Genomic DNA, 229,326 nt, shown 5'->3' with positions numbered 1-229,326 from the left:
AGAAACAGGGAGACGGCCGTCATCAGGGGCAGGGCGGCTCTGAGATACATGCGCATGAGCGAGGATCCAGCGTGAGTGTCTGCGATCCATGCTAGTGCGCATCGCACACCATCGAGACGGGTCGAAGGTCATGCCGAGGCCAGACGGCGGACCCAACTGAAGACAGGGATGAGTGAGGCTTGCTCTGAACGGCGTTCTCGCACGGAAGAACCGTCAGCGACTGCAACCCCCAACCGTCATTCCGGCGAAAGCCGGAACCCATCTTGATGTTGACTCTCCCTGGTCCGTCTCATCCAGCGGCCTTTCGCAGGTTCGCGTCCAACCCGCCAGCGTACCGAAGCAACCAGCAAGCCCACCGTTCAACCGATGCACTGTCCCGATCGCCCACCTTCGATCCCGATCGGCAACCCAGCCTTCTCGACGTGGTAGTACAGCGACAGCACCCGCCACTGCGCACCGTCCCGGTACAACTGGATGCTGTTGACGCCGACGAAGTCCGGCTTGACCGCATGCGGGTCGGCGCGGGATTCGACCACGCTGTAGACCGCGGCGAATCCGTCGTAACGGTGCACCGTCCGCGCCACCTCGCATTCGTGGAAGCCCCGTTCCTGCACGCCCCGATAATTTTTCAGGAACTCCGCGCCGGTCCAGCGCCGCAACACGGGCGCGCCCTGCTTGTAGTGGCCGCCGAACACCACCGCGTCCGGGTGGAACAACCGCTGCAGCACGGCCAGATCCGCGCGGCCGCCGGCCTCGTTGGAGGAGGCGCGCCACAGCGCCGATACCGCCTGCTCGGGCGTGGTTCCGCCAGCGGATGCGCACAGCGGCAGCAGCAACACACTCAATAAGAGACGGCGCACATGGATCTCCCGGCAGGGGACGGATGCTAAGTTCGGTGATGCCGCTTTCCGGCACCAGCGCACTGTAACGGTTGGCCGAGTAGACTGGATCCAGCGCCGCGCGCAGCGCAACCGCCGTCCGACGGCGATCCACGGAAGCCCGACGATGCAGCCGAACCCCATGCCTTTCGATCTCGCTCTGGCCTATCCGCAATGGCAGGGCTCCGGCCGCCACCAGCACCTGGCGCGCGGCGCCACGGCGGCCGCCGCCGTCTTCGGCCGCTACGCGCCGCTGGCGCAGGTACCGTTGAGCGACGCCGAGGGCGACGACCACGGCGTGCGGCGTTGGAACGCCATCCTCGAACAGTTCCGCGACGCGCAGGCGCTGCTGACGCGCTCGGGCGCCCGCCGCGTGCTCACCGCGGGCGGCGACTGCGCCGTCGACGTGGCGGTGATCGACTACCTGCATCGCGTCCATCCCGGACTCAACGTGATCTGGATCGATGCCCACCTGGACGGCAACACGCCCGAGACCTCGCCGAGCGGCAGTTTCCACGGCATGCCGGTGGCGGCCATCCTGGGCCGCGCGCCCGCGCCGCTGCGGCCGCTGCTGGGCGCACCGATCGATCCGGCGCGTTTCCGCTACCACGGCATCCGCGTGGGCGACGACGGCGATTGGGCGTTGCAGCGCGAACTGGGCTTGAAGACGCTGGACCCGGAGTGGTCGCCGAACGGACCGGTGCACGTGCATTTCGATCTCGACGTGCTAGATCCGGCGCAGTTCCCCTATCTGGCCTACACCGACGGCGACCTGGCGATAGGCGCGGCGGTCGCCCTGGTCGCGGACATCGCGCGTCGCGCCGATCTGGTCGGCTTCACCGTCACCGAGTTCGCGCCGGCCAACGAAGACGACGCGGAGGCGGGCAGCCGGGTCATCGCCCGGCTGTGCGATGCCGCCGCACGCAGGTAAAGCCTCAGTCGCTCAGGCTGCGCCCCAACTTTCTCAATAGCGCCGCCAAGCGCGAGCGCTCGCCGTCGCTAAGCCCGGACAAGGCCTCGCGCGCCTCGTCGAAACGCACCGCGATGGCTTTGTCGATCAGTTTGCGGCCGTCGCCGGTGAGCTCGGCCGCCTTGGAGCGCCGGTCGTGCGGATCGGCCACGCGCACGATCAGGCGGTTGCGTTCCAACCGGTCCAGGCAGGCCGTCATTGCGCCCGAGGTGATCAGCACGCTGTCGCGCAGTTCGGTCGGCGTGCGCCGGTACGGCTTGCCGCCGCGGCGCAAAGTGGCCAGCACGTCCAGGTCGGTGTAGTGCAGGTCGAACGGCCGCAGCACCGCGTTGGCGCGCGCTTCCAGCTGACGCCCGATGCTCAACAGGCGGCCGACCACGGCCATCGCGCCGGCGTCCAGTTCCGGCCGTTCGCTTTCCCATTCGGCCAGCAGGCGGTCGATACGGTCGCCGTGTGCGGCCGGGGCGTCGGTCTTCGGACCCATGACGTATGTCCTGTTGTGCGGTCTGGGTAGGAATATTAGCATCAAGTATCTTGACGTAAAGATACTTGTTCCGGCGCGATCGACCGTCGTCGTTCGCGCGCCGCTCCGCCTAACCGCTGCGAGGCCACCTTGAAACGCCTATTTCTCGATAACGACAACCGCGTGCGCAACGGCTGGTGGATCGCGCTGTTCCTGGTGCTGATGCTGGCCAGCCGCTTCCTTTACACCCCGGTCAGCCGCGCCCTGCAGGCGGCGGGCACGCCGCAGGCCGCGCTGGAACTGCTGCGTTTCGGTTTCCTGCTGGGCGTGACCTGGATCTGCGTGCGCCTGCGCAAGGAGCCCTTGTCCAGCATCGGCTTCGTGCTGGGCCGGCGCTGGGCGCGCGAGTTCGGCGTGGGGGCATTTCTGGGGTTGGCGACGGCCGTGCTCGCCGTGGTCATGATCTGGGCGGCCGGCGGCGTGCGCCTGCAACTGGATCCGGCGCGCAGCGTGGGGCTGCTGGTCTACGGCCTGTACATCTTCCTGTTCGTGGCCTTGTTCGAGGAAACCCTGTTCCGCGGCTTCGTGTTCCAGCGCCTGGTCGCCGGCACCAACGCGTGGGTCGCGCAACTGGTGCTGGGGCTGGTCTTCGCCAGCAGTCACTGGGGCAATCCCGACATGCAGGGCGCCACCCTGGTGTGGGCCTCGCTGGAATTGTTCCTGGGCGCGGTGCTGCTGGGCCTGGCCTATCTGCGCACGCGCAGCCTGGCCATGCCGGTCGGCATCCACCTGGGCTGGAACTGGGCGCAAGGGTATCTGCTGGGTTTCGACGTCAGCGGCTTCGCCCATGCCGGCTGGTTCCGTCCGCAATTGCTGGATCGCCCCGAGTGGGTGACCGGCGGCGCCTTCGGTCCGGAGGCCAGCGTGTTCGCGGTCGTGGTCGATCTGGCGCTGATCGCGATCCTTTGGAAATGGAAGGGTTCCAAGCCCTGACGCCGCGCCGCTGAAAGCCGTCGGCGACCGATACGGCGCTACCGACCCTACTGCGTCAAAACGTGATGCCGCCCCTGATGCCTGTTGCGGCGCACATTGCGCCACCCCGGACCGTACGCTAGCGTCTGGGGGCGATGGCAGGGGAGGGGTGCTGCGGAAACACGGCATCCCCCGTCGTGTAGTGGTTTTGCCGTTAATCGAGTTCCGCTTTTTTCCGAGCACTTCTCGTCGGGCGCCAGCCGGTGCCCGTAGCGCACACCATTCGTAGGGGAATTAAGGATGAAGACTCTGTTCCGCAACAGGGCGGGGCGGTGGCTCACGGCCGTGGCGCTGCTCGCGCTCGCGGCTCCGGCCATGGCCAGCACGCTCAACCAGAACGTGTCGTGGACGATCGACCGGGCCGGGACCAGCACCAAGTACCGCGTGGTCGCCTACGGCGATTCGATCTTCGCCGGCTACAACGGCTCGATCAGCAACGCCGCCCGTTACTCGGCGCCGACCGTCGACGGCGAGTACCTGTCGGCGCGCTGGAACGCCGACATCGAAAGCATCCGCCGGGCCAAGTCCGGTGCGGTGGCGCGCGATGTCTACGAGAACAAGATCGTCGCCGAGCGTTCTTACATGCAGGCGGCCACCACGCGCGTGGTGAGCTTCGAGATGTGCGGCAACGACGGCCTGCAGGCGCGTTCGGCGTTCAAATCGCAAACCGGCACCTGCGACTACAGTGGGCTCGACGCGGCAGTGAATTCCTGCAAGACCTACGTGTCGGCGGCGATGGACTACATCAACGCCAATGCCCACGCCAACACCCGCCTCAAGGTGATCTCCAACCTGTACTACCCCGGCTACAACGCCGACAACGTGCAGAGCTCGTGCCGCGACGCCGGCACCGGCCAAACCGTGAACCTGCGCGACCGGTTCCTGCCGGCGATGGCCAAGATGAACTACTGGATGTGCGAATACGCCCGCCAGAAGGGCTTCCAGTGCGCGGACAGCTTCGCCCAGTACATGGGCGCGGACTACGACAGCAACGGCGACGGCGCGATCGACTCCGACGCGCTGCGTTACGTGGCCGGCGAAACCGAAGCCAGCTACATCGCCCGCACCTCGGTGACGCTGCGTCCGACCTTGCGCGACGCCAACACCAAGTTCGTCTCGTCCTCCAGCTCGTTCGACTACATCCAGTCCGACGACACCCATCCGACCTATACCGGTGGCACGGTGTCCGCAGGTCTGTGGGGCGGCAGCACGGGTTCCGGCGCGCCGCGCTATGCCAGCTTCACCAACGGCCGCAGCCCGATCTGGAACCAGTACGGCCACGAGCGCATGGGCTGGGCCTTGTCGGTGTACAACCCGGCCAGTCCCTGACCGGATCGATCCGGCGTAGCGCCTGACCATGAGCGAGCAAGGCCCGTCGCGTACCCCGCCGTCCCGAGCGGACGGCGAGGGTATGCGCGTGGTTCCGAAACGCGCCGCCCGGGGCGGTGTCTGGCCCTGGGCGGCGTCGGTCGGGTTCGTGGCGCTGGCCGCGACGGCGTGGTGGTTGCTGACGCCGACGAGTACCGCTGGTTCCACCGGCACGAAGGGTGCCCGTAGCGCCGCCGCTGCGGCGACAACGTCCGGCGAAGCCAAGGCACCGCCGTCGAACCTGGATGCCCGCTTACGCGCCGCCTCTTCGCAGGAACCGCAGAGCATGCCGCGCACCGATCCCAACGACTTGGCCGCCTACTTCCAGCCGGGCGACCCGGAGCCCACGGGCGCGGAAGTGATCGAAGCCTTGCACGAGGCCGGCGTGCGCACGGGCTTGGGCGCGTTCAATCCGCCCGGCACCAGTCCGCCGTTGCTGGGACTGGCGGTGCCGGAAAACTTCCGATTGCCCGAAGGCTATGTGCGTCACCATCAGGTCACCGACGAGGGCGTGCCGATCGAACCGATCCTGATGTTCGCGCCCGACTTCGTGCTGTACGACAAGCAGGGCAGGCCGATCCCGATGCCCGCCGACCGCGTGGTGCCGCCGGCGCTGGCGCCGCCCGGGATGCCGATCAGGCCGATCCAGATTCCTCCACGCTAAGACCGCGATCCGGAGCTTTCAGACTTGACCAAGGAACGGTTGTCCCCGTCCCGCTGGCGCCACGCCGCCGGCCTGCTCGCCACCGCTTTCGCGCTCGGTCTTTACGCTTACGGCGGCCCCGCCTGGGGCTTGGGCTTCGTCGCGCTGGTGCCGTGGCTGTGGACGCTCGATCGCCAGACCACGCTGCGCGGCGCGGTGCTCAACGGCGCGCTGATGAGCGTGGCCTTCATGGCGGCGGCCTTTCATTGGTTCGCCGCGGCGATCGGCGCCTACACCGGCGTCGGCGCGTTCGGCGCGACGGTGGCGCTGCTGTTGCTGGCACCCATGCTGCAGCCGCAGTTCCTCGCGTACGCCTGCGTGCGCCACATCGTCGGGCGCCGCCATGGTCCGTGGCTGCGCGCCCTGGCCGCGGCTTGTGCGTGGGTGGCCTGCGAATGGCTAGTACCGAAGCTGTTGGGCGACACCTTGGGCCATGGCCTGTTCCCGTCCGCGGTGTTGCGCCAGGTCGCCGACCTGGGCGGCGCCGCCGGCATCACCTTGTTGCTGTTGCTGGTCAACGAAGCGCTGTTGCTCGCGATCCAGCGCCGCCGCGAGGGCAAGGGCGCGTTGCTGCGGCCGTTGGTGCTGGGCATCGCGATCGTGCTGGGCATGACCGGCTATGGCCTGGCGCGCCGCGCTGCGTTGCAAGCGCCGCCCACCGACGCCGCAGCGACGCTGCGCGTGGCGATGGTGCAGACCAGCATCGTCGACTACGAACGCCTGCGCCGCGAAATGGGCGCCTACGCCGTGGTCCGGCAGGTGCTGGACACGCACTACGCCTTGTCCTGGTCGGCGATCCGCGACCACGATGCCGACGTGCTGCTGTGGTCGGAAACCGTCTACCCCACCACCTACGGCAGCCCGCGCAGCGAGGACGGCGCCGCGCTCGATCGCGAGATCCAGGGCTTTGTCGACGCCGCGGGCGTGCCGCTGGTGTTCGGCACCTACGACCGCGACGATGACGGCGAGTACAACGCGGCCGCGTTCCTGGAACCCGGCCGCGGCCTGCTGGGCGCCTACCGCAAGACCTATCCGTTTCCGCTGACCGAATACGTGCCGCGCTGGTTGGACACCCCATGGTTGCGCAGCGCGCTGCCCTGGATCGGCGGCTGGCGCCCAGGGCAGGGCGCGCGCGTGTTTCCGCTGCGCAGCGCCGACGGGCGCGAAGTCAACGTGGTGCCGCTGATCTGTCTGGACGACGTGCATCCCGACCTGGCCATCGACGGCGCGCGGCTGGGCGCGCAAGCCATCTTGGGCATGTCCAACGACTCCTGGTTCACCGACTATCCGGTCGGCGCGCGCCTGCACTTGGCGGTGGCGGCGTTCCGCAGCGTCGAGACGCGGTTGCCGCAAGTGCGCGTGACCAACAATGGCCTCAGCGCGATCATCGACGACACCGGCGAGGTGTTGGCCAGCACCTCGATGGGCGATCAGGCGGTGCTGACCGCGTTCGTCAGCGCCCGCGATCCGAAACCGACGCTGATGGTGCGCTGGGGCGATTGGGTCGGCCGCGCCGCTGCAGCGTTCCTGCTCGGCCTGGCGCTGTGGTCGTGTTGGCGTCGCTGGCGTGCGGGCCATGCAGCGATTGCGAAAGACCTTGCCTACGTCGATGCCGTTGCACTGTCGCCGGCCTGGCGTGCGCTGAGCGCTGCGCTAAGGCTTTGCGCCGCCGCCGCCCTGGCCTGGCTGGCGTACGACATGCTGTTCCGCGTGGGCCTGCAAGTGCAGTCGCTGGCGCAGCTGCGCCTGTTCGCCGGCGCGGTGGTACTGCCCTTGCTGGCCGCATGGGCGATCGAGCGTGCCTTCGCGGCGCGCGTCGGCATCGAGGGCGCGTTGTTGGTGCTGGACCAGCGCCGGCAACGCATCGAACTGCCGTTGACCACGCTGGCCGGCCTGCGGACCTGGCGCATTCCCTTGCCGCGCAACGGCGTGGATCTGCGGTTGGCCGCCGGGCCGTATTGGACGCGCGGCCTGGCGCTGGCGGCTCCGCTTTCCTTACGTCGTCTGTTGGCGGCGGCGGGCGTGGCCGATCGCGGCGAGGGCCGCCTGGCCGACGGTCTGGCCGAGTTGGCGCAGACGCGCGCCGACGCACGCCGGCCGCGGCTGGATCACGGCTTGGCGAAATTCGCGCTGTTCCCGCTGTTGCTGGCGCTGGTGGCCTTCCGCCTGCATCAGATCATCGCCTTCGGCGGCGTCCTCGGTGAGTACTACACCTACGGCCTGCGCGCCTACCTGAGCGGACTGCTGATCTGGTGGGCGTCGTGGTCGATCGGGCTGATGCTGTTCGCCGCCGCGCTGCGCATCGCGATCGAGGCGGTCGTCGCCTCGGCCATCGCGCTGCGGTCCGGCAACACCGCCGCCGTGCGCGACGCGATGGAATGGCTGGGCCGTCTCGCGTTTTACGTCGGCGTGCCGATCTGGCTGGCCTTGCGTCTGCTGTCGAGCCACTGAGCGGGTCGCAGAGACCGCGACGTGCGGCGGGCATCGTCCGCCGCACGTGGGGTAGGCCGGGATGATCCGCGCGCAATGTCGCGCGGACCCGGATCAGGCCTTGGCTTCGACGTAGCGGCCGAAGTTGTCGAGGATGGCCTGCCAACCGGCGCGCTGCATCTCGGCGGGGTTTTCGCTCTCGGCATCGAAGGTGGACGTGACCAGCACGCCGTCGGCGCGCTGGACGAACTGGGACTGGACCTCGCGGCCGTCGCCCATGCGGTATTCGATGGCCTGCTGCGGAACGACACGGGTGTAGACGCCCTCGAAGTCGAAACCGAAGCTGCCGTCCTTGGCCTCCATGCGCGACACGAACTTGCCGCCCTCGCGCAGGTCGACGGCGCTGTGGGTGGTGTGCCAGTCGTCGCTGGCGGTGTTCCACTGCTTGATGTCTTCCGGCGTGTTCCAGGCGGTCCAGACCTGGTCCAGGTCGGCGCGAACGAGGGTTTCGATGGTGATCTTCATGGTCGGTTCCAGTGTGGCCCGGAATGGGCGTTCATTAGTGCGTCGAACGTAGGCGACCGGAATCGACACGCTTGCGCACATTTTTTTCGCGGACCAGTATCGTCGAGCGGGCGGGGCGGTTTGAAGGGCGCGCTCAAGACGCGTACGCGACCCAGCCACGGAAGGTGAAGCCCGCATAGAACAGCTCGGCCGTCGCGAACCCGGCCTGGTGCAGCAAGGCCAGGTCCTGCTCCGGCGTCAGGATGGGCAGGCGCTCGGCGATCGCTTGCGCCGCGCGCAGGGCATCGTCCTGCGGCACGCCCGAAGCCGTGGCGAAGGCGGCATAGCGCCCCATCCAGCGCGCCTTTTCGCCTTCGCCCTGGGTAAAGCTGAAATGGGCGACGACGAGCGGCGCGCCGGGCTTCAGGCGGCGGTGCAGTTCCTTGAGGGTATGCAGGCGCTGTTCGACGGACAGGAAGTGCAGAGTGAGCAGGCAGGTGGCGCCATCGAACGGGCGGTGCGGCGCCGCATCGATATAGCCCTCCAGCAGCTCCACGCGATCGGCGAGCGGCCCCAGCGTGGTGGCGGCCAGTCGGAGCATCTCCGCCGACGGGTCCACGCCCAGGAAGCGCCACCCGGCTTGCGCCTGCGCGAAGGCCTTGAGCTCCAGGCCGCCGCCGGCGCCCAGCACCAGCACGTGGCCATCGCCGGGGACGCGTTCGGCCAGCAACAGCGCGCTCATCTGTTGCAGGCTGTGAAAGCCAGGCACCAGGCGCACGGGGCCTTCGGCGTATTTGGCTACGGCGTCGGGGTCGGAAAAGGCGGACATGGCGGCTCCGGGCAGGGGATGCTTTAATGTAACATTATTAGTTACATATTGATCTGACGCATGCGCGTCAGGCGACCCCGCGGCGCAGCGACAAGGCCACCGCGTCGGCGCCGGCGGCGTAGTGCAGGCGCTCGGAGCGATCGTTCGCCGCTAGCCAGATCGCCTCGGCGACGTCGCTGGCCTGCGTTACCGCGGCGAGGTCGGCGAAACCGGCGAACACGCTGTGCGCGAACGCTTCATAGGGCGGAGGGATCAGGCCTTGCATGCGTTGCTGCCCGTTGGTGGTGAACTGGGTCGACGGGCCGTAACCGGGCTCGACCAACTTCACGCGCACGCCGAAGGCCTTGAGTTCGTGCGCCAGCGAGGCGGTAAAGCCCTCCACCGCCGTTTTGCTGGCGGTATAGGCGGCCACGAGCGGGAAGGGCGCCAGCGTCGCGCTGGAGGTGACGTTGACGATGCTGCCCGCGCCGCGCTCGCGGAAGTGGGGAATGATCGCCTGGCACAGGGCCATCGTGCCGAAGGTGTTGGTTTCGAACACCTCGCGCACCGTCGCCATGGGCGTGGCCTCGAAGCTGCCGAACAGGCCGATGCCGGCGTTGTTGACCAGCACATCGATCGGGCCGGCCTGTACAAGGGCGTGTTTGATGCTTTCGGGTCGGGTGACATCCAGCACCAGAATGCGCAGCCGCTCCGACGCCGGAAGCGCGTCCGCCTGCGGCGTGCGCATGGTGGCGACGACGTTCCAGCCTTGGGCGAGAAAGTGGCGGGCGGTTTCCAAGCCGTAGCCGGACGAACAGCCTGTGATCAGTACGGTTTTCATGTCGTGCTCCGAGGGGTGGTGGACTCGGAGCGAACGATAGAATCCAGCGTCTGGACCGTCGATAATGTAAAGTCCGCATTATTTTAGCGAGAGTCCGGTCATGGGCGACCCGCTGTCCGAGGTAGTCCGGCTGCTGCGCCCGCGTGCGGTGTTCGCCAATGTGATCAGCGGCAAGGGCCACTGGGCCGTGCGCTACTCGGAGTTCGGACAGCCCAGCTTCTGCATCATGTTGGAGGGCCATTGCCAGTTGGCGGTGGACGGACACGCATCCGTCGCCCTGGCCGCCGGCGATTTCGTGCTGCTGCCGACGACGCCGGCCTTCACGATCTCCAGCCCGGTGCCGGCACCGCCGGTGCATCTGGATCCTTTCGCGGTGGCGGGCGGCAAAGCGGAAGTTCGCTACGGCGAGCAGAGCGGCCCGGCGGACATGCGCTCTCTGGGCGGCTCGTTCGTCTTCGATCGCGCCGACACCGGACTGCTGGTGTCCTTGCTGCCGCGGGTCGTGCACGTGCAGGGTTCGCAGCGACTGTCGCAGTTGGTGCGCATGGTCGGCGAGGAGACCTGCGAGGAACAACCCGGCAGCGAGTTCATGCGCTCGCGCCTGGTCGAGATGCTGCTGGTCGAAGCCATGCGTTCGACCACCGCCGGCGGCGCGCCGCCCGGTTTGCTGCGCGGCCTGGGCGACGATCGTCTGGCGATCGCGCTGAAGCGGATGCACGCGCAACTCGATCGCGCCTGGACCGTGGACCAACTCGCCAAGGCCGCGGCGCTGTCGCGTTCGAGTTTCTTCGAACGCTTCTCGCGCACCGTGGGCGTCGCACCCATGGCGTATCTGCTCGGCTGGCGCATGGAAGTCGCCAAAGATCTGCTGCGTAACGGCGAAATGTCCGTAGCCGAAGTCGCCGAGCGCGTCGGCTATGGATCGACCAGCACCTTCAGCGTCGCCTTCAGCCGGCATGTGGGCCTGGCGCCGAGCCGCTACGGCCGCGGCGCGCCGGCGGCGGAGTAGGGGGCAGGGCACGCCTGCTCTGCCCTCGATCCGGAACGGATACGCTCAACCGGCTTGCGGCGCGGCGCCGTTGATCGCCCACTGAGCCGCGAACGCACGCTGATACGCCGGCCGCGCTTCGCCACGCGCGACATAGGCGGCCAGGCTGGGAAATTCGCTCAAGATGCCCGAGGGCCTTAGCCGCAGCAGCACCGAGGCCATCATCAGATCGCCCGCGCTGAACGCACCGTCCAGCCATTCGGCATCGCCCAGGCGGGCCGCCAGTTGGACCAGGCGCTGGCGGATGCGGTCGATGACCAAGGGCAACCGATCCTGCGCCCAGGGTTGGTCGCGCTCGACGATCTTGGCGGTCACCAGATCCAGCACCGGCGGTTCCACGCTGTTGAGCGCAGCGAACGTCCAGGCGATCGCCCGCGCGCGCGCATTGGCATCGCCCGGCAACAGACCCGAATGCCGCTGAGCCAGGTGCAACACGATGGCGCCGGTCTCGAACAGGACCAGATCGTCTTCCTCGTACGTCGGAATCTGCCCGAACGGATGCAGGGCCAGATGCGCGGGTTCCTTCATCGCCCGGAACGACACCAGCCGGACGTCGTACGCCAGGCCGACTTCCTCCAGCGCCCAACGCACGCGCGTGTCGCGCGCCAATCCCTTGCCACCGTCGGGCGAGCGTTCGAAGGCGGTGATGGTGATGGTCATCGTTGGCGTCTCCTGAGGGAAGTTTGTCTGGCGCGCAGCGCGGTTCTTATCGTTGCGACGAACCGGAGGACGCGGTTTCGACATGGCGTGCGCTGGAGCTTGTGCGTCGGCGTGCTCACGGCCGTCCTGGAGATAGCCGATAGGGCTTAGAGCTGGCCGGCAGCGGCGCGGGAGAGGCCTAGCAGCCCTTTGAAGGCTAGTCTGTAACTTCGCATAATGCATATTATGTAAAATGCAAAGTCTAGGCGGCGCAATGGCTTAGGGCCGAATGGGCTCCGACCCACGTCACCATGGCCGATCCGGATGCCACGGGCTTCGTGCCTCTCTCGCCGACTGCTGCACACGCTTGAATGCTTCCGGCATGCAGGTCATGAGCTGGCATTGGCGAAGTGCGTCAGCTCGGTAGATCCGAACCGCTCCCGCACAGCGACCGCGCTGGCCGAACCAACGTTGCGTTAAAGATCGACGCATGTCGCGACCAGCGCCTACTCGGTCAGGCTCGAGTACCAGGACGCGTATGGCGTGTTCTTTACGAGGTGCCGGCTGTAGTCTTCAGCGCCGTCCGTCCACCAGACCGGTCCGCGTTCCCCCAGTGCGATCTTTGCCGCGTTCACGGTTTTTCGCTCCTCGACCAGCGAGCCGGCATCCGCCTGGCCGCGAAGCGCGTCCTTCACCGCCCGCCGGGCCCGCATCAGTTCGTCGACCCAAGCTTGCCGGGTCTCGGGAGGCAGTTGAGGATTCGCAGCACGCCATAACCGGCCGCGAACGATGAGATAGCGGCCGTCTGGGGTGTATCGCTGCTTCGTCTGACTCATAACGGATCGAATGCTTGCGATGTTATGCGAAGTGCCTGCCGTCTATCGTGATTGAGCAGATCCACCGCGACGCGGTCGGCCAAACCTCCGTGTCAGCCGCCAGCGGGCGGGCACTGGCGGGGCCGCCTTTGTCGAGTTGGCTGCCCTGCCCCTGGCAAGGAGGGATCGAGTGCCCTCCCCTAATGCCGCACGGCTCCTCGTTCACACATCGATTTTTGCCGGCGCTACCGAATCGTATACACAAACCCACCCGCCTCATCCGCGCCCACCTCGATCGCTTCGATCTTGCCGCCGTCGACCATGCGCGACAACACGTTTTCGGCGATCTCCGGCAACAGGGTGCCGTTGAGGATGTGGTCGACGTTGCGGGCGCCGGAGTCGACTTCGGTGCAGCGCTGCAGCACGGCGTCGACCAGCGATTCGTCCCATCGGAACGTGGCCTTGTGGTTGCCGGCGACGCGGTCGCGGATGCGTTCCAGCTTCAGCTCGATGATCTGGACCAGCACCTCGTCGCCGATCGGATAGTAAGGCACGACCTTGAGGCGGCCGAGGAAGGCCGGTTTGAACGACTTCATCAGGATCGGGCGCAGGGCGTCGGCCAGGGCGTCGGCTTGCGGGATCTCTTCCTGCGGTTTGTTGAGGCAGGCCTGCATGATCTGCGGCGAGCCGACGTTGGAGGTCAGGATGATCAGCGTGTTGCGGAAGTCGATCTCGCGCCCCTCGGCGTCGTCCATCGTGCCCTTGTCGAACACCTGGAAGAACATTTCCAGCACATCCGGATGCGCCTTCTCGACTTCGTCCAGCAAGACCACGCTGTACGGCTGGCGGCGCACCGCCTCGGTCAGCACGCCGCCCTCGCCGTAACCGACGTAGCCGGGTGGCGAGCCTTTCAGGCCGGACACGCTGTGCGCTTCCTGGTATTCGCTCATGTTGATGGTGATCAGCTTGCGCTCGCCGCCGTAGAGGATGTCGGCCAGGGCCAGCGCGGTTTCGGTCTTGCCCACGCCGGAGGGGCCGACGAACATGAAGACGCCGCGCGGCTTGTTCGGATCCTCGAGCTTGGCCGTCGCGGTGCGCACGCGCTGGGCCACGGCTTCCAGGGCGTGGTCCTGGCCGATGACGCGCTCGCCCAGCAGCGGGAACAGGTTGCGCACGGTCGCCACTTCGTTCTTGACCATGCGTCCCAGCGGTACGCCGGTCCAGGCGCTGACGATGTCGGCCACGACGTGGCCGTCCACCTGCAGCGGCACCATCGGCGTTTCGCCCTGCAAGGCGCGCAGTTCGTCGGTCAGCGCTTGCAGTTGCGCGCGCCTGGCGTCGTCCTCGGTGGCGGCGGCTTGCTTTGCGGGCGCGGCCTTCTTGGCCTTGCCGGTCTTCTTCTTGGCGGCGACGGCGACATCGCCGTCGTCGTTGGCTTCGTCTTCGTCCGCGGCGGCGGCTGGGCGCTGCGGGGCCGCGGGTGCTGCGTCGTTGGCGGCGGCGGTTTCCAGCTCGTTGCGCAGGGCCTGGATGCGTTCGGCCAGCGCGAGTTCCTCGATCAGCCGCGCTTCGTTGTGGGTCAGGGTCGCTTGCGCCTGCGTTTGCTGTTCCAGCAGTTCGGCCGTGCGTTCCTGGTGTTGCCAGCCGCTGGCGGTTTCGCGCTTAAGCGTGGCCAACTCGGCCTGGATGCGGTCCAGCTGCTTGCGGGTTTCTTCGATGATCGCCGGCGTCGCGCTTTGCCCCAGCGCGACCTTGGCGCAGGCGGTGTCGAGCACGCTGATCGCCTTGTCGGGCAACTGGCGGCCGCTGATGTAGCGGTGCGACAGGCGCACGGCTTCGGTGATGGCCTCGTCGAGCACGCGGATGCCGAAGTGTTTTTCCATCAGCGGCACCATGCCGCGCAGCATCGCCGCGCACAGGACTTCGCTGGGCTCTTCCACTTTCACGACCTGGAAGCGCCGCGCCAGCGCGGCGTCCTTTTCGAAGTACTTCTTGTACTCGGCCCAGGTGGTCGCAGCGACGGTGCGCAGTTCGCCGCGCGCCAGCGCGGGTTTGAGCAGGTTGGCCGCATCGTTCTGGCCGGCCTGTCCACCGGCGCCGATCATGGTGTGCGCTTCGTCGATGAACAGGATGATGGGGTGCGAGCTCTTCTTCACTTCGTCGATGACGTTCTTCAGGCGGTTTTCGAACTCGCCCTTGACGCTGGCGCCGGCCTGCAGCAGGCCCATGTCCAGCGTGTGCAGTTCCACGCCTTGCAGCACGCGCGGTACGTCGTCGGCGGCGATGCGCAGCGCCAGCCCCTCGACGACCGCGGTCTTGCCTACGCCAGCCTCGCCAGTGAGGATGGGATTGTTCTGGCGCCGGCGCATCAGGATGTCGATGACCTGACGGATCTCGGGGTCGCGTCCCACCACGGGATCGATCTTGCCGTCGCGCGCACGCGCGGTCAGGTTGGTGGTGAACTGGTCCAACGCCGGGGTCTTGCCCAAACCTCCACGCGCGACCTGGTCCGCCGTTTCGGCATCGCTGCTGCCCTGCCCCGCGCCGGCATCGGCGAATGCGACCGCCTCCCCTGCTTCCTGCGAGCCCTTGGTCAAAGCGGCGAAATCGTGTTTGAGTTCGTCCTTCTTCAGCTTCACGAACTGCGACGAGCCGCGATAGGCCAGCTGCGACAGGCCCGGTTCGGTCAGCAGCGCCAGCAGCAGGTGGCCGCTGCGGATGCGCGTGGTCTGCGCGTCCAGCGAGGCCAGCAGCCAGGCGTGTTCGAACAGCGTCGGCAGATGCGGGGAGAACACCGGTGTGCGCGTGTTGCCGTTCTTGAAGCGGCCGATTTCCTTGTCCAGGTCGCGTTGCAGCGAGTCCAGGCCGATGTCGCTGCGCTTGGCGATCAGGGCGAAATCGCTTTGCGGCTGTTCCAGCAAGGCCAGGAACAGATGCTCCAGGTCGACCTCGTAGTGGCCGCGCTGCACGCAGATGTTCGCCGCACGCTCGACGGCGAGGCGGCTGGTGTCGTTGAGCTTCCCGATCAGGGTCTTGAGATTGATGCTCATGCGGGGCGTTCCGTGCGTTGAGTCGGGGGCGGAAGGTGCGTTACTGCAAGGTACGTACGTCGTAACAGGTGTCCGAGCGCGGCGCCTGCGCGGCCCTGGAGCAGACGTAGCTGTCCCAGCCCAGGCGGGCGCCCGCGTCCGGGCTCATGCGCACGCCGGTGATGTGCTCGGCTTTCAGCGTCAGGCGGACTTCGTACTCGAAGCAGGAGCCGGTCAGCAGGGTGAGCCACTTCGCCAGACCCTGCGCGGCCTTGCCGCCGGGCAGGAAGTCGTCGAAGCGGTCGCGATCCAGCGGGCCGATCCAGACCCGCATGCGCAGGTCGCGTTGCCAGACGCGCTCGCCGGCCAGCGCGGTCGAGCCCAGGGTGGCGTTGCTGGCGCCCAATCGGGTGCGTTGCTCCGGCGGCACCGAGTACCACGCGCCGACGAATTGCTCGATGCGCAGCGGTACTTCGAAGTAGTCGCGCAGGATGCGTTGCAGCGCGGCCGCGGAGGTGGGGTGCTGGCCGACGCCGCCGGCGTAGTGGGCGATCGCCTGGTCGAACACCTCGCCGGCGCCGCCGTCGGCCATGCGGTCGCGCAGCGCCCGCTGACCCAGGCCGACCAGCGATAGCACGATGGGCAGGAAGCGTTCTTCGCGATCCAACTCGTACTGCAGCGGGATGCGGTACTTCTTCCAGGCGTCGTAGTGCAGCGCGACCGCTCGGTTGGTGAACAAGTCCAGGAACGCACGCGCGGCGCGGTCGCGGTGCAGCGTCTCGCGCTCGGCCAGCCGTTCGGTGTAGTGCAGCGGCAAGGCGCCCTGCGCGCCGAGCAGGCCGCTGAACGCCGGCGTGATGTGCACTTCGTCCAACTGCTCCGCGGTCACCGCCTGTTCGATCGAGGTCTCGTGATCGAGCACGGCGCCGTCGCTGGCGAACGCCACCGCGCCTTCGATCTCGCTGGCGGGAAACCCCAGCGCCAGCGTGTTCTTGAAACGCACCTTGCGCGCGATCACCTCGCCGCGCTTCATGCCCTGCTTGGCGAACAGCGACTCCAGGATGCGCAGCGCCTGGAAGAATCCAAACCGCTGCGGCGCCGCGAGCAGCTGTTGCGCTACACCAGGATCGATTCGCCGCTTCGTGGAAGGCATTGGACGATTACCTCGCCGCTATGGGCGGACAGCAGCGTGAGTTGGGTGAAGCTGTTCGCGTGCACGTACAGGCCGAAGAACCGGTCCAGCACCGCGGCGAACGCGGATATGCCAGCGCCGACGAAGCTTTGCTCGTCGATGGTGACCTTGATATGCAGGCCGCGCACCACGCTGGTGAAATGCTTGCCGGGCAACCAGGCGGTGGTGGGCTCGTGACGGATGCCGACGATGCCGTCGATCTGCCGGTTGGACACCGCCGAGCGCGCCATGTCGTACAGGCGCAGCATTTCCTTGAACGCCGGCAGGCCGCTGCCGGTCAGCGACAGGTGATTGAGCGAGAGGTGCGAGATCAAGCGCCAGTGCGCGGCGCGGCCGCGCTCGAACCGCAAGGGCCGGCTCGGTTTGCGCAGCAGCGTGATCGCGCGCGCCAGGCCGCCGCCGTCCTGCAGCAGCGGCGCGCTTTGCGGGCCGTGCGGCAGCTGCGTGGGCAGGTCGCGATTGCTGCAGGTCAGCCGCAGGCTGACCACGTCGGTCTGCGGCAGCGTGGGATCGAAGTCCAGGTCGACGAAGGACAGTTCGGTTTCGTAGCCGGGGCTGGTGCGGGCGACGTTCTCGTCGCGATGCGCCAGCCAGTACTGCCCGGTCTGGCTGGGCGTTTCGCCGTGGTGCAGCGAATAGAACGGGCGAAACTCGGTGATGTGTTCGCCCTGCGGCGTCTGCCGCACGCGCGCCACCGTATCGATCGAATGCACTTCGTAGGCGAAGGCGCGGCGCGAGTCGGCCACCACCGGGTACGTGGCCGTGCGGTGGGTGACGCGGATCGGTTCGCCCTGCTGCGCGAACAGGTTGGTCACCGGCGTGCAGCCGGTCAGCACGTTGTCCGGCCCCAGCGTCTCCAACGCCCGCGACACCGGCGAGTCGGCGGCCTCGGCCTTGAGGATGAGGTGCACGGTGAACAGCTGGCCGGCGCCGGCCTGGCGCAAGGCGCGCAGGTCCAGGTCGAAGAAGCCGAACTTCTCCGGATAGGCGAACACTTCCGTCAGCAGACGGTAGGCCGGATGCGAGCGATCCGGATAGTCGATCAGCGACTCATCGTCGGCGAAACCGGCCTGCTGTAAGGGCACGCCGGCCAGCTTGTGCCAGCGCCCGCTGTCGGCGAGCTCCAGGTAGGCCGTGCGCACGTTCAGCGCCAGCGCATCGCGCAAGGTGGCGACGAACGAGGGCTCGCCGTCGGTGAACAGCCGCAGGCGGTCGATGCCCTGCATGGCCTGGGCCGCGTCGTTGCCCAGCAGTTCGAAGCTGAGGGAGATTTGCGCGCCGCTGCCCGGCGGCAGGGTCGTGGCCATGGGCACGTCGGCGATGGCGTTGAAGCGCGCCGCCTTGACCCGGATCGGCGCCAGCACCACCTCGTAGCTGGTGCGGAACTTGCAGCTCACGCCGCGCACCGGCTGGGAATTGAGCAAGGTGCCGCGCGCCACCCGGGCGGCCTGGCTCAGCTTGCCCAATTGGCTGTCCAGGTCGAAGCGCACGATCGAACAGGACGGAAACGGCCGCAGGTAGTGCGGGTACAGCACTTCCAGCAAGGCGTCGGTGAATTCGGGGTAGTCGTCCTCGATCTTCTTGGACACGCGCGCGGTCAGCAGCGCGAAGGACTCGACCAGGCGTTCGACGTGCGGATCCTGGCTGCCGTCGCCGGACATCAGCAGGCGGCCGGCGATCTTGGGATAGCGTTCGGCGAACTCCTTGCCGTGGCGGCGCAGGAAGGCGAGTTCGCGTTCGTAGTACGGAAGCAGGTCTTCCATCAGCCCCATCCCCGGTGCGGTGTGCGCTGCGGCCGGCCGCGCGGAGCGGACGCCCCAGGCTGCGAGCCGTTGCCGTCGGCGCGTGCGATGCGCAGCGCCAGCCTCACGCGACCGCCGGCCGGCGCAAGCGGCTCACCGAGTACTGCAGCGTGGTGGGTTGCAGCATTGCGTCGAAGCTGACCGGTTCGCGCGCCGGTTGCACGTCCAGCAGGCCGTGTATGGCGAAGTGCAGGCCCCCTGCCCCACGGCCGTTGCGCTCCAAGGCGACGCGCACGTTGTGCAGGCGCGGCTCGTGGCGCGCGATGGCTTGTTCCAGCGAGCGGCAGATCGCCACGCGCTCGAACGCGTTGGCCAGGCTCATCGAGGAGAAATCGACCAGGCCGTAGGTCATCACCGATTGCTGGCAATGCGGATAGGCCTTCAGCAACTCTTCGGAAAACGCCGCACGGCTGTTGAGCAGGCTTTCCAGGTCGCGGGCCACGGATTCCTTGTACTGATCGAGCGACAGCGTCTTGAACATGCCAGCCGCACCGGGACTACGGGGTTCATCGTCGAACAGGCGTTCGAGCAGGCTGGGTTCGAGTCCTTTCATGGTCCTGTCATGGCGGGGGGAGCCGACGGGAACGTTCCCGCATTACGTGGGGCGATCGGGATCGGTTCCCCGGCCTCGCCCCGTCTGTGCGCCGGCCGATACGCGGCCGATGCTGGGAGTGCAACGGGCGCGGCCTTCGCGCCCGTTGCCGCGGGAGGATGGCGGGGCGAGCCGCCATCCACCGGCGTTGCTCAGACGCTGTAGGTCGGCTTCGCCAGGGCGAAGCTGTACTGCGCCACCGCATTGCCACCCGCACCGCCCTTGGGCAGCATCTGGGTGTAGGTCTGCTTGATCGCGCCCACGTTCAGCCGGACGTGTTCTTCCAGCACGCCGTCCGCGCCGTTACGCACTTCAACTTCGCTGACCACGACGTTGAGCGCTTCGATCACGCAATATTCGATGTGCTGGCCTTCCTTGCCGTCCTGGCGGGTCAGCGCCAGTCGGATCTTGGCCCACACGGTGCCGTTGGCGGCCGCCTGGAACAGTCCGGTCGAGGCCAGGTCGGCGCTCTTGACGAACTCGATGCCCTCGAACACCGAACGGGCCGCGCTCTGCCCGCCCGACGACGACACGGTGGCCGACTTGGGCTGCTTGATGTTCCAGCGTACCGAGGACAGTTCGATCTCGTCCTTGTACTTCTCGACATGCGACTCGCCCTTGATGGCCTTGTTGTCGATGTTGAGGAACGCGCTGATGGGCTGCTTGTTCGCTTCGTACTTCTCGTTGATAGCCATGAATGCTTCCTTTTCGTCCATGTGACATGAGTGATGAGTGGATGATTCTAAGAACCGCCAATACATCGAAGCTATTGCAAATACCGCCAATTCGGGGGCCACTGACCCCAGTTGAGGACAGACCCGGCCGAGCACTCCGTGCTCGCGGACCTTTCGGGATGGAACACCCATCCCGCCTCTTGGCGCGGCTTACGGCCGCGCCATGTTCCGCAAGCTGTCCAAGACTTGCGGGAGCCTGCTCAGGGCTCGTGCTCCTGCCTTCGCACCGTGCTTCACGCCGGGCGTCGCCTGCCGGTACCGGCGCAAGCGACGGAGATCCCGTAAGCGATCAGCCCTTGTTCGAACCGGCCGGCAGCTCCGCCACCAGGCGCAGCGACACCGACAGTTCGTCGAGTTGGAAGTGCGGACGCAAGAACGCTACGGCGCGGTAGACACCGGGACGGCCCGGCACCTCCGACACCTGGATCGAAGCTTCGCGTAACGGGTGTTGCGCCTTGGCTTCCTGACTGCCGTTGTCGTCGAGCAGCACGTACTGCGCGATCCAGCGGTTCAGGAACTCCTCGACATTGCCCGCCGAGGCGAAGCTGCCGATCTTCTCGCGCATCATCGCCTTGAGGTAATGGGCGATACGCGAAATCGAGAAGATGTACTGCAGCTGCGCCGACAGCGAGGAATTGGCATTGGCCGCGTCGGTGTTGTACTTGCGGGCCTTCTGCGCCGACTGCGCGCCGAAGAACGCGGCGTAGTCGGTGTTCTTGCAATGGACCAGGGGGATGAAGCCCAGGTCGCTGAGTTCCTTCTCGCGGCGATCGGTGATGGCGATCTCGGTCGGGCACTTGAGCGCGACCTCGCCGTCGTCGGTGCGGAAGGTGTGGGTGGGCAGGTCCTCGACCAGGCCGCCGCCCTCGACGCCGCGGATCGCCGCGCACCAGCCGTGATTCTCGAAGGCCTGGGTCAGGCGGGTGGCGAAGGCGTAGGCAGTGTTGCACCACAGGTACTTGCTGTGGTCGGCGCCGTCGACGTCCTCGACGAAGTTGAAGCCCTCGACCGTGGTGCCGTCCTTCGGGTTGTAAGGCAGACGGCCCAGGAAGCGCGGCAGCGTCAGGCCGACGTAGCGGCTGTCCTCGCCGTCGCGGAACGACTTCCACTTGGCGTATTCGACCGTGTCGAAGATCTTGGCCAGGTCGCGCGGCTTGCCCAGGTCGGTGAAGCTCTCCAGCCCGAACAGCTCTTCCGACGCGGCGCTGATGAACGGCGCGTGCGCGGCCGCGGCCACGTGCGACATCTGCTCGATGAAGTACATGTCCTCCGGCGAGCGGCCGAGTTGGTAGTCGCCGATCAGGGTGCCGAAGGGCGAGCCGCCGAAGGTGCCGAACTCCTCCTCGTAGACCTTCTTGAACAAGGCGCTCTGGTCGAAATCGATCGCGGACTTGAAGTCCTTGACCATGTCGCGCTTGGGCGAGTTGAACATCTTGATCTTGAGGCTGGTGCCGGTGGAGGTCTGCGAGCACAGGTAATGCAGGCCGCGCCAGCTGCTTTCCAGCTGCTGGTACTCCGGGTGGTGCATGATCGCGCTGACCTGTTCGGAAATGATCCCGTCCAGCTCGGCGATGCGCGCGTCCAGCGTGGCGCCCAGGTTGTCCGAGACCACGACCGTGCCTTCCAGCACCTCCTTGGCCAACTCGGAAATGAGGTCCTTGGCGCGCTGATGCTCGGTGCTCGACTTCGCCACCTTGCTCTGCTCGACGATCTGGTCGAGCAGGCCGAGTTCGGCGACGTCCGCGGCGCCCTGGGACGCGGTGGTTGCTTGCGGGGTCATGGAGTTCACTCCTGGCCTTCGTTGCTGAGCTTCTTGAGCTGCTCGGTGTTGCTCAGCACGTCGCTGAGCAGGTCTTCGAGCTTTTCGTTGCCGGCCATCTTGTTGCGCAGGTCGGCCAGCTTGGTGCGGGCCTCCAACAGCTTGCGCAAGGGTTCGACCTGCTCCACCACCGCTTCGGGGCGGAAATCGTCGAGGGTCTTGAACTTCATCTCGACGGCGAACTCGCCGCCGTTGTCGCCGATCTTGTTGGGCACCCGAAACGCCGCGCGGGGCGCCGTCGCCTCGAGCACCTGATCGAAGTTGTCCATGTCGACGTTGACGAACTTGCGGTCCTTGATCTTCGGCAGCGCCTGTTCGGGCTTGCCGCTGAAGTCGCCGAGCACGCCGACCACGAAGGGGATCTCCTTCTGCTCGATGGCGTCGCCCTTCTCCACGTCGTAGGTAAGCTGAACGCGCGGAGGCCGCACCTTCTGCAGCTTCTTCTGGATGCTTTCCTTCTTCGCCATTGCTGTCTCCTGCAAATCCCTGTCGTGTTGCGTCGGGTCAGCCGCCGTTGGAATCGTCGAACGGATTGGCGCTGACGGGGGGCTTGGGCGCGGTGGCTTTCGGCGGGCGCGCCTTGGGGCGTTTCGACTTGACCGGCCCGGGGCCGCCTTCGTAGGCGTTGACGAACACCGCCGAACCCATGGTGGCGCGCATGGTGCGCGCGAGCACCTCGGCTTCCTTGCGGGCCGTGGGCGAATTCAGGCCGCCGTTGGCCTGCAGGCGCTGCAGCGATTGCGCCGCCACGCGCAAACCGCCGACCGTGAGGATGCTGTCGGCGATCTTGTCGTTGGGATCGCGCCGCAGCACTTCCTCGGCCGACACGATGGCGCGGCCGTAGTGGCCGGCGTCGAACTGGAGTTGCGCCCTGCGCACCCAGGGTTCCTTGCGTGTGGGGTCGGCCTGGGCGGCGTTGTCGAAGCCGATCAGCGCGTCTTCGACCTTGCCCGCGCGTGCGTAGGCTTCGGCCTTCTTCATATGCGGCTCGTAGTCGCGCGTGCGCGGCTTCTTGGCCGCCAACGCATCGCCGCCGGCGCCCGCCAGCATCGCGGCCATTACGATCAGGGCCACGTTGCGACGGAAGAACGGGAACGACTTCATGGCCACACCTCCTTGTGTACTCGCTCATCCTGCGCACTGAGCGTTAGCGAAATATTACCGACAAATCGACGCATGCTTAACGCGCTGTTTCATGCCGCGTTTAACTTGGCGTTTAACGTGACACGGATCACGCGTCGTTGAATAGTCGGATCATGCGCTTTACACGGCAACGGTATAGTAGTCTTCTCGGCATCGTCAACGTGACTCGTCGTCACGTATACGCCATCCCCCGCCAAGAGTCGTCAAATGGACTTGCATTCTTTTCGGCACATTGCACTTGCAATGTTTTGTAGCGCTTCGGTACTCGCGTTGTCCGGTTGCGGCAAAGCCATGGAGCTGGCTGGGCTGAAGACGCCGCAGCCGAAAGAGAAAGCGGTTCCACTGGAATTGCTCGCGGCGCAAAACCTGAATGCAGGTAATGGCAAGAAAGGATTGGCGTTGGTCGTCAAGGTGTATCAGCTCAAGAGCACCACGGCCTTCGACCAGGCGCCCTACTCCGCATTTCTCGACGAGAACAGCGAGAAAGCGGCGCTGGGCGCGGACTTGGTGAAGGTAACTGAGATCCTCGTCATGCCCGGTCAGGATCATGAACTGATCGAGCGCGTCGCGCCCGACGCCGGTCAGGTCGGCATCGTCGCCTTGTTCCGCACGCCCGCCGCGGTGCGCTGGCGGTTCACCTTCGACACCAAGAAGGCGGCCAAGAGCGGCATTCGCCTGGGACTGCATGCCTGCGCGATGACCACCACCAGCGCCGAGGCGCTGACCACGAAGCTGGCGACCGAGGTCCACAGCCTGTCCGGCGCGCCATGCCCGCGCGGATAAGGCGTCGATCGGCGCATAGACGCGGACACGGGCTTCGATGGACGATCGTCGCAGCGGTTGCGACCGAGTCGGCCGCCCACATGGATGAATAAGGAAGAGCTTTCACCGTGAGCAGGATGTCCAAAGTATTCTGGGGCGAGGGATTGTTCCTGCGTCCGCAGCATTTCCAGCGGCAGGATGCGTACCACGAAGCGCGCTTGCAGGATGTCGCCGCGGCGCTGCATCCCTACGGCTGGGGCGTGCGCTCGGTGCGTTTCGACGAGCAGAGCCTGGCCACCGGCACCTTGCGCGCGTTGCAGCTGTCGCTGATCTTTCCGGACGGTGAGATTTATCACGCCCCAGCGGACGACGAACTGCCCGAGCCGCTGGCGCTGACCGGCCTGCCCGCGGGCGTTCAGCACACCACCGTGCATCTGGCGCTGCCGCTGTTGAAGGACCACGGTGGCAACTGCGCGACCGCCGGCGAGTCGTCCGCGTCCCGCTTCGTGCAGGCCAGCCACGCGACCAGCGACCTGTACACGGACGCGGCCGAAGCCGAGTTGTCCTACCTGCGCAAGAGCGTGCGCCTGCTCACCAGCGAGGAGCCGCGCGATCCGTTCAGCACGGTGCCGATCGCGCGGGTGCGGCGCACGTCCACCGGCGGATTCGAGCTCGACGACAGCTTCATCGCGCCCAGCCTCGCCATCGCCGCCTCGCCGGTGCTGCAGCTGGAGCTGCGGCGCCTGCTCGATGTGTTGCAGGCCAAGGTCGACGCGCTGTACGGCCATCATCGCGAGCCGTCGCAGCATGTGATCGAGTTCCGTTCCGGCGACATCGCCTCGTTCTGGCTGCTGCACACCGCCAATTCCGCGTTCGCGGCGCTGGCGCACCTGTTCCGGCATCCGGGCCTGCATCCGGAGCGCCTGTTCGCCGAACTGCTGCGGCTGGCCGGCGCGCTGCTGACCTTCTCCAAGAGTTATGCGCTGGCCGACCTGCCGGGCTACGACCATGCCAAGCCGCAGGACGGCTTCGACCGGCTGTTCTCGATGATCCGCGAGCTGATCGACACCGTGATCTCGGCGCGCTACTTCCAGATCGCGCTGAACGAGGTCAAGCCTTCGTTCCACCTGGGCCGGCTGGATTCGCAGAAGATCGACGAGAAATCGCAGTTCTACGTTGGCGTCTCGGCCGATCTGCCGGGCCCGGAGCTGGTGCAGACGGTGCCGGTGCGGTTCAAGATCGGCGCCCCGGACGACGTGGAGAAGTGCGTGCTGTCGGCCTTGCCCGGCGTGAAGCTGGCGCACGTGCCGCAGGTGCCGGCGGCCATTCCAGTGCGTCCGGGCAGCCACTACTTCGCGCTGGAACCGCGCGGCCCGTTGTACGAGCGCATGCTGAAATCGCAGTCGGCGATGATCTACGTGCCTGCCGGCGTGCGCGATCTGAAGATGGAACTGATCGTGCTGGCGCCCTAAACGCGTGCTGGCGGTGGCGCTCGCGCCCACGAATGAACACGGTACAGAAGCAGCAACGCCAAGGACGTCATGAACTACACCCCGCACTCCGAACCGCAGCCGATGCCCTCGTTGACGCCCGCCATGGCGGCGTCCGCGCCCTCCTCCGCGCCGGCGCGCAGCCTGCTGGACCTGATGTCGGAAGGCTTCTACCTGCTGATGCTGCTCAAGCGCGGGCAACTGCCCGGCAACGAGGACGCGTTCGTGCAGGCGGTGCAGCGCTTCCTGGAAAGCGCCGAGCGCGGCGCGGCCAAGCTGAACATTCCGGCCGAGGACGTGTACGCGTCCAAGTACGCGTTCTGCGCCGCCGTGGACGAGGTGATCCTGTCGCAGCCGTCGGCATTGCGCGACACCTGGGAGCTGCATCCGCTGCAGCTGCGCCTGTTCGGCGAACACCTGGCCGGCGAGCACTTCTTCGATCGCCTGGAGCAGCTGCGCGCGCAAGGCGCGGCGCGCTTGCCGTCGCTGGAGGTGTACCACTACTGCCTGCTGTTGGGTTTCGAGGGCAAGTACCGCCTGGAGGGCACGGAAAAACTCGGCTACCTCACCGCGCGCCTGGGCGACGAGATCGCGTTCCTGAAGGGCAAGCGCGCGGGCTTCGCGCCGCACGCGCTGCCGCCGGACAAGATCGTGCACGCGCTGCGTCGGGTGGTGCCGATGTGGGCGCCGGCGGTGCTGCTGGCGGTGGCGGGCTTGTTCGCGTTCGGGATGATGAACGCCATGCTGGGGCGCAACACCGAACAACGCCTGTCCTCGTACGACAACGTGGTGCAGATGCCGGCGCGCACGGCGCACCTGACCATCACCCTGCCCTAGCGTTTCGCTGGGATTCGGGCCGGCCGGCGCGTCGGGGCGCGCTGCGTCGCGATGACCGGACGCGATCCCGCCGACGCCAACGCACACGCAGCGACCGATTCACGACCGCCTTACGCAGGAAGCCGCCAATGACCTCCGTGGAAGAACTGCTCGCCCCTATTTCCGACGTCTCCCCGGCCGGCGAAGACCTGTCCTTCTCCGCCGATTTCGACGCGGTGGTCGAGGCGCGCCGCGCCGACGATCCGACCTTGGAACAAGGCGAATGGGTGACGGATCTCAAGTCCGCCGACTGGCCCGGCGTGGCCCACCGCTGCAGCAAGCTGCTGCGCGAGCGCAGCAAGGATCTGCGCCTGGCGTCGTGGCTGGCCGAGGCGCAGATGCAGATCCATTCCTATGCCGGACTGGCCGACGGACTGCGCCTGATGACCGGTTTGCTCGAGCGCTACTGGGACGACGTGCATCCGCAGATGGAGGATGGCGATCTGGAGCAGCGCGTCGGCAACGTCACCTGGTTGCTGGCCAATGCCGAATTGTGGGTGCGCCGGCTGCCGTTGGTGCAGTCGTCGCAGGGCCGCTACGGCCTGGTGGATTTCGAGGCCGCGCGCAACCGCCGCAGCGACAGCGATCCGGGCAATGGCCTGTCGATGGAGCGCTTCGATGCCGCCCGGCGCGACACGCCGCACGCCTTCTATGTGCGTCTGGCCGCGACGGTGCCCGATTGCCAGGAGGCCCTGGCCGCGCTGGAGCAGGTGGTGGACGCGCGGCTGGGCCGCGACAGTCCCAGCTTCGCCAGCCTGCGCGAACAGATGCAGTTGGTGCGCGAGGCGACGATGCGCTTCGCCCGCGAGGCCGGCGTGCTGCTGGACGGCGGCGCCGACGGTTCCGCCGGCGCGGCCTTCGCCGAGTCGTCGGCACCCGCCGAGCGCATCGTCCACGTCGTACCCGCGGCCGCGCCGGCCGACTTCAACGCCGCGATCGGCAACCGCCGCGAAGCCATCGCGCAGTTGCGGCGCGTGGCCGAATTCTTCCGTCAGACCGAACCGCACAGCCCGGTCGCCTACCTGGCCGAGAAAGCCGCACGCTGGGGCGAGATGCCGCTGCATGTCTGGCTCAAGCGCGTGGTCAAGGATCACTCCACCCTGGAGCACATGCTGGAGACGCTGGACGCCGAGCCGGGAACCCACGAAGACTGAATCGCGGGCCTGCGCCCTACTCCTGCGGTGCGACGCGGCAGTTCAGCCGTGTCCCGCCCGTCTGCGCGCATCGCGACAGGCGGTCTTGGCTTCGACGTGGACGTAGTCCTTGATGGAGCGCCAGTTGCCGCCCCAGGTCAGGCCCGCTTGTTCGGCCAGTTCGCCGTAGAGGAAGTAGCCGTCCTTCACCCAAGGATCGTTCATGTTCCACTGCAGCTTGCCGGCCTTCAGGATCGCGCTGTCGACGGCCAGGCCGTACTGATGGCAGCTTTGTCCCGCCTTGGCGCGGGTGGCCTTGCCGGCGGCGGACAACTCGGCCTGCCGTGCCGGGCTGCGGTAGCCTTCGACCAGCGCCATCTCATAACCGCGCTGTTTCATCACCGCATAGATCGCCAGCACGCGTTGTTGGAACGCCGGATCGATCGCATCCCAACGGCGGTCGGCGCTGACGATCTTGTCGGGGATCAGCTCCGCCGCGACCTGACCCAGTTGTTGTCGCTCAGTCTCGGCGATCACGAAGACTTCCGGCGGCAGCGCCGGCGGCGGCGCCAAACGCTCGCCGTTCAACAGCTCGACGATCTGCGCGTTGTCGATGGTGTCGGTGTAACCGGTTTCGAACGCGTCCAGCTGTACGCTGTCGCGACGCATCAGCAACACCGTCAACGGCGGCAGCGCGAGCAGGATCGCCGCGGCCAGCAGCGCCCGGCGGTAGCGCCACAGCATGCCCACCGTAAGTTGGCCCGCGGCGCGTGTGGCGCGTGAAGAATCGCCGGCCTGCGTCGCTGCCTTCGCGCCTGCGCGGCCGAGGTATGCGCGGATCTTGCGACCGATGTGCTGCAATCGCTGGTTCGCATCTTCACGCGCCGAAGGAAACAGCAGCAGCCACGCCGCTGTCGCCGTCACGATCAGAAACATCGCCATAGCGATTGCGATCACAGTTTTCCTCAGCTTAATGAACAGGCGCGTGAATGCCGTTTCGCGTTGACTGCGACCGGACCGCTGCCGTTAGAATGCAAGCGGACATACATGTCCGTGCAAGGCCATATAGGAAAGGAGTCCGCCTTGGATCGGCAAAACGTCAAGCCGAATCGTCCCAGCCTTCTGGCGAACAGCGATTCGAGCGCAGCAGACAGAGCGCCCGCCGCGGGCCGCATCCTAGCAGACGTTGAGCAGGACCGATCGCGTGGCGCGGTCGCGCGCGGTTTGCGCCGACGCCCCGTGCTGACGATGGCCGCAGTCGCGTCGCTGGCCTTGTGCGGGTTCGTCGCTTGGCGCGCGTTCGACGATGCGCCGGCCGCGGACGCGGACACGGTGGCGCCGTCGGCCTCCGCCGAATCGCCCGTTGCCGCCACCACCGACGACGCGCGCTCGCCCGACTCCGATTCCGCCTCCGTCGCCGCCGACACCGCGGTCATCGTCAACGACGACAATCCCTTCGGCGGCAAGTCCGTCGCCGCGACGCCAGGCCCCAATCCTTTCGGCGAAAGCGCGAATCCGCAGCGCACGGTAAAGCGCGCCAATCCGTTCGCCGGCGCGCATGCGTCGGAAAAGCGCGCCGCGCCGGTGGTCGCCAAAGCGGCGCCGCCCAAGCCTGCCGCGGCCGCGGCCGCCGCCACGGCGGCCGCGCAAAAACGTGCTGCGGCCAAAGTCGCCACGCCCGTTGCCGTCAAACCCCAAGCCGATGAAACCGCCCTGGGCAGTTCGCTGTTGGGCAACATCGTCACCGCCGATGCCACGCCCATCGTTGCGCCCCGGTCGCCGGCGGTCGTCGTCGCCGCGCCCGTCGCACGTGCGGCCGCGCCCGCGTCGCCGGTGCGGGTCGACACGCCGGCGGATGCGGCGCAGCCCGCGTCCAAGTTGGTACGGCCGCAAACCGGCGCCGATCACGAAGTCCTGGACGCGTTGATTCAGCAGGTCGACGCGGCCGGCACCTCCGGCAAGTCCGATACGCCTCCTGGGGCCGCGCGGATCGAGCCGATCGGCGTCGGCGAGCCGCTGGCCAGCGCCGACAAGTTGCAACGCGATCTGCGCCGCTGCCCCAAGGCCAACACCACCGCGGGCATCGACTGCCGCATCAAAGCCTGTCGCGACTATGGCGGAAAGAACGCCGCCTGCGCGGTGAAGCACTGAGCGATCGCCGGCGCCGTTGCCTGCCTTGCCGGCAAGCGCGACGGCCCGAAGACCTAACCCACTCGATCCAACACGAGCCAGAAGTACGACAAACCCGATGATGAGCAAGCTTCGCTATTGGTTGATGGATTACCGCGTCCGCATCGCCCTGGTCGCGGTGCTGGGCGTGGCGGCGGCCGCGCTGGGCTTCGACAAGCTCGCGTCCTGGGGTGGCTGGCTCGCGATCGGCGCCGTGGCGCTGCTGTTCCTGTGGCTGCTGTGGTGGGCGTTCAAGAGCTATCGCGCCCATCAGGCCGAACAGAAACTCGACCGCATCATCGCCGCCCAGGCCGATCGCGCGGTGACTACCGCCAAGCCGGCCGCGCGGGCCGAGACCGAAGTGCTGCGCGAGCGCATGAGCGAGGCGGTGAAGGCCATCAAGTCCTCCAAGCTGGGCGTGATGAAAGGCGAAGCGGCGCTGTACGAGCTGCCGTGGTACGTGATCATCGGCAACCCCGCCGCCGGCAAGAGCACCGCCATCCTCAACTCCGGTTTGCGCTTTCCGTTCGAGGACAACCGCAGCAACGTCATCCACGGCCTGGGCGGCACGCGCAACTGCGACTGGTACTTCACCACCGAAGGCATCGTGCTGGACACGGCCGGGCGCTATACGGTCAACGCCGAGGACCGGCAGGAATGGTTCTCCTTCCTCGGCCTGCTCAAGAAGAACCGGCCGCGTGCGCCGATCAACGGCATCATCATCGCCGCCTCGATCGCCGAGCTGTCGGGCAGCAAGCCCGAGTTCGCGATCGAGCTGGCCAAGAACCTGCGCCAGCGCGTGCAGGAACTGACCGAGCGCCTGGAGGTGTTCGCGCCGGTGTACGTGGTGTTCACCAAGGCGGATTTGATTTCCGGTTTCGCCGAGTTCTTCCAGGGCCTGGACCCCAGCGAGCGCGAAGGCGTGTGGGGCGCCACCCTGCCCCACGATCCCAAGGGCGAAGCCGAGGCGCTGGCCGCGTTCGACAAGCACTTCGACGAACTCAGCGAAGGCCTGAAGGAAATGAGCGTCGCCCAGATGGCGCTGCGGCGCGGCCGCGAGATGGCGCCGGGGCTGCTGACGATGCCGTTGGAGTTCTCCGGCATCAAGCCGGCGCTGCGTACCTTCATCGCCACGCTGTTCGAGGAAAATCCTTACCAGTTCAAGCCGGTGTTCCGCGGCTTCTATTTCACCAGCGCGCTGCAGGACGGCGTCGCGGTGCAGCCCACCTCGGAGCGGATCGCGCAGCAGTTCTCGCTGAGTCCGCGCGTGGGCGGCGGCGAGCCCAACCCGCACGGTGAGAAGAGCCACTTCGTGCTCGGCCTGTTCCGTAAGGTGATTTTCGCCGACCGGCAGCTGGTACGGCGCTACGCCAGTCCGGGTTCGGTCAAGTTGCGCTACGCGGCGTTCTTCGCCTCGGTGGCCTTGCTGGCGATCGCCCTGACCGGCTGGACGGTGTCGTATACGGCCAACAAGCAGCTGGTCAGCAACGTGGTGGCCGACCTGGACAAGGCGGTCGCCTTGCAGAAGGGCAAGACCGATCTGAAGTCGCGCATCGACGCGCTACTGGTGCTGCAGGACCGGCTGACCCAGCTCAAGGCCTACCGCGAGGATCATCCGCTGCAGCTGGGCCTGGGGCTGTACCAGGGCGAGCGCATCGAGGCCAAGCTGCGCGAGGAGTATTTCGACGGCATGCGCCAGCTCATGCTGCAGCCGGTGGCGGCGCGGCTGGAGGGCTTTCTGGCCGATGTGCACGCGCATCGCGGCGATCTCAAGCCGATCCCGGTCGGCGGCGTCGGCGAGGACAAGGCGACGGCCGTGATCGCCAGCGAGAGCCTGTACCAGGAGCCGTCGGCGTCCAATCTGGACGACGCCTACAACGCGCTCAAGACCTACCTGATGATCAGCGACAGCAGCCGCAGCCATATCGAGGCGGCGCATCTGAACGATCAGCTGACCCGTTACTGGCGCGGCTGGCTGGAGGCCAATCGCGGCAACGTGCCGCGCGAGAACATGAGCCAGGTCGCGTCCAAGCTGATGTCGTTCTACGTCGCCGAAAGCGCCGAGGCGAACTGGCCGCTGGTCGAATCCAAGTTCAACCTGGTCGAACAGGCCCGCGCCGCGCTGGCCCCGGTGATGAAGGGCGCGCCGGCGGTGGAGCGCGTGTTCGCGCAGATCAAGCAACGCGCGCAGGTGCGCTTCCCGCCGATCACCGTCGACAGCCTGCTCGGCGAGGATGCGCGCAACAGCGGCATCGCCGGCAGCTACGCCATCCCGGGCGCGTTCTCGCGCACGGCATGGGAGCAGTACGTGGAGGATGCCGTCGAGGAAGCTTCGCGTTCGCAGCTGTCCAGCACCGATTGGGTGTTGGAGCAGACGGTGACCAGCGACCTCAGCCTGGCCGGAAGCCCGGAACACATCGCCAAGGAACTGGCGGCGATGTACAAGGCGCAGTACGCGCTGGAGTGGCGCAAGTTCATGCGCGGCGTGAGCGTGCCCGAGTTCGGCACCTTCGACCAGGCCGCCACGCGCACCGGCTCGCTGGCCGATCCCTCGCACTCGCCGCTGCGCAAGTTGCTGGAAGCGGTGAACCGCGAAACCGTCTGGGACAACCCCGGCGCCGAGGCCGCGGCCAAGGGTCTGGCCAAGAAGGGCCTGATCGAGTGGTTCAACCGCGTGGTCATGCGCCGCAACACCACCGGCATTCCGATGCAGATCAACGCGGCCACCGGCAAGCAGGAACCGGTGCCCACCGGGCCGATCGGCGCCGAGTTCCGTGGCCTGGCGCGCCTGATGACGCCGCGCGACAACAACCCGCCGCTGATCGACGAGTATTTCGTCGCGCTGGGCAAGCTGCACACGCGCCTGAACGCGATCAAGACCGAGGGAGACCCCGGCCCGGGCGCGCGCAAGCTGATGCAGGACACGCTGGAGAACCAGAACTCCGAGCTGGCCGAAATCGCCTCGCTGGTGGACGAGCAGATCGTCGCCGGGCTCAGCGAAACCCAGCGCGAGGCCTTGCGCCCGCTGCTGATGCGCCCGTTGATTTCGGCGTTCGCCGCACTGGTGCGCCCGGCCGAAGGCGAAATCAACCGTGCCTGGACGGAACAAGTCTATACGCCGTTCCAGTCGACGCTGGCCAGCAAGTACCCGTTCAACACCGGCGCCTCGGTGGAGGCCGCGCAGGCCGACATCAACACCGTCTTCGGTGCCAGCGGCGCCATCGCCAACTTCAGCAAGGACGCGCTGGGGCCGCTGGTGGTGCGTCGCGGCAACGTGGTCTCGCCGCGGCAGTGGGCGCAGATGGGCATCGCCCTGCGGCCGGAGTTCACCAGCAACCTCGCCAACTGGGTCGCCGGCGAAAGCAGCGCCGCTGCGGCCGGCCCGACCGCGATCTTCGAGGTCATGCCCTTGCCGGCGAACGGCCGCGAGTACACGGTCGTGGTCGACGGCGACAGCCTGCGTTACCGCAATACGCCGCCGGTGTGGAAAACCTTCCAGACGCCGGGCCCCGGCGCGCCCGGCGTTTCGGTCAGCGCGGTGACGATGGACGGACGCTCGGTGGAGGTCTTCAACTCGCCTGGACAGAACGGCATGAAGCGCCTGTTCGACGCCGCTCAGCCGGTGTCGCTGGGCAAGGACCATTACCGTCTGACGCTGGGCAACAGCGAGGCCAGCGTCGCCTTCGAATTGCGCGTGATCAGCACCACGCGTGCGGCCGCGCCGACGACGGTGGGATTCAAGGGCTTGCAGCTGCCGCCCACGGTGGCCGGTGCGGGCGTGCCCGCCGCGCCGTCCGCGCCGGTGGCCGCGCCCGCCGGCACGGTCGCGGCCGGCGCCGGCACCGCGCCCGCCGCGGCCAGGGAGACGCGCTGACATGGCCGCGCTCGCCGAAACCCCCCTGCCGGTGAGCTACTTCGGCAAGCTGCCGACCCGCGGCGATTTCGTCCGCACCTCGGAGAGCCATCCGCTGATGGGCTTGCTCGATCGCTGGGCCGGCCAGGGCGTGGAGTTGCTGACGCAGGATCCAGGCTGGAAGCAGCTGTACGACGAAGCGCAGCCCATGCATTTCGCTTTCATCGGCTCGCGCAGCCGGCTCGGGATCGGCGGGCATTTCCTGCCCAGCCGCGATGCCACCGACCGCCGCTTCCCGTTCCTCACCGCCACCCGGCTGGAGCTGAGCCAGCCGCTGGGTTTCATCGGCCGCAGCCCGCTCGCGCTGTCGCGGCTGTGGTCCACCCTCGCCCGCCTCAGCCGGCAGGCGCTGGCCGCCGCGGACGCCGGCGAACCGTTGCGCGAACTGGCCGAGAGCCGCATCGGCATGGTCGCCGATCACGCCGTTTACGACGCGCCGTTCCACGACTTCCTCGATCTGCAGGACATGGGCTCGCTGCAGGCGCTGCTGCGCGAGTCCGGGCACCCGCAGCTGACGCTGAAATGGACGCTGCCCGCGCTGGGCCTGCTGTTGCAGCCGGTGCTCGCCGGCGGCTTGGCGCAGGTGGACAAGGGCTTGTCGCTGCCGTTGCCGCACGATCCGCTGTACCGCTCGCTGGTGGCGGCGTTCTGGCTGGATCTGATCGCCAGTTTCCTGGCCGATGCCGATGTCGAGTTGGCGATCCTGATCAAGGAGGCAACGCGAAATGGCGCGCGCGCGCCTGAGGGGCCGCGCTTGGTCGTCGGTTTTCACGGCGCCGACGGCCGCACCCTGCAAGCCGCGCTCGATCCGCAGATCGCCGCCGATCGCATCATCCGGATCGACGATGCGGACTGGGTGGAAAGCTACATCGAGGACGACCCGGCGCTGGGCCGGCTGGTCAGCTACCTCGAACGCGATGAGTTGTCGATGCGCACGGCGCGCACAACCTTCGCCGAAACCTTCCTGGGAAAATGATATGCGCATGCCAGTCCAATCGCACCCGGCCCGTGTTCTGATACCGCTACCGCGCTGCACGCGCGCGACGGTCATGGCGTTCGCCGGCCTGCTGCTCGTCAGTGCCGGTGCGCTGGCGCAGGTGCAGGCGCCTTCCCCGCTGGCCGCTCCTGCGGCGGCGCCGGCCAAGAAGCCCGTGGTCGTCAGCGGCGCGGTGCCCGACGAGGCGACCAAGCAAGCGGTGCTCGGCAAGCTGCGCGCCCTGTACGGGGCGGCGGGCGTGGTCGACCGTATCGAGGTGGACGGTTCGCTGATCGCGCCACCCAACTGGCGCGAGCATGTCGGCAACGCGCTCAATCCCAGTCTGCAGCAGGTGTCGCAGGGCGAGCTGCGTATCGCCGGCAACGCCGTCACCATCAGCGGCCAGGTCGGCAACGAGGCCGCGCGGCAGCAGGTCGCCAGCGACCTGTCGACCTCGCTCAACTCCACCTACGCGGTCACCAATCGTCTGCGCGCGGCCAAGGTCAACGTGCTGCAGGCCACCCTGGCCAACCGTATCGTCGAGTTCGAGAGCGGCAGCGCCACGCTGACGTCCTCCGGCGCCGCCGTCCTCGACGAACTGGTCGCCGCCTGGACGCAGGTCGGCAACCGCCCGGTGCAGGTCGTCGGCCATACCGACAGCGCCGGCGGCCACGAGAAGAACGTCGCCCTGAGCTACGCGCGCGCCAGCGCGGTCAAGACCTATCTGGTCTCGCGTGGCATCAACGCCAGCACCATCACCGCGCAGGGCGCGGGGCCGGACCAACCGGTCGCCGACAACACCACCGCCGAAGGCCGTGCGCGCAACCGGCGGATCGAGTTCCGCGTGCTATGAGCCGCCTTCCCGCCATCGACGCATGCACGACCCCGCTTGGCGCCACGAACGGGTTGCGCTTCACGAAGTTAACCGGCATGCGCCGGTACCATCGCCGTAGCGGCCTCGCGACGGGCCCTGCGACACATCGGAAGTAGACGACGTAAACGCGGCGGCCAGGATCGGCTGCCAGAACCACGAGGACGAACCTGTGTACGGATACAGCGAAATGTTTGGCAAGGTGGTCGAACTCAACCAGGACACGCGGCTGCTGCGGGTCAAGAGCGCGATCGAACCGGAACCCTTCGCCGTACGCAGGCTGAAGGGTACCGAAACCGTCTCCAATCCCTTCGAGCTCAAGGTGGAGCTGATCTCCACCGACGCCCGCATCGAGCTGAAGGACGTGGTCGGCCATCCGCTGCTGCTGAGCCTGCGCACCGACTACGGCGACCGCCACTTCCACGGCTACGTGAAGGAGTTCGCGCGCCTGGGCACCGACGACGGCCTCACCAACTACTCGGCCACCGTGTCGCCCTGGTTCGCGTTCCTGGACTACACCAGCAACTGCCGCATCTTCCAGGACAAGACCGTGGTGGAGATCGTGGAGGAGGTGTTCGGCGGCTATTCGGACTTCGCCGCGCACAAGTTCGTGGTGGAGGAAGGCAAGTACCGCAAGCTGCCCTACTGCGTGCAGTACAACGAGTCGGATTTCGCGTTCGTGTCGCGGCTGCTGGAGGATGCCGGCATCTGGTACCACTTCGCGCATGCCGAAGACGGCCACCGCATGATGCTGATGGACGATTCCACGCGCTGCGACGAGATCGAGTGCCGCGCGCCGGTGCGCTTCCATACCGACGAAGGCCTGCTCAACGAGCGCGCCCTGGACCTGTGGGAAGCGCGCCGTACCGTCACCGCGACGGTGGAGTCGAACAAGACCTTCGACTTCAAGAGCAATCCCAAGGCCGGCAGCAAGGCGCTGTCGGGCCAGCGCCCGCTGGAAGTGCCGCGCGGCCTGCTGCCGACCTTCGAGCGCTACACTTACAGCGGTTCGGCGCGTTTCGATTCCACCACCGCCGGCGACGATCTGGCGGAGATCCGCGCGCAGGAACTGGCGTGGCCGACCAAGGTGTTCCAGGGCGCCGGCGACCATCGCAATCTGGCCGCGGGCCGCTACTTCGTGCTCGACGGCCACTTCGAGCACAGCGAGTCCGACGCCGGCGAACGCAGCTTCTTCGTGGTCGGCGTGGATCATGAGGCCGAGAACGATTTCGCCGACGACCTCAGCGATGCCAAGGGCGTCAACTACCGCAGCCGGCTGATCAGCCTGCGGCGCAAGATTCCGTTCCGCCCGCAGCGCGTCACCCAGCAAAAGCCGATGCCCGGCCCGCAGACCGCGACCGTGGTCGGTCCCGCGGGCGAAGAGATCTACGAGGACAAATACGGCCGCGTGAAGGTGCAGTTCCATTGGGACCGTCAGGGCGAGTTCGACGACAAGAGCTCGTGCTGGGTGCGCGTGTCCAACCCCTGGGCCGGCGAAGGCATGGGCGGCGTGTCGGCGCCGCGCATCGGCCAGGAGGTGGTGGTGGATTTCCTGGACGGCGATCCGGACCGCCCGCTGATCGTCGGACGCGTCTACAACGAGGACAACCCGCGCCCGCACGGCGGCGAGGTCAGCGGCATCAAGTCCAAGACGGTCAAGGGCGACGGCTACAACGCGCTCACCATGACCGACACGGCCGGTTCGCAGAGCATGGACCTGCATGCTCAGAAGAACATGAGCACGATGGTGCTGAACGACCAGGCCAACAGCATCAAGAACAACCAGACCACCGATGTCGCCAACAACCAGTCGGTGAGCGTGGGTGCGGACCGCAGCAAGACCGTCAAGGGCAACGAAACCAATTCGGTCGACGGCAACCGCACCAACACGATCAAGGGAACTCAAACCGCCACGGTCACCGGCGCGGTCACCCAGACCTACGAGAACGGCCAGACGCTGACCATTCCCGCCGTGGGCTACACCGAAACCATCACCGGCCCCTTCGCCACCACGCTGACCGGTGCCTACACCAGCATCCGCACCGGCGCCTGGAGCGAAAGCGTGACCGGCGTGTCCACCCGCAGCGTCACCGCGGGCCATACCGAGAACATCCAGGGCGGCCGCAACATCAACGTCACCGGCGCTTACGCGCGTTCGGTCGACGGCAGCATCGACGACTTCAACAAGGGCGCGCGTTCGGTGACGGTGGACGGCAACCTGGAACACGGCGTCACCGGCACCCACGCGGCGTTCTCGACCGGCGAGATGAGCCTGGGCTCGGGGGCCGTGCTGAAGCTGGGCGTGGGCGCTTCGGGCATCGAGATCAACAACGGCGAGATCACCATCACCAGCAACGGATCGGTGGTGAAGATCAACGCCGGCGGCGTGACGGTGAACGGCGCCAAGATCGACTTGAACTGAGCGTGGGCGGCCTTTGATGAGCAAGAGTCCCGTCGAAAAGCGCTTGGAGCAGCTGCGCGATCTGTGGCTGGAAGCCAGCGAGCAGCCGTCGTTGCGGCTGGCGGTATGGCGCGTACCCGACAACGCCAAGCGCATGCTGGCGGCGTTCTTCGAGGCGCAGCAGCATCCGGGCGAGTGGAACACGCCGGACGCGTTCCTGCGCCTGGATGTGGCGTTCGAGACCAGTTGGGGCTACAGCCGTGCGCTGAAGCAGACCCTGGCGGCGGGCTTCGAGGAGAACCGCGACGCGCTGCAGGATCAGGGCATCGCGCCGGACTGGGTGGCGGACACGCAGGCGTATCCCGACACCGCCGCCGGCTTCGTCGCCCTGCTGAACTCCTTCGCCGAGCATTATCACGCCCATTGGCGCCATGTCGTCGTCGTGCTGGAGCCGCAGCGCGTCGCCTCGCCCGAGGCGTTCGAGGCCTGGCTGGACGCCGCAATGACCGCGCCCGAACTGCGCCAGCCGCAGGCGCGCGTGCGCCTGGCGATGGTCGACACCCGCGAGCATCCCGGCTGGCAGCCTCTGGTGGATCGCCACAAGGCGGCATCGCAGGTGATCGATGCGCCCGTCGATATGTTCGACATCGCCCGGGCCACGGCGGCCCAGTCGGGCGGTAGCGGCCCGCAGGTCGCGCATCGGTTGGCGCTGACCGATGTCATGACCTCGCTGGAAAAGGGCAGCGCGGCGCAGACCGCGCAGCGCGCCGACAAGGCGATGACGCGGTGCGTGGCCGAGCAGTGGTACGACCAGCAGGTCGTTCTGCACATGGCCACCGCCGGCGCGCATCTGAAGGAAAAGCAGCACGGCGACGCGATCAAGCGCTATCGCCTCGCGCGCGAATGCGCGACCCGCGCACAGGCGGCCGATCACCCGGCCGGCGGCACCATGGTGTTGCAGACCTGGTTCGGCGAGGCCGGCGCCTGGCTGGGCGCCGGCCAGCACGGCCAGGCGGCTCAGGCCTACCAGCAGGCGGCGCAGGTCGCCCGGCAGATTCCCAACGTGCTGTTCGTGATCGAAGGCCTGCGCATGGCGGCGTACTGCCAGGCCAAGGACGGCAAGCGCGACCTCGCGCTCGATCATGGTTTGCAGGCGATCGCCGAGGCCAAACCCCTGACGGCCGACGAACGCGCGACAACGACGTTTCCGCTGCTGCTGCAGGACCTGCTGCGCCTGCAGGATGCTTCGCTCGCGGACAAGTTGGACCGCGCCGCCACCCGTTATCAGGAGTCCGTCGCGGTCACGCACAAGGAGATGGAAGCCAAGGCCGCACGCTTGGGGCCTAACCCTGCGTCGCAAGAGCTGACCCGCCTCGATCTGCTGCTCGAAGCCAAGCTCGAGGCGGCGTTCGCGAAACTGTGCGAGGAGCGCGAGTCCCTGATCGGCCGCGGCGACGTGTTCTTCCGCAAGGTCGTGGCCGTGGGCCGCGATTTCCTGCATCCGGGCTGGAACGGTTTGCCGGAAGTGAAGCATCCGCTGGACAAGGACATGGCCGAGTGGACCTCGCCGCCGCCGTTCGGCGTGCTGCCCGATGCCAGCGATCTCACCGATCCCACCGCGAACAAGACCCCTGCCCCGCTGGCGGCGCCCGCGGAGAGCGCGGCATGAGTCGGCGCAACATCGCGATCCTGCTGGTCGCCGTGGTGGTGGCGATGGCGCTGGTGTACTGGCTGGGCCCGGAAAGCAGCAATGAGGCGCGCGCGTTCTTACGTGCGTTGAAAAGCGCGCTGTAGGCGCGGGGCAGCAGGTTGAAGGAGCGACCGATATGACCACCGCCGCGAAGCACTTCGACCCGCAGTTGGGTATCGACATCCACATGTACGTGTTCCCGCCGGTGCCGCTGCCGGTGCCGCTGCCGACGCCGCACATCGGCATCGTGCTGGACCCGTTCGACTACCTGCCCTTCCTGGGCGGCACCGTGCACGTCAACGGCATCAAGCGCGCCACCGCCGGCACCGGCGGCTTGAACCTGCACATTCCGATGGGCGCCTACCACCCGGCGTTCCTGCCCAAGCTGCCGACCGGCCCGCAGACCGACGATGAACTGTTCATGGGCAGCATGACGGTGTCGGCCGACGGCGACCCCTTCTCCAAGCTGGCCATGCCGGTGCTGGACTGCAACGTGGTCGGCATGGTGCCGCCGTTCCGCCTCCGCAAGCCGAAGAAGCCCAAGCTGTCGTTGACCCTTCCCACGGCGGTGAACCTGGCCATTCCGACCAACGTCAACGTCGGCGGGCCGCCGACGATCTCGTTGATGGCGATGGCGATGAAGGGGCTGTTCAAGCTGCTGGGGCCGGTGTTCAAGCGCGGCGGCAAGGCCTTCAAGAAGCTGCGCCAGAAGGTGTTCGGCAACATGAAGCCGGGTTTCCTGAAGTGCAAGGTGCTGCGCGCCGAGCCGGTGGACATCCGCACCGGCAGCGTGTCGGTGACGCACGAGGACTTCGTCGTGCCCGGCCGTCTGCCGCTGGCGTGGACGCGCGAGTACGGCTCCAACAACGATCATGTCGGCGCCTGCGGCTACGGCTGGGAGACGCCGGCCGACATTCGACTGGAACTGGACGCCGACGGCAGCGTGCTGTTTCACAGCGGCGAAGGCGTCGCGGTGTTCCCGCAGGCGCCCGAGGCGCCGGGCCTGGCGCATGCCGTGCGCGAGTTCGTCGATGGTGCGCGTCTGTACGCGCAAGGCGACGAATGGCGGGTGCGCAGCAAGGACGGCCTGCGTTACGCGTTCGCACGCCCGGCCGCGAACCTGGTGGCGTTGACGACGCAAACGCTGCCGATCCAGCGCATCGAGGACGCCAGCGACAACGCCTGGCGTTTCGAGCGCCGCGGCGCCGACCTGGTGCGGATCGTGGAGAGCGGCACCGTCGATCCGGTCAGCGGCCAGCCGCTACAGGGCCGGTTCCTGCAGGCGACCTCGCGTCAGGGCCGGATCGAGGCGTTGGAGCTGCACGACCCGGCGACCGGCCGCAACCACCCGCTGGTGCGCTACGAATACAACGACGCCGGCGACCTGGTGTCGGCCTTCGACCCGCTGGACGCGCCGCGGACCTTCGACTACCGCCAGCACCGCATGGTGCGCCACACCGACCGTTTGGGCCTGTCGTTCCACTACGCCTACGACGAGCAATGGCGGGTGGTGCACAGCTGGGGCGACGGCGGCCTGTACGACTACCGCTTCGCCTACGACGACCTGCTGGGCGATGTCGAGATCACCGACTCGCTGGGGCATACGTCCTTGGTGAAGTTCGACGAATACCGCCTGCCCTTGTGCGAAATCGATCCGCTGGGCGGCGTGACCGTGTTCGAGTACGACGAGGCCGGCCGCACCACGGCGGTGGTCGACCCCGCGGGCCTGCGCACCGAGTTCGTCTACGACGAGCGCGGCAACCTGCTGCAGCTGACGCGCGCCGACGGCAGCACCTTGCAGGTGCAGTACGACGAAGAAGACCGACCGGTCGCGGTGATCGATCCGTTGCAGGCGAGCTGGCAGCAGCGCTGGGACGAACGCGGCTTGCTGGTCGAACAGAGCAGCCCCCTGGGCGCGCGTTCGACCTGCAGCTACGACCCGCACGGCCAGATCATCGCCTACACCGATGCGTTAGGTGCGGTGACTGCGCTGCACTACGACCGCCACGGTCAGGTGCAGGCGATCGTCGATCCCCTCGGCACGCGCAGCAGCTTCCAGCACGACGCGCTCGGCCGCTTGCTCGAACAAGCCAACGCCGCGCAGCAGCGCACCGGCTACCAGTACGACGCTAAGGGCCGCTTGCTCAATGTCGTGCAGCCCGGCGGCACCACCGTGCGCGCGGCTTACGATGCCGAAGACCAGTTGATCCGTTACACCGACGAAGCCGGCGCGGTCACCCAACTGGCTTACGTCGGCATCGGCCAGATCGCCCGCCGCCTGCAACCCGACGGGCACTTGGTCCAATACGAATACGACCGCGAGGAACAACTCATCGCGGTAATCAACCAGCGCGGCGAGCGCTACGAACTCAAGCGCGACGCCCTGGGTCGGATCGTCGAGGAAGTCGACTACTGGGGCCAGGCGCGCCATTACCGCTACGACGCCGTCGGCCGCCTGACCGGCACGACCGACCCGCTCGGCCAGGTCATCGCCTATGCCACCGATCCGCTCGGTCGCATCACTGCCAAGACCTTGCCTGCCGCCGAACGCCCCGGGCAGCAGATCAAGGAAATCTTCCGCTATGACCCGCGCGGGCAGCTCATTGAACTGCGCAATGAGCATCGACAGGTCAAACGTACCTTTGACAGCGAGGGCCGCCTGGTCGAAGAGGATCAGGATGGGTTCGTCATCGCCAATACCTTCGATGCGCTAGGCAACCGCATCGTACGCACTGCCAGTGCGGGCAATCGCGTCGCCTGCGAATTCGACCTGCGCGGACAACTAAGCCGCGTCACGATCAACGATGACGCGCCGATCCTCATCGAGCGCGACACGCTCGGCCGCGCCCTCACCGAACGTCTCAGCCCACAAGTGCGGCGCCAGCTGCGCTACGACGAACGCGGCCTACTCACCGCGCAAGCAGTTTTGAAAGACGAAGCGCCGCTGTTCGATACGAGCTACGCCTATGACGCTGTCGGCAATCTCACCCAGCGCCACGACAGCGCGCACGGCGCCGACCTCTATACCTACGACCCGATGGGTCGCATCCTGGCCCATACCGATCCGCGTGGAAAGCTAACCCAGTTCCTCAACGACCCCGCTGGCGATCGCCTGCGCACTCGCGTGCATGCCAAGCGGCAACAGCAAGTGGTTGGGGGCGAACCGCAACCCGACGAATGGACCCGTGAAGGCGACTACACCGGCCAGCATTACGTCTTCGACCGCGCCGGCAACCTGGTGCGGCGCGGCGATGCGAACAGTGCTGGTAACGATGACGAGCGCGCCCTGCACCTGCGCTGGGACGCTAACCAACGCCTGCTCGAAAGCACCAAAGACGGCGCCACTACCCGATACGGCTACGACCCACTCGGCCGACGCGTGTTCAAGCGCAATCCGACCCACACCACCTGGTTCTACTGGGACGGCGATGCCTTGCTGGGCGAAGTGAGTCACGACAACGACCGCATCGAAGTGCCTGCCCTCGTGAACGACGGCGTCGTGGTCGACCTCTTCGAAGCCCGCCAGCGCAAACGTGTGTTCGACGGTCTGCACAAGCGCGTGCGCGAATATGTCTATTACCCCAGCAGCTTCGTGCCGCTGGCGTTGATCGATCGGCAAAGAGACGCAGCGGTCAATACATCTCCGGCTGGAACTGCGGCCCCTGAAGCCGCAACGACAACCGAGGTGTTCCACTACCACGTCGATCCAAACGGTTGTCCAACGCGGCTGACTGACGCAAGTGGCAAGGTTGTATGGTCGGTCAGTTATGCCACTTGGGGAGAAGTGACCAGAGTCCACGTTGCAGAAATAGATACTCCCATTCGGCTGCAAGGGCAGTACTCCGATGTTGAAACTGGCTTGCACTACAACCGGCATCGCCTCTATATGCCTGAATTGGGAGATTTTGCATCGCAAGACCCCCTCAGATTCATGGCTGGTGAGAATCTGTATGGGATTGCACCCAACACTTATGCATGGATTGATCCAAAGGGTCTCTCGTGCCAACTGAGCCATATAGCAAGACAAGTTCATGACTTGGCGGGGAATCACCCCAAGGCAAAGCAAATGTCGACTGTGGCAGTAGTTGAGGCGATAGTTGATGGAAAGAAGATCCTGTATGCCGCAGGAAGTGGCGCTCGGCTTAGTCAAATGCAAAGAGAGCTACTGGAGGAATACGGAGTCCCTGCTAGCAATATATTTCATGGAGCAGCGGTAAGGGCAAATGACCAACTAGCCAATCACGCTGAAAGAGTGATCTTGAGAAACCTTCCCCCGGGGGCGAAAGTCACTCGATGGGGAATATCATGGGCAGGAAATCAAAAGAATGCCTCGTGCCCGAATTGCCAGCCATTCGTAGATGCAGCTGGCGGAGTCTTGGATTAGCAGCTATGAAAACAATCGATCACTTCCGTGAACTTCAGCAGCGCTTGGGTGAATTAAGCGCGGATAAGCAAGTGCGTTTCGCAATCTGGAGCGTTTTTCCTTTCACTCGAGACAGCGCAATATTGAAGTTTGTTGATGGCCTGAGCCACGCAGGAACATCAACGGATATCAGCAGCTCATTGGAAGCGCTATGGAACAACCTGGACGATGTCGAGGCGTTAAGCCGCCTTTGCAGTGTTGTTTCCATCGACTGGAATCCCGATGAAGTGGAGATGGAGCAGGAAGATGCCTCCCAAGGTGCTGTCGATTTTCTCAGCGCCATCGGATGCTTGTGCGAAGGGATTCAAGGCGATACGGAGAAACTGATAGAGCCTGGCAAGTTCCTCATTAACAGGATGGACTACAAGGCGGATTTCAGTGAGGATGACGAAGATCGCTTGATATACGAAGAAATGTATAAGGATGAGCTAGTTGCTCAGAACAAACTAATCGATGAACTGCAGTCGAAGGAAACTATTGCAGCCATCGACAGACACCACGAGGCCATAGTGTGGCGCTGATTATTCGTATGGACAAAGCTCAGTAGAAAAGGATGTCAGGGACAACTTCCGGCTCCTGGCCAACACCGACCCACGCGGGAAGATGACGCAATTCCAACGGCGTTTTCCGATGAGGAAAGCTGATGGAACCGCATCTTCGAGCAAGCCGAGGACGGGTTGATCTAACGGTGCCGACGAGTTTGGAAGCCAGGAGCGCGGTCCGGCCAAGGGCGAGCGTCAAGATAAGGATATCGACAGCGATATGACCACCGCCGCGAAGCACTTCGACCCGCAGTTGGGTATCGACATCCACATGTACGTGTTCCCGCCGGTGCCGCTGCCGGTGCCGCTGCCGACGCCGCACATCGGCATCGTGCTGGACCCGTTCGACTACCTGCCCTTCCTGGGCGGCACCGTGCACGTCAACGGCATCAAGCGCGCCACCGCCGGCACCGGCGGCTTGAACCTGCACATTCCGATGGGCGCCTACCACCCGGCGTTCCTGCCCAAGCTGCCGACCGGCCCGCAGACCGACGATGAACTGTTCATGGGCAGCATGACGGTGTCGGCCGACGGCGACCCCTTCTCCAAGCTGGCCATGCCGGTGCTGGACTGCAACGTGGTCGGCATGGTGCCGCCGTTCCGCCTCCGCAAGCCGAAGAAGCCCAAGCTGTCGCTGACCCTGCCCACGGCGGTGAACCTGGCCATTCCCACCAACGTCAACGTCGGCGGGCCGCCGACGATCTCGTTGATGGCGATGGCGATGAAGGGCCTGTTCAAGCTGCTGGGCCCGGTGTTCAAGCGCGGCGGCAAGGCCTTCAAGAAGCTGCGCCAGAAGGTGTTCGGCAACATGAAGCCGGGTTTCCTGAAGTGCAAGGTGCTGCGCGCCGAGCCGGTGGATATCCGCACCGGCAGCGTGTCGGTGACGCACGAGGACTTCGTCGTGCCCGGCCGTCTGCCGCTGGCGTGGACGCGCGAATACGGCTCCAACAACGACCACGTCGGCGTCTGTGGCTACGGCTGGGAGACGCCGGCCGATATCCGGCTGGAGCTGGACGTCGAGGGCGGCGTGCTGTTCCACGGCGGCGAAGGCGTCGCGGTGTTCCCGCAGGCGCCGGCCGCGCCGGGCCTGGAGCATGCGGTACGCGAGTTCGTCGACGGTGCGCGTTTGTACGCGCAGGACGACGAATGGCGGGTGCGCACCAAGGACGGGGTGATCTATGTATTCCGGCGTAGCGTCGGCAACGTCGCTGCGCTGCCTGTGTCGCCCTTGCCGATCGAGCGCATCGAGGATCTGTGTGGAAACTGTTGGCAGTTCGAGCGTCAGAGCGGACAACTCGTTCGTATCGTCGAAAGCGGTGCTGTGGCTGCCGAGTCGGGGAAAATGCTGCAAGGCCGCTATATCGATGTACAAGCGTCTAGTGGCCTGGTTCGATCGCTGCAGCTTCATGACCCCGCCAACGGCCTGAGCCACCCGCTGGTCCGTTACGGCTATAGCGGCGACGAAGACTTGATCTCCGCCATAGACGCGCTGGGTGCCGCGCGCACCTTCGAGTATGCCCACCACCGCTTGCTGCGCCATACCGACCGCGTCGGCTTGTCGTTCCACTATGCCTACGACGATCAATGGCGCGTGGTGCACGCCTGGGGCGACAGCGGTCTGTACGATTACAGGTTCCGCTACGACGCCCTGCTCAACGAAACCGAGATCACCGATTCGCTCGGCTACGTCACCACCGTCAAGTTCGACGAGAATAATCTTCCGCTGTGCGAGATAGATCCGCTCGACGGCGTCACGACGTTCGAGTACGACGAGGTCGGTCGCACCACCGCGGTGATCGATGCGATGGCGCTGCGTACCGAGTTCTCATACGACGCGCATGGCAATCTGCTCAAGCTGACGCGGCCCGACGGCAGCACGCTGCAGACCGAGTACGACGAAGACGACCGCCCCCTGGTCGTGACCGATCCAGGCGGAGCGACGTGGTCGCATGTCTGGGATGCGCGAGGGCTACTGCGGCAACACACCACGCCGCTCGGTGCAATCTCGCGTTACGACTATGACGCGGCCGGTCAGCTGCTCGAGCACGCCAACCCGCTGGGCGCGACCACCCGTCTTGCGTTCGATAGCCACGGCCAGCTACAGCGCATCACCGATGCGCTCGGTCAAGCCAGCCGCTTCAGGCACGACGCCATGGGTCGCCTGCTGGAACTCACGGATGCATCCGGCCGCCGAACTACGTACGGATACGACGCGAAAGGTCGCCTGCTCGCGGTAGCCATGCCAAATGGCGGGCATATCAGCTGCGAATACGATGCTGAAGATCAACTCACCGGCTATGTCGATGAGGGCGGCGCGAAAACCAGGATCGAGTACTGCGGAATCGGCCAAATCGCCAGGCGCGTGCAACCCGATGGCAATAGCGTCGGGTTCACATATGACACCGAGGAGCAAATTTCCAGCGTAATTAACCAGCGTGGCGAGACCTTCCGGTTCGTTCGAGATCCGCTTGGTCGCATTATCGAGGAAATCGACTACTGGGGTCAGTCGCGCCGCTACGACTACGACGCCACCGACCGCCTTCGCCGCAGCATCGATCCGCTCGGTCAGGTGATCGCGTTCGAGACCGATGCGCTTGGGCGAATCACCAAGAAGACCCTGCCGAATGCTTGCGATCCGTCGAGGCAATCGCTGGAGTCATTCAAGTACAACAAGGCAGGACAGCTGGTCGAACTTCGCAACGCGGTAAGTCATGTCGTGCGTCGCTTCGACATCGAAGGTCGCTTGTTGCATGAATCGCAGAATGGCTATGCGATCGACCATGCCTACGATGCTGTCGGCAATCGCATCGAGCGACGCACGGCTACCGGCAACACGATCGCAGTTCAGTACGACCTGCTCAACCAGCCCAGTCGCATCACGATCAACGACGCATCACCGATCACGGTCACGCGCGATGCGCTCGGCCAAGCGGTGATCGAACAGCTGACTCCGGCGCTCAAGCGAACGATGAGCTACAACGCCGACGGCTTGCTCAGTGCTCAGGCCGTAACGAAGGACAACGCTCCGTTATTTGATAGCACCTACGACTACGACAAGGCCGGCAATCTCACCCGTCGCACCGATAGCCAGCACGGCACTGATCGCTATACCTACGACCCGATGGGGCGCGTTCTCGAACACACGGACCCTATGGGGAAGCTCACCCGTTGGCTCAATGACCCGGCGGGTGATCGGCTGCGAACTCGCATCAATCAAGTTCAGATGAAGCAAGCCGTCGGTGGCGGTGCCGTTTCAGATGGATGGACTCGCGAGGGCGACTTCGACGGATTACATTATGTGTTCGACCGTGCCGGAAACCTGATTCGACGCGAGCACTCGCACGAAGCTCGAGGCGTGGAACTGAAATTGGTGTGGGACGCAAATCAGCGCATCGTCGAAAGCCGCTCGGAAGGCGGCGGGCGCGAGGAATGCCACACCACTTACGGCTACGATCCGATCGGTCGGCGCGTATTCAAACGAAACTCCGTCGATACGACCTGGTTCTTCTGGGACGGCGATGCGCTGCTTGCCGAGGTCACCCAAAGCAACTCCGGTGCGAGCGACTGCACGCGCGAACCGGTCAACAATAGCAATGTCGTCGACTTCTTCGCGGCGCGAAAACGCCTGCAGGCGCTCAAGGCGCTACACCCACAGGCGCGCGAGTACGTCCACCGGCCCGGCACATTCGAGCCTTTGGCATTGATCGAAGGCGATCGCAACGGCGTTCCCTCCTGCGAAACGCTAGGGGCCGGGACTCGTTCCGTCGCCTACTACCACAACGACGTCAACGGCTGCCCGGCAAGGATCACGGATGGCGACGGCGATGTTTTGTGGAGTGCGAGTTATAGCGCCTGGGGCACCATCGAAAGGCACCATGTTTCGCAGATCGTCAACCCGATTCGATTCCAAGGGCAGTACTTCGATACGGAAACGGGCCTCCACTACAATCGCTATAGATACTTCGATCCGACGAGCGGCGGCTTTGTCAGCCAAGACCCGATCAAGCTCGCAGGGGGCATCGGTGTCTATGAGTACGCGAGAAATACCATCGCGTGGGCCGATCCGCTCGGCCTGAGTTGCGGGCCCGCTGTCCGTAGAAACAGTAGAGGGCAATGGATAGACGCAAGAGGCAGATTCGCGCGATCGCCGTATCTGCCAGGGCACACCGATGCGTCGATTGTCGGCGTTGCTAAGCCCAATCGGCTTAAGCCGGAGCAGTACCTACCGAAGGACTACATCGATTCCCACCTCGCGATGTTTGCTGGTCCGGTATCGAAAATCGCCTGGGGCGTGGATCCGAAGCGTCTCGAGTTAGGTCCTCCTGGCGGTCAGTTCGTCATGCCGAAGTCCGTGGCCGACGATCTCATCGCAAGGGCGAACGGCGACGTTGATGAGCTGGAGCGATTGCTCAAACTCAACCCGGGCGATCTGGGCACAACACCGGTGCGTATTGATATACCCTCACCCACCGGGCTTCGCATGCCTAGCGGCAATGAGATCGGCGCATGGGATGGGCTGTGGAAACCCGGCGGCTATACGGGGGGAGGAATCCCGGAGGCAACCATCGACCAGGTCCCCCTCGGGGGCTTCAGTACAACTCCAATCGGGACGAAACCATGAGCGAAGATGTTTTCAATGGGTTTGGCGTGATCATTATTCGGCGCTCAGGGAAGCTCTATATTCAGTACGATGCGGGTGAGCTGAGTATCCGATATCAGGAGGCCGAGATATCCGATGAAGAGGCTGCTAAAGCGCAACGAAGCGAGCGCGATGCCTACGAGGTGCTGATCGCCTGTCAGAGCGACGGCCGACAGATAGTCGATCTTCCGCGCTGAGCAGGTGCGGCGTAGCGGCTGGACAGCCGAGGCTTGTTGTCTCTGCCTTGTAAGGTCTGCGCAATAGCTGTCGCACGGTGGATAACGAGCTTATGGGCGCCACCCAGTTGCTGTTTACGGCATGCGTCTGCTGCACGTCCACGGCATAGCCGCCCAATTCTTGTCTTCGGCAATGCTCTGCCCCACAAGTTTCATGTCGTTTGTTTGTGCCGCAACGTACTTTGACTCGCATCGCGATTTCGGCATTTCGATTAGGAGGTCAGGCGCCGATGAGTGGAAAATTAGCGGCTTGCCTTGGGGCGGTTCGCGCCAAGCTCGCCCCTAATCCGGCACCGGGCCACGCCGATATTCGCAGCACTTTGCGACGTTCACCCCGCTCGGCGGTGTAGCGTCGAAACTGGAACCGACCTGGTTTATAGAAGAATAAGGACGTTGATACCCCCATGACCACCGCCGCGAAGCACTTCGACCCGCAGTTGGGTATCGACATCCACATGTACGTGTTCCCGCCGGTGCCGTTGCCGGTGCCGCTGCCGACGCCGCACATCGGCATCGTGCTGGATCCGTTCGACTACCTGCCCTTCCTGGGCGGCACCGTGCACGTCAACGGCATCAAGCGCGCCACCGCCGGCACCGGCGGCTTGAACCTGCACATTCCGATGGGCGCCTACCACCCGGCGTTCCTGCCCAAGCTGCCGACCGGCCCGCAGACCGACGACGAACTGTTCATGGGCAGCATGACGGTGTCGGCCGACGGCGACCCGTTCTCCAAGCTGGCCATGCCGGTGCTGGACTGCAACGTGGTCGGCATGGTGCCGCCGTTCCGCCTCCGCAAGCCGAAGAAGCCCAAGCTGTCGCTGACCCTGCCCACGGCGGTGAACCTGGCCATTCCGACCAACGTCAACGTCGGCGGGCCGCCGACGATCTCGTTGATGGCGATGGCGATGAAGGGCCTGTTCAAGCTGCTGGGCCCGGTGTTCAAGCGCGGCGGCAAGGCCTTCAAGAAGCTGCGCCAGAAAGTGTTCGGCAACATGAAGCCGGGTTTCCTCAAGTGCAAGGTGCTGCGCGCCGAGCCGGTGGACATCCGCACCGGCAGCGTGTCGGTGACGCACGAGGACTTCGTCGTGCCCGGCCGCCTGCCGCTGGCGTGGACGCGCGAGTACGGCTCCAACAACGACCACGTCGGCGCCTGCGGCTACGGCTGGGAGACGCCGGCCGACATTCGACTGGAACTGGACGCCGACGGCAGCGTGCTGTTCCACGGTGGCGACGGCATAGCGGTGTTCCCGCAGGCGCCCGAGGCGCCGGGCCTGGCGCATGCCGTGCGCGAGTTCGTCGATGGCGCGCGTCTGTACGCGCAAGGCGACGAATGGCGGGTGCGCAGCAAGGACGGCCTGCGTTACGCGTTCGCACGCCCGGCCGCAAACCTGGTGGCGTTGACGACGCAAACGCTGCCGATCCAGCGCATCGAGGACGCCAGCGGCAACGCCTGGCGTTTCGAGCGCCGCGGCGCCGACCTGGTGCGGATCGTCGAAAGCGGCACCGTCGATCCGGTCAGCGGCCAGCCGCTGCAGGGCCGGTTCCTGCAGGCGACCTCGCGTCAGGGCCGGATCGAGGCGTTGGAGCTGCACGACCCGGCGACCGGCCGCAACCATCCGCTGGTGCGCTACGAATACAACGACGCCGGCGATCTGGTGTCGGCCTTCGACCCGCTGGACGCGCCGCGGACCTTCGACTACCGCCAGCACCGCATGGTCCGCCACACCGACCGCCTGGGCCTGTCGTTCCACTACGCCTACGACGACCAATGGCGGGTGGTCCACAGCTGGGGCGACGGCGGCCTGTACGACTACCGCTTCGGCTACGACGACCTGCTGGGCGATGTCGAGATCACCGACTCGCTGGGGCATACGTCCTTGGTGAAGTTCGACGAATACCGCCTACCGCTGTGCGAGATCGACCCGCTGGGCGGCGTGACCGTGTTCGAGTACGACGAGGCCGGCCGCACCACGGCGGTGGTCGACCCCGCGGGCCTGCGCACCGAGTTCGTCTACGACGAGCGCGGCAACCTGCTGCAGCTGACGCGCGCCGACGGCAGCAGCTTGCAGACCCAGTACGACGAGGACGACCGGCCGATCGCGGTGATCGACCCCTTGCAGGCGAGCTGGCAGCAGCGCTGGGACGAACGCGATCTGCTGGTCGAGCAGATCAGCCCGTTGGGTGCGGTCTCGACCTACGGCTACGACGCACACGGTCAGCTCACCACGCACACCAATGCCCTGGGGGCGGTGACGGCCCTGCACTACGACCGCCACGGTCAGCTGCAGGTGCTGGTCGATCCGCTCGGCGCGCGCAGCACGTTCCAGCATGACGCGCTGGGCCGCATGCTCGAACAGTCCGATGCAGCCGGTCAATGCAGCCGCCACGACTACGACGCCAAGGGTCGCTTGCTGCGCATCGTACATCCCGACGGCAGCACGATGCGCGCGGTCTACGACGCCGAGGACCAGTTGATCCGTTACACCGACCAGGCCGGCGCGGTGACCCAGCTGGCCTATGCAGGCACCGGCCAGATCGTCCGGCGCCTGCTACCGGATGGCCACTTGGTCCAGTACGAATACGACAGCGAAGAGCAGTTGACCGGAGTGGTGAACCAGCGCGGCGAACGCTACCGACTCCGTCGCGATGCACTGGGCCGTGTGATCGAAGAAGCCGACTACTGGGAACAGACCCGGCAGTACCGCTACGACGCATCGGGCCGCCTGGCCGGTACAACCGATCCCCTCGGCCAAACGGTGACCTACGCCTCCGATCGGCTCGGTCGCATCACCGCCCGGACCTTGCCCGACGTCGATCGCCCTGGCCTGCAGACTACAGAAAGCTTCCGTTACGATGCACGCGGCCAGCTGATCGAGCTGCGCAACGCGCATCGCCGGATCAGGCGTCGTTTCGACCTGGAGGGGCGCCTGATCGAGGAGGATCAGGATGGCTTTGCCGTTGCCAACACCTTCGATGCGCTCGGCCAGCGCATTGTTCGTACCACCAGCGCCGGCAATCGCGTCGCCTGCGCCTTCGACCTGCGCGGTCAATTACATCGCGTAACCATCAATGACGATGCGCCCATCGTGATAGAGCGCGACGTGCACGGCCGGGCCGTGACCGAACGCCTGAGTCCACAGGTGCAGCGTCAGCTGAGCTACGACGACCGGGGCTTGATCAGTGCCCAGGCAGTGTTGCACGAGGAGACGCCGCTGTTCGACACCGGTTATGCCTACGATCCCGCAGGAAACATGATCCAACGGCACGACAGCGCGCATGGCACCGACCGCTACACCTACGATCCAATCGGCCGGCTTCTGACTCACCTCGATCCGCGTGGCCAGCTGACGAGCTTCCTCAACGACCCCGTCGGCGATCGCTTGCGCACGCGCGTACACAGCCAGGCGCAACGCAGGGTGGTGGGAGGCGAGCCTCAGCCCGACGAATGGAGGCGCGAAGGCGAGTACGCCGGGATGACCTATGCCTTCGATCGTGCCGGAAATCTGCTGCAACGCGAAAGTGCCGCCGTCGAGCGGGACGATGGCGCCCTGCAACTACGCTGGGACGCGCAGCAGCGTTTGATCGAAAGCCGCAAGGACGGTTTGGTCACTCGATACGGCTACGACCCGCTGGGTCGGCGCGTGTTCAAGCGAAATACCAGCCACACCACCTGGTTCTTCTGGGACTGCGATGCGCTATTGGGCGAGGTGACGCAGGAAAACGCGCAGGTAGATGCGCCCGGCCCCATGAGCGACGGTTTTGTGGTGGACATCCTCGAGGCTCGCCGTCGCAAGCGCGCGTTCGCGTCATTGCATGCGCGTGCTCGCGAGTATGTCTACTACCCCGCCACGTTCGTGCCCTTGGCTTTGCTGGAAAAACATCCGGTTCCAGATGCCGACAACGATGATGCCGATGCGACCGCAACGGTCGCGCGAACGTATCACTATCACGTCGACCCCAACGGCTGCCCCACGCGGATCACGGACAGCGCGGGCAGCGTGATGTGGTCGGCCGGTTACGCCGCCTGGGGCGCGGTATGTCAACAACATTCCGAGCGCATCGCCAATCCGCTGCGCTTCCAGGGCCAATACAGCGATCCGGAAACAGGCCTTTGCTACAACCGGTTTCGCTACTACGATCCGGCGGTAGGCGCCTTCGTATCGCAGGATCCGATTCGCCTTGCGGGCGGGCTGAACCTCAGCGAGTACGCACCGAACCCGTTCGGTTGGTGCGACCCGCTGGGCTTGGCCAAGAAGAACCCGTACGACGTGTCCTACGGCAATGTCGCCGGCACCGATTTCGCCAGCGGCCCCGGCCCGCATGTGAATGTGAAGGGGCCGGGCATGACGGGTCGCGGCAACAGCGGACATGTGGGCTTTGTGCCCTACTATGTGGACGTGAAGGATAAGAACGGCAAGGTGATAGGGAAACAAGGCATGCTCAACACGCACCTCGGCAGCGGTATCGACAACAACAAAGTCAAGGTTGCGCCGCTCAACTCGGCCATCGAGAGCTACTTCGACAATCCGGCCGAGCTGTCCAAGATCGTCAAACAGGCGGAGTTGATGCTCAACGAGACCGGTCTGAAGAACCCGAATTTGCGTGCCCAGATCGCGGAGGTAAAGAAGATCGCCGAAGCCCATATCGCGGCGGGCACCAATCCATTCAAGGGCTGCCGCACGTGACGAAACCGGTCCGTCGCCCCCCCTCGCCCGTCGCACGCGCGATCGAAAAGGTCGCGCGTCTCCAGCCCCTGGAATTGCTTGCCCGCTATCTGGCGGCGGGCTCGATGGCCGCCTTCGACGCTGCACTGGCCGATTCGCCCGAGCTGTACGAAGAGATCAAGCTCGCGGCCGACTACGGATCCGATCGCATCGACGATCAAGAAATTCTGTACTTCCACCGCCAGCGGAAGTACCGCCAGCGCCGCTACGAATTTGCGTTCAAGTTCTATGCCTGCGGCGACGCTATTCGCTACGATGCCATCGAGGTGTCCTGGTGCGAGATACCCCTGCAGCAGCTGCTCCAGCGCTGCTCGGAGATGAACGATCCCGGCCTCCGCGACTACGCGGTGTATCTGTACGACGACGAGTACCTGAACCTGGGGACCGTGCTGTTCGCCAACGGCCGTTCGCTGGATTTCGCCGCGTCCGCCAATGGCGAAGAATTCATCGTGGTGATGCTTTACGGAAAGAGCGAGGAAGACGAACGGCGCGCGGCGGCCGTGCGTTCGCGGATGGTAACGCTAGGGGCGACAAAACAGACGCATCCGCGCGTGGAGCGCTTGGCCGACTACGTGGTGAGATCCCGAACCCGCTGACCGCGGGCGTTCAATCGACCGCCGCCGCGTGCGCCAACCCCGCCACCACCCCCAACGATGCGTCGCCGGCGACGATACGCGCGGCCGGGAACATCTCCCTGGCGATCGCCGGCACGTACGGCGAGCGTGACATGCCGCCGGTCAGATAGACGCTGTCCGGCGCCTCGCGCAGGTCGGCCTTGGCCTTGCGGATGAGTTCGCCCAGGTGGCGCAGGAACGGGCTGGCCGCGTCCTGTAGCCGCTCCTTGTCCAACTGCACGCACAGTCCGTCTTCGATGTAGTCCAGCGTGAATCCGACCCGATCCTGGCTGCTCAGACCGATCTTGGCCGCCTCGACATCGCGATTCAGGCGCACGGTGTGGCCGGGTTCTTGCAGGCGCTGCAGACGCGGGCCGTAAGGCGCCTCTACGTCCTTGAACGAGGCCAGGCGGAAGTTGCTCTGCCGCTCCAGATCCTGGACCGTCGACGCCTCGTAGTAACGATGCACCGCGGTCGGCGTGACGCCCTTGCCGAACTGCGCCATGACGCCGCGCATGCTCAGTTCGATGTCCACGTCGGTGCCGCCGACGGGATCGCCCCAGGAGCCGTGGATTACCGGCGCCGAAGCCGGTCCGCCGACGTCGGCCAGCGCGATGTCCGTGGTACCGCCGCCGATGTCCAGGATCAGCGTCCGACTCGCGGTGGCCTGTTCGCGGTGATAGCCGTAGGCCGCCGCCGCCGGTTCCTCGAGAAACTCGATGGCGTCGAACCCGGCCGCATAGGCAGCGTCGGTGAGGATCTCCAGGGCCTGCGCACTGCCGGCTTCCTTCATGCTGCTGCGAAAGCGCACCGGACGGCCCATCACCGCCGCGCGCACGTCGGTGTCCAACTGCGCGGACGCGCTGGCGCGGATGTGGCGCAGCAGTTGGGTGGCGATCCGCAGCAGGGTCTCGCGCGCATTGCCTTCGAGCTTGTAGCCGAGCATGGACTTTGGGGAGACCACCAGGTGACCCGTGCCGCTGGCCATGTAAGCCTCGACCGCCTCGTCGCCGTAAAGCGCGTTGTGCACGTCCGCGCCGGCCTCCATCGCCTTGCGCACCTGGTCGGCCGCCCATTGCCGGCGTACGGCGACGACGGCCGCACGCTGCATTTCGAAATCCGATTGCTTGCGTGCCGTGGGCACCAGGGCCAATGCCTGCGCGCGCAAGTGCGCCGGTTGCCGCATGGCCTCGTCGCGCAAGCGCTGGACCCGTGCCAGCTCCTGGGTCTGGTCGCGTTTCGCGCCGGCGACCAGCGCCCTCACCTGCTCGTTCAATGCTTCCGTCAATTCGAACTGCGCGACGTCGGGCATCCGCAGCGGGAAGAACACGGTGGTACGGAACTGATGGTCGTCGCCGAAGCGGATCAGGCGCAATTGGCCGTCGACCACCGCGCCCGCGGCCGAGTAGCTGGTTCCGAAGTCGATTCCGATCCGCATGGACCACGTGCTCAATGATGGCGGACCCGCCATTTTGCCTCGAAACCGCTTTGAGGCGGATGAGTAGCAAAGCGCAGCGGCGAACCCAAGGTGCGGTCGCGATCGGTATCGACCGCGTATCGGCCGCGTCAGCAGCGGCGACCGCATGCGAGGTGCGGGTATCAGTGCTTCGGCCGTGGCGGCTAAGGATCGTCTACCCGGCGTCGGGTTCGACTTGACGCGGCGCCAGGTGCCATCTAGCATTTATGCAAATAGGAATCAATCGCATTTGATGCGATTGATCGAGATGCCCCCATTGCAGCCATGGGAACGCAAGACAGCCGATGTCGGCAACGGACCTGGATTCGCTATCCCGCTCAGCGGTCGTCCTCATGGCCGATGGCTCAGACCTCCCGACGCCCGCTGCCTGCGCGAGTCCAGCGGTACTCTTCCTCTTCCGTCAGGCCGCAAGCGCCGCAATGCTCCGGCCCTGCACACGGCGCTACGCGGTGTGGACTTATTAATCCTTCTTAAACTCGTCCTTCTAAGCTGGACGCAATCTGCCAGCCGAGGCCGGATCCGCTCGCCGCCGATCCCCGCCACGTCCGCCGCTCTCGCTGCGCCAACTTTTTCCACTTCTGCTACGGAATCTCCCATGCGTGCACGTCCCCCGCGTTGGTTACTCGTGTTCCTGGTTTGTTCGTTGTTGGCCGCATGCGGAGGTACCAAGGAAGAAGAAGGCAAGGCCAACGACGCCTCGGCCATGGCGGTGTCGTTGGTGGCGGCGCGCCCGCAGCCGCTGGCGCGCAGCGTGCTGGTGTCGGGCCCGGTGTCGGCCTTCGAAGAGATGCAGTTGGGCGTCGAACTCAGCGGTCAACGCGTGACCGCGCTGCGGGTCGATGTCGGTCAGGCGGTGAGCAAGGGACAAGTGCTGCTGCAACTGGACCATCGCACCCTGGACAGCGAGCTGGCGCAGGCCGAAGCCTCGCTGCGGCAGGCGCAGGCCTCGCTGTCGCTGGCCCAGGTCAGCTACGACCGCGGCGCCAAACTGGCCGCCGAACAACTGATCAGCGCAGGCAACCTGGACGAACTGCGCGCCACGCGCGTGCAGGCCGAGGCGCAGGTGGCCACGGCGCGGGCCGGCCGCGATGCGGCGCAGCTGCGTCGCGATTTCGCCGAACTGCGCGCGCCGGCCGCGGGCGTGATTTCCAAGCGGCTGGTGCAGCCGGGCCAGGTCGTGTCCGCGGGCAGCGAGCTGCTGCGCCTGATCCGCGACGGCCGCCTGGAGTGGCGCGCCGAGTTGCCGGAGGATCAACTGGCCGGCGTCGCGGTCGGCAACACGGTCGAGCTGCCCTACTCCGGCAGCACCGTCGTCGGCCGCATCCGCGCGGTCACGCCGGGCGTCGATGCGCAGACGCGCACCGGCACGGTGTACGTCGATCTGCCGGATCCCGGCGCGCTCAGGCCCGGCGTGTACGTCGAGGGCCGCATCGTCACCGGCGACGGTCGCGCCTTGATGGTGCCCAGCTCGGCGGTGGTGCAGCGCGACGGCCATAGCTATGTGTTCACGATGAAGGATCAGCACGTGGTGGAGCGCAAGCGCGTGCGCACCGGTCAGACCGCCAAAGGCCTGGTGGAGATCGTCGAAGGTCTGAAGGACGGCGATCAGGTCGTCGCCGAAGGCGCGGGCTTCCTCGGCGATGGCGACCGCGTGCGCGTGGTGCCGGCCGCGGCCGCCAAGGCGGGCGCACGATGAATCTTTCCTCCTGGGCCATCGACCGGCCGCTGCCGGCGATCATGGTGTTCTTCGTGCTGTGCGTCGCCGGGCTGTGGGGTTTCCATCAGCTGCCGGTGGCGCGCTTCCCCGATATCGCCTTCCCGATGACTACGGTCACGGTCACTCAGCCCGGCGCCTCGCCCAGCCAGCTCGAGGCCGAGGTCACGCGCAAGGTCGAGGACTCGGTCGCCACGGTGACCAACGTCAAGCGCGTGGTGTCCACGGTCAGCGAAGGCGTCAGCACCACCAATATCGAATTCCAGTTGGAAGCCGATCTGGCCACCGCGCTGGACGACACCCGCGACGCGGTCACGCGCATCCGCACCGACCTGCCGCAGGACATCCAGGAGCCGGTGATCTCCAAGGTCGACATCGGCGGATCGCTGATGACCTATGCGCTGGTCGCCCCCGGCATGACGCCGGACGAAGCCAGCTGGTTCGTCGATCGCGAAGTCTCGCGCGCCATGTACGGCGTGCCCGGCGTGGCCCGGGTCACGCGCGTGGGCGGCGTGCAGCGGCAGGTGCGCGTGGACCTGGATCCGAATGCGTTGCAGGCCTTCGGCGTCACCGCCGGCGACGTGTCGCGGCAGCTGGCGCAGATCCAGGTCGAACGCGCGGGCGGCAAGGCCGAGCTGGACGGCGCACAGCAGACCATCCGCACCCTGGGCACGGTCGGCGACGCGCAGGCGCTGCGCGATTACTCGATCAGCCTGCCGGACGGACGCGCCGTGCGTCTGTCGACGCTGGCCAAGGTCACCGATGCGGCCGCCGACCCCACCGAGGCGGCATTGCTGGACGGCGCCGACGTGGTCGCGTTCTCGATGTCGCGCACGCGCGGCTCCAGCGAGGTCAAGGTCGAGGAAGGCGTGCACAAGGCGCTGGACGCGCTCAAAGCCAGCCACGCCGGCATCGATTTCCGCCTGGTCACCACGGTGATCGACGAGACCCACCGCTCCTACGATTCGTCGATGACCATGCTTTGGGAAGGCGCGTTGCTGGCCTTGCTGGTGGTGTGGTTGTTCCTGCGCGACTGGCGCGCGACCTGGGTGTCGGCGCTGGCCCTGCCCTTGTCGATCATTCCGACGTTCGCGGTGATGTACTGGTTCGGCTTCACCTTGAACCTGATCACCCTGCTGGCGCTGTCGGTGGTGGTGGGCATCCTGGTTGACGATGCCATCGTCGAGATCGAGAACATCGTGCGCCATCTGCGCATGGGCAAACCGCCGCTGGAGGCGGCGCGCGAAGCAGCCGGCGAAATCGGCAACGCGGTGATCGCAACCTCGCTGACCCTGGCCGCGGTGTTCGTGCCGGTCGCGTTCATGCCCGGCATCGCCGGCAAGTTCTTCCGCGAGTTCGGCTGGACCGCGGCCACCGCGGTCTTGTTCTCGCTGCTGGTGGCGCGCCTGCTGACGCCGATGATGGCCGCTTACCTGCTCAAGCCGCACGGCGAGGACAAGGGCGATTCGAAACTGATGCGCTGGTACCTGGGCTGGGTGGACGCGGCGCTACGGCATCGCGCCCGCACGCTGTGGATCGCCACCGGCCTGTTCGTCGCCTCGCTGGCGCTGGTACCGCTGATCCCGGCGACCTTCATCCCGCAGTCGGACCTGGGCCGCAGCAATCTCAACCTGGAACTGCCGCCGGGCGCACGCCTGCAGGAAACCGTGGCGGTGGCCGAACGCGCGCGCCTGCTGCTGAAGGACATCCCGGAGCTCAAGCAGGTCTACACCGCGGTCGGCAGCGTGCTGGACCTGGGCGACCCGTCCACCACCGGCATCGGCGAATCGCGCAAGGCCAGCCTAGTGCTGGACTGGGGCGTGGCCGACGACCGCGACCGCGACCAGCGCGTGCTGGAACGCGAGGCGCGCGCGCGTCTGGCGCAACTGCCCGGCGTGCGCGTGAGCTACGTCAGTTCCGAGCCTGGCAACCAGCTGCAGCTGGTGCTGTCCGGCGACGATCCGAAGCACCTGCAGGACGCGGCGATCGCGTTGGAACGCGACCTGCGCCGCATCCCCGGCTTGGGCAGCGTGACCTCGTCGGCCTCGCTGTTGCGCCCGGAGATCCAGATCGTGCCCGATCCGGCACGCGCCGCCGATCTGGGTGTGGCCACCGCGGACATCGCCGAGGCCGCGCGCATCGCGACCGCGGGCGACTACGAGCAGCGCCTGGCCAAGCTCAACCTGCCCGACCGGCAGATCCCGATCCGGGTCGGCTTCGCCGAATCCACGCTGGCCAATCCGGCGCTGATCGGGCAACTGCGCGTGCCGGGCCGCTATGGACCGGTGCCGCTGGGCGCGGTAGCGGACATCCAGATGGGCAGCGGTCCGTCGCTGATCTCGCGCTACCAGCGCCAGCGCAACGTCACCCTGACCGCCGAGCTCAACGGGCGCCCGCTGGGCGAGGTGATGGAGGAGGTGCAGCAGCTGCCCAGCGTGAAGCAGTTGCCGCCGGGTGTCAGCTTCCTCAACACCGGCGATGCCGAGGTCTTCGTCGAACTGTTCATCGGCTTCATGCTGGCGATGGCGGCGGGCCTGATCTGCATCTACATGGTGCTGTTGCTGTTGTTCAACCATGCGCTGATGCCGATGACCATCCTGACCGCGGTGCCCTTGTGCGCGGGCGGTGCGTTCGGCGCCTTGCTGCTGACACAGAACATGCTGTCCTTGCCGGCCCTGATCGGCCTGTTGATGTTGATCGGCATCGCTACCAAGAATTCGATCCTGCTGGTCGACTACGCGGTGATCGCCGAGGATGAGCAAGGCATGAGTCAGCACGACGCGCTGGTCGACGCCTGCCGCAAGCGTGCGCAACCGATCATCATGACCACCCTGGCCATGGGCGCGGGCATGATGCCGATCGCGATGGGCTTCTCCGGCGACTCCAGCTTCCGCGCGCCGATGGCGATCGCGGTGATCGGCGGCCTGATCACCTCCACGCTGCTGAGCCTGATCGTGATCCCGGCTGCGTTCACGGTGATCGACGACCTGGGCGAATGGATGACGCGCAAGTTCCGTCACCGTTCCTCGCATCCGCTGCAGCAGCCGCCGTCGGCTTGAACCCGCGCGCCACCGGAACCGCGCAGGCGGTTCCGGTGGTAAGGGGTCGAGTCCCGGCGCCGTCGTCGGGGCGGATGACTCGCCGCGGCGCTTCAGGCGCGACCGCGTACGCCGTGCCGGCGCTTGAGAAAGCGCAGCGTCGCCTGTTCCCATTGGCGTTCTCCGCGCGCCTGCGCGGCGTAACGATGCAGGGCGTCCTCGCGCCAGCCGGCAAAGACGACCGGGTCGATGTAGGACTTGCGGCAGACCGTGGGCGTGTTGCGCAAGGCGGCCGCCACTTCGGCCACGATCGCGTTCTCGATCTTCGCCAACGCGCGCGCACTCGGCGCGCCGCCGGATTTGCCCTCGGGCGTGGGCAATGCCGCCAGGCGCCGGAACGCGGCCAGCGTGCCGCCCCAGGTGCGAAAATCCTTGGCGCTGAACTCGCCGCCCATGGCCTCGCGCAGATAGGCGTTGATCGCGCCCGAATCCACCGGCTGCACCTTGCCGTCGTCGTCGCGGTACTGGAACAGGAACTGCCCCGGCAGTTGCTGGCAGCGCCGGATCTGCCGGACCAGGCCGGCGTCGTCGATCGCGACCTCGTGCGCCAATCCGCCCTTGCCGCGGAAATGAAGGCGCGCGCGTCCGCCGCGCAGGAAGTCGATATGGCGATTGCGCAAGGTGGTCAGGCCGTAGCTGCCGTTGCTGCGCGCATAAGCATCGTTGCCGACCCGCAACAAGGTGTCGGCCATCAGGGCCACCACGATCGCCAGCACCTTGTTGCGCGGGAAGCCGGCGAGCTTGAGATCGCTGCGCAGGCGCCGGCGCAATCGCGGCAAGGCCGCGCCGAAGGCGACGATGCGATCGAACTTGCCGTCGTCGCGCGCATGCCGCCAGGCCGGGTGGTAGCGGTACTGCTTGCGGCCGCGCGCATCGCGACCGGTGGCCTGCAGATGGCCGTTGGCCTGCGGACAGATCCACACGTCCCGGTAGGCGGGCGGTACCGCGAGCGCCCGGATCCGTTCCAGCGTGGCCGCATCGCGCACCGCACGGCCGCGCGCGTCGCGGTAACGGAAGCCGCGGCCGGCGCGCAATCGGGCGATGCCGGGGGCGGCGTCGCTGACGTAACGCAAACCGGCGTCGGCCGCCACCCGCGCGGATTCCGCGTCGGTCGCGCCCTGTGGGCTCGGGTCGATAATGCCGGTGCGTGCCATCGGGGCACAGATACGGGCAGTCGCGTCAAGGCGGCGAAAACGGCCTTGCGCCGGGCCAAGGCTGGACCATGGTTCAGGCTGCGGCAGGCTATTTTCACGGGTTTCTGACGACAATTCAGCCGGCCGGCGTTAAAGTACAAGGGTGACGTCTGTCCTGCTGCGACTGCTGTTGTGCCTGGGTCTGATCCTTAACGGGTCGGCTGTGGCGGTCGCGTCCACGCAAATGCAGCTGGCGCACATGACGGCCGCATTCGAAGTTGCGGCCGCGACGTCCGCGCCCTGCCATGAAGGCATGGCGATGGCCGGCATGGACATGAGCGGCATGGATCACGCCGCGATGTCGATGCACGGCGACCACGGCCCCGACGCCGCGCCTGAGCCGGATTGCTGCAAGTCGCAGACCTGCGATTGCGCCTGCCTGCAGCCGGTACCGGCGACCGCCATCGCGTTCGCCTTCGGCGGCGCGCACGCAGGTCATGGCCCGATCGCGCGGCCGATGCCGATCGGTCACGACGCGCCGGCCCTGCCCTACCCCATTCGACCTCCCATCGTTTAAGCGAACTGCGGGCCGCAATCGCGGCGCGCTACAGCGGGTCGTGCGCGTCGCTTGCGGTCGCGCCGGCTTCGTGTCGCCGTCGCATTCCGTGCGGCGCTAACGATCTTTGTGGAGTTCGATGATGTCTAACGACTTTTCCGGCCGGCGGCCGGATGCATTGGCCGAGCCCTCGCGCCGGCGTTTCGTCACCGGTCTGGCCGTGGGCGGCTTGGCCGCTGGCATGGGCCTGTGGCGCTCGCCCGCGTTCGCGGCGCCGGCGTTGGCCAGCGCGGCGCGCGAGTTGCGCGGTGTGGATTTCGACCTGGCCCTGGATGTCGCACCGGTGAATTTCACCGGTCGCGTGCGCCCGGCCGTCACCGTCAACGGTTCCTTGCCGGGGCCGATCCTGCGCTGGCGCGAAGGCGATACCGTCACCCTGCGGGTCGCCAACCGCCTGCGTGATACCAGCTCCATCCATTGGCACGGCATCCTGCTGCCGGCCAACATGGACGGCGTGCCCGGGCTGAGTTTCGATGGCATTCCGCCGGGCGAAACCTTCGTCTACCGCTTCCAGCTGCGCCAGTCGGGCAGCTACTGGTACCACAGCCATTCCATGTTTCAGGAACAGACCGGGTTGTACGGCGCGATCGTGGTCGATCCGCTGCAGCCGCCGCCGTTCCACTACGACCGCGAACACGTGATGCTGCTGTCGGACTGGACCGACCTGGATCCGGCGGCGCTGTTCCGGCGCATGAAGAAGATGTCGGACTACGACAACACCTACAAGCGCACGGTCGGCGACTTCGCTCGCGATGCGCGCGAGAACGGTTTGGCGGCGACCCTGCGCGACCGCGGCGAATGGGGACGCATGCGCATGACCCCGACCGATCTGTCGGACATCAACGCGCATACCTACACCTACCTGCTCAACGGCGCGGCGCCCGCGGGCAACTGGACAGGGCTGTTCCGCTCCGGCGAAAAGGTGCTGCTGCGTTTCATCAATGCCTCGGCGATGAGCTACTTCGACGTGCGCATTCCCGGCCTGAAGATGACCGTGGTCGCGGCCGACGGGCAGTACATCCATCCGGTCAGCGTCGACGAGTTCCGCATCGCCGTGGCCGAAACCTTCGACGTGATCGTCGAACCCTCGGGCCAGGACGCGTACACCGTGTTCGCCCAGGACATGGGCCGCACCGGCTACGCCCGCGGCACCCTGGCGGTGCGCGAGGGTTTGTCGGCACCGATACCGGCCAACGATCCGCGCGTGATCCTGACCATGGACGACATGGGCCATGGCGGCATGAGCCATGGCGGTCACGGCGCGTCCAAGCCCAAGGCGATGCCGGAAGGCAGCTGCGGCGCGAGCATGGGCATGGCCGGCATGGATCATTCCGGCCACGACATGGCGGGCATGGAGCACGATGGCGCGGGTCACCCCGCCAGCGAGGCCGGCAATCCGCTGATCGACATGCAGTCCATGAGCAGCACGCCGCGCCTGGACGACCCCGGCATCGGCTTGCGCGACAACGGCCGGCGCGTGCTGCGCTATGCCGACCTCAAGAGTTTGTTCGAGGATCCCGACGGCCGCGACCCCAGCCGCACGATCGAGCTGCACCTGACCGGCCACATGGAAAAGTTCGCATGGTCGTTCGACGGCAAGAAGTTCATGGACGCCGAGCCCTTGCGCCTGAACTACGGCGAGCGCATGCGCATCACCCTGGTCAACGACACCATGATGACCCACCCCATCCATCTGCACGGCCTGTGGAGCGATCTGGAGGATGAGCGCGGCGAGTTCCAGGTCCGCAAGCACACCATCGACATGCCGCCGGGCACCCGTCGCAGCTATCGGGTGCGCGCCGATGCGCTGGGCCGCTGGGCCTACCACTGCCACCTGCTCTATCACATGGAAGCGGGCATGATGCGCGAAGTGAGGGTGGAAGAATGAGCGCCTTCATTACTCCGCGTCGCGCCGTGTTGAGCGCCGCATTGACTTTGGCGTTCGCCGGTACCGCGACAGCTCAACACCACGGTACCCATGGCGCGCCCGCGCAAACCGAACCTAAGCCCGCGTCCACCGCAGGCGCGACGGACCACGCGGCGATGGGCCATCGAGCGCCGCCGAAATCGAGCGGCCAACACGGCGGCATGGACCATTCGAAGATGGGACACGTCGTGCCGGGCCAGGTCGAGAAGCCGGCCGAGAAAACCGACCATTCGGCGATGGACCATTCCAAAATGGAGCATGCCGCTCCGGCCGAGGCCGAGAGCCAGTCCGGCGGCATGGATCACTCGAAAATGGACCATGCCGCGATGGGCCACTCGCCCGCTTCCGCTGCTCCGCAGGCGCCGCGCGAGCCGATCCCGCCGGTCACCGATGCCGATCGCGCCGCGGCGTTCCCCGACTTGCAGCACCACATGGAGCACGCGCGCGAGCTCAACAGTTATGTGCTGTTCGACCGCCTCGAAGCGGGCGATGCCGAGCACGGTCGCAGCGAAGCCTGGGAAGCGACGGCCTGGTTCGGCAGCGATCTCAACCGCCTGTGGTTGCGCAGCGAAGGCGAACGCGAGGACGGCGTCACCGGCTCGGCCAATCTGGAGGCGCTGTACGGCCGCAGCATTTCGCCCTGGTGGGACGCGGTGGTCGGCGTGAAGCACGACTTCAAGCCCGGGCGCTCGCAGGACTGGCTGGCGGTGGGCTTACAGGGGTTGTCGCCGTACAAGTTCGAAGTGCAGGCCACCGCCTACCTCGGCGCCTCCGGACATGTCGCGGCCAATGTCGAGGCCGAGTACGACGTGCTGCTGACCAATCGCCTGATCCTGCAACCGCTGGTGGAGGTCGAGTTCAACGGCAGCCAGGACCGGGAACGCGGTGTCGGCTCCGGCTTGAGCACGCTCGAGGCCGGCCTGCGCCTGCGCTACGAGTTCAATCGCCATTTCGCGCCCTACGTGGGCGTCGTGCACGAGCGCGCGTTCGGCAATACCGCCGAGCTGCGGCGCGAGGAAGGCGAGCCCGCCCAGGACACCCGCGTCGTCGTCGGCGTGCGGTTCTGGTTCTGAGGGCGCGACCATGACGATCACGATCCGTAAGACGGCGCTGGCGATCGCCTGCGTCGCATTGGGCGCGGCTGCGGCCGCGGGCGGTTTGATCTGGTCAGGCGCGTACGACGTCAGCGCCGACGCGCCGCATACGCGGCCTGTCTACGCGGTGCTGGAAACCGCGCGCAAACGTTCGGTCGCCGTGCGCGCGCAAGAGCTGCAGGTGCCGTCGGACCTGTCCAGCCCTGAGCGCATCCGCCAGGGCGCGGGCAACTACGACGCCATGTGCGCCGGTTGCCATCTCGCCCCGGGCATGGACAGCACCGAACTCAGCCGCGGGCTCTATCCCGCGCCACCGGAGCTGAGCAAGGCCGCCATCGATCCGCGGCATGCGTTCTGGACCATCAAGCACGGCATCAAGGCCTCGGGCATGCCGGCCTGGGGCGGCAGCATGGACGACGAGTACATCTGGAACATGACCGCCCTGCTGCAAGCGTTGCCGTCGCTGGACGAAGCACGCTACCGCGCCCTGGTCGCCGAAAGCGGCGGACATTCGCACGGTGGCGGCGAAACCATGGCCGAAGGCGCGGACGATCACCACGACGCAACGCCGCACGGCCATGGGGACGGTGGCGACCATGGGCAAGCGGCGCATGCGGCCGGCGTCGGCGATGAACGCCCCCAGAAGCCGGCGAACGCCGCGGGCGCGCAAGCTGCGATGCCCGCTGCGCATCGTCATGCAGATGGCAAAGCGCATGCGGCGCACGGGTCCGCAGAAGCCGCAAAACCTGCAGCCACCGCGCCGGCTGCGACGGTGAAACCCGCGGCGCCGACCACGCCCAAGGCCACGCCGACTTCTCCACCCAAATCCACGCAGGAGCATGACGCGCATGAACACTCGCATTGACCGTCGCACAGCGCCGATCGAATCGGTCGTGAGCAGGTGCGCCATCGCATTGGGCGTGGCATTGCTGATCAGCGCCTGCAGCGGTGCAGCCGCGCCCGCCGCCACGGTTGCCGCAACCGCGGCGACCACGGCTGCGCCTTCGACCGGCAAGCCTGCTGCCGCCACCGCCGTCGCAGCACACCCGCACGATGCGCATACCGCGCATACCGCGCATGCGACGGCGAAGGCGAAGGCCAAGTTGCCGAAGATGGTGGTCCACAAGAGCCCGACCTGCGGTTGCTGCAGCCTGTGGGTGGAGCATGTGCGCGCGGCTGGATTCGAGGTCGAAGTGCGCGACCGCGAAGATCTGTCGGCCATCAAGCAGCGCCTTGGCGTGCCCTACGGCAAGGGCTCCTGCCACACGGCCGAGGTGGGCGGTTACTTCGTCGAGGGCCACGTTCCCGTTGGCGATATTCAGCGCATGCTGAAGGAACGGCCGCAGGCGCGCGGTCTGACCGTGCCCGGCATGCCGGCCGGATCGCCGGGCATGGAAATGCCCGACGGCCGCACCCAGGCCTACGCCGTGGAGCTGGTGACCGCGGACGGCGGCGTTTCGGTCTACGCCCGCCACTGAGCCCGGACGCGGACGGCGGCGACTGTCTTCGCCGCCGTCCGCAAAGGCTTGACTCTGGACCATGGTCCAGCCCGGAGACTGGCGCCACTCTCCACTTCCACAGGCTCAGCCGCCATGCAGATCGGTCAACTGGCCAAACGCGCCGGCGTTCCCATCGACACCGTGCGCTACTACGAACGCAACGGCATCCTGCCCGCGCCCGAGCGCCAGGCCTCGGGCTACCGCGCCTACGACGAACGCGATGTCGAACGCCTGCGCTTCCTGCGCCGCGCTAAAGCGCTGGGCTTCACCCTGGTCGAGATCCGCGACCTGCTGGCCTTGTCGGCCAGCCGTGGCGACGACATGGCCGGACTCAAAGCGACCGCGAGCGAGAAACTCGCCGACGTCGAGCGCAAGCTGGCCGAACTCGGCCGCATCCGCGACGGGCTCAGTGCCCTGATCGAAGCCTGCCCCGGACACGGCGCACTGGAACGCTGCCCCATCCTCGCCGCGCTGGCGCAGGAGGACGCATGAGCGCTCACGATCATCACGGCCATGCCCACGCGGCGCCGAAGCCTGCCGCGCCTGCGCATGCTTGCTGCGCGAACAAGACCGCCGCGAAGAACGACGCCGTCACCGTGATCGATCCGGTCTGCGGCATGCGTGTGGACCCGACGCAGACGCCGCACCACGCCTTGCACGAAGGCCACGATCACGCCTTCTGTTCGGCCGGCTGCCGCAGCAAGTTCATCGCCGATCCGCGCAAGTATCTGGCGCCGGCTCCCGCCGAACCGGTGGCGGTACCCGCGGGCACCGTCTACACCTGTCCTATGCATCCGGAAGTGCGCCAGATCGGTCCCGGCACCTGCCCGATCTGCGGCATGGCGCTGGAGCCGGACATGCCCAGCCTGGACGAGCAGGAGAATCCGGAACTGCGCGATTTCGGCCGCCGTTTCGCCTGGACGCTGCCGTTGAGTCTGGCGACGCTGGTGCTGGCGATGTTCGGCCACAACTGGCCGGCGCTGTCGACGGCGACGCGCACCTGGCTGGAATTCGCGCTGAGCGCGCCGGTGGTGCTGTGGGCCGGCTGGCCGTTCTTCGAGCGCTGCCTGGCCTCGATCCGCAACCGCAGCCCCAACATGTGGACCCTGATCGGCATCGGCGTGGCCGCGGCGTTCGGCTACAGCGCGGTGGCGACGATCGCGCCGGATCTGTTCCCGGCGTCGTTCCGCGAGCACGGCCGCGTCGGCGTCTACTTCGAGGCCGCCGCGGTGATCGTGTCGCTGACCCTGCTCGGCCAACTGCTGGAGTTGCGCGCGCGTTCCAAGACCTCGGCGGCGATCAAGCGCCTGCTCGGCCTGGCGCCGGAACATGCGCGCCGCCTCGGCGACGACGGCAGCGAAGAAGACGTGCCGCTGACGCAGGTGCAGGTCGGCGATCGCTTGCGCGTGCGTCCGGGCGAGAAGGTGCCGGTGGACGGCGAGGTGCTGGACGGCCGCTCCAGCGTCGACGAGTCGATGCTGACCGGCGAGCCTATCCCGGTCGCCAAGCAAGCCGGCGACGCACTGATCGGCGCCACCCTCAACGGCACCGGCAGCCTGGTGATGCGCGCCTCGCGCGTGGGCGCCGACACCGTGCTGTCGCAGATCGTGCAGTTGGTGGCGCAGGCGCAGCGCTCGCGCGCGCCGATGCAGCGCATGGCCGACAAGGTCGCGTTCTGGTTCGTGCTGGGCGTGCTCGGCATCGCCGCGGCGACGCTGTTGGGTTGGGGCCTGTTCGGCCCGGAACCGTCGTGGACGTACGGCGTGCTCAACGCGGTGGCGGTGCTGATCATCGCCTGCCCTTGTGCGCTGGGCCTGGCCACGCCGATGTCGATCATGGTCGCCAGCGGCCGCGCGGCGGAGGCCGGCGTGCTGTTCCGCGATGCGGAGGCGATCGAGCGCCTGCGCGAGATCGACACCCTGATCGTGGACAAGACCGGCACCCTGACCGAAGGCCGCCCCGCGTTCCGCGAAGCGATCGCGGTCGAGGGCTATGCGCCCGACGAGGTACTGCGCCTGGCCGCCAGTCTGGACCAGGGCAGCGAACACCCGCTGGCCGCGGCGCTGGTAACGGCGGCGCGCGAACGCGGACTGGGTTTGGAGGCCGCGCAGGACTTCGATTCGGCGACAGGCCTGGGCGTGCGCGGACGCGTCGGCGACCGCCGCCTCGCGCTGGGCAACGCCGCCTTGATGGCCGAGGACGGCGTTGACCTCGGCGCCCTCGCCGCGCGCGCCGAAACGCTGCGTGGCGACGGCGCCAGCGCGATGTTCCTGGCCGTCGACGGCCGCGCGGCGGGCGTGCTGGCGGTCGCCGATCCGATCAAGCCGACCACAGCCGACGCGATCCGCGCCCTGCAGGCTGCCGGCCTGAAGGTGGTGATGGCCAGCGGCGATGCCGCGACCACGGCGCACGCGGTCGGCCGCAGGCTGGGCTTGGACGGCGTGCACGGCGAAATGCGCCCGCAGGACAAGGCCGCGCTGGTCGAGACGCTGCGCGCCCAGGGACGGCGCGTGGCGATGGCCGGAGACGGCATCAACGACGCACCGGCGCTGGCCGGCGCCGACGTCGGCATCGCCATGGGCACCGGCACCGACGTGGCCATGGCCAGCGCCCAGGTGACCCTGGTCAAGGGCGATCTGAATGGGATCGTGCGTGCGCGTGCGATCTCGTCGGCCGCGGTCGCCAACATGAAGCAGAACCTGGCCTTCGCCTTCCTCTACAACGCCCTGGGCGTCCCGATCGCGGCGGGCCTGTTGTACCCGCTCACCGGCAGCCTGCTGAGCCCGATGATCGCGGCGCTGGCGATGAGCCTGAGCTCGGTGTCGGTGGTGGCCAACGCGCTGCGCTTGAACGCCGCCAGGATCGACTGAACCGCATACCGCGCCCCGCGCCCGTACCGGGGCGCGGTAGCGCCGGCCCGGGCTATGATTCCGGCAGACGATCCGGTCGCGGCCAGAGGAAGCCCCATGTCGATCCATTCCAAAGCCCGCCGCGACGCCAAGAAGCGCAAGGCCGCCAAGGCCGTGCGAGCGCCGGCCCCGGCCGCGATCGAGCCGCACGCGGAAATGCGCGACCGCAACGGCCAGCTCCTGGGCGGCATCGTGCGCCGCGACGGCGAATGGACGCTGGGCCTGGGCGGCCGCATCGTCGGCGGCTCCGACAGCGCCGCCAAGGTGCTGATCATGCTCAAGCGCGCCGCCGCCCTGCACGAGCGCGAGGGCGAAAGCGTGCAGCTGAAGTTCTCGCCCGCGCTCAGCGCCGCCGCCGCCCAGGAGGCCGCCGACCGCGGCCTGAGCTTCGAGCAGTTCGAGGCCGAGTTCGAGAAGGAACTGGCCGACGGCCAGCGCACCTCGCTGGACGCGCCCAGCGGCGGTAACGAAGCGGTGCATTGAGCCTCGCCTCCGGCGAGCGCATCTCAGTTCACCGTGTCGCGGCTCTCATTGCGAATGCGCACGGTGGCTTCGAGACCGCCGCCCTCGCGATTGCGTAACGTCAGGCTGGCACCGATCGAAGCGGCCAACTGCTGCGCGATGGCCAACCCCAGGCCGGTGCCGCCCGTATCGCGATTGCGCGATGCCTCCAGGCGATAGAACGGTTGCAACACTTTGTCCAGTTCGGCTTCCGGGATGCCCGGGCCGCGGTCGCGCACGCTGATGCGCACTTCGCCGTTCGCGTCCTGCGCGACATCGAGTTCGGCGGCGCCGGTGTATTTGAGCGCGTTGTCGATCAGGTTCGCCACGACGCGTCGCAGCGCATGCGGTCGTGTGCTTACCGGCGCGTCCACGCGCCCGCTCAGGGCGACGTCCTGGCCGGTGTCGCGGTAGTCGTAGACCAGGCTGTCGAGGAAGGCGTTGAGGTCGATGCGCAATGCCGGTTCCGAGGCGCCGTGGGCGCTGCGCGCATAGGCGATGCCTTCGCGCACCAGGTGCTGCATCTGCCGCAAGTCTTCGAGGCTTTTGTCGCGCGCGACGGATTCGTCCATGGATTCGACGCGCAGCTGCATGCGCGTGATCGGCGTTTGCAGGTCGTGCGAAATCGCCGCGAGGATCTGCAATCGTTCCTTGGTGTAATCGGCGATGCGATCCTGCATGGCGTTGAATGCCGACACCGCCTTGGCCACTTCGGTGGGACCGCCTTCTTGCAGGCGCTCGCCTTCGCCGCCGGGGCTCAGGGTTTCGGCGGCGGCGGCCAGCCGTTCCAGCGGACGCGTCGCCAGCCGAACCGCGATCCAGGTGCACAGCAGCAGCAGGCCTAACTGCGCGAGCAGTACGTAAGGCAGCCACTTCGCCAGCGGCATCACCGAGGGCTGTACCTCGATGAACATGGGCGCGCCGTCGCTGAGTCGCAAGTGGACCTGGAAGCGCTCGGGCTGCGCCGATACGGCGTTGGCCTGGATGGGATAACGCACGCCCAGCGCGACGCCGATGCGACGGCTCATGTCCCGCGCGGTATCGCTGGCCAAGGGGCCACCGCTCTGCCCAGGGCCAAGCTGATAGTGGAAGGTGCGACGGCGCAGCATAGGCAGCCAATCCGCGCGCTCCTGCGCCGGCAGGCGATCCAATAGTTTGACCGCGACCACCACGTCCTGTTCGAGGTTGGCGGCCAGCATCGACCTGGCTGCCTCGTAGCGTTCGTAAAACAGCAGGCCGAACGACAGCCCGTGCGCGATCAGCAGGCCGCTGACCAGGATCAAATACAGGCGCGAGGCGATGGTGCGCGGCAGCCAGCGCGAGGGGCGCGCCACGTTCATGCGCCCTCGCCCACCACCGTCACCGTGGCGCTGAACACGTAGCCTTCGCTGCGCACGGTCTTGATGTAGCTCTGCTCGCGGGCATCGTCCTGCAGGCGCTGGCGCAGACGGCTGACCAGCAGGTCGATGGAGCGGTCGAACGGCTCGGCATCGCGGCCCTGGGTCAGGCTCAACAACTGATCGCGGCTGAGCACGCGGTTGGCGTGGTCGAGGAACACGCGCAACAGCCGGAACTCGGCGCCGCTCAAGGCCACCGCCGTGCCGTCGGGGTCGAGCAGGTGGCGTGCCGTGGTGTCCAGGCGCCAGCGTCCGAACGCAAGGAACTGACTGGCTTCGGTCACCTGCAGATTCGGCGGCAGCATGCGCGTGCGTCGGATCACCGCCTTGATCCGCGCCAGCAGCTCGCGCGCGGCGAAGGGTTTGGTGACGTAGTCGTCGGCGCCCATTTCCAGGCCGACGATGCGGTCGGTCTGGTCGTCGCGGGCGGTCAGCATCACGATCGGGATGGCGCGGTGCTTGCCCGCGCGCAGGTTGCGCGCCAGAGTCAGGCCGTCTTCGCCCGGCATCATCAGGTCCAGCACGATCAGATCCACGGCGTTCGTATCCAGCACCGCGCGCATTTCGCGGCCGTCGGCCACGGCGGTGGCGCGCAGGCCGTTCTTTTGCAGGTAGTCCGCCACCATCTGCCGGATCTCGCGATCGTCGTCGACGACCAGGATGTGATCGAGGGGTTCCATTACGATTCCCGAGAGAGGGCTGGTGGCGGGCGCCACCCGCGATTATGCCGTTGGACGCCAGGACTTAGGCAGCCCGCGGCGGGCAGCGCACCGCCGTCAGCGCGCCGCCAGCAGTTGCCGGATACGCGCCTCGGTGGCCTCGTACGCGCCCTCGCCGTAGTGCCGGTAGACCACCCTGCCCTCGCGGTCGATCAGGTACAAGGCCGGCCAGAAGCGGTTGCCGTAGGCGTTCCAGGTCGCGTAGCCGTTGTCCTGCGCCACCGGGTACTCGATACCGTAGCGTTTCATCGCCGCCTGCACGCCGGCCGCGCCATGCTCCTCGTCGTACTCCGGCGTGTGCACGCCCACCACCACCAGACCCTGGTCGCGATAGCGTTGATGCCACTGCTTCACGTGCGGCAGCACATGGATGCAGTTGATGCAGGAATAGGTCCAGAACTCCACCAGCACCACCTGCCCCTTCAAACCGGCCATGGTCAGCGGCGCGCTGTTGAACCAACGGTCGATGCCGACGAACTCCGGTGCCGACACCGTTTGCGCTTGCGCCTGGGTGGCGTTCGCGCCGGGCGAACAGGCCGCGCCGGCCAGGCACAGGCACAGCGCGGCGATGATCGTTTTCCACATGGTGATCGCTCCTGGGCGGCGGCGCGGGTCAGGCGATCGCCAGCGCCACGTCGACGTTGCCGCGCGTCATGCGCGAGTACGGGCAGGTCTGGTGCGCGGCATCGACCAGTTCACGCTTGAGACCCGCGTCCAAGCCCGGCAGGTTCACGTGCAGAGTCACCGCCAACTGATAGGCGCCGGCGGCGGTCTTGCCCAGGGCCACCTCGGCGTCGACGGAGGCGTCTTCGGGCAACTTGATTTTGCGCGCCGCCGCGGCGAACTGCAGCGCGCCGATGAAGCAGGCCGAGTAGCCGATGCCGAACAGTTGCTCCGGATTGGTGCCCGGACGGCCGGAACCGGGCGAACTCAGCTGGACATCGACGGCGCCATCGCTGGACTGGCCGCGGCCGACGCGGCCGCCGGTGACATGGGTGTGGGCGGTGTAAACGACGGTTTCGAGGGTGCTGCTCATGATCATGACTCCAATGCTGGGGGAAAGGTGTGTTGCGGGACGTTGCGGCGTTGCGCTTGCGTGCGTTTGCTGGCCTGCGCCCACTTGCCGACCCAGCGCACCGCGACGGCGGCGCACAGGATGGCGAACGGAATCGCGTACAGCGTGCTCATGGTGGGAATGCGCTTGTAGAACGAGAGGCCGAAGATCAAGGCGATCGTCCACATGCCGGCCGTGTGCAGTCGCTTCCATGCCGTCGCCGACAGACGCTTGGAGACCGCATGGAAGGAGGTGACCGTCAGCAGCGCGATGACCACGTAGCCGATCGTGCCCGGCAGATTGGTGAGTCCGCCGCGGCTGGGCCAGAATTGTGGGTTGAGCGCGCCGTAACTGAAGATCGCGCCCAGGTGCACCAGGTGCGAGAACGCGAACGACAGGCCTATGTAGCGGCGCTCGCGCACCAGGCCGCGGGTGAATCCGTTCGGCACCAGGGTCGCCAGCGACGAGGCCACGAACGCCGCCAGGAACAGTACGAACGAACTGCGCGCGGTGGCGCGGATCACCGAGCGCATCGCCTCGGCCGGGTCGGCGTTCAGCGCCAGGATCAGCGCCGACATCGCCAGCACCAGGGCCGCCAGCAGCGCGAACAGCTTCCATCCGGTGAGGCTTGCGGTCTTAGACGGCATGGTTTTGCTCCGTTGGTATGTGGGTGCCCAGGACCACGCCCTGTGCATGCAGTTGTTGCAGTAGCGGCAAGCCGAACTGGATGAACTGCGCAGGCTCGTCCCCGGTTTCGGCGGCGAGCGCGGCCAGATGTTGCCGTCCCGTCTGCGACGCGCTCTGCATGCCCACCAGCAGTCGGTACACCAGCGGCGCGATGCGGGCGAAGCGCACCTGGTGATCGATGCCGCGATGCACCAGCAGCAGCGTCGGCTCGGCCGGCGCGGTGTCGGGCATGCGATCCGGACCGATCTCCGCGACCGGCCAGCGATAGGCCAGCGGCAGCGCCAGTGGCGACAGCACGGGTATGCCGTTCAGCAGGTCGCCTTGCGGATCGTGCGCGGGCGGCTGGGCATCGCTGACGTACAAGGCCTGCTCCACCCATTCGTAATGCGCCAGTTCGGGCAGCCACGGCGGCAGACCGTCGCCGCCACGGGCTTCCACATAGGCGACGAACTCCGCCGCGATACGCGCGAACAACGGCGTCTGCGCCCGGTGTTCGGCGTAGAAGCCGTGCACCAGCTCGGTCCAGCGCGCCTCGCCCAGGGTCTGGGCGATCACCGGGAAGCCGTTGCCCAGCAGACCGCGGATGTTGTTGAAGAACAGCTCGCGGTACACGCGCAGGCGGCGCGGTTCCAGGCCCGGCGGCGGCGCGTGGGCGACGGGATCGCGCAGGTGCCGCGCCAGGGTGTACTGCTGTTCGCGCAGGCGCTCAGACATGGGCCTGCTCCAGCAAGCGTGCGCGATCGGCGTAGGCGTGCTGCATCGAGCGGATGCGATCGGTTTCCGACAGCAGTTCGGCCATCGGCGGAAAATTGAAGTCGCGCTCCAGCAACGTCGGACGCACCCCGAAGCGGCGATAGGCGCTGGCCAGCAACGACCACACGTCGGATTTCACCGGCGCGCCGTGCGTGTCCACCTTCAGGTCGATGTCTTCGTCGTAGTGGCCGGCGATGTGGTACGAGGCGATACGCTCGCCCGGCAGACGCGCCAGGAAGGCCTCGGCGTCGTAGCCGTGGTTGATCGAGTTCACGTACAGGTTGTTGACGTCCAACAGCAGGTCGGTATCGGCCTCGGCCAGGACGGCATTGATGAAATCGATCTCGGCCAGCGCCTGATACGGCGCGGCGTAATAGGACACGTTCTCCACCGCGATGCGCCGGCCCAGCGCGTCCTGCACCTGGCGGATGCGCGAGGCGACGTGGCCGATGGCCTCGTCGGTGAACGGGATGGGCATGAGGTCGTACAGCTGCCCGTCGTCGTTGGTGTAGCTCAGGTGTTCGCTGTACAGCATGACCTGATGGCGGTCGTTGAACTCGCGGGTGCGGCGTAGCAGCTCGGTGTCCAGCGGTTGCGTACCGCCCAGCGACAGCGACAAGCCGTGGGCGCTGATCGGAAAACGCGCCGACAGCTGCGACAGCGACTCGCCGAAGCGGCCGCCCACGCCGATCCAGTTGTCGGGCGCGACTTCCAGGAAGTCCACGGCGTCGGCAGACAGATTCAGCAGCTCCGGCAGCAGGCCGCGGCGCAGGCCCAGGCCAGCGGAAGTGGAGCGAGCGTCGGTGGGGCTGAGCTTGGACATGACGGAACTCTCGAGTAGCGTCCCCACGGGATCCGTGGGGACGCGTCAGGGCGGCGGTTTATTCGTCGATGCCGGAGAACAGGCCGCGCGGAACGTCCTTGCCGTTGGCCTTGAAGGCGGCCTTCACGCTGTAGTACGCCTCGTGCTCGGAGATGTAGCCGTTGCGGTCGCTGTCCTTGCTCTTGAACGCGGCCTCGCCCTTGGGCACCACCTTCAGGAACTCGGCACGCGAAACGCGGCCGTCGTCGTCGGTGTCGGTCGCGGCGAAGCGCGCATCGCCGCATTGGCCTTCGCCGCACTTGCCTTCGGCGGTCTTCTTGCCGGCAGCGGTCTTGCCGGCACCGGCGCCGCACTTGCCTTCGCCGCACTTGCCCTCGGCGGCGGCATGGCCGGTGGCGAGCATGTAGCCCTGCGCCAGCGGCTGCATGGCGAAGGCCGAGCCGCTCAGAACCAGGCCGGTCAGGGCGATGCCGAGCGCGCCGGCGACGGTGTTGCGGGTGTGGTTGGAAGACATTGCGGTTACTCCAGGTTCGGTGCGGCCACGCCGCGGGGGATGCGTCGCGGATGCGGCGCGAATTTGGAAAGGGAGGGGAATCGGGCGATCGCTTAGGCGGTAGCCGTGCCAGTCAAGGCGGCATCGGAGCGCGGCTTGAGCAGCAATCCCATGCCGGCGATGGCCAGCGCGCCGCCGACCCAGGGCAGCAGCAGCGAGGTCGGCAGGCCGATCGCGATCAGCACCACGCCCCAGGCGGTCTTGCCGGCCGCAGTGGCGCTTACGCCGGAGCGACGGGTTGCGATGTAGCGGTCCAGGCTGAGGCGCCCTGCGCCGTTGAGCGCCAGCGGCAGCAGCATCGCCAGGTACAGCAATGGCAGCTTGTAGTTGCCGTAGCCGTCGTTGCTGATCGCGTAGCCCTGCCAAAGCTCGCCCAGGCTCGACCACTGTTCGGGCCAATGCACGGTGTAGATCGCCACCACCGTCAGCACCCACAGCGCGGCGGCGACGTAGCGCGTGCCCAGGCCCAGCAGCAGCGCGATCGCGCCGAGCAGCTCCACCCAGGTCGCCATCGTCCAGTTGAGGTTGGGGCCGAGCAGTGCGAACGGCTGCGGAAACTTGTCGCCCAACTCGGCGAACCAGTTCTGGCCCAGCAGCTTTTCGCGGCCGGCCTCGAAGAACTCCCAGGCCAGCAGGACGCGCAGGCCCAACGGCGCCAGCGATTGGCCGACGGCGTCGACGCGGGACATCAGGGGCAGTTGCACAGCGGCGGCAAGCGAGCGGTTCATGGGGAAGGCCTCGGCGATTCGGTGGCGCTATTTCGAACGCGGGCGGTATCCGGGAGGTGTCCGGCGACGGGCGGTTTTGTATGCAACCGTCGCGTTCCCGGCCGTGGATACAGTTCGATACAAACCAGGGGCCACCGCTGCGGCGAAGGCGTGCCGGCGACATCGATCCAGTACCGCGCATTCGTGCAGAATCGCAGGCGCGGCCAGGCATCCAGGAGAGCGACGCCGATGGATCTTTCGCAACTCGAACTGCACGACGCCAATTTGTTGGGCGTAACGCTCGACGCTGGCGCGCGCACGGTCGAGATCCGGCTGGCCTACTACGCGAGCGAACGGGCATCCTCACGAACTCTGGGCAGCCTGCGCTTTTCAGGCGTCAGCCAGTTCAATCAAGTCGCCGACCTGGAACGGCTGGCGGATCACGCGTCGGCCGGCAACGTGATCCAATGGAGGCAGGCGGAGCGCTCCGGCGCGGCTTGCCTCCATCTCGTCGGTGGGCTGATCGCGGTGACCGCCACGTCGGTGGAGTTCGTCGCAACCTGATCCGCTTATCGAATCCGGCGCAGCACAGATATCGGACGGCCATGGCCACTTTCTCGCCCAAGGATCTAAAGTCCCGTCACGCGATCCTGTCCGGAACGCCGGGCGACGTATCGATCACGATCCTGATGCGCCCGTTCCTGCGCGGGCACGAGATCGTCGACACCGCGATCCGCCTGGACGGCATCGCCCTGCCCTCGAACCTGCTGCGCGATCTGGCCGGGAAATCGTTCTATTTTCCGGTCAATCCCGATGACGGCTACATCGACGGGTCGGTCTATCTGGAAAGCGCGCATCATCCGGTCGATGTCACCTCGCTGAACTTCAGCGCAGCGCGCGACGGCAGCCTCACCCTCATCGTGAAAGGGGTTTACGTGTTCGATTTCGAAGGCCTGGACGATCTTGAGCGCGTGTCGTTCACGCTGGCCGCGACCGTGAGTTCGTGCGCGCTCTAATCGCGAGACTGCGCCGATCGCGGCGCAGATTCGCTCAGAACCGAGCGCCATTGTTCTCGCGGATTCGATTCTGCGGCGCCCCAAAAGCAAAAGCCCCGACGAGTCGGGGCTTTTGCGTTCTTGCTGGCGTCCCCACGGGGATTCGAACCCCGGTCGCTACCGTGAAAGGGTAATGTCCTAGGCCTCTAGACGATGGGGACAAAACTGATTGTTCTTGCAGCTAACTCGTCGAAACCCTTTCACTGTGTTCGAAGAGTGGTGGAGCCAGCCGGGATCGAACCGGCGACCTCTACAATGCCATTGTAGCGCTCTCCCAGCTGAGCTATGGCCCCACGTGCTGGAAAGACGAAAATTCTAGCTGGCGTTCAGCGATGTCGTCAAGCGTTCATCGCTAAATTTTTTGCCGCCCCGCCAGGCACTGCGTTGAGGGGTGTTCCCGGCGGTCGAATCTCGACCGGGCGCAATGTTGCCATGCCATGACCACGTTCGGCTAGATACTCGAGCCACTTTCCTAAAAAAGTGTTCATGCGCATGCGGTGGCCGATCAGCTCCGCCGGCGGCGGGTACAGGCCGATCACGTCCTGCCAGCGGCGGCCGACGTAGCAATTGGTCGCTTCCAGCTGGTGGGCGTCGTTGTACAGGCGCAGCCAGGCGGAGGGATCGGGTTCGCCGGTGAGCGGGTCCAGCAGCGCATAGGTCATGCGCAGCTCGGTGGTGTAGCGGTGCTGCTCGATCACGTCCAGCTGCAGGTCCAGGCCGTCCCCGATCGAGGACAGGTAGGTGCCGGCGGCCAGATCGGCGGGCGCGAACAGGCGCGTGAGGCGGCGGTGGTTCTCCGCGTACAGCCCCATCAACCAACCGAAACGGGTCAGTCGCGGGATGCGCGCGGAGCGGGCTGCGAGCGATGTCATGCAGGCGATGCTACACGCGCGAAACGCTTTGCGGCAGCGTTGACGGACCTGCCGCAGAGGCCTAAGTTAAGGGTTCGGGCCGTATCATAGGCCGCACATCGAAACCGCTTTCGCGCCGACGTGCGCCGGGGCCGCACAAGGCGGCCCTCAGAACATCTCGCGGTGGATCCCCAACGTCGTCAGCACCTTGCTCGAGATCTCCTCGATCGAGGTATGCGTGGTGCTCAGCGTGGGAATGCGCTCGGCGCGGAACATGGTCTCGGCCGCGGCGACCTCGCGTTTGCAGGTGTCGAACTGGGCGTAGCGCGAGTTGGGCCGGCGCTCCTGACGGATCTGCTGCAGACGCACCGGGTCGATGGTCAGGCCGAACAGCTTGTTGCGGTACGGGCGCAGGCGCGGCGGCAGGCGGTCGTGTTCCAGGTCTTCCTCGGTCAGCGGATAGTTGGCCGCGCGTACGCCGTAGTGCAACGCCAGGTAAACGCAAGTGGGGGTTTTGCCCGCGCGTGAAACCGCTACCAGGATCAGGTCGGCCTCGGCGTAATCGATGTTCTGGCCGTCGTCGTGGGTCAGGGCGAAGTTCATCGCGTTGATGCGGCGGTGGTAGGTATCGAAATCGGCGATGCCGTGGGCCTGGCCGATGCGGCGCTGACGGCTCTCTTCCAGTTCGCGCTCCAGCGGCTCGATGAACGGCGCGAACACGTCCAGCATCAGCGCCCCGCTCTCGGCCAGGGCCGCGCCCACGTCGCCGTCCATGCAGGAATTGATCACGATCGGGCGCACGCCGTGGGCCTGGGCGGCCTCGCGGATCTTGGCTCCGACCTCGCGGGCGCGCTCGACGCTGTCCACGAACGGGATGCGGTCGGTCACGAACCGGGTTTCGGTGAACTGGGTCAGCAGGCTGTGGCCTATGGTCTCGGCGGTGATGCCGGTACCGTCCGAAACGTAGAAAACCGGCCGCGTGCCTGCCATCGCTTACCCCTCCAAAACCGCGTTCCAATACGAAAAAGCCCGTCGGATCAAGCTTGTATGCACCCGACGCAGCGGCGATCATATCCGCTTGGCCGCGACCGGACGCGTCCCGCCCCCCTTGGAGACAGTGTGCCTTGAACGAGAACATCCTCTGGCTGCACGCGCTGCGCCTCAACGATCTGGCCCGCGTAGGCGGCAAGAACTCCTCGCTAGGCGAGATGATCGGCAACCTCGCCAACCTCGGGGTCTCGGTGCCGGGCGGTTACGCCACCACGGCCGAGGCCTTCAAGGACTTCATCGCCCATAACGACCTGCACCAGCGCATTTTCGACCGTCTGGCGACGCTGGACGTGGAGGACGTGCCGGCCCTGACCGCGGCTGGCGGACAGATCCGCGGCTGGGTCATCGACGCGCCGCTGCAGCCGGCCCTGGACCAGGACATCCGCGCCGCCTACCGCCAGCTGTGCGCCGACAACGGCGGCAGCGATGTCGCGGTGGCGGTGCGCTCCTCGGCTACCGCCGAAGACCTGCCCGACGCCTCCTTTGCCGGCCAGCAGGAAACCTTCCTGAACGTGACCGGCGAGGACGACGTGGTGCGCAAGGTCAAGGAGGTCTTCGCCAGCCTCTACAACGACCGCGCCATCGCCTACCGCGTACACCACGGCTTCAAGCACGAGGACGTGTTCCTGTCCGCCGGCGTGCAGCTGATGGTGCGCTCCAACGTCGGTTCCTCCGGCGTGCTGTTCACCCTGGACACCGAATCCGGTTTCCGCGACGTGGTCTTCATCACCTCCAGCTACGGCCTGGGCGAGATGGTGGTCCAGGGCGCGGTCAATCCGGACGAGTTCTACGTCTACAAGCCCACCCTGAGCCAGGGCAAGCCGGCGATCCTGCGCCGCTCGATCGGCGCCAAGCAGCTGCGCATGGTCTATTCCGACCAGCCCGGCGAGCGCGTGCGCATCGAGGACACCCCGGCCGAGCTGCGCAACCGGTTCTCGATCGACGATGCCGACGTGCACGAGCTGGCCAAGCAGGCGCTGATCATCGAAAAGCATTACGGCCGCCCGATGGACATCGAGTGGGCCAAGGACGGCGTCAGCGGCAAGCTGTTCATCGTGCAGGCGCGCCCGGAAACGGTGAAGTCGCGCGCCAAGGCGACCCAGATCGAGCGCTACCAGCTGACCTCGCGCGGCCCGGTGGTCGCCGAGGGCCGCGCCATCGGCCAGAAGATCGGCAGCGGCGTGGCGCGCGTGGTGCGCAGCCTGGACGACATGGCCCGCGTGCAGCCCGGCGACGTGCTGGTGGCCGACATGACCGATCCCGACTGGGAGCCGGTGATGAAGCGTTCGGCCGCGATCGTGACCAACCGCGGCGGCCGCACCTGCCACGCGGCCATCATCGCCCGCGAACTGGGCGTGCCCGCCGTGGTCGGCACCGGCAATGCGCTGGAGACGATCAAGGACGGCGAGACCATCACCGTCAGCTGCGCCGAGGGCGACACCGGCTACATCTACGACGGCGCCCTGCCCTTCGAGCGCCACGTCGCCGACCTGGAGAAGATGCCGCCGGCGCCGCTGAAGGTGATGATGAACGTCGCCAACCCGGAGCGCGCCTTCGACTTCGCCATGCTGCCCAACGCCGGCGTCGGTCTGGCGCGCCTGGAGATGATCATCGCCAGCCACATCGGCATCCATCCCAAGGCGCTGCTGGAGTACACGCAGCAGGATGCGGCGACCAAGAAGAAGATCGACGAGAAGATCGCCGGTTACGGCGACGATCCGGTGCAGTTCTACGTCGATCGCCTGGCCGAGGGCATCGCCACCATCACCGCTTCGTTCGCGCCGCACCCGGTGATCGTGCGCCTGTCGGACTTCAAGTCCAACGAATACGCCAACCTGATCGGCGGCTCGCGCTACGAGCCGCACGAAGAGAATCCGATGATCGGCTTCCGCGGCGCCAGCCGTTATGTCGATCCGTCCTTCACCGATGCTTTCGCCCTGGAATGCCAGGCTGTGCTCAAGGTGCGCGAGCAGATGGGCCTGACCAATTGCTGGGTCATGATCCCGTTCGTGCGCACGCTCGATGAGGGTCGCCGCGTGGTCGAGGTGCTGGAGAAGAACGGGCTCAAGCAGGGCCAGAACGGTCTCAAGATCATCATGATGTGCGAGGTGCCGTCCAACGCGCTGCTGGCCGACGAATTCCTGGAGATCTTCGACGGCTTCTCAATCGGTTCCAACGACCTGACCCAGCTCAGCCTGGGCCTGGACCGCGACTCGGCGATCGTCGCTCAGTTGTTCGACGAACGCGATCCGGCGGTGAAGAAGCTGCTGGCGATGGCGATTTCGGCGGCGCGCGCGAAGGGCAAGTACGTCGGCATCTGCGGCCAGGGCCCCAGCGATCACCCGGATCTGGCGATCTGGCTGATGGACCAGGGCATCGAGTCGGTGTCGCTGAACCCCGACACCGTGGTCGACACCTGGCTGCGCATGGCCAAGGCCAAGGCGAGCTGAGCCGGTGACGGCGAAAGTCCCGCCGGTGCAGGTCGACGTTCCCACCTCGCTGGCGGAGCTGAAGGGCATCGACTGGCTGGGCATGCTGCAGGCCGCTGGCCTCAAGCTGGCCGGCGCGCTGGCGGTCCTGCTGATCGGGATCTGGCTGGCCAAACGCCTGTCCAACGCACTCGACCGCGCCATGGCGCGCGGTCATATGGAAGCCACCCTGCGCGGCTTCCTGCGCAACATCGCCTACGCCGGCATGGTGGTCGTGGTCACGACCTCGGCGCTGTTCACGCTGGGCGTGTCGCCGGCCTCGGTGCTGGCGGTGCTGGGCGCGGCGGGCTTGGCGATCGGCCTGGCGCTGAAGGATTCGCTGTCCAATATCGCCTCGGGCGTGATGCTGATCATGCAGCGCCCGTTCCGGGTCGGCGATTACGTGCAGGCGGCTGGGATCGAGGGCACGGTCGATCAGATCCGCGTGTTCCAGACCCGTCTGCGCACGGTCGACAACCGCACCGTGGTGCTGCCCAACAGCCTCATCACCACCGCGCCCATCGTCAATTTCACCGCCAACCCGCGCCGCCGCATCGACATCGCGGTGGGCGTGGGCTACGACGACGATCTGCAGAAGGCGCGCGAGACGCTGCTGGGCGTGGCCGCGGCGCATGCCAAGGTGTTGAAGGAGCCCGCGCCGGAGGTGCTGGTGGTGGCGCTGGCCGAGAGCAGCGTCAACCTGGAGTTGCGCGTGTGGGCCAAGACCGCCGACGTGCTGCGCACGCGCAGCGATCTCAACGAAGCGGTGCGCAACGACATCATCGGCGGCGGTTTGAGCATTCCGTATCCGCAGCGCGATCTGCATGTGTATCACCACGACGCCGACGGCCGTCCGTTGTCGGATGTGCTGGTGAATTCGGTCGCCGACGACGGCGACGTGGTGCGGCCGGTCAAGCCGAAAGCCTGAGTTCGCGGTGCCCTGCTTTGGGGTAGGAGCGGCGTGAGCCGCGCCCCATGCAACCGGCCGGAGATTCGATCGCGACTCACGTCGCTCCCACAGGAAGCGGGCTGATCCGTCCATGGCGACGCGTACGTGCTGCTCTGGGGTAGGAGCGGCGTGAGCCGCGACCTGCGCAGGTGTCCGTGAGTGCGTGGTCGCGGCTTACGCCGCTCCTACCCCGAAACCGGGAATCGGCTCAGCCCAAACCGCCCAGCTTGCCCATCGCGCCGCGGTAGTGGCGCAGCTCGGCGATGGAGTCGTGCACGTCGCTCAGGGCGGTGTGCTTGGCGTCCTTGCCGACGCCGGCCAGCACGTCGGGCGCCCAGCGGCGCGCGAGTTCCTTGACGGTGCTGACGTCGAGGTTGCGGTAGTGGAAGTACTTCTCCAGGCGAGGCATCTGGCGGTGCAGGAAGCGCCGGTCCTGGCAGATCGAATTGCCGCACATCGGCGAGGCGTTCGGCGCCACCCACTGCGCAAGAAAGGCCAGCGTGCGTTCCTCGGCCTCGTCCAGGTTCACGCCCTGCTCCAGCGAGCGCTGCCACAGGCCGGACTTGCCGTGCTGGTTGCGGTTCCACTCGTCCATGGCCTGCAGCCGTTCCAGCGGCTGGCGGATCGCCAGCTCCGGCCCTTCGGCCAGCACCTGCAACTGGGCATCGGTGACCACGGTCGCGATCTCCAGGATGGCGTCATGATCGGTGTCGAGCCCAGTCATTTCCAGGTCGATCCAGATCAGTCGGTGGTCGTTGCCGTTTTTCGCTGTCATGGGCCCCCGTGGTGTCCTCGCCGTGATGCGTCCGTTCGGGGCATGATAGCCCACCTCCCCCCGCCGCTCCTCCGGACGATGTCGCAGACCGCCGCCTACGCCCATTACGCGATCCTGACCGCGATGCTGGCGCCCGCGTTCTTCCTGACCGCGACCGCCTCGCTGCTGCTGTCGGCCAACAACCGCCTGGCGCGGGTGATCGACCGTGCGCGCGTGCTGCTCAAGGAGCTGGCCGAGACCGAGGACGAGGAAGAGCGGCGCATGCTGGAAGCCCACATCGCGCGCCAGAAGCGCCGCAGCAAGATCATCCTGCGCGGCAGCCAGCTGCTGTACACCGCGATCAGCTTCTTCGTCGGCACCAGCCTGACCGTCGCCGGCGACGCCTATCTGGGCTATCGCCTGGCCTCGCTGCCCACCATCCTGGCGGTGTGCGGCGTGCTGGCGATGTTCGCCGCCAGCGTGCTGCTGGCGTTGGAATCCTCGCTGGCGGTGGAGGCCGTGAACGAGGAAATGGACCACGGCCACCGTCGCGCCAATCTGCGCCGTCCGCGCAGCGGCGACTGACGCCGGCCGCGTCCGTAGGCATCATAGGCAGCACGTCCCTGTCGCTGGAACCGCGCCCATGAGCGATGTGCTGAACCTGGCCGCCGGCCACTACGCCGTGGTCTCGGCGATGATCACGCCGGCGTTCTTCCTGACCGCGACCGCGTCGCTGCTGGTGTCGTCCAACAACCGCCTGGCGCGTGTGGTCGACCGCATGCGTCAGCAGCTCAAGCAGCTCGAAGACACCACGAACGACGATGCCCGCGCCTATCTGGAGGCGCGCATCATCCAGCACCGGCGCCGGGTGCGCTTGATCCTGACCTGCCTGCAGCTGTTGTACGCGGCGATGAGCGCGTTCGTGGCCACCAGCCTGTCGATCGGCATCGACCAGTTCACCGATTACCGCCTGCGCGGCGTGCCGACCGGTCTGGCCATGCTGGGCGTGCTGCTGGTGCTGGCGGCATCGATCAATCTAGGACGCGAGGCGCGCATGAGCGTGACCATGCTGGACGCCGAGCTCAAGCGCGAGTTCGACCGCGACGGGCGCAAGCTGCCGGTGGAGTGAGCGGCGGCGCCTGGCTTCGGGCTCTCTGTGGGAGCGGCGTAAGCCGCGATTTCCCCGAGCGCCCCGGAACCCCATCGCGACTCACGTCGCTCCCACAGAAGGCCAAAGCCGCCGCTTTGGGGTAGCAGCGCTGCACTCCGCGGTCATGCTCGTCCGTCGCTTTCTGTGGGAGCGGCGTAAGCCGCGATTTCCCCGAGCGCCCGGAACCCCATCGCGACTCACGTCGCTCCCACAGAAGGCCAAAGCCGCCGCTTTGGGGTAGCAGCGCTGCACTCCGCGGTCATGCTCGTCCGTCGCTTTCTGTGGGAGCGGCGTAAGCCGCGATTTCCCGAACGCCCGGAATTCATCGCGACTCGCGTCGCTTCCACAGAAGGCCAAAGCCGCCGCTTTGGGTTGGGAGCTCTGCACTCCGCGGTCATTCTCGTTAGTCGCTTTCTGTGGGAGCGGCGTAAGCCGCGATTTCCCGGGCGCCCGGAACTCATCGCGACTCGCGTCGCTCCCACATAAGGCCAAAGCCGAAGCGTTCCGATCAGTCAGTCTTGCCGCGCTTGCGTCGGAAATAGGCCGTGAGACGCGCGCCGGCTTCCTCGCCGAGCACACCGCCCTGCACCGCCACGCGGTGGTTGTGGCGCGGGTCGGTCAGCAGGTCGAACACGCTGCCGGCGGCGCCGGTCTTGGGGTCGCTGGCGCCGAACACCACCCGGGCGACGCGTGCGTGCACCATCGCCATCGCGCACATCGCGCACGGCTCCAAGGTCACATACAGGGTGGTGCCGATCAGGCGGTGGTTGTCGAGCCGGCGGCCGGCCTCGCGCATCGCCACGATCTCGGCGTGGGCGCTGGGATCGCGCTCGCCGATGTTACGGTTGCCGCCCTCGCCCAGCACCTCGCCCGTCGCCGAGACCAGCACCGCGCCGACCGGAATCTCGTCGTGCTCGCGTTCGGCACGCTCGGCCAGCGCCAGGGCATGGCGCATCCAGCGTTGGTCGATGTCGTCCTGCTCGCTCACACCGCGGTTCCGTAGTCGTGGATGGCGATTATCCCCGAGCCCTGGCCGCGGCGCATCGTCGCTGCGGCCTGGATCACGGACGGAGAGTAGACGCACGCCCCGAGACCGTCAGCGGCGTTCGCGGCCGCAGCGCGACCGATCGCTTACCGCGAAATCACGTCCTCGCCGCCGCCCGCTTGGCAGCGCCCGAAGGCTCCGGCATGTCCAGGATCAAACGACCGAACTCCAGCGCCGCCGGCGTCTTGCCGCCGGCCCCGCAGATCAGGGCGAAGTCCGCGTGCGGCAGCGGCGGCAGGCCGTACAGCCCGTCGACGATCTTCATGCCGGGCTCGACATCGTCCACCGTCAGCACCGTCACCGCCAGCCCGGCCAGCACGGCCGCGCGCAGGCCCTGGTGGCTGGGCGAGGTGAAGATCACGTGCCACTCCAGGCCGGTGCGGCCCAGCGCCGCGACGCTGATGTGGCGATACACGCAAGGCGGCGGATAGAACGCCAGCGGCAGCGACGCACCGGCCGGCGGCTCGAAAGTGTCCGCGGCGATCCAGACCAGGCGCGTGCGCCGCAGCAGCGTGCCGCGCTCGTGCTTGGGCGCCGAAATGACCACCGCCAGGTCGAGTTCGTCGGCGTCGATCATGTTGGGCAGATCGAAGTTCATGCCCACGCTCACGTCCAGCCGCACCGCCGGATAGGCGCGCGCGAACTGGCACAGCAGCGTCGGCAGGCGTTCGCCCATGAAGTTCTCGGGCACGCCGAAGCGCACGGTGCCCGACACCGGCGACGGCAGGAAGCGTCGGCTCAGGGCGTCCAGCGAGTCCAGGATCTGCTGGGCGTAGCGCAGGAAATCCTCGCCGTCCTCGGTGAGGGTCAGGCTGCGCGTCGTGCGATGCAGCAGCGGCCGGCCTACCTGCTCTTCGAGCCGGCGGATCTGATGGCTGACCGCGGATTGGGTGAGGTGCAGGCGCGCAGCGGCGCGCGTGAAGCCGCCGCAGTGTTTGACCGCGACGAAGGCGCGCAGCAGGGTCGGATCGAAGTCCATGGGCGGACTCTATCATGATGAAAAATGATTAATCCCACAAAATTAAATCATTTCCATCATGAAATGGCCGGGCCGAGAATAGACCTCGCCGGCTAGCAACCGCGCGCCGCCTGGAGCCACCGATTTAGGCCCCGTGGCCGTCCGGATCGGCCTCGGCTAACGCCTGTCGCAGCGGCTGCGAACGCCGCTACAGCCCCCTGCCCCGAATGCATCGACGCGTGGCCCGCGACGCGGCCGCGTGCCCGTGGCCTTCGTCAAGAGAATTCCGAATGAGCGCATTGGCCCCCAGCAAGTCGGCCCCTAACAAGAACGCGACCGCGCTGGCCGCGGTGTCCCTGTCCGCATTGATGTTCGGCCTGGAGATCTCCAGCGTGCCGGTGATCCTGCCCACGCTGGAGGCGCTGCTGCAGGGCGACTTCAAGGACATGCAGTGGATCATGAACGCCTACACCATCGCCTGCACGACAGTGCTGATGGCGGCGGGCACCCTGGCCGATCGCTACGGCCGCAAGCGCGTGATGCTGATCAGCCTGCTGCTGTTCGGTGCGACCTCGCTGATCTGCGGCCTGGCCCGCGACGTGCAGTTGCTGATCGTCGCGCGCTTTCTGCAGGGCATGAGCGCGGGCACCATGCTGATCTGTCAGGCCGCGGTGCTTTCGCACCAGTTCCAGCCCGGTCCGGAGCGCAGCCGCGCCTTCGCCGTGTGGGGCATCGTGTTCGGCATCGGCCTGGGCTTCGGGCCGATCATCGGCGCGGCGATCGTGGCGCTGTCGAACTGGCAGTGGGTGTTCCTGGTGCATGCGCCGCTGAGCCTGATCACGTTGGCGCTGGCGCTGGCCGGCATGCAGGAATCGCGCGACTCGCAGGCGCAGCGTTTGGACCTGCCCGGCATGGTCGCCCTGTCGATGTCGGTGTTGGGCCTGACCTACTACATCACGCAGGGACCGGACCTGGGTTTCTCCAGTCCGACCGCGATCGCGATCCTCTGCGCGACGCTCGCGTCCTTCGTCGCGTTCGTGATCGTCGAACGGATCACGCCGCATCCGATGTTCGACTTCTCGGTATTCCGCTCGCGCGATTTTTCCGGCGCGCTGGTCGGTTCGGTGGCGATGAACTTCAGCTTCTGGCCGTTCATGATCTACCTGCCGATCTATTTCCAGGGCGCGCTGGGCTACGGCGCGGTCGAGACGGGACTGGCCTTGCTGGCCTACACGCTGCCCACGCTGTTCGTGCCGCCGCTGGCCGAGCGCCTGATGCTGCGCCATCGACCGGGCCTGGTGATCCCCGCCGGCCTGTTCGCGATCGGCGTCGGCTTCCTGCTGATGCGCTACGGCAGCGCCGTGGACCGTCCGAGTTGGTTGAGCATGCTGCCTGGCGCGCTGCTGGCCGGCATCGGCCTGGGCATGACCAATACGCCGGTGACCAACACCACCACCGGCGCGGTGACGCCCGATCGCGCCGGCATGGCCTCGGGCATCGACATGAGCGCGCGCCTGATCAGCCTGGCGATCAACATCGCGCTGATGGGGTTGATCCTGCTGGCGGGCATTGCTTCGTATTTGAGGCAGGCCCTGCCCGCATCGGTCGATGCCATGCGTCTGCGTGCGTTGGCGCAGGACATCGCCGCCGGCCACGCGGTGTCGGCGACGAACGAGGCGTCGCTGACGGGTATCGAGGCGATCGGCCGCGCCGCCTTGGTGCACGGCTTCGGTTGGGTGCTGCTGTTCGGCGGTTTGGGCGTGTGCGTGCTTGGGGCGATCAGCTTGTTGGTGTTCGGCCCGGCCAAGCGGACTTGTGGGGTGGCGGTCGAGTCTGCGCCGTAGTTGGGTGCGAGGCCTTGGAGTCGGCAGCGATACGGCTGCCGTCCATGGCGCGGCATCTCAGCTTCGGCTGATCCGGCCCGGCCATCCATGGCCGATCGGTATTCCACCTGCGAGCCAGTGGCTCCGGCGCCGCCGCTGCGCAGTTGCGCGAGGGCGCGCGCCGCGAGCGTCTGCGTAGCCGCCGGCACCCGCTCAGAACGCCAGCGCCAGCCGCCCTTGCACGCCGTCGATCTGCGGGCCTTCACGCACCGACAGGTCGCGGGTGTACTGCAACTGCACTTGCACCCGGTCGTTGAGCTGTTGCGCCCAGGTGAGGGTGACGTTGGTGTCGTTCTTGCTCCCGAGCAAACGCTCGCCGTGCAGGCTCTCGCGCGCGCCGAAGCTCTGGCGCGCGCTCAGCGCGAAGCGCGTCGCCGGCGTCGGGTTGTAGCTCAGATGCGCGGTCGCGCGATACATCGGATCGCGGTGCACTTGGCTGCTGTCGTCCTGGGTGTAGAACTCGGCCTGGCCCATGAATTCCGCGGTCCAGCGTTCGGTCAGCTTGGTCATGTAGCCGCCCTGCAGCTCCAGCGTATAGCGGTCCTCGCCGGTGATCAGGCCCTCGCCCGCACGCGGCGAGGTCGGCAGGCTCAGGTAGGCCGCGAAGGTCAGGTAGCGGCCGCGGCTCTCGTCGGCCTTGGGCCACCAGGAGGTGCCCACGACCAGGTTGCCCATGCCGCTGAGGCCGTCGCGGTCGAACGCATCGCGCTGACGGTTGCCCATCGAGATCACTTCGAAGGTCGTGGTCTTGCCGTCGAGCGCGAAGAAGTGGACATAGCGCGCGGTGAGGACGTCGGCGCGAAAATCCAGGCCATCGAACGCGCGCTTGCCGTTGGCGTAAACGCGGTCGCCACGCAGGTGCTGGCCGTACAGCAGCAGCACGTCCATGCCCGGCGGCGCGGGCTGGATGTCGCCGGGATCCGGCGCGCTCATTGCCCACGCCGCGCCGCCTGGCGATGCCGCCGCCAGCGCCAAAGCGCACATCCCCGCCCGCCCGCGCCCGGCGCGGCGGCGTTCATGATCGGACATGATCGTTCTCCTTGCGATGCAAACGGCCGAACCCGGGCCGCACGGCTCCGCGCGCACGCGTCGGCGCGGTTCGACGCAGACTCAGACGCGTTCGAGCGCCTGCCCGAGGTTGCGGTAGAACTGGCCGCGGTAGCGCCACAGCCACCACGCATAGACGACGGCCGCCGCGGCCACCGCGATCACGCAGGCCGGAATCAGCGCGACGAACACCGCGTTGCCGCCGGCCAGCAGCGGCAGGCTCTGGCAGATCAGCGCGATCAGTCCGGTCAGCACCAGCGCCGCGGCCAGCGGCGCGACCACGGTCGTCCACGGCCGCCGCGGCAGCGGCCGCGACAGGAAGAAGAACGGCACCGCGATGCTGGCCAGCACCTGCACCGTGAGCATCGAGATCGAGGCCACCGCCGAGCCCACCGGCAGCACTGCCGCCATCGGATCGGCGCCGATCGCAGCGAAGGCCAGGATGCAGGCGATCGACGCGGCGAATTGGGTCGCGCCGGCCGCCGACGGCGTGCGCTGGCGCGGATGCACCCGCGCCAGCCAGTGCCACAGCACGCCTTCGCGACCCATCGCGAACAGATAGCGCGAGACCGAGTTGTGCAGGCTCAGCAACGACGCGAACAAACTGGTGATCACCAGCGCGCTCATCGCCGCCGCCACCGGCGGCGCGGTCAGCGTGGCCGCCATCGCGAACCAGAAGTTGCCCGGGTCGGCCTGCGCCGCCGCGACCACCTGCTGCGGGCCGTAGGCAACGGTGATCGCCCAGGTCGCCAGCGACAGGAACACGGTGATCGCGCCCAGCGCCACGTAGGTGGCGATGGCGATGCTGCGGCGCGGGTCGCGCGCTTCCTCGGCGTAGATCGCGGTGGTCTCGAAGCCGAAGTAGGAACCGGCGACGAACACCAGCGACACCCCGAGCCCGGCCGAGAACACCTGCGACGGCAGCAGCGGCGCCGCCGAGAACCCCTCCGGGCCGCCGCCGTGCGCGAACACGGCGGCCACGAACAGCAGCACGATGCCGATCTCGCACAGCATCAGCACCGCCAGCACGCGACTGCTGAACTCGATGTTGCGATAGCCGCAAATTCGGACCAACACCGCCACCGCCAGCGCGTTGATCCACCATGCCGCGCTGGCGCCGAGCCACTGTTGCTGCGCTTGTTCGAGGAAGAACCCGATCATCGCGAAGCACGCCAGCTGGATGCCGAAGTACGCCGCCAGCGCCAGGAACGCGGCGACGATGCCGGCGCCGCCGCCGAGCCCGGCGGTGACGTAGGAATAGAACGCGCCGGCATTGCCGATGTGCCGGCTCATGGCGACGAAGCCGACGCTGAAAAGCAGGTACGCCGCGCCGGCCAGCACGAACGCACCGGCGGTGCCGACGCCGTTGCCCATGCCGATCGCCACCGGCACCGCGCCGACCAGCCCGATCAGCGGGCCGTTGGTCGCGATGACGAAGAACACGATCTGCAGCCAGCCCAGCGCGTTCTTGCGCAGTTCCACCGTTTCCGCATTGCCGTCCACGTTCGTCTCCCCTCCCCGGGTTGGATCTGCTGCGCCGGTCGCGTCGCGGCCGGCGGATTGAGTTCGCATCACTGCCGCGCTTGCATTGCCGCCGCGATCGCCTCGCCGACGATCCGCGTCCACGTCGCCACCCCGCCGGGTTCACCGAGCAAGTCCTGGCGCACTTCGATGGCGAAACGGCGCAGGCCGAACGGGCGCGCGTGGCGGTCGAAGGTGTAGCCGCGCGCGAGGCGGCCGTCGTAGGGCGCGTTGTCGCCGACCGGCTCAACCTCGCGGCGCAAGGCGGCGACGACGTGGGTCGCCGGCGTCGGTTGGTCCCAGATCACCGCCACCGGCGGCCGCGCGAGCCCGTCGAGGAACGGCGCGTAGCTATGTACGGCGACGATCAGCGGGTCGCCGCCCTCGCGGCGTTTGGCCGCGACCGTCTCGCCGACCAGCGCGTGGAACGGCTCGAACACCAGCTGCGCGCGCGCATGCCGCTGCGCCGCGCTGAGGTCGGCATTGCCGGCGATCGCGCTGCGGTCCGACACCGGCGCGATCCAGTCGGATTCGAACGGCGCGCGGTTGCAGTCCACGAACAAGCGGCTGGTCGAGCAAAGCACCGCCGGCGCATCCAGATGCAGCGCCAGGCCGCGGGCGAGTTCGCCCGCGCCGAGATCCACGGCGATATGGCGCGACAAATCGTGCGCGTCGCAGCCCAGGTCGGCGTAGCCCGGCGGAATGCGGTTGGAGGCGTGTTCGCACACCAGCACCAGCGGCGCGCGCCCGGTCGGGTTGAAGACCTCGCCCGCGGGCCAGGCCGCGCCGGGTTCGAGCGCAAGCGGATCGGCGTTCATTTCGCCCCCGTTTCGCGCACGTGCACGGACTTGAGTTCCACCCATTCGTCGAAGCTCGCGCCGGCGCCGATGCGGCCGAGCCCGGAGGCCTTGGTTCCGCCCCAGGGCAGATGCAGGTCGGCGTGGTCGCAGCGGTTGACGAACACAGTGCCGGCCTGGATCGCGTCGATCAGGCCGGCCGCCGCCTGCGGCTCGCGCGTCCACACCGACGCGGTCAGGCCGAAGCGGCTGGCGTTGATCGCCGCCAGCGCCTGCGCGTCGCCGTCCACCGCCGTCAGCGTCGCCACCGGGCCGAAGGTTTCCTCGCGCTCAATGGCCATGTCGGCGTTCACGTCGAGCAGGACTTCCGGCGACAGGTAGGCGCCCTGTCCGGCGAGTTCGCCGGCGCGGTGTCCGGCCAGCGCGGCGCGCGCGCCGGCGGCGACGGCGGCGGCGACTTCGTCGGCGATGCGCTGCGCCGCGGCTGCGCTGACCACCGGCCCCAGATCCGGCGAACGCAGCGGGTGATCCAGCCGCAATGCGCGCGCGCGTTCAACGAAGGCATCGACGAAGCGCGGATACACGCGCCGGTCGACATAGATGCGCTCGACCGAACAGCACGACTGGCCCGAGTTGGCGTACGCGCCTTCGACCAACTGCGCCGCGGCCCAGTCCAGATCCGCGTCGGCACGCACATACGCCGCATCCTTGCCGCCAAGCTCGAGTCCGGTCGCGACCAGCCCGGCGCTGGCGGCCGCCAGCACCGCCCGCCCGCCGCGTTCGGAACCGATGAACTGCACCGCCTGGAAACGTCGCTGCGACAGCAGCCGCTCGACCATCGCATGCGGCAGATGCAAGACCTGGAACACGCCGCCCGGCAAGCCCGCCGCGTCCGCGCACTCCGCCATCAGCTCGGCGATCAGCGCGGTCTGCGGGGCGTGCTTGAGCACGAAGGCATTGCCCGCGGCCAGCGCCGCGATCGCCATCTGTGCGGCCATCGCCACCGGGTAGTTCCAGGCGCAGATGCCCAGCGCGATGCCTTTGGGCTCGCGCCGCAGCGCGCGGCGGATACCGTCGCCGCCGTCCACGACCTGTTCGCCGAGCAACTGCGGCGCTAGCGCGCGCGTGCGCTCCCAGCCCGCCCGCACCCGTCCCAGTTCGTCGGCGAACTGCAGCGGCCGGCCGATCTGCCACAGCACCTGCTTGGCGAACTCGGCGCGCCGCGCCTCCATCGCCGCCACGAAGGCTTCGATCGCCGCCAGGCGCGCATCCAGGCCGAGCGCACGCCAGCCCGGCAGCGCCGCCTGCGCGCGTTGCAACGCGCGCTCGGACTCGGACTCGCGCGCATAGCGCACCACCGACAGCGACCGGCCGTCGACCGGAGAAATGATTTCGAAAGCGTCCATCGACGGCCTCAGGCGAATTCGAAGAAGCGACGCAGCTCCACGTCGGTGACCAGCGCGGCGAACTCTTCGTCCTGGGCGCGCTTCATCTCCACGTAGGCGTCGACGAAGCGGTCGCCGAACAGCTCGCGCGCCGCGCGCGAGGCGTCGAAGCGCTCGATCGCCGCGGCGAAGCTGCGCGGGAAGCGGTATTGCGGTGCGACCTTGTCGAGGTTGTCGTAGACGTTCCAGGTCGACTCCTCGCCCGGCTCGATCGCGTGTTCGATGCCCCACAAGCCGGCGCCGAGCACGCAGGCCAGGGCCAGGTAGGGATTGGCATCGGCGCCCGGCACCCGGCATTCGACGCGTTGCGAATGCGGCGAACCGCCGATCAGGCGCAGCGCGCAGGTGCGGTTCTCCCAGCCCCAGGTCGCCGCCACCGGCGAGAAGATCCACGGCTGATAGCGGCGGAACGAATTCACCGTCGGCCCGAACAGGATCAGGAATTCCGGCAGCAGGCGCTGCACGCCGCCGACGAAGTGACGCATCGTCCGGCTCATGCCGCGCGGCTCGCTCGGATCGTGGAACACCGGATCGCCCTGCTCGTCGCGCAGCGAAACGTGGATGTGGCCGCTCTGCCCGTCGGCTTGGTTGGACCAGCGCGCCATGAAGGTGATCAGCTTGTCGTGGCGCTGGGCGACGATCTTGGCCACGGTCTTGAACAGCATCGCGTCGTCGGCCGCGCGCACGCCCTCGCCGTACGCCAATGCGGCTTCCATGAAGCCGGCGCCCATTTCCTCGTGCACGCCCTCCAGCGGAATGTCCATGCGCTTGCAGCAGTCCATCAGCGCGTTGTAGAAGCCGCTGCCGACGCCCTGGCGCAGCATCAGGTGATAGGAGTTGTCGAGCGTGGCCAGGCGCAAGCCGCGGTAGTCCTTCTCGCGGACCGAACGCGACGTTTCTTCGAACATGGTGAATTCGTATTCGCTGGAGTGGAACGCGCGCAGCCCTTGCGCGCGGGCGCGCGCCAGCACCCGGCGATAGACGTTGCGCGGCTGCAGCGGCCCCTCGGGCTCCTCGAAATCGGCCAGGAACAGCAGGTTGCGCGTGGGGCTTTCCCAAGGGATCTCGCGCACGCTGTCGGGCACCACGCGGCACAGGCGGTCGCCGAAGATCACTCCGTCGCCGCTGCTAACGCCCTGAGCCGGACGCTGCACGTCGCCGTGATCCAGGGCCAGCGCCGCGCCGGCGAAGCCGATGCCCTTTTCCAGCGCGCTGAGGAAGCGCTCGGTGGACACGTACTTGACCCGCAACTGGCCCGGCATGTCGCCGTAGCCGACGTTGACGTGGTCGGGACGGCGCGCCTGGATCAGGCGGACGACGTCCTCGACGGTGGCGATCGAGCTGAGGTTGGGGTCGGACATTCGGTTCCGTTTCCTATTATTAACAATGTTTCCATATAGAAACATGGCGTGGTAGTTTTCGCTCATCGCGATCCGTGTGTCAAACCCTCCCGCCGTCGCGCCCCGGCTCAGCCGACGAACGGCGGCCCAACCGGCGAGGTCCATGCATGAACCAGGCTTCCTTCCCCACGTGGGACTACATCGTGGTCGGCGCCGGTTCGGCCGGCAGCGTGCTCGCCCATCGCCTGTCGGCCGATCCGCAGGTGCGCGTGCTGCTGCTCGAAGCCGGGCCGGCCGACCTCTATCCCTATCTCCATGTGCCGGCGGGAGAGGAAATGGCGCTGTCCAGCGGCAAGGTGACCTGGCCCTACCGCACCGAACCCGACCCCAGCCGCGACGGGCGCAGCGAGGACTGGCCGGCCGGCAGGGTGCTCGGCGGCAGCAGTTCGGTGAACGGGATGATTTACCTGCGCGGTTCGCGCGAGGACTACGACGACTGGGCGCGCGCCGGCAATCCGGGCTGGAGCTTCGACGAGGTGCTGCCGTGCTTCCTGCGCAGCGAGCGCAACTCGCGCGGCGCCGGGCCGGGCCGCGGCGGCGACGGGCCGCTCAGCGTCGCCGACCTGCGCAGTCCGCATCCGCTGGCCGCGGCCTTCCTAGACGCGGCCGAGGAACTGGGGCTGCCGCGCAACGACGAGTTGAACGGCGGCGATCCGTTCGGCGCCGGCTATCTGCAGGCGACCCAGTTGCGCGGCTGGCGCCACAGCGCCGCGCGCGCGTTCCTGCGTCCGGCGCGCCGGCGGCGCAACCTCGACATCGTCACCGGCGCCCTGGCCGAACGGGTACTGATCGCCGACGCCGCGGCCCACGGCGTGGCCTATCGCCATCGCGGACAACGCAAGATCGCGCATGCGCGACGCGAGATCATCGTCTGCGCCGGCGCGCTGGCCTCGCCCAAGCTGCTGATGCTGTCGGGCATCGGCCCGGCCGAACATCTTGAGCGCCATGGCATCGGCGTGGTCCGCGACAGTCCGGGCGTCGGCGCGAATCTGCAGGAGCATCCCGGCGCGCTGATCACCGCGCAGGTCAATATGCGCACCTACAACGTCGAGACCGGCCCGCTGTCGGTGCTGCGCCACGGCCTGGATTTCCTGCTGCGCGGCCGCGGCCCCGGGACCACGCCGATCGGGCACGCCGTCGCCTTCGCCCGCAGCGCGCCGCAGGTCGAGCGGCCGGACCTGCAGTTGGTGTTCACGCCGATCGGCTACAACACCTCCGGCGACGGCCCGGTGCTGCTGCCGGTGCCTGCGGTGGTGATCGCGGTCAATGTCTGCCGTCCGCGCGCGCGCGGCACGCTGCGGCTGCGTTCGGGCGATCCGGCGGAGCTGCCGGAAATCCGTCTGGAAATGCTCGCCGATCCGCACGACCGCGGCTTGCTGCGCGAAGGCGCGAAGCTGGCGCGGCGGTTGTACGCGACCGGCGCGATGCGCGGCTACGTCGAGCGCGAGCTGCGCCCGGGCGCGCAGGTCGACAGCGACGCCGAGTGGGACGCGTTCCTGCGCAAGCACTGCATGCGCTTCAGCCATCCGGCCGGCACCTGCCGCATGGGCGTGGATGCGCGGGCGGTCGTCGGCCCGGATTTGCGCGTGCACGGTGTGCAGCGCTTGCGCGTGGCCGACGCCTCGATCATGCCGACCCTGGTCAGCGCCAACACCAACGCCGCGGCGATCATGATCGGCGAGAAGGCGGCGGAGCTGATCCAGCCCGGTGCTTGACTGCGCCGTGCGGCGTGTTCACGCGGCCGGGCCCGAGCCGCTGAAGGCGAGCGGCGGGGTTCGAGTGGAGGGATTCAAGCGGCGAGCGTCCTGCGCAGCGACCGTCCGCCACTCACAGCCGCGCTGCCGCGACGCAGCGCTCCGACGGCTCAGCGCTTGCGCTTGGGCCGCAACCCGGCGCGCGCCGCCTCGCCCTGCACCTGCGCGCCGTCTTCGCCAACGGTGTTGGACATCAGCAGCACCGCCTCGCGCGAGACCGCGAAATACGCATGGCGGGTCTGCGCGTCGAACAGCACGCTGTCGCCCGCGGCCAGCACCAGCGGTTCGTAGGCGTCTGTGTGCAGCGCGACCTTGCCCTTGAGCACGTACACGAACTCCTCGCCCGGGTGCGACACGAACGCGTCCTCGCCGCCGGGCGGCTTGTCGCGCACGGTCACCCGCCAGAACAGGTTGGACTGGCCGCTGAGCTCGCTGCACAGCATTTCGTAGGTGCGATGGCTGTGCTCGAACTTGCGTCCGCCGTCGGCGCGGGTCACCGCCCGCCGCGCGCCGGCGCCGGGCACGAGCGTGGGCGGCGCCAGCAGCGCCGTGGCCGGCACGGCCAGGGCTTCGGCCAGGGTCAGCAACTCGGGATGACGCAGCGTCGCCAAGCCGTTCTCCACCTTCGACAGCTTGGCGATCGAGATCCCGGCGCGCGCGCTGAGCTCGCGCAGCGACAGCTGCGCTTTCTGCCGGGCTTGGCGGAGTTGTTCTCCCAGGGACATGGGCGATGGCGGGCGTTGAGCGAAGACGGCCCAAGGCTAGGCCAGGTCCGCGCGCGCGTCCACCGTCCGCGCCGGGCGCGAAAACGAACAGGCCCGCAAAGCGGGCCTGTTCGTGCATTGCCGGTCGGTCGCGGTCACGCCCGCGGACTCATTCCCACTCGATCGTCGCCGGCGGCTTGCCGCTGATGTCGTAGACCACGCGCGAGACGCCGCGCAGTTCGTTGATGATGCGGTTGGACACGGTGCCGAGGAAGTCGTACGGCAGGTGCGCCCAGTGCGCGGTCATGAAGTCGACGGTCTCCACCGCGCGCAGCGCGATCACCCATTCGTAGGCGCGCGCGTCGCCGACCACGCCCACCGACTTGACCGGCAGGAACACCGCGAAGGCCTGGCTGGTCTTGTCGTACAGACCGGCTTTGCGCAGTTCGTCGATGTAGATGTGGTCGGCCTTGGCCAACAGGTCGGCGTACTCGCGCTTGACCTCGCCCAGGATGCGCACGCCCAGGCCGGGGCCTGGGAACGGATGGCGGTAGACCATCTCGCGCGGCAGGCCCAGTTCCAGGCCCAGGCGCCGCACTTCGTCCTTGAACAGCTCGCGCAGCGGTTCGACCAGGCCCAGCTTCATGTGCTCGGGCAGGCCGCCGACGTTGTGGTGGCTCTTGATGACATGGGCCTTGCCGGTCTTGCTGCCGGCCGACTCGATCACGTCGGGGTAGATGGTGCCCTGCGCCAGCCACTTGGCATTGGCCAGCTTGTTCGATTCCTCGTCGAAGATCTCGACGAACAGGTTGCCGATGATCTTGCGCTTGGCTTCCGGGTCGCTGACGCCGGCGAGCCTGTCGAAGTAGCGGTCGGCGGCGTTGACGCGCACCACTTTCACGCCCATGTGCTCGGCGAACATCGCCATCACCTGGTCGCCTTCGTTGTAGCGCAGCAGGCCGGTGTCGACGAACACGCAGGTCAGCTGGTCGCCGATGGCCTTGTGCAGCAGCGCGGCCACCACCGAGGAGTCGACGCCGCCGGACAGGCCGAGGATGACCTCGTCGCTGCCGACCTGGGCGCGCACGCGCTCGATCTGGTCCTCGATGATGTGGGCCGCGTCCCACAGGGTCTGGCAGCCGCAGATGTCGACCACGAAGCGGCGCAGCAGGGTCTGGCCCTGCTTGGTGTGGGTGACTTCGGGATGGAACTGCACGCCGTACCAGCGGCGCGCGTCGTCGGCGAAGGCCGCGACCGGGATGCGGTCGGTCTTGGCGGTGACGACGAAACCTTCGGGCGCCTTGGAAACGTGGTCGCCGTGGCTCATCCACACGTCCAGACGCGGCGGCGAACCCGGGTGGTCCTTGAGGCCGTCGAACAGGCGGTCGTGCGCGACCAGTTGCACTTCGGCGTGGCCGAACTCGCGCTGGTCGGCGGCTTCGGTGTCGCCGCCGAGCTGCTTGGCCATGGTCTGCATGCCGTAGCAGATGCCCAGAATCGGCAAGCCGGCGTCGAACACCTGCTGCGGCGCGCTGGGCGCGCCGGCTTCGGTGGTCGATTCCGGACCGCCCGACAGGATGATGCCCTTGGCGCCGAACGCGGCGATCTCGGCCGGGTCGTGGTCCCAGGCCCAGATTTCGCAGTACACGCCGATCTCGCGGATGCGGCGGGCGATCAGCTGCGTGTACTGGGCGCCGAAGTCGAGGATCAGGATCTTGTCGCTATGGATGTCGGTCATGGAAATTCCGCAGCTGTACAACAGGGAGTTCTAAACGGGGCGTTCAAAAACGAAGAAGGGAAACATTCGTTTCCCTTCTTGGATGACGATCAGCCGGCGCGATAGTTCGGCGGTTCCTTGGTGATCTGCACGTCGTGCACATGGCTCTCGCGCGAACCGGCGTTGGTGATGCGCACGAAGCTGGGCTTCTTGCGCATCTCCTCGATGGTCGCGCAGCCGACGTAACCCATCGTCGCGCGCAGGCCGCCGGCGAGCTGATGGACCACGCCGCCCAGCGAGCCGCGGTACGGCACGCGGCCTTCGATGCCTTCGGGAACCAGCTTGTCGGCGTCGGAGGCGTCCTGGAAATAGCGGTCCTTGGACCCCTGCTCCATCGCGCCCAGGCTGCCCATGCCGCGGTAGCTCTTGTAGCTGCGGCCCTGGAACAGTTCGATCTCGCCCGGCGCTTCCTCGGTGCCGGCGAACAGGCCGCCGACCATGACCGTGGACGCGCCGGCGACCAACGCCTTGCCGATATCGCCCGAGTAGCGGATGCCGCCGTCGGCGATCAGCGGAATGCGGTCCTGCAGCGCCTCGGCGACCATCGCCACGGCGGTGATCTGCGGCACGCCCACGCCCGCGACCACGCGCGTGGTGCAGATCGAGCCCGGGCCCACGCCGACCTTGACCGCGTCGGCGCCGTGATCCATCAGCGCCAGACCGGCGTCGCCGGTGACGATGTTGCCGCCGATCACCTGCAGCTGCGGGAAGCGCGTCTTGACCCACTTCACGCGGTCCAGCACGCCCTGCGAATGGCCGTGCGCGGTATCGACCACGATCACGTCGACGCCGGCCGCGGCCAGCGCTTCCACGCGCGCCTCGGTGTCGCCGCCCACGCCGACCGCCGCGCCCACCAGCAAGCGCTCGGCGCTGTCCTTGGCGGCGTTGGGGTTGTCGGTCTTCTTCTGGATGTCCTTGACGGTGATCAGGCCGCGCAGCTCGAAGCCGTCGTTGACCACCAGCACCTTCTCGATGCGGTGCTTGTGCAGCAGTTGCAGGACTTCGTCGTCGCTGGCGCCCTCGCCCACCGTGATCAGGCGGTCGCGCTTGGTCATGATGTGGCGGACCGGATCGTCCAGCTTGGTCTCGAAGCGCATGTCGCGGCTGGTGACGATGCCGACCAGTTGGCCGCCGTCGACCACCGGCACGCCGGAGATGTTGCGCGCGCGGGTCAGCTTGAGCACTTCGCCGATGGTGGTTTCCGGGCCCACGGTGAACGGCTCGCGGATCACCCCGGCCTCGAACTTCTTGACCTTGGCGACCTGCGCGGCCTGGGCTTCCAGGCTCATGTTCTTGTGCAGGATGCTGATGCCGCCCAGCTGCGCCAGCGCGATCGCGAGGCGGGCCTCGCTGACCGTGTCCATCGCCGCCGACAGGATCGGCAGACGGATCGACAGGTCGCGGGTCAGGCGGGTGGAGAGGTTGACGTCCTTAGGCAGGACATTCGAATGCGCGGGGACGAGAGACACATCGTCGTAGGTAAGCGCTTCAGCCTGGATGCGCAGCATGGGCGGGCCCGGGAGGATGAAGCGCGCCATTGTAACCCGAATCGGAGCCCCGGCGCTGGGTGTGCGGGTGGAATTCGGCGTTCCGTGGGCGGATCGGGGGGCGGCCGTTAAGGGCTCCCTCGGCCCCTGGCTGTTTTGGCTCGTCATTCCCGCGGAGGCGGGAATCCAGTGCCTTTCGTGCGAAAGAGCTGGAAGTCCGAGGAACCCGCTTCGGCCACACTGAAATATTGGCACGTACCGGCTGAAGTCACTGGATTCCCGCCTTCGCGGGAATGACGAGCAAGAGCGAAGCCGCCTTCGCGGGAATGACGAGCAAAAAAAGCTCGCGGGCGGCCCAAAGCCGCGCTCAGGCGTCGGAGGCCTCGGCCGCTTCCAGCGTGTTCTGCATCAGCGTGGCGACCGTCATCGGGCCGACGCCGCCCGGTACCGGGGTGATCCAGCTGGCGCGCTGGGCGGCTTGCGCGAAGCCGACGTCGCCGACCAGGCGGCCGTCGTCGAGGCGGTTGATGCCCACGTCGATCACCACCGCGCCCGGCTTGACCCATTCGCCCGGGATCAGCTGCGGGCGGCCCACCGCCACCACCAGGATGTCGGCGCCGCGCACCGAGGCTTCCAGCACTTCGGGCGGGGTGAACTTGTGGCAGCTGGTGACGGTGCAGCCGGCGATCAGCAGCTCCAGCGCCATCGGCCGGCCGACGTGGTTGCTGACGCCGACGATGGTCGCGCTCTGCCCGCGCACTGGGCGGTCGGTGTAGGCCAGCAGCGTGGTGATGCCGCGCGGCGTGCACGGACGCAGGCCGAACTGGCGCAGCGCCAGGTGGCCGACGTTTTCCGGATGGAAGCCGTCGACGTCCTTGCGCGGGTCGATGCGGTGGATCAGCGCGGTGCCGTCGCGGCGATCCGGCAGCGGCAGCTGCACCAGGATGCCGTGCACGTCCGGATCGGCGTTGAGGCGGTCGACCAGGGCCAGCAGTTCGGCGTCGCTGGTGCTGGCCGGCAGGTCGTAATCGATCGCGCGGATGCCGACCTTTTGCGCGGCGCGGCGCTTGTTCTTGACGTAGACGCTGGAGGCCGGGTCGTTGCCGACCAGGACCACGGCCAGGCCGGGGCGCGACTGGCCGGCCGCCACGCGCGCGTCGACCCGGGCCTTGAGATTGTCGAGCAGGTCCTCGGCGATGCGCTTGCCGTCGAGGATGCGGGCCGGAGTCGGGGCGGACGTCATGAGGCGGGATTGGCGTCGGGTGCTGGGCCGCGCATTATCCCCCATTCACGCCACACCGGCCGAGATGCCATGAACGAAATCGATCACGACACCATCGCCATCGAGGCGGCCGCGTTCCGGCGCCTGCGCCAGCACCTGATGCAGGACCGGCCGGAGGTACAGAACATCGACCTGATGATCCTGGCCGGTTTCTGCCGCAACTGCCTGGCCGACTGGTACCGCGACGGCGCGCAGGCGCGCGGCATCGCCATGACCCGCGACGAGGCGCGCGAGGCGGTCTACGGCCAGCCGTTCGCGCAGTGGAAGGCGCAGCACCAGACCGAGGCCACGCCCGAGCAGTTGGCGGCGTTCGAGGCCGCGCAGCGCGCGCATCCGCGATGAGCGCGGCGCCCACGCGCATCAACCTGGCCAGCGACAACGTGGTCGGCGCCAGCGCCGCGGTGCTGGACGCGATCGTGCGCGCCAACGCCGACGCCGAGCCGTCCTACGGCGCCGACCGCTACTGCGCGCAGGCCGAAGCCGCTCTGGCGCAGGTGTTCGAACGCGAGCTGCAGGTCTGCCTGACCGCCACCGGCACGGCCGCCAATGCGCTGGCGCTGGCCGCGCTGTGCACGCCCTGGGGCGCGGTGCTGTGCCATGCCGAGAGCCACATCCTGGAAGACGAATGCGGCGCGCCGGAGTTCTACAGCGGCGGCGCCAAGCTGATCGGCATCGCCGGTGTCGCCGGCAAGATCACCCCCGATGGCCTCAGTGACGCCCTCGCCCGCCTCAGTCCCGGCGTGGCGCGCACCGTGCAGCCGGCGGTGCTGTCGCTGTCGCAGGTGACCGAGGCCGGCACGCTGTACAGCCTGGAGGAATTGCGCGCGCTGACCGCGCTGGCGCGGCGCCACGGCCTGCGCTGTCACCTGGACGGCTCGCGCTACGCCAACGCGATGGTGGCGCTGGACTGCAGCGCCGCGGCGATGAGCTGGCAGGCCGGCTTCGACGCGGTCACCTTCGGCGCGACCAAGAACGGCGCACTGGCCTGCGAGGCGGTGCTGAGCTTCGAACCGGCGCTGACGGCGTCGCTGCCGTTCCAGCGCAAGCGCGCCGGCCACACCTTGTCCAAGAGCCGCCTGCTGGGCGCACAGATGGTCGCCTACCTGCACGACGGCCATTGGCGCGACAACGCGCGCCACGCCAATGCGATGGCGACGCGGTTGGCGGCGGGCCTGGCCGCCCTGCCCGGCGTGCGCCTGCCTTGGCCGACCCAGGCCAACGAGGTGTTCGCGCTGGTGCCGGAGGCGGTGGCGGCGCGTTGGCGCGAAGCCGGTATCGCCTGTGCGCCCTGGCTCAGTCGCGGCCTGCCCGAGGGCTGCAGCGTCGGCGACGGGCAGCGCTTCCTGCGCATGGTGACCAGCTACGCGACCACACCCGAGCAGATCGACGCGGTGATCGCGGCGGCCTAGACGCGGCCGTCGCACGGGGCCGGCGACGCTGGCTCCACGCAAGCCGCCAGGCCGGATCGGTTCGGCGCATTCGGCGGCGGCGGACGGCCCTTGCGGGACGCGTTCGACGTTGCCCATAGTGGAGTCGCTGCAACCCGTGCACGTCCAGGTATCGGCCGCGATCGGCGGCCACAGGGGGAACGCGATGGCGCTCAAGCTCTCCAAACCCGCATGGCTGGCGATGCTGGGCCTGCCGGCGATGGTCTATGCAGGCATCTGCGGGCTGATGTACGCCAAGCAGCGCGACCTGATCTATTACGGCCAGTACACGCGCGTGGACCCGGCAACCACCGACTTCGCCCTGGAACGCGAGGGCGTGCACCTGCGCGGCTGGGCGGTGAATCCGACCGCGCCGCGGCCGCTGCTGTACTTCGGCGGCAACGCCGAACGTATCGAACAGCGCCGCGACCAGCTGGCGCAACTGTTCCCCGATCGCAGCGTGTATCTGCTGGCCTACCGCGGCTTCGGCGCCAGCGACGGCCAGCCCAGCGAGGCGGCGCTGTTCGGCGACGCGCTGAGTTTCTACGACCGCGTGCGCGCCGCGCATCCGGGCCAGGCCATCGACGTGATCGGCTGCAGCCTGGGCAGCGGCGTGGCCAGCCACGTCGCCTCGCAGCGGCCGGTGGCGCGCCTGGCCCTGGTCACGCCGTTCGACAGCCTGGCCTCGGTCGCGCAGTCGCACTACCCCTTGCTGCCGGTGGGCTGGCTGGTGCGCGACCGCTTCGAGTCGGCGCGCTGGCTGGCCGGCTATCGCGGCCCGACCCTGGTGCTGCGCGCGGGCCTGGACCAGGTGATCCCGGCCGGCAACACCGACCGCCTGATCGCGGCGCTGGCGACGCCGCCGCGCGTGGTCGCGCTGGCGCAGGCCGATCACAGCAGCATCGGCGCGGAGCCCGCGTTCGAGCAGGCGCTGCGCGAGTTCTTCGCCGCCCCCGACGCGGGCGGCTAACCGCCCGGCGCGGGCGTGGCCGCCGGCCGCGCGGGACAGCGCTGCATGCCTTCAGGTATCGGCAAGGAGCAGACCTCGCAGCAATTGCGCGGCGGCGCCAGATTCGGCGCCGGCGTGGTCGGCGTCATGGTCTTGAGCTTGAGCAACGCCGCCCAGTCCTGGCGGTTGAAGCTGCAGCCCTGGGCATGACCGGGCCGACAGTCGGCGGCCCCGGCGGCGCGGCGCGGCAGCGCCCATAGCAGGCCGCTGCTGTTGAGGTTGAGTTCGCGCAGGGTCACGCCCTGCAGCACGTTGCCGCCGACCAGATAGAGCTTGCCGCCGTCGATGCTGGCGGCGATGTCGCAGTGCATGTTCAAGGCGCCCGCGTCGCGATCCAGGAACGCCTTCAAGCCGGCATGACCGAACGTCGTCGAGGAGGCGCGCACGAAGCACAGCAGGTCGCCGGGCGCGGGCGCGGTGGTGTCGGGGTCGGCGAAGGTGTACGGACTGCTATCGGGATGCAGGTAGGCGTCGCGCACGTAGTCGATGTGGCTGGCCGAGGCGCGGAAGTTGGGCACGCCGGCGCGGTTCATCACGTAGGACACGAACACCGCCGACCACGGGTTGTCGATCAGGAAGGCGCGGCACGACGCGTTGGCCGCGCGCATCTGCTCGGGATCGGCGGCGGGCGAATAGCCGCATTCGGCGGCGCCGGCGAAGCTGCTCATCTGCCACAGCAGGCCGCTGCCCTTCCAATAGTCGGCGACGCGGCGCCAGGCCTGCGTGCTGCCGTCGCTCAGGCGCGAGTTCTCGGCCTCGGCGACGGTGGTGCTGGCCAGGCGGCCGTCGCTGTCGATGAAGGCCTGGAACCACAGCGCGTTTTCCTGGCAGGCGATCGCGGCGACGCGGGCGGCGTAACTGTCGGGGCCGGGGGACGGAACGCAGACGCCGCCGGCCTGCGCGGGGGGCGTCGCCAACGCCAGTAGCAGCCACAGCGCTATCGTCACCCACCCTGCCCGCATGCGTCGCTCCATCGTCCGTCCCCGATGCAAGGAACGTCGCACAGTCGGTGTGTCGGCCGTTTTCACATCGCGGCGCGCTTCAAGGCACGGCGCAGAAGGCCTGGTAGTCGATATAGCCGGGGAATGGCACACCCGGTGCGCACACCGCGCAGCCCGGATCGGGGCGCAGGCGGGTTTCGCGGAAGCGCATGGCCAGCGCGTCGAAGTGCAGCAATCGCCCGCTCAAGGGCTGGCCCGCGCCCAGGATCAGCTTGATCGCCTCGGTCGCCTGCAGCAGGCCGATCACGCCGGGCAACACGCCCAGCACGCCGGCCTCGGCGCAATTGGGCGCGGCCTCCGGCGGCGGCGGCTCCGGAAACAGGCAGCGGTAGCACGGCGCGTGGCCGCGCTGGCGCCCGGCGTCGAACACGCTGGTCTGGCCTTCGAAGCGGTGCACCGCGCCGTAGACCAGCGGCTTGCCCAGCTTCACGCAGGCGTCGTTGAGCAGGTAGCGCACCGGGAAATTGTCGGCGCCGTCGACGACCACGTCGGCGTCGGCGATCAGACGCTCGACGTTGCCCGAGTCGATGCGCTCGGCAAACGCCAGCACGTCGAGGTGGGGATTCAGCGCCGTCAGCGCGATCCGCGCCGACTCGACCTTGGGCGTGCCGATGCGCGCTTCGGTATGCAGGATCTGGCGCTGCAGGTTGCTGCGGTCGACACGGTCGTCGTCGGCCAGCACCAGGGTGCCGATGCCCGCGGCGGCCAGATAGTAGGCCGCCGGCGATCCCAGCCCGCCAGCGCCGACCAGGGCCACGCGCGCGGCCTGCAGGCGGCGCTGGCCGGCCTCGCCGACTTCGGGCAGGCGCAGATGGCGCGAATAGCGGTCGTAGAAGTCGGCATCGGCGTCGGGCGGCGCCAGTGGCAGGCCCTCGGCGATCCAGCGCGCGGTACCGCCATCGACCGAGGCCACGCGCGTGTAGCCGGCGTCGAGCAGAGCCTGCGCGGCCAGCAGCGAGCGCGCACCGGATTGGCAGATCAGCAGCACCTCGGTGGCGGCGTCGGCGATGCTGGCGCGCGGGTCGGTTTCCAGTTCCGTACGGGCCACGCCCAGCGCGTGCTCGGCGCGGCCGGCGGCGCGCTCGACGGCCTCGCGCACGTCGATCAGCAAGGCGCCTGCACGTTGCCGGCGCAGCGCTTCGGCGGGAGTGATGCGTTCGATGCTCATGCGGCGATTATCCGCCTTCGCGCCGGCGCTGTGCGGCGGCACCGGCGACGCTGCGTTGCGCGCGTCAGTACGGCAGCACCTCGACCACGGCGCCAGCGGCCAGTGTGCGCGGCCCTTCCTCGATCACGATCAGGGCATTGGACTCGGCGGCCGCGCGCAGGCGGTGCGAGCCGGTGGCGGGATTGGGGTCGGCGTACAGCGCGCCGTCCTCGCCCGCCGACAGGCGCGCGCGGATGAACTCGCGGCGCACATGGGTCTTGTCGATGGCGTCGGTGAGGCGCGCGCGCCAGCGCGGGCGCGGTTCCTGGCGCCCCTGTAGGCCGTCGATCAGGGCGCGCCCGAAGGTCAGGTAGGTCGCCATCACCGACACCGGATTGCCCGGCAGGCCGAGGAAGCGCGCCTGGTCCAGACTGCCGAACAGCAGCGGCATGCCGGGCTTCATGCGCACCTTCCAGAAATGCGTGCGTCCGAACGCGGCCAGCACCGCCGGCACGTGGTCCTTCTCGCCGGCCGAGACCGCGCCGCAGGTCAGGATCAGGTCGAAGGCGCAGGCGGCGTCGCGCAGCGCGATTTCGACCTGGCGCGGGTCGTCTGGCAGGCGCGGCCACGCGGTCGGCTCCAGGCCGTCGGCGCGCAGCAGCCCCATCAACAGGTCGCGGTTGCTGTCGTGGATCTGGCCGGGGCCCAACGGCAGCCCGGGTTCGATCAGCTCGTCGCCGGTGGTGAACACCGCCACCGTCGGGCGGCGCGCCACCGTCAGCGACGGCAGCCCCAGGGACGCGGCCAGGGACACGCGCGCGGGTGTGAGCGCCTGCCCCGCATGCAGCACGCGGTCGCCGAGGCGCACGTCCTCGCCGGCGTAGCGCACGTTGGCGCCGCGCGGGGTGTCGGTCGGGATACGCACGCGCTCGCCTTCCAGGCTCACGTTTTCCTTGATCGCGACCGTATCGGCACCGGCCGGCAGCGGCGCGCCGGTGGTGATGCGCAGGCATTCGCCGATGGCCAGCGCCGGCGCCAGCGCGGCGCCCGCGAACTGCTCGCCGGCCAGGCGCAGGCCGGCGCCGGTGCCGAGCAGGTCGGCGTGGCGGAAGGCGTAGCCGTCCATCGCGCTGTTGTCGAACGGCGGCAGCGCCAGCGGCGCGTCCACGTCCTGCGCCAGCACGCGGCCGTGGCTGCGCGGCAGGGCCAGGGTTTCGGTGTCCAGACGGTGCGCGGCGGCGACCTCGGCGACGATGGCGAGCGCCTCGTCGAAGCTCAGGCCGGTCGGAAACTCGTGCATGTCTTCAGTCGCATAGTGGCGCGTCGATACCGGCCGCGGCCAGATCCTCGCGCGTGTTGAGATTGCCGAAGCGTAGGCCATCGCAGCGCACGCGCGCCATGCCCAGTTCGGTCTGCAAGGCCTGCACGGAGAGTCGGCCGTGAGCGAGCGCCTGCGCCAGCACGGGCCGCAGCGCCACCACGCGCCACAGCGCGAACAACGGCTGCACGCCGTCGGCGTCGATCGCGCAGGCGCCGTGCGCACCCGCGACGCTCAGGCGCGCGAGCAGATCCTCGGGCGGGTCCAGCGCGTCCACCGGCAGGGTCAGCAGCCAGGGCGTGGCGCAGGCGGTCGCCAGCGCCTGCAATCCACCCAGCGGGCCGAGGTCCGGGCGCAGGTCGGGCACGGCGCGCAGGCCGTGTGCGGCGTAACGGTCGGGATCGCGATTGGCGCTGACCAGCACGGCGCTGGCCTGGGCCGCGTAGCGCTGGGCCAGCGACAGCACCTGCGGCTGGCCGTCGCGCAACAGCCAGGCCTTGTCGAGCCCGCCCAGGCGGCTGGCGCGGCCACCGGCTAGCAGGCCTAGGGTCAGGTCGGAGGGCGGGATGGCGGTGGTGGGCGCAGCGGCTTGCATGACGTCGGAACCAGAGGCTTCGGATGGCTGCGTTGCGGCGGGTCTGCTGATGAGACTACCGGCTGAAGCTACTGGATCCGCGCCTTCGCGGGGATGACGGATCGGGGCGTCGATGCAAGCTTGGTTCGATGCTGTTCTTCGTGGCCGGACGAGGCTGCGGCAGTACCGGCTGAAGTCACTGGATCCCCGCCTTCGCGGGGATGACGGATCGGGGTGTCACGGAGACGACCCACCACCAAAGCCGTGCGCAAAGCGCACGGCGCGCCAGCTCACTTGCCGCGCTTCACATGCCGGATCAGACGGCGCTTCTTCGCCACCTGCTTCTCGGTCAGCACGTTCTTCTTGCCCTCGTAAGGGTTGTTGCCTTCCTTGAAGATGAAACGCACCGGCGTGCCGACCAGCTTGAAGCGCTTGCGGAAGAAGTTCTCCAGATAGCGCTTGTAGCTGTCGGCCAGGGTGCGCAGGCGCGTGCCGTGGACGACGAAGGTGGGCGGATTGCTGGCCGCGGGATGGGCGTAGCGCAGCTTGGCGACGTGGCCGCGCACCACCGGCGGCGGGTTGGTTTCGTAGGCGATTTCCAGGGCCTTGGTGACCTCGGCGGTGGCGAACTCGCGGGTCGCCGAATCGTGCGCGCGGTGCACGGCCTTGAACAGCTCGCGCATGCCGGAGCCGTGCTTGGCGCTGATGCGCACCGCTTCGGCCCAGTCGACGAAGGCCAGCTTGCGCACCAGCAGCGCCTCGGTCTGTTGGCGCTGGTAGTCGGTCTGCCCGTCCCACTTGTTGACCGCCACCACCAACGCGCGGCCGGCGTCCAGCGCATAGCCCAGCACGCTGGCGTCCTGGTCGGTCACGCCCTCGCCCGCGTCCAGCATCACCACCGCGACCTGGCACTGCTCGATCGCCTGCAGGGTCTTGATGATGGAGAACTTTTCCACCGCCTCGTCGACGCGCGACTTGCGGCGCAGGCCGGCGGTGTCGATCAGCCGGTACAGGCGACCGTCGCGTTCCATGTCGATGGCGACCGAATCGCGGGTAGTGCCCGGCACTTCGGAGGCGATCATGCGTTCCTCGCCGAGCAGGCGATTGACCAGGGTCGACTTGCCGACGTTGGGGCGGCCGATGAAGGCCACACGGATGCGCGAGGGATCGCTGTCGAGTTCGGTCTGAGTGCCCTCTTCCGGCAGCTTGGACAGCACTTCCTCGAGCAGGCGGTCGATGCCCTGCCGGTGCGCCGAAGACACCGCCACGCGGTCGGCGAAGCCGTAGCGGGCGAAGTCGTTGAGCGCGGCCTGGACGTCGATGCCGTCGGTCTTGTTGACCACCAACAGGGTCGGACGCGCGGTCTTGCGCAGCCACTTGAGGATGTCGTCGTCCAAGGCCGAGGCGCCTTCGCGGCCGTCGACGATGAACAGCACCAGGTCGGCCTCTTCGGCGGCGGCGCGCGCCTGGCGCGCGGTCGCGCCGGCCAGGCCCTCGTCCTCGCCGGCGATGCCACCGGTGTCGACCACCGCGAACGGGCGCAGGCCCTCGGGGCGGCAGACGCCGTAGTGACGGTCGCGCGTGACGCCGGGCTGGTCGTGGACCAGGGCGTCGCGGCTGCGCGTGAGCGCGTTGAACAAGGTGGATTTTCCGACGTTGGGGCGGCCAACGAGGGCAACTAACGGAAGCATGAGACGAAACCGAAAAAGGAACGGAAGGGGACCGGGCGGAACGCCGCCGCGATACGGAATACGGGGCCGGCGCCCGCGAGCGCGGAGCTGCGACAGGCCGCCATAGTGCCAGAGCGCCCGCGACGGCGCCTTCGGCGGCCGGATGGCGGGCCGGGGTCACCGCGTGGCGGCGCCCGCGAACCGGTGCCGGCGCGGGCCGGCGACAGGCTGGGGATCAAACGAACGGCCCGGCTCGGCGATCAGCCGATCCGGGCCGCGGGTACCACTGGGTCGCCGCAACCGGGCGGCCGCGCAGGCCGCTCCGGAGCGCGACGCGACGCCTTACTGCAGCTTGAACGCGGTCAGTTCGCCTTCGACGTTCTGCACCACCAGCACGCCATCGGAGACCACCGGCGCGGCGCGCAGGGCCTTGCCGCCGACGCGCTGACGCGCGGCGAACTCGCCGTTGTCGAGCTTCAGCCAGTGCACGTAGCCGTCGAAATCGCCGACCACCGCATAGTCGCCCTGCACCGCGGCGCCGGTGACGTTGCGGCGGGCCAGGCCGGCCTGCTGCCACATCGCGCTGCCGCCGGCCTTGTCCAGACCGAACACGGTGCCGGTGGGGTCGGTGACCACCAGGCGGTCGGCGCTGACGCCGATGCGGCCGGCACCGCCGTGCTCGCTGCTCCACATCGGGCGGCCGCTGGGACCGTCGATGGCCAGGGTCTGCTTCTTGAAGCTGCTGGCGTACAGCGTGCTGCCTTCCAGCACCGGGGTGCCGTCGATGTCGGCCATGCGGTCCAGCTCGGTGCGGCCTTCGGCCTGCGCCACGGCCTGCTCCCACATCGGGCGGCCGTCGGTGGCCGACAGGGCCACCACGCTGCCGTCGTCGTTGCCGACGAACACGAAGCCCGGGCCCAGCACCGGCGAGTCGTTGCCGCGCACCGACAGCATCGGCACGTCGCGGGTCCAGAACCAGCGGCGCTCGCCGCTGGCGGCGTCGAACGCGCTCAGACGGCCGTCGTTGGAGCGCACGAACACCATGCCCATGCCAATCGCCGGCGCGGCGATGACTTCGTTGCCGACCTTGGCGCGCCACTTTTCGGCGCCGCTGGCGGCGTCGAGCGCGATCACCTCGCCCTCCAGGCTGCCGATCACGACCAGGCCTTCGCCCACGCCGGGACCGCCGGACAGACGGATGTCCTTGTCCTTCTTGCCGCTGTCCTCGCCCTGCTGACGCATGGGCTGGTAGTCCCACACGGTCTTGCCGGTCTGCAGGTCGTATGCGTGCACACCGCCTTCGATGGCTGCTGCGTAAACGCGGCCGTCGGCGATCACCGGGCCCTGGCGCACACCCATGCGGTCCTCGCCCTTGCCGGCCTGCGCCGACCACAGCTTGGCGACGTTGGCGGTGGGGGTGATGTCGGTCAGCTCGACCGGTTCGTTGGGCTTGCCGTCGTCCTTCTTGCCGCCGCCGAACCAGCCCTTGACGGTGGAGCAGCCGGCCAGCGCGAAGGCGCACAACAGAACGGCGGTGGCATGCTTCGTAGTAGCGCGAACCACAGTGCGGCTGGGGGTCATGGCAACCTTCATCAAGACTTGGCCTCGGGCTTGACCGGCGTGCCGCCGGCTTCGGTGAGCTTGAGTTCGAGCAGGCGACGCTGCGGCGACGCCACGTCGAGCTTGGTCATGGCCTGCGTGTACGCTTCCTGCGCCTTGGCGCGCTGGCCCAGGGCCAGTTGGGCGTCGCCGCGCACCGCGATCGCGCTGGGCGTGGCGGCGTTGGTCAGCAGCTTGAGCGCGGCGTCGGCCTGCTTGGCGTCGATCAGCAGACGCGCCAGACGCAGGTTCACGATCTCGGCGATCGCGGCGTCGTCGCTCTTGATCGAACGCAGCGTGGCGATCGCGGCATCGCGCTGATTGGCCGTCACCTGCGACTGCGCCAGGCGCAGCGCGGCGAGCGTGTGGTAGGTGTTCTGACCCAGCGCCTTGACCTTGGCCTCGGCGCCCTTGTCCTTGGCTTCGATCGCGTCGACCGCGGCCTGGTACTGGTTGGCGATCTGGGTCTGCTGCTGCGCCTGATGGTTCTCCCACCACTTCCAGCCGCCGATCGCGGCCAGACCCAGGGCGATGCCGCCGATCAGTCCGGCGCCGTTGCGGCGCAGCCATTCGAGTACGCGTTCGCTTTGTTCGTGTTCGTCAGCTAGATCGTCGATCGCCATCGTTCGTCTCGCCCCGCCGACCGGCTGGAGCCCAAAGGAATAAAACCGGCCCGCGCTGCGGGCCAGTGTGGGACATGCCTATCGGGGCATGCGCAGACCCGCGTCGCGGGTCAGTCGGAGACCGGCGCGAGGGAACCGTCAGAGGATAGCGTAAAGCGCGCGACGTTCGCGCGGCTGAACGGCGCCAGATCGACGGGTTGGCCCGCCTGCTGCACCTGCACCGCGGAGGAGTTGCCCAACACCACGCGTGCGACTTCGCCGGCGGCGTAGTCGCGGCGCTGGCCCGCACCGAGCAGGCCCTGTTCCAGGGTGCTGCCGTCGGCGGCGTAGACCTGCACCCAGCTGTCGCCGGTGAAGTTCAGCGACAAGGCGTTGCGCTGCGCGGCGGCGGCCGGCAGCGGCGCCATCGAGGCGATCAGCGGCGTGCGCTGCGGCGGCGCGGCGGGTTCGGCGGCGGGCGCGGCGCCCGCGGCCAGCGATGCGGCCGGCACGTCCAGCGACTGCACCGCCAGGTTGCTGTCCAGGTGCGGACGCGTGGCCAGCCAGACCGGCACCGCGATGGCGGCGGTCAGCACGATGTAGATCGCGCGGCGGGTGGCCTGTTCGAACACGCGGCGGTAGCGCGGCGTGTGGGTGTGGCTGACCAGTTGCGACGGCGCCAGTTGGGCGACGGCGACGCGGTCGAGTTCGGGTTCCAGATCCACGCCGAGCAGGCGCGCGTAGCTGCGCAGCTGACCGCGCACGAACACCGGCGCGCCGATGCGCTCCAGGTCGTTCTCTTCCAAGGCCTGGACCACGCGGGTCGGCATCTTAAGACGTGCGGACACGTCCGCATGCGACAGGCCGGCCTGTTCGCGCGCGAGTTTCAAGCGCGCGCCACAGTTCCCCCCGCCGTCAGGCGCGACTTCGTTAGAAAGCATCATCGCTTACCGTCATCCCCTGTCCCGGAGCCCTGCGCGTCAGGGAACTCCGCCCGTAGACGCTGAACGTATCTTGCGGCGGCTGCCATGTCGCCGAGTTTTTGTTCGATTTGTGACGCAAGCACAAGCGCATCCGGGTCTGCCGGAGCGGCAGCCAGCCTGCGTTCAGAAAAGGCCCGTGCCTCGAAGGCGTTGCCCTTCTGCAGTTCGATCCGCGCCAGCCCACCCAGGGCCAAGGCGTTGTTGGCGTCCAGGGCCAACGCGGTGCGCAGGTCGCGTTCGGCGCGTTCGCTTTGGCCGGCGCTGGCGGCGCAGCTGCCGGCATTGGCCAGGGCGGCGCTGGGCGTGGCGTAGCTGCTGTCGGCCAGGGCGCGCTCGAACCAGCTCAGCGATTCGGCGGCGCGGCCGCTGGCGCACAGCCAGGTGCCGTAGTTGTTGAGGTAGGCGCCGCGCTCGGGGGCGAGGTCGACGGCCTTCTTGTAGTGCTGCCCGGCGCCGGCCATGTCGCCGCGGCGTTCGGCCACCGCCCCCAGGATGGTCAGGGCATCGGCCGAGTGCGCGTCGGCCTTCAGCGCCAGGCGGGCGTCGCGGTCGGCGCCGTCCAGGTCGCCGTTGCGCAACGCGGCCTGGGCCAGCTGCACGCGCGTGCGCGCGGAGGCGGCGTCCTTGCTGCGCTTGTCGTCGCGGACTTTGTAGTCCGGTCCGGTGTGCTCGTAATTGGTCTTGTCGAAATTGGGCCGGACGAAGGTCAGGCGCTTGCAACCGCTCAACAGGCTCAGGCCCAGTACCGCGACCGTCGCCAGCACCGCTGCCCTCGCCCACGTCGCGCGCGCATCAAGCGGCATCGCCCAATCCTTGAGATTCGAGTTTCTTACGGAATTCGGCCTGGCGCCGGGTCCGGTCCATGACCTGCCCCTTGAGCTGGCCGCAGGCGGCGTCGATGTCGTCGCCGCGCGTGCGCCGCACCGGCGCGATCATGCCGGCGTCGTTGAGCAGCTTCTGGAACGCGCGGATCGAGGCGTCGTCCGGGCGCTGGAAACGCGTGCCCGGGAACGGGTTGAACGGGATCAGGTTGACCTTGGCCGCGTCCTTCATCTGCACCGCGTTGTCGAACTGGCGCAGCAGGCGCAGCAATTGGCGGGCGTGCTGGGGCTGGTCGTTGACGCCCTTCATCAGGGTGTATTCGAACGTGACCGAGGTGCCGCGCTTGCGCAACGCGTAGCGCACGCAGGCTTCCATCAGCTGCGCGATCGGGTACTTCTTGTTGAGCGGCACCAGCTCGCTGCGCAGCTCGTCGTTGGCCGCATGCAGCGACACCGCCAGCGAGACGTCGCTGACCTCGCCCAGCTTGTCGATCATTGGCACCATGCCGGCGGTCGACAGGGTCACGCGCTTGTTGGCCAGGCCGTAGCCCAGGTCGTCGCGCATGATGCTCATCGCGCGCACGACGTTGTCGAAATTCGCCAGCGGCTCGCCCATGCCCATCATCACCACGTTGGTGAGCTTGCGCTGCTGGTGCGGGACGTTGCCGAGGTGACGCGCCGCCACCCAGACCTGGCCGATGATCTCGGCGGTCGACAGGTTGCGGTTGAAGCCCTGGGTCGCGGTGGAGCAGAACTGGCAGTTCAGCGCGCAGCCGACCTGCGAGGACACGCACAGCGTGCCGCGGCCCTTGTCGGGGATGTAGACCGTCTCGATCGCGTTCTTCGGGTCCATGCCCAGCAGCCACTTGTGGGTGCCGTCGGCGGAGGCCTTGTCGAAGATCACCTGCGGCACGTGCACCTGCGCGTGCTGCTCGAGCTTGGCGCGCAGCGCCTTGCCCAGGTCGGTCATGTCGTTGAAGTCGGTGACGTAGCGGTGGTGGATCCACTTCATCACCTGGTGCGCGCGGAAGCGCTTCTCGCCCAGGGTCTGCTCGAAGAAATCTTCCAGCGCGACGCGGTCGAGATCGAACAGGTTGGTCTTGCTGGGATCGAAGGCGACGAAGACGGGCACGCCCGCCTGCGTCGCCGCGATCGCGGCACCGTCGCCGGTGCCGTCGCTGCCGGGAGCCTGCGCGCTAGCGGGCGCCGCCGACACCGGCGCGGCGCCGGCGTGCGGAAGTTCGTTCGCGTTGGCGCGCAACTCGTTCACGGCGGTTCAGCGCGCGTAGACGTCGGTGGCCGGGAAGAAGTACGCGATCTCGATCGCGGCGTTCTCCAGGCTGTCGGAACCGTGCACGGCGTTGGCGTCGATGCTGTCGGCGAAGTCGGCGCGGATGGTGCCCGGCGCTGCGTCCTTCGGATTGGTCGCGCCCATCAGTTCGCGGTGCTTGAGCACGGCGTTCTCGCCCTGCAGCGCCTGGATCACCACCGGGCCGCTGATCATGAACTCGACCAGCGCGGCGAAGAACGGACGCTCGCGGTGCACGGCGTAGAAGCCTTCGGCTTCCTGCTTCGAGAGGTGCTTCATCTTGGAGGCGACGACCTTGAGGCCGGCCTTCTCGAAACGCGTGTAGATCTCACCGATGACGTTCTTGGCGACGGCGTCGGGCTTGATGATGGACAGGGTGCGCTCCAGCGCCATGGAAATTCTCCGGGTAGGCGGGCCGCTGCTGCTTCCTTGCGAGGGGCCCGAGAATAACAGAAAACCCGCGACAGGACGCGGGTTTAGCCAATATGGCTACGGTAATTCTACCGGATCGGTCAGCCGATTTGCACGGTTGTGCTGAAAATCCGTTGACGATCCGGTCGGGCCGGGACTACGATCAAACAAGCGTTTGATTCAGTCCACCCGGGAGCCCCATGGCCGCCACCGCCCACTTCTCCACCAAGGACCGCATTCTCGGCGCCGCCGAGGAGCTGTTCGCCCAGTTCGGCTTCACCGGCACGTCGCTGCGCCAGGTGACCAGCCGCGCCGACGTCAACATCGCCGCGGTCAACTACCACTTCGGCAGCAAGGAAAACCTGGTCAACGAGGTGTTCCGCCGCCGCATGGACGACATGAGCCGGCAGCGCCTGAGCGCCCTGCAGGAGGCCGTGCAGCAGCATCCGGGCGAGCTGGAGCCGATCCTGGCGGCGTTCGTGGAACCGGCCCTGGCGCTGGCCCAGGACCGTCACGGCGGCGCCGCCTTCGTGCGCGTGGTCGCCCGCGCCTACGCCGAGAAGAACGACAGCCTGCGCAAGTTCCTGTCCGACCACTACGGCCACGTGCTGCGCGAGTTCGCCAAGGCGATCGCGGCCGCGGTGCCCGGCTTGAGCAAGGAAGAGCTGTACTGGCGCCTGGACTTCCTGGCCGGCGCGCTGACCTACGCCATGGCCGACTTCGGCCTGATCAAGCGACCCGCCGGTGTCACCGAGGCGGCGCATCGTGAGCGCGCCGGCCGCGAGCTGATCCGTTTCGCCGCCGCCGGCTTCAAGAGCTGAGCCGGCGCGCAACGCCCTTTCCTATCGCGCCCGGGCGACCCCATCGGTCGGCACCCCGCCCGCTCCCGCCTGCGGCGCAGCGACATAAATGCAATTAATCCAAGGAGTTGTAGACGATGTCTAATAATTTACTTGTCCGTCGGGTCGCGGTCCTGGGCGCCGGCGTCATGGGCGCGCAGATCGCCGCGCACCTGACCAACGCCGGCGTCGACACGGTGCTGTTCGACCTGCCGGCCAAGGAGGGCGACCCCAACGGCATCGTCGCCAAGGCGATCGCCAACCTGGGCAAGCTCAGCCCCGCTCCGCTCGCCGCCAAGGGCCTGGCCGAGCGCATCGGCGCGGCCAATTACGAGACCGGCCTGGAACAGCTGCGCGACTGCGACCTGATCATCGAGGCCATCGCCGAGCGCATGGACTGGAAGCAGGACCTGTACAAGAAGATCGCGCCGTTCGTGGCCGCGCACACCGTGCTGGCTTCCAACACCTCCGGCCTGGGCATCAACAAGCTGGCCGAGGTGCTGCCCGAGGAGCTGCGCCACCGCTTCCTGGGCGTGCATTTCTTCAACCCGCCGCGCTACATGCACCTGGCCGAGCTGATCCCGGCGCGCAGCACCGACGCCAGCGTGTTGGAAGGCCTGGAAACCTTCCTGACCACCACCCTGGGCAAGGGCGTGGTGATCGCCAAGGACACCCCGAACTTCATCGGCAACCGCATCGGCGTGTTCTCGATGCTGGCCGCGATGCACCACACCGAGCAGTTCGGCCTGGGCTTCGACACCGTCGACGCCCTGACCGGCCCGGCGATCGGCCGCCCCAAGTCGGCGACCTACCGCACCGCGGACGTGGTCGGCCTGGACACCATGGCCCACGTCATCAAGACCATGGCCGACACCCTGCCCGAGGACCCGTGGCACGCCTACTTCAAGGCGCCCAAGTGGCTGGCGGCGCTGATCGAGAAGGGCGCGCTGGGCCAGAAGACCGGCGCCGGCGTGTACACCAAGCGCGGCAAAGACATCCTGGTGCTGGACCTGAAGGCGCAGGATTACCGCGTCTCGGCCGGCGAGCTCGACGCCGACGTGGCGGCGCTGCTGAAGGAGCGCGACCCGGCCAAGAAGTTCGCCGCCTTGCGCGCCAGCGAGCATCCGCAGGCGCAGTTCCTGTGGGCGGTGTTCCGCGACAGCTTCCACTACAGCGCGTTCCATCTTGAGGCTATCGCCGACACCGCGCGCGACATCGACTTCGCGATGCGCTGGGGCTACGGCTGGTCGCTGGGTCCGTTCGAGACCTGGCAGGCCGCGGGCTGGAAGCAGGTCGCCGACTGGATCGCCGAGGACATCGTCGCCGGCAAGGCGATGGCGCCCGCGCCGTTGCCGAACTGGGTGTTCGACGGCCGCGACGGCGTGCACGGCAGCGACGGCAGCTACAGCCCGGGCCGCAACGCCAAGGTCGCGCGCTCGTCCAATCCGGTCTACGCGCGCCAACGCTTCCCCGACGCGCTGCTCGGCGAGAAGTTCTCGCAGGGCCAGACCGTGTTCGAGAACGACGGCATCCGCCTGTGGGCCGACGACGGCGACGACATCGCGGTGATCAGCTTCAAGACCAAGATGCACACGGTCAACGACCACGTGCTCAACGGCATCCAGGAAGCGATCGGCATCGCCGAGAAGAAGTTCAAGGGCGTGGTGATCTGGCAGTCCAAGGAGCCGTTCTCGGCCGGCGCCGACCTGTCCGGTGCGCTGGGCCTGCTGCAGGCCGGCGACCTCAAGGGCTTCGAGGCCATGGTCGCCAACTTCCAGGCCACCAGCCAGCGCATCAAGTACGCGCTGGTGCCGGTGGTCGCGGCGGTGCGCGGCCTGGCCCTGGGCGGCGGCTGCGAGTTCCAGATGCACGCGGCCAAGTCGGTGTTCGCGCTGGAAAGCTACATCGGCCTGGTCGAGGCCGGCGTCGGCCTGCTGCCGGCCGGCGGCGGACTGAAGGAGTTCGCGGTGCGCGCGTCCGACGCGGCCGGTCCGGGCGGCGACGTGTTCGCCCAGCTCAAGACCGCGTTCGAATCCGTGGCCATGGGCAAGGTCTCGACCTCGGCCTTCGAGGCGCGCGAGCTCAAGCTGGCGCGCGACGGCGACGCGGTGGTGTTCAACGCCTACGAACTGCTGCACGTGGCCAAGGCCCAGGCCCGCGCCCTGGCCGAAAGCGGCTACCGCCCGCCCCTGCCCGGCCGCCGCGTCCAGGTCGCCGGCGACGTCGGCATCGCGACCTTCAAGATGCTGCTGGTCAACATGCTGGAAGGCCGCTTCATCTCCCCGCACGACTACGAGATCGCCAGCCGCATCGCCACCGTGATCTGCGGCGGCGAAGTCGACCGCGGCGCGCTGGTCGACGAGGAATGGCTGCTCAAGCTGGAGCGCGAGCACTTCGTCGCGCTGGCGCAGATGCCCAAGACGCAGGAGCGCATCGCGCACATGCTCAAGACCGGCAAGCCGCTCCGTAACTAAGCGCCGACGACATAGGACACACAGACATGACCAAGCAAGTTCAAGACGCCTACATCGTCGCGGCCACCCGTACCCCGGTCGGCAAGGCCCCGCGCGGCGTGTTCCGCAATACCCGTCCCGACGACATGCTCGCCCACGTGCTCAAGTCGGTGGTGGCGCAGGCCCCGGGCATCGACCTCAATCGCATCGACGACGCCATCATCGGCTGCGCCATGCCCGAGGGCGAGCAAGGCATGAACGTGGCGCGCATCGGCGTGCTGCTGGCCGGCCTGCCCAACACCATCGCCGCGCAGACCATCAACCGCTTCTGCTCGTCGGGCCTGCAGGCCGTGGCGCTGGCCGCCAACGAGATCCGTCTGGGCAATTCCGACCTGGTCCTGGCCGGCGGCACCGAGTCGATGTCGATGGTGCCGATGATGGGCAACAAGGTCGCGCTGAGCCCCAGCGTGTTCAAGGACGACCATGTCGCCATCGCCTACGGCATGGGCATCACCGCCGAGAAGGTCGCCGAGGAATGGAAGATCTCGCGCGAGGACCAGGACGCGTTCGCGCTGGCTTCGCATCAGAAGGCGATCGCCGCGCAGCAGGCCGGCGAGTTCAAGGCCGAGATCAGCCCCTACGAGGTGCTGTCGCACGTGCCCGACCTGGCCGGCAACACCATCAAGCTGCGCAAGAGCCTGATCGAGCTGGACGAAGGCCCGCGCGCCGACGCCTCGCTGGAGGCGCTGGCCAAGCTCAAGCCGGTGTTCCGCAACGGCCAGTTCGGCGGCACCGTCACCGCCGGCACCGCCTCGCAGATGAGCGACGGCGCGGCCGCGGTGCTGCTGGCCTCGGGCCAGGCGGTCAAGGACTACGGTCTGACCCCGCTGGCGCGTTTCGTCAGCTTCTCGGTCGCCGGCGTGCGTCCGGAAGTGATGGGCATCGGCCCGATCGCGGCCATTCCCAAGGCGCTCAAGCAGGCCGGCCTGACCCAGGACCAGATCGACTGGATCGAACTCAACGAAGCCTTCGCCGCGCAGGCGCTGGCGGTGATCCGCGACAGCGGCCTGGACCCGTCCAAAGTCAACCCGCTGGGCGGCGCGATCGCGCTGGGCCATCCGCTGGGTGCGACCGGTGCGATCCGCACCGCCACCCTCGTCCACGGCCTGCGCCGTCGCCAGCAGAAGTACGGCCTGGTGACCATGTGCATCGGCACCGGCATGGGCGCGGCGGGCGTGTTCGAGGCGCTCTGAAGCGACCCGCTCGCGGCTTAGCCGCGGGACTCCCATCAGGGCGGCTACGGCCGCCCTGATGCGTTGAGTGGCCCGCATCGCGCATGATGACGGCGGACTGGGTGACGAGGGGACCGCCGTGCGATTCAGAGCGCCACGTTTCTGGCTGGGCCTGGCCTTGATCCTGGCCTACGGCACGGTGCCGCTGCTGGCCGGCCACGGCATGGGCGTGGTCGGCATGATGCTGACGCAGGGCTCGCTCGGCGCCAGCCTGGGCTGGCTGGGCATCGTCGTGCTGTTGATCGCCGCGTTCCATCGCTCAGGATGGTGGTTGGTCGCCGGGCCGCTGCTGCTGTGCCTGTCGCTCTGGCTCATTCTCGGCGAGGTCTACGGCGACGAGATCGACGGCATCGGCGATGTTTTCAACCTGTTGCTGTGGAGCGGTTTGTTCCACGTGCTGATGATCGTCGTCGTGGGCGCGGCATTCGCGGATTTACGCGAAATGCGGCAACTCGAGGACGAGTAATTCGTAACGATACCGCCCCGCGTCCACGCCCAGCGCGGTCCTGCTGCCCTGGACGTGGACAACGAGATCGACGGCGCGCGCGACCGACCCACGGTAGCCGGCCGCTGCGGCGCCCGCGACGGGACTACTTCGGACAGGCGGTGAACTTGCCTTGGGCGTTGCGGCAGTGCTTGGCTTCGGCCTTCTTTTCGCAGGACACGAACTGGCCCTTGCTGTCGCGGCAATGCCCGGCCGCGGTCTTGGCCGGGGCGGATTTCGCCGCGGCGGGTTGCGTGGCCGTTGCGGGCGACGCGGCGACGGCGCCCAGACTCAGCAACAGCAAGGCGGTGGCGACTGGAATCAGCGATGCGCGGACCATGGCGTCCTCTCCCGAATGCGCGACCCATGCGGTCGCGATTGCAGGCTAGGCGGCGTTGGACTACCGATGTCTGGGCGCGGGATTAACGATTTGTAATCTGCCGCAGGCTGTGGGGTAGAAGCTCCCACAGAAAGCAGATCCCCCCGCAATAGCCGCCGCTGTTGTTGTTGTTGCTGCTGTTGTTGCTGTTGTTGCTGTTGTTGCTGTTGTTGCTGTTGTTGCTGTTGTTGCTGTTGTTGCTGTTGTTGCTGTTGTTGCTGTTGTTGTTGTTGTTGTTGTTGTTGTTGTTGTTGTTGTTGTTGAGTTTGCTCCGGCATTCAAATCCATAGACCCGAAGCCACACGACCATTCCCAGACCCGGAGGGCGGCGCGCAGGACGCGCGCCGTTTTTCGATAGGACAGGGATGTCCTATCGAAAAATCCCGGCGCAAGTTCCGAAGCCACACGGGAGCTTCTGGCTCAGACCCTTCTCTTTGGTTACTTTCTCTTGGGTCAGCAAGAGAAAGTGACCCGCATGCGCAGCAGGCGGAAGCCGTTGACCTTCGGTCAGAAGCAACAGAGCAAGAACAAAAGCAAATCCTCCCCAACCCGCCCGGCCAACAGGCACAGCCTGTTGTCGTTCACCCGTGCACGAACCTGCGGTTCGTAAGCGCACGGCTTCACCCTTTGTCAAAGGAGGGAGCTTAGAGCGCGACACGGGAGTTTGGTGACAATCAGAACCGGAGAGCTGCAGCTGCGGTCGCCGGGACTTCCGGTCGCGGCTCACGCCGCTCCTACCCCACGGCGGAAGAATCAAGCCAAACGCGTACCGTTCGGAACCGGGCGCTCGATCGCGGTGATCACCACGCCCTCCTGCGTCGGAAAGCCGGTGAGCAGGAACTCGGAGCGGAACGGCCCGATCTGCTTGGCCGGAAAATTGATCACGCCGACGATCTGGCGGCCGATCAGCTCCTGCGCCGTGTACAGCTGTTTGACCTGGGCGCTGGTCTTGCGCACGCCGTGCGGGCCGAAATCCACCCACAGCTTCCAGGCCGGCTTGCGCGCCTCGGGGAACTCCTCGACCTGCAGCACCGTGCCCGCGCACAGCATCACTTTCTCGAACTCGCTCCAACTCAGATCGCCGTAGGCGACCGTTTCCTGCTGCTCGCTCATGCGCGCCGGCCCTCGTTCCAGTCCTTCCACATGTCCTTGAATTGCGCCCAGCTGTAACTCAACTGCGCGCCCAGCAGGCCGGCCGGCTTCAGCGCCGACACCAGCCCGTAATGCCCGAACTCGCGCCAGCGCGGATCGCCCTGCGCGATCGCCGCGGCCAGAACCTCGCCGGCGTGGGTGGTCGGCGCCACGCCATGGCCGCCGAAGGCCTGGGCCAGCCACAAGCCGTCCTCGACCTGGCCGATCTGCGGCATCTGGTGGCGCGCGTAGCTCATCAGGCCCGACCAGGCCTGTTCGATACGCACGCCTTCCAGCTGCGGAAACACCTTCAGCAAGTCGCGCCGCAACAGGCGCTCCACCGCCTGCGGCGAGCGGTCCAGCACCGAGATCCGTCCGCCCCATAGCAGGCGCGTGTCCGGCAGCGGCCGGTAGTAGTCGAACGCGAAACGCGTGTCGTAGACCGCCGCGCGCGTGCGCAGGACGTCGTCGAGGCGCTGGTGCAGCGGCTCGGTGACCATCACGTAGGTCGCGATCGGCATCACGCCCGCGTCCACGCGCGCGCTCAGTCCGGCCAGGTAACCCCCGCAGGCCAGCACCACTTGGCGCGCGGCGATCTCGCCCTGCGGCGTACTTACCCGCCACTGCGCGCCGTCGCGGCGCAGCGCGACGGCCGGCGTGCGTTCGTGCAAGACGACGCCGGCACGCTCGGCCAGCTCGGCCAGGCCGTAGGCGTACTTGAGCGGGTGGAAATGGAAGGCCTGCGGTTCGAACAGGCCGTCGTGGTAGCGCGTGCTGCGCACTTGCTCGCGCAGTTGCGCCTGAGCCAGCCATTGCCAGTCGGCGCTGTAGCGCTCGGCCAGCAGGCGCTGGCGCGAACGCAGCACCTCGGGGTCGCGGAACCAGTTGGCCCAGATCACCCCGGCCTCGACGGCGTCGCAGTCGATGCGGTGGCGGTGGATGCGCGAGCGGATCAGTTCGACCGCGTCGATGGTGCCGGCGTACAGCGCCCGCGCCCGTTCTGGCCCCAGTTCGCGCAGCAACGCGTCCTCGCCGCGCGAATAGCCGCCGAACACGAAGCCGCCGTTACGGCCCGAGGCGCCGTGGCCCAGCGCCTGGGCCTCGATCAGGCGCACGCCGGCGACGCCGCGCTCGGCCAGGCCCAGCGCGGTGTTGAGGCCGGCGAAGCCGCCGCCGATCACGCAGACCTCGGCCTCGGCACGGCCGGACAGCGCGGGCCGTTCGGCGATGGGCGGCAAGGTGGCGCGGTAGTAGCTGGCGGTCATGGACGCAGGGGCATGGACGGGCGGCAGTAGACGAACGGCTGTGGATTCCCGCTTTGGGGTTTGCTGGAATACGCCGAAGGACGCCAGCCGCAGGCGGACACGGTGCGCGATATGGAAATCCACCCCGCCGACCTAGCCTATCGTAGGCGCAGCCTGCGCATCATGGCCGCGATCGCGGTGTTGTGCGCGCTCGGCCTGTGGCAACTCAACGGCTGGCTGGGCGAGGTGCTGCCGCGTCTGGCCCAGGGCGGCGACCTGGACTACACGCGGCGCTGGCTGCGCGGCTTGCTGGTCGGGCTGGCGCTGCTGCCGGTGGTGCCGCTGTGGTTGTTCGCGCGCAGTCTGCGCCGGCTGGCCACGGCCGCGCAGGCCGAACAGCGCTTCCCGCCGCGCGAGTGGCGCACGCTGCGCGATGTGCGGGTGCTGCGCGGGCCGATCGCGGCGAGCTGGATCGGCCGCGTGCGCGGTCTGGCCACGACGGCGACGGCGCTGGCCGTGGTCTGCGTGCTGGTCGCGCTGGCGACCTACGGTTTTTTCACCGGCGCCCGCTGACCCGCGATCACTGCGCGGTCGGCCAAGCGGCGCGGCGATCCCTTATTCCAGATCGGCCACGCCCAGTTCCGCCAGCGCGTTCTGCATCAGCTGGCGTGCCGAGTCGCTGAGCACCTCGTGGTCGAGGGCGAAGCGGATCGTGGCCTCGATCAGGCCCAGGTGGGTGCCGCAGTCGAAGCGCGTGCCCTGGAAGCGATAGGCGTTGACGGCCTCTTCCGCGAGCAGGGACGCGATCGCGTCGGTGAGCTGGATCTCGCCGCCGGCGCCGGGCGTGGTGTTCTCCAGCAGCGAGAAAATGCGCGGGTTGAGCACGTAACGACCAACCACGGCCAGATTGCTGGGCGCGACTTCGGGCTTGGGCTTTTCGACGATCGCGCGGATGCGGCCCTGGCGCGCGGCGAAGCCGTCGGTGGCGACAATGCCGTAGCTGCCGGTCTGTTCGCGCGGCACGTCCTGCACCGCGATCACGCTGGCGCCGGACTGCTCGGCCGCGTCGGCCATCTGCCGCAACGCGCCCGGCCCACGGTTCCAGATCAGATCGTCCGGCAACACCACCGCGAACGGCTCGTCGCCGACCACCGGTTTGGCGCACAGCACCGCATGGCCCAGGCCCAGCGCCTCGGCCTGGGTCACGAACACCGCGCGCACGCCTTCGGGCAGCACGTTGCGCACCAGTTCCAACTGCTCGGTCTTGCCGCTGCGCTCGAGCTTCTGTTCCAGCTCGTAGGCCTTGTCGAAATAGTCGGCCACCGCGTGCTTGTAGCGGTTGGTGACGAAGATCAGCGTGTCGCAGCCGGCCTCGATGGCCTCGTCCACGGCGTACTGGATCAGGGGCCGATCGACGATCGGCAGCATTTCTTTGGGAACGGTCTTGGTCGCGGGCAGGAACCGGGTTCCCAGCCCTGCGACCGGGAATACCGCTTTGCGGATACGGGCTGCCATCAAACCTTCCTGGCGTTGCGTGCGGGGAACGCCACCACGGTGGCGGACTCGACGTAATCGGGATGCTCGCCGACCGGCGCGAACTCGGGCACGGCCTGGCGCAGCAGCTGGTTGAGCAGGTCGCGGTCGTAGCGCGCCGAGGCCTCGCGCAGCTGCGCGATGGCCGACTCGATCGCGTGCGCGGACACGTCGCGCGGCTCGGCCTGCAGGATCTTCGGATGCTGGGTCGGGCGGTAGCGCTCGTCGGCGTGGAACAGCGTCTCGTGCAGCTTCTCGCCCGGGCGCAGACCGGTGTAGATGATCGCCACGTCGCGGCCCGGCTGCTTGCCGGCCAGGCGGATCATCTGCTCGGCGAGCAGACGGATCGGCACCGGCTCGCCCATGTCGAGGGTGTAGATCGCCTCGTGGGTGCCGATCGCGGAGGCCTGCAGGATCAGCTGGCAGGCCTCGGGAATGGTCATGAAGAAGCGCGTGACTTCCGGATCGGTGACCGTGACCGGGCCGCCGCTGCGGATCTGTTCGCGGAACAGCGGCACCACGCTGCCGGCCGAGTCCAGCACGTTGCCGAAGCGCACGGTCACGAAACGGGTCGAGCGCTGGTCGGCCAGCGACTGGCAGGTCATTTCGGCCAGGCGTTTGGTCGCGCCCAACACGTTGACCGGGTCCACCGCCTTGTCGGTGGAGATCAGCACGAAGGTGCCGACGCCGGCCTCGCGGCAGGCCTTGGCCACGGTGGCGGTGGACAGCACGTTGTTGCGCACCGCCTCGCGCAGCTGCGCTTCCAGCAGCGGCACCTGCTTGTAGGCGGCGGCGTGGAAGACCGCGTCGGGCTCGGACTGGTCCAGCGCGAAGGCGATCACCGCCGGGTCGCCGCAGTCGCCCAGGATCGGGATGTATTCCAGATCCGGGAAATCGCGGCGCAGCGCGGCCTCGGTCTGGGTCAGCGCAAGCTCGTCGATTTCGATCAGGGCGATGCGGCGCGCACCATGGCGCGCGCACTGGCGGCACAGCTCGGAACCGATCGAACCGCCGGCGCCGGTGACCAGCACCGAACGCGCGCCCAACCAGCCGCGGATCGCCTTCCAGTCCGGCAGCACCGGCTTGCGGCCGAGCAAATCCTCGATCGCCACTTCCTTCAGCTCGCCCGGCAGCGAACGGCCTTCCAGTACGTCCTGCAGGCGCGGCACCATGCGGAACGGCAGGCCGGTGCGTTCGCAGGCGATGACCACGCGCTGCAGCGCATTGGCGTCGGCCGAAGGCATCGCGATCACCAGCAGCTTGGCGGCGGTCTCGCGCGCGATCTCGGCCACTTCCGGCACGCGGCCCAGCACCGGCACGCCCTGCACCTTGCTGCCGCGCAGACGCGCGGCGTCGTCGAGGAAGCCGACCGGTTCGTAAGTGCCGAAGCGGCGCAGGTCGCGCACCAAGGCTTCGCCGGCGCGGCCGGCGCCGAGGATCAGGATGCGCACCGAGGAGGTGCTGGTGCGCTCGACGCGGCTGTCCTTCCAGGCGCGGTACAGCAGGCGCGGCGCGCCCAGCATGCCGACCAGCACCACCGGATACAGCACCAGCACCGTGCGCGGCATGGTCGTATCGAGACGGTTGTACAGGAACAGCACCAGCACGATCGCGAACAGACCGAGCATGCAGGCTTTGAAGATGTTCCAAAGATCGGGCACGCCGGCGAAGCGCCACAGGCCGCGGTACAAACCGACCTGCCAGAACACCAGGCCCTGAGCCACCATCACCAACGCGATCTCGGTCGACCACAGCGGCAGCGGCACCGGCGCGGGGATGATGCCGAAGCGCAGGCGGTACAGCGCCTGCCAGACCAACCACACCATCGCGAGATCGTGCGCGACTACCGCCATGCGCGGCAGTGCACCTTTAAGACGATCGCGCCATGAGCTCATTCCATGCCCCATATTTGAACAGTAAGACCTAGCCGGGAGAATCCGAAACCGGCTCGGAGCCGGAGCGCTGCAGCCACCACCACAAAAAAGCGCCGGACATATACCACGCCAGAACCGTACACAGCATGAAAGCCATTCCCATCCGCAACAGGACTGGGAGCGACAGCACAGCTAAGAGCGTATGTATGGCGTAGGCGATGGTGACTTTGGTGTGCCCCACCCTCCTGGCCCACACCTGATAAGTGTGCTGTGCGTGTGCCGTCCACCATGACTCCCGTCGCAGCATGCGTCGCAACAGTGTCAAGCCCGCGTCGACAAGGAACGCCGACAGCGGCATCAGCACGACCGCTGATCGGCTGCCCAGTCCGGCCGCGGCGAACACCGCCAGCCCGGCCAGGGCGAAACCCAGCGCACCGCTGCCGACATCGCCCATGAAGATCCGCGCACGCGGGAAGTTGAACGGCAGGAAACCCAGGCAGGCCGCGGCCAGGGCCAGCCCCAGCCACAGACCGGGCGCTCCGGCCAGCCAGCCCAGGGCCAGGGCGGCCAGTGCGGCCTGACTGGCGGCCAGGCCGTTGATGCCGTCCATGAAGTTGCAGACGTTGGTCAGCACCAGCGCCGCCACGAACGCGCCCAGGGCCAGCCAGGGCGCGTCCAGCACGTGCCAGACCGCGTAGGCGAAGATCGCCGCCGCCAGCGCGTGCACGCCCAGGCGCAGCCGCGCCGACAGCGGCCGGTGGTCGTCGATCAGCCCGACCCCGGCGACCAGCGCCAGGCCCAGGCCGAACGCGGCCAGCAGCGGCGCCTGCGCCGGCAGGCGCACCGCCAGCGCCAGGGTGGCCACCAGCAGGGAGATCACCAGCGCGATGCCGCCGCCGCGCGGGGTCGCCACGCTGTGGCTGCGACGTTCGCCGGGCTGGTCAATCAGCTGGATGCGCAGCGCGTACCAGCGCGCCAGCCAAGTGCCGACCGCACCGATCAGCAGGTGGGTCATCAGCCAACTCGTCATAGTTCAGACCACCGCGTAGTTCAGCAGCGGCTTGACCGTTCCCCATTCCTTGCAACTGGGGCATTGCCAGTGGTGGCTGCGCGCGCCGAAACCGCAGCGGTTGCAGCGGTAGCTGGGGTTGCGCACCAGCAACTGGTCGGTGATGTGCTTGAGGTCGTGCAGAGTCGCCAGCGGATCGGCGCCCTCGGCCAGGGTCAGGTCGATCAGGGCGGCCTCGCCGCGCACCGAGGGACGGTCCTTGAGCTGGCGTGCGAGGTAGGCGCGCGCGGCCGGCACGCCGTCCTCGGCCTCGACCATGCGGGTCAGGGCCAGTACCGGAGCGATGCCGCGGTAGTGCTCGCACATCTCGGCCAGGAACGCGCGCGCGCCGGTCGGGTCGCCGTCGCGCTCGTAGCAGCTCAGCAGCGAGGGCAGCACTTCCGGCAGGTAGTCGGGGTCGGCGCGGGCCACGCGCTCGAACGCGCGGATCGCGGCGGCGTCGTGGCCGGCGTCGACCTCGATGCGGCCCTCCAGCATGCCGGCGCGCACGGAGTTGGCGTCGGCCTCATAGGCGCGCTTGACCGCGGCGCGCGCGGCGTCGACGTCGCCGGCGGCGCGCTGGCGGTCGGCCAGCTCGCATTCGAACTGCGCGATCAGCTTGCCCATCGGCTCGCCGGTGGCGGCCTCGTAGCGGCGCGCGTTCTCGATCGCCTTGTCCCAGTCGCGTTCGGACTGATAGATGCCGATCAGGTGGCGCAGCGCCAGCGGCGCCATGTCCAGAGCGACCAGATCGCTGAACACGGTCTCGGCGCGGTCGAGCAGGCCCGAGCGCATGTAGTCCTCGCCCAGCGCCAGCAGCGCCTGGACCTTCTGCTGGTCGCTCAGGCCCGGGCGCTGCACCAGCGCCTGGTGCAGGCGGATCGCGCGGTCGACCTCGCCGCGGCGGCGGAACAGGTGGCCCAGCGCGACTTGAGTCTCGAAGGTGTCCTTATCCAGTTCGGCGATGTGCAGGAAGATCTCGATCGCCTTGTCGGGCTGCTCGTTGAGCAGGTAGTTCAAGCCGCGGAAGTAGGTGGTCGAGAGATGGCTGACCTGGTTGTCGCTGTGGCGCTCGCCGCCGCGGCGGCCGATCACCCAGCCGCTGATGGCCGCGATCGGCAGCAGCAGGAAGAACCAGAACCATTCGCTGATGAAGGCCATGCGTCAGGCCTCGCGCGGCAGGGCGGCGCTGCGCTCGGCGCGCGCCAGGCGGCGGCGCAGCGGCAGCACCAGGCTGGCGGTGATCGCCAGGCCGCCGGCGAGCACGCCGATCAGCAAGGACACGATCAGGGCCACGCCCAGGGTGGTGGGAAAGGTGCCGAAGCCCAGGTCGATGGGCACGATCTGCCGGTTGAGCGCGCCGACGGTGGCGCCGGCCGCGAGGCAGACGAAGGCGATGAGGAAACGGATCAGGCGCATGGGGGTTCCGGCGTCCGCGGTGTCGCCCCTAGCTTAGCGGAGGCGCAGCGCAGCGGTTAAGCGGTGGATGGCGGGAGCGCAGGCGCTGGCGACGCGCACGCGAAAACGGCGACGGCTAGCGTACACAGATAAGAGAGGTTCGCCCTGCCCCGTTCCGGGACGGCGATCGGGTAACGCCGGCGCGCGCTCAGGCCGCGTCGTCGTCCAGCGGCGACACGCCGCTGACGCGTTCGCGCAGTTCCTTGCCGGGCTTGAAATGCGGGACGTGCTTGCCGGGCAATGCCACCGACTCGCCAGTCTTGGGGTTGCGGCCCAGGCGCGGCGGACGGAAATGCAGCGAGAAGCTGCCGAAGCCGCGGATCTCGATGCGCTCGCCCACCGACAACGCGCCGCCCATCATTTCGAGCAGGGCCTTCACCGCCAGATCCACGTCGTCGCCCTTCAGGTGGGCCTGACGCTGGGAAAGGATCTCGATGAGTTCGGACTTGGTCATGGGCGCTGCGCTGGCTCTGTACTGGGATGTCGGAACGGTGCCGGTACCACGGCGCCGCGACGGTGCCACAAATCGAAGGCGACCCGGCTGACCGGGCCGCCTCCGCGGTAGTGCCTGCATGCCGCGCCGGTCGCCCGGCGCGGCATGGGTGTTGCCATTACTCGGACTTGTTGCCGCTCAGCTGCTCGCGCAGCAGCGCGCCCAGCTTGGTGGTGCCGCTGGAAGCTTCCGAGGCCGCGCGGTTGTAGTCGGCCAGGGCCTCCTGCTGCTCGGCTTCGTCCTTGGCCTTGATCGACAGCTGCATGGAACGGCCCTTGCGGTCCGTGCCGACGATCTTGGCTTCGACTTCCTGACCCACCTTGAGGTACTGGGTGGCGTCCTCGACGCGCTCCTTGGCGATGTCGCGCGCGGCGACGTAGCCTTCGATGCCGTCGGCCAGCTCGATGGTGGCGCCCTTGGCGTCGACTTCCTTCACCACGCCCTTGACGATCGAGCCCTTGGCGTTGGAGGCGACGTACTGACCCATCGGGTCCTGCTCCAGCTGCTTGACGCCCAGGCTGATGCGCTCGCGCTCCGGATCCACGGCCAGGACGACGGCTTCCAGGGTGTCGCCCTTCTTGTAGTTGCGGACCACGTCTTCGCCGGTGGTGTTCCAGCTGATGTCGGACAGGTGGACCAGGCCGTCGATGCCGCCGTCCAGGCCGATGAAGATGCCGAAGTCGGTGATCGACTTGATCTGGCCTTCGACCTTGTCGCCCTTCTTGTGGATGGCCGCGAAGGTCTCCCACGGGTTCGAGGTGACCTGCTTCATGCCCAGCGAGATACGGCGACGCTCTTCATCGACGTCCAGCACCATGACCTGAACTTCGTCGCCGACCTGCACGATCTTGGACGGGTTGACGTTCTTGTTGGTCCAATCCATTTCGGAGACGTGGACCAGGCCTTCGACGCCCGGCTCGATCTCGACGAACGCGCCGTAATCGGTGACGTTGCTGACCTTGCCGAACACGCGGGTGTCGGCCGGGTAGCGGCGCGCGATGTTGTCCCACGGATCCTCGCCCAGCTGCTTGAGGCCGAGGCTGACGCGGTTGCGCTCGCGGTCGTACTTGAGCACGCGGACGTCCAGCTCCTGGCCGACTTCCACGACTTCCGACGGGTGACGCACGCGCTTCCACGCCATGTCGGTGATGTGCAGCAGGCCGTCGATGCCGCCGAGGTCGACGAACGCACCGTAATCGGTGAGGTTCTTGACGACGCCCTTCAGGATCGCGCCTTCCTGCAGCTTCTCCATCAGCTGCTCGCGCTCGACGCTGTACTCGCTCTCGACCACCGCACGGCGGGAGACGACGATGTTATTGCGCTTGCGATCGAGCTTGATGAGCTTGAACTCGAGTTCCTTGCCTTCCAGGTAGGCGGAGTCGCGCACGGGGCGCACGTCCACCAGCGAACCCGGCAGGAAGCCGCGGACATCCTTGATGTCGACGGTGAAACCACCCTTGACCTTGCCGCTGATGCGGCCGGTGATGGTCTCGTTCTTTTCGAGCGCCTCTTCGAGCTCGTCCCACACCATCGCGCGCTTGGCCTTCTCGCGGGACAGCACGGTTTCGCCGAAGCCGTTCTCGATCGAGTCGAGGGCGACCTTGACTTCGTCGCCTTCGGCAACGTCGATCTCGCCGGCGTCGTTACGGAACTGTTCGATCGGCACGATGCCTTCGGACTTCAGGCCGGCGTTAATCACCACCACGTCGCCGCGGACTTCCACGACTACGCCGGTGACGATGGCGCCCGGCTTCAGCTTGGCCAGGTACTGCTGGCTCTGTTCGAACAGCTCGGCAAATGATTCGGTCATTAGTTGAATACTCTGTTGAACACACGGGCCGCACCGGCTGGCATCGTCGCCGTCATGGCGACGCAAGCAGCGCGTGGTCGACCCACCCGTTATGTGGCGCGGTGACGCTGCGCCATGTGTCGTTGTGGATCCCATCGCGGGATTGCGATGGGGCTGGTTGGTTTACTGCGGTTGTTCTGCGGCGTTCGATCCGCGTTTGCGGAAACGTCAGCGCGCCGGCAACAAGGCCAGCACGCGTTCGACCACCTGCGCGATGCCCAGGCCGGTGGTATCGATGCGTACGGCGTCGTCGGCCGGGCGCAGCGGTGCCACCGCACGCTGTGCGTCGCGGGCGTCGCGGGCGAGAATCTCCCGCAGCAGACCGTCTAAAGTAACGGAAACCCCTTTGTCTTTCAACTGCTTATAGCGCCTTTCGGCCCTCTCCTCGGCGCTGGCGGTCAGGAAGACCTTATAGGCGGCGTCGGGGAAGATCACCGTGCCCATGTCGCGGCCGTCGGCGACCAGGCCCGGCGGCTGGCGGAAGGCGCGCTGGCGGTCCTTGAGCGCGGCCCGGACCTCGGGGATGGCGGCGATGGCGGACGCGGCGGCGCCGGCGGTCTCGGTGCGCAGCTCGTCGGTGGCGTCCTGGTCGTTGACCAGCACCCGCAGCTCGCCGCGCTCGTCGTCGCGGAAGCCGATGCGGGTATCGAAGGCGCAGCGCACCAGGGCGGCCGGGTCGGCCAGGTCCAGGTCGGCCCAGCCGGCGGCCACGCCGACCGCGCGGTAGAGGGCGCCGGAATCCAGGTAATGCCAGCCCAGGGACTGGGCGACCAGGCGGCTGATGGTGCCCTTGCCGGAACCGGAGGGGCCGTCGATGGTGAGGACGGGGATGGCGCTGTCGTGGGAGTTGGTCATGCCGCTATTATGAACGCCGACGCGCCCCAGCCGCCGCCCGTGCAGGCCCTGATCGGCCCTCAGCGGGGCCGCCGAAAACGGCCGGCCCTGGCCGCGCGCAACTTTTTTCGTGCAAGCACTTGATCGTAGTGGGAAATACCCGCTATGATCGCGGGCTGTCTAATTCAATCCTGTTGCCGAGGTCTGTCATGAAGGTCCTGTCCTCCCTGAAGTCGGCGAAGAACCGTCACCGCGACTGCAAAGTCGTTCGCCGCCGTGGCAAGGTCTTCGTGATCTGCAAGTCGAACCCCCGCTTCAAGGCGCGTCAGCGCTAAGCAGCCGTCCGCGGGCGCTCGCGCCCCGGCAGTTCGACTGGAAGGCCGCCGCGAGGCGGCCTTTCTGCGTTGCGCCGACGCGTCCCGGCCGCCCCGGCCGGATCGCGAAAACGTGACGGCCGCGTGCTGCCGTGGCATCGGGGCTTGTGCGTACAATCTCGCGTCCACCAGCGAGGTTGCACCCATGACGTCCCGCACCGCTCCCGCCGCACTAGTGTTTGCCGCCCTGCTGCTCCTGTCCGCCGCCGCCTCCGCCGACACCCTGCTGATCGAGCGCGTGTCCGAAGAGAACAAGGCGGCCATGCCCGTCCGCGGCCAGACCATGGCCCAGGTCGAGTCCCGCTACGGTGCCCCGGCCGAGCGCCTGGATCCGCGCGGCGGCCAGAAGCGCCAGTGGCCCACCATCAACCGTTGGGTCTACCCGGCGTTCACCGTGTACTTCGAGAAGAACAAGGTGGTCGACGTGGTCGCCAACAAGGCCGACGCGCAGGAAATCGGGCCCAAGCCGCCCGTGCGCTGACGCCGCCGAACGAGAGCGTAGTTTTGACCGAGCAAGCATTGCGCTTCCCCGCGGAGTGGGAACCCCAGTCCGCGGTCCTGATCGCCTGGCCGAACGCCGACACCGACTGGGCCGAGCGCCTGGGCGAGGTCGAAGAGACCTACATCGCCCTGGTCGCGGCGATCACCCGCTTCCAGCCGGCGATCGTCTGCGTCGCCGACGACGACGTGCAGGCCTATGCGCGCGCGCGCCTGTCCTCGGCCCGCATCGACATGGACCGGGTGCGTTTCGTCGAAGCGCCCTACGACGACACCTGGCTGCGCGATTCCGGCCCGATCAGCTTGCGCGACGGCAACGGCTTCCGCCTGCTCGATTTCCGCTTCACCGGCTGGGGCGGCAAGTTCGACGCCAGCCAGGACGATCTGCTGGTCGAGCGCCTGCACGACCAGGGAATCTTCTTGAACAGTGATCGCCAAAGCATTGATTTCGCTTTGGAAGGCGGCGCCATCGAAACCGACGGCGCGGGCACCCTGTTGAGCACCTGGCAGTGCCTGCACGAGCGCCACCCGGACGCCAGCCGCGAGCAGATCACCGCCCAGCTGTCGGACTGGCTGCGCCAGGACCGCGTGCTGTGGCTGGATCACGGCTATCTCGAAGGCGACGACACCGACGCCCACATCGACACCCTGGCCCGTTTCGCCGCTCCCGACGCCATCGTTTACCAGGGCTGCGACGACCCGGCCGACAGCCATTACGCCGAGCTGCAGGCCATGGCCGCCGAGCTGGCGGCGCTACGCACCCGCGACGGCCAGCCCTACCGGCTGTTCGCACTGCCCTGGCCGCAACCGGTCATCGACGCAAATGAGCAAGGTGAAAACCGAAGACTGGCAGCGAGTTACGCCAACTTCCTCATCGTCAACGGCGCCGTGCTGATGCCGGCCTACGGCGATGTCGCCGACGTCCAGGCCCAGGCCGTGCTGGCCCAGGCCTTCCCGGATCGCGAGATCGTGCCCGTGCCCTGCCGCGCGCTGATCTGGCAGAACGGCAGCCTGCATTGCATCACGATGCAGCTGCCGCGGGGCGTGGTGGCAGGCTGAGCCGGTGACGGCGCCCTACTCGCAGGTTCTTAAGATCGTCTTCGCCGCGCTACTGGCGGCTTGGGGCCTTGGCATGCTGTCGGCACTGTGGTGGAAGCCGGCGCTGCAGCGATGGTGGGTGTTCAGGCCGCGCTGGCGGGGCGGCCTGCGCGCCAGCCGCGGCGGCGCGACCGTGCAGGTTCTGTTCGTCTTCTGCGTGATTGCGTTGATCGTCTGCGACCTGATCGGAGTGCGCTCGAGCTCGGCGACAACGGTGTTTGTGACCGCCCTGGCCGCCAACTTCATCGCCTGGGTCGTGGACGGCGCCAATGCCGCCGCACGTGAGTCCTGACGCAGGGTAGCCTCGGCAGCACAGCTTGCGTGCGCGATAGCCCAACGAAGACCGTTGCGCCTTCCAGTCCAGCAATCTCCTTGCTGGTCAGCAAAGCAACCGCCTTGTGCGATTCGAGCTGGAGCCGCCGCCTTCTGTGGGAGCGGCGTGAGCCGCGATTCGTCGTGAGCGGAGTCGCGATGTCGCGACTCGCATCGCTCTTACAAAGAGCGTCGGAGGCCGTTGCGCGGACGAGCTAGTCAGGCGGAGCTCTGGCCGAGCCAGCGACGGGTCAGGAAAAGCGACCCGCTACAAGGCGACGCACGCGATAGACTCAGTTCACGCACGCAGTGATCGAAGCGATAGGCGACCACCCAACGTACAATGCGCGCATCCGCCGCAGCCGATGCTTCGCCGACCGATATGAAGAAAACCACCCTCCCCGTCGCCCTGATCCAGGACCGCGACCACGGCTCGCGCGAGGCCAATCTGGCCAATATCGAGGACCGCGTGGGCGAGGCCGCCAAGCGCGGCGCCAAGCTGGTCCTGCTGCAGGAACTGCACAACGGGCCGTATTTCTGCCAGCACGAGTCGGTGGCCGAGTTCGACCTGGCCGAGACCATCCCCGGCCCCAGCACGCAGCGCCTGGGCGCGCTGGCCAAGCAGCACGGCGTGGTCCTGGTCAGCTCGCTGTTCGAGCGTCGCGCGGCCGGGCTGTACCACAACACCGCGGTGGTGTTCGACGCCGACGGCTCCACCGCCGGCAAGTACCGCAAGATGCACATCCCGGACGATCCGGGCTTCTACGAGAAGTTCTACTTCACCCCCGGTGATATCGGCTTCGAGCCGATCCAGACCTCGGTCGGCCGCCTCGGCGTGCTGGTGTGCTGGGACCAGTGGTACCCGGAAGGTGCGCGCCTGATGGCGCTGGCCGGCGCCGAGCTGCTGCTGTACCCGACCGCGATCGGCTGGGACCCGACCGACGAGCAGGCCGAGAAGGACCGCCAGCGCGACGCCTGGGTGCTCAGCCACCGCGGCCACGCGGTCGCCAACGGGCTGCCGGTGCTGAGCTGCAACCGCGTCGGCCACGAGCAGTCGCCGATGGATGCGGCCGGCATCGACTTCTGGGGCACCAGCCACGTGCTGGGGCCGCAGGGCGAGTTCCTGGCGCAGTCGGCCAAGGCCGAACCCGAGATCCTGATGGCCGAGGTCGACCTGGGCCGCAGCGAGCACGTGCGCCGGATCTGGCCGTTCCTGCGCGACCGTCGCATCGACGCCTACGGCGACCTGCTCAAGCGCTACCGCGACTGAGCCGGTGAGCGCCGCGCCCGTCGTGGTCCGCGCCGCGGTCGCCAACGACCTGCCGGCAATCGCGCAGCTGTACGCGCTGGAAGTGCGCGAGGGCGTGGCCACTTACGAATACGCCGTGCCCGATCAGGCCGAGATGAGCCGGCGCTGGCTGGCCGTGCTGGCCCAGGGCTACCCCTATCTGGTCGCCGAACTCGACGGCGCCTTCGCCGGCTACGCCTACGCCAGCAGCTACCGCAGCCGCGAGGGCTACCGCTGGACGGTCGAAGACACGGTCTATGTCCAGCCCGGGCGCCAGGGACGCGGCGTCGGCCGCGCCCTGCTGCAGGCGCTGATCGACGACTGTCAGGCGCGCGGCTACCGGCAGATGGTGGCGGTGATCGGCGACGGCACCAACACCGCCTCGGTGGCGCTGCACGAGCGCCTGGGTTTTCGCACCGTCGGCGTATTCCGCGGCCTGGGCCGCAAGCACGGGCGCTGGCTGGATACGGTGCAGATGCTGCGGCCGCTGGGGCCAGGCGACGCCGAACCGCCGGCCTGATCTGCACGTTCCAGGTGCCATTCGCGCACATTCGACCGACAGACGGTAGACATAAAACGAACGAGCGTGCTATTTTCCGCTCATGTCCAATCTCACCGCCACCGGCAAAGGCGCCGCCACCCGCGACGCGATCATCGACCGGGCCTACAGCATCGCCGTCGGCGGCGGGGTCGAAAGCCTGTCGATCGGCCCGCTGGCGCAGGCGGTGGGCATGTCCAAGAGCGGCGTGTTCGCCCACTTCGGCTCGCGCGAAGACCTGCAGCTGGCAGTGCTGGACGCCGCCGGCCAGCGCTTCCTCGAATACGTGCTGCTGCCGGCCCTGAAGGCCAAGCGCGGCCTGCCGCGCCTGCGCGCGATCGTCGCGGCCTGGTTCGATTGGGCCCGCCATACCTCCGGCGGCTGCGTGCTGTTGTCGGCCGTCAACGAATACGACGACCGCCCCGGCCCGCTGCGCGACCGCGTCGTGCAGCACGAGACGCGCTGGCGCGACGACATCGCCCGCGCGGTGCAGATGGCGGTCGACGCCGGCGAACTGCAGACCGACACCGACGCCCACCAGCTGGCGTTCGAGATCTACGGGCTGGCCCTGGTCGTGCACCACGACGCCGGCCTGTTCGGCTTCGAAACCAGCGTCGAGCGCGGCCAACGCGCGTTCGAACGCCTGATCCGCTCCTACTCCTCCCCCACCGCCTGAGCTCGCGCAGAGAGGCTCCGCCATGTACCCGCTTATCTCCAAAATTAGCACGACCGTTCGTAGTTTTATGAAGCTATACGGCGTTCGGCTCAGCTTCGGACTGGGCCGCTGGCTCGCGCCCGAGGCGACCATGCGCCGCGCGGCGCGCCTGTTCTGCACGCCGTTCGCGTCCTCGCGCAGCCGCGCGCTCGCCGCGCCCAGCCATGGCGCGCGCGAGGGCGCACTGGAGATCGACGGCCAGCGCATCGCCACCTACGTCTGGGGCGATCCGCAGGCGCAGCCCTATGTGCTGTTCGCGCACGGCTGGTCCAGCCATGGCACCCGCATCGCGCCGTGGCTGGACGCGCTGCGCGCCAACGGCTATGCCGTGGTCGCCTTCGACCAGCCCGCGCACGGCAAGAGCGGCGGCCGCCAAAGCACCCTGCCCGACTTCACCCACCACCTGCTCGCGGTCGGCCGCCACTACGGCCCGGCGGCCGCGGTGATCGGGCATTCGCTGGGCGGTGCGGCGACCCTGCTGGCGATGGCGCGCGGCCTGCGCGCCGAACGCGCGGTGCTGATCGCGCCGGCCGCCGACCCGGTCGCGGCGGCGTACCGCTTCGCCGATCTGGTCTGGGTCGGCGAGCACCTGTGCCGGCGCATGTTCGCCTACTTCGAGGCGCGCATCGGCATCGGCTTCCAGGAACAGCAGGCCCATCTCAACGCCCCGGCCATCGCCAGCCCGGCCCTGATCGTGCACGACCTGGGCGACCGCGAAGTGCCCTGGTCGGAAGGCGAGCGCTACGCGCGCTATTGGCCGGATTCGCGCCTGCTCAGCACGCGCGGGCTGGGCCACCGGCGCGTGCTCGAGGACCGCAGCGTGATCGAGGCCGGTCTGCGCTTCCTGCAGGGCGAACGCGTCGGCGACCGCATGGTGTCCAGCCCCAACCTGCCCTACGGCTGGGCGTGACGGCCTCGCCGCGCCTGCGTTGCGGGCGCGGCGATGAAGAGGCGCAGCGCCCGCGCACGTCGAGACGATGCGCAAAGCAGGCCATGCCGACGCGTGCATGCCGACGAAGCCGCATGCGCCTGCCGCACCCGCGCCCCTTGTTCGCACGCCGCGCTTGCTTCTACTCTGCGCGCTTGCGGCCGCAGGCCGCGACGCACTCAGGGGAACGTCGGTGGATCGGACTCGGCATACGCACGCCCGCGGCGCACGCCCGGACGCAGGACGGGGCGCGGCCGCATGATCTCGCCGGTGCGGTTGTTGCTGATCCTCGGCGCCGGCCTGCTTGCGTTCGGCTGGCTCAAGCGCGAGACCCTGCCCGCGCCCGTCGAACTGCTGCCCGAGGTGCGCACCGAACCGCGTCAGCGACTGCATAAGGACACGCCGTTCTCGGTGCGCGCCGGCGAGGTCGACTACCGCATCGAACCGGTCGCCGACTACGACATCACCGGCCTGGTGGTGAGCCGGCACGACTCGGACACGTTCTGGGACCGCTTCCATTCGCGCTACAACGACCACCTCAATATCGCCGACCTGTGCCTGGTCTGGGGCGCCAATGCCAGCGACGGCGCCTACGAGCACATGGCGTTCTGGAACGGCCAATGGACCTGCAACTTCCGTTACGGCGGCGCTGCGCCGATCGGGCCCGAACACATCCGCGCCCTGTCCAACAACCACCTGCTGACCGAGCGCAGCGACATCGCCGAACGCATCCGCGGCCTGCGCGTGGGCGACCAGGTGCGCCTGCGCGGCCAGTTGGCCGTGTACAAGCACAACGTCGGCCTGAACTACGAACGCGGCACCTCGCTGTCGCGCGACGACACCGGCAACGGCGCCTGCGAGACGCTGTTCGTCAGCCAGCTGGACCTGTTGCGGCCGGCCCCGGCCTGGCCGCGCTGGCTGCAATGGCTGGGCGCGGCCTTGCTCGCGATCGGCCTGGTGGCCTGGTACAAGGCGCCGTTCGCCGCCCGCGACGAGTGACGGCACCGGATCGGTCTCGCGCCGGGCACTTCCGGCCGCGGACGCGGTCGGATCAGGGCGGTTTGCCGCTATCCCCCCCAGCCTCTATCCTGCCGGCCTTCCTGTGCCAGCCCCCGTACGGCGCCCAACCACCGAATGAATGATCCGATGACCGACGGCCTGAACGGCCAGCCCCATGCCATCGTCGAACGCGACGGCGTCCGCTACACCCTGCTGGGCACCGCGCACGTGTCGCAGGCCAGCGTGGAAGCGGTACGCGACGCGATCGGCAGCGGCGCCTACGACGCGGTCGCGGTGGAGCTGGACCCGCAGCGCCTGCAGGCGCTCACCGATCCCGACGCACTCGCGCGGCTGGACCTGATCCAGGTGCTGCGCACCGGCAAGACCGCGCTGTTCGCCGCCAACCTGGCCCTGGCCGCGTATCAACGCCGGCTGGCCGAGCAGCTGGGCATCGAGCCCGGCGCCGAGCTCAAGCGCGCGGTGATGGAAGCGCGCCAGCGCGAACTGCCGGTGCACCTGATCGACCGCGAGGTCGGCCTGACCTTCAAGCGCGCCTCCAGCAAGCTGGGCTGGTGGGGCCGGGCCAAGCTCGGCGGCGGCCTGCTGACGGCGCTGTTCGTCGACGAGGAAGTCGGCGAGGACGAGATCGAGAAGCTCAAGCAGGGCGACCTGCTCGAATCCAGCTTCGGCGAGTTCGCCAGCGAGAGCCCGCAGCTGTACGAAAGCGTGATCGCCGAACGCGACCGCTACATGGCCGCGCGCCTGCGCGAATCGCACGGCGACGCGCGCGAAGTGCTGGCCGTGGTCGGCGCCGGCCACCTGGCCGGCCTGGCCCAGCACCTGCGCGAGGAAACGCGCGCGCCGGCGGCCGTGCGCGAAGAACTCGAATCGCTGCCGAAGAAGAGCTCGGTGCCCTGGTTCACCATCTTCCTGTCGGTGTTCGTGCTCGGCGGCTTCGCCTGGGGCTTCTGGCGCGGCGGCATCGACGTGGGCTCCGACCTGCTGCTGCAGTGGGTGCTGGCCACCGGCGTGCTAGGCGCGATCGGCTGCGCGATCGCCGGCGGCCATCCGCTCAGCATCCTGGTCGCGTTCGTGGCCTCGCCGATCACCCCGCTGCATCCGGCGCTGGCCTCGGGCACGCTCAGCGCGCTCACCGAGGCCTGGGTGCGCAAGCCGACCTACGCCGACTTCATGGCCCTGCGCGACGACGTGCAGACCTGGCGCGGCTGGTGGCGCAACCGCGTCGCACGCGTGCTGCTGAACTTCTTCCTGACCAGCCTGGGCACCGCGATCGGCGTGTGGACGGGTGGGTTGAGGATGTTGGGTAAGTTGATCGGCTGATCGATCGACGCGGCGGGTAGAGCAAATCCCCCTCAATCCCCCTCTACAAAGGGGGAAGACCAGCGATGAGCGCCGACCGTTCCGAAGCCGACGGTTCCCCCCTTTGTAGAGGGGGCCAGGGGGATTTGCTGTTGCTCTGAGCAGTCTCCCAAGCTCAGCCTTTCTTCTGCTCCGCCGCGATCCACGCATCGATATGCGCCTCCAGCGCCTGCAGCGGCACCGAGCCCGTCGCCAGCACTTCGTCGTTGAACGCACGCAGGTCGAAGCGCTCGCCCAGCGCCGCCTTGGCCTTGGCGCGCAGCGCCGAGATCTTTAGCTGGCCGATCTTGTAAGCCAGCGCCTGCCCCGGCGTGCCGATGTAGCGGTCGACTTCGTTGACGATGTCCTGGTCGGTCTTGGCGGCGTTGTCCTTGAAGTAGGCGATCGCGCGCTCGCGGCTCCAGCCCTTGGCGTGCATGCCGGTGTCGACCACCAGCCGCACCGCGCGCCACATCTCGTAGGTGAGCTGGCCGAAGCGATCGTAGGGATCGTCGTACAGGCCCATGTCGTAGCCCAGTTGCTCGGCGTACAGGCCCCAGCCTTCGCCGTAGGCGACGAAGTAGGCGGTGCGGCGGAACATCGGCCGCTCCGGCAGTTCCAGGCCGCGCGCGAACTGGAAGTGGTGGCCGGGCACCGCCTCGTGCAGCGACAGCGCCATCATTTCCCAGATCGGGCGCACCTCGGGCTTGTACAGATTCACGTAGTAGAAGCCGGCGCGGCTGCCGTCGACGGCGCCGGGCTGGTAATAAGCAGTGGTGGTGTCGGGCGCGATGTTGTCCGGAATCGGACGCACGCCGTAGGGCTGGCGCGGGATGGTGTGGAACACCTTCACCAGTTCCGGATCGATGCGCTTGGACAGCGCGCGGTACGCGGTCAGCAGTTCCTGCGGCGTCTTGTAGAAGAACTGCGGATCGCTGCGCAGGTAGGCGAAGAATTCCGGCAGCGTGCCCTTGAATCCGACCTCGGTCTTGACCTGCTCCATCTGCGCGCGGATGCGCGCGACTTCCTGCAAACCGGTCTGATGGATCTGCTCGGCGCTGAGGTCGGTGGTGGTGTAGTAGCGCGCCAGGAAGTCGTAGTAGGCCTTGCCGTCCGGCTGCTCGGCCACGGCGATGCCGGTGCGGGTCTTGGGCAGGTACTCGTCGTTGAAGAACGCGGCGAAGGCGCGATAGGCCGGCACGATGCGTGCGCTGATGACCTGTCGCGCCTGCGCCTGCAGCGCCGCGCGCTCGGACTCGGGCACCGCGGCCGGGAAACGCAGGAACGGGCGGTAGAACGCGCTCTTGACAGGATCGACGACCAATTGCGAGGCGATCTGCGCCGGCACGCGCTGCATCAATACGCGCGGCGGCGTGTTGCCCTGCTTCAACCCTTCACGCATCAGCGCCGTGGTCTGTTCGATCACGGTCGGCAAGGCGTTCAAGCGCGCCAGCCAGTCGCGGTAGTCCTTGATGCTGGCGAACGGCAGCACCTCGGCGATGCCGTCGGCGGTCTGCACGCCGCCCTGGTGGCCGACCGGCTGCAGGTATTCGCGGAACTTCTGCCGCTCGATGTTGCGTTCCAGGTTCCAGACGTAGGTGTCGTAGTCGAGCTGGCTGTCGGCCGACAAGGTGCCGCGATCGATCGCCTTCAGGCGCGCGAGCGCATCGCGGTCGGCGGCTTCGCGCTGCGCGATCGCGGCCAGGCTGCGGTCGGTCCAGCGGTCGTTGAAACGGTTGTCGCCGTTGTAGCTGGCGCCTTCTGGGCTCTCGACCAGGCCGCGTTCCCATTCGGCTTCGAAATAGCCCTTGAGTCGGGCATTGGCGTCCTGCGCGCGGGCGGGCGCGACGACGAACACGGCCGCGGCGGCCGCGGCGAACACGAGTGTGCGGAACATGCGCTATCCCCAGGGAACTGCCCCCGAGTCTAGCCCCCGACTTGCGTACCCGCGCTAGGCCAAAAGTCGTTGTCGGCACTAGCGGACCGATTGGGACAGGTGGCCGGGTTCATGCCGACACGTGTCGCATGCGGGTGAGACAGCCGCGCGCCGACCCGCCGCTCAGCGGCGGTGTCATGCGGAATCGTCGATGCCCCGGCCCGGAAGGACCGCGCGGACTCAGGCCGCGTCGGCGGCCGTGGTGAAGCTCTCGCCGCAGCCGCACTCGGCGCTCACGTTCGGGTTCTGGAACACGAACTGCTCGCCCAGGCCCTGCTTGATGAACTCGATGCGGGTGCCGTCGACCAGCGGCAGGCTGATCGGATCGACGAAGATGCGCACGCCGTCCTGCTCGAACACCGTGTCGCCCTCGCGCTGCTCGCGCGCCAGGTCGGCGATGTGCTGCCAGCCCGAGCAGCCGGTGCGGGTCACGCCGAAACGCAGGCCCAGGGCGTCGGGCGTCTCGGCCAGGAAGTGGCGGACACGGTCGAAGGCGGCGGGAGCGAGGGTGACGGACATCGGACGGATCTCGTGGCTCAGGCGGTCATGGTACCAGGGGCGCCGTTACGACGGCCCTGGCCCAGCCGATATGGCGCCGCGACACAGCGTTTCAAGTTTCCGGCGGCGCCAGCAGGTAGGTCGCGAAACTGCCGAGCCAATGCGCGCCCGCATAGTGCACGTCGCTGACCGCGGCCAGGCCGCTGTCGCGATGCCGCGCGGCGGCGGCACGCAGCGCCGGGATGCGGCGGTCGCCGGGCGGCAGGCCGCGCGCCATGCCCTCCAGCATCCAGGCGCGGCTCAGGTTCAAGCCGTCGAGATGGGCGAGCTTGCCGTCGGTGGGGTCCAGCACCACGCCCGGGCTCAGCCAGCCGGCGTCGGCCTTGCGCGGGATGCCGGGCAGGAAGGCCTTCAGCCAGCGTGCGTACTCGGCCGGCGCCAGCACGCGCCGCATCAGGTCGGCTTCGGCCAGGCAGGGCGAGAGGAAGTCCTGACCCGAGGGCTCGTAGGCGATCGGACAGTCGCGGTCGTTCAGATGGAACTGGCGCACGCGCGCCAGCAAGGCTTCGCGCAGGCGCGCGTCGCCGCTGCGCTGCGTCCAATCCAGGGCCAGGCCGAACGCGAACGCGGTCTGCGAATGCTCGCCGACCCGGATCGGCATGGTCAGCTTGGGCAGCCAGCGCAGCAGGCGCGCGGCGGCCTCGCGTTCCAGCGGCTCCAGCGCCGCGGCCCATTCGCGGCCCTGCGGGTCGTCCCAGCCGCGCAGCTGCGCGCCCAGTTGCAGCAGCCAGGCCAGGCCGTAGGGGCGTTCGAAGGAGTCGTCGCTGCCCGCGCGCAGGTAGGCCAGCTCGCCGGCGATGTTGGCGGCGGTCAGATTGGCGGCCAGGGCGCGTCGCGCCGGTGCGGCGAACTCGGCCTGCGGATAGCGCTGCAGCAGGCGCACCAGCAGCCAGTGGCCGTGCACCGAGGAGTGCCAGTCGTAGCAGCCGTAAAACGCCGGATACAGCTTGCGCGGCGCCTGCACGTCGGCGTCGCTGCGCAGCTGATGCGAGACCTTGTTCGGGTATTCGCGCTGCACGCACTCCAGGGCCAGCTTGGCGAAGCGCCCGGCCCGGGCCTCGTCCAGCGTCGCCGGCGCCTGCGCCCAGGCGCTCGCGGCGCACAGCCACAGCAGCGCCGCCATCCAGACTCGTCTCATGCCCGCTCCCCTGCCCGATTCGAGCCCGAGTGTAGCGGCGGCCCGGACGCTTCGGGTGGCGCCGATCCGCTATCATTCCGGGTTCTTATCGAACAGCGTTCCAAGGCAGGAATCTCATGACGGTGGTCAGCGTCGAACAGGCACTCGCAGGCAAGGTCCCGGCGGGCGGTGAAGTCACGGTCCGCGGCTGGGTGCGCACCCGTCGCGATTCCAAGGCCGGGCTGAGCTTCGTCAATGTCAGCGACGGTTCCTGCTTCGCGCCGATCCAGGTGGTCGCGCCGGCCACGCTGTCCAACTACGACAGCGAGATCAAGCACCTGACCACCGGCTGCGCGGTGATCGCCACCGGCACCCTGGTGGCCTCGCAGGGCCAGGGCCAGAGCTACGAGATCCAGGCCAGCGCCGTGGAAGTGGTGGGCTGGGTCGAGGAGCCGCTGACCTACCCGATGCAGCCCAAGCAGCACACGCTGGAGTACCTGCGCGAGTTCGCCCACCTGCGTCCGCGCACCAACCTGTTCGGCGCGGTCACGCGCATCCGCGACTGCCTGGCCAAGGCCGCGCACCGCTATTTCCACGAGAACGGCTACTACTGGATCAGCACGCCGATCATCACCACCTCCGACGCCGAAGGCGCGGGGCAGATGTTCCGCGTCTCCACCCTGGACATGGCCAACCTGCCGCGCGACAGCCAGGGCGGGATCGACTACGGCCGCGACTTCTTCGGCAAGGAAACCTTCCTGACCGTGTCCGGCCAGCTCAACGTCGAGGCTTACTGCCTGGCGCTGAGCAAGGTCTACACCTTCGGCCCGACCTTCCGCGCCGAGAACAGCAACACCACGCGCCACCTGGCCGAGTTCTGGATGATCGAGCCGGAGATCGCCTTCGCCGATCTGGCCGAAGACGCGCGCGTGGCCGAGGAATTCCTCAAGTACATGTTCCGCGCCGTACTGAACGAACGCGCCGACGACATGGCCTTCATCGCCGAACGCGTGCAGAAGGACGCGATCACGCGGCTGGAGTCGTTCGTCAACGCGCCGTTCGAGCGCATCGAGTACACCGACGCGATCAAGCTGCTGCAGAACGCCGGCAAGAAGTTCGACTTCCCGGTCGAATGGGGCCTGGACCTGCAGACCGAGCACGAGCGCTGGCTGACCGAGGAACACGTCGGCCGCCCGGTGGTGGTGACCAACTATCCGGAGCACATCAAGGCCTTCTACATGCGCCTCAACGACGACGGCAAGACCGTCGCGGCGATGGACGTACTGGCGCCGGGCATCGGCGAGATCATCGGCGGCAGCCAGCGCGAGGAGCGCCTGGACATGCTGGACGCGCGCATGGCGCAGTTCGGCCTGGACCCGGCCCACTACGGCTGGTACCGCGACTTCCGCCGCTACGGCACGGTCCCGCACGCCGGCTTCGGCCTGGGCTTCGAGCGCCTGGTGGTGTACGTCTGCGGACTGAGCAACATCCGCGACGCGCTGCCCTACCCGCGCGCGCCCGGCAGCGCCGAGTTCTGAGGCGGCACGCATGGCAACCGTGACCCTGTATCGGCCGACCGGCCCACAAGAACTGGCCCTGGTCGAAGCCAGCGGCTTCCGTCGCTGGCCGCCGCGCCTGCCCGAGCAGCCGATTTTCTACCCGGTGACCAACGAGCAGTACGCGATCGACATCGCCACCCAGTGGAACATCAAGGACAGCGGCGTGGGCTATGTGACCCGCTTCGAGGTCGACGCCGGCTTCATGGCGCGCTATCCGATCCAGAAGGTCGGCGGCGCGCACCACACCGAGTGGTGGGTGCCGGCCGAGGAACTCGAGCAGCTCAACGACCATATCGTCGGGACGATCGAAGTCATCGGCGAGTACCGCGCGCCCGCGTCCGAGTAGCCTGTGATCCTGTTTCTAGCCCTGCTGTTCGTCGCCGTCGCCATCGCCGGCTTCTGCGCCTTCGCGATCTTCTGGCCCTTGTCGCTGGTGCATATCCGCGACCGCCACCCGCAGCTGCAGCAGGAACTCGGCGCGGGTGCGTTCGCCAATCCCAGCGCCTGGCGCTGGCTGCTGGCGCGCGGCTACCGCAGCGCCGACGACCGCAATCTCGATGGTCTGGCCAATCCGGCGCGGCTGTCGCTGCTGACCATCATCGCCGGCCTGGTCTGCGCCGGCCTGCTGTGGGCCTTGTCGGCGGTGCTGCCATGAGCGACGAACCTATGAGCGATACCCCGATGAACGAAGCCCTGCGCGAGGAATGGTGGCTGGCGACCCTGGGGCGCACCGTGATCTGGGCGCGCTTGCGCGTGCTGGAGGCCGGCACCGCCGAGGTCTTCGACAGCGACGGCAACACCCTGCCCTACGACAGCGAGGACAGCGCCCGCGCCGCGCTGATGGATGCCGAGTTCGTGTCGCTGGACGGCCTGGACGACGAGGACGCGGCCGAACGCGGTTTCGCGGTCGACGAACTGATCCCGCCGCGCGCCGACGACGATGCCGCCCTGCGCGATCTGATGGTGCGCAAGCTGCCGCAGCGGCACTGAGTCCGATGTACCTGCCGCGTGCCTTCGCCGAGACCGACCTGGCCGCGCTCGACGCGCTGATCGCGCGCGACAACTTCATCAGCCTGACCACCGTGCGCGACGGCGAGCCGACCGTCTCGCACCTGCCGGTGCTGTACCGCCGCGACGGCGATCGCATCCAGTTGCGCGGCCATTGGGCCAAGCCCAATCCGCAGGCCACCCACGCCGGCGCTGCGCTGGTGGTGGTGCACGGCCCGCAGGCCTACGTTTCGCCGGGCTGGTACACCGACAAGGAAGAAGCCGCGCGCGTGCCGACCTGGAACTACGCGGTCGCGCATCTGCACGGGCGCCTGGACCTGTTCGAGGACGAGGCCGAACTGGCGCGTCTGGTCGACGACTTGAGCCGGCAGCACGAGGCGCGCGTCGGCAGCGACTGGCGTTTCGAGTTCGAGCGCGAAGAACTGCGCCGGCAGTTGCGCGGCATCGTCGGGTTCCGTTTCGAGGTCGAGCGCGCCACGCTCAAGTTCAAGTTCAGTCAGAACCATCCGCTGGCCAACCGCATTGCCGTGGCCGAGCGGTTGGACGCGCAAGGCGGCGAAAACGCGCGCGCGGTCGCCGCGCTGATGCGCACCGGCCTGCCCCCGGGCTGACTCTTTCCCTTCCGCCACACCGTTCCGGAGACCCGCCATGGACCTCGATCTCACCGGCAAGCACGCCCTGGTCTGCGGCGGTTCCGACGGCATCGGCCGCGCCGCCGCGCACGAATTGGCCTTGCTGGGCGCCGACGTGACCGTGCTGGCGCGCCGGCCCGACGCGCTGCAGGCCGTGGTCGCGGCGTTGCCCGTGCGCGGGGCGCAGCAGCACGGCTGGATCGCCGCCGACGTGTCCGACAGCGCCGGCCTGCGCGCGCAGGTCGAGGCGCTGGCCGCCGGCCGTCCCGTGCACATCCTGATCAACAACACCGGCGGTCCGCCCGGCGGCGCCGCCCACAGCGCGCAGATCGACGCCTACCTGGACGCCTTCCAACGTCACCTGGTCGCCAACCAGACCCTGGTGGCGGCGGTGCTGGCGGGCATGCAGTCGGCGCGCTGGGGCCGCATCGTCAACGTGATCTCGACGTCGGTGAAGGAACCCATCGTCGGCCTGGGCGTGTCCAACACCATCCGCGGCGCGGTCGCCAGCTGGGCCAAGACCTTGTCGCGCGAACTGGCGCCGTTCGGCATCACCGTCAACAACGTGCTGCCCGGCTACACCGAGACCGGCCGCATCGCGCAGATCATCGGCGATCGCGCGCGGACGTCCGGGCAATCGGAAGAGGCGATCGTCGAAGGCATGCGCAAGACCGTGCCGGTCGGCCGCTTCGCGCAGCCGGCGGAGATCGCCGCCAGCATCGCCTTCCTCGCCTCGCCCGCCGCCGCCTACGTCAACGGCGTGAGCCTGGCGGTGGACGGCGGACGCATGCAGTCAATCTGAGTGCAGTCAATCTGAGTGCAGTCGATCTGAGTGCGGTCGATCTGAGCGCAGGCGCGACGCAGCGCTCAGCCCGTCGTTTCCGCCGCAATCGGCACGGCGCGCCCCAGGCGCGAGCGTTCGAACCACCATAGCGCCGCAGCGAACGACAGCCAGGCCAGGAACCAGGGCCAGGACGGGCCGCGCCGGGGGTTAGGATCGGCGGCGACCAGAGTCGACGGCGACGCCGGTTGCGCGGCCAGCGTCAGCGTGCGCTCGCGCAAGGCGCTGGCGTGCAGCCCCGGCGCTTCGTCGCTGCGGCGCACCGCAAACGGCCATACGCGCTCGCCCTGCCGCAGGCGGTGCCAACCCGGCAGACGCGGCCAATAGCCCGCGCAACGGCGCGCGCCGCTGGCCGGATCGATCAGCAAGGGCAGCTCGCGACCGTCGGGTGCGGTCACGCGCGCACCGGCGCTCAGCCCGCACAGGCTCATGCGCTGGTGCGGACGCGCGTCGCTGTCGATCTGAGGCGCATCGCCGGGCTGCGCGCGCGCGACCGCGGCCAGCGCATCGTTCCAGATCCGCGCATGCAGATCGCCGCGGCCGCCCAGGGCCAGACGGAAGCTGTCGGTCAGCGTCCACAGCGCGACCCGGCCGCGCCCTTGCTCGCGCCAGACCGCTAGCGCGACGCCGTTGCTGTCGCGCAGCAGGGTTTGCACCTGCGGCGATTCCAGGCGCAGCACCCGCCGGCTCAGTACCGGCGTCTCGGGCACGGCCTCGTCGCGCACGCGCGGCGCATCGGCGCTGCCCGGGCCGATGCGCGCGCGGATCGCGTCCTCGTCGGCGCCGCCGTCCAGCGCCAGCTTGGCGTTGGCGGCATCGCGGCCGGCGTCGACGTTCAAGCCCAGCGACCGCCACTGCGCGCGCGTGCCGTCGGACAAGGGTCCGGTAGTGCGCAGGATCAGACCCAGGCCGCCGCGCACCGCTTCGATCAGCGACGCGCGTTGCGCCGCGCCCAGGCCGTCCCAGCTGCGCTCGTCCAGCACCGCCAGATCGTAACCGCCCAGGCTGGCGGCATTGAGAGCGATGGGCGCGTCGCCCAGCTGCAGGCCGCCGCCGACGCTGATCTGGGTCTGCAGCCGCGCGCCGCTGTCCACGGCCCAGCGGCGCAGGTATTTGAGTTCGGGGCTGGGCGCGCCGGCCAGGATCAGGATGCGCGGCGCGGGTTCGTCCGTGGTCTGCAGCGGCAGATCGATGTCCTGCACCGTTTTGCGCTGCGCGTCAAACAGACGCAGGGTGAAGTTGCTTAACCCCGCGCCGCGTGCGGTGCCGCTCAGGGCGAACGCGCCGTCCGCATCCAGCGCAGCGCGATCGACGCGCTGTCCCGCCGGATCCAACAATTCCGCACTGCCGCCGTCCAGTCCGCTCGCCTGCGCGTGGACCAAGAAATCGTCGCCGGCCGCGACGCGGCGCGGCAGCCACAGGCCGCTGAGTCCGCGCGGCAAGGGCGCGGCTTGGAACTCGATCGTCAGGCTGCGGGCGGCGTCCGCATCGCGCGCTTCCAGACCGGCGCCGATCACGCGCAAGCGCCGCGTGCCTGGGTGGCGGCGCAAGGCGGTGGCCAGATCGGGCACGCGTTCGCCCGCTGCGTCATTCGGCGCTTCCGGCAGGATCACCCGCACCTCGCCGGCGGCTTTGTCGCCGACATCGCGCGCGCCGGCCGTCGCCACTAGCATCGTGCCCGCCTCGCCCGGCAAGGTCGGCGGCAGCAGGGTCAGGTACAGCAGCGCGGCGGCGACGGGCTGCGCGGCCAGCAGCAACAGCAGGCGCCAGCTGCGCGCGCGCTCGTGCCTGGGCGTGCGCGACTGCCGCAGGATCAGGCCGGCCCAGGCCAGCAGCACGGCCAGAGCGAGCAGTGCGGCCAGCGCGAATTCGGGCGTGGCGTACGCGGGGTTCATGGCGCCGACTCCCGCCGCAAGGCATCCAGATAACGCCGACCTTCCTCACCGCCGTCCTCGCGTCGCGGCAAGGCCGCCGGCGGACGCTTGAGCAGCGGCCACAGCAGGCCGCGCAGGCGCGCCCGGCACGGCACGCAATCGGGCCGTTCGCGCAGCGCGTCGATCGCGGCCACGAACGCCAGCGGATCGGCCACGCGCGACTCGTGTTCGCTCAGCCAGCGCTCCAAGGCGGCGGTGTCGATGCCCGCGCCCTGCGCGCCCGGCGCCGTTTCCAGCGCGCCCCACAAGGCTTCCAGAGGCGTATCGGTGGCGACCGTCGCGCTGAGCGCATCGGCGCGCCGCGCCAGGCCTTCGCGCTCGCCGCTCATGCGCCGGGTCTCGTCGATCGGCGGCAGTTCCGGCCCGACCCGCGCCAGGTAGATGCGGCTGGCCTGCTGGACCTGCTTGATGTAGCGCAAGGCGCGATAGGCGTAAGGCAGCGCCTGCTCGGGATGGGCCTGGCGCAGGTGCAGTTCCGACTGCCACATCTCGTCCAGCGCGGCCTTGAGCAGCTTGCGGGTTTCCGGATCCAGCAGCGTCGCCGCTTCGGCGTGGTCGTGGGTGTGGCCGTACTCCTCCAGCAACGAGCCGGCATCGCCGAAGCGCGAGGGCGTCTGCGCCGGCGCGTGATCGTGGTCGTCGTGCGCGTCGGCGTCCGCCGCGGCCGGCGCATGATCGTCGTGTTCGCCGTCCGCGTGGGCGACGTCTTCGGCGTCGTTGGTCGGCGGCGGCTTGGGCTCGCCCTCGGACTCCTCGCCCAGGAACTGGCCGTAGCGCAGGCGCAGGATGCGCTGGTCCACGCCGATCCCGTCCGAGCGCTGCTCGTAGGTCGCGGCCGCGAGTTTGCGGCGCTGTGCGTACAAGGCTTCGGCGTCGATGATGATCTGACGCTGGCTGCGGAAGTACGCGGGCAACGTGGTCTTGACCAGGCCCTCGAGGCCGGTCGCCTCCTGGCCCAGATCGGCGGGCCAGCGCAGGATCAGGCTGGGGCTGCGCGTGGTTTGCGGTTGCGGGGCGCGGTTGTCGTCGACGCTGAGCTGTACGATCAGGTCGTCGCCGACCGCGAAGCCCAGCGCGGCCAGGTCCAGTCGGTGCGCGTAGCGCTTGGCGGTGGCGCCGCCGTTGCCGCGCAGGCTGATGCGCTGCTCGCGGAAGGTGATGTTTTCGCCCGAGCCCTGGGCCAGGGTGATGCGCAAGATCGCATTGGCGGCCAGGCCGTAGTCGTCGCTGGCGTCGAAGGCCAGCGGCCATACGCGCTGGCCCGGGGTGAGCAGGCTCAGGCCGCGGTCGGGCTCGATCACGCCCAGCTGCGGTGCACGGTCGGGCGCAAGGTCTACTCGGTACAAACGGCGCGGCTGCAAAGGCAGCGCTTTGGCATCCAGCACGATGCGGTAGAGCGTGGACTTTTCCAGCACCGCGCTGGCCGACCAGTCCTCGCCTGCGCGCGTCAGCGGCACGCGGCGACCGTCGTGAAAGACCAGCTCGACCGAGTTCGGCTGCGGCTGGAAGCGCAAACGCCAGCGCAGGCGCGCGCCCTGCACGGTCTTGGCTTCGAGCTGGTCTTGTTCGCGCGCAGGCAGGCGCGTGTAGGCAGGCGGAGCGATCGCGAGCGCGGCGTCGCTCAAACGGGTCTGCGTGGGCGCCGGCGACAGGCCGACCGCATCGGCGAGCCGCTCGTGCAGCGGCAGGTCGTTGGGGCGCGGCCACAGGCCTATCGCCAACAATGCCAGCACCGCCAGCGAACCGGACCAAGCCAGGCGTCGCAGCGACCAGGCCGGGCGCAAGTCGGGCGTGGCACCGTCCTCGATGCGCCGTTGCAGACGGGCGCGCTGCAGGCTCTGCAGCGCACCCAGCTTGGCGCCATCGGCGAACAACAGATCCGCGCTGTCGTCCATGTCGGCGCGGTGCGCATTGAGCCGGCGCACCAGCCAGGCCGTGTCCAGGCGCAGCGACACGCGCCAGGCTATGGCCGCGACGATGGCCGCCGCCAGCACCGCCACCGCAATCGCGGTGCCCACCCCGCTCCACCGCCACGCCAGGCAGGCAGCGAGCAACACCCAGGGCGCGCCGATGAGCAGCGCATCGGCCGCACTTCGCCAGCGCGCCGCATGCAACAGCCGTTGCAGCCGTTGCGCCGCGCTCATGGCGCACCACCGCGACGCGGACGGCAGGCGAGCCAGCGCTCCAGCACGAACAAGGCGCCGATCAACAGCGCCAGCCAGGGCTTGAGATCGCGCGCGGGCGTGTCGTAAGTCGGGCCGCCGTGGCGCGGCGCGTAATCGCCGGCCGAAGTCAGCGTCGGCGCCGCGACGGGTGCGCTCAGCAAAGCGCGCAGGCCGCGCGGAAACTCCGGTTCCAGTAGCAGCGGCAGGCTCTGCGGCGTGAGCGCGCGGGTGAAACGCAGCACGCGGCCCTCGCGGTAGCGCCCGCCTTCCGCCAGCACCCGGCCCTCGCCGTCGCGCCACAGCGGCAGGCTGGACGCCAGGGAAGGCGCCTGCGTGTCGGCCGCCAGCACCAGCGTGCCGCCCGCGCCCGCCCACTCCAGCACGGGTGCGGGCAGCGGTCCGGGCGCGAGCCATAGCAGATTGCGGACCTTGGGATCGCTGGGCGCGGCCGCGGTTGCGACGGCGGCGTCCACCGCGGTGCCTTGCGGCGACCAGGATGCGATGGCCGCGCGCAGATACGGCAAGGCGGCCGCGTGGTCGGGCGCATAGCGGATCGCGGCCTTGACCGGCGCTTGCGCGGCGGCGACCGATGCGGCTGCGTTCGAACCCGCCACCACGCGCCATTCGACCTTCCGCGACAGCCGCGGGCGTTCGCCGTCCGCGCCCGACAACTGCGCCGGCACGACCACCTGCAGCGGCACATCGGCCGGCAGAGTCGCGTCGAGTTCGCGCAGCAGGCTGGCCAGCGGCTGCGCGCGCGCAGGCATCGGCGTATCGATGCTCGGACTGCCCGGCGCCAGCCAACGCACGCGCGCATCAGCGGGCAGGTCCAGGGCCCGAGGATCGATACCCGGCGCGACCGCCACCCAGGGCCGCACGGTGGCGCCGCCGTACATCGCCGGCCGCGCCAGCCATAGCGCCAACAAGGCCAGCAACAGCAGACGCAGCAGCAGCAACCAGCGCTCGTCGAAGCGGATGCGATGGCGCGGGCGCGGCTTCTGGCGCAGCCAGCGCAACGCGGCGAAGTCGGTCGGGCGCTGCTCGCTGCGTCGCGCCAGATGGATCAGCAGCGGCAGCAGCAAGGCCGTCAGCGCGGCCAGCGCGGCAGGCAGCAGCAGGGCGAAATTCACGCGTACTCCGCGGCGTCGCGGGCGCCGAACAAGCGCCGCAGCGGCAGGTCCAGTTCCTGGTCCAGCACGTATTCGGCGTGGCGGATGCCGCAGGCGTCCAGGCGCGCGTCGATCTGCGCGCGCGCCGCGGCGAAGCGGGCCAGGAACTCGGCGCGCAGCGCGACGCCGTCGCCCAGCAGCTCTTCGCCGGTTTCAGCATCGCGGAAACGATGCCCGCCCTGATACGGGAAGTCGCGCTCTTCGGCGGTGAGAATGCGCAGGCTCAGCACCTCGCGCCGCGCCGCGGCCAGACGTTCGGCCACGGCGATGCCGCTCTCGTCGAATCCGTCGCCCAGCATCAGCACCAGGTCGTCGGCGCGGATGCGTTCCCACAGCGGCCGCAATTGCTCGCTGCCGGGCCAGCTACCGCGCGCCGACAGCGCCTGCAGCTCCAGCAGCAGACGGTCGCGTTGACGCGGGCCGCTGGCCGGCGCGAGCAGGCGCAGGCCGTCGTCGCGCAACGCGATCAGGCCGAAGCGATCGCCCTGGCGCAGGGCCAGCTCGGCCACGCAGGCGACCAGGGCCTTGGCCGCATCCAAGCGGCTCCAACCCGGCCGCGCCGCATCGGCCTGGTTCATCGAGGCGCTGGCGTCCAGCAGCAGCCACACCGCCAGCGGACTCTCGCGTTCGGCCTCGCGCACGAAGAAGCGGTCCGAGCGCGCGTACAGCTTCCAATCGATCTGGCGCAGTTCGTCGCCGGGCTCGTAGGCGCGGTACTGGGCGAACTCCAACCCGGCGCCGCGGCTGCGGCTGCGGTGCAGGCCCAGCCCGTGCGCGCCGACCGCGCGCCGCGAGGTCAGGCGCAGGTTGCGCAGACGCGCGCGCACCGCCGCCGGGATCAGATCGCCGCTCATCGCAATCGCCGCCCTGCCCCTGCGCTCAGGCGCCGGCGAACCGCACGCCGCGCACCAGCGCGGCGATCACGTCGTCGGCGCTCTTCTGCTCGGCCTCCGCGGCGAACGACAGCAACAGGCGGTGACGCATCACCGGCGCCGCCAGCGCCAGCACGTCGTCGCGCGTCGCGGCCAAGCGGCCGTGCAGCAGCGCGCGCGCCTTGGCCGCCAGCACCAGCGACTGACCGGCACGCGGGCCCGCGCCCCACTTCACCCATTGCCGCACTTCGGCCAGGGCGCTGTCGCGCGGCCGGCTGGCGCGCACCAGGCGGGTGATCCACAGCAGCAGATCGTCGCCCAGATGGACCTCGCGCACGCGCGCCTGCAAGGCCAGCACCTGCTCGCCGTGCATCACCCGCGGCACCTGCGCGCTGTGCGCGCCGGTGGTCTGCTGCAGGATGTCGTGCTCCTCGCGCTCGCTCGGATAGTCGACGCGGATATGCAGCAGGAAGCGGTCCAGCTGCGCCTCCGGCAAGGGATAGGTGCCGGCCTGTTCCAAAGGATTCTGCGTGGCCAGCACGAAGAACGGCGACGGCAGGGTGTGGGTGACGCCGGCGTAGCTGACCGTGCGTTCCTGCATCGCCTCCAGCAGCGCCGCCTGGGTCTTGGGCGGCGTGCGGTTGAGCTCGTCGGCCAGCAGCAGGTTGGTGAAGATCGGGCCGGGCTGGAAGCGGAAATGGCGATGACCGGTGCCGTGATCCTCTTCCAGCAGCTCGGTGCCGAGGATGTCGCTGGGCATCAGGTCGGGCGTGAACTGCACGCGCCGGAACTGCAGTTCCAGCGCCTGCCCCAGCGAGCGCACCAGCAGGGTCTTGCCCAGGCCGGGCACGCCTTCGAGCAGGCAGTGGCCGCCGGCCAGCAGGCCGATCAGCAACTGCTCGACCACGTCGTCCTGGCCGACGATGGCCTGCGCGATCGCGCTGCGCAGCGTGCTCAGCTGGGCCAGTTCGGCCTGGATGTCGGATTCGCTGGGGGTCTGGCTCATGGGGTGCCCTTGCTGGATGCGTTCACGCGGTCAGCGCGTACATGACGATGTTGACCGCGAACTTGGTGTTGTCCTCGGCCAGGAAGCGCTTGTTGCGCCAGTCGTAGTCCCACTCGCAGCCGTAGTCCTTGTTGCTGTAGAGCACGCCCAGGCGGCCGTCGATCTCGATGCCCTGCAGGTACTCGTGGACCAGGTCGTCGCCCCAGCCGTTGAGTTCGAAGCCGGTCGCCGGCGGGCCGTCGAAGACGAAGAAGCTGCGGTAGAGGGGATGGTTCTTGGGCAGCTTCTTCATCGCCTTGCGGCCGAAGATCGCCGCCATCTGCGATTCGAAGGAGCGCGCGAACAGGCCGTCGATGTCGTGGTTGCAGTCGTCGACGAAGACGAAGCCGCCGTTGCGCACGTAACGCTCGAAGTTGCGGCGCTCGTCGGGATTGAACTCGACCAGCTTGTGCCCGGCCAGGTAGCAGAACGGCGCGGTCAGCATCTTCGGATCGGCCAGCGCCAGCACGTGCTCCTTGGGGTCCACGCGCAGGTTGGTGTAGTCGATCAGCGAGGTGATCAGGTTGGCCGGCATGCGCTGGTCCACGTCCCAGTCGCCGGAGTCGTACTTCAGGCGGGTGAACCAGAAGTCGTACTCGGCCGCCGCCGACGCCGCCTGCCAGGGCCGCGACAAGGCCGCACCGGCCAGTCCGCCCAGCATCAGGCGCAGGAACTGCGCGCGGTTCATGCGCATGCGTCCGCGCGTCGGAACGCCGGGGCATGCGGGACGGCGACGCGCATCGGCACGGCCTACAGCGAACGCGCGGTGTTGATGACGTTCACGCCGTTGAAACGCGCGGTGCTGGAGCCGTGCGAGACCGCCGACACCTGGCTGGGCTGGCCCTTGCCGTCGAAGAACGAACCGCCGAGGCGGAAGTCGCGCTGGTCGCAGACGGCCACGCAGGCGTTCCAGAACTCCGGCGTGCGGATCTGGTAGGCCGCGTCCTCGACCAGGCCCACGACCTGGCCGTTCTTGATCTCGAAGAACAGCTGGCCGCCGAACTGCGCGTTGTAGCGCTGCTGGTCGATCGAATACGAGCCGCGCCCGTGCACGTACAGGCCGCGTTCCACGCCCTTGACCATCTCGGCCACGCTCAGCGGTTTCTTGCCCGGCAGCAGCGAGACATTGGCCATGCGCTGGAACTGCACGCTGGACCAGCTGTCGGCATAGCTGCAACCGTGCGATTCCTTGTGGCCGAGGATGAGGGCCTCGTCGCGGGTGGCCTGGTAATCGACCAGGATGCCGTCGCGCACCAGATCCCACTGCCGCGTCTTCACGCCTTCGTCGTCGTAGCCGACCGCGCCCAGGCTGCCGGCGCGGGTCTTGTCGGCGACGAAGTTCACCACCTCGCTGCCGTAGCGATAGCCCTGTTCGCGTTTGTCCAGGGTGGCGAAACTGGTGCCGGCGTAGTTGGCCTCGTAGCCGAGCACGCGGTCCAGTTCCAGCGGATGGCCGACGTTCTCGTGGATCGTGAGAAACATGTTCGACGGGTCCAGCACCAGGTCGTACTTGCCGGGCTTGACCGAGGGCGCCTTGAGCTTGGCGCGCGCGTGCTTGGCGGCCGCGACCGCGTCCTCCATCACGTCGTAGGAACTGCCGTAGCCGGTCATGCCGCCGGGCAAGGCGTGCTTTCCGGCCGGATCGGCGTCCAGGTATTCGTAGCCCATGCCCATCGGCGCCGACAGGCCGTCGCGGGTGCGGAACTTGCCGCTGGCCTTGTCCACCGCGGTGGCGGTCAGCGGCAGCCAGATCCGGTGCACGTCCTGATCGATGTAGCTGCCGTCGGTGGACGCGAAATACTTTTGTTCGTTGATCACGAACAAGGTGGAATTGACGAAATCGGCACCGGCCTTCATCGCCGCGGCGTTCACGCCCAGCAGCAGCTCGACTTTGTCCTTGATCGGCACCGCCATCGCGTTCTTGCGCACCGGCGTGGCCCAGCGCACTTCGCCCACGCCCTGCACCGGCGCCAGTTCGACCTTGCGGGTCAGCACCTTGGCGTTGGCGCGCGCGATCGCCAGCGCCTGACGCGCGGCGGCGGCCACCGCATCGGGCGTGGAGCGCGCGGTGGCGGCGAAGCCCCAGGCGCCGTCGCTGAGCACGCGGATGCCGACGCCGGCGGATTCGCCGTTGACGATGTTGCGTACCTGCGCCTCGCGGGTGATCACCGACTGGCGCAGATAACGGCCGATACGCACGTCGCAGTAGGAGGCGCCGCCCTCGCGGGCCGCGTTCAAGGCCGCATCGGCCAGAGCGCGGCGACGCGCGGTGTCTACCGGTTCCAGCAGGGCCTCGGCGGCGATGCTGCGGCCGTAGGGAAGCATGAGGCCGGCCAGGCCCAGGCCGGTGAAACTCAGAAAATCGCGTCGTTGCACGGCTTGCGGACTCGGCTGTGGCGGTGATCGGTCGTAGCGGGTGTTTCGCGGCGCGGGCGGCGCACCGGCAAGCGGTGGCGCCGCCTTGGCCGTCTGGCGTCAGACCGCGTCCGACAGCGAGGTGAAGGTGAAATCGCGCAGCTTCATCGGCGGAATCATCATCACGAACGAGGACTCGTCGCCGGCCACGCGCACCGGCTTGCCCAGCTCCTCGATGTTGTTGAGCATGATCACCGGCGATTCGTTGAAGCGGAAATTCTTCACCGGATGCTTGATCACGCCGTTCTCGATGTAGAAGGTGCCGTCGCGGGTCAGGCCGGTCAGCAGCACGGTCTGCGGATCGACCAGGCGGATGTACCAGGTGCGCGTGACCAGGATGCCCTTCTGCGTGCCCTTGATCAGCTCGGCGGTGGACTTGTCGCCGCCGGCCATCAGCAGGTTGCCGGGCGTGCCGACCGCGCGCTTGCCCTGCTTCTTGGCCCAGTAGCGCGAGTAGCGCAGCGCGGCGATCTTGCCGTTCTCGACCACCGCCATCTTCTCGCGCGGCAGGCCGTCGCCGTCCCAGGGCATGACCGCGGCGCGCTCGTCCCAGGGATCGGCGACGATGTTCACGCGCGGGTCGTAGACCTGCTCGCCCAGCTTGTTGCCGCCGCCCTTCTTGGACAAGAAGCTGCGGCCCTCGTCGGCCTGGCGCGCGTCGAAGAAGTTCATCATGAAAGAGATCAGGCCCGCGGCCGCGGCCGGCTCCAGGATCACCGTGTACTTGCCCGGCTCCAGCGCCTTGGCCTCGGCCGATTCGGTGGCCTTGCGCATCGCCGTGCGCACGTCGCTGTCGGCCTTGAAATCGTCGGCGCTTTGCAGGTTGCGGCCGACCCAGCCCGAGCCGCGGCCGTCATCGGTGCGCACGGTGCAGGTGTAGTTGAAGTTGGTCGCGCGCTGATAGCCGAAATTGCCCTTGCTGTTGGCGAAGGCGACGAAGCTCTGGCCGTCCTCCAGGAACCCGGCGGCGGTCAGCTTGTCGGCGCGGCACGGCGCGATCGAGTCGGACGCGACCTTGGCCCGGTACTCGGGCGTGATCGCGGCGGTGGCGGCGCTGAAGGTGTCGCTGGCCTTGTAGTTCTGCTTGTCGATCGCCGGCATGAACTCGGGATTTTCCGGCGCCAGGCGGGCCAGGTCCTCGGCGCGGCGCACCACGCGTTCCAGGGCCGCATCGTCGAACTCGTTGATCGTGGCCACGCCGACGCGGTTGCCGAACGCGACCTGCACCGCCAGGTCGGCGTCGTCGACGATGCCGCTGGTGGAGACGTTGTTGAGGGCGAAACGGATGTTGCCCGAGATCGAGCCGGTCAGCGTGGCGGTGCACTCGTCGGCCTTGGACAGCTTGACGACCTTCTCCAGCAGGGCCCGGGCTTCGGCTTCGTTGAACATACTCATGGTGAATTCTCCTGGATCGCTCAGCCGAGCTTGCGGGCGGTGTTGATGACGTTGATGCCGTTGAAGCGCGCCGTGCTGGAGCCGTGCGAGACCGCCGACACCTGGCCCGGCTGGCCCTTGCCGTCGAAGAACGAGCCGCCGAGGCGGTAATCGCTGTCGTCGCAGACCGCGGTGCAGGCGTTCCAGAACTCCGGCGTGCGGATCTGGTAGGCCACGTCCTCGAGCATGCCGGTGATCTTGCCGTTCTTGATCTCGTAGAACAGCTGGCCACCGAACTGGGCGTTGTAGCGCTGCTGGTCGATCGAGAACGAGCCGTCGCCGATGATGTAGATGCCGTTCTCGACGTCCTTGATCATGTCGGCGACGCTGAGCTTGTTCTTGCCCGGCGCCAGCGAAACGTTGGCCATGCGCTGGAATTGCACGCTGGACCAGCTGTCGGCGTAGCAGCAGCCGTCGGACTCGGTCTTGCCGACGATGTGGGCCTGATCGCGGATGGTCTGGTAGTCGACCAGGATGCCGTCCTTGATCAGGTTCCAGCGCTTGGTCTTGACGCCTTCGTCGTCGTAGCCGACCGCGCCCAGGCTGCCGACCTGGGTCTTGTCGGCGAACAGGGTGACGTTGTCGCTGCCGTAGCGGAACTTGTCGTTGCGCTTATCCAGCGTGGCGAAGCTGGTGCCGGCGTAGTTGGCCTCGTAGCCCAGCACGCGGTCCAACTCCAGCGGGTGGCCCACCGATTCGTGGATGGTCAGCCAGGTGTGCGAGGGGTCCAGCACCAGGTCGTACTTGCCGGGCTTGACCGAGGGCGCGGTCAGCTTCTGCCGCGCCTGCTTGGCCGAGGCCACCGCGTCCTCGAGCATGTCGTAGGAATCGCTGTAGTTGACTACGCCGTTGGGCGAGACCACCTTGCCCGAGGCGGCGCCGTCGAGGTACTCGAAGCCCATGCCCATCGGCGAGGACAGGCCGTCGCGGGTGCGGAACTTGCCGCTGGCCTTGTCGATCGCGGTCACCGTCATCGGCGCCCAGATGCGGTGCACGTCCTGGTCGATGTAGGAGCCGTCGGTGGAGGCGAAATACTTCTGCTCGTTGACCAGGAACAGCATCGAGTTGACGAAGTCGGCGCCGGCCTTGATCGCCGCGGCGTTCACGCCCAGCAGCAGATCGACCTTGTCCTTGAGCGGCACTTCCATCGAGTTCTTCTTGATCGGCGTCTTCCACGACACCTCGCCCACGCCCGGCGCCTTGGCCAGCTGCACCGGCGCGGTCTGGCTCTTGGCGTTGGCGCGCGCGATCGCGGCGGCCTGCTTGGCGGCCTGGACCACGCCTTCGTTGGTGAGGCGGTTGGTGGCGGCGAAGCCCCAGGCGCCGTTGACCAGCACGCGCACGCCGATGCCGGTGGATTCGGTGTTGACCACGTTCTGGACCTTGTCCTCGCGCGTGATCACGAACTGGCGCAGGTAGCGGCCGATGCGCACGTCGCAATACGAGGCGCCGGCACCGGTGGCCGCGCCCAGCGCGGCGTCGGCCAAGGCCTTCTTCTTGGCCACGTCCAGCGGCGAGAGCAAGGCCTCGGCGGCGATGAGGTTGCCGTAGGGAACCATGAGGCCGGCCAGGCCCAGGCCCGACATCGTCAGGAAATCGCGTCTGTCCACGTTGATGCTTCCGCCGTTGAGGCCCGCATGCCGACGTCGCCGTCCGCCATCGGGCGTGGATGAGAAGGGTCCGACCGAATGTGCAGAGCCGCTAACCGGCGCGTCAAGTGCCGAGAGGCCCGGGTCATGGGTGACCATGTCGAAAGCTGGGACGCGCATGCGTGCAAGCTTTGCGTAACTTGGCAGTAACACCGGCACCGCGCTCGACCCGGGTCGACGCCGTCGGTACGGCGCATTCGTCACCGCCTCGCCGCGGCCGCGATGACCGCGATGCGCGCCGGACGGCCCACGCGTTAAGCTAGCCAGATGCGATATTTCCGGCACTGCATCGACGGACAGTCCCGCGACCCCGCCAGCGGCCGTTGGCTAGACGTATACGACCCTGCCAATGCGCAGGCGTATGCAAAAGTCGCCGCCGGCGATGCCGCCGATGTCGAGGCCGCCATCGCCGCCGCCCGCCGCGCTTTTCCGGCCTGGGCCGCCCTGCCCCACAGCGAACGCGCACGCTGGCTGGAGAAGTTGGCCGACGCGCTGGAATCGCGCCTGGACGCATTCGCACGCGCCGAGTCCGAAGACGCCGGCAAGCCGATCCGGCTGGCGCGCGAGGCGGAGATCCCGCGCGCGGTGTCCAACCTGCGTTTCTTCGCCCACGCCGCCACCCAGTTCGCCAGCGAATCCCACCACGGCCAGGCCGGGCTCAACTACACCTTGCGCGCGCCGCTGGGCGTGGTCGCGACGATCTCGCCGTGGAACCTGCCGCTGTACCTGTTCACCTGGAAGATCGCGCCCGCGCTGGCCGCCGGCAACGCGGTGGTCGCCAAGCCGTCGGAGATCACGCCGGCCACCGCGACGATGCTGGGCGAGCTGGCGATCGAGATCGGTTTTCCGCCGGGCGTGCTCAACATCGTCCACGGCCTGGGCCCGGACGTGGGCGAGCCGCTGGTGAACCACGACGCGGTGCGCGCGGTGTCGTTCACCGGCAGCACCGTCGTCGGCCAGCGCATCGCCGCGCTGGCCGCGCCCAAACTCAAGAAGGTGTCGCTGGAACTGGGCGGCAAGAACCCGACCCTGGTGTTCGCCGACAGCGACTGGCGCGCGCAGCTCGACACCCTGGTGCGCTCGGCGTTCCAGAACTCGGGGCAGATCTGCTTGTGCGGTTCGCGCCTGCTGGTGGAGCGCCCGATCTACGCCGAGGTGCGTCAGGCCATGGTCGAGCGCGCGCAAGCGCTGCGCGCCGGCGCGCCCGCGGACGAAACCACCACCCTGGGCCCGCTGGTGTCGCAGGCGCATTACGACAAAGTCCTGCGTGCGTTGGCGCGCGCCCGCGAGGAAGGCGGCCAGGTCCTGTGCGGCGGGCAGGCCTTGGACCGCGAAGGCTGGTACGTGGCGCCGACCGTGATCGAAGGCCTGGGCCCGGACAGCGCGAGCAACTGCGAGGAGATCTTCGGCCCGGTCGTGACCCTGCAGCCCTTCGACGACGACAGCCACGCGCTGGCGCTGGCCAACGCCGGCGACTACGGCCTGTCGGCCTCGATCTGGACGCGCGACCTCAACCGCGCCCACCGCCTGGCCGCGCAGTTGCGCGTGGGCATGGTCTGGATCAACACCTGGCTGCAACGCGACCTGCGCACGCCGTTCGGCGGCGTCGGCGCCTCCGGCCTGGGCCGCGAAGGCGGCATCGAAGCCATGCGTTTCTTCACCGAGGCCAAGAACGTCGGCCTGCACCTGGGATGAGTCCTGACATGAAGTCGCCGCTGCCGATCCGCGCCACGCCGCCCGTGTCCTTGAAAGGCGTATTCGCCCTGTTGGCGGCCTGGCTGCTCGCGGCCACCGGCCTCGCGCAGGCGCAAGGTCTGCCGCCGGATCCGATCGACGAGTTCTACCGCCAGTTCAACGCCCAGCCCGACGAGTACCGCCGTTTCCTGCTGGCCTACGGCTACGACAGCGGCGGCGACGAAGCGCTGGCCGCCGAGGTCGGACAGATGCTGGCGACCCAGTACGGCTTCTTCGGACGCCCGAACGACGCCGACCGCAGCATGCCGTTCTGGGAGGAAACGCCGGACGCGTTCGTGCTGCCCAACCGCCAACACGACGTCGCCGTGCCCGCGTCGGACTGGATCGTCGCGCGCGCCGCCGGCCGCCGCGCCGTGATGATCAACGAAGCGCACCACCGCAACGAAACCCGTCGCCTGACCCTGGCCCTGCTGCCGCGCCTGCGCGCATTGGGCTACACCCACCTGGCGCTGGAAACGCTGGATGCGTCCGACACCGGGCTGACGCGGCGCGGCTATCCGCTGTACCAGCGCAGCGGTTACTACAGCGGCGATCCGATCTACGCCGAAATCATCCGCAGCGCGCTGCGCCTGGGCTACGTGCTGGTGCCTTACGACTCCGTCGGCATTCCCGGCCAGACCCAGCAACAGCGCGAAACCCGACAGGCGCAGAATCTGATCGAGCGCGTGTTCCACGCCAACCCGCGCGCCAAGCTGCTGGTGCATGCCGGTTACGCCCACATCGACAAGGCGCCGGGCGGTTTCGGGCCCACCACGCGGCCGATGGCGATGGAGTTCCAGCGCCTGAGCGGCATCGAGCCGCTGAGCGTGGATCAGGCGCTGCTGTCGCCGGCGCCGCCGGGCGAGACGCCATCGGTCGCCGACCGTCTGGCGGCGGAATTCCGCCCGGCCCAGCCCAGCGTGCTGGTGGCGCGCGGCACGCTGCGCGCCTGGGCGCTGTGGCCGCAGCGCCACGACGTCACGATGGCCTTCCCCGACACGCCGGACGCGACCGTCCGACCCGACTGGATGCGCCTGGGCGGACAGCGCTACCCGATCGATCTGTCCGCCGACCTGCAGCCTTGCCTGGCGCGCCTGCCCTGCGCGCTGCAAGCGCGCTACGTGCGGGAAAGCGACGACGCGGTACCGGCCGACCAGACCGTGGTGCTGTCGGCGGCCGAACGTCATCTGCCCCTGTATCTGAAGCCTGGGCGTTACGACCTCACCGTGCGTGACGGTCGCGGCGACGTGGTCGTGCGCCGCCTGCTGAAGGTGTGCACGCCCGCGCAGGCGGCGCAGGCGCGCGCCTGCGCTCGACCCGTTTCCCCCTAGTCCCTTGCCGCGAACCCCTATGAACTCACTCGAAGACCTGCTGGCCCGCAACCGCGAATGGTCGCAACGGATCAGCGCCGAAGACCCGGAGTTTTTCGCCAGGCTGTCGCGTCAGCAGGCGCCGGAGTATCTGTGGATCGGCTGTTCGGATTCGCGCGTGCCGGCCAACCAGATCATCGACCTCGCGCCCGGCGAGGTGTTCGTCCACCGCAATATCGCCAACGTGGTCGTGCACACCGACCTCAACTGCCTGTCGGTGATCCAGTTCGCGGTCGACGTGCTCAAGGTCAAGCACATCCTGGTGGTCGGCCACTACGGCTGCGGCGGCGTGCACGCGGCCCTGCACGGCCACCGCTACGGCCTGGTCGACAACTGGCTGCGCCACGTTACCGATGTCGCCGACAAGCACGTGTCCTGCATCAGCCACGCCCACCAGGACGAGCGCCACGACCGTTTGTGCGAACTCAACGTGATCGAGCAGGTGCAGAACGTCTGCCTGACCACGATCGTGCGCGACGCCTGGTCGCGCGGCCAGCCGCTGACCGTGCACGGCTGGGTCTACAGCCTGCGCAACGGCCGCGTCAACGACCTGGGCATGGACATCGCCGCGCACGAGCAACTGCAATCGGCCTACGACAGCGCGACCGCGCGCGTGCACTCCACCCACGGCGGCTCGCCGCGATGAGCGACAGCATCCGCGCCGATGCCGCGCCGCGTCCGGTCGGGCTGTACCCGCACGCGCGCCGGGTCGGCGAACTGCTGTTCCTGTCCGGCATCGGCCCGCGCGATCCGGCCAGCAACGGCATCCCCGGCAACGTCCACGACGCCGACGGCGGCCTGCTGGCCTACGACATCGTCCTGCAATGCCACGCCGTGTTCGCCAACGTGCGCACCGTGCTGGAAGCCAGCGGCGCGTCCTGGGACGACCTGGTCGACGTGACCGTCTACCTCACCGACATGGCGCGCGACTTCGCCGCCTACAACGCGGTGTGGGCCGAGTATTTTCCCGACATCGACCGCGCGCCCTGCCGCACCACCCTGGGCATCACCGCGCTGCCGACGCCGATCGCGATCGAACTCAAATGCGTCGCGCGCCTGCCGCGCGACGGGGAGTAAGCCATGCTGCCCGGACCGATCAACCTGCAGGCCTGGATCGAGGAGCACCGCCACCTGCTCAAGCCGCCGGTGGGCAACAAGGTGATCTACGCCGGCGACTTCATCGTGATGGTGGTCGGCGGCCCCAACCAGCGCACCGACTATCACTGGGACGAGGGCGCGGAGTGGTTCTACCAGCTCGAGGGCGAGATGGTGCTGCGCATCCAGGAGTCCATGCCTGATGGAAGCAGCGCGGTGCGCGATATTCCGATCCGCGCCGGCGAAACCTTCCTGCTGCCGCCGTGCGTGCCGCATTCGCCGCAGCGCATGCCCGATTCGATCGGGCTGGTGATCGAGCGCCGCCGCCGTGCGGACGAGGACGACGGCCTGATGTGGTTCTGCGAACGCTGCAACCACAAGCTGTACGAAGAGTACTTCCACCTGCGCAATATCGAGACCGACTTCCCGCCGGTGTTCGACCGCTTCTACGCCTCGCGCGAACACCGCAGCTGCAAACAGTGCGGGCACCTCAATCCGGCGCCCGCGCGCTACACCATGCCCGACACCTGACGCGCAGCGCCCCATGCCTGCGCTACCCACCGCGCTGCTGCTCCTGTCCGCCGCGCTGGCCTCGGGCGCCGCGTCCGCCGCTGCGCCGACGCCCGCGGCAGCGCCGACCGTGGTGCTGGCCGGGCGGCTGATCGCCGAGCCCGGCGAGCCCAGCCTGGGCCCGCACACCCTGGTGATACGCGAGCAACGGCTGCTGCGGATCGAACCGGGTCTGAATCCAGCCATCGAGCCCGGCGCGCGCGTGCTCGACCTGTCCCAGGCCACCGTGCTGCCGGGCCTGATCGACCTGCACATGCATCTGTCGACCAAGGCCGACGTGGACGAGGACACTTACGGCTCGCCGGCGCGGCTGGCGCTGGCCACCGCGTCCTACGCGCGCCGGCTGCTGCGCGCCGGCGTCACCACCGTGCGCGATACCAGCGACAACACCGGCGTGACCTACGCCGTGCGCGACGCGATCGACAGCGGCCTGATCGAAGGGCCGCGCATCCTCGCCAGCGGCCGCACCATCTCGCGCACCGGCGGACACGGCGCCAAGCGCGCCCCGTCCTGGCATATCCCCTACTCGCCCGCGGCCTGCGACGGCCCGGAATCGTGCCGGCGCGCGGTGCGCCAGAACATCGAGGACGGCGCCGACTGGATCAAACTGACCGTGTCCGGCTCGGGACGCGAAGCCGGCGGACGCCCGCAGGCCGAGCCGGCCATGTTCGAGGACGAAGTGGTCAACGCGGTGGCCGCCGCGCGCCAGGCCGACCGCCCGGTCGCGGCGCACGCCCACAGCACCGCCGCGATCAATCTGGCGCTGCGCGCGGGCGTGCGCACCATCGAACACGGCAGCTACTTCGACGACGAATCGGTGGCGCTGTTCAAGCGCAAGCGCGCCTACCTGGTCCCCACCGTCTTCATCGCCCACCATGTCGCGTCCCGGCTGGACCTGTTCGCGGGCGGACGCGACGGCCGTTCCGCCGACGAGCTGCGCGCCTGGGCCGATGCGGCCAAGACCGTGCCCGGACGCGCCTGGCGCGCCGGCGTGCCGTTGGCGCTGGGCACCGACGGCGGCCCCAGCTTCGAGCCGACCGCGACCGCGCTGGAGGTCGGCTACTACGTCGAATCCGGCGTGCCGCTGCCGCAGGCGGTGCGCGCCGCGACCGTCGGCAACGCCGACGCGCTGGGCCTGGGCGACGAGCTCGGCCGGCTGCGCGTGGGCCACCGGGCCGACCTGATCGCGGTCGACGGCGACCCCCAGCGCGACGTCTCGCAGCTGCTGCGCATGCGCATGGTCATGCAGGGCGGGCGCCTGGTCTGCCTGGGCGACTGCGACCAGGCCGCGCCGGGATCGCCAGCAGCGGAGCCGGCCAAGTAGACTCGGCGCATGCTCAAGATCGACACCCACGCCCATTACCTGCCGCGCGACTGGCCCGACCTGGCGCGCAAGTTCGGCGACGAGCGCTTCCCGGTGATCCATCACACCGACGACGGCCGCCACCGCATCTACAAGGACGGCAAGTTTTTCCGCGAAATCTGGTCCAAGACCTGGGATCCGCAGGAGCGCATCGACGACTACGCGCGCTTCGGCGTGCAGGTGCAGGTGATCAGCACGGTACCGGTGATGTTCAGCTACTGGGCCAAGCCGCATCACGCGCTGGAACTGCATCAGGCGCTCAACGACCACATGGCGCAGACCTGCCGCGCCCACCCGCGCCACTACGCCGGCATCGGCACCGTGCCGCTGCAGTCGCCGCGGCTGGCGGTGCAGGAGCTGGAACGCTGCATGGACCAGCTGGGCCTGCAAGGCGTGCAGATCGGCAGCCACGTCAACGACTGGAACCTGGACGCGCCGGAACTGTTCGAGTTCTTCCAGGCCGCCAGCGACCTGGGCGCGGCGATCCTGGTCCACCCCTGGGACATGATGGGCACGGCCAGCATGCCCAAGTACTGGCTGCCGTGGCTGGTCGGCATGCCGGCCGAACAATCGCGCGCGGCCTGCTGCCTGGTGTTCGGCGGCGTGCTGGAACGCCTGCCCAAGCTGAAGATCTGCATGGCCCACGGCGGCGGCAGCTTCCCCTACACCATCGGCCGCATCGAGCACGGTTTCAACATGCGCCCGGACCTGGTGGCCACCGACAACCCGCGCAATCCGCGCGAGTACCTGGGACGCATGTATTTCGACTCCTGGGTGGCCGACCCGCGCGCACTGCAATACTTGCTCGACACCTGCGGCGTGTCGCGGGTGATGCTGGGCACCGACTACCCGTTCCCGCTGGGCGAACAGGAACCCGGCGCCGGCATCGCCTCGCTGTCGCTGGCGCCGGCCGACCAGGCGCGCCTGTACCACGGCACCGCGCTGGAATGGCTGGGCCTGCCGCTGTCGCGCTTCACCTGATCGCGGCCATGTCGTCCCCTCACTGCTTCGTGCAGCACCGCCTGCGCCTGCACGCTTACGAACGCGAAACCGCGCCGAATCCATGACCGATCCGTACTCCGAACACCACGCCCTCGCCCTGGATGCCGCCGATCCGCTGCCGAGCCTGCGCGGCGAATTCCTGCTGCCGCGTCACGGCGGCCGCGAACAAGCGTATTTCTGCGGAAATTCGCTGGGTCTGCAGCCGCGCGGCGCGCGCGCGCACGTCGAGGAGGTGCTGAGCAAGTGGGAGCACGAAGCCGTCGAAGGCCATTTCACCGGCCAGGCGCAGTGGATGTCGTATCACGAGCTGGTGCGCGAACCGCTGGCGCGCCTGGTCGGTGCGCGGCCGGCGGAGGTGGTGGCGATGAACTCGCTGACCGCCAACCTGCACCTGATGATGGTCAGCTTCTACCGGCCTACGCGCGAGCGCCCGGCGATCCTGATCGAGGCCGGCGCGTTCCCGTCCGACCGCCACGCCGTGGCCTCGCAGATCCAGTTCCACGGCTTCGACCCGGCCACCGATCTGATCGAACTCGAACCCGACCTGCCGGGCGGCACCTATTCCACCGAAGCGATAGCGCGCGCGATCGCCGAGCACGGACCGCGTCTGGCGCTGGTGCTGTGGCCGGGCATCCAGTACCGCAGCGGCCAGGCCTTCGACCCGGCCACGATCGCGCGCCTGGCGCATGCGCAGGGCGCGGTCTGCGGCTTCGACCTGGCGCACGCGGTCGGCAACCGCGAGTTGGCGCTGCACGACAGCGGCGTGGATTTCGCGGTGTGGTGCCATTACAAGTACCTGAATTCCGGTCCCGGCGCGGTCGCCGGTTGCTTCGTGCACGAACGCCACGCCCACAGCGAGCGCCCGCGTTTCGCCGGCTGGTGGGGCCATGAGGCGGCCACCCGCTTCCGCATGGGGCCGCAGTTCGTGCCCACGCCCGGCGCCGACGGCTGGCAGCTGAGCAACCCGCCCATCCTCGGCCTGGCGCCGCTGCGCGCCTCGTTGGACCTGTTCGACCGCGTCGGCATGCCGGCCTTGCGCGCCAAGTCGCTGCGCCTGACCGGCTACCTGGAAGCGCTGATCCGCGAGCGCCTTTCCGACACACTGCAGATCGCCACCCCGTCCGACCCAGCCCAGCGCGGCTGCCAGCTGTCGCTGCGCGTGATCGGCGGCCGCGGCCTACATGGCCGCGACGCCGGCCGCGCGCTGTTCGAGTACCTCGCCGATCAGGGCGTGCTGGGCGACTGGCGCGAACCGGACGTGATCCGGATCTCGCCGGCGCCGTTGTACAACACGCATGCGGAGGTGTGGCGGTTTGTGGAGGTGGTGGAGAGTTGGCGCGGAAAGTGAGCCTATGAACCGAAGCCGATGGCCACTACGCTGCTCTCGCTGCCGTTGTTCCAGCGAACGAGGGTTCCGTTTGATCTCGGCGTTTCCGGGTAACTGGAGGACTGCGTAACTCCAAGACCGTCATTCCCGCGAACGCGGGAATCCAGCGACTTTGCTCCCAAGCAGGATGAACAAATCACCCGCCGTCTACATCATGGCCAGCGAACGCAACGGCACCCTGTACATCGGGGTCACCGGAGACCTGATTCGGCGCGCATGGGAACACCGTGAACATGCCGCCGAGGGTTTTACCAAGACCTACGGCGTCGATCAGTTGGTATGGTTCGAGCTTCATGACGTGTTCGAGAGTGCGATCAGGCGCGAGAAGCAGCTCAAGAAGTGGAAACGCGAGTGGAAAATCGACCTGATCGAGAAAGAGAACCCCTATTGGCACGACCGCTGGCCGGGGCTGGTCGGCGGGGACTGAAAGTCGCTGGATTCCCGCGTTCGCGGGAATGACGGCATAGACAACCGGAAACCGCACCCGTCTGCGAAGCGCAACCCAGGAAACGTTCCTTGAACACACCCGCAAGCGACAAGCATCTCACCATCATCGGCGCAGGCCTCGCCGGCGCCCTGCTGGCCACCCTGCTCGCGCGGCGCGGCTGGGACGTGGACGTGTACGAGAAGCGCGGCGATCCGCGCCTGAAGGGGTACCAGGGCGGGCGCTCGATCAACCTGGCCCTGGCCGAACGCGGCCTGCACGCGCTGCGCCTGGCCGGCGCGGACGCGGCGGTGATGGCGCAGGCGGTGATGATGCGCGGGCGCATGGTGCACTTCCTCGACGGCCGTACCGACCTGCAGCGTTACGGTCGCGACGACAGCGAGGTGATCTGGTCGGTGCACCGCGGCGAGCTCAACCTGATCCTGCTGCAGATCGCGCAGGACGCGGGCGCGCGGCTGCATTTCCACCGCGGCCTGCAGTCGGTGGATTTCGACGCGCGCATCGCACGCTTCCTCGACGAGCGCGACGGCAGCGTGCACGAAACCGGCTTCGGCAGCCTGGTCGGCGCCGACGGCGCCGGTTCGGCGCTGCGCGCGGCGATGAACCGCGCATCCGACCTGGGCGAGCGCACCGAGTTCCTCGGCCACTCGTACAAGGAATTGGAAATTCCGCCCGCGCCCGACGGCGGCTTCAGCATCGAGCCCAATGCGCTGCACATCTGGCCGCGCGGGCGCTACATGTGCATCGCCCTGCCCAACGACGAGCGCACCTTCACGGTCACCCTGTTCCTGCCCAACGAGGGCGAACCCAGTTTCGCCAGCGTCCGCGACGGCGCGCAGGCGCGTGCGCTGTTCGAACGCGACTTCGCCGACGCGCTGCCGCTGATCCCGAACCTGGAGCAGGATTTCGAACGCAACCCGGCCGGCCTGCTCGCCACGCTCTACCTGGACCGCTGGCACCTGGACGAGCGCGCGGTGCTGCTGGGCGACGCCGCCCACGCGATGGTGCCGTTCCACGGCCAGGGCATGAACTGCGCGTTCGAGGACTGCGTGGCGCTGGCCCAGCATCTGGAGGACGGCCAGGACCGCGCCGCCGCGTTCGCCGCCTTCCAGGCCCAGCGCCTGCCCGATGCGCGCGCGATCCAGGCCATGGCGCTGGAGAACTACCTGGAGATGCGCGACCGCGTCGACGACGACGACTACCTGCTGCAGCGCGCCCTCGAGCGCCGTCTGGCCGAGCGCCACCCGGACCGGTTCATGCCGCGCTACGCCATGGTCACGTTCCACCGCATGCCCTACGCGGTGGCGTTCGAGCGCGGCAACCTGCAGCGCGAGCTGCTGGTGGAACTGACCCGCGGCCACGACAGCCTGGACACGCTGGACTGGGACGCCGTCGACGCCGCGGTGCGCGAGCGTCTGTCGCCCCTGCCCGCGGACGACTGAGCGCATGCCCGCCAGCTTCCTGTTCTACGATCTGGAAACCTACGGCGCCGACCCGCGCACGACGCGCATCGCCCAGTTCGCGGCGATACGCACCGACGCCGAGCTCAACGAGGTCGAGGAACCGATCAGCCTGTTCGTCAAGCCCGCCGACGACCTGCTGCCCTCGCCCGCCGCGACCCTGATCACCGGCATCGCGCCGCAGGACGCTTGGCGCGACGGCGTGAGCGAGGCCGAGGCCTTCGCCCTGATCTACGACGAGATGGCGCGCCCGGAGACCTGCAGCCTGGGCTACAACTCGCTGCGCTTCGACGACGAGTTCGTGCGCTACGGCCTGTTCCGCAATTTCTACGATGCCTACGAGCGCGAATGGCGCGGCGGCAACTCGCGCTGGGACCTGCTTGACGTGCTGCGGCTGGCGCACGCGCTGCGCCCCGACGGCCTGGTCTGGCCGCAGCGCGAGGACGGGATGACCTCGTTCAAGCTCGAACACCTGGCCCTGGCCAACGGCGTGCGCGAGGGCGACGCGCACGAGGCGCTGTCGGACGTACGCGCCCTGATCGGGCTGGCGCGCAAGCTCAAGGCCGCGCAGCCGCGCCTGTGGGACTACGCCCTGCGCCTGCGCGACAAGCGTTACGCCGCCAGCATGCTCGACGTGGTTGGGATGACGCCGGTGCTGCACGTCTCGCAGCGTTTCCCGGCCAGCCGGTTGTGCGCGGCGGCGGTGCTGCCGATCGCGCGCCATCCGCGCATCGACAGCCGCGTGATCGTGTTCGACCTAGACCAGGAACCCGACGCGCTGCTGAGCCTGGACGCCGACGCCATCGCCGATCGCCTGTACACGCCGCTGGCCGATCTGCCCGAGGGCGAGTCGCGGGTGGCGCTGAAGGAAGTGCAGACCAACCGCTGCCCGGCCCTGATCGCCTGGGACCATCTGCGCGAGCCGGACTTCCAGCGCCTGAAGATCGATCCAGCCACGATCGAGCGCCGCGCCGCGGTGCTGCGCGCGGTCGGCCCGGCCCTGGCCGACAAGGTCCGCCGCGTGTTCGGCGCCGAGCGCGAACGCGCGCCCGCGGACGTGGACGCCTCGCTCTACGACGGTTTCATCGGCGATGGCGACAAGCGCCTGTTCGCGCAGGTGCGCACCACGCCGCCGGCCGAACTGGGCACGGCCGCGTTCGGCTTCCGCGACGCACGCCTGCCGGAACTGCTGTTCCGCTACCGCGCCCGCAACTGGCCCGAGACCCTGTCGGCGGCCGAACACGAGCGCTGGAACGATTACCGGCGCCGCCGCCTGTACCAGGACGCCGGCCTGGGCGAGTACGACTACACGCGCTTCCACGCCGAACTGGCCGCGCTGCGCCTGACCCACGCCAGCGACGGCGCACGCCTGGCCCTGCTCGACCGCCTGGAGGCGTGGGGGCGCGATATCGACGGCCAGCTGCAGACGTGAGCGCTGCGTAGTGAAAAGTGAGCGAAGGCAGGGGTGCTAGTCTTGCCCACTCGCTCCTCACCCCTCTCCACTCACTCCTTGCCCCAGCCCCCATGGCCCGCTATTTTTCCGACGCCAGTTTCAAGTTCCTGCGCGGCCTGGCGCGCCACAACGAGCGCGAGTGGTTCCAGGCCCACAAGTCCGAGTACGACGAGCAGGTGCGGGCGCCGTTCCAGCGCCTGCTCACCGACCTGCAACCGGTACTGGCGGGCGTGAGCGAGCATTACCGCGCCGAGCCCAAGACCGTCGGCGGTTCGCTGTTCCGGATCCAGCGCGACACGCGCTTCGCCAACGACAAGACCCCGTACAAGACCTGGCAAGGCGCGCGCCTGTTCCACGAGCGCGGGCGGCAAGTCGAGGCGCCGTCGTTCTACATCCACCTGCAGCCCGGCAACTGCTTCATCGCCTCCGGCCTGTGGCACCCGGAATCGGACACGCTGCGGCGCATCCGCCATTTCATTCTCGACAACCCGGGCAGCTGGAAGGCGGCCGCGCACGAGCCCAAGTTCCGTCGCCGCTTCGACCTGGACGAGGACGAAATGCTGGTGCGGATGCCGCGCGGCTTCCCCGACGATTTCGAGTTCGCGCAGGATCTGCGCCGCAAGAACTTCGTCGCCCTGCGCGCGATCGACGACGAGACCATGACCGGCCCGCGCCTGCTGAAGGCGCTGGAAACCGACCTCACCGGCCTGGCGCCGTTCACCGATTACCTGTGCGCCGCGCTGGACCTGGAGTTCTGAGCGGCGCCTTGGGTAGGCGCTGCGCCCACGCCGTTCGCCGCTTCGTTTAGAGGGTCGGAGCTGCGCAAGCTGCGACGGCGAATCCGCACTCACCGCACCACGGCCTCCCCCTTTGAAAAAGGGGGATTGAGGGGGATTTGCTCTTGGTTACGATCGAGCGCCGCCAGCCGGGCCAAGGCGACTTGACGATTCGAGTCGCAGCTCACGCCGTCTCCCAGACCGTACCGTGACTTCGCGATGGCCGTAGATGCTCGGTCGCAGCTTACGTAGCTCCTACATTGCGTATCCCGGCTTGCGACGTGGCGGCAGGTGCTCGGTCGCGGCTCACGCCGCTCCTAGTGCAAAGCCGACAGGCCGGTGTTCAAGCAAGCCCCGGGCCCCGGCGTTAAGCTGAAGGCCCGTCGCGCGGAAGTCCCGGCATGAAGAAGTGGATCGCCCTGCTCGTCCTGGCGCTGGCGCTGCTGCTCGGCTACGTCGCGGCCGGCCCCTACCTGACCGTCAATGCGATCCGCAAAGCCGTGCAGGAGCAAGACACTGCGGCGCTGAACAAGCACGTCGACTTCCCGGCGCTGCGCCTGAGCCTGAAGGCGCAGGTGCAGGACTACCTGGTGCGTGAGGCCGGCGTCGAGATGCAGGCCAACCCCTTCGGCGCCCTCGCCCTGCGCCTGGCCGGCGGACTGGCCGGCGGCGCGGTCGATGCGCTGGCCACACCGGTCGGCATCGGCGCGGTGCTGGAAGGCCGCAATTTCTACAACCGCCTCGGCGGCGGCGGTCGCGGCCAGGACGTGTATGCGCCCAACGTGCCGGCCGATCCGCTCAAGGACGCCAAGTACGGTTACGAATCGCCCTCGCGCTTCACCGCCACGGTCGCCAACGCCGACGGCGAGCCGGTGGTGTTCGTGCTCACGCGTTCGGGCTTGAGCTGGAAGCTCAGCGACATCCGCCTGCCCTTGGGCCAGCCCCAGACCGCGGCGCCCTGAGGCGCGCGCGCCGACCGCTCAGCGGTTGGCGACGCCGTGCGGCACGTGGCCGGCGGCGACGTGATCGCGCGCCGAGACGATGTTGTGCTCGGAATCGTCGAAGAAGATGTCGGCGCCGAAGGCTTCCAGGAACGGGCCCTTGGCGCGGCCGCCCAGGAACAGCGCCTCGTCCAGGCGGATGCCCCAGTCGCGCAGCGTGCGGATCACCCGCTCGTGCGCCGGCACCGAGCGCGCGGTGACCAGCGCGGTGCGGATCGGCGCGTCCGGCCCGATCGGGAACGCCGCCTGCAAACGGTGCAGCGCGTCCAGGAAGCCGCGGAACGGGCCGCCCGACAGCGGCTCGCCGGCGTGCTCGCGCTCGTGCTTGGCGAACGCGGCCAGACCGCCCTCGCGCGACACGCGCTCGCCTTCGTCGTCGAAGATCACCGCGTCGCCGTCGAAGGCGATGCGTAGTTGGTCGTGGCGCTGCTGCGGCGCCTTCGCCGGCAACAGCGTGGCGGCGGCGACGCCGGCGCTGAGCGCGTTGCGCACGTCCTCGGCGTTGGCCGACAGGAACAGATCGGCGCCGAACGGCTTGATGTAGGGGAACGGCGGTGCGCCGTTGCTGAAGGCGGCGCGCTTGATCGACAGCCCGTGGTGGGCGATCGAGTTGAAGATGCGCAGGCCGCTGTCGGCGGAATTGCGCGAGATCAGGATCACCTCCACCCGCGGCGCTTCCGACGGCGCGCCCTCGTTGAGCGCGAGCAGCTTGCGCACCAGCGGGAAGGCGATGCCCGGCGCCAGCAGATCGTCCTCGTGCTGGCGCTGGAAGCTGGCGTACGCGTCCAGGCCCTCGCGCTCGAACAGCTGGTGGCTCTCCTCCATGTCGAACAGGGTTCGCGAGGAGATCGCTACGATCAGGGGGTCGGCGTCGCGGTCGGGCATGCGGCTATTGTGCCTCGTGCGGGGTCTCAACGCTTGCGACGCGTGACGGGTACCGCTGGTGATTTCTGTGGCAGCGGCGTAAGCCGCAATTCCCTCATGGGCAGGTCTCGGCCCGTGGGCAAGTCTCACCGCGCGTGGAGCCATCGCGGCTTACGCCGCTCCCACAGAGGGCACGGCGCCTGCGCCGCTATGGCCCGCCTCAACCGCTGGTGAACTGCTCGATCAGCATGCGCTCTTCGAGATTGTGCTCGGGGTCGAACAACAGGGTCACCGTGCGGTCCAGCGACTCGCGGATCATCACCTCGACCACGTCGCGCACCTCGTGCGAGTCGGCCGTCGCGCTGACCGGACGCTTGTAGGGATCCAGCACACGAAAACGCACCTCGGTGTCCGCCTTGAGCAAGGCGCCACGCCAACGACGCGGGCGGAACGCGGCGATCGGCGTCAACGCGATCACGCTGGAACCCAGCGGCAGGATCGGGCCGTGGGCGGAGAAGTTGTAGGCGGTGCTGCCGGCCGGCGTCGCCACCAGCACGCCGTCGCAGATCAGTTCGTCCAGCCGGGTCTGGCCGTTGAGGTCGATGCGCAGGTGCGCGGCCTGGCGGGTCTGGCGCAGCAGCGAGACTTCGTTGTAGGCCAGCGAGCCCACGGTCGCGCCGGACTCGGTCAGCGCCACCATCTCCAGCGGACGCAGCACCGCCGGTTCGGCCGCGGCCAGACGTTCGAGCAAACCGTCGCCTAGCTGGTTCATCAGGAAACCGACCGTGCCCAGCTTCATGCCGTACACGGGTTTGCCGAGGCTGCCGTAGCGATGCAGGGTCTGCAGCATGAAACCGTCGCCGCCCAGCGCAACCAGGGTGTCGGCCTCGGCCGGTTCGTGCTGGCCGTGCAGCGCGATCAGGTCGGCGAGCGCGCGCTGCGCGTCGTCGATGGGACTGGCGAGGAAGGCGATGCGGGGCGTGGATGTCATCGGCGGATCCTGGCGGATGGCGACCGCAGCATAACCCGAGCCCAGACAAATGCCGATGACGGCGGTTCCGCAGAACGAATGCTTTGGGGTAGGAGCGGCGTAAGCCGCGACCCGCGTGCTAGCCGAAGCTACGCGGTCGCGGCTTACGCCGCTCCTACCCCAAAGCAGGCATCAAACCGAGATCGTCCCTCTCCCGCCACCGGGAGAGGGACGCGGAACTCAACCGCGCGACGCCAGCTGCGACAGACGCTGCACCGCCACCGAGGCGGTCGGGTAATCCAGGGTCTTCTGCGCGGCCAGTTCGTTGAGCATGGCCAGGGTGAAACGCAGCGAGACGTCGTCGCGTTCCAGCCACTGCTTGACCTTGGCCTCGGCGCTGGCGCCCGGCATGGCCAGGACCTGGCCGACCAGGATGCGCTGCTGCGTGCCCAGCTCCTCGCGCAACACGCCGCGCGCGACCGCATGCCAGCGGCCGTCCACGGTGAGCGCGTCGATCTGCTGCTGCAGCCACGGCAGGCGCAGCGCCTCGCCGAGACGGAAGTGGACCTTGGCCACGTCCGCCGGCTTGAGCTTGCGCTCGCGCGCCACTTCGATCACGTCGCAGCTGGGCTCCAGGTACGGCAGCGCCGCGAGCTGGTCGGCCAGCGCCACCGGCACGCCCTTGGCCTTCCAGTCGGCGAAGCTGGCCTCGTAGGCCGGACGCTCGCCGTCGCCGAGGATGCCCTTGCCGGCGCGGATGTCCTTGAAGCCGTCGTGGTAGCGCGCGACCGCGGTGGCGATGTCCGGGATCGCACCCGGACGCGACAACAGCCAGCGCGTGAACGAACGCTGCAGGTTCCAGATCACCTGCAGGGCGTCGATCTGGGTAGCCTCGGCGACCTTGCCGTCGAGCGCGTCGATTTGCGCCCACAGCTCGCGCGCGTCCAGCGTTTCGCGGGTGATGGTGAAGGCCTTGGCGACCTCGCCCGGGGTGCGGCCACTGTCTTCCTGCATGCGCAGCAGGAAGGTCGCGCCCATGCGGTTGATGGTGGAGTTGGTGACCGCGGTGGCGATGATCTCGCGCTTCAGGCGGTGGTTCTCCATCGCCTTGGCGTACTTCTTCTGCAGCGGCTCGGGGAAGTAGCGCACCAGTTCCTTGGACAGGTACGGATCTTCCGGCACGTCCGAATCCAGCAACTGCTGGAACGCCACCAGCTTGGAGTACGACAGCAGCACCGACAGTTCCGGACGGGTCAGGCCCTGGCCGCGCGCCTTGCGCTCGGCGATCTCGGCATCGCTGGGCAGGAACTCGATCTGGCGGTCGAGCAGGCCCTGCGATTCCAGCGTGCGGATGAAGTGCTGCTTGGAGCCCAGGCGCGACAGGCTCATGCGCTCCATCAGGCTGATCGCCTGGTTCTGGCGGTAGTTGTCGTTGAGCACCAGCCCGGCGACCTCGTCGGTCATCGAGGCCAGCAGCTTGTTGCGCTCGGGCAGGGTCAGCTTCTTGGTCTGGACCTGGCCGTTGAGCAGGATCTTGATGTTGACCTCGTGGTCCGAGGTGTCCACGCCGGCCGAGTTGTCGATGAAGTCGGTGTTGAGCAGCACGCCGTGCAGCGCCGCCTCGATGCGGCCCAGCTGGGTCAGGCCCAGGTTGCCGCCCTCGCCCACCATCTTGCAGCGCAGCTCGTTGCCGTTCACGCGCAGGGCGTTGTTGGCGCGGTCGCCGACGTCGCCGTTGCTCTCGCTGCTGGCCTTGACGTAGGTGCCGATGCCGCCGTTCCACAGCAGGTCCACCGGTGCCTTGAGGATCGCGCTCATCAGCTCGGTCGGGCTCATCGCGCTCACGCCGGCATCGATGCCCAGCGCGGCCTTGATTTCCGGCGACAGCGGGATCGACTTGGCCGAACGCGGGTACACGCCGCCGCCCTTGCTGATCAGCTTCTTGTCGTAGTCGTCCCAGCTCGAACGCGGCAGCTTGAACATGCGGTCGCGTTCCTTGAAGGTGCGCGCCGCGTCCGGGTTCGGGTCGAGGAAGATGTGGCGGTGGTCGAACGCGGCCAGCAGGCGGATGTGCTCGCTCAGCAGCATGCCGTTGCCGAACACGTCGCCGGACATGTCGCCGATGCCGACGGTGGTGAAATCCTGGGTCTGGCTGTCGCGGCCGAGGCTGCGGAAGTGGCGCTTGACCGACTCCCAGGCGCCCTTGGCGGTGATGCCCATGCCCTTGTGGTCGTAACCGACCGAACCGCCCGAAGCGAAGGCGTCGTCGAGCCAGAAGCCGTGCTCGGCGGCGATGCCGTTGGCGATGTCGGAGAACGTGGCCGTGCCCTTGTCGGCGGCGACGACCAGGTAGGGATCGTCGTTGTCGTGGCGGACCACGTCGCGCGGCGGCACGATCTTGCCGTCGACGATGTTGTCGGTGATGTCGAGCAGGCCGTTGATGAACATCTTGTAGCAGGCGATGCCTTCGGCCAGCACGGCGTCGCGGTCGCCGCCGACCGGCGGACGCTTGGCGAAGAAGCCGCCCTTGGAGCCGACCGGCACGATCACCGTGTTCTTGACCATCTGCGCCTTGACCAGGCCCAGCACCTCGGTGCGGAAGTCCTCGCGGCGGTCCGACCAGCGCAGGCCGCCGCGCGCGACCGGGCCGAAGCGCAGGTGCACGCCTTCCACGCGCGGGCCGTAGACGAAGATCTCGCGGTACGGACGCGGCTTGGGCAGGTCCGGCACCTGCGCCGAATCGAACTTGTAGCTGACGTAGCCGCGCTCGCCGCCGTTAGCCGCGCGCTGGTAGTAGCTGGTGCGCAGGGTGGCGTCGATCACGCCGATGAAGCTGCGCAGGATGCGGTCCTCGTCCAGGCTGGACACGCGGTCCAACAGGCCCTTGAGGGTGGACCGGGTGATGTCGACCTGCTGCTCGCGCTTGCCGTTGCGCGCGTCGATCACCGGCTGCAACGCCGCCAGCACCGCCGCGTCGCCGCCGGCCAGGGCCTGCAGCTGCTGGGTCAGACGCTCGATGCCGGCCTTGATCTCGGCCTTGCTTTCCTTGCCGGTGCACGGATCGAAGCGGGCCTCGAACAGCTCCACCAGCAGTCGCGCCAGCAAGGGATAGCGGAAGAAGGTTTCCTCGACGTAGCTCTGCGAGAACGGCACGCCGACCTGCAGCAGGTACTTGCAGTACGCGCGCAGCATCGCGACCTGGCGCCAGGACAGGTTGGCGGCCAGGATCAGGCGGTTGAAGCCGTCGTTCTCGGCGTTGCCGCGCCAGATCTGGCCGAACGCGTCCTCGAAGGTCTCGTCCAGGCGCGACACGTCGACGTCGGCGCCGACGGTCTCGACCTCGAAGTCCTGGATGTACAGCGGCGTGTCGCCGGCGGTCAGGCGGTAGGGGTGCTCGGAGATCACCCGCAGACCCATGTTCTCCATCATCGGCAGCGCGTCCGACAGCGGAATGTCGTCGTGCTGGCGGTAGAACTTGAAGCGCAGGCCGCCCTCGCCCGTGCCGACGCGGCGCAGGTTGAGGCGCAGGTCGTCCGGACCGCTGAGCGCGGCCAGGTGCTCGATGTCGTCGGCGGCGGCCGCGGCCGACACTTCGTCGACGTAGCCGGTCGGCAGCGCGCGGCCGTACTGATTGGCCAGGGCCAGACCGCGCTCCTCGCCGTGGCGCGCGACCAGAGCCTCGCGCAGTTCGTCGCGGCGGTCGCGCACGATCTGCGCCAGTTCGGCCTCGATCGCGGCGTTGTCGATCTGGATCGCCTCGCCCGACTTCGGACGCACGATCAGGTGCAGCTGGGCCAGCGGCGATTCGCCGATGAGCACCGTGGTATCGACCTGCTCGCCGTGCAGCATGCGCTTGAGCATGGCCTCGATGCGCAGGCGCACATCGGTGTTGAAGCGGTCGCGCGGGATGTAGACCAGGCCGGAGAAGAAGCGGCCGTAGCGGTCGCGGCGCAGGAACAGCTTGCTGCGCACGCGCTCCTGCAGGCCGAGGATGCCCGTGGAGGTGCGCAGCAGTTCCTCGCCACCGGACTGGAACAGCTCGTCGCGCGGCAGGGTTTCCAGGATGTGGCGCAGCGCCTTGCCGCTATGGCTGTCGGACGACAGGCCGGACTGCTCCATCACGTAGGCGTGGCGCTGGCGCACCAGCGGGATGTCCCAGGGGCGGCGGTTGTAGGCGCTGGAGGTGTACAGGCCGATGAAGCGCTCCTCGCGCACCGGCTTGCCGGCGGCGTCGAAGCTGAGCACGCCGATGTAGTCCATGTAGCCGGGACGGTGCACGGTGGAGCGCGCATTGGTCTTGGTCAGGATCAAGGCATCGACCGAACCCGACTGCGGCATGTAGTGCGCGGCCAGCGAGGTCAGCGGGCGCGGCTTGCCGGCGTCGTGGCCGCGCAGCAGGCCCAGGCCGCTGTCGGGCACCGCGCACAGCACTTCCTGGCCGTTCTTCTTGGTCACCTCGTACTCGCGGTAACCCAGGAAGGTGAAATGGTTGTCGGCGGCCCAGCGCAGGAACTCCTGCGCCTCCTGGCGGCCCTCGTCGCCGACCGGCAGCGTGCGCCCGCCCAGGGCCTGCGCGACCTCGCCCATCTTGTCGCGCATCTGCGCCCAGTCGCGCACGATCGCGCGCACGTCCTCGAGCACGGCTTCCAGCGCCTTCTGCACGCGCGGCATGGCCTCGGCGGACTGGCGGTCGATCTCCAGGTGCATCAGCGATTCGGCCACGCCTTCGCCGACGGCGACGATCTTGCCGGCCTTGTCGCGACGGAAGGTCACCACCGGATGGCCCAGCACGTGCACGCCGATGCCCTGCTCGGCCAGGGTCATGGTGACCGAGTCGACCAGGAACGGCATGTCGTCGTTGGCGATCTGCAGCACGGTGTGCGCCGACTCCCAACCGTGGGTCTTCAGGGTCGGATTGAACAGGCGCACCAGCGCCTTGCCGGTCTTGCGCGCGCGCGCGAACTCGAGGAAGTCGCTGGCCAGCGCCGCCCAGCCGTCGGGGCTGTGCTGCGGCAGCTCGTCGCCGCTCATGCGGCGGTAGAAGGCCTGGGCGAAGGCCTCGGCCTCGGCGTGGCGCGCCTTGGGCAGGCGCTTGCGCATCGCGGCGGTGATCGGTTCCAGCGACACCGCTTCGCTCTTGGGCGCGGGCGGCTGGCTGGCGGCGCGCTTGGCGACCGGCTTGCTGTCGGCCGCCTTGGCGGTGGCGGATTTCGGGGCGGCCTTGGCGGTCGGTTTCGCGGCTTTGGGTTTGCTGCTCATGGGAACTTGGAGGTCCGATGGAATGAGGCCCACGCTCGCGCGTGGGCCGTGAAGAGAATCAGTGCGACGGCGTGACGATGCGATGCACGGCGACGCGTCCGCGGGCCGGGCGGCCCACGTCGCGTTTGGCGGTCATTGATACCCGGTGACCGCGGCCGCGGTCCCCGGGTGAGGCGGTGACTCGGTAAGAGCCGGTACGTTTCATGCGGTAGCGATCAGCGCAGACCGGTTTCGTTGCGGGCGATCACCAGGCGCTGGATCTCGCTGGTGCCTTCGTAGATCTCGGTGATCTTGGCGTCGCGGAAGTAGCGCTCCAGCGGCATTTCCTTGGAATAGCCCATGCCGCCGTGGATCTGCACGGCCTGGTGGGCGATCCACATCGCCGCCTCGGAGGCGGTGAGCTTGGCGATCGCGGCCTCGTTGCTGAAACGGCCGCCGTTCTTTTCGGTCTGGCCTTTCTGCCAGGCCGCGCGCAAGGTCAGCAGCAGGGCCGCATCGAGCTTGCACTTCATGTCGGCGATCTTGGCCTGGGTCATCTGGAACGCGCCGATCGGCTGGCCGAAGGCCTTGCGCTCGCGCACGTAGGCCAGGGTGGCCTCGTAAGCGGCGCGGGCGATGCCGATGGCCTGGCTGGCGATGCCGATGCGGCCCGCGTCCAGCACGCCCATGGCGATCTTGAAGCCGTGGCCTTCGTCGCCCAGCACGTCCTCGGCGGCGGCGACGTAGTCCTCGAACTCGATCTCGCAGGTGGCCGAGGCGCGGATGCCGAGCTTGGGCTCGGTCTTGCCGCGGTGGAAGCCCGGCTTGGCGGTGTCGATCATGAACGCGGTGATGCCGCGCGCGCCCTTGTCGGGGTCGGTCATCGCGAACAGCACGATGTACTTGGCGACCGGGCCGGAGGTGATCCAGCTCTTCTTGCCGTTGATCACGAACGTGCCGTCGGCCTGCTTGACCGCCTTGCAGCGCATCGCGGTGGCGTCGGAACCGGACTGCGGCTCGGTCAGGGCGAAGGCGCCGATCTCGCGGCCCTCGGCGATGGCGCGCACGTACAGCTGCTTCTGCGCCTCGGTGCCGAACTTGAGAATGCCGTTGCAGAACAGCGAATTGTTCACCGACACGATGGTCGAGTGGGCGGCGTCGGCCGCGGCGATCTCGACCATGGCCAGCACATAGCTGATCGGGTCCATGCCGGCGCCGCCGTACTCGGCCGGCACCTCGATGCCCATCAGGCCGTTTTCGCCCAGGGTGCGGATGTTCTCGAGCGGGAATTCGCCGGTGTGATCGTGGTGCTCGGCGCTGGGAGCAATCTTTTCCTGGGCGATACGGCGCGCCACGTCCTGGATCATCAACTGCTCTTCGGTAAAGCCAAAATCCACGTCGGCACCTCTGCTGGTTCTGGGGTGGGAGGGCCTGGAAACCGCTCCCGGAACAGGGATCCGCAGGCCATCGGCCTCGGCACGGATCGCACCGCGGCCATCGATCCGCGGCCGCCGTGCGAATTGTAGCCGCGCGCGCCGAATAACCCCACCTCCCAAGCCCAACGCCGGCTGCATCGAGTGCGGCGCAAGACTTGACCCTGTCGGGCGCGCGGAGGACACTTATCGCTGTATCGCGATAGGTTGATGGAAGACCGCGGACGGGAATCGGGCCAGCCCCTCCCCCGCCCGCCCCTCGACGCCTCGCCCACCCTCCTCCTCAAACCCGGATTCCCATGGACCTCGAAGGCTGGTCGTCCCGACTCAAGGTGTTCGCCGACGCCACCCGCGTGCGTCTGCTGACCCTGCTGGAACGCGAAGAGCTGACCGTGGCCGAACTGTCGGCGATCACCCGCCTGGCCCAGCCGCGGGTCTCGACCCATTTGTCCAAGCTCAAGGAGGCCGGCCTGGTGCGCGACCGCCGCGCCGGCGTGTCGGCTTACTACCGTTTCGACGAGGGCGCGCTGGACCAGGCGCAACGCGCGCTGTGGCAGACCCTGAGCACCGGCAGCGACGACCCGCTGCTGCGCCAGGACGCCGAGCGCGTGGCGGCGGTGCTGTCGATGCGCGCGGCCGACCAGAACTGGGCCGACTCGGTCGCCGGCGACATGGAGCGCCATTACTCGCCGGGCCGCACCTGGGAGGCGCTGGCGCGTTCGGCGGTGCCGCTGCTGCAACCCGGCGACGTGCTCGACATCGCCTCCGGCGACGGCGTGCTGGCCGAACTGCTGGCGCCGCACTCCAACCGCTACCTGTGCCTGGATGCCAGCACCAAGGTCGTGGCCGCGGCGTCCGAGCGGCTGCGCCGGCTCGACAACGTCGAGGTGCGCGAAGGCGACATGCACGCGCTGCCGTTCCCGGACCACAGCTTCGACCTGGTGGTGCTGATGCACGCGCTCACTTACGCCGAACACCCGGCGCAGGCCGTGGCCGAAGCCGAACGCGTGCTGCGTCCCGGCGGCCGCCTGCTGCTGACCAGCCTGGCCCGCCACGAGCACCGCGGCGTGGTCGCCGCGTACGGCCACGTCAATCTGGGTTTCGCCGAAAAGGAGCTGCAGAAGTTCGCCACCAAGGCCGGCTTCGAGATCGTCAGCTGCGAAACCGTGACCCGCGAGCGCCGCCCGCCGCATTTCGAGGTGATCGCCCTGATCGCGCGCAAGCCGACCGAAAAGGATGTGTCCGCGCGCAAGCCGGTCGGGAACGAGGCATCCGCACGCAAACCCGCCGCCGAGACTCCGGCACGCAAGCCCTCCAAGAAGGCCTGACCATGAAAATCCTGCCCTGGCTCAACCCCACCCGCGCGCAAGCGCTGCAGGACGCGCTCGCCGCGCGCATCCTGGTCATGGACGGCGCGATGGGCACCATGATCCAGCGCCACGAACTGGACGAAACCGCCTACCGCGGCGAGCGCTTCGCGCAGGGCTACGACGGCCAGCGCGCGCCGGAGGCCGAGGCCGGTCACGAACACGGCGAAGGCTGCGGCTGCGCGCGCGACCAGCGCGGCAACAACGACCTGCTCAGCCTGACCCGCCCCGAGATCATCTCCGGCATCCACGGCGAGTACCTGGCCGCCGGCGCCGACCTGATCGAGACCAACACCTTCAACTCGACCACGATCTCGCTGGCCGACTACGGCCTGGAGCATCTGGCCTACGAGCTCAACGCCACCGGCGCGCGCCTGGCGCGCGAGGCCTGCGACGCCGCCGAGGCGTTGACGCCCTCGCAACCGCGCTTCGTGATCGGCGTGCTCGGCCCGACCAGCCGCACCGCCTCGCTGAGCCCGGACGTGAACCGCCCCGGCTATCGCGCGGTGACCTTCGACGAGTTGCGCATCGCCTACCGAGAGGCCGTCGACGGCCTCATCGACGGCGGAAGCGATGTGATCATGGTCGAGACCATCTTCGACACCCTCAACGCCAAGGCGGCGGTGTTCGCGGTCGAGGAGGCCTTCGACGCGCGTGGCGCGCGCCTGCCGCTGATGATCTCCGGCACCATCACCGACGCCTCCGGCCGCACCCTGTCGGGCCAGACCGCCGAAGCGTTCTGGTACTCGCTGCGGCACGTGCAGCCGATGACCATCGGCCTGAACTGCGCGCTCGGCGCCAAGGACCTGCGCGTGCACGTCGACGTGCTGGCCCAGGTCGCCGACGCCTACGTCAGCGCGCACCCCAACGCCGGCCTGCCCAACGCCTTCGGCGGCTACGACGAAACCCCGGAAGACATGGCCGCGGTGCTGTCCGAGTTCGCCCAGGCCGGCCTGCTCAACCTGGTCGGCGGCTGCTGCGGCACCACGCCTGCGCACATCGCCGCGATCGCGGCCGTGGTCGAGGGCGTGGAACCGCGCCGCCTGCCGCAGGTGATCAGCGCCGAGGCGGCGTGACGCCGCCCGCCGCCCGTTTACGCCTCGTACGACACGACCGAATCGAAGAGTAATCCCACGCAATGACCGCACTCCCCCGCCAGACCCGCCTCAGCGGCCTCGAACCGCTGCAGATCACGCCCGAAAGCAACTTCGTCAATGTCGGCGAACGCACCAACGTCACCGGCAGCGCGCAGTTCAAGAAACTGATCATGGAGGGCCGCCTGGACGAGGCGGTGGTGGTCGCGCGCCAGCAGGTCGAGAACGGCGCCCAGGTCATCGACGTCAACATGGACGAAGGCCTGCTCGATTCCGAGAAGGCGATGGTCGACTACCTCAACCTGATCGCCGCCGAGCCCGACATCGCGCGCGTGCCGGTGATGGTCGACAGCTCCAAGTGGAGCGTAATCGAGGCCGGCCTGAAGTGCCTGCAGGGCAAGGGCATCGTCAACTCGATCTCGATGAAGGAAGGCGAGGACGAGTTCCTGCGCCAGGCGCGGCTGGTGCGCCGCTACGGCGCGGCCGTGGTGGTGATGGCCTTCGACGAGGTCGGCCAGGCCGACACCATCGATCGCAAGGTCGACATCTGTTCGCGCGCCTACAAGCTGCTGACGCAGGAGATCGGCTTTCCGCCCGAGGACATCATCTTCGACCCCAACGTGTTCGCGATCGCCACCGGCATCGAGGAGCACAACAACTACGCGGTCGACTTCATCGAGGCCACCCGCGAGCTCAAGCGCCGCTTCCCGTACAGCCATATCTCCGGCGGCGTCTCCAACGTCTCGTTCTCGTTCCGCGGCAACGAGGTGGTGCGCCAGGCCATCCACGTGGTGTTCCTGTACCACGCCATCAAGGCCGGCATGGACATGGGCATCGTCAACGCCGGCGCGCTGCCGCTGTACGACGACCTGGACGCGGACCTGCGCGAACGCGTCGAGGACGTGGTGCTGAACCGCCGCGCCGACGGCACCGAACGCCTGTTGGAGATCGCCGACCGCTACAAGGGCAAGAAGGGCGAGAAGAAGGTCGAGGACCTGGCCTGGCGCGAGCGCCCGGTGCGCGACCGCCTCAGCCACTCGCTGGTGCACGGCATCGACCAGTGGATCGAGGAGGACACCGAGGCTGCGCGCACCGAGTCCACGCGTCCGCTGGACGTGATCGAGGGCCCGCTGATGGCCGGCATGAACGTGGTCGGCGACCTGTTCGGCGCCGGCAAGATGTTCCTGCCGCAGGTGGTGAAGTCGGCGCGGGTGATGAAGAAGGCCGTGGCCTACCTGCTGCCCTACATCGAGGCCGAGAAGCTGCGCACCGGCGACGCCGGCAAGTCCAACGGCAAGATCGTCATGGCCACGGTCAAGGGCGACGTGCACGACATCGGCAAGAACATCGTCGGCGTGGTCCTGGCCTGCAACAACTTCGAGGTGGTCGACCTGGGCGTGATGGTGCCCGCGCAGACCATCCTGGACCGCGCCAAGGCGGAGAACGCCGATCTGATCGGCCTGTCCGGCCTGATCACGCCGTCGCTGGAGGAAATGAGCCACGTCGCCCGCGAGATGCAGCGCCAGGGCTTCACCATGCCGCTGCTGATCGGCGGCGCCACCACCTCGCGCGCGCACACCGCGCTGAAGATCGATCCGCATTACAAATCGCCGACGATCTGGGTCAAGGACGCCTCGCGCGCCGTGGGCGTGGCGCAGTCGCTGATCTCGATCGAACTGCGCGAGCCCTTCGTCGCCGCCAACGCCTCCGACTATGCCGAGATCCGCGAACGCCACCGCAACCGCGGCGACGGCAAGCGCCTGGTGTCGCTGGAGAAGGCGCGCGGCCAGCGCTACGACGGCGGCTGGAACGACTACGTGCCGCCGGCGCCGAACCAGCCCGGCCTGCACGTGTTCGACGACTATCCGCTGGCCGAGCTGGTCGACTACATCGATTGGACGCCGTTCTTCAACACCTGGGAACTGGCCGGCCGTTACCCCGCGATCCTCACCGACGAAGTCGTCGGCGCCCAGGCCACCGAGCTCTACCGCGACGCGCGCGCCATGCTCAAGCGCATCGTCGAGGAGAAGTGGATTTCGGCCAAGGCGGTGTTCGGCCTGTGGCCGGCCAACAGCGTCGGCGACGACGTGGTGCTGGGCGACGAGGCCGGCACGGTGCTGCACTTCCTGCGCCAGCAGGTCGACAAGCCCGCCGACCGCCCGGACTTCTGCCTGGCCGACTTCGTCGCGCCGCAGGACAGCGGCCGCCAGGACTGGATCGGCGGCTTCGCGGTGACCGCGGGCCTGGGCATCGAGCCGCACGTGGCGCGTTTCGAGGCCGACCACGACGACTACAACGCGATCCTGCTCAAGGCCCTGGCCGACCGTTTCGCCGAGGCGCTGGCCGAGCGTCTGCACGAGCGCGTGCGCAAGGAGTTCTGGGGCTACGCCGCCGACGAGGCGCTGAGCAACGACAGCCTGATCGACGAAGGCTACCGCGGCATCCGCCCCGCCCCGGGCTATCCGGCCTGCCCCGAGCACAGCGAGAAGGTCACCCTGTTCCGCCTGCTCGACGCCGAGAACAAGGCCGGTCTGCAGCTGACCGAAAGCTACGCCATGTACCCGGCCGCGGCGGTCTCGGGCTACTACTTCAGCCACCCGGGCAGCCAGTACTTCGTGGTCGGGCGGGTCAACAAGGAACAGGTCGAGGACTACGCCCGCCGCAAGGGCGTGAGCCTGGCCCAGGCCGAGCGCTGGCTGGCCTCGAACCTGGACTACGACCCCGAGTAACCGCGACCGCATCGCCACGAAGCTTAGCGATGGCGCGGCTACCACCGCACCCTACCCGTAGGATGCGGTGAGCCGCAGGCGACCCGCATCGCCGCGCCGCTTTGAACGTCCGCGCCGCCGCGCTCGCCGCATGCGCCCGCCGGCGGCTAGGATACGAACCGATGCCGGCGCCTCCCGCGCCGCGACCGTCCTGCCGAGTGGCCCGATGAGCGAACCGCTGCCCCTGCCCGACGACGACGGCGCCGACGCGCTGGGCAACGCCGCCTTCATCGAAAAATACGCCGGCCCCGGCCGCATCGGCCTGTGCGGCGGCCGCGACTTCATCAACAAGCTGATCCGCAAGGCGCAGGCGCCGCTCACCGCCGACGGCCACCGCAGCCTGTGGTCGCACGCTTTCGTCTTCAGCGAACGCCGCGTCGACGGCCATTGGTGGGTGATCGAGTCCGACCTGGACCTGCGCTACCGCCAGATCCGCCTGGGCGTGCAGGAGAACCGCGTCGAGCGCTACTACGACGCCGAGGCCTTCCCCAACATCGCCATCCTCGACTTCGGCCTGGACGAGGAACAAATCCGCAAGATCCAGGTCGCCGGCCTGGATCTGCTGTCGGGCCTGTCCAGCTATTCGATCAGCGAACTGGTCGGCACTCTGATGGCGATGCACAGCCGGCGCCTGCGCCGGCGCAGCAACCTGCTGGCCAAGGAAGGCGCGCTGTACTGCTCGGCGCTGGTGCAGCACTGCTATGCCGCGGCCGGCATCGAATTCCTGTCCGGCGTGCCCGGCAAGAACATCGCCCCGCACGACATCGACGAATCGCCGCTGCCGCACCGCACCCATCGCATCCTGCGCGACCTGGGCGTGTCGACGGTGCGCGAACTGAGCCACGAGGCGCTGTCGCGCTTCGGCTGAGCGCGGCCGGCGCTCAGCCTGCCTCGCAATCTGCGTATCCGATCCCCGCCGCGCTTGCCGCGAAGGCGGGGATCCAGGGCCTCGCCAGGCATGACTTTGCAGTCGCTGGATCCCCGCCTTCGCGGCAAGCACGGCGGCGTGCCGTGTGCGGCCGCGGCGCCCAGGCGCCACGGCCGCAAGCCCGGCCTCAGTGCGGCTCGTACCAGGGTTGTTCGATGTTGTAACGCGACACCGCGCAGCCCGCGCCCCAGCCCTGGGTGTTGATGGCGATGTTCTCCACGCAGGTGTGGTCGGCGGTGTCGGAGTACATGGCCTCGCGCGCGCGCACCTGATCCATGGCCACGGTGTTGTGCACCAGCCGCGCGCGCGGCGAATCGGTCAGCGAGATCACGCCGCTGGCCTCGGCGGTGAAGTCCAGGAACTGGTTGCCGGTGAGCTGCGCGTCCGGCGAATGCGCGAGCACCACGCCGCGTGCGCCGCGGTAGCCCACGACCACGTTGTTGACCATCTGCACGCCGGGCGCGTTGGAGATGTCGAACGCCGGCGTCCATACCGAGTATTCGTCGTTGCCGCGCCAGTAGCCGATCACGCGATTGCCGGTCAGGCGGATGCCGGGCGGGCCCGGGATGCGGCTGCCGTTGACGGTGATCGCGATCTCGGTCGCGCGCAGGATGGTGTTGTTGATCAGTTGCGCGTCGCGCTCGGCGGTCAGCAGGATGCCGCTGCGGTAGCCATCGACGCGGCAGTTGCGCACGGTCACGCCGTTGCCGGGTTCGACCTCGATGCCGATATGCTCGCCCTGCGCATCGGTGCGGCGCGAAACGGTGCGGCCCTTGCAGTCCAGTTCGACGTTGGAGGCGACGATCCGGATCGGACGGTCGCGGCTGGCGTTGAGGCAGTAGCTGCCGGACGCGGCGATGGTGTTCACGTCGGGCGTAAGTACGGTGTCGCAAGCGCTGGCGGCGGTGGAAAAACCCAGCCCGAACAGGGCCAGGCCAAGGTATGGCATGAAGCGCATGAGTTCCCTCTCGATGGATGCGATCGAGCCGATGACCGGCTCACGATCATCCTAAGCACGCGCGTTCTCACAGCCAGCGACTTGCGCCGACCCGTGGGCGATATGCGCCAATCCGGGCATCGCACGGAATCGGCGGCGTCGTGCGCGGATTTCGCCGCCTATCGCGAAACCATACGCAATGGTATGTTTAACCATCCGCCCTGCCCGCTGCCGCCTCCATGCAGGATCTGCTGCTGTTTTCCCACGCCAACGGCTTTCCGGCGCCGGTCTACGGACTGATGCTGGACGCGCTTGCGCGCGATTACCGCATCGCCCGCCCCGAGCGCATCGGCCACGACCCGCGCTATCCGGTCACGCCGGACTGGCCGCATCTGGTTGAGGAGTTGGCCGAGCGCGTGCAGGCCGCGGCCGCCGACGCGCGCCGGATCTGGCTGGTCGGGCATTCGCTGGGCGGTTACCTCAGCCTGCTGGCCGCTCACCGTCTGGGCGACAGTGCGCTGGGCGCGCGCATCGGCGGCGTGGTGATGCTGGATTCGCCGCTGATCGCCGGCTGGCGCGCGCACCTGGTGTCGCTGGGCCGCCGCACCGGCCTGGACGATCTGCTGATGCCGATGCGTGCGACCCTGCAGCGGCGCCAGCATTGGCCCGACCGCGAGGCCGTGCGCGCGCATTTCATGGCCAAGCCCGCCTTCGCGCGCTGGCACCCGCGCGTGCTGGAGGATTACGTCGACCACGGCACCCGCGCGCGCGCGGACGGCGAGCGCGAGCTCGCGTTCGTGCGCGAGACCGAATACGCGATCTACCGCAGCCTGCCCACCACCGCGCTCAGCGATCTGGCGCCACGCCTGCGCGTACCGGTGGCGTTTCTGGCCGGCACCCGCTCGCGCGAGCTGCGCCAGGCCGGCAGCGCGGCGACGCGGCGCCTGGTCGGGCCGCGTTGGGCCTGGGTCGAAGGCAGCCATCTATTCCCGATGGAGCGGCCGCTGGACACCGCCGAGGCGATCGCGGCCATGATCGCGCGCATGCGCGGCGGCGAGGCTGCGCGCGAGCCGGCACCTGCCAGCGAGGCGGCCTGAGGCCGGACGCGGCCGGCGTCAGTGCGCGGCGGCGGCCGCTTTACCGGTATCCGCCGCGACCAGGCCGTCCAGGTGCGCGGAGAAGCTCGGCAGCAACAGACGGTTGCCGTAGCCGCTGAGGTGGTCGCCATCGAAGTACAGCGGCCGGCCGTCGCGCAGCGCGGCGCAGGTCGGTCCCGGGCACAGCACCGGGAACGGATCCCACAGGCTCGCGCCCGGCAACTGCGCGACGATCTGCTGCAGCGCCTGCAGGCTGGGCGCGCGGTAACGCTGCAGGAAATCGCGCTCTACCGTCAGGCCGCGCGCGCACACCGGATTGTCGCGGTTGAACCAATCCGAACAGCGGTACGGCGGCGCGCGCAACAAGGGCTTGGGCGCCTCGAACACGATCCGCACCCCGCGCTGGGCCAGCGGGCGCAGGCGTTCCACCGCTCCAACCACGCCTTGCTGGCGCGAGGCCTGCGCGTCGGCGCCGAACGTCGCGCTGACCGCGGCGTTCTCGTCGAACAAGGTCCACTGCTCGGACAGGCGCGGCAGGCGCAGGGCCGGCAGGAACAGCACGTCGCCCGGGCGCGCCTTGCGGCCCACGTCGGCCACTACCGCCTCGACATAGGCGCGGCATGCGGGGTTGTCGAATTCGCGGCGATCGACCAGCCCGGCCACGCCGCAGCCGCCGGCGAAGTACAGCGTCGCGCTGCGCCCGCTGGCCAGCGCCGAGCGCTGCAGCAGTTCCGAATAGGCGCCGGCATGCGAGTCGCCGGCGACGAACAGGCGCCGCCCATCCGCCGGCGCGCGTTCGCAGCCGCCGCGTTCGTACACCCAGGCCGCGCCGCCCTGGATCTGTTCGGTGCGCACCGTCGCCTTGCAGCCCGGGTACGCCGGGTCGGTTTCGGGCCCGTACGGATACCAGTCGCCGGCGTTGCGGCTGACCACGCTCAACGAGTAATCGTCGGTGTGGCGCGCGACATGGCGGTAGATCGCGCTGGACGCGAACACCACCAGCACCGCGGCGGTCACGAAGCCCCAGTTGCGCATGCGCACCAGCGGCGCGGCGTGGCGCAGCGGGCGTTCGACCAGACGATACGACGCGATGGCCAACGCGATGGCCAGGCCCAAGGCCAGCGCACGCGCCCCCGCCGACTCCAGCCCCAGGGTCCAGCGGAACAGCACGAACACCGGCCAGTGCCACAGATACAACGAGTACGAGATGCGCCCGATCGCCACCGCCGGCGCGGTCGACAGCGCGCGCCCCAGCATGCCGCCGGCGCCGCCCGCGTACAGCAGGCCCAGCAGCAGCAAGGTGCCCAGCACCGGCCACAGACCGTCCGGCCAGGGCGAGTGCCCTGGACGCGCGTAGACGAAACCCGCCGCGATCAGCAGCACCGCCACGCCCAGTCCCGCCGAACGCAAGCCGCGCCAGACGCGCGCGGCCTGTTCGCCGCTGCGTGCCGACACGCCCGCCAGGCTCAACCCCTGATACAGCAGCACGCCCGCACCCAGCTGCCAGAAGCGGCCGGTGGTCAGATAGAACGCCTCCACCGTGCGGTCGCCGGCCTGCGCCAGGAGGCGCGCGTACCACAGCGAGGCCAGCGCGGCGACGGCGAACAGCGCCACCGACACCCAGCGCTTGCGCGCACCGTAGCTCCAGGCCAGAAACAGCAGCGGAAAGGCCACATAGAACTGCTCCTCCACGCCCAGCGACCAGGTGTGCGTGTAGGGGTTGAACTCGACCTTGGGCGAGAAATAATCGTTGCCGGTCGCGGCCAGGGTGAAATTGCTGAGCCCAAAGAAGGCCATGCGCCCGGTGTTGCGGCTGGTCTCGCTGAGCCAGGCCTCGGGGATGAACAAGGCGCTGGCCAGGCCGGTGACCAGCAGGCAGACGATCAGCGCCGGCGCGATCCGGCGCAGGCGGCGCGCATAGAAACGCAGCAGCGATTCGAAGAAACCGGCGCGTGGAAACCGCACGACCGAGGCGCTGACCACGAAACCGGAGATGACGAAGAAGATGTCGACGCCGGTGAAACCGCCCGGCAGCCAGGCCGCGTCGAGGTGGTAGAACACCACCGCCAGCACGGCGACGGCGCGCAGGCCGTCGATGTAGGGGAGATAGCCGGCCTGAGCTTCGTCTGCGCGCATCGGAATCCATTCGCGGACGAACCGCGTGCGCCGTCGCGCGGCGCGGAGTGGTCGGGAAGCCTGGGCGCCTTACCAGACCAGGTCGTCGGGCACCTGGTACTGCGGATCGGCGTAGGGATCGTCCTGCGCGGGCGCGTTCGGATCCACCTTCAGGGCCACCGACGGCGGGAACACCGCCTCGGCCTGCGCCAGCATCTGCGCGCTCACCAGCAGGTAGCGGCCGTCCATCTGCAGCACGCCCAGTTCGCCGGCGTTGAGCGCCTTGAGCTGGTCGGCGGTGACGTAGATGCGCTTGATCTTGCCGCCGTAAGGGAAGTGGCGCGCGATCTCGGCGTCGGCGACGTTCAAGGACTGATCCTTGACCAGCTCGGCCAGGCGCGCGCGCGCTTCGCGGCGCAGACGCGCTTCTTCCTGCTTGGCCTGTTCGGCGGCGATGCGCTCGTCCTTCTCGCGCTGGGCGCGGATGGCGTAGGCCTTGGCCAGGTCGATGTCCTCGCGCGAGCGCGGCTTGCCCTGCCCCGGCTGGGCCGGACGGCCGCCCGGCTTGCCACCGGGATGAGGAGCGCCGGGTTTGCCGCCAGGGCCGCGGCGCGCGTCGTGACGTGCGTCCTGGCGCGGCTGGCCGGGATTGGCGCCCGGACCGCGCGCATCGGCACGCGCGCCTTGCGCAGGTTTGCCGTCGCGGCGGCCGGGGCCGCCGCGCTTGGGGTCGTTGCCGCGTTCGGGCCGCTCGGGCTTGGGCGCGGGCTTGAAGCCCAGGCCTAACAATTGGTCGCGCAGTGTGTCGCTCATCGGCTTGAATCTTGTAGGGCTGCGTGCGGAATAAGGGGATTAACGAGAGCCGGCGCGCGCGGTGAACGCGCGGCGCCGCTCAGTAGTGCGGCGGCGGCGGTTCGCTGGCCGGGTCGTTGCCGGCCGGCCCGCCGCTGGACAGGGCCATGCGCAGCTGGCGCAGTTCCTCCAGCGCGCGGTGCAGCAGCAGTGTGGTGCGCGCTTCCTCGTCGCGGGCGGCGGCCAGCGCGTCGCTGAGTTCGAGCAAGGCGTGCTCCTGGAACGCGAGCCGCGTTTCCAGATCGACCAGGCGCTGTTCGACGGCGTCTGCGCTCACGGCGTGTCCAACCGGATCGAGCGGCCGCGGCCGATGCCGTAATAGGCCAGGCCCGCCGACTCGACCTCGTCGGGGTGATACAGGTTGCGGCCGTCGAAGATCACCGCGTCGGCCAGCGCATTGCGCACGCGCGCGAAGTCCGGGCTGCGGAACTGCTTCCACTCCGTGACCACCACCAGCGCATCGGCATCGGCCAGCGCGGCGCGCGAGGAATCGCACAGCACCAGATCCTCGCGCTCGCCGAAGATGCGCTGCGCCTCTTCGGTCGCTTCGGGGTCGTAAGCGCGGACCTTGGCGCCGGCCTCCCACAACTGCGCCAGCAGGCGCCGGCTGGACGCCTCGCGCATGTCGTCGGTGTTGGGCTTGAACGACAGGCCCCAGACGGCGAAGGTCTTGCCTTTGATGTCGCCGCCGTAGTGACGCCGGATCAGCTCGAACAGATGGCCCTTCTGGCTGTCGTTGACCGCCTCCACCGCGTCCAGCAGGCGCGCGTGGTAGCCGCTGTGCTGCGCGGTGCGTGCCAGCGCCTGCACGTCCTTGGGGAAGCAGGAACCGCCGTAACCGGCGCCCGGGTAGATGAAGTGGTAGCCGATGCGCGGGTCCGAACCGATGCCCTGGCGCACCATCTCGATGTCGGCGCCGACTTTCTCGGCGATGTTGGCGATCTCGTTCATGAAACTGATCTTGGTCGCCAGCATCGCGTTGGCGGCGTACTTGGTCAGTTCGGCCGAACGCAGGTCCATCACCACGATGCGCTCGTGATTGCGGTTGAACGGCGCGTACAGGCGCTTGAGTTTCTCCACCGCGACCGGGTTGGACGAGCCCACCACGATGCGGTCCGGACGCATGCAGTCGTTGACCGCATCGCCTTCTTTCAGGAATTCGGGGTTGGAGGCGACGTCGAACGCCAGCTCGATCCCGCGCTGGGCGAGTTCGGCGGCGATCGCGGCCTGCACCTTGTCGGCGGTGCCCACCGGCACGGTCGACTTGTTGACCACCACCACCGGACGTTCGATGTGGCGGCCGATGGTGCGCGCCACCGCCAGCACGTACTGCAGGTCGGCGCTGCCGTCCTCATCGGGCGGCGTGCCGACGGCGATGAACAGCATGTCGCCGTGGGCGATCGCGGCGGCGGCGTCGGTGGTGAAATGGAGGCGGCCGGCGGCGTGATTGGCCTTGACCATCGGCTCCAGGCCGGGCTCGTAGATCGGAATCACGCCGGCGTTGAGGCCGTCCACCTTGGCCGCGTCGATGTCCACGCAGACCACGTCGTGGCCCACGTCGGCCAGGCAGGTACCGGTGACCAGGCCCACGTAACCGGTGCCGAAGATGGTGACGCGCATGGAGGGCTCTCTGGTTCAGTCTGCGATGTTGCGTCGTGCCCGGCGAACTCCGCCGCCGGGCACGCGTGCGCGAAACGCGCGAGTGAGGCTTACTTGCCCGGCTTGGGACCGCCGCCGAGGATGTCGAGCAGCTCGACTTCGAACACCAGCACCGAGTTCGGCGGGATCGGACCGCCCGGGGTGCCCTTGTCGCCGTAGCCCAGCTTGGCCGGAATCCACAGCTTGTACTTGCTGCCGACCGGCATCAGCGCGATGCCTTCCTGCCAGCCCGGCACCACCTGCTGCAGCGGGAACTCGACCGGCTGATTACGCTCGTAGGAACTGTCGAACTGCTTGCCGTCCAGCAGCGTGCCCTTGTAATGCACGCGCACCACGTCGGTGGGCTTGGGCTTGGCGCCCTTGCCTTCGGTCAGCGCCTGGTACTGCAGGCCCGAGGCGGTGGTGACCACGCCCGGCTTCTTGCCGTTGCTGGCCAGGAAGGCCTCGCCGTCGGCGAGGTTCTTCTTGGCCTCGGCCATCATCTTGGCGATCTGCTTGGCCTGGATCTTCTGGGCGAAGCTGTCGCGCACTTCCGCGGCCTGCTTTTCGTCCATCAGCGGCTTCTCGCCGGCCAGCGCGGTCTTCATCGCCTTGTTGATGGTGTTCAGGTCGATTTCGTCCTTGGCCATCTCCAGCGACTTGGCGATGTCCAGGCCGATCATGTAGCTGACCTGCTCCTTCTCGGTGGCCAGGCCGGGGATGTTCTTGACGTCGCCCTTGCCCTCGTCCTTAGCGGTTTCGGTTTTGGCCGCGTCGGTTTTCTCGCCGGGCTTCTTGTCGCAGCCGGCGGCGAACAGAACCAGCGAGCCCACGGCGAGCGCGAGGGCGGTGTGGCGCAGGAAGGGCTTCATCAAACGGAACTCCTGGTGGGTGGGCATGCCTGCTAGGTCATGCCGTCTTGCATCGGGGGAGCCGCCAAGTTGCCAGCGGCCAGCTGAACGTTTCGCTTATCGCATGCCGCGGGCGTCCGGCGCGGTCGCGCCGGACCACCGCCGCCTTACAGGATCTCGACCAGCTCGACGTCGAAGGTCAAGGTGGCGTTGGGACCGATGCTGGGCGGGCCCTTGGGGCCGTAGGCGAGTTCGGCCGGGATCCAGAAACGGAACTTGGAACCGACGTTCATCATCGCCACGCCTTCCGACCAGCCCTGGATGACTTGGTTCAAACCGAAGTCGGCCGGCTGGCCGCGGTCGTAGGAGCTGTCGAACACGTTGCCGTTGAGCAGGGTGCCCTTGTAGTGCACGCGCACGCGGTCGCTGGGCTTGGGGCGCGCGCCGGAACCGGGGCGCAGCACCATGTACTGCAGGCCCGACGGCGTGGTGAACACGCCCTTGACGGTCTTGTTCTTCTCCAGGAACGCCTTGCCCTCGGCGAGATTCTTCTCGCCCGCGGCGGCGGCGTCGGCTTCCATCTTCTTGCCCATGCGCTCGCTGAAAGCGGTCAGCACGGTCTTTTCCTCGGCCTCGGTCAGCAGCGGCTTGCCGTCGCTGAGGACGGCGCGCACGCCCTGCATCAGCAGCGGCACTTCGATCTCGGCTTTGATCGGCGTCAGCGACGGGCCGACCATGTAGCCGCCGATCAGCTGGGCGACCTTGCCCTTGTCCACGGCCGGCGGGGCCGGCGGCGGCGTGCCCGGCGCGCTGCCCGGCGCCGACTTGCCGTCGCGTGCGGCCACGCGCGCGCGCAGGGCCGTGTCGGTGGCGCGCGCGTCGTCTTCGCCGATCATCGGCTTGCCGCCGTCGAAGCTGTTGCGCACGGCCTTTTCGAACATGGCCAAGTCCAGATCCGGGCCCACCGGCTTGATCGACTTGCCCACGTCCAGGCCGATGGCATAGCTGATCTTTTCGCGTTCGGTGGTCAGCACGGTCTTGTCCTGGGCAATGGCCGCCGCGCTGCTCAGCGCGACCGCGGTGGTGATCAACGCAGCGGCGCCGCGTACGAAAGCCTTCATCGGGTCCCTACTCCTTGGTGTATGGGAATCATCGGCGGCGTGGATACGCGCGCAAGCCGGACATTGTCGCGGGCCGCGCGCCTGTGGGCAATCGCGCCGGATTCCATCGAAAACGCGCTATTTGAAACCGCACTCATATATTGGGGCCGGCCCGGGCCGCTCAGCCGGCCTTCTTCGGGCGCGGCGCCTTCAGCGCGGCCTCGATCGCCGCGACCACGGTCGGGTCGTCGGGCTTGACCTTGCTGCCGTAGCTGGCGATCAGCTTGCCGTCGCGGCCGATCAGGTACTTGTGGAAGTTCCACTTCGGCGCCTCGCCGGCGGTGCTGGCCAGATCGCGGTACAGCGGCGTGGCCTGATCGCCGACCACGTGCACCTTCTCGAACATCGGGAACTTGACCCCGTAGGTGAGCGTGCAGAACTCCTGAATCTGCTTCTCGTCCTCGAATTCCTGGGCCTTGAAGTCGCCCGACGGGAACCCGAGCACGGCGAAGCCCTGCCCCTTGTACTTGGCGTGCAGGCCTTCCAGGGCCTCGAATTGCGGGGTGAAGCCGCATTTGCTGGCGGTATTGACCAGCAGCAGCACCTGCCCGCCGTACTGGCTGCGCAGATTGATGGCCTGCTTGCCGGCCAGGGGGCGGAAGCTGCGGTCCAGCAGCGACCCGGCGGCCGAGGCCAAACCGGCGACCAGCAGCAGACTGACGGCGGCCACGGCGGCCGTACGGCGGATTCGGGGGGCGAAAGCGGGCATGGGGGGCTCGGACTTGGCAGGTGGAAACGGGGGCCGGGACGGCCGGTGGGCCAAGTATGACTTCAGTTGGGGTCGGCGGACTTGACCGGGTGTGTTTTGGTGTTATAGTTGCATACAACACCGGTCTACCAACGAGCAGGACGTTCGCCATGAACAGCAAGCTCCATAACTCGATTTCCGCCCTCCTGGTCAGCGGCGCCACTTTGGTGCTGGCCCTGGTCGCGGCGAATCCGGCTCTGCCGGGCAGCCCCTCCCCCCAGCCGCGGCTGGCGCCGTCCGGCGTCGTCGTGGCGCTGGACACCGACGCCATCGCCCGCCGCGCCGAAGCCCAGGCCCGTCGCATCGAAGCCCGCGCGCAGCGCGTGGAGAGCCTGGCCGACGCCGCCGCCTTCACCGCCGAGCTGGCCACGGCGGTGGCCCTGGCCAACGCCCTCGAAAACGTTTCTGCCGCGGAGCCGGCCGACGACGCAGTACCGCACCGCAAAGCCCGGAAGGCCACGCGGCGCAATCGCCAGGCCTTAGTCATGCCTTATTTCTCATTCGCACCGCGGGGCTGAACCATGACCGCTATCCAATGGAGCGACGGCGCTCCCATCTATCGCCAGCTGAAGGAACGCGTCGTCGCCATGATGCTCGACGGCGTGCTCAAGCCCGGCGACGCCCTGCCCTCCGTGCGGCAGGTGGCGGCCGAGTATCAGCTCAACCCCATCACCGTCTCGCGCGCCTACCAAGAGTTGGCCGACGAGGCACTAGTCGAAAAACGCCGAGGACTGGGCATGTACGTCACCGAAGAGGCTGCCAAGAAACTGCTGCTGAACGAACGCGAGCGGTTCCTGCGCGAGGAATGGCCGCTGGTGCTGGAACGCATCCTGCGGCTGGGCCTGAGCACGGAAGAGCTGCTGTCCGCGGGCGGCGGCAAGGCGGGTGCGCAATGAACGCGCAATCCCAGTCCAACGTCGTCAGCGCCCGCGGCCTGCGCAAGGCCTATAAGAACAAGGTCGCGCTGGACAACACCGCCTTCGAGATCCCGGCCGGACGCATCGTCGGCCTGATCGGTCCCAACGGCGCCGGCAAGACCACCGCGCTCAAGGCCATCCTCGGCCTGATCCCCTTCGAGGGCGACCTGAAGGTGCTGGGCCGCGATCCGCGCACCCAGCGCGACGAGCTGATGCGCGACGTGTGCTTCATCGCCGACGTTGCGGTGCTGCCGCGCTGGATCCGGGTCAAGGAGGCGATCGACTTCGTCGCCGGCGTGCATCCGCGCTTCGACCGCGCCAAGTGCGAGCGCTTCCTCGCCGGCACCCAGCTCAAGCCCAACCTGCGCGTGCGCGAACTGTCCAAGGGCATGATCGTGCAGCTGCACCTGGCCCTGGTGATGGCGATCGACGCGCGCCTGCTGGTGCTGGACGAGCCGACCCTGGGCCTGGACATCCTCTACCGCAAGCAGTTCTACCAGCGCCTGCTGGAGGACTACTTCGACGAGGAGAAGACCATCATCGTCACCACCCACCAGGTCGAGGAGATCGAGCACATCCTCACCGACGTGTTGTTCATCCGCGACGGCAAGGTCGTGCTGAACAGCGACATGGAAATCCTCGGCGAACGCTTCGTCGAGGTGCTGGTCAACGCCGACAAGCTGGAGCAGGCGCGCGCACTCAAGCCGCTGGACGAACGCGCCCTGCCGTTCGGCAAGACCGTGATGCTGTACGACGGCGCGCCGCACGACCGGCTGGCCGAACTCGGCGAAACCCGAACGCCCGGCCTGGCCGATCTGTTCGTCGCCACCATGAAGGGGACCTACGCATGAACGCGATCGATCTCAACGCCGACCGTCCCGCACCGCGCACCGTCGCCGCCGTCCATCCCACCCACACCTTCCGCCTGCTGCTGCGGCGCGAGTTCTGGGAACACCGTGGCGGCTTCCTGTGGGCGCCGCTGCTGGCCGGCGCGATCTTCCTGCTGTTGGCCGTGATGGGCATCGGCGTCGGCGAGTTCGCCGCGCGCAAGGTCATCGACAGCAACAGCAACCACGCGATGATCAGCACCGACAACGGCGACATCAGGCTCAACGGGCTGGACCTGTCCAACCTGACCGAGCGGCTCAGCAAGGAGGACATGCGCGAGCTGGGCGGCGCCGTCGACGGCCTGCTGTTCGTGGCCGGCAGCTGGCCCCTGATCGTGCTGGCCTTCGTGGTGTTCTTCTACTGCCTGGGCAGCCTCTACGACGAGCGCAAGGACCGCAGCGTGCTGTTCTGGAAATCGCTGCCGGTGTCCGACGGCCAGACCGTGCTGTCGAAGGTCGCCAGCGCCACCCTGACCGCGCCGTTGCTGGCGGTGGCCGCCTCGCTGGCGACCATGCTGGGCTTCCTGGTGATCCTGAGCGTGGTGGTGCTGATCCACGGCGGCAACCCGATCACCCTGCTGTGGGGTCCGGGCAGCCCGTTCAAGGTCGCGATGAACATGATCGCCAGCATCCCGATCTACGCACTGTGGGCGCTGCCGACAGTGGGCTGGCTGATGCTGTGCTCGTCCTGGGCCCGTAGCAAGCCGTTCCTGTGGGCCATCATGATCCCGCTGTTCGCCGGCATCTTCGTGTCCTGGTTCGATCTGATGCAGCTGTTCAACCTGGATAGCGGCTGGTTCTGGAAGAACATCGTGGTCCGCTCGCTGGCCAGCGTGTTCCCCGGCGGCTGGATCGATGCGATCAACGTCGGCGAGATCCACAGCGAGGGCCCCTCGGTGGTCCACGAAGTGATCAACCTGCGCACGATGTACTCGGTCCTGGGCAGCCTGCAGCTGTGGGTCGGCGCGGCGGTCGGCGCGGCCATGATCTACGCCTCGGTCCGTCTGCGCCGCTGGCGCGACGAGGGTTGATCTCCGACGCCGGGCGCGGGCCGCGGATGCGGCTCCGCCCGGCGCAGCAAGAAACCCGCACACGCAATGCAACCCTGATCGCTGCAACTGCATCCAAGTACGCGACGCCCGCCGCCACGGCGGGTCCGACCCGACAGGAGTATGTGATGCGCAAGTTCATCCTCGGTGCCCTCGCCCTGCTGCCGTTCGCGGCGATGGCGCAGGACGGCAACTGCCAGCATTCCCAGGCCCGCGACCTCAAGCTGGACCTGGCCGGCGCCAAGGCGGTGGTGTTCGACATCGGCCAACACGATATCGAAGTGGTCACCGGCACCGACTACGCCGTCCACGGCCGCGCCTGCGCCTCCGATGCCAAGTACCTGCCCGAGCTCACCCTCAGCCAGCACCGCGTCGGCGACAAGCTGGTGGTGGTGGCGCGGCGCGACCAGCGCGCCTGGCTGAGCCTGGGCAACAACTACGCCTACCTGCGCCTGAAGGCGACGGTGCCAGCGGACCTGATGGTGCAGCTCAACGTCGGCTCCGGCGACGCCCGCGCCACCGGCGTGGCCGCGCTCAGCGCCGATGTCGGTTCCGGCGACGTGCGCGCCGAGAACGTGCGCGGCCAGGTCACCGCCGACGTCGGCTCCGGCGACATCGAACTGGAGAACATCGGCGCGCTGCACGTGGTGTCGGTGGGTTCGGGCGATCTCAAGGCGCGCAAGGTCGCGCGCGACGTCAAGGTCGGCGACATCGGCTCGGGCGACGTCGAGCTGTACGGCGTGGGCGGCAACGTCGACGTCGACGAGATCGGCTCCGGCGACATCGAGGTCCACGGCGCGCGCGGCAACCTGCACGTGCGCTCGGTGGGCAGCGGCTCGGTGCGCCACCGCGACGTGACCGGCAAGGTCGACGTGCCGCGCGACAACGAATGATCCGGCCCCTTTACATCTTCCGCCAGGACTCCGTCATGAAACTCGCTAGCGTACTGTCCATCCCCTTGTTCGCCCTGGCCCTGGCCCTGGCCGGCTGCGGCAGCCACGACCGCGTCACCATCGGCGGCGACGGCGTGCTCAAGCACATCGAACTGGGCGACGACCGCATCAGCCTGCACGGCAACGGCAGCATCGCGGTGATCACCAACCGCGGCGACCTGAGCATCGACGGCAAAGCGGTGGCGCTGAACCCGGCGCAGCGCGCCGAAGCCCTGCGCCTGTACACCAACGCGGTGGCCGTGCGCGACGACGGCATCGCCATCGGCAAGGCCGGCGTCGACATCGCCGGCAAGGCGGTGGCCGGCGCGATCGAGGGCGTGGTCAAGGGCAATGCGGACTCGGTCGGCGACAAGATCGACGCCGAGGCCGACAACATCGCCCAACAGGCCCAGCGCCTGTGCAAGCGCGTGGTCGAAATGCGCGCCGCGCAGGACGCGCTGGTGCAGACCCTGCCCGCGTTCGAGCCCTATGCCCAGCTCGACCGCGGCAGTGTGAGCGACTGCAACGCCTAAACGTTTTATCGAGTGCGGTGTCCGTCGCTTCTCCGGTGCTGCGACGGACACCCGCTCGACCTGGTTTAAACTGACGTGATTCAAACCGATCGGACCCGATCGGACCCGAACCAACTAGCTCCACACCCGTCAGACCCGCACGATTTGCCCCGGTCGGCCCGGCCCTCGCCCCGACCCGATCCGCCCCCAACGTCCCGCGAAGCGGGTAGCCGTCCGAACCCAGATCGGAGGTACCGTCATGCCTGTGCGTGCCCTGTTGTTCGCCGTCGCCGCCGTGTTGAGCCTGGCCGGCTGCGCCTCCACCGCCAGCCGCGACGCCGCCGCCCCGCCCTTGCGCGGCGCGGCGCTGGACCGCGAAGTCGAACGCCTGATGCAGGCCGGGCGCGTGCCCGGACTGGCGCTGGCGGTGATCGACGACGGCCGCATCGTGCATCTGAAGGCCTACGGCTCGCGCGATCTGGAGCGCAAGCTGCCGCTGACCACCGACACCGTCATGTACGGCGCCTCGATCACCAAGGGCGAGTTCGCCTACGCGGTGATGTCCCTGGTCGAATCCGGCCGGTTGGACCTGGACCGTTCGATCGCGCAGTACCTGCCCAAGCCGCTGCCCGAATACGAAAAATACGCCGACCTCGCCGGCGACGAACGCTGGCGCCGGCTGACCCCGCGCATGCTGCTGTCGCACACCGGCGGCTTCGCCAACTTCCGCTTCTTCACCCCGGAGGGCGGCTACGACCCGAAGGGCAAGCTCAAGTTCTACTTCGATCCCGGCCAGCGTTACGCCTATTCCGGCGAAGGCATCAACCTGCTGCAGTTCGTGATCGAGTTCGGCCTGGGCGTGGACGTCGCCGAGCTGATGCAGAAGCAGGTCTACGACCGCTACGGCATGCGCCGCACCAGCCTGGTCTGGCGCGAGGATTTCGCCGACAACCTGGCGATCGGCTACGACCAGGACAACAAGCCCCTGGGCCACAAGCAGCGCGGCGCGGTGCGCGCGGCCGGCTCGATGGACACCACCATCGCCGACCAGGCCGCGTTCCTGGCCGGACTGGCGCGCGGCGACGGCCTCAGCGCCGCCAGCAAGGCCGAGCTGCTGCGTCCGCAGATCGCGATCGATTCGGTGCAGCAGTTCCCGACCCTGTCGCTGGACGCGAATCCCGACAACCGCAGCATCGAACTGTCGTACGCGCTGGGCTGGCTCACCTATCGCGAACCGCAGGGCCTGGCCTGGTCCAAGGGCGGCCACGACGACGGCACCAACAACCTCGCCCTGTGCGTGGCCGACGGGCGCCGCTGCATGGTGATCCTGAGCAACAGCTCCAACGGCGAAGGCCTGTTCAAATACCTGGCCGACGCGACCTTGGGCACGACCTGCCTGCCCTGGTTCTGGGTCAACTACATTCCCTACGACCACCCGGAATGGCGCCTGCCGAAAGCGCGCGCGCAAGCGCATTCGCCATGTGCGCCGCTGGCGCGGCCACAGTTATAAATTTTGGCACTTGCCTACGCACCCTCTTTGCATCTTGGAAAATACTTTGCTAGCTTCGAATCAGTGCTGTAAGCGAGTAATTTTTCGACGCAAATGCCAGGCACACAATTTACATCTTCAATATGTTTCTTGCAGACCTAGATACTCAAAAACAGGCTGGACACCCATGAAATGGAATAATTCGTGGCACCCATTGCTAGCAAGCCTTGCTTGGACACTTACATTCTTTTTTATGGTCGCGACCGGCGCTAGCGCCTACACGTTGCCGACCAAGCACAATGTTTACGATTTAAAGCTTGAACTCATTCGAGACGGCAAGGTGGTCGCTTCGCCAAGCATGCAACTGCTGTATGGCAAGCCTGGGCGTATCACGATAGGCGATCAGAATGGCGCCATTCGAATGCAGGCGCTGGTTAGTCCCGGCGCAAGAACACCAAAGGGCGACGCGGCGGTAGACATAAGCGTGATCGTCTTAGAGCAAATTGAAGGTGCTTGGGTCATACTTGGTGAGCCCAGGATGCGGATAGCTGAGGGCAAAAGCGGAACAGTAAACATTGATGGTGCCGATGGGTTCAGCCTTGGCCTTACGGTAGTGTCTAAATACAATCCGCGCGCTGCGAAAATTGAACCCAAGCAATGCGGGCCAATCGATGAGCCCCTTTCGGCATCGAGCCTTTCGACCTCAAGCCTAACTGCAGGCCCCTGCCCCAACTGCCCGTCTCTCCCCTGCCCAGATTGTCCGAACTGCTGCAGCGCTAACTGCGCAGACGGCACCCCCGGCAAGATGAGTTGCTGCGGCGGCACCACTTGCTGCGCTTGCGGAGCCTGCTGCGACCCACCGCTTTAACGGGTTGCGTACGGACGCTGAGGTTCGTCCTCAGCCACCGCCGCCCGCACCCGCGTGGATGCCTCCACGCGTGAGCGCGGCCGGGTCCAGCAATCGGCGCAATTCCTTCTCGGCCATGCCGGTCTCGGCGATCGCGACCTCCAACACCGGCCGGCCTTCCTTGTAGGCGCGCTTGGCGATCGCGGCGGCTTTTTCGTAACCGATGATGGGATTGAGCGCGGTGACCAGGATGGGATTGCGGTCCAAGGCCTCGCGCACGCGGTCCTCGCGCACCTTGAGCCCGGCGATGGCGCTGTCGGCGAGCAGGCGCATGGCGTTGCCGAGCAGGCGGATCGAGTCCAGCAGGTCGTAGGCGATCAGCGGCAGCATCACGTTGAGCTGGAAGTTGCCGCTCTGGCCGGCGACGGTGATCGCGCCGTGGTGGCCGATCACCTGCGCGCAGACCATGGCCATCGCCTCCGGGATCACCGGATTGACCTTGCCCGGCATGATCGAGCTGCCCGGCTGCAGCGCCGGCAGTTCGATCTCGCCCAGGCCGGCGAGCGGACCGGCGTTCATCCAGCGCAGGTCGTTGGCGATCTTGCTCAGCGCCACCGCCAGCGTCGACAACTGGCCGGACAGTTCGACCGCGTCGTCCTGCGCCGCCAGGCCTTCGAACTTGTCGCGGGCCGATTCGAACTTGGTCCCGGCCAGCGACGACAGCGCACGCGCCATGGCCTTGCCGAAGCGCGGATCGGCGTTGATGCCGGTGCCGATGGCGGTGCCGCCGATCGGCAGCCGGCGCAGGCGCTTGAGGCTGTCCTCGATGCGCTCCTGCGCCGAGGCCAGTTGCGCCGCCCAGGCGCCGAATTCCTGGCCGAAGGTCAGCGGCATCGCGTCCATCAGGTGGGTGCGGCCGGTCTTGGTGACCTTGGCCAGCGACTTGGCGCGGCGCTCGATGGTCTTGCGCAGGTGCTTGAGCGCAGGCAGCAGCGATTCGGTCGCGGCCAGCTTGGCCGAGACGCGGATCGCGGTCGGGATCACGTCGTTGGAGCTCTGGCCCAGGTTGACGTGGTCGTTGGGGTGGATCGCGACCTTGCCGGCGCGCGTGGCCAGGGTCGCGATCACCTCGTTGGCATTCATGTTGCTGGAGGTGCCGGAACCGGTCTGGAACACGTCGATCGGGAACTGGGCGTCGTGACGGCCGCCGGCGACCTCCAGCGCGGCGTCGCGGATCGCCAGCCACTGGCCTTCGTCCAGCAGCTCCAGGTCGCCGTTGACCTCGGCCGCGGCGGCCTTGACGTAGGCCAGCGCGCGGATGAATTCGCGCGGCATCGGCACGCCGGAAATCGGGAAGTTCTGCACCGCGCGCTGGGTCTGCGCGCCCCATAGCGCGGCCGCGGGCACCCGCAGCTCGCCCATGCTGTCGTGTTCGAGGCGGAACGCCGCGGCGCCCGCGGCGGCGCGGGTCGGGGACTTGCGGGGGGCGGTCTTACCGGCCGCGGCCGGGGTCTTGCGTCGGGTCGCCATTGCCAACTCCATTGCGTCGTGGGGTGTCGGGCCGTGGCGGGCGCGGGCGCGCGGGCCACGTCGATCAAGGTCGGGGGCGCCGCCGCGGCTTGCAAGGGCGGCGCATCGGGCTGGCATCGGACTGCGCTGGCGCCGCCATGATGGCGTCCGCGGCGCGGCGCGGCTAGTCCCGTACCGCGCCGTACCGGGGCGGCGCGAACGGGCAAAAGCGCCGGGCTGTTAGAATGTTCGACTGTTTCCCGCCCTCTCATGCCATGTCCGCCGACCCCAACGCCCAGCTGCTCGCCCTTTCCCCGCTAGACGGCCGCTACGCCGCCAAGGTCGACGCGCTGCGCCCGATCTTCTCCGAATTCGGCCTGATCAAGGCGCGGGTCAAGGTCGAGGTGGAATGGCTGCTGGCGCTGGCCGCCGAGCCGGGCATCGCCGAGCTGGCGCCGTTCTCGGACGCCGCCGCCGCGCGCCTGCGCGCGCTCGCCGACGGGCTGTCGGTGGCCGACGCGGCCCGGGTCAAGGAAATCGAGCGCACCACCAATCACGACGTCAAGGCGGTGGAGTACCTGATCAAGGAGCGCCTCAAGGACGACGCCGAACTGGGCCCGGCGCTGGAGTTCGTGCACTTCGCCTGCACCAGCGAGGACATCAACAACCTCAGCTACGCGCTGATGCTCAACGAGGCGCGTCAGCACGTGCTGCTGCCCAAGCTCGACCAGCTGATCCAGGTGCTGCGCGCGATGGCGCACGAGCACGCCGCGCTGCCGATGCTGTCGCGCACCCACGGCCAGACCGCCTCGCCGACCACGGTGGGCAAGGAAATCGCCAACGTGGTCGCGCGCCTGCTGCGCCAGGGCGAAACCCTGGCCGCCGCGCAGATGCCCGGCAAGATCAACGGCGCGGTCGGCAACTACAACGCCCACGTCGCCGCCTACCCGGACATCGACTGGCCGGCGTTCTCGCAGCGCTTCGTCGCCTCGCTGGGCCTGGACTGGCAGCCCTACACCACCCAGATCGAACCGCACGACGGCATCGCCGAGATCTGCGACGCCCAGCGCCGCATCGACACGATCTGCGTCGATCTGTGCCGCGATATCTGGGGCTACATCTCGCTGGGCTACTTCAAGCAGGCGGTCAAGGCCGGCGAAGTCGGCAGCTCGACCATGCCGCACAAGGTCAACCCGATCGATTTCGAGAACGCCGAGGGTAACTTCGGCATCGCCAACGCGCTGTTCGAGCATTTCGCCGCCAAGCTGCCGATCAGCCGCTGGCAGCGCGACCTGACCGACTCGACCGTGCTGCGCGCGCTGGGCACCGCCTTCGGCCATGCCCTGATCGGCTACGACGCGCTGCTGCGCGGCCTGGGCAAGCTCAGCGTCAATCCCGAGCGCCTGGCCGCCGACCTCGACGCGTCCTGGGAAGTGCTGGCCGAAGCCGTGCAGACGGTGATGCGCCGCCACGGCCTGCCCAACCCCTACGAGCAGCTCAAGGCGCTGACCCGCGGCCAGGGCATCACCGAGGCCTCGATGCGCGAATTCATCGCCGGCCTGGACCTGCCGGCGGCCGACAAGCAGCGTCTGATGGCGATGACGCCGGGCCGCTACAGCGGCCTGGCCGAGCGCCTGGCGCGCGAGATCTGACCGCAGGAGCGCGCGCGCCATGGAAGACACCCGCGGCTGGACCCTGGCCGAACACCGCGCCGACGACGGCCTGTCGCTGATGCGGCTGAAGCGTTTCGAGCGCGGTTTCGACTTCCGCGCCTACCCGGACCGGCTCAACCTGATCTGGGCCTACCAGGACGACCGCAGCCTCGGCACCGCCTCGCCGGAGGAACTCGAGGCCATGCAGCGCTTCGAGGACCGCGTCTGCGAACGCATCGAGGCCGCCGGCCACAGCCTGCTGGCGATCGTGTTCACCGAACCCGACCACCGCGAGTACGTGTTCTACAGTCGCGACGTCGAGGCCTTCGTCGGCGTGCTCAACGCGATGCCGCAGGAAGCCACGCCCTACCCGATCGAGATCGACCGCGAGAGCGATCCGGGCGGCGAGTTCTATCACTCCTTCGCGGCGGCTATCGGGCTGCGTTGAAGCAGGATTGGGTTGCAGCTTCGCCGCGCTGAAGCTGGACTGGTTTGAAGCTGGGCTGGCTTGAAGCAGGACTGGCTTGAATCAAGGAAGGACTGAGGTCACGCCATGACGATGCGGCTGCTGCTCAATCTCGACGTCCCCGACCTGGCCGCGGCCGAACGTTTCTATGTCGCCGCTTTCGACCTGCGCCCCGCGCGTCGGTTGGGCGACAGCGTGCTCGAGCTGGACGGCGCGCAGGTGCCGATCTACTTGCTGGAGAAACCTGCCGGCAGCGTCGGCGCCTCCGGCTCGGTGCGCGACTACGCGCGCCATTGGACACCCGCGCACGGGGACGTGGTCGTCGAGGATCTGGACGCGGCGCTGACGCGCGCACTCGCGGCTGGCGCGACCCAGGAAGGCGCGATACGCGAGGCCAACTGGGGCCGCATCGTGCAACTGGCCGACCCGTTCGGGCACGGCTGGTGTCTGCTGCAGTTCCTGGGACGGGGCTACGACGAGATCGCGGGATAAGGTCCGTCGCCCCTTCTCCCTCGTCCCCTTTGCAAATGGGGGCGGGCGCCCGATGTAAATCGATGCCGATGCGTGACTCGCGGCGCTGGGGTATTTGCTGCGGCTGTTGCTCTCTTCAGAGCAAAAGCAAATCCCCCCTAGCCCCCCTTTTTCAAAGGGGGGAATTCAAGGCGCAGCGCCACCCTCCACTTCCCCATCGCCCCTCTTCATCGCCCCTCTTCATCGCCCCCTTTGCAAAAGGGGGCGGGCGCCCGATGTAGTTCGGTGGCGATGCGTGACTCGCGGCGCCGGGGGATTTGCTGTGGCCGTGGCTATTGCTCTCGCCAAAGCCAAAGCAACGTCCCAAACCCATTGCTTAAAGGGGTAACCAACAACGATCTTCACCCCCGCATGAGCGACAATGAAGCGATCCGCGCAAACCGCCGCGCCACCGCTACGAGCCAGCCCGCCCCCATGGCCAAGAAATCCCCCGCCGCCGGCAAGTCCAAGCCCGCCGCCGCCCCGATCGAGGTCGACGCCAGTCGCGCGCCGCCGCTGGGCATGCCCGCCGCGCAGTTCCTGCGCGATTACTGGCAAAAGCGCCCGCTGCTGATCCGCAACGCCTTCCCCGGCCTGGTCTCGCCGATCCAGCCCGAGGACCTCGCCGGCCTGGCCTGCGAGGAAGCCGCGCTGTCGCGGCTGATCCAGCACGACCGCGCCAACGACCGCTACAGCGTGCGCCACGGGCCCTTCGACGAAGCCGAATTTCCGGGCATGCCGCAGCAGGACTGGACCCTGCTGGTGCAGGACGTGGACAAATGGGACGCCGACGTGGTCGCGCTGCTGCCGGCCTTCGACTTCCTGCCGCGCTGGCGCGTCGACGACATCATGGTGTCCTTCGCCGCGCCCGGCGGTTCGGTCGGCGCCCACGTCGACCAGTACGACGTGTTCCTGCTGCAGGCCCAGGGCCATCGGCGTTGGCAGATCGATGCCGGTCCGAATCCGCCGCAAGGGTTCCGCGCCGACGCCGAGCTCAAGCTGCTCAGCGAATTCGCGCCCAGCCACGACTGGGTGCTGGGCCCCGGCGACATGCTGTATCTGCCGCCCGGCGTGCCCCACCACGGCGTCGCCGAGGACGCCTGCCTGACCTTCTCGGTCGGCATGCGCGCGCCGTCGTCGGCCGAACTCATGGGCGACTACGTCGACACCCTGGCCGCCGAGGCCGACGAATCGCTGCGCTACCGCGACCCCGACCTGAGCCCGCCGCGCGACCCGGCCGAGATCGACGCGGCCGCCATGGACCGCGTGGTCGCCGCCCTGAACGCCCTGCGCATGAACGATCCCGACCGCCTCGGCGACTGGTTCGGCCGCTTCATCACCGTCTACCGTGCCGCCGGCACGGTGTCGGCGGGCACCGAACCGCCGCGCTCGCGCATCGAGATCGAATGGGACCTGCAGCACGGCGCGACGCTGTGGCGCCACCCCTGGTCGCGTCTGGCCTGGCGCCGCGCGCGGGCCAAGGGCCGCGCCGCGCGCCTGTACGTGAGCGGCCAGGACTACGCCCTGCCGGCCAAGGACGCGCAAGCCCTGGCCAACGCGGCCGAGATCGACCAGGCCCTGTACGCCGCCCTGTCCGAGGCCGGCCGCGCCTGCGTGCACGAGCTGATCGCCGGCGGCCATTACCGCCTGGGCCTGGACGACGACGGGGAAGAGGAATGAGCGCGGGCGCATCCGGCCCGGGCTACCGCGTGGTCGCCGTGAGCGACTACGCCGCCGCCCTGCCGGCGCTGCGCGCGGTGCGCGAGGCGGTGTTCGTGCGCGAACAGAACGTGCCGGCCGAACTGGAGCTGGACGCGCAACGCGACCCCTCGTGCGAGCACGTGCTGGCCGTGGACGCCGACGGCGCCCCGATCGGCACCGGCCGGCTCACCCCCGATCGCCGCATCGGGCGCATGGCCGTGCTCGCCGCCTGGCGCGGGCGCGGGGTCGGCGACGCTCTGCTGACCGCGTTGCTGCAACGCGCCGCCGAGCTGGGCTGGCGCGAAGTGTCCCTGCACAGCCAGGCCTCGGCGATCGCCTTTTACGCCCGCCACGGTTTCCTGCCGCAGGGGCCGCGCTTCCTCGAGGCCGGCATCGAACACCTGGGCATGCGCCGCCTGCTGGGCGCGGCCAACCCGGTCGACAGCCGCGAGGCCGCCCTGGCCGCGCTGCAGGGCGTGATCGCCGGCAGCCGCCGCGGCTTGTCGGTCTACAGCCGCGAACTCGACCCCGGCCTGCTCGACCGCCCCGACGCCCTCGCCGCCCTGCGCCGCCACGCGGTCGCCGGCGGCGGCGTGCGCGTGCTGCTGCAGGACCCGGCCGCGCCGCAGCGCGCGCTGGCGCCGCTGATCGGCCTGGCCCAGCGCCTGCCGACCGCGTTCGAATTCCGCGCGATCGAGGAGCCGGTGGACCAGAACTACCCCTCGGCCTATGTGGTCAACGACCGCGACGGCTGGTACTTCCGCGTCCTGGGCCACCGCTTCGACGGCGAGACCCGCGTCGACGACGGCGCGCGCGCGCGCCAGCTGCGCGCCCACTTCGACCCGGTCTGGGAGCGCGCCCGTCCCTGCACCGAGTACCGCGCGCTGGGGATCTGAAACCGGCGCCGGCGCCTGCGCGCCTGAGCCGCGACTAAACCGTGCGGCGCCCGCGACCGCGCCCGCGGCCGCGCTTGAAAGGCCGCGTCCCAGCCCAAGATTTTCAGGGCTTGCCGCAGCGGCCGGTTCGACGGTCCGGCCCGGTCGGAAGCCGGAAATCGAACGAAATCTGTCGCTTAGACCTAAGTAGTTATGCCGCTGGCCTTAACACTACCGCTATAATTCCGATCCTATGTCCGCGCAAAGCGCCATCGGCCCGCGCGCGACGCCTCTTCCGCCCCCTAGAGTTTCCCGATAACCATCGTGGACAGTCTCCTGAAGCAGTTCTCCCAGTCCTCGCAACTCGGCGCCAACGCCGCCTTCATCGAAGACCTGTACGAGCAGTACCTGGTCGATCCCGACAGCGTCGGGGCCAAATGGAAGGCCTATTTCGACGGCTTCAAGGGCCGCGAAGCCGGCGACGTGCCGCACTCGGCCGCCATCGATTCCGTCGCCCAGGCCAGCCGGGCCGCCGCCCGCGGCGCCCCCGCCGGCGCCAGCGCCGGCCCCAGCGACGAGCGCGAGCGCGGGGTCGGCAAACTGATCACCGCCTATCGTTCGCGCGGCCACCTGGCCGCCGACATCGACCCGCTGGGCCTGCTCGACAAGCCCGACGCGCCGGACCTGGCGCTGGGCTTCCACCGCCTGTCCGAGAGCGACCTGTCCGGCGAGTTCAGCACCGGCGGCGTCGGCGGCAAGGAGCGCATGAAGCTGCGCGACCTGGTCGCCCTGCTCAAGGCCACCTACACCGGCCCGATCGGCGCCGAGTTCATGCACATCGCCGACGCCGAACAGCGCCGCTGGATGTACGAGCGCCTGGAAACGGCGGCCGGCAACTACGGCCGCAGCGCCGCCGACAAGCAGCGCATCCTCGAGCGTCTGACTGCGGCCGACGGCCTGGAGCGCTACCTGGGCACCAAGTACGTGGGCCAGAAGCGCTTCTCGCTGGAAGGCGGCGACGCCCTGATCCCGCTGATGGACACCACCATCCGACGCGCCGGCGAGCAAGGCGCGCAGGACGTGGTGATCGGCATGGCCCACCGCGGCCGCCTCAACGTGCTGGTCAACACCCTGGGCAAGCCGCCGCGCAAGCTGTTCGACGAGTTCGAAGGCAAGTTCGATCACGACGAGCACGCCCACACCGGCGACGTGAAGTACCACATGGGCTTCAGCGCCGACGTCGCCACGCCCGGCGGCCCGGTCCACCTGGCGCTGGCGTTCAACCCCTCGCACCTGGAAATCGTCAACCCGGTGGTCGCCGGCAGCGTGCGTTCGCGCCAGACCCGCCGCGGCGACAAGGGTCGCGCGCAGGTGCTGCCGGTGCTGCTGCACGGCGACGCCGCGTTCGCCGGCCAGGGCGTGGGCATGGAGCTGTTCCAGATGTCGCAGGCGCGCGGTTTCGCGGTCGGCGGCACCCTGCACATCGTCATCAACAACCAGGTCGGCTTCACCACCAGCGCCCGCGAAGACGCGCGTTCGACGCTGTACTGCACCGACGTGGCCAAGATGGTCGGCGCGCCGATCCTGCACGTGAACGGCGACGATCCGGAAGCGGTGGTGTTCTGCGCCGAGCTGGCGCTGGACTTCCGCAACCGCTTCGGCCGCGACGTGGTCATCGACCTGGTCTGCTACCGCCGCCACGGCCATAACGAGGCCGACGAGCCGGCGGCGACGCAGCCACTGATGTACCAGGTGATCCGCAAGCACAAGACCCCGCGCGAGCTGTACGCCGAGCGTCTGGTCGCCGAAGGCACGATCCAGGCCGCCGACGCGCAGGCCCTGGTCGACGGCTACCGCGACAAGCTCGACGCCGGCGCGGTCACCACCGAGCTGGTCGAGGTCAAGCCCGACGAGTTCACCATCGACTGGTCGAAGTACCTGTCGGGCAAGGTCACCGACCCGGTCGACACCACCTTCGACCGCGCCAAGCTCGACGGCCTGGCCGCGCAGATCAACACCATCGCCGACAGCGTCAAGCTGCATCCGCGCGTGGCCAAGATCTACGAAGACCGCCGCAAGATGGCCGCCGGCGAGCTGGCCGGCGACTGGGGCTTCGCCGAGAACCTGGCCTACGCCACCCTGCTCAGCGAAGGCTACAAGCTGCGCCTGGTCGGCCAGGACTGCGGCCGCGGCACCTTCTTCCACCGCCACGCGATCCTGCACGAGCAGACCAGCGACGATTACGTGCTGCCGCTGCGCGAGCTGGTCAAGACGCCGTCGGACGTGACCATCATCGACTCGCTGCTCAGCGAGGAAGCGGTGATGGCGTTCGAGTACGGCTACTCGACCGCCGATCCCATGACCCTGGACATCTGGGAAGCGCAGTTCGGCGACTTCGCCAACGGCGCGCAGGTCGTGATCGACCAGTTCCTGTCCTCGGGCGAGGCCAAGTGGGGCCGCCTGTGCGGTCTGGCGCTGTTCCTGCCGCACGGTTACGAAGGCCAGGGCCCCGAGCACAGCTCGGCGCGCCTGGAACGCTTCCTGCAGCTGTGCGCGCTGGAGAACATGCTGGTGTGCGCGCCGACCACGCCGGCGCAGGCCTACCACATGATCCGCCGGCAGATGCGCATGAGCACGCGCAAGCCGCTGGTGGTGATGACGCCCAAGTCGCTGCTGCGCCACAAGCTGGCGGTGTCCAGCCTGGACGAACTGGCCCAGGGCGAGTTCCAGCACCTGATCCCCGACGCCGCCGCCAACCCGAAGAAGGTCAAGCGCGTGGTGCTGTGCTCGGGCAAGGTCTACTACGACCTGCTGGAGGAAGCGCAGAAGCAGGGCCTGGAAGACGTGGCCCTGCTGCGCGTCGAACAGCTGTACCCGTTCCCGCGTCAGGCATTGAGCGACGAGCTCAAGCGCTACACCGCGGCCAAGGACGTGGTGTGGTGCCAGGAAGAGCCGCAGAACCAGGGCGCGTGGTACCAGATCCGCCACCACCTCGCCGCCTGCCTGGCGCCGAAGCAGGCCCTGCACTACGCCGGTCGCGCGCGTTCGCCGTCGCCGGCGGCGGGCCACCTGGCCGACCACGTCGCCGAACAGACCAAGCTGGTCGCCGACGCCCTGGTCAATTCGCTGCAAGGCGAGGCCAGCGCCGAGTAATCGGCGCCGGTCACGTCCCACACCCCATTCGCTCCACGTCCGCCACATACCCAATCAAGCAAGCCAGGATGCCCACCCCATGAGCACCGAGATCAAAGTCCCCGTCCTGCCCGAGTCCGTCTCCGACGCCACCATCGCCACGTGGCACAAGAAGCCGGGCGACGCGGTCAAGCGCGACGAGAACCTGGTCGACCTCGAAACCGACAAGGTCGTGCTCGAAGTCCCCTCGCCGGTCGACGGCGTGCTCAAGGAAATCAAGTTCGAGGAAGGCGCCACCGTGACCAGCTCGCAGCTGATCGCGATCGTGGAAGCCGGCGCCGCCGCCGAAGCCAAGCCGGCCGCCGAAGCCGCTCCGGCCGCCGCCAAGGCCGGCCCGCTGCCGGCCGCCGGCGCGCAGCCGATCACCCCGAAGGCCGAGGCCGCCAAGGCGCCGGCCGCCAACGATCAGTTGCCCCCGGGCGCGCGCTTCACCGCCAACAAGGAAGGCATCGACGCATCGCAGGTCGAGGGCACCGGCCGTAAGGGCGCGGTGACCAAGGAAGACATCCTCAACTACGCCAAGTCCGGCGGCGTCGGCAATGCCGCCGGCGCGCGCGCCGAAGAGCGCGTGCCGATGACCCGCATCCGCGCGCGCATCGCCGAGCGCCTGATGCAGTCGAAGAACTCCATCGCCATGCTGACCTCGTTCAACGAAGTCAACCTGGGCAAGGTCATGGCCATGCGCAAGGAGCTGGGCGAGTCCTTCGAGAAGGCCAACGGCGTCAAGCTGGGCTTCATGAGCTTCTTCGCCAAGGCCGCCGCCAACGCGCTGCAGCGCCATCCGGTGGTCAACGCCTCGGTCGACGGCAACGACATCGTCTATCACGGCTACGCCGACATCTCGATCGCCGTGTCCACCGACAAGGGCCTGGTCACGCCGGTGCTGCGCAACGTCGAGCGCATGGGCTTCGCCGACGTCGAGAAGGCCATCGGCGACTACGCCAAGAAGGCGCGCGACGGCAAGCTGGCGCTGGAAGACCTGCAGGGCGGCACCTTCACCATCACCAACGGCGGCACCTTCGGTTCGCTGATGTCGACCCCGATCGTGAACCCGCCGCAGTCGGCCATTCTGGGCATGCACGCGATCAAGGAACGCGCCATCGTCGAGAACGGCGCCGTGATCGCCGCGCCGATGATGTACATCGCGCTGTCCTACGACCACCGCATCATCGACGGCAAGGACGCGGTGCTGTTCCTGGTCGACATCAAGAATCAGCTCGAGAACCCGCACCGCATGCTGCTGGGCATGTGATTGCGCTCCAAGCCCCTCTCCCACCGGGAGAGGGGTTGGGGTGAGGGTCCGGCACAAGCGCGCCGCTCCATACTCGCCCCGGACCCTCATCCGGCCCTACGGGCCACCTTCTCCCGGCGGGGGAAGGAAAAAGCTAAGGAACGAGAATGTCTGAGCAATTCGACGTAGTCGTCATCGGCGCCGGCCCGGCCGGCTACCACGCCGCCATCCGCGCCGCCCAGCTCGGTCTGAAGACCGCCTGCATCGACGCCGCGCTGGGTAAGGACGGCAAGCCCGCCCTGGGCGGCACCTGCCTGCGCGTGGGCTGCATCCCGTCCAAGGCCCTGCTCGACAGCTCGCGCCAGTTCTGGAACCTGCAGCACCTGTTCGGCGAACACGGCATCACCACCGACAACGCCAAGATCGACGTCGCGACCATGGTCGGCCGCAAGGACAAGATCGTGAAGCAGTTCACCGGCGGCATCGCGATGCTGTTCAAGGCCAACAAGGTCACGCCGTACTACGGCTTCGGCACCCTGCACCCGGGCAACGTGGTCAAGGTCAAGCAGCACGACGGCTCCGAGGTCGAGCTCAAGGGCACCAACGTCATCATCGCCGCCGGTTCGGATTCGATCGAGCTGCCGTTCGCCAAGTTCGACGGCGACAAGATCGTCGACAACGTCGGCGCGCTGGACTTCACCGAAGTGCCCAAGCGTTTGGGCGTGATCGGCGCCGGCGTGATCGGCCTGGAGCTGGGCAGCGTGTGGAAGCGCCTGGGTTCGGAGGTCACCATCCTCGAAGCCCTGCCCGACTTCCTCGCCGCCGCCGATGCCGAGGTCGCCAAGACCGCGGCCAAGGAATTCAAGAAGCAGGGCCTGGACATCAAGCTGGGCGCCAAGGTCAGCAAGGCCGAAATCAAGAAGGACGGCGTGCACCTGACCTACAACGACGGCAAGGCCGATCAGCAACTGGTCGTGGACAAGCTGCTGGTGGCCGTCGGCCGCCGCGCCGCGTCCAAGGGCCTGCTGGCCGAAGGCACCGGCGTCAAGCTCAACGAGCGCGGCCAGATCGAGGTCGACGAGCACTGCCACACCGGCGTCGACGGCGTGTGGGCGGTCGGCGACTGCGTGCGCGGCCCGATGCTGGCGCACAAGGGCTTCGAGGAAGGCATCGCCGTGGCCGAGCTGATCGCCGGCCTGCCGGGCCACGTCAATTTCGACACCATTCCGTGGGTGATCTACACCGAGCCGGAAATCGCCTGGGTCGGCAAGACCGAGCAGCAGCTCAAGGCCGAAGGCGTGCCGTACAAGACCGGCAGCTTCCCGTTCGCGGCGATCGGCCGCGCCGTGGCCATGGGCGAGCCGGCCGGCTTCGTCAAGGTCATCGCGCACGCCGAGAGCGACCGCGTGCTGGGCCTGCACCTGGTCGGCGTCGGCGTGTCGGAGCTGGTGCACGAAGGCGTGCTGACCATGGAGTTCAACGGCTCCGCCGACGACCTCGCCCGTATCTGCCACGCCCACCCGACGCTGTCGGAGGCGATCCACGACGCGGCGATGGCGGTCGACAAGCGCGCGATCCACAAGGCCAACTGATCGGCCTGCAAGACCGGAACGGCGCACCCTGGTGCGCCGTTCTGCATTTCGGCCCCACTACGCCGCAACGCGAAACCTCGCCGGTCGGCATCGGATACCAGCATGAAATCGCTTTGCGTCTACTGCGGCTCCAACTCCGGCTCGCAGCCGATCTACACCGAACGCGCGATGGCGCTGGGCCAGCGCATGGCCCGCGACGGCATCGCCCTGGTCTACGGCGGCGGTAACGTCGGCCTGATGGGCGTGGTCGCCGATGCGGTGCTGGAAGCCGGCGGCGAAGCCATCGGCGTGATCCCCGAGCAACTGGTCAACTGGGAAGTCGCGCACCGTGGCCTGACCAAACTCGAAGTGGTCGGCTCCATGCACGAGCGCAAGGCACGCATGTTCGATCTCGCCGACGCCTTCGTCGCCCTGCCCGGCGGCTTCGGCACCCTGGACGAGATGTTCGAGATGCTGACCTGGCGCCAGCTCGGCATCGGCGACAAGCCCTGCGCCTTCCTCGACGTCGAAGGCTTCTATACGCCGCTGATGACGATGCTGGATCGCATGGTCGCCGAACGCTTCCTGCACGCCGACCAGCGCCGCGATCTATGGCACGGCGACGACCTGGACGCGATGCTGACCTGGATGCGCGACTACCGCCCGGCCGAAGCCAGCAAGTGGATGGACGAGAAGCGCCGTAACGCGCTGCGCTAAGCTGCATCGATCCAGAGGAGATCGGACGATGCGTGCACTCGTGCTGCCCTTGTTGCTCGGCTTGTGCGCCTGCCAGCCCGCCGAAAAGGTCGAGCCCGAGTTTCGCGACGACACCCATGTCGTGCTCAAGCGCAGCGGCTGCCTCGGTCTGTGCGTGCCCTACGAGGTCCATATCGGCCCCGGCGGCAACGTGGCGTTCGTCGGTCGCGACCGAACCGGCAAGCATTCCGAGCGCAATGAGGAGGGCGACGTGGTCCGAGCCTATGGCCTGGCCTACCCGCATCGCCGGGCGATGTTCGATCTGATCTTTTCGCAGGCCTTCTCCCAACTCGAATCGGTCTACAGCGCCGGCGTCACCGACGGCCAGACCACGACGATCACCATCACCGATCGCCACGGCAGCCGTTCGGTCTCTCGCAACGTCGCCGCGTGCCTGCGCGACAGCGAGGAGCCGGGCGCGCTGCCGGCCGTCGCGACACCCGGCAAGCCGGCACGCTGGGTACCCGACGTGTTCTGCGAGACCGTTGAGCTGATCGATACCGCCAGTTGCGCCGCCTACTGGAGCAACGAACTCCTGCCGATCGGCGATCCGATGGACCCACGCTCGTCGGTTCCCGAACGCTGTCGCACGGCGGACGCCGCTGCCCCGGGCGCTCGCTGACTCACGCGCGGCCATCGCGAGCTGATATCGCCGCTGCGTACTCCAGCGTCAGTAGTTTTCGTGCCACGAGCGCGTTAACCCCAACCCGCCCTCCCCTGCGTTAGCATCACATCGGGGAATTCGGGACACGACGCACTCATGCGTTATCCATTCGCGACCGCCGCGCTCGCGGCCCTGCTGCTGTGCCCGCTCGCAGCCGGTGCCAAGGACAAGGCCGCGAAATCGGCCTACGACTGCGCCGAGCTCGCCGAGCTGCCAGCCGACGCCGGCGAGAACGATCGCCGCCTGACCTGCACCATCCCCGACAAGTACCGTCGCGACGTTGCCATCGCTGAGTACATCGGCAACGCGATCCGCCGCCACGACCTGGCGGCCTGGCTGACCACAGACGAGCTGGTCAAGATCAAGGCCCTGCCGGACGCGCCCGGCCAACCCTCGGGTTGGCTTACCCTCGAACGCGACGACGACATCGATGTGCGTTACTTCAGCAAGGTCGACGGCCGGTTGGTCGCGTTCGCATCGGCGACCCTGGGTCTCGATCCACTCGGTGTGCGCGACGCCACCCGCCTGCGACCGCCGCAGCCCGCGCAACTCCGCGAGCAACGGCTGATGGCGGCGCTGCATCTGGCCCGCCAGCAGGACCAGGTCTATTGCAGCCAACGCCCGCCCAATACCGTCGCCTTCGAGTACGAAGAGGACGGCCAAAACCAGATCCTGGTGTTCGTGATGACTCCATGGCTGGACGAATCCGCGCCGCTGGGCGGTTACGCGATGTACCGCATCGATGCCCAGGGCGAGCGCCTGATCGACCGTTACGAACAGACCCGCGGCTGCGTGAACGCGCCCCTGGATCAGGCGCGCAAACCCGAGTCGCTGTTCGTCTCGCACCTGACCTCGGCCGCACCGACCATGTTCCATGTGTTCATGAGCTTGCAGTACCGCACGCCGATCGTGGTGTTCACCACCCAGAACGAGCAGTTATGGAAGGTCGAGCGAGGCCGCATCCGGCTGCTGGGCCCGGACGAGCCCGACTACCGCAAGCTCAAGCAATGGAGCGACGGTATAGAGCGCAAGCACGAAGCCACACCCACTTCCAGCCCGATCGGCTGAATCGGACCATGACCGGGCGCGCAATCGCGCTCGGTTATCATCGCGTTCTGTCTGCAGAGAACGCGCCATGACCGTACCCAGCGACTTCAACGCCTTCCGCATCCACAGCGACGACGCCGGCTATCGCAGCGGCTTGGAGCGCATCTCGATCGATGCGCTCTCGCCCGGCGAGGTGGTGATCAAGACCGCCTATTCCTCGATCAATTTCAAGGACGCCCTGGCCGGCACCGGCGAAGGCAAGATCCTGCGCCGGTTCCCGTTGGTCGGCGGCATCGACGTTGCCGGCCACGTGGTCGCCTCCACCGACAGCGCCTTCCGCGAAGGCGACGCCGTGCTGGTCACCGGTTGCGGCCTCAGCGAGACCCGCGACGGCGGCTACGCCGAGTACGCGCGCGTGGAAGCGCAGTGGGCGATCCCGCTGCCGGGCGGCCTGAGCCTGCGCGAGAGCATGATCCTGGGCACCGCCGGCTTCACCGCCGCGCTGGCCCTGCACCGCATGCAGGACAACCGCCAGACGCCCGAACTGGGCCCGCTGGCGGTGACCGGCGCCAGCGGCGGCGTGGGCTCGCTCGCGCTGGACATCTTCAGCCGCGCCGGCTACGAGGTGCATGCGATCAGCGGCAAGGCCGAGCAAACCGATTACCTCAAGTCGATCGGCGCCAGCCAGGTGCTGGGCCGCGACGCACTGGCCACCACCCGGCCGATGGAATCGGCGCGCTTCGGCGGCGGCCTGGACAACGTCGGCGGGCCGATGCTGACCAGCCTGCTGGCCCAAACCGCGCCCTACGGCAACGTCGCCAGCGCGGGCCTGGCCGCCAGCCCCGCACTGGACGCCACGGTGATGCCGTTCATCATCCGCGGCGTGTCGCTGCTGGGGGTGGCCTCGGCCGGCACCGCGCGCCGGATACGTGACGAAGTCTGGCGGCATCTGGGCAGCGACTGGAAACCGGCGCACCTGGACCGCATATGCACCCGTGAAGTGGGGCTGGCGGAGCTGCCCCAGGTGTTCCCCGGCATGCTGGCCGGGGGCTCCCTGGGCCGGACGCTGGTCGTGATCTAGTTGGCATTGCGGCGTCAGCGCGCATCGCTACAATCGCAACATTCCCGGGGGAAACACATGGCGCGTATTCTGATCGTCGACGACTCACCGTCTCAGCTGATGGGCATCCGCCGCATCGTCGAGAAGCTGGGGCATGAGGCCTTGACCGCCGAGGACGGCGCCGCCGGCGTCGAAGCGGCCAAGCGCGAGATCCCCGACCTGATCCTGATGGACGTGGTCATGCCGAACCTCAACGGCTTCCAGGCCACGCGCTCGATCTGCCGCGAGGCCACCACCAAGCACATCCCGATCGTGCTGGTGACCACCAAGGATCTGGACACCGACCGGGTCTGGGGCATGCGCCAGGGCGCCAAGGCCTACATCACCAAGCCGTTCAGCGAAAGCGACCTGTCCGAGATCATCGCCCAGCTGTTGCCGGGCTGATCGCCGCGGGCGGGCCGTCGCGGGTCCGCCGCGTTACCTTAGCGCCCTACCGCCTTCTGTGGCAGCGACGCGAGTCGCGATCGCGGAGAGTCGGCGCATGAATCCGATCCGTAGGACGTGGTGAGCCGCATCGCTCACTATGCGGTTCGCCCATGGCTCGCCACACCCTACGGGAGCGCCTGTTCTTCGTTGGCGACTCGCGCCGGTGCGGTTCGCCGCGCTCACCGCACCCCACGGCATTCGATCCGGACTTAGCCGCGCCGCCAATCGTCGCCGAAGGCGTCGCGCATGCGCGCGTAGGCCGCGTGCTGCTCTTCGGTGTCGGCGCGCGGCGCCAGCACCTCCAGCTCGACGATCTGATCGCCCGGCGGCGTGCCCGGCAGGCCGCGCCCGCGCAGGCGCAGCTTGCGTCCGGCTTCCGAGTTCGGCGGGATCTTCAGCTCGACCGAGCCGCCCAGGGTCGGCACGCTGATGGTGGCGCCCAGGGCCGCTTCCCACGGCGCCAACGGCAGCACGTGGATCACGTTGCGGCCGTCGACCTCGAAATGCGGATGCGCGGCGTACTCGATTTCCAGCAGCAGATCCCCATGCGTGCCTTGCCCTGCCAGCCGGATCATCTGCCCCGGCTGGATGCCCTTGGGAATGCGTACCTCGAGGGTGCGTCCGTTGACCGAGATCCGCACCGAGCCGCCTTCGTAGATCGTCTCCAGCGAGACCGCGAGCTTGGCGCGGGTGTCGCCGCGCGGCGGCGCCCGACCGGCCTGGCCGCCGAAGCCAGCCGGGCCACGACCGCGCCCGAACAGGCTTTCGAAGAAATCGCTGAAACCGCCACCCGCACCGCCGCCGGCGAAGATCTCGTCGAAGTCGGCGCCGCCGTAGCCGCCGCCGAAACCGCCCGGCGGCGGTTGCACCTCGTCGCCCGGGCGATAGCCGCGCGCGCGCAGCTGGTCGTAGGCCGCGCGCTTTTGCGGATCGCGCAGCGCCTCGTACGCCTCGTTGACGGCCTTGAACTTGTCCTCGGCGCCGGCTTCCTTGCTGACATCGGGATGGTATTTACGTGCCAGCCGCCGGTACGCGGTCTTGATCTCGGCCTCGCCGGCGCTGGGCTCCACGCCCAGGGTTTCGTAGTAATCCTTGAACTGCATCGAAGCACCCTCAAACTTGCTGTTGCGCGGCCGCACCGGCCCACAGGGTAGGCGGCGCGCGACCGCACGGGAAGACCGGGCCGAAATGGCCGCCGCGCCTGCGTTTTTCAATACTTGCGCGCACAATGCGCGCTCTACCCCGGTCTTGACGCGCCGTTACGCGCGCGCCGACCAGACTGCCATCCCCACCGGAGAGGTTTCCCATGAGCATCCAGGTCGGCGACCGCCTGCCCGAAGTCAATCTGCAACGCATCCGCGAAGGCGTCGAGACCGTCGACACCAACGCCCTGTTCGACGGCCGCAAGGTGGTCTTGTTCGCCGTGCCGGGCGCGTTCACCCCGACCTGCTCGGAAAAGCACCTGCCGGGTTTCGTCGCGCATTTCGACGACTTCCGCGGCAAGGGCATCGAGGTCGCCTGCATGGCGGTCAACGATCCCTTCGTGATGCAGGCCTGGGGCCAGACCCAGCACGTGCCGGACGGCCTGATGATGCTGGCCGACGGCAACGGCGACTTCACCCGCGCGCTGGGCCTGGAACTGGACGCCAGCGCCTACGGCATGGGCACGCGCGCCAAGCGTTTCGCCCTGTACGCCGAGGACGGCGTGGTCAAGCAGCTGCACGTGGAAGCGCCCGGCGAGTACCGCGTGTCCTCGGCCGAGCACATGCTGTCGCTGGTGTGAACGCGCGCGACGGCGCCGACACCGCCGTCACCGGCCGCTAGGCATCGTTGGGGGCACTCGCCCCCAGCGACCGCCAGGAGGTCGACATGAGTGCCAAACCCGCCAGCAAACCCGCACGCGACGCGGCCGGCAAGAGCGGCCGCAAGCCCGAAGCGGCCGTGATCGCCGACATCAAGGCCATCCGCGCGCGGGCGCGCCAGCACATCGAAGACGGCGCGATCACCGACAGCTACACCGCCGACCGCGCCACCGTGGTCAAGCTGCTCAACGAGGCCTTGGCCACCGAAATCGTCTGCGTGCTGCGCTACAAGCGCCATTACTTCATGGCCAGCGGCCTGATGGCCGACGCGGTCAAGGCCGAATTCCTCGAACACGCCAACGAGGAACAGGCGCACGCCGACCGTATCGCCGAACGCATCGTCCAACTGGGCGGCGCCCCCGATCTCAACCCCGACGTGCTGTCCGCACGCGCGCACGCCGAGTACGTCGAAGGCAGCGACCTGCGCGACATGGTCAAGGAGGATCTGGTCGCCGAACGCATCGCCATCGACAGCTACCGCGCGATCATCGATTACGTGGGCGACCGCGACACCACGACCAAGCGCCTGATGGAAGACATCCTGGCCCAGGAAGAGGAACACGCCGACGAACTGGCCGACTTGCTGGACGGCTGGACCGGACGCTGAACGCCATCGTTGCGCCTTAGCGCAAGGCCGCGGCGCCCCGTCGCGACGGCGGCAGCGCGCGGCTAGACTCGAGGCATGAGCCGCCTCGAACACATCGCCCGCCTGCGCAACCAGCTGGAGCGCGGGCATTGGCCGCGCTTCCAGATGCTGCTGATCGTTGCCCTCACCGGCGGCATCGGGTTTCTCGCTTCCTACCTGCTGCGCGACGCCGGCATGGTGGCGATGTGGCAGCGCTACCCGGCCGCGGTCGGCATCGCCTACGTCGCGTTCCTGATCCTGCTGTGGCTGTGGGCGGTCACCTTCCAAAGCCGCGCTTACGACTATCTGGACATCCCCAGCGACGGCGGATCGGGCGGCGGCTCCGGCGGTCACGCCGGCGGCGGCGGACACAGCGGCGGTGGCGGCGCATCGGCATCGTTCCAGGAGCCGGCGCCGTCGCTGCCGGCGCCGATGCCCGAGCTGGCGATGCCGAAGATCGAATTGCCCGACGGCGCCGACGGCTGCGCCGGCGACGACGGGCTGGGCTGGCTGTTGTTGGTGGCCATTGCCGCCCTGCTCGCCTTGGTCGGGCTGGCACTGCTCAGCCTGTGGGTGGTGTGGATCGCGCCGACGCTGATGGCCGAATTGTTGCTGGACGTGGCACTGGCCGGCAGCCTGTATCGGCGCCTGCGCCGCATCCAGACCCAGCACTGGGTACGCACCGTCCTGCGCCACACCTTCTGGCCCATGCTCGCGATCGCCCTGGTGCTGGCCGGCCTGGGCTACGCAGGTGCGCGCTACGCGCCGGGCGCGGACTCCATCGGCGACGTGGTCGCCGCGTACCAGGCGCGCGATTGATGCCACGACGCAGCAGCTGGTCCGCGTTTCGCCTGTTCGGCGCGCCGGTGATCTTCCATTGGAGCGTTCTGATCGTACCGGTGCTGGCGCTGGTTTCGAGCCGGAACTGGCTGCCGGCGATCGCCGGCACCGTGGCCTACCTGCTGCTGATCGTCGCGCATGAAGCCGGCCATGCCTGGGTCGCGCGTCGCAACGGCTTGTATGTGCATGCGCTGCATATCTATCCGATGCATGGCTTGTGCGAACACGAATGCGCGCGCACGCCCGGACAGGACATCGCCGTCGCTTGGGGCGGCGTCGGCGCCCAGTTGCTGCTGCTCGCGCTTGCCGTCGCCATCGGCTTGCAACGCTGGCCGGAGCCGGCCGTGCCGGTGCAAGACGCGCTGGTCGTGGCTTGGGGCGCGCTCAACCTGATGACGATCGCGCTGAACCTGGCGCCGGTTGCGCCGCTGGACGGCGCGCGGGCCTGGAAGGTACTGGCTTGGTGGCGGCAGCGCTGGCGCAAACCCGCTCGCGAGCCAAGGCCGGCGCCACCGCGACACGGCAAACGGGAAGACGGCAAGGTCGTCGCGCTGGACGCGCACCGGCGCCGGCGGCGCAAAAGCTAACGCAGGATACGGAACCGCACCCTCGCCCACGCGCCGCTGTCGGCCAGTGCGGTGAGCTGATGGTCGCCGGGCTCGGCGAACTCGTAAGCGAAACTGCCCTGGCCCGAGGTTTCGCCGATCAGGCGTCCGTCCAGCAGCCAGCGCACGCGTCGGTCGCTGCCGATCGCGCGCAGCGCCAGGCGCAGCGGTTTCGCGCTGCCGGGCGCGCGCGTCAGGGTGGCGCGGTCGTCGATGCCTTCGATCAGCAGTTCCTCGGCGCCGTCGCGGCCGTCGTCGGCGCAATCGGGCGCCAAGGGCGGCAGTCGCGAGGCGCGCCGCGTGTCGGCTGCCAGCCACGGCGAAGCCAGCGCCGGCCAGCGTGCGATTTGCGCCTCGCCGCGCGCGTGCGGCGCGCTGCAGTCGGCGGACAGGCGCAGGCCGCTGCGGGTGTCGATGTCGTAGCGCTCCACGCCGGCGTTCCACAGCCGCGCATCGCGCTCGGCGAAGGTCGGCGGCACCGAACCATCCAGCGTCCAGGCCTGCATTTTTTTCTGGCACAGCTGCGGCGCCTGCGGATCCGGTGGCAGGCCCAGCGGCCAGCACACCTCGATCTGCGCCACGTTCGCCGGCGGCGGCCGCAGCGCGCCGTCGCCGCGCTGGCGCGGCAGGCTGTCGACCACTTCGAACAGCAACGGCAAGGCGGTGACCGCGCCGTACTGGCCGGGCAAGGGCGTGCCGTCCGGCCGCCCGACCCAGACGCCGACGGTGTAGCGGCGCGTGCTGCCCAGCGCCCAGGCGTCGCGGAAGCCGTAGCTGGTGCCGGTCTTCCAGGCCACGCGCGGGCGTCCCGAGGTATCGAAGGTGTCGGCGACGCTGCCTGGGCGCGGATTGGCTTCCAGCATTTCGCGCACGATCCAGGCCGCGCCCGGCGACAGCAGGCGCCGCTCCAACAGCGGCGCCTCCGGCCCGTAGCGCACGTGCCCGGCCAGACCCTCGCGGTTCAAAGCCGCATAGGCGCCGACCAGATCTTCCAGGCGCGCGCCGGTGCCGCCCAGGATCATCGACAAGTTGGGCGTGGCTCCTCGCGGCCAATGCAACTCGATGCCGGCGTGCGCGAGCCGCGCCGAGAAGCGGCTCGGGCCGACCCGGTCCAGCAGGTCCACCGCCGGCACGTTGAGCGAAAGGCGCAAGGCTTCGGCGGCGCCGATCGGGCCATTGAAGGCGGCATCGAAATTGCCGGGCCGGTAGTCGCCGAACGCCTGCGGTGCGTCCACCAACAGGCTTTCGGAATGGATCAGGCCGTCGTCGATGGCCAGCCCGTACAGGAACGGTTTCAGGGTCGAGCCCGGCGAGCGCCAGGCCTTGACCATGTCGACGTGACCCAGCCGCGCGGTGTCGCCGAAGGTCGCCGAGCCGACGTAGGCGCGCGCTTCCAGGCTGGCGTTGTCGATCACCAGCAGCGCCGCCGAAGTGCGTTCGGGCAGATTGGAGAAGTACGCCGCGACGCGGTCCTCCAGCGTGCGCTGCAGTTCGATGTCGATGGTCGACACCAGCCGCGCCGCTTTGGGCTGCTCGAAGCGCAGGCGCTGCGCCAGCAAGGGCGCGTGCTGCGGCGCCTGCAGCGAACGCGCGACCACCGGTTCGATGCGCGCGTCGGCGACCAGCGCCGGCGACCACACGCCCAGCGCGGCCATGCGCGCCAGCACCTTGTCGCGCGCGATACGCGCGCGCTCGGGCTCGCGATCGGGCCGCAGGCGGCTGGGCGACTGCGGCAGCACCGCCAGCAGCGCCGCTTCGGCATGCGAGAGCCGCGACGAGGGCTTGCCCAGATAGGCCCAGCTGGCCGCTTCCACGCCCTCGACGGTGCCGCCGAACGGCGCGCGGTTGAGGTACAGGCCCAGGATCTCGCGCTTGGACAGGTGCGCTTCCAACTGCAACGCGCGCAGCAGCTGCTTGAGCTTGCCCCAGGGCGTGCGCGTGTGCGGATCGAGGATGCGCGCGACCTGCATGGTCAAAGTGGAGCCGCCGGACACCACCCGCCCGCTGCTCAGCCACTGCCCGCCGGCACGCAGCAGCGCGTAGGGATTCACGCCCGGGTGCTTCCAGAACCAGCGGTCCTCGTAGTTCAGCAGGGCCTGCAGGTACAGCGGCGAAACCTGCTCCATGCGCACCGGATAGCGCCAGATTCCGCCGCGGTCGGCGAACGCGCGCAGCGGCGTGCCGTCGGCTGCCACCACCACCGCGCCGGCCTGGCCGTCGCGCGGCAACGGCAGCGGGAACGCGAGGTCGAGCAGCATCGCCGAGGTGAAGAACAGCAAGGCGGCGAGCAGCGCTTTGAGGGCGCGGCGGCGCCGCTTGTGCGCGGTCGTCGCCGCCCCTCGGTCAGCGCGACGCCACCACCGCCTCCGCACGCCATCGCCTCCTCTCCCGCTTGCGGGAGAGGGTTGGGGTGAGGACCGCTCCGACGCCGGAGGTTCCGTACTGCTCACTGGATGCACCGGCTTTCGTTTACTGGAGTTCCGGGATTGAAAGCATTCACGCCTACGGCGCTTGCGAGCCACTGGCTCGCGCCGCACCGAACGCCCGACCGCTGTGCGGTCGGGCCGGGGTGCGGGTTGGGGTGAGGGCCGCCCTCACTTCCCCGGCTGCGTCACCGTCAGCATCGCCGGCACCGCCTTGCCGACGCCGCGCAGGTCGGGACGGTACATGTCCTCGACCAACGACGGCGGCACGGTGTAAGTACCCGGCGTGACCGCGCGCACCAGATAGAACACGCGCGCGGTGTCGCCGACGTCGAGCTTCAGCGCGGCCACGTAACGGTCGTCGCGGAAC

Annotated in this window: 200 protein-coding genes and 2 tRNA genes (2 of these 202 only partly in view); 107 read left to right on the top strand and 95 right to left on the bottom strand. The window is 68.3% G+C overall.

Translation table 11 applies throughout. From position 1 onward, the window contains the following. Together LVB77_RS12350 and LVB77_RS12345 are read right to left on the bottom strand one after the other, a co-directional pair. Positions 1–23: the 5' end (the start) of a DUF2268 domain-containing putative Zn-dependent protease gene (locus tag LVB77_RS12350; RefSeq protein WP_232906409.1), read on the bottom strand. 877 nt of this gene lie to the left of the window's left edge; only the first 23 of its 900 coding nucleotides appear in the window; it begins with the start codon at positions 21–23; its stop codon lies off the left edge, out of view. A gap of 336 nt (positions 24–359) precedes the next feature. Further along, on the bottom strand, positions 360–836 hold the full coding sequence (locus LVB77_RS12345; protein ID WP_232906408.1) for a nuclear transport factor 2 family protein: 477 nt from the start codon (positions 834–836) through the stop codon (positions 360–362). Between the two features lie 184 nt (positions 837–1,020). Here LVB77_RS12345 and LVB77_RS12340 point away from each other — a divergent pair, with 184 nt between their 5' ends. Then, a complete protein-coding gene (locus LVB77_RS12340) occupies positions 1,021–1,809 on the top strand; it encodes an arginase family protein (RefSeq protein WP_232906407.1) in 789 nt (262 codons plus the stop codon). 4 nt (positions 1,810–1,813) lie between these two features. Here the strand turns inward: LVB77_RS12340 and LVB77_RS12335 are convergent, their stop codons facing one another. Beyond that, positions 1,814–2,332: a MarR family transcriptional regulator gene (locus tag LVB77_RS12335; protein ID WP_232906406.1), complete on the bottom strand. Its 519-nt coding sequence runs from the start codon at positions 2,330–2,332 to the stop codon at positions 1,814–1,816. Positions 2,333–2,461: 129 nt separating this feature from the next. Between LVB77_RS12335 and LVB77_RS12330 the strand changes: the two genes are divergently transcribed. The 4 genes from LVB77_RS12330 (at position 2,462) to lnt (ending at position 7,865) form a co-directional block, all read left to right on the top strand. Next, entirely contained in the window at positions 2,462–3,304 is an 843-nt protein-coding gene (locus LVB77_RS12330; protein WP_232906405.1) for a type II CAAX endopeptidase family protein, read from the top strand. A 279-nt stretch (positions 3,305–3,583) separates the two neighbouring features. Beyond that, on the top strand, positions 3,584–4,672 hold the full coding sequence (locus LVB77_RS12325; protein ID WP_232906404.1) for a hypothetical protein: 1,089 nt from the start codon (positions 3,584–3,586) through the stop codon (positions 4,670–4,672). Positions 4,673–4,700: 28 nt separating this feature from the next. After that, positions 4,701–5,375, top strand: a complete 675-nt coding sequence (locus LVB77_RS12320; RefSeq protein WP_232906403.1) for a hypothetical protein — start codon at positions 4,701–4,703, stop codon at positions 5,373–5,375. A gap of 24 nt (positions 5,376–5,399) precedes the next feature. Next, positions 5,400–7,865: an apolipoprotein N-acyltransferase gene (gene lnt, locus LVB77_RS12315; RefSeq protein ID WP_232906402.1), complete on the top strand. Its 2,466-nt coding sequence runs from the start codon at positions 5,400–5,402 to the stop codon at positions 7,863–7,865. A 93-nt stretch (positions 7,866–7,958) separates the two neighbouring features. Here lnt and LVB77_RS12310 read toward each other — a convergent pair whose 3' ends face one another. The 3 genes from LVB77_RS12310 to LVB77_RS12300 form a co-directional block, all read right to left on the bottom strand. Next, a complete protein-coding gene (locus LVB77_RS12310) occupies positions 7,959–8,369 on the bottom strand; it encodes an SRPBCC family protein (RefSeq protein WP_232906401.1) in 411 nt (136 codons plus the stop codon). Positions 8,370–8,502: 133 nt separating this feature from the next. Next, complete coding sequence (locus LVB77_RS12305; RefSeq protein ID WP_232906400.1) at positions 8,503–9,177, bottom strand: class I SAM-dependent methyltransferase; 675 nt, start codon at positions 9,175–9,177, stop codon at positions 8,503–8,505. A gap of 67 nt (positions 9,178–9,244) precedes the next feature. After that, positions 9,245–9,997 carry an SDR family oxidoreductase gene (locus LVB77_RS12300; RefSeq protein ID WP_232906399.1) on the bottom strand — a complete coding sequence of 251 codons (753 nt, stop codon included), beginning with the start codon at positions 9,995–9,997 and terminating at the stop codon, positions 9,245–9,247. A gap of 100 nt (positions 9,998–10,097) precedes the next feature. Between LVB77_RS12300 and LVB77_RS12295 the strand changes: the two genes are divergently transcribed. Next, positions 10,098–11,006, top strand: coding sequence for an AraC family transcriptional regulator (locus LVB77_RS12295; protein WP_232906398.1), 909 nt, complete (start codon positions 10,098–10,100; stop codon positions 11,004–11,006). 45 nt (positions 11,007–11,051) lie between these two features. Here the strand turns inward: LVB77_RS12295 and LVB77_RS12290 are convergent, their stop codons facing one another. The 10 genes from LVB77_RS12290 to LVB77_RS12245 all read right to left on the bottom strand — a co-directional run bounded on the left by LVB77_RS12290 (position 11,052) and on the right by LVB77_RS12245 (position 22,771). Further along, positions 11,052–11,705 (bottom strand): glutathione S-transferase family protein, encoded by a 654-nt coding sequence (locus LVB77_RS12290; protein WP_232906397.1) that lies wholly within the window; start codon positions 11,703–11,705, stop codon positions 11,052–11,054. Positions 11,706–12,190: 485 nt separating this feature from the next. Further along, a complete protein-coding gene (locus LVB77_RS12285; RefSeq protein ID WP_232906396.1) occupies positions 12,191–12,520 on the bottom strand; it encodes a hypothetical protein in 330 nt (109 codons plus the stop codon). A gap of 224 nt (positions 12,521–12,744) precedes the next feature. Then, positions 12,745–15,549: a type VI secretion system ATPase TssH gene (gene tssH, locus LVB77_RS12280; RefSeq protein WP_232906395.1), complete on the bottom strand. Its 2,805-nt coding sequence runs from the start codon at positions 15,547–15,549 to the stop codon at positions 12,745–12,747. 40 nt (positions 15,550–15,589) lie between these two features. Continuing rightward, on the bottom strand, positions 15,590–16,681 hold the full coding sequence (tssG, locus tag LVB77_RS12275) for a type VI secretion system baseplate subunit TssG (RefSeq protein WP_232906394.1): 1,092 nt from the start codon (positions 16,679–16,681) through the stop codon (positions 15,590–15,592). Continuing rightward, positions 16,645–18,483: a type VI secretion system baseplate subunit TssF gene (tssF, locus tag LVB77_RS12270; RefSeq protein WP_232906393.1), complete on the bottom strand. Its 1,839-nt coding sequence runs from the start codon at positions 18,481–18,483 to the stop codon at positions 16,645–16,647. The genes tssG and tssF overlap by 37 nt, the downstream gene beginning before the upstream one ends. A gap of 103 nt (positions 18,484–18,586) precedes the next feature. After that, a complete protein-coding gene (gene tssE, locus LVB77_RS12265) occupies positions 18,587–19,075 on the bottom strand; it encodes a type VI secretion system baseplate subunit TssE (protein ID WP_232906392.1) in 489 nt (162 codons plus the stop codon). Positions 19,076–19,266: 191 nt separating this feature from the next. Continuing rightward, on the bottom strand, positions 19,267–19,809 hold the full coding sequence (locus LVB77_RS12260; protein ID WP_232906391.1) for a type VI secretion system tube protein Hcp: 543 nt from the start codon (positions 19,807–19,809) through the stop codon (positions 19,267–19,269). Between the two features lie 328 nt (positions 19,810–20,137). Then, the gene (gene tssC / locus LVB77_RS12255) at positions 20,138–21,628 is read right to left on the bottom strand and encodes a type VI secretion system contractile sheath large subunit (RefSeq protein ID WP_232906390.1); all 1,491 of its coding nucleotides are present in this window, start codon (positions 21,626–21,628) and stop codon (positions 20,138–20,140) included. Positions 21,629–21,633: 5 nt separating this feature from the next. Next, positions 21,634–22,134 (bottom strand): type VI secretion system contractile sheath small subunit, encoded by a 501-nt coding sequence (gene tssB / locus LVB77_RS12250; protein WP_232906389.1) that lies wholly within the window; start codon positions 22,132–22,134, stop codon positions 21,634–21,636. 37 nt (positions 22,135–22,171) lie between these two features. Next, positions 22,172–22,771 carry a hypothetical protein gene (locus LVB77_RS12245; RefSeq protein WP_232906388.1) on the bottom strand — a complete coding sequence of 200 codons (600 nt, stop codon included), beginning with the start codon at positions 22,769–22,771 and terminating at the stop codon, positions 22,172–22,174. A 246-nt stretch (positions 22,772–23,017) separates the two neighbouring features. On the opposite strand from LVB77_RS12245, the gene tssJ reads away from it, so the two are divergent. The 4 genes from tssJ to tssA all read left to right on the top strand — a co-directional run bounded on the left by tssJ (position 23,018) and on the right by tssA (position 27,092). Then, complete coding sequence (gene tssJ / locus LVB77_RS12240) at positions 23,018–23,593, top strand: type VI secretion system lipoprotein TssJ (RefSeq protein ID WP_232906387.1); 576 nt, start codon at positions 23,018–23,020, stop codon at positions 23,591–23,593. 116 nt (positions 23,594–23,709) lie between these two features. After that, positions 23,710–25,044 carry a type VI secretion system baseplate subunit TssK gene (tssK, locus tag LVB77_RS12235; protein ID WP_232906386.1) on the top strand — a complete coding sequence of 445 codons (1,335 nt, stop codon included), beginning with the start codon at positions 23,710–23,712 and terminating at the stop codon, positions 25,042–25,044. A gap of 69 nt (positions 25,045–25,113) precedes the next feature. Beyond that, positions 25,114–25,899 carry a DotU family type IV/VI secretion system protein gene (locus LVB77_RS12230; protein WP_232906385.1) on the top strand — a complete coding sequence of 262 codons (786 nt, stop codon included), beginning with the start codon at positions 25,114–25,116 and terminating at the stop codon, positions 25,897–25,899. 128 nt (positions 25,900–26,027) lie between these two features. Then, entirely contained in the window at positions 26,028–27,092 is a 1,065-nt protein-coding gene (tssA, locus tag LVB77_RS12225) for a type VI secretion system protein TssA (RefSeq protein ID WP_232906384.1), read from the top strand. A gap of 42 nt (positions 27,093–27,134) precedes the next feature. On the opposite strand, the gene LVB77_RS12220 is transcribed toward tssA, so the two are convergent. Then, positions 27,135–27,815: a M15 family metallopeptidase gene (locus LVB77_RS12220; protein WP_232906383.1), complete on the bottom strand. Its 681-nt coding sequence runs from the start codon at positions 27,813–27,815 to the stop codon at positions 27,135–27,137. 339 nt (positions 27,816–28,154) lie between these two features. On the opposite strand from LVB77_RS12220, the gene LVB77_RS12215 reads away from it, so the two are divergent. The 13 genes from LVB77_RS12215 to LVB77_RS12160 all read left to right on the top strand — a co-directional run bounded on the left by LVB77_RS12215 (position 28,155) and on the right by LVB77_RS12160 (position 54,251). After that, entirely contained in the window at positions 28,155–29,222 is a 1,068-nt protein-coding gene (locus LVB77_RS12215) for a hypothetical protein (RefSeq protein ID WP_232906382.1), read from the top strand. A 97-nt stretch (positions 29,223–29,319) separates the two neighbouring features. Continuing rightward, positions 29,320–33,114, top strand: coding sequence for a type VI secretion system membrane subunit TssM (gene tssM, locus LVB77_RS12210; RefSeq protein ID WP_232906381.1), 3,795 nt, complete (start codon positions 29,320–29,322; stop codon positions 33,112–33,114). Position 33,115: 1 nt separating this feature from the next. Beyond that, on the top strand, positions 33,116–34,129 hold the full coding sequence (gene tagF, locus LVB77_RS12205) for a type VI secretion system-associated protein TagF (RefSeq protein WP_232906380.1): 1,014 nt from the start codon (positions 33,116–33,118) through the stop codon (positions 34,127–34,129). A gap of 7 nt (positions 34,130–34,136) precedes the next feature. Further along, the gene (locus LVB77_RS12200; RefSeq protein WP_232906379.1) at positions 34,137–34,982 is read left to right on the top strand and encodes an OmpA family protein; all 846 of its coding nucleotides are present in this window, start codon (positions 34,137–34,139) and stop codon (positions 34,980–34,982) included. Between the two features lie 208 nt (positions 34,983–35,190). After that, positions 35,191–37,422, top strand: coding sequence for a type VI secretion system tip protein TssI/VgrG (gene tssI, locus LVB77_RS12195; RefSeq protein ID WP_232906378.1), 2,232 nt, complete (start codon positions 35,191–35,193; stop codon positions 37,420–37,422). 16 nt (positions 37,423–37,438) lie between these two features. Continuing rightward, complete coding sequence (locus LVB77_RS12190) at positions 37,439–39,070, top strand: hypothetical protein (protein WP_232906377.1); 1,632 nt, start codon at positions 37,439–37,441, stop codon at positions 39,068–39,070. Further along, positions 39,067–39,195: a hypothetical protein gene (locus tag LVB77_RS21275; protein ID WP_255700560.1), complete on the top strand. Its 129-nt coding sequence runs from the start codon at positions 39,067–39,069 to the stop codon at positions 39,193–39,195. Before LVB77_RS12190 ends, LVB77_RS21275 begins: the two co-directional genes overlap by 4 nt. A gap of 32 nt (positions 39,196–39,227) precedes the next feature. After that, positions 39,228–43,475, top strand: a complete 4,248-nt coding sequence (locus LVB77_RS12185; protein WP_232906376.1) for a DUF6531 domain-containing protein — start codon at positions 39,228–39,230, stop codon at positions 43,473–43,475. Positions 43,476–43,480: 5 nt separating this feature from the next. Further along, positions 43,481–44,035: a hypothetical protein gene (locus tag LVB77_RS12180; RefSeq protein WP_232906375.1), complete on the top strand. Its 555-nt coding sequence runs from the start codon at positions 43,481–43,483 to the stop codon at positions 44,033–44,035. Between the two features lie 241 nt (positions 44,036–44,276). Further along, entirely contained in the window at positions 44,277–48,677 is a 4,401-nt protein-coding gene (locus LVB77_RS12175) for an RHS repeat-associated core domain-containing protein (RefSeq protein WP_232906374.1), read from the top strand. Then, positions 48,674–48,892, top strand: coding sequence for a hypothetical protein (locus tag LVB77_RS12170; protein WP_232906373.1), 219 nt, complete (start codon positions 48,674–48,676; stop codon positions 48,890–48,892). Before LVB77_RS12175 ends, LVB77_RS12170 begins: the two co-directional genes overlap by 4 nt. Positions 48,893–49,335: 443 nt before the next feature. Then, the gene (locus LVB77_RS12165; RefSeq protein ID WP_232906372.1) at positions 49,336–53,616 is read left to right on the top strand and encodes an RHS repeat-associated core domain-containing protein; all 4,281 of its coding nucleotides are present in this window, start codon (positions 49,336–49,338) and stop codon (positions 53,614–53,616) included. Beyond that, on the top strand, positions 53,613–54,251 hold the full coding sequence (locus LVB77_RS12160; protein ID WP_232906371.1) for a hypothetical protein: 639 nt from the start codon (positions 53,613–53,615) through the stop codon (positions 54,249–54,251). Before LVB77_RS12165 ends, LVB77_RS12160 begins: the two co-directional genes overlap by 4 nt. Positions 54,252–54,261: 10 nt before the next feature. Here the strand turns inward: LVB77_RS12160 and LVB77_RS12155 are convergent, their stop codons facing one another. Continuing rightward, the gene (locus tag LVB77_RS12155; protein WP_232906370.1) at positions 54,262–55,707 is read right to left on the bottom strand and encodes an Hsp70 family protein; all 1,446 of its coding nucleotides are present in this window, start codon (positions 55,705–55,707) and stop codon (positions 54,262–54,264) included. A gap of 634 nt (positions 55,708–56,341) precedes the next feature. Here LVB77_RS12155 and LVB77_RS12150 point away from each other — a divergent pair. Further along, complete coding sequence (locus LVB77_RS12150; RefSeq protein ID WP_232906369.1) at positions 56,342–57,442, top strand: efflux RND transporter periplasmic adaptor subunit; 1,101 nt, start codon at positions 56,342–56,344, stop codon at positions 57,440–57,442. Then, a complete protein-coding gene (locus LVB77_RS12145) occupies positions 57,439–60,519 on the top strand; it encodes an efflux RND transporter permease subunit (RefSeq protein WP_232906368.1) in 3,081 nt (1,026 codons plus the stop codon). Before LVB77_RS12150 ends, LVB77_RS12145 begins: the two co-directional genes overlap by 4 nt. Before the next feature lie 92 nt (positions 60,520–60,611). Here the strand turns inward: LVB77_RS12145 and LVB77_RS12140 are convergent, their stop codons facing one another. Further along, the gene (locus LVB77_RS12140; protein WP_232906367.1) at positions 60,612–61,712 is read right to left on the bottom strand and encodes a DNA topoisomerase IB; all 1,101 of its coding nucleotides are present in this window, start codon (positions 61,710–61,712) and stop codon (positions 60,612–60,614) included. A 169-nt stretch (positions 61,713–61,881) separates the two neighbouring features. Between LVB77_RS12140 and LVB77_RS12135 the strand changes: the two genes are divergently transcribed. The 8 genes from LVB77_RS12135 to LVB77_RS12100 all read left to right on the top strand — a co-directional run bounded on the left by LVB77_RS12135 (position 61,882) and on the right by LVB77_RS12100 (position 70,219). Further along, positions 61,882–62,268: a CopL family metal-binding regulatory protein gene (locus LVB77_RS12135; RefSeq protein ID WP_232906366.1), complete on the top strand. Its 387-nt coding sequence runs from the start codon at positions 61,882–61,884 to the stop codon at positions 62,266–62,268. A 118-nt stretch (positions 62,269–62,386) separates the two neighbouring features. Next, complete coding sequence (locus LVB77_RS12130; RefSeq protein WP_232906365.1) at positions 62,387–64,195, top strand: copper resistance system multicopper oxidase; 1,809 nt, start codon at positions 62,387–62,389, stop codon at positions 64,193–64,195. Between the two features lie 215 nt (positions 64,196–64,410). Beyond that, entirely contained in the window at positions 64,411–65,307 is an 897-nt protein-coding gene (locus LVB77_RS12125) for a copper resistance protein B (RefSeq protein ID WP_343226237.1), read from the top strand. A gap of 58 nt (positions 65,308–65,365) precedes the next feature. Next, a complete protein-coding gene (locus LVB77_RS12120) occupies positions 65,366–66,193 on the top strand; it encodes a cytochrome c (RefSeq protein WP_232906363.1) in 828 nt (275 codons plus the stop codon). A 55-nt stretch (positions 66,194–66,248) separates the two neighbouring features. Then, positions 66,249–66,806 carry a DUF411 domain-containing protein gene (locus tag LVB77_RS12115; protein WP_232906362.1) on the top strand — a complete coding sequence of 186 codons (558 nt, stop codon included), beginning with the start codon at positions 66,249–66,251 and terminating at the stop codon, positions 66,804–66,806. A 114-nt stretch (positions 66,807–66,920) separates the two neighbouring features. Further along, positions 66,921–67,319 (top strand): heavy metal-responsive transcriptional regulator, encoded by a 399-nt coding sequence (locus LVB77_RS12110; RefSeq protein ID WP_232906361.1) that lies wholly within the window; start codon positions 66,921–66,923, stop codon positions 67,317–67,319. A gap of 125 nt (positions 67,320–67,444) precedes the next feature. After that, complete coding sequence (locus tag LVB77_RS12105) at positions 67,445–69,697, top strand: heavy metal translocating P-type ATPase (protein WP_232910276.1); 2,253 nt, start codon at positions 67,445–67,447, stop codon at positions 69,695–69,697. A gap of 96 nt (positions 69,698–69,793) precedes the next feature. Then, on the top strand, positions 69,794–70,219 hold the full coding sequence (locus LVB77_RS12100; RefSeq protein WP_232906360.1) for a hypothetical protein: 426 nt from the start codon (positions 69,794–69,796) through the stop codon (positions 70,217–70,219). Between the two features lie 23 nt (positions 70,220–70,242). Here the strand turns inward: LVB77_RS12100 and LVB77_RS12095 are convergent, their stop codons facing one another. The 9 genes from LVB77_RS12095 to LVB77_RS12055 form a co-directional block, all read right to left on the bottom strand. Continuing rightward, positions 70,243–71,577 (bottom strand): HAMP domain-containing sensor histidine kinase, encoded by a 1,335-nt coding sequence (locus tag LVB77_RS12095; protein WP_232906359.1) that lies wholly within the window; start codon positions 71,575–71,577, stop codon positions 70,243–70,245. Further along, complete coding sequence (locus LVB77_RS12090; protein ID WP_232906358.1) at positions 71,574–72,314, bottom strand: response regulator transcription factor; 741 nt, start codon at positions 72,312–72,314, stop codon at positions 71,574–71,576. The genes LVB77_RS12095 and LVB77_RS12090 overlap by 4 nt, the downstream gene beginning before the upstream one ends. A 96-nt stretch (positions 72,315–72,410) precedes the next feature. After that, a complete protein-coding gene (locus LVB77_RS12085) occupies positions 72,411–72,938 on the bottom strand; it encodes a thioredoxin family protein (RefSeq protein WP_232906357.1) in 528 nt (175 codons plus the stop codon). A gap of 28 nt (positions 72,939–72,966) precedes the next feature. Beyond that, positions 72,967–73,389, bottom strand: coding sequence for an organic hydroperoxide resistance protein (locus tag LVB77_RS12080; protein WP_232906356.1), 423 nt, complete (start codon positions 73,387–73,389; stop codon positions 72,967–72,969). 2 nt (positions 73,390–73,391) lie between these two features. Further along, the gene (locus tag LVB77_RS12075) at positions 73,392–74,054 is read right to left on the bottom strand and encodes a ferric reductase-like transmembrane domain-containing protein (protein ID WP_232906355.1); all 663 of its coding nucleotides are present in this window, start codon (positions 74,052–74,054) and stop codon (positions 73,392–73,394) included. Further along, the gene (locus LVB77_RS12070) at positions 74,044–74,808 is read right to left on the bottom strand and encodes a putative DNA-binding domain-containing protein (RefSeq protein WP_232906354.1); all 765 of its coding nucleotides are present in this window, start codon (positions 74,806–74,808) and stop codon (positions 74,044–74,046) included. The genes LVB77_RS12075 and LVB77_RS12070 overlap by 11 nt, the downstream gene beginning before the upstream one ends. Then, entirely contained in the window at positions 74,801–75,670 is an 870-nt protein-coding gene (locus tag LVB77_RS12065) for a DUF692 domain-containing protein (protein WP_232906353.1), read from the bottom strand. The genes LVB77_RS12070 and LVB77_RS12065 overlap by 8 nt, the downstream gene beginning before the upstream one ends. Before the next feature lie 58 nt (positions 75,671–75,728). Continuing rightward, positions 75,729–76,184 carry an EF-hand domain-containing protein gene (locus LVB77_RS12060; protein ID WP_232906352.1) on the bottom strand — a complete coding sequence of 152 codons (456 nt, stop codon included), beginning with the start codon at positions 76,182–76,184 and terminating at the stop codon, positions 75,729–75,731. A 92-nt stretch (positions 76,185–76,276) separates the two neighbouring features. Next, complete coding sequence (locus tag LVB77_RS12055) at positions 76,277–76,951, bottom strand: DoxX family protein (protein WP_232906351.1); 675 nt, start codon at positions 76,949–76,951, stop codon at positions 76,277–76,279. Between the two features lie 228 nt (positions 76,952–77,179). Between LVB77_RS12055 and LVB77_RS12050 the strand changes: the two genes are divergently transcribed. Both LVB77_RS12050 and LVB77_RS12045 read left to right on the top strand, forming a co-directional pair. Then, the gene (locus LVB77_RS12050) at positions 77,180–77,494 is read left to right on the top strand and encodes a hypothetical protein (protein WP_232906350.1); all 315 of its coding nucleotides are present in this window, start codon (positions 77,180–77,182) and stop codon (positions 77,492–77,494) included. A gap of 125 nt (positions 77,495–77,619) precedes the next feature. Continuing rightward, complete coding sequence (locus LVB77_RS12045) at positions 77,620–77,946, top strand: hypothetical protein (RefSeq protein ID WP_232906349.1); 327 nt, start codon at positions 77,620–77,622, stop codon at positions 77,944–77,946. A gap of 124 nt (positions 77,947–78,070) precedes the next feature. On the opposite strand, the gene LVB77_RS12040 is transcribed toward LVB77_RS12045, so the two are convergent. The 4 genes from LVB77_RS12040 to LVB77_RS12025 all read right to left on the bottom strand — a co-directional run bounded on the left by LVB77_RS12040 (position 78,071) and on the right by LVB77_RS12025 (position 79,826). Continuing rightward, positions 78,071–78,146: transfer RNA gene (locus LVB77_RS12040), tRNA-Glu, on the bottom strand. Between the two features lie 56 nt (positions 78,147–78,202). Then, positions 78,203–78,278: transfer RNA gene (locus tag LVB77_RS12035), tRNA-Ala, on the bottom strand. Positions 78,279–78,323: 45 nt separating this feature from the next. Beyond that, positions 78,324–78,857 (bottom strand): DUF1249 domain-containing protein, encoded by a 534-nt coding sequence (locus tag LVB77_RS12030; protein WP_232906348.1) that lies wholly within the window; start codon positions 78,855–78,857, stop codon positions 78,324–78,326. A 147-nt stretch (positions 78,858–79,004) separates the two neighbouring features. Then, positions 79,005–79,826, bottom strand: a complete 822-nt coding sequence (locus tag LVB77_RS12025) for a pyruvate, water dikinase regulatory protein (RefSeq protein WP_232906347.1) — start codon at positions 79,824–79,826, stop codon at positions 79,005–79,007. Between the two features lie 134 nt (positions 79,827–79,960). Between LVB77_RS12025 and ppsA the strand changes: the two genes are divergently transcribed. Further along, entirely contained in the window at positions 79,961–82,336 is a 2,376-nt protein-coding gene (gene ppsA, locus LVB77_RS12020; RefSeq protein ID WP_232906346.1) for a phosphoenolpyruvate synthase, read from the top strand. A gap of 4 nt (positions 82,337–82,340) precedes the next feature. Continuing rightward, positions 82,341–83,282: a mechanosensitive ion channel domain-containing protein gene (locus LVB77_RS12015; RefSeq protein WP_232906345.1), complete on the top strand. Its 942-nt coding sequence runs from the start codon at positions 82,341–82,343 to the stop codon at positions 83,280–83,282. A gap of 229 nt (positions 83,283–83,511) precedes the next feature. Here the strand turns inward: LVB77_RS12015 and orn are convergent, their stop codons facing one another. After that, positions 83,512–84,078 (bottom strand): oligoribonuclease, encoded by a 567-nt coding sequence (gene orn / locus LVB77_RS12010; RefSeq protein WP_232906344.1) that lies wholly within the window; start codon positions 84,076–84,078, stop codon positions 83,512–83,514. 78 nt (positions 84,079–84,156) lie between these two features. Here orn and LVB77_RS12005 point away from each other — a divergent pair, with 78 nt between their 5' ends. Continuing rightward, on the top strand, positions 84,157–84,642 hold the full coding sequence (locus LVB77_RS12005) for a DUF2721 domain-containing protein (protein ID WP_232906343.1): 486 nt from the start codon (positions 84,157–84,159) through the stop codon (positions 84,640–84,642). 58 nt (positions 84,643–84,700) lie between these two features. Then, the gene (locus LVB77_RS12000; protein ID WP_232906342.1) at positions 84,701–85,186 is read left to right on the top strand and encodes a DUF2721 domain-containing protein; all 486 of its coding nucleotides are present in this window, start codon (positions 84,701–84,703) and stop codon (positions 85,184–85,186) included. Positions 85,187–85,715: 529 nt separating this feature from the next. On the opposite strand, the gene tadA is transcribed toward LVB77_RS12000, so the two are convergent. Both tadA and LVB77_RS11990 read right to left on the bottom strand, forming a co-directional pair. Continuing rightward, the gene (gene tadA, locus LVB77_RS11995; RefSeq protein ID WP_232910274.1) at positions 85,716–86,162 is read right to left on the bottom strand and encodes a tRNA adenosine(34) deaminase TadA; all 447 of its coding nucleotides are present in this window, start codon (positions 86,160–86,162) and stop codon (positions 85,716–85,718) included. A gap of 187 nt (positions 86,163–86,349) precedes the next feature. Beyond that, positions 86,350–87,231, bottom strand: a complete 882-nt coding sequence (locus tag LVB77_RS11990) for a LysR substrate-binding domain-containing protein (protein ID WP_305068895.1) — start codon at positions 87,229–87,231, stop codon at positions 86,350–86,352. Positions 87,232–87,500: 269 nt separating this feature from the next. Between LVB77_RS11990 and LVB77_RS11980 the strand changes: the two genes are divergently transcribed. Then, positions 87,501–89,054, top strand: a complete 1,554-nt coding sequence (locus tag LVB77_RS11980; RefSeq protein WP_232906341.1) for an MFS transporter — start codon at positions 87,501–87,503, stop codon at positions 89,052–89,054. Between the two features lie 192 nt (positions 89,055–89,246). Here the strand turns inward: LVB77_RS11980 and LVB77_RS11975 are convergent, their stop codons facing one another. The 5 genes from LVB77_RS11975 to LVB77_RS11955 all read right to left on the bottom strand — a co-directional run bounded on the left by LVB77_RS11975 (position 89,247) and on the right by LVB77_RS11955 (position 95,264). After that, entirely contained in the window at positions 89,247–90,026 is a 780-nt protein-coding gene (locus tag LVB77_RS11975) for a transporter (protein WP_232906340.1), read from the bottom strand. Positions 90,027–90,203: 177 nt separating this feature from the next. Then, the gene (locus tag LVB77_RS11970; protein ID WP_232906339.1) at positions 90,204–91,643 is read right to left on the bottom strand and encodes an APC family permease; all 1,440 of its coding nucleotides are present in this window, start codon (positions 91,641–91,643) and stop codon (positions 90,204–90,206) included. Between the two features lie 68 nt (positions 91,644–91,711). Continuing rightward, positions 91,712–92,479, bottom strand: coding sequence for an N-formylglutamate amidohydrolase (locus LVB77_RS11965; RefSeq protein WP_232906338.1), 768 nt, complete (start codon positions 92,477–92,479; stop codon positions 91,712–91,714). Continuing rightward, complete coding sequence (locus LVB77_RS11960) at positions 92,476–93,864, bottom strand: aldehyde dehydrogenase family protein (protein WP_232906337.1); 1,389 nt, start codon at positions 93,862–93,864, stop codon at positions 92,476–92,478. The genes LVB77_RS11965 and LVB77_RS11960 overlap by 4 nt, the downstream gene beginning before the upstream one ends. Before the next feature lie 8 nt (positions 93,865–93,872). Beyond that, the gene (locus LVB77_RS11955) at positions 93,873–95,264 is read right to left on the bottom strand and encodes a glutamine synthetase family protein (protein WP_232906336.1); all 1,392 of its coding nucleotides are present in this window, start codon (positions 95,262–95,264) and stop codon (positions 93,873–93,875) included. Between the two features lie 146 nt (positions 95,265–95,410). Here LVB77_RS11955 and LVB77_RS11950 point away from each other — a divergent pair, with 146 nt between their 5' ends. Further along, positions 95,411–97,018, top strand: a complete 1,608-nt coding sequence (locus tag LVB77_RS11950) for a GMC family oxidoreductase N-terminal domain-containing protein (RefSeq protein ID WP_232906335.1) — start codon at positions 95,411–95,413, stop codon at positions 97,016–97,018. A gap of 149 nt (positions 97,019–97,167) precedes the next feature. Here the strand turns inward: LVB77_RS11950 and LVB77_RS11945 are convergent, their stop codons facing one another. The 4 genes from LVB77_RS11945 to folD all read right to left on the bottom strand — a co-directional run bounded on the left by LVB77_RS11945 (position 97,168) and on the right by folD (position 102,268). Then, on the bottom strand, positions 97,168–97,782 hold the full coding sequence (locus LVB77_RS11945; RefSeq protein ID WP_232906334.1) for a cupin domain-containing protein: 615 nt from the start codon (positions 97,780–97,782) through the stop codon (positions 97,168–97,170). A gap of 148 nt (positions 97,783–97,930) precedes the next feature. After that, entirely contained in the window at positions 97,931–99,499 is a 1,569-nt protein-coding gene (gene guaA / locus LVB77_RS11940) for a glutamine-hydrolyzing GMP synthase (protein WP_232906333.1), read from the bottom strand. An 89-nt stretch (positions 99,500–99,588) separates the two neighbouring features. Then, the gene (gene guaB / locus LVB77_RS11935) at positions 99,589–101,046 is read right to left on the bottom strand and encodes an IMP dehydrogenase (RefSeq protein ID WP_232906332.1); all 1,458 of its coding nucleotides are present in this window, start codon (positions 101,044–101,046) and stop codon (positions 99,589–99,591) included. A gap of 346 nt (positions 101,047–101,392) precedes the next feature. Continuing rightward, entirely contained in the window at positions 101,393–102,268 is an 876-nt protein-coding gene (folD, locus tag LVB77_RS11930) for a bifunctional methylenetetrahydrofolate dehydrogenase/methenyltetrahydrofolate cyclohydrolase FolD (RefSeq protein ID WP_232906331.1), read from the bottom strand. 69 nt (positions 102,269–102,337) lie between these two features. Between folD and LVB77_RS11925 the strand changes: the two genes are divergently transcribed. The 3 genes from LVB77_RS11925 to LVB77_RS11915 all read left to right on the top strand — a co-directional run bounded on the left by LVB77_RS11925 (position 102,338) and on the right by LVB77_RS11915 (position 104,704). Next, complete coding sequence (locus LVB77_RS11925) at positions 102,338–102,649, top strand: DUF1244 domain-containing protein (protein ID WP_232906330.1); 312 nt, start codon at positions 102,338–102,340, stop codon at positions 102,647–102,649. After that, entirely contained in the window at positions 102,646–103,716 is a 1,071-nt protein-coding gene (locus LVB77_RS11920) for a beta-eliminating lyase-related protein (protein ID WP_232906329.1), read from the top strand. Before LVB77_RS11925 ends, LVB77_RS11920 begins: the two co-directional genes overlap by 4 nt. Before the next feature lie 184 nt (positions 103,717–103,900). Next, the gene (locus LVB77_RS11915; protein ID WP_232906328.1) at positions 103,901–104,704 is read left to right on the top strand and encodes an alpha/beta fold hydrolase; all 804 of its coding nucleotides are present in this window, start codon (positions 103,901–103,903) and stop codon (positions 104,702–104,704) included. On the opposite strand, the gene LVB77_RS11910 is transcribed toward LVB77_RS11915, so the two are convergent. From LVB77_RS11910 to ndk, 11 genes are all read right to left on the bottom strand, one after another. Continuing rightward, positions 104,701–105,705: a DUF2272 domain-containing protein gene (locus LVB77_RS11910; protein ID WP_232906327.1), complete on the bottom strand. Its 1,005-nt coding sequence runs from the start codon at positions 105,703–105,705 to the stop codon at positions 104,701–104,703. The genes LVB77_RS11915 and LVB77_RS11910 overlap by 4 nt on opposite strands. Positions 105,706–105,784: 79 nt before the next feature. Next, positions 105,785–106,912 carry a molybdopterin-synthase adenylyltransferase MoeB gene (gene moeB / locus LVB77_RS11905; RefSeq protein WP_232906326.1) on the bottom strand — a complete coding sequence of 376 codons (1,128 nt, stop codon included), beginning with the start codon at positions 106,910–106,912 and terminating at the stop codon, positions 105,785–105,787. 64 nt (positions 106,913–106,976) lie between these two features. Continuing rightward, a complete protein-coding gene (glp, locus tag LVB77_RS11900; RefSeq protein ID WP_232906325.1) occupies positions 106,977–108,191 on the bottom strand; it encodes a gephyrin-like molybdotransferase Glp in 1,215 nt (404 codons plus the stop codon). 4 nt (positions 108,192–108,195) lie between these two features. Continuing rightward, positions 108,196–108,804, bottom strand: coding sequence for an NTP transferase domain-containing protein (locus tag LVB77_RS11895; RefSeq protein ID WP_232906324.1), 609 nt, complete (start codon positions 108,802–108,804; stop codon positions 108,196–108,198). 269 nt (positions 108,805–109,073) lie between these two features. Beyond that, positions 109,074–110,474 carry a ribosome biogenesis GTPase Der gene (der, locus tag LVB77_RS11890; protein ID WP_232906323.1) on the bottom strand — a complete coding sequence of 467 codons (1,401 nt, stop codon included), beginning with the start codon at positions 110,472–110,474 and terminating at the stop codon, positions 109,074–109,076. Positions 110,475–110,795: 321 nt separating this feature from the next. Further along, positions 110,796–112,034, bottom strand: coding sequence for an outer membrane protein assembly factor BamB (bamB, locus tag LVB77_RS11885; protein WP_232906322.1), 1,239 nt, complete (start codon positions 112,032–112,034; stop codon positions 110,796–110,798). An 11-nt stretch (positions 112,035–112,045) separates the two neighbouring features. Next, positions 112,046–112,675 carry a tetratricopeptide repeat protein gene (locus LVB77_RS11880; RefSeq protein ID WP_232906321.1) on the bottom strand — a complete coding sequence of 210 codons (630 nt, stop codon included), beginning with the start codon at positions 112,673–112,675 and terminating at the stop codon, positions 112,046–112,048. Positions 112,676–112,785: 110 nt separating this feature from the next. After that, the gene (locus LVB77_RS11875; protein ID WP_232910270.1) at positions 112,786–113,595 is read right to left on the bottom strand and encodes a helix-turn-helix domain-containing protein; all 810 of its coding nucleotides are present in this window, start codon (positions 113,593–113,595) and stop codon (positions 112,786–112,788) included. Then, positions 113,595–114,440 carry a type IV pilus biogenesis/stability protein PilW gene (gene pilW / locus LVB77_RS11870; RefSeq protein ID WP_232906320.1) on the bottom strand — a complete coding sequence of 282 codons (846 nt, stop codon included), beginning with the start codon at positions 114,438–114,440 and terminating at the stop codon, positions 113,595–113,597. Before pilW ends, LVB77_RS11875 begins: the two co-directional genes overlap by 1 nt. Beyond that, entirely contained in the window at positions 114,430–115,611 is a 1,182-nt protein-coding gene (rlmN, locus tag LVB77_RS11865) for a 23S rRNA (adenine(2503)-C(2))-methyltransferase RlmN (RefSeq protein ID WP_232910269.1), read from the bottom strand. The genes pilW and rlmN overlap by 11 nt, the downstream gene beginning before the upstream one ends. A gap of 123 nt (positions 115,612–115,734) precedes the next feature. Then, on the bottom strand, positions 115,735–116,160 hold the full coding sequence (ndk, locus tag LVB77_RS11860) for a nucleoside-diphosphate kinase (RefSeq protein WP_078995781.1): 426 nt from the start codon (positions 116,158–116,160) through the stop codon (positions 115,735–115,737). A gap of 218 nt (positions 116,161–116,378) precedes the next feature. Here ndk and LVB77_RS11855 point away from each other — a divergent pair, with 218 nt between their 5' ends. The 4 genes from LVB77_RS11855 (at position 116,379) to LVB77_RS11840 (ending at position 121,228) form a co-directional block, all read left to right on the top strand. Further along, positions 116,379–116,999, top strand: a complete 621-nt coding sequence (locus tag LVB77_RS11855; protein WP_232906319.1) for a TetR family transcriptional regulator — start codon at positions 116,379–116,381, stop codon at positions 116,997–116,999. A gap of 116 nt (positions 117,000–117,115) precedes the next feature. After that, complete coding sequence (locus tag LVB77_RS11850) at positions 117,116–119,491, top strand: 3-hydroxyacyl-CoA dehydrogenase/enoyl-CoA hydratase family protein (RefSeq protein ID WP_232906318.1); 2,376 nt, start codon at positions 117,116–117,118, stop codon at positions 119,489–119,491. A gap of 26 nt (positions 119,492–119,517) precedes the next feature. Then, complete coding sequence (locus LVB77_RS11845; protein ID WP_232906317.1) at positions 119,518–120,723, top strand: acetyl-CoA C-acyltransferase; 1,206 nt, start codon at positions 119,518–119,520, stop codon at positions 120,721–120,723. A gap of 67 nt (positions 120,724–120,790) precedes the next feature. Beyond that, on the top strand, positions 120,791–121,228 hold the full coding sequence (locus LVB77_RS11840; RefSeq protein ID WP_232906316.1) for a hypothetical protein: 438 nt from the start codon (positions 120,791–120,793) through the stop codon (positions 121,226–121,228). Positions 121,229–121,352: 124 nt separating this feature from the next. On the opposite strand, the gene LVB77_RS11835 is transcribed toward LVB77_RS11840, so the two are convergent. The 4 genes from LVB77_RS11835 to LVB77_RS11820 form a co-directional block, all read right to left on the bottom strand. Further along, positions 121,353–121,586 (bottom strand): hypothetical protein, encoded by a 234-nt coding sequence (locus tag LVB77_RS11835; RefSeq protein ID WP_232906315.1) that lies wholly within the window; start codon positions 121,584–121,586, stop codon positions 121,353–121,355. Further along, a complete protein-coding gene (locus tag LVB77_RS11830; protein WP_232906314.1) occupies positions 121,568–121,903 on the bottom strand; it encodes a hypothetical protein in 336 nt (111 codons plus the stop codon). The genes LVB77_RS11835 and LVB77_RS11830 overlap by 19 nt, the downstream gene beginning before the upstream one ends. A gap of 475 nt (positions 121,904–122,378) precedes the next feature. Beyond that, positions 122,379–122,738, bottom strand: a complete 360-nt coding sequence (locus tag LVB77_RS11825; RefSeq protein WP_232906313.1) for a tRNA-binding protein — start codon at positions 122,736–122,738, stop codon at positions 122,379–122,381. Beyond that, positions 122,735–124,021, bottom strand: a complete 1,287-nt coding sequence (locus LVB77_RS11820; protein WP_232906312.1) for an FAD-binding oxidoreductase — start codon at positions 124,019–124,021, stop codon at positions 122,735–122,737. The genes LVB77_RS11825 and LVB77_RS11820 overlap by 4 nt, the downstream gene beginning before the upstream one ends. A gap of 111 nt (positions 124,022–124,132) precedes the next feature. Between LVB77_RS11820 and LVB77_RS11815 the strand changes: the two genes are divergently transcribed. After that, entirely contained in the window at positions 124,133–124,573 is a 441-nt protein-coding gene (locus LVB77_RS11815; protein ID WP_232906311.1) for a hypothetical protein, read from the top strand. Between the two features lie 42 nt (positions 124,574–124,615). On the opposite strand, the gene galU is transcribed toward LVB77_RS11815, so the two are convergent. The 8 genes from galU to cmk all read right to left on the bottom strand — a co-directional run bounded on the left by galU (position 124,616) and on the right by cmk (position 133,110). Continuing rightward, positions 124,616–125,515 (bottom strand): UTP--glucose-1-phosphate uridylyltransferase GalU, encoded by a 900-nt coding sequence (gene galU / locus LVB77_RS11810; protein ID WP_232906310.1) that lies wholly within the window; start codon positions 125,513–125,515, stop codon positions 124,616–124,618. Further along, the gene (locus LVB77_RS11805; RefSeq protein ID WP_232906309.1) at positions 125,515–127,428 is read right to left on the bottom strand and encodes a nucleoside-diphosphate sugar epimerase/dehydratase; all 1,914 of its coding nucleotides are present in this window, start codon (positions 127,426–127,428) and stop codon (positions 125,515–125,517) included. The genes galU and LVB77_RS11805 overlap by 1 nt, the downstream gene beginning before the upstream one ends. A 28-nt stretch (positions 127,429–127,456) precedes the next feature. Continuing rightward, positions 127,457–128,422 carry a lipopolysaccharide biosynthesis protein gene (locus LVB77_RS11800; RefSeq protein ID WP_232906308.1) on the bottom strand — a complete coding sequence of 322 codons (966 nt, stop codon included), beginning with the start codon at positions 128,420–128,422 and terminating at the stop codon, positions 127,457–127,459. An 18-nt stretch (positions 128,423–128,440) separates the two neighbouring features. Beyond that, positions 128,441–129,616 (bottom strand): lipopolysaccharide assembly protein LapB, encoded by a 1,176-nt coding sequence (gene lapB / locus LVB77_RS11795; protein ID WP_232906307.1) that lies wholly within the window; start codon positions 129,614–129,616, stop codon positions 128,441–128,443. A 3-nt stretch (positions 129,617–129,619) separates the two neighbouring features. After that, positions 129,620–129,874 (bottom strand): LapA family protein, encoded by a 255-nt coding sequence (locus LVB77_RS11790; protein WP_055906735.1) that lies wholly within the window; start codon positions 129,872–129,874, stop codon positions 129,620–129,622. Positions 129,875–130,061: 187 nt separating this feature from the next. Next, positions 130,062–130,367 (bottom strand): integration host factor subunit beta, encoded by a 306-nt coding sequence (locus tag LVB77_RS11785; RefSeq protein WP_232906306.1) that lies wholly within the window; start codon positions 130,365–130,367, stop codon positions 130,062–130,064. A gap of 157 nt (positions 130,368–130,524) precedes the next feature. Further along, positions 130,525–132,216 carry a 30S ribosomal protein S1 gene (rpsA, locus tag LVB77_RS11780; protein WP_232906305.1) on the bottom strand — a complete coding sequence of 564 codons (1,692 nt, stop codon included), beginning with the start codon at positions 132,214–132,216 and terminating at the stop codon, positions 130,525–130,527. Positions 132,217–132,423: 207 nt separating this feature from the next. Next, positions 132,424–133,110 (bottom strand): (d)CMP kinase, encoded by a 687-nt coding sequence (gene cmk / locus LVB77_RS11775; protein WP_232906304.1) that lies wholly within the window; start codon positions 133,108–133,110, stop codon positions 132,424–132,426. Between the two features lie 188 nt (positions 133,111–133,298). Here cmk and ykgO point away from each other — a divergent pair, with 188 nt between their 5' ends. The 10 genes from ykgO (at position 133,299) to LVB77_RS11725 (ending at position 141,180) form a co-directional block, all read left to right on the top strand. Continuing rightward, positions 133,299–133,424 carry a type B 50S ribosomal protein L36 gene (ykgO, locus tag LVB77_RS11770; protein ID WP_036206164.1) on the top strand — a complete coding sequence of 42 codons (126 nt, stop codon included), beginning with the start codon at positions 133,299–133,301 and terminating at the stop codon, positions 133,422–133,424. Between the two features lie 184 nt (positions 133,425–133,608). Then, positions 133,609–133,944: a hypothetical protein gene (locus LVB77_RS11765; protein WP_232906303.1), complete on the top strand. Its 336-nt coding sequence runs from the start codon at positions 133,609–133,611 to the stop codon at positions 133,942–133,944. Between the two features lie 23 nt (positions 133,945–133,967). After that, positions 133,968–135,020, top strand: a complete 1,053-nt coding sequence (locus LVB77_RS11760) for an agmatine deiminase family protein (protein ID WP_232906302.1) — start codon at positions 133,968–133,970, stop codon at positions 135,018–135,020. 4 nt (positions 135,021–135,024) lie between these two features. Further along, positions 135,025–135,351, top strand: a complete 327-nt coding sequence (locus LVB77_RS11755) for a hypothetical protein (RefSeq protein ID WP_232906301.1) — start codon at positions 135,025–135,027, stop codon at positions 135,349–135,351. 402 nt (positions 135,352–135,753) lie between these two features. Beyond that, entirely contained in the window at positions 135,754–136,641 is an 888-nt protein-coding gene (locus LVB77_RS11750; RefSeq protein WP_232906300.1) for a carbon-nitrogen hydrolase, read from the top strand. 4 nt (positions 136,642–136,645) lie between these two features. Next, positions 136,646–137,179 (top strand): GNAT family N-acetyltransferase, encoded by a 534-nt coding sequence (locus tag LVB77_RS11745; RefSeq protein ID WP_232906299.1) that lies wholly within the window; start codon positions 136,646–136,648, stop codon positions 137,177–137,179. 82 nt (positions 137,180–137,261) lie between these two features. Further along, on the top strand, positions 137,262–137,873 hold the full coding sequence (locus LVB77_RS11740) for a TetR/AcrR family transcriptional regulator (protein WP_232906298.1): 612 nt from the start codon (positions 137,262–137,264) through the stop codon (positions 137,871–137,873). A gap of 67 nt (positions 137,874–137,940) precedes the next feature. Then, positions 137,941–138,822, top strand: a complete 882-nt coding sequence (locus tag LVB77_RS11735) for an alpha/beta fold hydrolase (RefSeq protein ID WP_232906297.1) — start codon at positions 137,941–137,943, stop codon at positions 138,820–138,822. 276 nt (positions 138,823–139,098) lie between these two features. Next, positions 139,099–139,839 (top strand): hypothetical protein, encoded by a 741-nt coding sequence (locus tag LVB77_RS11730; protein ID WP_232906296.1) that lies wholly within the window; start codon positions 139,099–139,101, stop codon positions 139,837–139,839. A gap of 135 nt (positions 139,840–139,974) precedes the next feature. After that, complete coding sequence (locus LVB77_RS11725; RefSeq protein ID WP_232906295.1) at positions 139,975–141,180, top strand: TraB/GumN family protein; 1,206 nt, start codon at positions 139,975–139,977, stop codon at positions 141,178–141,180. Positions 141,181–141,334: 154 nt separating this feature from the next. Here LVB77_RS11725 and LVB77_RS11720 read toward each other — a convergent pair whose 3' ends face one another. The 3 genes from LVB77_RS11720 to LVB77_RS11710 form a co-directional block, all read right to left on the bottom strand. Next, positions 141,335–143,095, bottom strand: coding sequence for a DUF885 domain-containing protein (locus tag LVB77_RS11720; RefSeq protein WP_232906294.1), 1,761 nt, complete (start codon positions 143,093–143,095; stop codon positions 141,335–141,337). Positions 143,096–143,314: 219 nt separating this feature from the next. Then, positions 143,315–143,653 (bottom strand): iron-sulfur cluster assembly accessory protein, encoded by a 339-nt coding sequence (locus tag LVB77_RS11715; protein ID WP_232906293.1) that lies wholly within the window; start codon positions 143,651–143,653, stop codon positions 143,315–143,317. A gap of 91 nt (positions 143,654–143,744) precedes the next feature. Then, on the bottom strand, positions 143,745–144,830 hold the full coding sequence (locus LVB77_RS11710) for a DUF2891 domain-containing protein (protein WP_232906292.1): 1,086 nt from the start codon (positions 144,828–144,830) through the stop codon (positions 143,745–143,747). A gap of 116 nt (positions 144,831–144,946) precedes the next feature. Here LVB77_RS11710 and asnS point away from each other — a divergent pair, with 116 nt between their 5' ends. From asnS to LVB77_RS11680, 6 genes are read left to right on the top strand one after another with little or no spacing between them, the layout of a single operon-like run. Continuing rightward, on the top strand, positions 144,947–146,347 hold the full coding sequence (gene asnS, locus LVB77_RS11705) for an asparagine--tRNA ligase (RefSeq protein ID WP_232906291.1): 1,401 nt from the start codon (positions 144,947–144,949) through the stop codon (positions 146,345–146,347). Between the two features lie 10 nt (positions 146,348–146,357). Continuing rightward, positions 146,358–146,714, top strand: a complete 357-nt coding sequence (locus LVB77_RS11700) for an ADP-ribosylation/crystallin J1 (RefSeq protein ID WP_232906290.1) — start codon at positions 146,358–146,360, stop codon at positions 146,712–146,714. Between the two features lie 3 nt (positions 146,715–146,717). Continuing rightward, positions 146,718–147,023 (top strand): hypothetical protein, encoded by a 306-nt coding sequence (locus LVB77_RS11695; RefSeq protein ID WP_232906289.1) that lies wholly within the window; start codon positions 146,718–146,720, stop codon positions 147,021–147,023. A gap of 11 nt (positions 147,024–147,034) precedes the next feature. Continuing rightward, entirely contained in the window at positions 147,035–147,358 is a 324-nt protein-coding gene (locus LVB77_RS11690) for a hypothetical protein (protein WP_232910267.1), read from the top strand. 5 nt (positions 147,359–147,363) lie between these two features. Continuing rightward, complete coding sequence (locus LVB77_RS11685; protein WP_232906288.1) at positions 147,364–147,987, top strand: FMN-binding negative transcriptional regulator; 624 nt, start codon at positions 147,364–147,366, stop codon at positions 147,985–147,987. A gap of 37 nt (positions 147,988–148,024) precedes the next feature. Then, complete coding sequence (locus LVB77_RS11680) at positions 148,025–148,810, top strand: SDR family NAD(P)-dependent oxidoreductase (protein ID WP_232906287.1); 786 nt, start codon at positions 148,025–148,027, stop codon at positions 148,808–148,810. Positions 148,811–148,875: 65 nt separating this feature from the next. Here the strand turns inward: LVB77_RS11680 and LVB77_RS11675 are convergent, their stop codons facing one another. The 9 genes from LVB77_RS11675 to LVB77_RS11635 form a co-directional block, all read right to left on the bottom strand. Further along, positions 148,876–150,744: a carboxypeptidase regulatory-like domain-containing protein gene (locus LVB77_RS11675; protein ID WP_232906286.1), complete on the bottom strand. Its 1,869-nt coding sequence runs from the start codon at positions 150,742–150,744 to the stop codon at positions 148,876–148,878. After that, positions 150,741–152,927, bottom strand: a complete 2,187-nt coding sequence (locus LVB77_RS11670) for a DUF4175 domain-containing protein (protein ID WP_232906285.1) — start codon at positions 152,925–152,927, stop codon at positions 150,741–150,743. The genes LVB77_RS11675 and LVB77_RS11670 overlap by 4 nt, the downstream gene beginning before the upstream one ends. Then, positions 152,924–154,078, bottom strand: a complete 1,155-nt coding sequence (locus tag LVB77_RS11665) for a BatA domain-containing protein (RefSeq protein WP_232906284.1) — start codon at positions 154,076–154,078, stop codon at positions 152,924–152,926. Before LVB77_RS11665 ends, LVB77_RS11670 begins: the two co-directional genes overlap by 4 nt. Beyond that, positions 154,075–154,971: a DUF58 domain-containing protein gene (locus LVB77_RS11660; protein ID WP_232906283.1), complete on the bottom strand. Its 897-nt coding sequence runs from the start codon at positions 154,969–154,971 to the stop codon at positions 154,075–154,077. Before LVB77_RS11660 ends, LVB77_RS11665 begins: the two co-directional genes overlap by 4 nt. Before the next feature lie 25 nt (positions 154,972–154,996). After that, positions 154,997–155,995: a MoxR family ATPase gene (locus tag LVB77_RS11655; RefSeq protein ID WP_232906282.1), complete on the bottom strand. Its 999-nt coding sequence runs from the start codon at positions 155,993–155,995 to the stop codon at positions 154,997–154,999. A gap of 22 nt (positions 155,996–156,017) precedes the next feature. Then, positions 156,018–156,722, bottom strand: a complete 705-nt coding sequence (locus LVB77_RS11650) for a DUF4159 domain-containing protein (protein ID WP_232906281.1) — start codon at positions 156,720–156,722, stop codon at positions 156,018–156,020. Positions 156,723–156,784: 62 nt separating this feature from the next. Further along, positions 156,785–158,410: a TldD/PmbA family protein gene (locus LVB77_RS11645; RefSeq protein ID WP_232906280.1), complete on the bottom strand. Its 1,626-nt coding sequence runs from the start codon at positions 158,408–158,410 to the stop codon at positions 156,785–156,787. Between the two features lie 99 nt (positions 158,411–158,509). Further along, the gene (locus tag LVB77_RS11640) at positions 158,510–159,844 is read right to left on the bottom strand and encodes a TldD/PmbA family protein (RefSeq protein WP_232906279.1); all 1,335 of its coding nucleotides are present in this window, start codon (positions 159,842–159,844) and stop codon (positions 158,510–158,512) included. A 20-nt stretch (positions 159,845–159,864) separates the two neighbouring features. Further along, positions 159,865–161,493 (bottom strand): TldD/PmbA family protein, encoded by a 1,629-nt coding sequence (locus tag LVB77_RS11635; protein WP_232906278.1) that lies wholly within the window; start codon positions 161,491–161,493, stop codon positions 159,865–159,867. A gap of 306 nt (positions 161,494–161,799) precedes the next feature. On the opposite strand from LVB77_RS11635, the gene LVB77_RS11630 reads away from it, so the two are divergent. The 13 genes from LVB77_RS11630 to LVB77_RS11570 all read left to right on the top strand — a co-directional run bounded on the left by LVB77_RS11630 (position 161,800) and on the right by LVB77_RS11570 (position 175,149). Then, positions 161,800–163,227: an aldehyde dehydrogenase gene (locus LVB77_RS11630; protein ID WP_232906277.1), complete on the top strand. Its 1,428-nt coding sequence runs from the start codon at positions 161,800–161,802 to the stop codon at positions 163,225–163,227. 8 nt (positions 163,228–163,235) lie between these two features. Then, complete coding sequence (locus LVB77_RS11625) at positions 163,236–164,597, top strand: hypothetical protein (protein WP_232906276.1); 1,362 nt, start codon at positions 163,236–163,238, stop codon at positions 164,595–164,597. 19 nt (positions 164,598–164,616) lie between these two features. Beyond that, positions 164,617–165,282 (top strand): carbonate dehydratase, encoded by a 666-nt coding sequence (gene can, locus LVB77_RS11620; protein WP_232906275.1) that lies wholly within the window; start codon positions 164,617–164,619, stop codon positions 165,280–165,282. Continuing rightward, on the top strand, positions 165,279–165,713 hold the full coding sequence (locus LVB77_RS11615) for a RidA family protein (protein ID WP_232906274.1): 435 nt from the start codon (positions 165,279–165,281) through the stop codon (positions 165,711–165,713). The genes can and LVB77_RS11615 overlap by 4 nt, the downstream gene beginning before the upstream one ends. 3 nt (positions 165,714–165,716) lie before the next feature. After that, complete coding sequence (locus tag LVB77_RS11610) at positions 165,717–166,262, top strand: 3-hydroxyanthranilate 3,4-dioxygenase (protein WP_232906273.1); 546 nt, start codon at positions 165,717–165,719, stop codon at positions 166,260–166,262. A gap of 13 nt (positions 166,263–166,275) precedes the next feature. Beyond that, positions 166,276–167,625 carry an amidohydrolase family protein gene (locus tag LVB77_RS11605; RefSeq protein WP_232906272.1) on the top strand — a complete coding sequence of 450 codons (1,350 nt, stop codon included), beginning with the start codon at positions 166,276–166,278 and terminating at the stop codon, positions 167,623–167,625. A gap of 9 nt (positions 167,626–167,634) precedes the next feature. Next, on the top strand, positions 167,635–168,645 hold the full coding sequence (locus LVB77_RS11600; RefSeq protein ID WP_232906271.1) for an amidohydrolase family protein: 1,011 nt from the start codon (positions 167,635–167,637) through the stop codon (positions 168,643–168,645). A gap of 82 nt (positions 168,646–168,727) precedes the next feature. Continuing rightward, positions 168,728–170,014 carry a kynureninase gene (gene kynU / locus LVB77_RS11595; RefSeq protein ID WP_232906270.1) on the top strand — a complete coding sequence of 429 codons (1,287 nt, stop codon included), beginning with the start codon at positions 168,728–168,730 and terminating at the stop codon, positions 170,012–170,014. Between the two features lie 166 nt (positions 170,015–170,180). Then, positions 170,181–170,480 (top strand): GIY-YIG nuclease family protein, encoded by a 300-nt coding sequence (locus LVB77_RS11590; protein ID WP_232906269.1) that lies wholly within the window; start codon positions 170,181–170,183, stop codon positions 170,478–170,480. A gap of 89 nt (positions 170,481–170,569) precedes the next feature. Next, the gene (locus LVB77_RS11585) at positions 170,570–171,940 is read left to right on the top strand and encodes an NAD(P)/FAD-dependent oxidoreductase (protein WP_232906268.1); all 1,371 of its coding nucleotides are present in this window, start codon (positions 170,570–170,572) and stop codon (positions 171,938–171,940) included. A 4-nt stretch (positions 171,941–171,944) separates the two neighbouring features. Next, positions 171,945–173,390, top strand: coding sequence for an exodeoxyribonuclease I (gene sbcB, locus LVB77_RS11580; RefSeq protein ID WP_232906267.1), 1,446 nt, complete (start codon positions 171,945–171,947; stop codon positions 173,388–173,390). A gap of 92 nt (positions 173,391–173,482) precedes the next feature. Beyond that, positions 173,483–174,169, top strand: a complete 687-nt coding sequence (locus LVB77_RS11575; RefSeq protein WP_232906266.1) for a DUF2461 domain-containing protein — start codon at positions 173,483–173,485, stop codon at positions 174,167–174,169. A gap of 419 nt (positions 174,170–174,588) precedes the next feature. Beyond that, positions 174,589–175,149 (top strand): DUF2939 domain-containing protein, encoded by a 561-nt coding sequence (locus tag LVB77_RS11570; RefSeq protein ID WP_232906265.1) that lies wholly within the window; start codon positions 174,589–174,591, stop codon positions 175,147–175,149. An 18-nt stretch (positions 175,150–175,167) separates the two neighbouring features. Here LVB77_RS11570 and LVB77_RS11565 read toward each other — a convergent pair whose 3' ends face one another. The 4 genes from LVB77_RS11565 to LVB77_RS11550 form a co-directional block, all read right to left on the bottom strand. Continuing rightward, positions 175,168–176,073 (bottom strand): 5'-nucleotidase, encoded by a 906-nt coding sequence (locus LVB77_RS11565; RefSeq protein ID WP_232906264.1) that lies wholly within the window; start codon positions 176,071–176,073, stop codon positions 175,168–175,170. 199 nt (positions 176,074–176,272) lie between these two features. After that, positions 176,273–177,043 carry an NAD kinase gene (locus tag LVB77_RS11560; RefSeq protein ID WP_232906263.1) on the bottom strand — a complete coding sequence of 257 codons (771 nt, stop codon included), beginning with the start codon at positions 177,041–177,043 and terminating at the stop codon, positions 176,273–176,275. 219 nt (positions 177,044–177,262) lie between these two features. Then, entirely contained in the window at positions 177,263–182,281 is a 5,019-nt protein-coding gene (locus LVB77_RS11555; RefSeq protein WP_232906262.1) for an NAD-glutamate dehydrogenase domain-containing protein, read from the bottom strand. 215 nt (positions 182,282–182,496) lie between these two features. Next, on the bottom strand, positions 182,497–183,717 hold the full coding sequence (locus LVB77_RS11550) for an acyl-CoA dehydrogenase family protein (RefSeq protein WP_343226236.1): 1,221 nt from the start codon (positions 183,715–183,717) through the stop codon (positions 182,497–182,499). 275 nt (positions 183,718–183,992) lie between these two features. On the opposite strand from LVB77_RS11550, the gene LVB77_RS11545 reads away from it, so the two are divergent. The 4 genes from LVB77_RS11545 to LVB77_RS11530 all read left to right on the top strand — a co-directional run bounded on the left by LVB77_RS11545 (position 183,993) and on the right by LVB77_RS11530 (position 189,790). Further along, on the top strand, positions 183,993–185,021 hold the full coding sequence (locus tag LVB77_RS11545) for a metalloregulator ArsR/SmtB family transcription factor (RefSeq protein ID WP_343226198.1): 1,029 nt from the start codon (positions 183,993–183,995) through the stop codon (positions 185,019–185,021). 2 nt (positions 185,022–185,023) lie between these two features. Beyond that, positions 185,024–186,136 (top strand): homocysteine S-methyltransferase family protein, encoded by a 1,113-nt coding sequence (locus tag LVB77_RS11540; protein WP_232906260.1) that lies wholly within the window; start codon positions 185,024–185,026, stop codon positions 186,134–186,136. A 62-nt stretch (positions 186,137–186,198) separates the two neighbouring features. Next, on the top strand, positions 186,199–188,883 hold the full coding sequence (gene metH, locus LVB77_RS11535; RefSeq protein WP_232906259.1) for a methionine synthase: 2,685 nt from the start codon (positions 186,199–186,201) through the stop codon (positions 188,881–188,883). Between the two features lie 205 nt (positions 188,884–189,088). Further along, positions 189,089–189,790, top strand: coding sequence for a hypothetical protein (locus LVB77_RS11530; protein ID WP_232906258.1), 702 nt, complete (start codon positions 189,089–189,091; stop codon positions 189,788–189,790). A gap of 187 nt (positions 189,791–189,977) precedes the next feature. Here LVB77_RS11530 and LVB77_RS11525 read toward each other — a convergent pair whose 3' ends face one another. Continuing rightward, on the bottom strand, positions 189,978–190,808 hold the full coding sequence (locus LVB77_RS11525) for a right-handed parallel beta-helix repeat-containing protein (RefSeq protein WP_232906257.1): 831 nt from the start codon (positions 190,806–190,808) through the stop codon (positions 189,978–189,980). Positions 190,809–191,026: 218 nt separating this feature from the next. Between LVB77_RS11525 and LVB77_RS11520 the strand changes: the two genes are divergently transcribed. After that, a complete protein-coding gene (locus LVB77_RS11520; RefSeq protein WP_232906256.1) occupies positions 191,027–191,884 on the top strand; it encodes an alpha/beta hydrolase in 858 nt (285 codons plus the stop codon). Between the two features lie 18 nt (positions 191,885–191,902). Here the strand turns inward: LVB77_RS11520 and LVB77_RS11515 are convergent, their stop codons facing one another. The 7 genes from LVB77_RS11515 to LVB77_RS11485 all read right to left on the bottom strand — a co-directional run bounded on the left by LVB77_RS11515 (position 191,903) and on the right by LVB77_RS11485 (position 199,209). Beyond that, positions 191,903–194,020, bottom strand: a complete 2,118-nt coding sequence (locus LVB77_RS11515) for an acyltransferase family protein (protein WP_232906255.1) — start codon at positions 194,018–194,020, stop codon at positions 191,903–191,905. A gap of 69 nt (positions 194,021–194,089) precedes the next feature. Beyond that, the gene (locus LVB77_RS11510; RefSeq protein ID WP_232906254.1) at positions 194,090–194,812 is read right to left on the bottom strand and encodes a DUF2058 family protein; all 723 of its coding nucleotides are present in this window, start codon (positions 194,810–194,812) and stop codon (positions 194,090–194,092) included. Positions 194,813–194,891: 79 nt separating this feature from the next. Then, positions 194,892–195,128, bottom strand: a complete 237-nt coding sequence (locus LVB77_RS11505) for a SlyX family protein (RefSeq protein ID WP_232906253.1) — start codon at positions 195,126–195,128, stop codon at positions 194,892–194,894. After that, positions 195,125–196,471: a UDP-glucose/GDP-mannose dehydrogenase family protein gene (locus LVB77_RS11500; RefSeq protein ID WP_232906252.1), complete on the bottom strand. Its 1,347-nt coding sequence runs from the start codon at positions 196,469–196,471 to the stop codon at positions 195,125–195,127. The genes LVB77_RS11505 and LVB77_RS11500 overlap by 4 nt, the downstream gene beginning before the upstream one ends. Before the next feature lie 89 nt (positions 196,472–196,560). Next, positions 196,561–197,388, bottom strand: coding sequence for an FKBP-type peptidyl-prolyl cis-trans isomerase (locus LVB77_RS11495; protein WP_232906251.1), 828 nt, complete (start codon positions 197,386–197,388; stop codon positions 196,561–196,563). Positions 197,389–197,507: 119 nt separating this feature from the next. Continuing rightward, a complete protein-coding gene (locus LVB77_RS11490) occupies positions 197,508–198,461 on the bottom strand; it encodes an FKBP-type peptidyl-prolyl cis-trans isomerase (RefSeq protein ID WP_232906250.1) in 954 nt (317 codons plus the stop codon). A 160-nt stretch (positions 198,462–198,621) separates the two neighbouring features. Further along, positions 198,622–199,209 (bottom strand): glutathione peroxidase, encoded by a 588-nt coding sequence (locus LVB77_RS11485; protein ID WP_232906249.1) that lies wholly within the window; start codon positions 199,207–199,209, stop codon positions 198,622–198,624. Between the two features lie 149 nt (positions 199,210–199,358). Between LVB77_RS11485 and LVB77_RS11480 the strand changes: the two genes are divergently transcribed. The 7 genes from LVB77_RS11480 (at position 199,359) to LVB77_RS11450 (ending at position 205,055) form a co-directional block, all read left to right on the top strand. Further along, positions 199,359–199,766, top strand: a complete 408-nt coding sequence (locus LVB77_RS11480) for a hypothetical protein (protein ID WP_232906248.1) — start codon at positions 199,359–199,361, stop codon at positions 199,764–199,766. 3 nt (positions 199,767–199,769) lie between these two features. Then, positions 199,770–200,144 (top strand): GntR family transcriptional regulator, encoded by a 375-nt coding sequence (locus LVB77_RS11475; protein WP_232906247.1) that lies wholly within the window; start codon positions 199,770–199,772, stop codon positions 200,142–200,144. Continuing rightward, the gene (locus tag LVB77_RS11470; RefSeq protein WP_232906246.1) at positions 200,141–201,016 is read left to right on the top strand and encodes an ABC transporter ATP-binding protein; all 876 of its coding nucleotides are present in this window, start codon (positions 200,141–200,143) and stop codon (positions 201,014–201,016) included. The genes LVB77_RS11475 and LVB77_RS11470 overlap by 4 nt, the downstream gene beginning before the upstream one ends. Beyond that, a complete protein-coding gene (locus LVB77_RS11465) occupies positions 201,013–202,083 on the top strand; it encodes a hypothetical protein (protein WP_232906245.1) in 1,071 nt (356 codons plus the stop codon). Before LVB77_RS11470 ends, LVB77_RS11465 begins: the two co-directional genes overlap by 4 nt. 146 nt (positions 202,084–202,229) lie before the next feature. Continuing rightward, positions 202,230–202,994: a DUF2807 domain-containing protein gene (locus LVB77_RS11460; RefSeq protein WP_232906244.1), complete on the top strand. Its 765-nt coding sequence runs from the start codon at positions 202,230–202,232 to the stop codon at positions 202,992–202,994. Between the two features lie 35 nt (positions 202,995–203,029). After that, positions 203,030–203,566 carry a YggN family protein gene (locus LVB77_RS11455; RefSeq protein WP_232906243.1) on the top strand — a complete coding sequence of 179 codons (537 nt, stop codon included), beginning with the start codon at positions 203,030–203,032 and terminating at the stop codon, positions 203,564–203,566. A gap of 238 nt (positions 203,567–203,804) precedes the next feature. Then, on the top strand, positions 203,805–205,055 hold the full coding sequence (locus LVB77_RS11450; RefSeq protein ID WP_232906242.1) for a serine hydrolase domain-containing protein: 1,251 nt from the start codon (positions 203,805–203,807) through the stop codon (positions 205,053–205,055). Between the two features lie 877 nt (positions 205,056–205,932). Here the strand turns inward: LVB77_RS11450 and LVB77_RS11445 are convergent. Beyond that, positions 205,933–207,303, bottom strand: coding sequence for a class II fumarate hydratase (locus LVB77_RS11445; protein ID WP_232910265.1), 1,371 nt, complete (start codon positions 207,301–207,303; stop codon positions 205,933–205,935). Positions 207,304–207,665: 362 nt separating this feature from the next. Between LVB77_RS11445 and purB the strand changes: the two genes are divergently transcribed. The 13 genes from purB (at position 207,666) to pilH (ending at position 222,559) form a co-directional block, all read left to right on the top strand. Beyond that, positions 207,666–209,042 (top strand): adenylosuccinate lyase, encoded by a 1,377-nt coding sequence (purB, locus tag LVB77_RS11440; RefSeq protein ID WP_232906241.1) that lies wholly within the window; start codon positions 207,666–207,668, stop codon positions 209,040–209,042. A 19-nt stretch (positions 209,043–209,061) separates the two neighbouring features. After that, entirely contained in the window at positions 209,062–209,490 is a 429-nt protein-coding gene (locus LVB77_RS11435; RefSeq protein ID WP_232906240.1) for a DUF695 domain-containing protein, read from the top strand. Between the two features lie 111 nt (positions 209,491–209,601). Further along, positions 209,602–210,000 carry a VOC family protein gene (locus LVB77_RS11430; protein WP_232910263.1) on the top strand — a complete coding sequence of 133 codons (399 nt, stop codon included), beginning with the start codon at positions 209,602–209,604 and terminating at the stop codon, positions 209,998–210,000. 540 nt (positions 210,001–210,540) lie between these two features. Beyond that, positions 210,541–211,698 (top strand): cupin domain-containing protein, encoded by a 1,158-nt coding sequence (locus tag LVB77_RS11425; RefSeq protein ID WP_232910259.1) that lies wholly within the window; start codon positions 210,541–210,543, stop codon positions 211,696–211,698. Further along, positions 211,695–212,615 carry a GNAT family N-acetyltransferase gene (locus LVB77_RS11420; protein ID WP_232906239.1) on the top strand — a complete coding sequence of 307 codons (921 nt, stop codon included), beginning with the start codon at positions 211,695–211,697 and terminating at the stop codon, positions 212,613–212,615. Before LVB77_RS11425 ends, LVB77_RS11420 begins: the two co-directional genes overlap by 4 nt. 303 nt (positions 212,616–212,918) lie before the next feature. Continuing rightward, positions 212,919–215,747, top strand: a complete 2,829-nt coding sequence (locus tag LVB77_RS11415; RefSeq protein ID WP_232906238.1) for a 2-oxoglutarate dehydrogenase E1 component — start codon at positions 212,919–212,921, stop codon at positions 215,745–215,747. Positions 215,748–215,826: 79 nt separating this feature from the next. Continuing rightward, on the top strand, positions 215,827–217,038 hold the full coding sequence (gene sucB / locus LVB77_RS11410; RefSeq protein WP_232906237.1) for a dihydrolipoyllysine-residue succinyltransferase: 1,212 nt from the start codon (positions 215,827–215,829) through the stop codon (positions 217,036–217,038). Positions 217,039–217,184: 146 nt separating this feature from the next. Further along, positions 217,185–218,609 (top strand): dihydrolipoyl dehydrogenase, encoded by a 1,425-nt coding sequence (gene lpdA, locus LVB77_RS11405; RefSeq protein WP_232906236.1) that lies wholly within the window; start codon positions 217,185–217,187, stop codon positions 218,607–218,609. A 102-nt stretch (positions 218,610–218,711) separates the two neighbouring features. Beyond that, positions 218,712–219,305, top strand: a complete 594-nt coding sequence (locus tag LVB77_RS11400; RefSeq protein WP_232906235.1) for a TIGR00730 family Rossman fold protein — start codon at positions 218,712–218,714, stop codon at positions 219,303–219,305. A 28-nt stretch (positions 219,306–219,333) separates the two neighbouring features. Further along, positions 219,334–219,966, top strand: coding sequence for a DUF6438 domain-containing protein (locus LVB77_RS11395; RefSeq protein ID WP_232906234.1), 633 nt, complete (start codon positions 219,334–219,336; stop codon positions 219,964–219,966). 138 nt (positions 219,967–220,104) lie between these two features. Further along, complete coding sequence (locus tag LVB77_RS11390) at positions 220,105–221,076, top strand: hypothetical protein (RefSeq protein ID WP_232906233.1); 972 nt, start codon at positions 220,105–220,107, stop codon at positions 221,074–221,076. A 67-nt stretch (positions 221,077–221,143) separates the two neighbouring features. Next, entirely contained in the window at positions 221,144–222,136 is a 993-nt protein-coding gene (locus tag LVB77_RS11385; RefSeq protein ID WP_232906232.1) for a YhdH/YhfP family quinone oxidoreductase, read from the top strand. A 57-nt stretch (positions 222,137–222,193) separates the two neighbouring features. Beyond that, positions 222,194–222,559, top strand: coding sequence for a twitching motility response regulator PilH (gene pilH / locus LVB77_RS11380; protein WP_056174471.1), 366 nt, complete (start codon positions 222,194–222,196; stop codon positions 222,557–222,559). A gap of 251 nt (positions 222,560–222,810) precedes the next feature. On the opposite strand, the gene LVB77_RS11375 is transcribed toward pilH, so the two are convergent. Next, positions 222,811–223,704, bottom strand: a complete 894-nt coding sequence (locus tag LVB77_RS11375) for a DnaJ C-terminal domain-containing protein (protein WP_232906231.1) — start codon at positions 223,702–223,704, stop codon at positions 222,811–222,813. A gap of 203 nt (positions 223,705–223,907) precedes the next feature. Here LVB77_RS11375 and LVB77_RS11370 point away from each other — a divergent pair, with 203 nt between their 5' ends. From LVB77_RS11370 to LVB77_RS11355, 4 genes are all read left to right on the top strand, one after another. Beyond that, positions 223,908–224,384 (top strand): peroxiredoxin, encoded by a 477-nt coding sequence (locus LVB77_RS11370; RefSeq protein WP_232906230.1) that lies wholly within the window; start codon positions 223,908–223,910, stop codon positions 224,382–224,384. 86 nt (positions 224,385–224,470) lie between these two features. Beyond that, the gene (locus tag LVB77_RS11365) at positions 224,471–225,070 is read left to right on the top strand and encodes a ferritin-like domain-containing protein (RefSeq protein WP_232906229.1); all 600 of its coding nucleotides are present in this window, start codon (positions 224,471–224,473) and stop codon (positions 225,068–225,070) included. Positions 225,071–225,145: 75 nt separating this feature from the next. After that, positions 225,146–225,907 carry a hypothetical protein gene (locus LVB77_RS11360; RefSeq protein ID WP_232906228.1) on the top strand — a complete coding sequence of 254 codons (762 nt, stop codon included), beginning with the start codon at positions 225,146–225,148 and terminating at the stop codon, positions 225,905–225,907. Positions 225,908–225,987: 80 nt separating this feature from the next. Further along, the gene (locus LVB77_RS11355; protein ID WP_232906227.1) at positions 225,988–226,515 is read left to right on the top strand and encodes a hypothetical protein; all 528 of its coding nucleotides are present in this window, start codon (positions 225,988–225,990) and stop codon (positions 226,513–226,515) included. Here LVB77_RS11355 and pbpC read toward each other — a convergent pair. Together pbpC and LVB77_RS11345 are read right to left on the bottom strand one after the other, a co-directional pair. Then, positions 226,512–228,791: a penicillin-binding protein 1C gene (gene pbpC, locus LVB77_RS11350; protein WP_343226235.1), complete on the bottom strand. Its 2,280-nt coding sequence runs from the start codon at positions 228,789–228,791 to the stop codon at positions 226,512–226,514. The genes LVB77_RS11355 and pbpC overlap by 4 nt on opposite strands. A gap of 336 nt (positions 228,792–229,127) precedes the next feature. Next, positions 229,128–229,326, bottom strand: partial view of an alpha-2-macroglobulin gene (locus LVB77_RS11345; RefSeq protein WP_232906226.1) — the end only. The gene runs 4,697 nt beyond the window's last position; the window shows 199 of its 4,896 coding nt (coding positions 4,698–4,896); the start codon falls outside the window, past its right edge; its stop codon occupies positions 229,128–229,130.

The sequence above is a fragment of the Lysobacter sp. 5GHs7-4 genome (assembly GCF_021284765.1).
In the GTDB taxonomy this organism is placed as follows: domain Bacteria; phylum Pseudomonadota; class Gammaproteobacteria; order Xanthomonadales; family Xanthomonadaceae; genus Lysobacter.
The sequence above is the reverse complement of the archived record's forward strand: the minus strand, read 5'-3'. Positions and strand labels throughout refer to the sequence as shown.

Bases quoted from the DNA above. Each gene is read 5' to 3' on its own strand.
- LVB77_RS12340 (WP_232906407.1), top strand. From the start codon at position 1,021: ATGCCTTTCGATCTCGCTCTGGCCTATCCGCAATGGCAGGGCTCCGGC.
- LVB77_RS12335 (WP_232906406.1), bottom strand. From the start codon at position 2,332: ATGGGTCCGAAGACCGACGCCCCGGCCGCACACGGCGACCGTATCGAC.
- LVB77_RS12325 (WP_232906404.1), top strand. From the start codon at position 3,584: ATGAAGACTCTGTTCCGCAACAGGGCGGGGCGGTGGCTCACGGCCGTG.
- LVB77_RS12320 (WP_232906403.1), top strand. From the start codon at position 4,701: ATGAGCGAGCAAGGCCCGTCGCGTACCCCGCCGTCCCGAGCGGACGGC.
- LVB77_RS12310 (WP_232906401.1), bottom strand. From the start codon at position 8,369: ATGAAGATCACCATCGAAACCCTCGTTCGCGCCGACCTGGACCAGGTC.
- LVB77_RS12305 (WP_232906400.1), bottom strand. From the start codon at position 9,177: ATGTCCGCCTTTTCCGACCCCGACGCCGTAGCCAAATACGCCGAAGGC.
- LVB77_RS12300 (WP_232906399.1), bottom strand. From the start codon at position 9,997: ATGAAAACCGTACTGATCACAGGCTGTTCGTCCGGCTACGGCTTGGAA.
- LVB77_RS12295 (WP_232906398.1), top strand. From the start codon at position 10,098: ATGGGCGACCCGCTGTCCGAGGTAGTCCGGCTGCTGCGCCCGCGTGCG.
- LVB77_RS12290 (WP_232906397.1), bottom strand. From the start codon at position 11,705: ATGACCATCACCATCACCGCCTTCGAACGCTCGCCCGACGGTGGCAAG.
- LVB77_RS12285 (WP_232906396.1), bottom strand. From the start codon at position 12,520: ATGAGTCAGACGAAGCAGCGATACACCCCAGACGGCCGCTATCTCATC.
- tssH (WP_232906395.1), bottom strand. From the start codon at position 15,549: ATGAGCATCAATCTCAAGACCCTGATCGGGAAGCTCAACGACACCAGC.
- tssG (WP_232906394.1), bottom strand. From the start codon at position 16,681: ATGCCTTCCACGAAGCGGCGAATCGATCCTGGTGTAGCGCAACAGCTG.
- tssF (WP_232906393.1), bottom strand. From the start codon at position 18,483: ATGGAAGACCTGCTTCCGTACTACGAACGCGAACTCGCCTTCCTGCGC.
- tssE (WP_232906392.1), bottom strand. From the start codon at position 19,075: ATGAAAGGACTCGAACCCAGCCTGCTCGAACGCCTGTTCGACGATGAA.
- LVB77_RS12260 (WP_232906391.1), bottom strand. From the start codon at position 19,809: ATGGCTATCAACGAGAAGTACGAAGCGAACAAGCAGCCCATCAGCGCG.
- tssC (WP_232906390.1), bottom strand. From the start codon at position 21,628: ATGACCCCGCAAGCAACCACCGCGTCCCAGGGCGCCGCGGACGTCGCC.
- tssB (WP_232906389.1), bottom strand. From the start codon at position 22,134: ATGGCGAAGAAGGAAAGCATCCAGAAGAAGCTGCAGAAGGTGCGGCCT.
- LVB77_RS12245 (WP_232906388.1), bottom strand. From the start codon at position 22,771: ATGAAGTCGTTCCCGTTCTTCCGTCGCAACGTGGCCCTGATCGTAATG.
- tssJ (WP_232906387.1), top strand. From the start codon at position 23,018: ATGGACTTGCATTCTTTTCGGCACATTGCACTTGCAATGTTTTGTAGC.
- tssK (WP_232906386.1), top strand. From the start codon at position 23,710: ATGTCCAAAGTATTCTGGGGCGAGGGATTGTTCCTGCGTCCGCAGCAT.
- LVB77_RS12230 (WP_232906385.1), top strand. From the start codon at position 25,114: ATGAACTACACCCCGCACTCCGAACCGCAGCCGATGCCCTCGTTGACG.
- tssA (WP_232906384.1), top strand. From the start codon at position 26,028: ATGACCTCCGTGGAAGAACTGCTCGCCCCTATTTCCGACGTCTCCCCG.
- LVB77_RS12220 (WP_232906383.1), bottom strand. From the start codon at position 27,815: ATGCTGTGGCGCTACCGCCGGGCGCTGCTGGCCGCGGCGATCCTGCTC.
- tssM (WP_232906381.1), top strand. From the start codon at position 29,320: ATGATGAGCAAGCTTCGCTATTGGTTGATGGATTACCGCGTCCGCATC.
- tagF (WP_232906380.1), top strand. From the start codon at position 33,116: ATGGCCGCGCTCGCCGAAACCCCCCTGCCGGTGAGCTACTTCGGCAAG.
- LVB77_RS12200 (WP_232906379.1), top strand. From the start codon at position 34,137: ATGCCAGTCCAATCGCACCCGGCCCGTGTTCTGATACCGCTACCGCGC.
- tssI (WP_232906378.1), top strand. From the start codon at position 35,191: ATGTTTGGCAAGGTGGTCGAACTCAACCAGGACACGCGGCTGCTGCGG.
- LVB77_RS12190 (WP_232906377.1), top strand. From the start codon at position 37,439: ATGAGCAAGAGTCCCGTCGAAAAGCGCTTGGAGCAGCTGCGCGATCTG.
- LVB77_RS21275 (WP_255700560.1), top strand. From the start codon at position 39,067: ATGAGTCGGCGCAACATCGCGATCCTGCTGGTCGCCGTGGTGGTGGCG.
- LVB77_RS12185 (WP_232906376.1), top strand. From the start codon at position 39,228: ATGACCACCGCCGCGAAGCACTTCGACCCGCAGTTGGGTATCGACATC.
- LVB77_RS12180 (WP_232906375.1), top strand. From the start codon at position 43,481: ATGAAAACAATCGATCACTTCCGTGAACTTCAGCAGCGCTTGGGTGAA.
- LVB77_RS12175 (WP_232906374.1), top strand. From the start codon at position 44,277: ATGACCACCGCCGCGAAGCACTTCGACCCGCAGTTGGGTATCGACATC.
- LVB77_RS12170 (WP_232906373.1), top strand. From the start codon at position 48,674: ATGAGCGAAGATGTTTTCAATGGGTTTGGCGTGATCATTATTCGGCGC.
- LVB77_RS12165 (WP_232906372.1), top strand. From the start codon at position 49,336: ATGACCACCGCCGCGAAGCACTTCGACCCGCAGTTGGGTATCGACATC.
- LVB77_RS12155 (WP_232906370.1), bottom strand. From the start codon at position 55,707: ATGCGGATCGGAATCGACTTCGGAACCAGCTACTCGGCCGCGGGCGCG.
- LVB77_RS12150 (WP_232906369.1), top strand. From the start codon at position 56,342: ATGCGTGCACGTCCCCCGCGTTGGTTACTCGTGTTCCTGGTTTGTTCG.
- LVB77_RS12145 (WP_232906368.1), top strand. From the start codon at position 57,439: ATGAATCTTTCCTCCTGGGCCATCGACCGGCCGCTGCCGGCGATCATG.
- LVB77_RS12140 (WP_232906367.1), bottom strand. From the start codon at position 61,712: ATGGCACGCACCGGCATTATCGACCCGAGCCCACAGGGCGCGACCGAC.
- LVB77_RS12130 (WP_232906365.1), top strand. From the start codon at position 62,387: ATGATGTCTAACGACTTTTCCGGCCGGCGGCCGGATGCATTGGCCGAG.
- LVB77_RS12125 (WP_343226237.1), top strand. From the start codon at position 64,411: ATGGGACACGTCGTGCCGGGCCAGGTCGAGAAGCCGGCCGAGAAAACC.
- LVB77_RS12110 (WP_232906361.1), top strand. From the start codon at position 66,921: ATGCAGATCGGTCAACTGGCCAAACGCGCCGGCGTTCCCATCGACACC.
- LVB77_RS12105 (WP_232910276.1), top strand. From the start codon at position 67,445: ATGCGTGTGGACCCGACGCAGACGCCGCACCACGCCTTGCACGAAGGC.
- LVB77_RS12100 (WP_232906360.1), top strand. From the start codon at position 69,794: ATGTCGATCCATTCCAAAGCCCGCCGCGACGCCAAGAAGCGCAAGGCC.
- LVB77_RS12095 (WP_232906359.1), bottom strand. From the start codon at position 71,577: ATGAACGTGGCGCGCCCCTCGCGCTGGCTGCCGCGCACCATCGCCTCG.
- LVB77_RS12090 (WP_232906358.1), bottom strand. From the start codon at position 72,314: ATGGAACCCCTCGATCACATCCTGGTCGTCGACGACGATCGCGAGATC.
- LVB77_RS12085 (WP_232906357.1), bottom strand. From the start codon at position 72,938: ATGTGGAAAACGATCATCGCCGCGCTGTGCCTGTGCCTGGCCGGCGCG.
- LVB77_RS12080 (WP_232906356.1), bottom strand. From the start codon at position 73,389: ATGAGCAGCACCCTCGAAACCGTCGTTTACACCGCCCACACCCATGTC.
- LVB77_RS12075 (WP_232906355.1), bottom strand. From the start codon at position 74,054: ATGCCGTCTAAGACCGCAAGCCTCACCGGATGGAAGCTGTTCGCGCTG.
- LVB77_RS12070 (WP_232906354.1), bottom strand. From the start codon at position 74,808: ATGTCTGAGCGCCTGCGCGAACAGCAGTACACCCTGGCGCGGCACCTG.
- LVB77_RS12065 (WP_232906353.1), bottom strand. From the start codon at position 75,670: ATGTCCAAGCTCAGCCCCACCGACGCTCGCTCCACTTCCGCTGGCCTG.
- LVB77_RS12060 (WP_232906352.1), bottom strand. From the start codon at position 76,184: ATGTCTTCCAACCACACCCGCAACACCGTCGCCGGCGCGCTCGGCATC.
- LVB77_RS12055 (WP_232906351.1), bottom strand. From the start codon at position 76,951: ATGAACCGCTCGCTTGCCGCCGCTGTGCAACTGCCCCTGATGTCCCGC.
- LVB77_RS12050 (WP_232906350.1), top strand. From the start codon at position 77,180: ATGGATCTTTCGCAACTCGAACTGCACGACGCCAATTTGTTGGGCGTA.
- LVB77_RS12045 (WP_232906349.1), top strand. From the start codon at position 77,620: ATGCGCCCGTTCCTGCGCGGGCACGAGATCGTCGACACCGCGATCCGC.
- LVB77_RS12030 (WP_232906348.1), bottom strand. From the start codon at position 78,857: ATGACATCGCTCGCAGCCCGCTCCGCGCGCATCCCGCGACTGACCCGT.
- LVB77_RS12025 (WP_232906347.1), bottom strand. From the start codon at position 79,826: ATGGCAGGCACGCGGCCGGTTTTCTACGTTTCGGACGGTACCGGCATC.
- orn (WP_232906344.1), bottom strand. From the start codon at position 84,078: ATGACAGCGAAAAACGGCAACGACCACCGACTGATCTGGATCGACCTG.
- LVB77_RS12005 (WP_232906343.1), top strand. From the start codon at position 84,157: ATGTCGCAGACCGCCGCCTACGCCCATTACGCGATCCTGACCGCGATG.
- LVB77_RS12000 (WP_232906342.1), top strand. From the start codon at position 84,701: ATGAGCGATGTGCTGAACCTGGCCGCCGGCCACTACGCCGTGGTCTCG.
- tadA (WP_232910274.1), bottom strand. From the start codon at position 86,162: ATGCGCCATGCCCTGGCGCTGGCCGAGCGTGCCGAACGCGAGCACGAC.
- LVB77_RS11990 (WP_305068895.1), bottom strand. From the start codon at position 87,231: ATGGACTTCGATCCGACCCTGCTGCGCGCCTTCGTCGCGGTCAAACAC.
- LVB77_RS11980 (WP_232906341.1), top strand. From the start codon at position 87,501: ATGAGCGCATTGGCCCCCAGCAAGTCGGCCCCTAACAAGAACGCGACC.
- LVB77_RS11975 (WP_232906340.1), bottom strand. From the start codon at position 90,026: ATGAGCGCGCCGGATCCCGGCGACATCCAGCCCGCGCCGCCGGGCATG.
- LVB77_RS11965 (WP_232906338.1), bottom strand. From the start codon at position 92,479: ATGAACGCCGATCCGCTTGCGCTCGAACCCGGCGCGGCCTGGCCCGCG.
- LVB77_RS11960 (WP_232906337.1), bottom strand. From the start codon at position 93,864: ATGGACGCTTTCGAAATCATTTCTCCGGTCGACGGCCGGTCGCTGTCG.
- LVB77_RS11955 (WP_232906336.1), bottom strand. From the start codon at position 95,264: ATGTCCGACCCCAACCTCAGCTCGATCGCCACCGTCGAGGACGTCGTC.
- LVB77_RS11950 (WP_232906335.1), top strand. From the start codon at position 95,411: ATGAACCAGGCTTCCTTCCCCACGTGGGACTACATCGTGGTCGGCGCC.
- LVB77_RS11945 (WP_232906334.1), bottom strand. From the start codon at position 97,782: ATGTCCCTGGGAGAACAACTCCGCCAAGCCCGGCAGAAAGCGCAGCTG.
- guaA (WP_232906333.1), bottom strand. From the start codon at position 99,499: ATGACCGACATCCATAGCGACAAGATCCTGATCCTCGACTTCGGCGCC.
- guaB (WP_232906332.1), bottom strand. From the start codon at position 101,046: ATGCTGCGCATCCAGGCTGAAGCGCTTACCTACGACGATGTGTCTCTC.
- folD (WP_232906331.1), bottom strand. From the start codon at position 102,268: ATGACGTCCGCCCCGACTCCGGCCCGCATCCTCGACGGCAAGCGCATC.
- LVB77_RS11925 (WP_232906330.1), top strand. From the start codon at position 102,338: ATGAACGAAATCGATCACGACACCATCGCCATCGAGGCGGCCGCGTTC.
- LVB77_RS11920 (WP_232906329.1), top strand. From the start codon at position 102,646: ATGAGCGCGGCGCCCACGCGCATCAACCTGGCCAGCGACAACGTGGTC.
- LVB77_RS11915 (WP_232906328.1), top strand. From the start codon at position 103,901: ATGGCGCTCAAGCTCTCCAAACCCGCATGGCTGGCGATGCTGGGCCTG.
- LVB77_RS11910 (WP_232906327.1), bottom strand. From the start codon at position 105,705: ATGCGGGCAGGGTGGGTGACGATAGCGCTGTGGCTGCTACTGGCGTTG.
- moeB (WP_232906326.1), bottom strand. From the start codon at position 106,912: ATGAGCATCGAACGCATCACTCCCGCCGAAGCGCTGCGCCGGCAACGT.
- glp (WP_232906325.1), bottom strand. From the start codon at position 108,191: ATGCACGAGTTTCCGACCGGCCTGAGCTTCGACGAGGCGCTCGCCATC.
- LVB77_RS11895 (WP_232906324.1), bottom strand. From the start codon at position 108,804: ATGCAAGCCGCTGCGCCCACCACCGCCATCCCGCCCTCCGACCTGACC.
- der (WP_232906323.1), bottom strand. From the start codon at position 110,474: ATGCTTCCGTTAGTTGCCCTCGTTGGCCGCCCCAACGTCGGAAAATCC.
- bamB (WP_232906322.1), bottom strand. From the start codon at position 112,034: ATGACCCCCAGCCGCACTGTGGTTCGCGCTACTACGAAGCATGCCACC.
- LVB77_RS11880 (WP_232906321.1), bottom strand. From the start codon at position 112,675: ATGGCGATCGACGATCTAGCTGACGAACACGAACAAAGCGAACGCGTA.
- LVB77_RS11875 (WP_232910270.1), bottom strand. From the start codon at position 113,595: ATGCTTTCTAACGAAGTCGCGCCTGACGGCGGGGGGAACTGTGGCGCG.
- pilW (WP_232906320.1), bottom strand. From the start codon at position 114,440: ATGCCGCTTGATGCGCGCGCGACGTGGGCGAGGGCAGCGGTGCTGGCG.
- ndk (WP_078995781.1), bottom strand. From the start codon at position 116,160: ATGGCGCTGGAGCGCACCCTGTCCATCATCAAGCCCGACGCCGTCGCC.
- LVB77_RS11855 (WP_232906319.1), top strand. From the start codon at position 116,379: ATGGCCGCCACCGCCCACTTCTCCACCAAGGACCGCATTCTCGGCGCC.
- LVB77_RS11850 (WP_232906318.1), top strand. From the start codon at position 117,116: ATGTCTAATAATTTACTTGTCCGTCGGGTCGCGGTCCTGGGCGCCGGC.
- LVB77_RS11845 (WP_232906317.1), top strand. From the start codon at position 119,518: ATGACCAAGCAAGTTCAAGACGCCTACATCGTCGCGGCCACCCGTACC.
- LVB77_RS11835 (WP_232906315.1), bottom strand. From the start codon at position 121,586: ATGGTCCGCGCATCGCTGATTCCAGTCGCCACCGCCTTGCTGTTGCTG.
- LVB77_RS11830 (WP_232906314.1), bottom strand. From the start codon at position 121,903: ATGCCGGAGCAAACTCAACAACAACAACAACAACAACAACAACAACAA.
- LVB77_RS11825 (WP_232906313.1), bottom strand. From the start codon at position 122,738: ATGAGCGAGCAGCAGGAAACGGTCGCCTACGGCGATCTGAGTTGGAGC.
- LVB77_RS11820 (WP_232906312.1), bottom strand. From the start codon at position 124,021: ATGACCGCCAGCTACTACCGCGCCACCTTGCCGCCCATCGCCGAACGG.
- LVB77_RS11815 (WP_232906311.1), top strand. From the start codon at position 124,133: ATGGAAATCCACCCCGCCGACCTAGCCTATCGTAGGCGCAGCCTGCGC.
- galU (WP_232906310.1), bottom strand. From the start codon at position 125,515: ATGGCAGCCCGTATCCGCAAAGCGGTATTCCCGGTCGCAGGGCTGGGA.
- LVB77_RS11805 (WP_232906309.1), bottom strand. From the start codon at position 127,428: ATGAGCTCATGGCGCGATCGTCTTAAAGGTGCACTGCCGCGCATGGCG.
- LVB77_RS11800 (WP_232906308.1), bottom strand. From the start codon at position 128,422: ATGACCCACCTGCTGATCGGTGCGGTCGGCACTTGGCTGGCGCGCTGG.
- lapB (WP_232906307.1), bottom strand. From the start codon at position 129,616: ATGGCCTTCATCAGCGAATGGTTCTGGTTCTTCCTGCTGCTGCCGATC.
- LVB77_RS11790 (WP_055906735.1), bottom strand. From the start codon at position 129,874: ATGCGCCTGATCCGTTTCCTCATCGCCTTCGTCTGCCTCGCGGCCGGC.
- LVB77_RS11785 (WP_232906306.1), bottom strand. From the start codon at position 130,367: ATGACCAAGTCCGAACTCATCGAGATCCTTTCCCAGCGTCAGGCCCAC.
- rpsA (WP_232906305.1), bottom strand. From the start codon at position 132,216: ATGACCGAATCATTTGCCGAGCTGTTCGAACAGAGCCAGCAGTACCTG.
- cmk (WP_232906304.1), bottom strand. From the start codon at position 133,110: ATGACCAACTCCCACGACAGCGCCATCCCCGTCCTCACCATCGACGGC.
- ykgO (WP_036206164.1), top strand. From the start codon at position 133,299: ATGAAGGTCCTGTCCTCCCTGAAGTCGGCGAAGAACCGTCACCGCGAC.
- LVB77_RS11765 (WP_232906303.1), top strand. From the start codon at position 133,609: ATGACGTCCCGCACCGCTCCCGCCGCACTAGTGTTTGCCGCCCTGCTG.
- LVB77_RS11750 (WP_232906300.1), top strand. From the start codon at position 135,754: ATGAAGAAAACCACCCTCCCCGTCGCCCTGATCCAGGACCGCGACCAC.
- LVB77_RS11740 (WP_232906298.1), top strand. From the start codon at position 137,262: ATGTCCAATCTCACCGCCACCGGCAAAGGCGCCGCCACCCGCGACGCG.
- LVB77_RS11735 (WP_232906297.1), top strand. From the start codon at position 137,941: ATGAAGCTATACGGCGTTCGGCTCAGCTTCGGACTGGGCCGCTGGCTC.
- LVB77_RS11730 (WP_232906296.1), top strand. From the start codon at position 139,099: ATGATCTCGCCGGTGCGGTTGTTGCTGATCCTCGGCGCCGGCCTGCTT.
- LVB77_RS11725 (WP_232906295.1), top strand. From the start codon at position 139,975: ATGAATGATCCGATGACCGACGGCCTGAACGGCCAGCCCCATGCCATC.
- LVB77_RS11720 (WP_232906294.1), bottom strand. From the start codon at position 143,095: ATGTTCCGCACACTCGTGTTCGCCGCGGCCGCCGCGGCCGTGTTCGTC.
- LVB77_RS11715 (WP_232906293.1), bottom strand. From the start codon at position 143,653: ATGTCCGTCACCCTCGCTCCCGCCGCCTTCGACCGTGTCCGCCACTTC.
- LVB77_RS11710 (WP_232906292.1), bottom strand. From the start codon at position 144,830: ATGAGACGAGTCTGGATGGCGGCGCTGCTGTGGCTGTGCGCCGCGAGC.
- asnS (WP_232906291.1), top strand. From the start codon at position 144,947: ATGACGGTGGTCAGCGTCGAACAGGCACTCGCAGGCAAGGTCCCGGCG.
- LVB77_RS11700 (WP_232906290.1), top strand. From the start codon at position 146,358: ATGGCAACCGTGACCCTGTATCGGCCGACCGGCCCACAAGAACTGGCC.
- LVB77_RS11690 (WP_232910267.1), top strand. From the start codon at position 147,035: ATGAGCGATACCCCGATGAACGAAGCCCTGCGCGAGGAATGGTGGCTG.
- LVB77_RS11685 (WP_232906288.1), top strand. From the start codon at position 147,364: ATGTACCTGCCGCGTGCCTTCGCCGAGACCGACCTGGCCGCGCTCGAC.
- LVB77_RS11680 (WP_232906287.1), top strand. From the start codon at position 148,025: ATGGACCTCGATCTCACCGGCAAGCACGCCCTGGTCTGCGGCGGTTCC.
- LVB77_RS11675 (WP_232906286.1), bottom strand. From the start codon at position 150,744: ATGAACCCCGCGTACGCCACGCCCGAATTCGCGCTGGCCGCACTGCTC.
- LVB77_RS11670 (WP_232906285.1), bottom strand. From the start codon at position 152,927: ATGAGCGCGGCGCAACGGCTGCAACGGCTGTTGCATGCGGCGCGCTGG.
- LVB77_RS11660 (WP_232906283.1), bottom strand. From the start codon at position 154,971: ATGAGCGGCGATCTGATCCCGGCGGCGGTGCGCGCGCGTCTGCGCAAC.
- LVB77_RS11655 (WP_232906282.1), bottom strand. From the start codon at position 155,995: ATGAGCCAGACCCCCAGCGAATCCGACATCCAGGCCGAACTGGCCCAG.
- LVB77_RS11650 (WP_232906281.1), bottom strand. From the start codon at position 156,722: ATGAACCGCGCGCAGTTCCTGCGCCTGATGCTGGGCGGACTGGCCGGT.
- LVB77_RS11640 (WP_232906279.1), bottom strand. From the start codon at position 159,844: ATGAGTATGTTCAACGAAGCCGAAGCCCGGGCCCTGCTGGAGAAGGTC.
- LVB77_RS11630 (WP_232906277.1), top strand. From the start codon at position 161,800: ATGCGATATTTCCGGCACTGCATCGACGGACAGTCCCGCGACCCCGCC.
- LVB77_RS11625 (WP_232906276.1), top strand. From the start codon at position 163,236: ATGAAGTCGCCGCTGCCGATCCGCGCCACGCCGCCCGTGTCCTTGAAA.
- can (WP_232906275.1), top strand. From the start codon at position 164,617: ATGAACTCACTCGAAGACCTGCTGGCCCGCAACCGCGAATGGTCGCAA.
- LVB77_RS11615 (WP_232906274.1), top strand. From the start codon at position 165,279: ATGAGCGACAGCATCCGCGCCGATGCCGCGCCGCGTCCGGTCGGGCTG.
- LVB77_RS11610 (WP_232906273.1), top strand. From the start codon at position 165,717: ATGCTGCCCGGACCGATCAACCTGCAGGCCTGGATCGAGGAGCACCGC.
- LVB77_RS11605 (WP_232906272.1), top strand. From the start codon at position 166,276: ATGCCTGCGCTACCCACCGCGCTGCTGCTCCTGTCCGCCGCGCTGGCC.
- LVB77_RS11600 (WP_232906271.1), top strand. From the start codon at position 167,635: ATGCTCAAGATCGACACCCACGCCCATTACCTGCCGCGCGACTGGCCC.
- kynU (WP_232906270.1), top strand. From the start codon at position 168,728: ATGACCGATCCGTACTCCGAACACCACGCCCTCGCCCTGGATGCCGCC.
- LVB77_RS11590 (WP_232906269.1), top strand. From the start codon at position 170,181: ATGAACAAATCACCCGCCGTCTACATCATGGCCAGCGAACGCAACGGC.
- sbcB (WP_232906267.1), top strand. From the start codon at position 171,945: ATGCCCGCCAGCTTCCTGTTCTACGATCTGGAAACCTACGGCGCCGAC.
- LVB77_RS11575 (WP_232906266.1), top strand. From the start codon at position 173,483: ATGGCCCGCTATTTTTCCGACGCCAGTTTCAAGTTCCTGCGCGGCCTG.
- LVB77_RS11570 (WP_232906265.1), top strand. From the start codon at position 174,589: ATGAAGAAGTGGATCGCCCTGCTCGTCCTGGCGCTGGCGCTGCTGCTC.
- LVB77_RS11565 (WP_232906264.1), bottom strand. From the start codon at position 176,073: ATGCCCGACCGCGACGCCGACCCCCTGATCGTAGCGATCTCCTCGCGA.
- LVB77_RS11560 (WP_232906263.1), bottom strand. From the start codon at position 177,043: ATGACATCCACGCCCCGCATCGCCTTCCTCGCCAGTCCCATCGACGAC.
- LVB77_RS11555 (WP_232906262.1), bottom strand. From the start codon at position 182,281: ATGAGCAGCAAACCCAAAGCCGCGAAACCGACCGCCAAGGCCGCCCCG.
- LVB77_RS11545 (WP_343226198.1), top strand. From the start codon at position 183,993: ATGGACCTCGAAGGCTGGTCGTCCCGACTCAAGGTGTTCGCCGACGCC.
- LVB77_RS11540 (WP_232906260.1), top strand. From the start codon at position 185,024: ATGAAAATCCTGCCCTGGCTCAACCCCACCCGCGCGCAAGCGCTGCAG.
- metH (WP_232906259.1), top strand. From the start codon at position 186,199: ATGACCGCACTCCCCCGCCAGACCCGCCTCAGCGGCCTCGAACCGCTG.
- LVB77_RS11530 (WP_232906258.1), top strand. From the start codon at position 189,089: ATGAGCGAACCGCTGCCCCTGCCCGACGACGACGGCGCCGACGCGCTG.
- LVB77_RS11525 (WP_232906257.1), bottom strand. From the start codon at position 190,808: ATGCGCTTCATGCCATACCTTGGCCTGGCCCTGTTCGGGCTGGGTTTT.
- LVB77_RS11520 (WP_232906256.1), top strand. From the start codon at position 191,027: ATGCAGGATCTGCTGCTGTTTTCCCACGCCAACGGCTTTCCGGCGCCG.
- LVB77_RS11515 (WP_232906255.1), bottom strand. From the start codon at position 194,020: ATGCGCGCAGACGAAGCTCAGGCCGGCTATCTCCCCTACATCGACGGC.
- LVB77_RS11510 (WP_232906254.1), bottom strand. From the start codon at position 194,812: ATGAGCGACACACTGCGCGACCAATTGTTAGGCCTGGGCTTCAAGCCC.
- LVB77_RS11500 (WP_232906252.1), bottom strand. From the start codon at position 196,471: ATGCGCGTCACCATCTTCGGCACCGGTTACGTGGGCCTGGTCACCGGT.
- LVB77_RS11495 (WP_232906251.1), bottom strand. From the start codon at position 197,388: ATGCCCACCCACCAGGAGTTCCGTTTGATGAAGCCCTTCCTGCGCCAC.
- LVB77_RS11490 (WP_232906250.1), bottom strand. From the start codon at position 198,461: ATGAAGGCTTTCGTACGCGGCGCCGCTGCGTTGATCACCACCGCGGTC.
- LVB77_RS11485 (WP_232906249.1), bottom strand. From the start codon at position 199,209: ATGCCCGCTTTCGCCCCCCGAATCCGCCGTACGGCCGCCGTGGCCGCC.
- LVB77_RS11480 (WP_232906248.1), top strand. From the start codon at position 199,359: ATGAACAGCAAGCTCCATAACTCGATTTCCGCCCTCCTGGTCAGCGGC.
- LVB77_RS11475 (WP_232906247.1), top strand. From the start codon at position 199,770: ATGACCGCTATCCAATGGAGCGACGGCGCTCCCATCTATCGCCAGCTG.
- LVB77_RS11470 (WP_232906246.1), top strand. From the start codon at position 200,141: ATGAACGCGCAATCCCAGTCCAACGTCGTCAGCGCCCGCGGCCTGCGC.
- LVB77_RS11465 (WP_232906245.1), top strand. From the start codon at position 201,013: ATGAACGCGATCGATCTCAACGCCGACCGTCCCGCACCGCGCACCGTC.
- LVB77_RS11460 (WP_232906244.1), top strand. From the start codon at position 202,230: ATGCGCAAGTTCATCCTCGGTGCCCTCGCCCTGCTGCCGTTCGCGGCG.
- LVB77_RS11455 (WP_232906243.1), top strand. From the start codon at position 203,030: ATGAAACTCGCTAGCGTACTGTCCATCCCCTTGTTCGCCCTGGCCCTG.
- LVB77_RS11450 (WP_232906242.1), top strand. From the start codon at position 203,805: ATGCCTGTGCGTGCCCTGTTGTTCGCCGTCGCCGCCGTGTTGAGCCTG.
- LVB77_RS11445 (WP_232910265.1), bottom strand. From the start codon at position 207,303: ATGGGCGAGCTGCGGGTGCCCGCGGCCGCGCTATGGGGCGCGCAGACC.
- purB (WP_232906241.1), top strand. From the start codon at position 207,666: ATGTCCGCCGACCCCAACGCCCAGCTGCTCGCCCTTTCCCCGCTAGAC.
- LVB77_RS11435 (WP_232906240.1), top strand. From the start codon at position 209,062: ATGGAAGACACCCGCGGCTGGACCCTGGCCGAACACCGCGCCGACGAC.
- LVB77_RS11430 (WP_232910263.1), top strand. From the start codon at position 209,602: ATGCGGCTGCTGCTCAATCTCGACGTCCCCGACCTGGCCGCGGCCGAA.
- LVB77_RS11425 (WP_232910259.1), top strand. From the start codon at position 210,541: ATGCCCGCCGCGCAGTTCCTGCGCGATTACTGGCAAAAGCGCCCGCTG.
- LVB77_RS11420 (WP_232906239.1), top strand. From the start codon at position 211,695: ATGAGCGCGGGCGCATCCGGCCCGGGCTACCGCGTGGTCGCCGTGAGC.
- sucB (WP_232906237.1), top strand. From the start codon at position 215,827: ATGAGCACCGAGATCAAAGTCCCCGTCCTGCCCGAGTCCGTCTCCGAC.
- lpdA (WP_232906236.1), top strand. From the start codon at position 217,185: ATGTCTGAGCAATTCGACGTAGTCGTCATCGGCGCCGGCCCGGCCGGC.
- LVB77_RS11400 (WP_232906235.1), top strand. From the start codon at position 218,712: ATGAAATCGCTTTGCGTCTACTGCGGCTCCAACTCCGGCTCGCAGCCG.
- LVB77_RS11395 (WP_232906234.1), top strand. From the start codon at position 219,334: ATGCGTGCACTCGTGCTGCCCTTGTTGCTCGGCTTGTGCGCCTGCCAG.
- LVB77_RS11390 (WP_232906233.1), top strand. From the start codon at position 220,105: ATGCGTTATCCATTCGCGACCGCCGCGCTCGCGGCCCTGCTGCTGTGC.
- LVB77_RS11385 (WP_232906232.1), top strand. From the start codon at position 221,144: ATGACCGTACCCAGCGACTTCAACGCCTTCCGCATCCACAGCGACGAC.
- pilH (WP_056174471.1), top strand. From the start codon at position 222,194: ATGGCGCGTATTCTGATCGTCGACGACTCACCGTCTCAGCTGATGGGC.
- LVB77_RS11375 (WP_232906231.1), bottom strand. From the start codon at position 223,704: ATGCAGTTCAAGGATTACTACGAAACCCTGGGCGTGGAGCCCAGCGCC.
- LVB77_RS11370 (WP_232906230.1), top strand. From the start codon at position 223,908: ATGAGCATCCAGGTCGGCGACCGCCTGCCCGAAGTCAATCTGCAACGC.
- LVB77_RS11365 (WP_232906229.1), top strand. From the start codon at position 224,471: ATGAGTGCCAAACCCGCCAGCAAACCCGCACGCGACGCGGCCGGCAAG.
- LVB77_RS11360 (WP_232906228.1), top strand. From the start codon at position 225,146: ATGAGCCGCCTCGAACACATCGCCCGCCTGCGCAACCAGCTGGAGCGC.
- pbpC (WP_343226235.1), bottom strand. From the start codon at position 228,791: ATGCTGCTCGACCTCGCGTTCCCGCTGCCGTTGCCGCGCGACGGCCAG.